Source organism: Desulfovibrio sp. 3_1_syn3 (assembly GCF_000145315.2).
Classification (GTDB): Bacteria; Desulfobacterota; Desulfovibrionia; order Desulfovibrionales; family Desulfovibrionaceae; genus Desulfovibrio; species Desulfovibrio fairfieldensis.
This window is the reverse complement of record NZ_ADDR02000001.1, coordinates 911545-1142230: the sequence shown is the minus strand read 5'-3', so window position 1 is coordinate 1142230 and position 230686 is coordinate 911545. Positions and strand designations below refer to the sequence as shown.

Annotated in this window: 189 protein-coding genes, 1 tRNA gene, 3 pseudogenes and 1 riboswitch (2 of these 194 running past the window's edge); of the genes and pseudogenes, 112 read left to right on the top strand and 81 right to left on the bottom strand. The window is 63.1% G+C overall.

Annotated features, from left to right (window positions below):
• The 4 genes and pseudogenes from HMPREF0326_RS04835 to HMPREF0326_RS17575 form a co-directional block, all read left to right on the top strand.
• Nucleotides 1-34, top strand: the 3' portion of a protein-coding gene (locus HMPREF0326_RS04835) for a hypothetical protein (protein WP_008683339.1). The gene continues 290 nt to the left of window position 1, outside the view; 34 of the gene's 324 nt are visible here — the last part of the coding sequence; its start codon lies beyond the left edge, outside the window; its stop codon occupies nt 32-34.
• Between the two features lie 253 nt (nt 35-287).
• Nucleotides 288-1079: an amino acid ABC transporter substrate-binding protein gene (locus HMPREF0326_RS04830; protein ID WP_232221576.1), complete on the top strand. Its 792-nt coding sequence runs from the start codon at nt 288-290 to the stop codon at nt 1077-1079.
• Nucleotides 1076-1858: pseudogene (locus tag HMPREF0326_RS17475) on the top strand (GGDEF domain-containing protein); the annotation flags it as partial. The gene HMPREF0326_RS04830 and the pseudogene HMPREF0326_RS17475, both read left to right, overlap by 4 nt.
• A gap of 122 nt (nt 1859-1980) precedes the next feature.
• Complete coding sequence (locus tag HMPREF0326_RS17575) at nt 1981-2253, top strand: diguanylate cyclase domain-containing protein (protein ID WP_442852417.1); 273 nt, start codon at nt 1981-1983, stop codon at nt 2251-2253.
• A gap of 7 nt (nt 2254-2260) precedes the next feature.
• Here the strand turns inward: HMPREF0326_RS17575 and thiE are convergent, their stop codons facing one another.
• Both thiE and HMPREF0326_RS04815 read right to left on the bottom strand, forming a co-directional pair.
• Nucleotides 2261-2908 carry a thiamine phosphate synthase gene (gene thiE / locus HMPREF0326_RS04820; RefSeq protein WP_008683331.1) on the bottom strand — a complete coding sequence of 216 codons (648 nt, stop codon included), beginning with the start codon at nt 2906-2908 and terminating at the stop codon, nt 2261-2263.
• Between the two features lie 136 nt (nt 2909-3044).
• Nucleotides 3045-4031 carry a DUF362 domain-containing protein gene (locus tag HMPREF0326_RS04815; protein WP_009302704.1) on the bottom strand — a complete coding sequence of 329 codons (987 nt, stop codon included), beginning with the start codon at nt 4029-4031 and terminating at the stop codon, nt 3045-3047.
• Between the two features lie 160 nt (nt 4032-4191).
• On the opposite strand from HMPREF0326_RS04815, the gene HMPREF0326_RS04810 reads away from it, so the two are divergent.
• The gene (locus HMPREF0326_RS04810) at nt 4192-6825 is read left to right on the top strand and encodes a mechanosensitive ion channel family protein (RefSeq protein WP_020990264.1); all 2634 of its coding nucleotides are present in this window, start codon (nt 4192-4194) and stop codon (nt 6823-6825) included.
• 82 nt (nt 6826-6907) lie between these two features.
• The gene (locus tag HMPREF0326_RS04805) at nt 6908-7258 is read left to right on the top strand and encodes a cupin domain-containing protein (RefSeq protein WP_008683325.1); all 351 of its coding nucleotides are present in this window, start codon (nt 6908-6910) and stop codon (nt 7256-7258) included.
• Nucleotides 7259-7348: 90 nt separating this feature from the next.
• Here HMPREF0326_RS04805 and HMPREF0326_RS04800 read toward each other — a convergent pair whose 3' ends face one another.
• The 7 genes from HMPREF0326_RS04800 to hemB all read right to left on the bottom strand — a co-directional run bounded on the left by HMPREF0326_RS04800 (nt 7349) and on the right by hemB (nt 15377).
• Entirely contained in the window at nt 7349-8167 is an 819-nt protein-coding gene (locus HMPREF0326_RS04800) for a hypothetical protein (RefSeq protein WP_008683323.1), read from the bottom strand.
• 224 nt (nt 8168-8391) lie between these two features.
• A complete protein-coding gene (aldA, locus tag HMPREF0326_RS04795; RefSeq protein ID WP_009302702.1) occupies nt 8392-9825 on the bottom strand; it encodes an aldehyde dehydrogenase in 1434 nt (477 codons plus the stop codon).
• The gene (locus tag HMPREF0326_RS04790; protein WP_009302701.1) at nt 9812-10501 is read right to left on the bottom strand and encodes a phosphatase domain-containing putative toxin; all 690 of its coding nucleotides are present in this window, start codon (nt 10499-10501) and stop codon (nt 9812-9814) included. Before HMPREF0326_RS04790 ends, aldA begins: the two co-directional genes overlap by 14 nt.
• Nucleotides 10502-11017: 516 nt before the next feature.
• Complete coding sequence (gene cycA, locus HMPREF0326_RS04785) at nt 11018-12439, bottom strand: D-serine/D-alanine/glycine transporter (RefSeq protein WP_008683320.1); 1422 nt, start codon at nt 12437-12439, stop codon at nt 11018-11020.
• Nucleotides 12440-12670: 231 nt separating this feature from the next.
• Nucleotides 12671-13171: a siroheme decarboxylase subunit alpha gene (gene ahbA / locus HMPREF0326_RS04780; RefSeq protein ID WP_008683319.1), complete on the bottom strand. Its 501-nt coding sequence runs from the start codon at nt 13169-13171 to the stop codon at nt 12671-12673.
• 41 nt (nt 13172-13212) lie between these two features.
• Nucleotides 13213-14388 carry a heme b synthase gene (gene ahbD, locus HMPREF0326_RS04775; protein ID WP_008683318.1) on the bottom strand — a complete coding sequence of 392 codons (1176 nt, stop codon included), beginning with the start codon at nt 14386-14388 and terminating at the stop codon, nt 13213-13215.
• Complete coding sequence (gene hemB / locus HMPREF0326_RS04770) at nt 14388-15377, bottom strand: porphobilinogen synthase (RefSeq protein WP_008683317.1); 990 nt, start codon at nt 15375-15377, stop codon at nt 14388-14390. The genes ahbD and hemB overlap by 1 nt, the downstream gene beginning before the upstream one ends.
• A 546-nt stretch (nt 15378-15923) precedes the next feature.
• On the opposite strand from hemB, the gene HMPREF0326_RS04765 reads away from it, so the two are divergent.
• Nucleotides 15924-17273, top strand: a complete 1350-nt coding sequence (locus HMPREF0326_RS04765) for a DUF6056 family protein (protein ID WP_008683316.1) — start codon at nt 15924-15926, stop codon at nt 17271-17273.
• 126 nt (nt 17274-17399) lie between these two features.
• Here the strand turns inward: HMPREF0326_RS04765 and ahbC are convergent, their stop codons facing one another.
• The 3 genes from ahbC to recA all read right to left on the bottom strand — a co-directional run bounded on the left by ahbC (nt 17400) and on the right by recA (nt 22582).
• Entirely contained in the window at nt 17400-18581 is a 1182-nt protein-coding gene (ahbC, locus tag HMPREF0326_RS04760; protein WP_008683315.1) for a 12,18-didecarboxysiroheme deacetylase, read from the bottom strand.
• Between the two features lie 11 nt (nt 18582-18592).
• Nucleotides 18593-21271 carry an alanine--tRNA ligase gene (alaS, locus tag HMPREF0326_RS04755; protein ID WP_008683314.1) on the bottom strand — a complete coding sequence of 893 codons (2679 nt, stop codon included), beginning with the start codon at nt 21269-21271 and terminating at the stop codon, nt 18593-18595.
• Between the two features lie 213 nt (nt 21272-21484).
• Entirely contained in the window at nt 21485-22582 is a 1098-nt protein-coding gene (gene recA / locus HMPREF0326_RS04750; protein WP_008683313.1) for a recombinase RecA, read from the bottom strand.
• 357 nt (nt 22583-22939) lie between these two features.
• Between recA and HMPREF0326_RS04745 the strand changes: the two genes are divergently transcribed.
• The 3 genes from HMPREF0326_RS04745 (at nt 22940) to HMPREF0326_RS04735 (ending at nt 26461) form a co-directional block, all read left to right on the top strand.
• Entirely contained in the window at nt 22940-24037 is a 1098-nt protein-coding gene (locus HMPREF0326_RS04745; RefSeq protein ID WP_020990263.1) for a hypothetical protein, read from the top strand.
• Nucleotides 24038-24195: 158 nt separating this feature from the next.
• A complete protein-coding gene (gene dksA, locus HMPREF0326_RS04740; RefSeq protein ID WP_008683311.1) occupies nt 24196-24558 on the top strand; it encodes an RNA polymerase-binding protein DksA in 363 nt (120 codons plus the stop codon).
• A gap of 298 nt (nt 24559-24856) precedes the next feature.
• Nucleotides 24857-26461 (top strand): NFACT RNA binding domain-containing protein, encoded by a 1605-nt coding sequence (locus HMPREF0326_RS04735; RefSeq protein ID WP_035073154.1) that lies wholly within the window; start codon nt 24857-24859, stop codon nt 26459-26461.
• Nucleotides 26462-26840: 379 nt separating this feature from the next.
• On the opposite strand, the gene HMPREF0326_RS04730 is transcribed toward HMPREF0326_RS04735, so the two are convergent.
• The 7 genes from HMPREF0326_RS04730 to HMPREF0326_RS04700 all read right to left on the bottom strand — a co-directional run bounded on the left by HMPREF0326_RS04730 (nt 26841) and on the right by HMPREF0326_RS04700 (nt 34433).
• Nucleotides 26841-27305 carry a YbaK/EbsC family protein gene (locus tag HMPREF0326_RS04730; RefSeq protein WP_008683307.1) on the bottom strand — a complete coding sequence of 155 codons (465 nt, stop codon included), beginning with the start codon at nt 27303-27305 and terminating at the stop codon, nt 26841-26843.
• Nucleotides 27306-27695: 390 nt separating this feature from the next.
• Nucleotides 27696-28124, bottom strand: coding sequence for a DMT family transporter (locus HMPREF0326_RS04725; RefSeq protein ID WP_009302696.1), 429 nt, complete (start codon nt 28122-28124; stop codon nt 27696-27698).
• 493 nt (nt 28125-28617) lie between these two features.
• Nucleotides 28618-29571 carry a carbohydrate kinase family protein gene (locus HMPREF0326_RS04720; RefSeq protein ID WP_009302695.1) on the bottom strand — a complete coding sequence of 318 codons (954 nt, stop codon included), beginning with the start codon at nt 29569-29571 and terminating at the stop codon, nt 28618-28620.
• A 95-nt stretch (nt 29572-29666) separates the two neighbouring features.
• On the bottom strand, nt 29667-29990 hold the full coding sequence (cutA, locus tag HMPREF0326_RS04715; RefSeq protein ID WP_008683299.1) for a divalent-cation tolerance protein CutA: 324 nt from the start codon (nt 29988-29990) through the stop codon (nt 29667-29669).
• 206 nt (nt 29991-30196) lie between these two features.
• Nucleotides 30197-32854, bottom strand: a complete 2658-nt coding sequence (locus tag HMPREF0326_RS04710; RefSeq protein WP_008683296.1) for a hybrid sensor histidine kinase/response regulator — start codon at nt 32852-32854, stop codon at nt 30197-30199.
• Nucleotides 32855-32968: 114 nt separating this feature from the next.
• Nucleotides 32969-33319, bottom strand: coding sequence for an Hpt domain-containing protein (locus HMPREF0326_RS04705; RefSeq protein ID WP_009302693.1), 351 nt, complete (start codon nt 33317-33319; stop codon nt 32969-32971).
• A 10-nt stretch (nt 33320-33329) separates the two neighbouring features.
• A complete protein-coding gene (locus tag HMPREF0326_RS04700) occupies nt 33330-34433 on the bottom strand; it encodes an HD domain-containing phosphohydrolase (RefSeq protein WP_008683294.1) in 1104 nt (367 codons plus the stop codon).
• A gap of 303 nt (nt 34434-34736) precedes the next feature.
• Between HMPREF0326_RS04700 and HMPREF0326_RS16655 the strand changes: the two genes are divergently transcribed.
• The 6 genes from HMPREF0326_RS16655 (at nt 34737) to fliR (ending at nt 38189) form a co-directional block, all read left to right on the top strand.
• Nucleotides 34737-34886, top strand: coding sequence for a hypothetical protein (locus HMPREF0326_RS16655; protein ID WP_156802902.1), 150 nt, complete (start codon nt 34737-34739; stop codon nt 34884-34886).
• Nucleotides 34887-34891: 5 nt separating this feature from the next.
• Nucleotides 34892-35026, top strand: a complete 135-nt coding sequence (locus HMPREF0326_RS17470; RefSeq protein WP_269544196.1) for a hypothetical protein — start codon at nt 34892-34894, stop codon at nt 35024-35026.
• 235 nt (nt 35027-35261) lie between these two features.
• The gene (locus tag HMPREF0326_RS16650; protein ID WP_009302691.1) at nt 35262-35432 is read left to right on the top strand and encodes a hypothetical protein; all 171 of its coding nucleotides are present in this window, start codon (nt 35262-35264) and stop codon (nt 35430-35432) included.
• Nucleotides 35429-36112 (top strand): endonuclease III, encoded by a 684-nt coding sequence (gene nth / locus HMPREF0326_RS04695; RefSeq protein WP_008683292.1) that lies wholly within the window; start codon nt 35429-35431, stop codon nt 36110-36112. Before HMPREF0326_RS16650 ends, nth begins: the two co-directional genes overlap by 4 nt.
• Nucleotides 36113-36215: 103 nt before the next feature.
• Nucleotides 36216-37169 (top strand): chemotaxis protein, encoded by a 954-nt coding sequence (locus tag HMPREF0326_RS04690; RefSeq protein WP_008683291.1) that lies wholly within the window; start codon nt 36216-36218, stop codon nt 37167-37169.
• 228 nt (nt 37170-37397) lie between these two features.
• Complete coding sequence (gene fliR / locus HMPREF0326_RS04685; RefSeq protein WP_008683290.1) at nt 37398-38189, top strand: flagellar biosynthetic protein FliR; 792 nt, start codon at nt 37398-37400, stop codon at nt 38187-38189.
• Between the two features lie 363 nt (nt 38190-38552).
• Here fliR and HMPREF0326_RS17325 read toward each other — a convergent pair whose 3' ends face one another.
• The gene (locus HMPREF0326_RS17325) at nt 38553-38720 is read right to left on the bottom strand and encodes a helix-turn-helix domain-containing protein (protein ID WP_009302689.1); all 168 of its coding nucleotides are present in this window, start codon (nt 38718-38720) and stop codon (nt 38553-38555) included.
• 264 nt (nt 38721-38984) lie between these two features.
• Between HMPREF0326_RS17325 and HMPREF0326_RS04675 the strand changes: the two genes are divergently transcribed.
• Together HMPREF0326_RS04675 and HMPREF0326_RS17550 are read left to right on the top strand one after the other, a co-directional pair.
• A complete protein-coding gene (locus HMPREF0326_RS04675) occupies nt 38985-39248 on the top strand; it encodes a helix-turn-helix domain-containing protein (RefSeq protein ID WP_009302687.1) in 264 nt (87 codons plus the stop codon).
• Nucleotides 39249-39375: 127 nt separating this feature from the next.
• On the top strand, nt 39376-39654 hold the full coding sequence (locus tag HMPREF0326_RS17550; protein ID WP_332248519.1) for a helix-turn-helix domain-containing protein: 279 nt from the start codon (nt 39376-39378) through the stop codon (nt 39652-39654).
• A gap of 98 nt (nt 39655-39752) precedes the next feature.
• Here HMPREF0326_RS17550 and gltX read toward each other — a convergent pair whose 3' ends face one another.
• Nucleotides 39753-41144: a glutamate--tRNA ligase gene (gltX, locus tag HMPREF0326_RS04670; protein ID WP_008683286.1), complete on the bottom strand. Its 1392-nt coding sequence runs from the start codon at nt 41142-41144 to the stop codon at nt 39753-39755.
• Between the two features lie 84 nt (nt 41145-41228).
• Entirely contained in the window at nt 41229-43232 is a 2004-nt protein-coding gene (locus HMPREF0326_RS04665; RefSeq protein ID WP_008683285.1) for an ATP-binding protein, read from the bottom strand.
• Between the two features lie 158 nt (nt 43233-43390).
• On the opposite strand from HMPREF0326_RS04665, the gene argB reads away from it, so the two are divergent.
• A complete protein-coding gene (gene argB / locus HMPREF0326_RS04660; protein WP_008683284.1) occupies nt 43391-44173 on the top strand; it encodes an acetylglutamate kinase in 783 nt (260 codons plus the stop codon).
• A 508-nt stretch (nt 44174-44681) separates the two neighbouring features.
• Here the strand turns inward: argB and HMPREF0326_RS04655 are convergent.
• From HMPREF0326_RS04655 to zraS, 3 genes are all read right to left on the bottom strand, one after another.
• Nucleotides 44682-45296: an HD domain-containing protein gene (locus HMPREF0326_RS04655; RefSeq protein WP_008683283.1), complete on the bottom strand. Its 615-nt coding sequence runs from the start codon at nt 45294-45296 to the stop codon at nt 44682-44684.
• A 174-nt stretch (nt 45297-45470) separates the two neighbouring features.
• The gene (locus HMPREF0326_RS04650; protein ID WP_008683282.1) at nt 45471-46838 is read right to left on the bottom strand and encodes a sigma-54-dependent transcriptional regulator; all 1368 of its coding nucleotides are present in this window, start codon (nt 46836-46838) and stop codon (nt 45471-45473) included.
• 117 nt (nt 46839-46955) lie between these two features.
• Nucleotides 46956-48488: a two-component system sensor histidine kinase ZraS gene (gene zraS / locus HMPREF0326_RS04645; RefSeq protein WP_009302682.1), complete on the bottom strand. Its 1533-nt coding sequence runs from the start codon at nt 48486-48488 to the stop codon at nt 46956-46958.
• 399 nt (nt 48489-48887) lie between these two features.
• On the opposite strand from zraS, the gene HMPREF0326_RS04640 reads away from it, so the two are divergent.
• Both HMPREF0326_RS04640 and HMPREF0326_RS04635 read left to right on the top strand, forming a co-directional pair.
• The gene (locus HMPREF0326_RS04640) at nt 48888-49361 is read left to right on the top strand and encodes a periplasmic heavy metal sensor (RefSeq protein WP_009302681.1); all 474 of its coding nucleotides are present in this window, start codon (nt 48888-48890) and stop codon (nt 49359-49361) included.
• A 720-nt stretch (nt 49362-50081) separates the two neighbouring features.
• Nucleotides 50082-50597 carry a Spy/CpxP family protein refolding chaperone gene (locus HMPREF0326_RS04635; protein WP_009302680.1) on the top strand — a complete coding sequence of 172 codons (516 nt, stop codon included), beginning with the start codon at nt 50082-50084 and terminating at the stop codon, nt 50595-50597.
• 637 nt (nt 50598-51234) lie between these two features.
• Here the strand turns inward: HMPREF0326_RS04635 and HMPREF0326_RS04630 are convergent.
• Nucleotides 51235-53298 (bottom strand): methyl-accepting chemotaxis protein, encoded by a 2064-nt coding sequence (locus tag HMPREF0326_RS04630; protein ID WP_008683278.1) that lies wholly within the window; start codon nt 53296-53298, stop codon nt 51235-51237.
• A 741-nt stretch (nt 53299-54039) separates the two neighbouring features.
• Nucleotides 54040-55113, bottom strand: a complete 1074-nt coding sequence (locus HMPREF0326_RS04625) for a radical SAM protein (protein WP_020990260.1) — start codon at nt 55111-55113, stop codon at nt 54040-54042.
• Between the two features lie 259 nt (nt 55114-55372).
• Here HMPREF0326_RS04625 and HMPREF0326_RS04620 point away from each other — a divergent pair, with 259 nt between their 5' ends.
• The 12 genes from HMPREF0326_RS04620 (at nt 55373) to HMPREF0326_RS04570 (ending at nt 70023) form a co-directional block, all read left to right on the top strand.
• Nucleotides 55373-55660, top strand: coding sequence for an integration host factor subunit alpha (locus HMPREF0326_RS04620; RefSeq protein WP_009302678.1), 288 nt, complete (start codon nt 55373-55375; stop codon nt 55658-55660).
• Between the two features lie 398 nt (nt 55661-56058).
• A complete protein-coding gene (locus tag HMPREF0326_RS17320; protein WP_020990259.1) occupies nt 56059-56880 on the top strand; it encodes a hypothetical protein in 822 nt (273 codons plus the stop codon).
• Nucleotides 56771-57553, top strand: a complete 783-nt coding sequence (locus HMPREF0326_RS17315) for an MBOAT family O-acyltransferase (protein WP_232224939.1) — start codon at nt 56771-56773, stop codon at nt 57551-57553. Before HMPREF0326_RS17320 ends, HMPREF0326_RS17315 begins: the two co-directional genes overlap by 110 nt.
• A 15-nt stretch (nt 57554-57568) precedes the next feature.
• The gene (locus HMPREF0326_RS04610; RefSeq protein ID WP_020990257.1) at nt 57569-58858 is read left to right on the top strand and encodes a hypothetical protein; all 1290 of its coding nucleotides are present in this window, start codon (nt 57569-57571) and stop codon (nt 58856-58858) included.
• A 132-nt stretch (nt 58859-58990) separates the two neighbouring features.
• A complete protein-coding gene (locus HMPREF0326_RS04605) occupies nt 58991-61060 on the top strand; it encodes an alkyl/aryl-sulfatase (protein WP_020990256.1) in 2070 nt (689 codons plus the stop codon).
• 6 nt (nt 61061-61066) lie between these two features.
• Nucleotides 61067-62416: a tetratricopeptide repeat protein gene (locus HMPREF0326_RS15495; protein ID WP_009302674.1), complete on the top strand. Its 1350-nt coding sequence runs from the start codon at nt 61067-61069 to the stop codon at nt 62414-62416.
• A 362-nt stretch (nt 62417-62778) separates the two neighbouring features.
• Nucleotides 62779-64221 (top strand): tetratricopeptide repeat protein, encoded by a 1443-nt coding sequence (locus HMPREF0326_RS04595; RefSeq protein ID WP_009302673.1) that lies wholly within the window; start codon nt 62779-62781, stop codon nt 64219-64221.
• Nucleotides 64222-64548: 327 nt separating this feature from the next.
• A complete protein-coding gene (locus HMPREF0326_RS04590; RefSeq protein ID WP_008683267.1) occupies nt 64549-66288 on the top strand; it encodes an aldehyde ferredoxin oxidoreductase family protein in 1740 nt (579 codons plus the stop codon).
• 60 nt (nt 66289-66348) lie between these two features.
• Nucleotides 66349-67191 carry a ThiF family adenylyltransferase gene (locus HMPREF0326_RS04585; RefSeq protein ID WP_008683266.1) on the top strand — a complete coding sequence of 281 codons (843 nt, stop codon included), beginning with the start codon at nt 66349-66351 and terminating at the stop codon, nt 67189-67191.
• A 55-nt stretch (nt 67192-67246) separates the two neighbouring features.
• A complete protein-coding gene (locus HMPREF0326_RS04580) occupies nt 67247-67471 on the top strand; it encodes a MoaD/ThiS family protein (RefSeq protein WP_008683265.1) in 225 nt (74 codons plus the stop codon).
• Nucleotides 67472-67832: 361 nt separating this feature from the next.
• Entirely contained in the window at nt 67833-68588 is a 756-nt protein-coding gene (locus tag HMPREF0326_RS04575; RefSeq protein WP_008683264.1) for a sulfite exporter TauE/SafE family protein, read from the top strand.
• Nucleotides 68589-68742: 154 nt separating this feature from the next.
• Entirely contained in the window at nt 68743-70023 is a 1281-nt protein-coding gene (locus HMPREF0326_RS04570) for a 2-hydroxycarboxylate transporter family protein (RefSeq protein WP_020990255.1), read from the top strand.
• A gap of 57 nt (nt 70024-70080) precedes the next feature.
• On the opposite strand, the gene HMPREF0326_RS04565 is transcribed toward HMPREF0326_RS04570, so the two are convergent.
• Entirely contained in the window at nt 70081-73143 is a 3063-nt protein-coding gene (locus tag HMPREF0326_RS04565; RefSeq protein WP_020990254.1) for a sigma-54 interaction domain-containing protein, read from the bottom strand.
• Nucleotides 73144-73372: 229 nt separating this feature from the next.
• Between HMPREF0326_RS04565 and HMPREF0326_RS04560 the strand changes: the two genes are divergently transcribed.
• From HMPREF0326_RS04560 to HMPREF0326_RS04550, 3 genes are all read left to right on the top strand, one after another.
• Entirely contained in the window at nt 73373-74812 is a 1440-nt protein-coding gene (locus HMPREF0326_RS04560; protein WP_008683259.1) for an SLC13 family permease, read from the top strand.
• Nucleotides 74813-74875: 63 nt separating this feature from the next.
• Nucleotides 74876-75310, top strand: a complete 435-nt coding sequence (locus tag HMPREF0326_RS04555; protein ID WP_008683258.1) for a hypothetical protein — start codon at nt 74876-74878, stop codon at nt 75308-75310.
• Nucleotides 75311-76365: 1055 nt separating this feature from the next.
• Nucleotides 76366-76809, top strand: coding sequence for a hypothetical protein (locus HMPREF0326_RS04550; protein ID WP_020990252.1), 444 nt, complete (start codon nt 76366-76368; stop codon nt 76807-76809).
• Between the two features lie 88 nt (nt 76810-76897).
• On the opposite strand, the gene HMPREF0326_RS04545 is transcribed toward HMPREF0326_RS04550, so the two are convergent.
• Nucleotides 76898-76973, bottom strand: a tRNA-Phe gene (locus HMPREF0326_RS04545).
• A 134-nt stretch (nt 76974-77107) separates the two neighbouring features.
• On the opposite strand from HMPREF0326_RS04545, the gene HMPREF0326_RS04540 reads away from it, so the two are divergent.
• The 7 genes from HMPREF0326_RS04540 (at nt 77108) to HMPREF0326_RS04510 (ending at nt 84749) form a co-directional block, all read left to right on the top strand.
• Entirely contained in the window at nt 77108-78484 is a 1377-nt protein-coding gene (locus tag HMPREF0326_RS04540) for a chloride channel protein (protein ID WP_008683256.1), read from the top strand.
• 9 nt (nt 78485-78493) lie between these two features.
• Nucleotides 78494-79036 carry a hypothetical protein gene (locus HMPREF0326_RS04535; protein ID WP_008683255.1) on the top strand — a complete coding sequence of 181 codons (543 nt, stop codon included), beginning with the start codon at nt 78494-78496 and terminating at the stop codon, nt 79034-79036.
• Nucleotides 79037-79183: 147 nt separating this feature from the next.
• Entirely contained in the window at nt 79184-80449 is a 1266-nt protein-coding gene (locus HMPREF0326_RS04530) for a phenylacetate--CoA ligase family protein (protein WP_008683254.1), read from the top strand.
• Between the two features lie 63 nt (nt 80450-80512).
• Nucleotides 80513-80908, top strand: coding sequence for a hypothetical protein (locus tag HMPREF0326_RS04525; protein WP_008683253.1), 396 nt, complete (start codon nt 80513-80515; stop codon nt 80906-80908).
• A 50-nt stretch (nt 80909-80958) separates the two neighbouring features.
• Nucleotides 80959-81716 (top strand): IS5 family transposase gene (locus HMPREF0326_RS16645; protein ID WP_147568320.1). Its coding sequence is split into 2 segments (ribosomal slippage): nt 80959-81283 and nt 81283-81716, totalling 759 coding nucleotides; the frame shifts between segments, so codons are not numbered across the junction.
• Between the two features lie 251 nt (nt 81717-81967).
• The gene (locus tag HMPREF0326_RS04515; RefSeq protein ID WP_009302603.1) at nt 81968-82402 is read left to right on the top strand and encodes a calcium-binding protein; all 435 of its coding nucleotides are present in this window, start codon (nt 81968-81970) and stop codon (nt 82400-82402) included.
• A gap of 448 nt (nt 82403-82850) precedes the next feature.
• A complete protein-coding gene (locus tag HMPREF0326_RS04510; RefSeq protein WP_020990251.1) occupies nt 82851-84749 on the top strand; it encodes a YgiQ family radical SAM protein in 1899 nt (632 codons plus the stop codon).
• On the opposite strand, the gene HMPREF0326_RS04505 is transcribed toward HMPREF0326_RS04510, so the two are convergent.
• On the bottom strand, nt 84688-85098 hold the full coding sequence (locus HMPREF0326_RS04505; RefSeq protein WP_008683246.1) for a diacylglycerol kinase: 411 nt from the start codon (nt 85096-85098) through the stop codon (nt 84688-84690). The two genes, HMPREF0326_RS04510 and HMPREF0326_RS04505, sit on opposite strands and share 62 nt — an antisense overlap.
• Before the next feature lie 118 nt (nt 85099-85216).
• On the opposite strand from HMPREF0326_RS04505, the gene HMPREF0326_RS04500 reads away from it, so the two are divergent.
• The 3 genes from HMPREF0326_RS04500 (at nt 85217) to HMPREF0326_RS15485 (ending at nt 86079) form a co-directional block, all read left to right on the top strand.
• Nucleotides 85217-85441: a SlyX family protein gene (locus tag HMPREF0326_RS04500; protein WP_009302599.1), complete on the top strand. Its 225-nt coding sequence runs from the start codon at nt 85217-85219 to the stop codon at nt 85439-85441.
• A gap of 35 nt (nt 85442-85476) precedes the next feature.
• Nucleotides 85477-85695, top strand: a complete 219-nt coding sequence (locus HMPREF0326_RS15490) for a hypothetical protein (protein ID WP_009302597.1) — start codon at nt 85477-85479, stop codon at nt 85693-85695.
• A gap of 120 nt (nt 85696-85815) precedes the next feature.
• Nucleotides 85816-86079, top strand: a complete 264-nt coding sequence (locus HMPREF0326_RS15485; protein ID WP_198012614.1) for a GNAT family N-acetyltransferase — start codon at nt 85816-85818, stop codon at nt 86077-86079.
• Between the two features lie 96 nt (nt 86080-86175).
• On the opposite strand, the gene HMPREF0326_RS04490 is transcribed toward HMPREF0326_RS15485, so the two are convergent.
• The 6 genes from HMPREF0326_RS04490 to aprB all read right to left on the bottom strand — a co-directional run bounded on the left by HMPREF0326_RS04490 (nt 86176) and on the right by aprB (nt 94674).
• A complete protein-coding gene (locus HMPREF0326_RS04490; RefSeq protein WP_008683240.1) occupies nt 86176-86901 on the bottom strand; it encodes a hypothetical protein in 726 nt (241 codons plus the stop codon).
• Nucleotides 86902-87102: 201 nt separating this feature from the next.
• The gene (qmoC, locus tag HMPREF0326_RS04485) at nt 87103-88287 is read right to left on the bottom strand and encodes a quinone-interacting membrane-bound oxidoreductase complex subunit QmoC (RefSeq protein ID WP_008683232.1); all 1185 of its coding nucleotides are present in this window, start codon (nt 88285-88287) and stop codon (nt 87103-87105) included.
• A gap of 13 nt (nt 88288-88300) precedes the next feature.
• On the bottom strand, nt 88301-90577 hold the full coding sequence (locus HMPREF0326_RS04480) for a hydrogenase iron-sulfur subunit (protein WP_008683230.1): 2277 nt from the start codon (nt 90575-90577) through the stop codon (nt 88301-88303).
• Nucleotides 90578-90582: 5 nt separating this feature from the next.
• Nucleotides 90583-91818 (bottom strand): CoB--CoM heterodisulfide reductase iron-sulfur subunit A family protein, encoded by a 1236-nt coding sequence (locus HMPREF0326_RS04475; RefSeq protein ID WP_008683227.1) that lies wholly within the window; start codon nt 91816-91818, stop codon nt 90583-90585.
• A gap of 341 nt (nt 91819-92159) precedes the next feature.
• Nucleotides 92160-94148, bottom strand: coding sequence for an adenylyl-sulfate reductase subunit alpha (aprA, locus tag HMPREF0326_RS04470; protein WP_008683226.1), 1989 nt, complete (start codon nt 94146-94148; stop codon nt 92160-92162).
• Nucleotides 94149-94185: 37 nt separating this feature from the next.
• The gene (gene aprB, locus HMPREF0326_RS04465; protein WP_008683225.1) at nt 94186-94674 is read right to left on the bottom strand and encodes an adenylyl-sulfate reductase subunit beta; all 489 of its coding nucleotides are present in this window, start codon (nt 94672-94674) and stop codon (nt 94186-94188) included.
• A gap of 419 nt (nt 94675-95093) precedes the next feature.
• On the opposite strand from aprB, the gene HMPREF0326_RS04460 reads away from it, so the two are divergent.
• The gene (locus HMPREF0326_RS04460; protein WP_020990249.1) at nt 95094-96845 is read left to right on the top strand and encodes a hypothetical protein; all 1752 of its coding nucleotides are present in this window, start codon (nt 95094-95096) and stop codon (nt 96843-96845) included.
• 155 nt (nt 96846-97000) lie between these two features.
• Here HMPREF0326_RS04460 and HMPREF0326_RS04455 read toward each other — a convergent pair whose 3' ends face one another.
• Nucleotides 97001-97432 (bottom strand): MbtF, encoded by a 432-nt coding sequence (locus HMPREF0326_RS04455; protein ID WP_008683223.1) that lies wholly within the window; start codon nt 97430-97432, stop codon nt 97001-97003.
• An 89-nt stretch (nt 97433-97521) separates the two neighbouring features.
• Between HMPREF0326_RS04455 and HMPREF0326_RS04450 the strand changes: the two genes are divergently transcribed.
• The 13 genes from HMPREF0326_RS04450 (at nt 97522) to HMPREF0326_RS04390 (ending at nt 111765) form a co-directional block, all read left to right on the top strand.
• Complete coding sequence (locus HMPREF0326_RS04450; protein WP_008683222.1) at nt 97522-98712, top strand: pyridoxal phosphate-dependent aminotransferase; 1191 nt, start codon at nt 97522-97524, stop codon at nt 98710-98712.
• 16 nt (nt 98713-98728) lie between these two features.
• Nucleotides 98729-99190, top strand: coding sequence for a rhodanese-like domain-containing protein (locus tag HMPREF0326_RS04445; RefSeq protein ID WP_020990248.1), 462 nt, complete (start codon nt 98729-98731; stop codon nt 99188-99190).
• 156 nt (nt 99191-99346) lie between these two features.
• Complete coding sequence (locus HMPREF0326_RS04440) at nt 99347-100858, top strand: flagellar hook protein FlgE (RefSeq protein ID WP_008683220.1); 1512 nt, start codon at nt 99347-99349, stop codon at nt 100856-100858.
• Nucleotides 100859-101105: 247 nt separating this feature from the next.
• Nucleotides 101106-101999: a shikimate dehydrogenase family protein gene (locus tag HMPREF0326_RS04435; protein WP_020990247.1), complete on the top strand. Its 894-nt coding sequence runs from the start codon at nt 101106-101108 to the stop codon at nt 101997-101999.
• A gap of 430 nt (nt 102000-102429) precedes the next feature.
• Nucleotides 102430-102888, top strand: coding sequence for a type II 3-dehydroquinate dehydratase (gene aroQ, locus HMPREF0326_RS04430; RefSeq protein WP_008683218.1), 459 nt, complete (start codon nt 102430-102432; stop codon nt 102886-102888).
• A 126-nt stretch (nt 102889-103014) separates the two neighbouring features.
• Complete coding sequence (locus HMPREF0326_RS04425; protein WP_008683217.1) at nt 103015-103599, top strand: 4Fe-4S dicluster domain-containing protein; 585 nt, start codon at nt 103015-103017, stop codon at nt 103597-103599.
• The gene (locus tag HMPREF0326_RS04420) at nt 103596-104492 is read left to right on the top strand and encodes a CoB--CoM heterodisulfide reductase iron-sulfur subunit B family protein (RefSeq protein ID WP_008683216.1); all 897 of its coding nucleotides are present in this window, start codon (nt 103596-103598) and stop codon (nt 104490-104492) included. Before HMPREF0326_RS04425 ends, HMPREF0326_RS04420 begins: the two co-directional genes overlap by 4 nt.
• Nucleotides 104489-106450: a CoB--CoM heterodisulfide reductase iron-sulfur subunit A family protein gene (locus HMPREF0326_RS04415; protein ID WP_008683215.1), complete on the top strand. Its 1962-nt coding sequence runs from the start codon at nt 104489-104491 to the stop codon at nt 106448-106450. The genes HMPREF0326_RS04420 and HMPREF0326_RS04415 overlap by 4 nt, the downstream gene beginning before the upstream one ends.
• Nucleotides 106438-107886 carry a hydrogenase iron-sulfur subunit gene (locus HMPREF0326_RS04410; RefSeq protein WP_008683214.1) on the top strand — a complete coding sequence of 483 codons (1449 nt, stop codon included), beginning with the start codon at nt 106438-106440 and terminating at the stop codon, nt 107884-107886. Before HMPREF0326_RS04415 ends, HMPREF0326_RS04410 begins: the two co-directional genes overlap by 13 nt.
• Nucleotides 107883-108956 carry a 4Fe-4S dicluster domain-containing protein gene (locus tag HMPREF0326_RS04405; RefSeq protein WP_008683213.1) on the top strand — a complete coding sequence of 358 codons (1074 nt, stop codon included), beginning with the start codon at nt 107883-107885 and terminating at the stop codon, nt 108954-108956. Before HMPREF0326_RS04410 ends, HMPREF0326_RS04405 begins: the two co-directional genes overlap by 4 nt.
• A 393-nt stretch (nt 108957-109349) precedes the next feature.
• On the top strand, nt 109350-110210 hold the full coding sequence (locus HMPREF0326_RS04400; protein WP_008683212.1) for an FAD/NAD(P)-binding protein: 861 nt from the start codon (nt 109350-109352) through the stop codon (nt 110208-110210).
• A 166-nt stretch (nt 110211-110376) separates the two neighbouring features.
• On the top strand, nt 110377-110913 hold the full coding sequence (locus tag HMPREF0326_RS04395) for an HdeA/HdeB family chaperone (protein ID WP_008683211.1): 537 nt from the start codon (nt 110377-110379) through the stop codon (nt 110911-110913).
• 267 nt (nt 110914-111180) lie between these two features.
• On the top strand, nt 111181-111765 hold the full coding sequence (locus HMPREF0326_RS04390; protein WP_020990245.1) for a hypothetical protein: 585 nt from the start codon (nt 111181-111183) through the stop codon (nt 111763-111765).
• A gap of 29 nt (nt 111766-111794) precedes the next feature.
• Here the strand turns inward: HMPREF0326_RS04390 and HMPREF0326_RS04385 are convergent, their stop codons facing one another.
• The 9 genes from HMPREF0326_RS04385 to HMPREF0326_RS04335 all read right to left on the bottom strand — a co-directional run bounded on the left by HMPREF0326_RS04385 (nt 111795) and on the right by HMPREF0326_RS04335 (nt 121300).
• Nucleotides 111795-112733, bottom strand: coding sequence for an AEC family transporter (locus HMPREF0326_RS04385; RefSeq protein WP_008683209.1), 939 nt, complete (start codon nt 112731-112733; stop codon nt 111795-111797).
• Nucleotides 112734-113024: 291 nt separating this feature from the next.
• Nucleotides 113025-113501 carry a glycine/sarcosine/betaine reductase complex selenoprotein A gene (gene grdA, locus HMPREF0326_RS04380; RefSeq protein WP_083522096.1) on the bottom strand — a complete coding sequence of 159 codons (477 nt, stop codon included), beginning with the start codon at nt 113499-113501 and terminating at the stop codon, nt 113025-113027.
• A 51-nt stretch (nt 113502-113552) separates the two neighbouring features.
• Nucleotides 113553-113873 carry a thioredoxin family protein gene (locus HMPREF0326_RS04370; RefSeq protein WP_008683207.1) on the bottom strand — a complete coding sequence of 107 codons (321 nt, stop codon included), beginning with the start codon at nt 113871-113873 and terminating at the stop codon, nt 113553-113555.
• Between the two features lie 198 nt (nt 113874-114071).
• A complete protein-coding gene (gene grdD / locus HMPREF0326_RS04365; protein ID WP_008683206.1) occupies nt 114072-115253 on the bottom strand; it encodes a glycine/sarcosine/betaine reductase complex component C subunit alpha in 1182 nt (393 codons plus the stop codon).
• An 8-nt stretch (nt 115254-115261) separates the two neighbouring features.
• Nucleotides 115262-116800 (bottom strand): glycine/sarcosine/betaine reductase complex component C subunit beta, encoded by a 1539-nt coding sequence (gene grdC / locus HMPREF0326_RS04360; protein WP_020990244.1) that lies wholly within the window; start codon nt 116798-116800, stop codon nt 115262-115264.
• Between the two features lie 146 nt (nt 116801-116946).
• Nucleotides 116947-117864 carry a thioredoxin-disulfide reductase gene (gene trxB / locus HMPREF0326_RS04355; RefSeq protein WP_008683204.1) on the bottom strand — a complete coding sequence of 306 codons (918 nt, stop codon included), beginning with the start codon at nt 117862-117864 and terminating at the stop codon, nt 116947-116949.
• A 75-nt stretch (nt 117865-117939) separates the two neighbouring features.
• Nucleotides 117940-119250, bottom strand: a complete 1311-nt coding sequence (gene grdB, locus HMPREF0326_RS04345) for a glycine reductase complex selenoprotein B (protein ID WP_083823266.1) — start codon at nt 119248-119250, stop codon at nt 117940-117942.
• A 230-nt stretch (nt 119251-119480) separates the two neighbouring features.
• Entirely contained in the window at nt 119481-120767 is a 1287-nt protein-coding gene (locus HMPREF0326_RS04340; RefSeq protein WP_008683201.1) for a glycine/sarcosine/betaine reductase component B subunit, read from the bottom strand.
• A 134-nt stretch (nt 120768-120901) separates the two neighbouring features.
• Nucleotides 120902-121300, bottom strand: a complete 399-nt coding sequence (locus tag HMPREF0326_RS04335; RefSeq protein ID WP_009302561.1) for a GrdX family protein — start codon at nt 121298-121300, stop codon at nt 120902-120904.
• Between the two features lie 55 nt (nt 121301-121355).
• Nucleotides 121356-121472, bottom strand: a riboswitch (glycine riboswitch).
• A gap of 374 nt (nt 121473-121846) precedes the next feature.
• On the opposite strand from HMPREF0326_RS04335, the gene HMPREF0326_RS04330 reads away from it, so the two are divergent.
• The 9 genes from HMPREF0326_RS04330 (at nt 121847) to HMPREF0326_RS04290 (ending at nt 132808) form a co-directional block, all read left to right on the top strand.
• Entirely contained in the window at nt 121847-122893 is a 1047-nt protein-coding gene (locus HMPREF0326_RS04330; RefSeq protein WP_008683199.1) for an aspartate-semialdehyde dehydrogenase, read from the top strand.
• 16 nt (nt 122894-122909) lie between these two features.
• Entirely contained in the window at nt 122910-123860 is a 951-nt protein-coding gene (locus HMPREF0326_RS04325; protein WP_008683198.1) for an aminotransferase class IV, read from the top strand.
• The gene (locus HMPREF0326_RS04320; RefSeq protein WP_008683197.1) at nt 123860-125116 is read left to right on the top strand and encodes a glycosyltransferase; all 1257 of its coding nucleotides are present in this window, start codon (nt 123860-123862) and stop codon (nt 125114-125116) included. Before HMPREF0326_RS04325 ends, HMPREF0326_RS04320 begins: the two co-directional genes overlap by 1 nt.
• Nucleotides 125117-125290: 174 nt before the next feature.
• The gene (locus tag HMPREF0326_RS04315) at nt 125291-126196 is read left to right on the top strand and encodes an ATP-binding protein (RefSeq protein ID WP_008683196.1); all 906 of its coding nucleotides are present in this window, start codon (nt 125291-125293) and stop codon (nt 126194-126196) included.
• Between the two features lie 306 nt (nt 126197-126502).
• A complete protein-coding gene (locus tag HMPREF0326_RS04310; protein ID WP_020990243.1) occupies nt 126503-127198 on the top strand; it encodes an acyltransferase in 696 nt (231 codons plus the stop codon).
• 1 nt (nt 127199) lies between these two features.
• Nucleotides 127200-130331, top strand: a complete 3132-nt coding sequence (locus tag HMPREF0326_RS04305) for a DEAD/DEAH box helicase (RefSeq protein ID WP_020990242.1) — start codon at nt 127200-127202, stop codon at nt 130329-130331.
• Nucleotides 130328-131662, top strand: a complete 1335-nt coding sequence (locus HMPREF0326_RS04300) for an amidohydrolase (RefSeq protein ID WP_008683188.1) — start codon at nt 130328-130330, stop codon at nt 131660-131662. The genes HMPREF0326_RS04305 and HMPREF0326_RS04300 overlap by 4 nt, the downstream gene beginning before the upstream one ends.
• Before the next feature lie 334 nt (nt 131663-131996).
• A complete protein-coding gene (locus tag HMPREF0326_RS04295; protein ID WP_008683186.1) occupies nt 131997-132254 on the top strand; it encodes a YjhX family toxin in 258 nt (85 codons plus the stop codon).
• Between the two features lie 26 nt (nt 132255-132280).
• Nucleotides 132281-132808: a GNAT family N-acetyltransferase gene (locus HMPREF0326_RS04290; RefSeq protein WP_008683184.1), complete on the top strand. Its 528-nt coding sequence runs from the start codon at nt 132281-132283 to the stop codon at nt 132806-132808.
• A 104-nt stretch (nt 132809-132912) separates the two neighbouring features.
• Here the strand turns inward: HMPREF0326_RS04290 and panB are convergent, their stop codons facing one another.
• The 3 genes from panB to HMPREF0326_RS04275 form a co-directional block, all read right to left on the bottom strand.
• Entirely contained in the window at nt 132913-133743 is an 831-nt protein-coding gene (gene panB, locus HMPREF0326_RS04285) for a 3-methyl-2-oxobutanoate hydroxymethyltransferase (protein WP_008683182.1), read from the bottom strand.
• Entirely contained in the window at nt 133740-134636 is an 897-nt protein-coding gene (gene speB, locus HMPREF0326_RS04280) for an agmatinase (protein WP_008683180.1), read from the bottom strand. Before speB ends, panB begins: the two co-directional genes overlap by 4 nt.
• A 984-nt stretch (nt 134637-135620) precedes the next feature.
• Entirely contained in the window at nt 135621-136154 is a 534-nt protein-coding gene (locus HMPREF0326_RS04275; RefSeq protein WP_008683179.1) for a hypothetical protein, read from the bottom strand.
• Between the two features lie 116 nt (nt 136155-136270).
• Between HMPREF0326_RS04275 and HMPREF0326_RS04270 the strand changes: the two genes are divergently transcribed.
• Genes HMPREF0326_RS04270 through HMPREF0326_RS04255 form a run of 4 tightly spaced genes read left to right on the top strand, consistent with a single transcriptional unit; the run spans nt 136271 to nt 141182 of the window.
• On the top strand, nt 136271-138571 hold the full coding sequence (locus tag HMPREF0326_RS04270) for an ATP-dependent helicase (RefSeq protein ID WP_008683178.1): 2301 nt from the start codon (nt 136271-136273) through the stop codon (nt 138569-138571).
• 1 nt (nt 138572) lies between these two features.
• Nucleotides 138573-139646: a thiamine-phosphate kinase gene (gene thiL / locus HMPREF0326_RS04265; protein WP_008683177.1), complete on the top strand. Its 1074-nt coding sequence runs from the start codon at nt 138573-138575 to the stop codon at nt 139644-139646.
• On the top strand, nt 139646-140572 hold the full coding sequence (locus HMPREF0326_RS04260; RefSeq protein ID WP_008683176.1) for a glycosyltransferase: 927 nt from the start codon (nt 139646-139648) through the stop codon (nt 140570-140572). The genes thiL and HMPREF0326_RS04260 overlap by 1 nt, the downstream gene beginning before the upstream one ends.
• Nucleotides 140556-141182 (top strand): class II aldolase/adducin family protein, encoded by a 627-nt coding sequence (locus HMPREF0326_RS04255; RefSeq protein ID WP_020990241.1) that lies wholly within the window; start codon nt 140556-140558, stop codon nt 141180-141182. Before HMPREF0326_RS04260 ends, HMPREF0326_RS04255 begins: the two co-directional genes overlap by 17 nt.
• Before the next feature lie 14 nt (nt 141183-141196).
• On the opposite strand, the gene hemW is transcribed toward HMPREF0326_RS04255, so the two are convergent.
• Nucleotides 141197-142462, bottom strand: a complete 1266-nt coding sequence (gene hemW / locus HMPREF0326_RS04250; protein WP_009302549.1) for a radical SAM family heme chaperone HemW — start codon at nt 142460-142462, stop codon at nt 141197-141199.
• A gap of 185 nt (nt 142463-142647) precedes the next feature.
• Between hemW and HMPREF0326_RS04245 the strand changes: the two genes are divergently transcribed.
• Genes HMPREF0326_RS04245 through purN form a run of 3 tightly spaced genes read left to right on the top strand, consistent with a single transcriptional unit; the run spans nt 142648 to nt 146373 of the window.
• Complete coding sequence (locus HMPREF0326_RS04245) at nt 142648-144153, top strand: leucyl aminopeptidase (protein WP_008683173.1); 1506 nt, start codon at nt 142648-142650, stop codon at nt 144151-144153.
• Nucleotides 144150-145670: a uroporphyrinogen-III C-methyltransferase gene (gene cobA, locus HMPREF0326_RS04240; protein WP_008683172.1), complete on the top strand. Its 1521-nt coding sequence runs from the start codon at nt 144150-144152 to the stop codon at nt 145668-145670. The genes HMPREF0326_RS04245 and cobA overlap by 4 nt, the downstream gene beginning before the upstream one ends.
• Before the next feature lie 19 nt (nt 145671-145689).
• A complete protein-coding gene (gene purN, locus HMPREF0326_RS04235; protein WP_008683171.1) occupies nt 145690-146373 on the top strand; it encodes a phosphoribosylglycinamide formyltransferase in 684 nt (227 codons plus the stop codon).
• Between the two features lie 195 nt (nt 146374-146568).
• Here purN and HMPREF0326_RS16640 read toward each other — a convergent pair whose 3' ends face one another.
• Complete coding sequence (locus tag HMPREF0326_RS16640; protein WP_147568372.1) at nt 146569-146817, bottom strand: hypothetical protein; 249 nt, start codon at nt 146815-146817, stop codon at nt 146569-146571.
• Between the two features lie 187 nt (nt 146818-147004).
• Between HMPREF0326_RS16640 and HMPREF0326_RS04230 the strand changes: the two genes are divergently transcribed.
• From HMPREF0326_RS04230 to HMPREF0326_RS15885, 3 genes and pseudogenes are all read left to right on the top strand, one after another.
• On the top strand, nt 147005-148423 hold the full coding sequence (locus tag HMPREF0326_RS04230) for a sigma-54 interaction domain-containing protein (RefSeq protein ID WP_008683170.1): 1419 nt from the start codon (nt 147005-147007) through the stop codon (nt 148421-148423).
• Between the two features lie 211 nt (nt 148424-148634).
• Nucleotides 148635-150344, top strand: a complete 1710-nt coding sequence (locus HMPREF0326_RS04225; RefSeq protein ID WP_008683168.1) for a thiamine pyrophosphate-binding protein — start codon at nt 148635-148637, stop codon at nt 150342-150344.
• Between the two features lie 51 nt (nt 150345-150395).
• Nucleotides 150396-151280: pseudogene (locus HMPREF0326_RS15885) on the top strand (TRAP transporter substrate-binding protein); the annotation flags it as partial.
• A 74-nt stretch (nt 151281-151354) separates the two neighbouring features.
• On the opposite strand, the gene HMPREF0326_RS04215 reads toward HMPREF0326_RS15885, so the two are convergent.
• The gene (locus HMPREF0326_RS04215) at nt 151355-152296 is read right to left on the bottom strand and encodes a chemotaxis protein (protein WP_008683165.1); all 942 of its coding nucleotides are present in this window, start codon (nt 152294-152296) and stop codon (nt 151355-151357) included.
• Between the two features lie 194 nt (nt 152297-152490).
• Nucleotides 152491-153408, bottom strand: coding sequence for a cysteine synthase A (cysK, locus tag HMPREF0326_RS04210; RefSeq protein WP_008683163.1), 918 nt, complete (start codon nt 153406-153408; stop codon nt 152491-152493).
• 245 nt (nt 153409-153653) lie between these two features.
• Between cysK and HMPREF0326_RS04205 the strand changes: the two genes are divergently transcribed.
• Nucleotides 153654-154115 (top strand): nuclear transport factor 2 family protein, encoded by a 462-nt coding sequence (locus HMPREF0326_RS04205; protein WP_008683162.1) that lies wholly within the window; start codon nt 153654-153656, stop codon nt 154113-154115.
• Nucleotides 154116-154197: 82 nt separating this feature from the next.
• Here the strand turns inward: HMPREF0326_RS04205 and HMPREF0326_RS04200 are convergent, their stop codons facing one another.
• From HMPREF0326_RS04200 to HMPREF0326_RS04190, 3 genes are all read right to left on the bottom strand, one after another.
• On the bottom strand, nt 154198-155130 hold the full coding sequence (locus HMPREF0326_RS04200; protein ID WP_232221573.1) for a diguanylate cyclase domain-containing protein: 933 nt from the start codon (nt 155128-155130) through the stop codon (nt 154198-154200).
• Nucleotides 155131-155266: 136 nt separating this feature from the next.
• Entirely contained in the window at nt 155267-155746 is a 480-nt protein-coding gene (locus HMPREF0326_RS04195; protein ID WP_008683158.1) for a DinB family protein, read from the bottom strand.
• An 18-nt stretch (nt 155747-155764) separates the two neighbouring features.
• Complete coding sequence (locus HMPREF0326_RS04190) at nt 155765-156274, bottom strand: peptidylprolyl isomerase (RefSeq protein WP_008683157.1); 510 nt, start codon at nt 156272-156274, stop codon at nt 155765-155767.
• Nucleotides 156275-156446: 172 nt separating this feature from the next.
• Between HMPREF0326_RS04190 and mutY the strand changes: the two genes are divergently transcribed.
• Entirely contained in the window at nt 156447-157628 is a 1182-nt protein-coding gene (gene mutY / locus HMPREF0326_RS04185; protein ID WP_020990240.1) for an A/G-specific adenine glycosylase, read from the top strand.
• A 579-nt stretch (nt 157629-158207) separates the two neighbouring features.
• Nucleotides 158208-160256, top strand: a complete 2049-nt coding sequence (locus HMPREF0326_RS04180) for an autotransporter family protein (protein ID WP_008683153.1) — start codon at nt 158208-158210, stop codon at nt 160254-160256.
• A gap of 118 nt (nt 160257-160374) precedes the next feature.
• Here the strand turns inward: HMPREF0326_RS04180 and HMPREF0326_RS04175 are convergent, their stop codons facing one another.
• On the bottom strand, nt 160375-161937 hold the full coding sequence (locus HMPREF0326_RS04175) for a methyl-accepting chemotaxis protein (protein WP_008683152.1): 1563 nt from the start codon (nt 161935-161937) through the stop codon (nt 160375-160377).
• A gap of 334 nt (nt 161938-162271) precedes the next feature.
• Between HMPREF0326_RS04175 and rimP the strand changes: the two genes are divergently transcribed.
• Genes rimP through infB form a run of 4 tightly spaced genes read left to right on the top strand, consistent with a single transcriptional unit; the run spans nt 162272 to nt 167849 of the window.
• Nucleotides 162272-162982 carry a ribosome maturation factor RimP gene (gene rimP / locus HMPREF0326_RS04170; RefSeq protein WP_020990239.1) on the top strand — a complete coding sequence of 237 codons (711 nt, stop codon included), beginning with the start codon at nt 162272-162274 and terminating at the stop codon, nt 162980-162982.
• Between the two features lie 38 nt (nt 162983-163020).
• Nucleotides 163021-164415, top strand: a complete 1395-nt coding sequence (nusA, locus tag HMPREF0326_RS04165; protein WP_008683149.1) for a transcription termination factor NusA — start codon at nt 163021-163023, stop codon at nt 164413-164415.
• On the top strand, nt 164402-164836 hold the full coding sequence (locus HMPREF0326_RS17545; protein ID WP_008683148.1) for a YlxR family protein: 435 nt from the start codon (nt 164402-164404) through the stop codon (nt 164834-164836). The genes nusA and HMPREF0326_RS17545 overlap by 14 nt, the downstream gene beginning before the upstream one ends.
• Nucleotides 164829-167849, top strand: a complete 3021-nt coding sequence (infB, locus tag HMPREF0326_RS04160) for a translation initiation factor IF-2 (protein ID WP_020990238.1) — start codon at nt 164829-164831, stop codon at nt 167847-167849. The genes HMPREF0326_RS17545 and infB overlap by 8 nt, the downstream gene beginning before the upstream one ends.
• 231 nt (nt 167850-168080) lie before the next feature.
• On the opposite strand, the gene HMPREF0326_RS16635 is transcribed toward infB, so the two are convergent.
• Nucleotides 168081-168305 carry a hypothetical protein gene (locus HMPREF0326_RS16635; RefSeq protein WP_147568371.1) on the bottom strand — a complete coding sequence of 75 codons (225 nt, stop codon included), beginning with the start codon at nt 168303-168305 and terminating at the stop codon, nt 168081-168083.
• On the opposite strand from HMPREF0326_RS16635, the gene HMPREF0326_RS04155 reads away from it, so the two are divergent.
• The 10 genes from HMPREF0326_RS04155 (at nt 168298) to HMPREF0326_RS15480 (ending at nt 180433) form a co-directional block, all read left to right on the top strand.
• Nucleotides 168298-168588 (top strand): DUF503 domain-containing protein, encoded by a 291-nt coding sequence (locus tag HMPREF0326_RS04155; protein WP_035061128.1) that lies wholly within the window; start codon nt 168298-168300, stop codon nt 168586-168588. The genes HMPREF0326_RS16635 and HMPREF0326_RS04155 overlap by 8 nt on opposite strands.
• Nucleotides 168575-169591 (top strand): DHH family phosphoesterase, encoded by a 1017-nt coding sequence (locus HMPREF0326_RS04150; RefSeq protein ID WP_020990237.1) that lies wholly within the window; start codon nt 168575-168577, stop codon nt 169589-169591. The genes HMPREF0326_RS04155 and HMPREF0326_RS04150 overlap by 14 nt, the downstream gene beginning before the upstream one ends.
• Nucleotides 169592-169657: 66 nt before the next feature.
• Complete coding sequence (gene truB / locus HMPREF0326_RS04145; RefSeq protein ID WP_008683143.1) at nt 169658-170611, top strand: tRNA pseudouridine(55) synthase TruB; 954 nt, start codon at nt 169658-169660, stop codon at nt 170609-170611.
• Between the two features lie 25 nt (nt 170612-170636).
• Nucleotides 170637-170906, top strand: a complete 270-nt coding sequence (gene rpsO / locus HMPREF0326_RS04140; protein WP_008683142.1) for a 30S ribosomal protein S15 — start codon at nt 170637-170639, stop codon at nt 170904-170906.
• Nucleotides 170907-171110: 204 nt separating this feature from the next.
• Nucleotides 171111-173351 (top strand): polyribonucleotide nucleotidyltransferase, encoded by a 2241-nt coding sequence (pnp, locus tag HMPREF0326_RS04135; protein WP_147568428.1) that lies wholly within the window; start codon nt 171111-171113, stop codon nt 173349-173351.
• A gap of 80 nt (nt 173352-173431) precedes the next feature.
• Nucleotides 173432-174427: a hypothetical protein gene (locus HMPREF0326_RS04130; protein WP_008683140.1), complete on the top strand. Its 996-nt coding sequence runs from the start codon at nt 173432-173434 to the stop codon at nt 174425-174427.
• A 105-nt stretch (nt 174428-174532) separates the two neighbouring features.
• Nucleotides 174533-175006, top strand: coding sequence for an NfeD family protein (locus HMPREF0326_RS04125; protein ID WP_008683139.1), 474 nt, complete (start codon nt 174533-174535; stop codon nt 175004-175006).
• 100 nt (nt 175007-175106) lie between these two features.
• The gene (locus HMPREF0326_RS04120; protein WP_008683138.1) at nt 175107-176069 is read left to right on the top strand and encodes an SPFH domain-containing protein; all 963 of its coding nucleotides are present in this window, start codon (nt 175107-175109) and stop codon (nt 176067-176069) included.
• Between the two features lie 30 nt (nt 176070-176099).
• Nucleotides 176100-176396: a DUF1330 domain-containing protein gene (locus HMPREF0326_RS04115; protein WP_008683136.1), complete on the top strand. Its 297-nt coding sequence runs from the start codon at nt 176100-176102 to the stop codon at nt 176394-176396.
• 323 nt (nt 176397-176719) lie between these two features.
• On the top strand, nt 176720-180433 hold the full coding sequence (locus tag HMPREF0326_RS15480; protein WP_051149922.1) for an ATP-binding protein: 3714 nt from the start codon (nt 176720-176722) through the stop codon (nt 180431-180433).
• Nucleotides 180434-180499: 66 nt separating this feature from the next.
• Here the strand turns inward: HMPREF0326_RS15480 and prfA are convergent, their stop codons facing one another.
• From prfA to rpmE, 3 genes are all read right to left on the bottom strand, one after another.
• Complete coding sequence (gene prfA, locus HMPREF0326_RS04105) at nt 180500-181570, bottom strand: peptide chain release factor 1 (RefSeq protein ID WP_008683134.1); 1071 nt, start codon at nt 181568-181570, stop codon at nt 180500-180502.
• A gap of 249 nt (nt 181571-181819) precedes the next feature.
• Nucleotides 181820-182830: a DUF1385 domain-containing protein gene (locus HMPREF0326_RS04100; protein WP_009302524.1), complete on the bottom strand. Its 1011-nt coding sequence runs from the start codon at nt 182828-182830 to the stop codon at nt 181820-181822.
• A gap of 19 nt (nt 182831-182849) precedes the next feature.
• Entirely contained in the window at nt 182850-183062 is a 213-nt protein-coding gene (gene rpmE / locus HMPREF0326_RS04095) for a 50S ribosomal protein L31 (protein ID WP_008683132.1), read from the bottom strand.
• A gap of 510 nt (nt 183063-183572) precedes the next feature.
• On the opposite strand from rpmE, the gene HMPREF0326_RS04090 reads away from it, so the two are divergent.
• Entirely contained in the window at nt 183573-184367 is a 795-nt protein-coding gene (locus tag HMPREF0326_RS04090) for a TlyA family RNA methyltransferase (protein ID WP_008683131.1), read from the top strand.
• A 150-nt stretch (nt 184368-184517) separates the two neighbouring features.
• On the opposite strand, the gene HMPREF0326_RS04085 is transcribed toward HMPREF0326_RS04090, so the two are convergent.
• From HMPREF0326_RS04085 to HMPREF0326_RS15870, 7 genes and pseudogenes are all read right to left on the bottom strand, one after another.
• Entirely contained in the window at nt 184518-185765 is a 1248-nt protein-coding gene (locus HMPREF0326_RS04085) for a DNA polymerase IV (RefSeq protein ID WP_008683130.1), read from the bottom strand.
• Between the two features lie 157 nt (nt 185766-185922).
• Nucleotides 185923-187659 carry a cation:proton antiporter gene (locus HMPREF0326_RS04080; RefSeq protein ID WP_008683129.1) on the bottom strand — a complete coding sequence of 579 codons (1737 nt, stop codon included), beginning with the start codon at nt 187657-187659 and terminating at the stop codon, nt 185923-185925.
• Entirely contained in the window at nt 187656-188093 is a 438-nt protein-coding gene (locus HMPREF0326_RS04075; protein ID WP_008683128.1) for a secondary thiamine-phosphate synthase enzyme YjbQ, read from the bottom strand. The genes HMPREF0326_RS04080 and HMPREF0326_RS04075 overlap by 4 nt, the downstream gene beginning before the upstream one ends.
• 11 nt (nt 188094-188104) lie before the next feature.
• Nucleotides 188105-189262 (bottom strand): ATP-grasp domain-containing protein, encoded by a 1158-nt coding sequence (locus HMPREF0326_RS04070; RefSeq protein WP_008683127.1) that lies wholly within the window; start codon nt 189260-189262, stop codon nt 188105-188107.
• 773 nt (nt 189263-190035) lie between these two features.
• On the bottom strand, nt 190036-191391 hold the full coding sequence (locus HMPREF0326_RS04065) for a homoserine dehydrogenase (RefSeq protein WP_009302520.1): 1356 nt from the start codon (nt 191389-191391) through the stop codon (nt 190036-190038).
• Between the two features lie 2 nt (nt 191392-191393).
• Nucleotides 191394-192575, bottom strand: coding sequence for an aminotransferase class I/II-fold pyridoxal phosphate-dependent enzyme (locus HMPREF0326_RS04060; protein WP_008683125.1), 1182 nt, complete (start codon nt 192573-192575; stop codon nt 191394-191396).
• Nucleotides 192576-192734: 159 nt separating this feature from the next.
• Nucleotides 192735-192887 (bottom strand): annotated as a pseudogene (locus HMPREF0326_RS15870) (Txe/YoeB family addiction module toxin); the annotation flags it as partial.
• Between the two features lie 398 nt (nt 192888-193285).
• On the opposite strand from HMPREF0326_RS15870, the gene HMPREF0326_RS04055 reads away from it, so the two are divergent.
• From HMPREF0326_RS04055 to HMPREF0326_RS04045, 3 genes are all read left to right on the top strand, one after another.
• Nucleotides 193286-198499 carry an autotransporter domain-containing protein gene (locus HMPREF0326_RS04055; RefSeq protein ID WP_020990235.1) on the top strand — a complete coding sequence of 1738 codons (5214 nt, stop codon included), beginning with the start codon at nt 193286-193288 and terminating at the stop codon, nt 198497-198499.
• Between the two features lie 758 nt (nt 198500-199257).
• Nucleotides 199258-199836, top strand: coding sequence for an OmpH family outer membrane protein (locus HMPREF0326_RS04050; protein WP_008683121.1), 579 nt, complete (start codon nt 199258-199260; stop codon nt 199834-199836).
• Nucleotides 199837-199838: 2 nt separating this feature from the next.
• Entirely contained in the window at nt 199839-200177 is a 339-nt protein-coding gene (locus HMPREF0326_RS04045; RefSeq protein ID WP_008683119.1) for a DUF3467 domain-containing protein, read from the top strand.
• 141 nt (nt 200178-200318) lie between these two features.
• Here HMPREF0326_RS04045 and tnpA read toward each other — a convergent pair whose 3' ends face one another.
• The gene (gene tnpA, locus HMPREF0326_RS04040) at nt 200319-200774 is read right to left on the bottom strand and encodes an IS200/IS605 family transposase (RefSeq protein WP_008686514.1); all 456 of its coding nucleotides are present in this window, start codon (nt 200772-200774) and stop codon (nt 200319-200321) included.
• A gap of 219 nt (nt 200775-200993) precedes the next feature.
• On the bottom strand, nt 200994-201548 hold the full coding sequence (locus tag HMPREF0326_RS04035) for a hypothetical protein (protein ID WP_008683117.1): 555 nt from the start codon (nt 201546-201548) through the stop codon (nt 200994-200996).
• A 181-nt stretch (nt 201549-201729) separates the two neighbouring features.
• On the opposite strand from HMPREF0326_RS04035, the gene mtnA reads away from it, so the two are divergent.
• The 4 genes from mtnA (at nt 201730) to mgtA (ending at nt 208199) form a co-directional block, all read left to right on the top strand.
• Nucleotides 201730-202788: an S-methyl-5-thioribose-1-phosphate isomerase gene (gene mtnA, locus HMPREF0326_RS04030; protein ID WP_008683115.1), complete on the top strand. Its 1059-nt coding sequence runs from the start codon at nt 201730-201732 to the stop codon at nt 202786-202788.
• On the top strand, nt 202785-204734 hold the full coding sequence (locus HMPREF0326_RS04025; RefSeq protein WP_008683113.1) for a TIGR04326 family surface carbohydrate biosynthesis protein: 1950 nt from the start codon (nt 202785-202787) through the stop codon (nt 204732-204734). The genes mtnA and HMPREF0326_RS04025 overlap by 4 nt, the downstream gene beginning before the upstream one ends.
• A gap of 7 nt (nt 204735-204741) precedes the next feature.
• The gene (locus tag HMPREF0326_RS04020; protein ID WP_008683111.1) at nt 204742-205173 is read left to right on the top strand and encodes a C-GCAxxG-C-C family protein; all 432 of its coding nucleotides are present in this window, start codon (nt 204742-204744) and stop codon (nt 205171-205173) included.
• Between the two features lie 239 nt (nt 205174-205412).
• Nucleotides 205413-208199, top strand: coding sequence for a magnesium-translocating P-type ATPase (gene mgtA / locus HMPREF0326_RS04015; protein ID WP_008683109.1), 2787 nt, complete (start codon nt 205413-205415; stop codon nt 208197-208199).
• A 69-nt stretch (nt 208200-208268) separates the two neighbouring features.
• Here mgtA and HMPREF0326_RS04010 read toward each other — a convergent pair whose 3' ends face one another.
• Both HMPREF0326_RS04010 and HMPREF0326_RS04005 read right to left on the bottom strand, forming a co-directional pair.
• A complete protein-coding gene (locus HMPREF0326_RS04010; protein ID WP_009302516.1) occupies nt 208269-208793 on the bottom strand; it encodes a DUF2179 domain-containing protein in 525 nt (174 codons plus the stop codon).
• A gap of 194 nt (nt 208794-208987) precedes the next feature.
• Entirely contained in the window at nt 208988-210913 is a 1926-nt protein-coding gene (locus HMPREF0326_RS04005; RefSeq protein ID WP_008683100.1) for a sigma-54-dependent Fis family transcriptional regulator, read from the bottom strand.
• 348 nt (nt 210914-211261) lie between these two features.
• Between HMPREF0326_RS04005 and HMPREF0326_RS04000 the strand changes: the two genes are divergently transcribed.
• The 6 genes from HMPREF0326_RS04000 (at nt 211262) to HMPREF0326_RS03975 (ending at nt 217022) form a co-directional block, all read left to right on the top strand.
• Complete coding sequence (locus HMPREF0326_RS04000) at nt 211262-211645, top strand: RidA family protein (RefSeq protein ID WP_008683098.1); 384 nt, start codon at nt 211262-211264, stop codon at nt 211643-211645.
• Between the two features lie 25 nt (nt 211646-211670).
• Nucleotides 211671-212804 carry an NAD(P)/FAD-dependent oxidoreductase gene (locus HMPREF0326_RS03995; RefSeq protein WP_008683096.1) on the top strand — a complete coding sequence of 378 codons (1134 nt, stop codon included), beginning with the start codon at nt 211671-211673 and terminating at the stop codon, nt 212802-212804.
• An 11-nt stretch (nt 212805-212815) separates the two neighbouring features.
• Nucleotides 212816-213097 (top strand): (2Fe-2S)-binding protein, encoded by a 282-nt coding sequence (locus HMPREF0326_RS03990; RefSeq protein WP_008683094.1) that lies wholly within the window; start codon nt 212816-212818, stop codon nt 213095-213097.
• Nucleotides 213097-214485, top strand: a complete 1389-nt coding sequence (locus HMPREF0326_RS03985; RefSeq protein ID WP_020990234.1) for a (2Fe-2S)-binding protein — start codon at nt 213097-213099, stop codon at nt 214483-214485. Before HMPREF0326_RS03990 ends, HMPREF0326_RS03985 begins: the two co-directional genes overlap by 1 nt.
• A 188-nt stretch (nt 214486-214673) precedes the next feature.
• Nucleotides 214674-216107 (top strand): sodium:solute symporter family protein, encoded by a 1434-nt coding sequence (locus tag HMPREF0326_RS03980; protein ID WP_009302513.1) that lies wholly within the window; start codon nt 214674-214676, stop codon nt 216105-216107.
• A gap of 186 nt (nt 216108-216293) precedes the next feature.
• On the top strand, nt 216294-217022 hold the full coding sequence (locus tag HMPREF0326_RS03975) for an aspartate/glutamate racemase family protein (protein WP_020990233.1): 729 nt from the start codon (nt 216294-216296) through the stop codon (nt 217020-217022).
• Nucleotides 217023-217140: 118 nt separating this feature from the next.
• Here the strand turns inward: HMPREF0326_RS03975 and HMPREF0326_RS03970 are convergent, their stop codons facing one another.
• The 5 genes from HMPREF0326_RS03970 to HMPREF0326_RS03950 all read right to left on the bottom strand — a co-directional run bounded on the left by HMPREF0326_RS03970 (nt 217141) and on the right by HMPREF0326_RS03950 (nt 223754).
• A complete protein-coding gene (locus HMPREF0326_RS03970) occupies nt 217141-218019 on the bottom strand; it encodes an SDR family oxidoreductase (RefSeq protein ID WP_008683086.1) in 879 nt (292 codons plus the stop codon).
• Complete coding sequence (locus tag HMPREF0326_RS03965; RefSeq protein WP_020990232.1) at nt 217997-219112, bottom strand: hypothetical protein; 1116 nt, start codon at nt 219110-219112, stop codon at nt 217997-217999. The genes HMPREF0326_RS03970 and HMPREF0326_RS03965 overlap by 23 nt, the downstream gene beginning before the upstream one ends.
• 66 nt (nt 219113-219178) lie before the next feature.
• Nucleotides 219179-220624 carry a threonine synthase gene (gene thrC / locus HMPREF0326_RS03960; protein ID WP_008683082.1) on the bottom strand — a complete coding sequence of 482 codons (1446 nt, stop codon included), beginning with the start codon at nt 220622-220624 and terminating at the stop codon, nt 219179-219181.
• Between the two features lie 9 nt (nt 220625-220633).
• Entirely contained in the window at nt 220634-221233 is a 600-nt protein-coding gene (plsY, locus tag HMPREF0326_RS03955; protein WP_020990231.1) for a glycerol-3-phosphate 1-O-acyltransferase PlsY, read from the bottom strand.
• Nucleotides 221234-221573: 340 nt separating this feature from the next.
• Nucleotides 221574-223754, bottom strand: a complete 2181-nt coding sequence (locus tag HMPREF0326_RS03950) for a ribonuclease catalytic domain-containing protein (protein ID WP_008683078.1) — start codon at nt 223752-223754, stop codon at nt 221574-221576.
• Nucleotides 223755-224053: 299 nt separating this feature from the next.
• Here HMPREF0326_RS03950 and HMPREF0326_RS15865 point away from each other — a divergent pair, with 299 nt between their 5' ends.
• A complete protein-coding gene (locus HMPREF0326_RS15865) occupies nt 224054-224533 on the top strand; it encodes a hypothetical protein (RefSeq protein WP_008683076.1) in 480 nt (159 codons plus the stop codon).
• Here HMPREF0326_RS15865 and HMPREF0326_RS03940 read toward each other — a convergent pair.
• The 4 genes from HMPREF0326_RS03940 to HMPREF0326_RS03925 all read right to left on the bottom strand — a co-directional run bounded on the left by HMPREF0326_RS03940 (nt 224449) and on the right by HMPREF0326_RS03925 (nt 229370).
• Nucleotides 224449-225882, bottom strand: a complete 1434-nt coding sequence (locus tag HMPREF0326_RS03940) for a hypothetical protein (protein WP_008683073.1) — start codon at nt 225880-225882, stop codon at nt 224449-224451. The two genes, HMPREF0326_RS15865 and HMPREF0326_RS03940, sit on opposite strands and share 85 nt — an antisense overlap.
• A gap of 58 nt (nt 225883-225940) precedes the next feature.
• Nucleotides 225941-227776 (bottom strand): DUF6765 family protein, encoded by a 1836-nt coding sequence (locus HMPREF0326_RS03935; protein WP_020990230.1) that lies wholly within the window; start codon nt 227774-227776, stop codon nt 225941-225943.
• Nucleotides 227777-227935: 159 nt separating this feature from the next.
• Nucleotides 227936-228550: a hypothetical protein gene (locus HMPREF0326_RS03930; protein ID WP_008683069.1), complete on the bottom strand. Its 615-nt coding sequence runs from the start codon at nt 228548-228550 to the stop codon at nt 227936-227938.
• A 154-nt stretch (nt 228551-228704) separates the two neighbouring features.
• Entirely contained in the window at nt 228705-229370 is a 666-nt protein-coding gene (locus HMPREF0326_RS03925) for an AfsR/SARP family transcriptional regulator (RefSeq protein WP_020990229.1), read from the bottom strand.
• 837 nt (nt 229371-230207) lie between these two features.
• On the opposite strand from HMPREF0326_RS03925, the gene HMPREF0326_RS03920 reads away from it, so the two are divergent.
• On the top strand, nt 230208-230686 hold the 5' portion of the coding sequence (locus tag HMPREF0326_RS03920) for a hypothetical protein (RefSeq protein ID WP_008683065.1). Its footprint extends 43 nt past the window's final position; the window shows 479 of its 522 coding nt (coding positions 1-479); it begins with the start codon at nt 230208-230210; its stop codon lies off the right edge, out of view.

The following is a 230686-nucleotide window of genomic DNA, read 5'->3' as shown; positions in this document are numbered from 1 at the left end:
CTACCATCAGGCGGTGGGCCAGGCCCTGCAATAAAAACCGGCACCATGCAACGGGAACTACGATGCCCCGGCCTCCAGACGGAAGCCGGGGCTTTTGGTCATGCGCCGAACTTCCCGGTAAAAGGTTGGGTAGCTGGACAAATTCATGGCGTTTAGCTAATACTATAAGTTCCCAATCACATATTATGAATATTCAGTCAGGTCCCATGCCGCAAAAAACACTCCTGCTGATGATGAGCCTTGCACTTTTTTTATGGAGCGCCTCCGTTCAGGCTGGGCCTTATGTCATGCAGAACGAGCAGCACCTGACGCATGCCCGTGCCCTGGTCATGGCAGCCCTGGCGGCGGCGGACTTTAAAGCCGAATTCACGGATGCCCCTATGGGCAATGAACGCCGCAACGTATATCAGATCAGCAGCGGCGCAACCCATCTGGATATGATGCCCGCCACGCCGCAACGTCTTAAGCTGATGCGCCAGGGCAAACTGCGCATGATCCCCGTACCGCTGGACAGAGGCCTCCTCAGCTACCGCATCAACATCCTGCTGGAGAGCCATAAGGACATGCTGGCCGGTGCACACACCTCCCGCGACCTGCGCGCCTTCGTCATGGGCCAGAACGAAGGCTGGATGGATGTGGAAATATATCGCGCGGCGGGCATCCCCACCAAGGAAGTGCGCAACTGGAGCGAGGGCCAATTCGCCGAGCAGATGGAAGCCGGATTCATCGATCTTTTTCCTCTGGGCCTTGAGGAAACCCTGGCCTTCTTTCTGCCGCATTTCCGCAAGCGTTATCCACAGCTCACCACGGATGAGCACATTCTGGTGCGCTATCCATGGTTCCGCTTCGTCTGGGTTTCCCCCAAGCCCGATGCCGACGCCCTGTATGAGGCCCTGAAGCGCGGTTTCGCGACCATCACCAGAAACGGGACATTCATGAAGATCTGGCTGCGTTACCGGGCCGAGCCGGAGGCCGCCATTTTTTCCACACGCCGAATCATCGACATCGGCAATCCTTTCTACAACGACGCTCTGGTGCCCCCCGAATACCGTCAACTTATCTTCAGGCCTGGCTCATGACCAGCACACGCCAACGCCACGACACTCTCTTCCGCCAATTCATCAGACAGTTATTCTGGCCCATGCTCTTCACCGTGGGCCTAGCCATGGCCGCCAACATTCTGGTGGGCTACACAATGGCCCAGAACGAACAACTAAACCATCAGCGGATCATCGAAACGGCATACGCCCAGGCTCTGCTCAAACCCTTGTGGGACTGCGACGACAAAGCCGCCCAGGCCATTCTGGATGCGACCCTGCAAAATACCATCGTAAGTGGCGTCAGCCTGACCAGCGCCTGCACGAGCAGCCGCCTGCACAGCGGCACGACGCAGGACACGACGCAGGGGGAAGAGACGACGCTCGTCTACACAGACAAGACAGGACGCCGTTTCACAGTGGGAAGTATGAGCATGGCCTTCAAGCCCGTAAGCATCATGCAGAGTGCCACGGATTCGCTCTCGGCTTATCTGTTGATTACCGCAGCCATGGCCCTCTGCATGGCGGTGGTCGCCCTGCGGATTTTCCGCACGCTGATCAGCCAGCCGCTTACGGCCTTTCAGCGAATCATTGGCGGTTCCGCCACCAGCCGCAAGGACGACGCCCTCCACACACGGCTCACCACCCACAGAAGTGATGAGCTGACCGACGTGATCAAGGCGTATGATCGGCTCATGGATACTATAGACAGCCAGCGCATGGCCCTTGAGCGCCAGGCCCGCGTAGATCCCCTGACCGGCCTGGGCAATCGCCTTATGTTGGAGGAACGCCTCAACGCGGCCAAGACCCGCGCCCGCCGCCATATGGGACGCGGCTACATACTGCTTATCGACCTGGACAACTTCAAACCAATCAATGACGTGTCGGCCACGCCGCAGGAGACTTCGTTCTGCAGAACACGGCCCGCCGCCTTCGGGACATCGTGCGGGAAGAGGACGCTGTCATCCGTCTGGGCGGCGACGAGTTCGTGCTCATTATTGAAGCCCGCACCCCCCAAGACGACGCGGATGAACTTGCGGAAAGAGTCCGTTCCGCCCTTTCCCGTCCGCTGGAATACGAAGGCAGGTCCGTGGCCGTGGGAGCCAGCGTAGGCTATACGGCATTCGACGGCGGAGATGAAAGCTGCGACACCCTGCTAACCCGCGCCGACCAAGCCATGTACGCCCAAAAAACTACGCGCAAGGCAGGTCGCTGACGCGTCGCTAGACACCGAGCCCTTCCCGCATGGCCCGGCGCACCGCTTCCACCTTGGCGTGGATGTCCTGCGCGCCCACCAGTTCCGAGACCAGGGCGCAGCAGCGCGCGCCGTGGCGGGCCACGTCCGCGATATTATGTTCCTTGATGCCGCCGATGGCCACAAAAGGCAGCTCAGTGTTGCGCGCCACCCACTCCAGATACTCGAAGCCCACCGGGTCCACCACGTCTTCCTTGGTCTGGGTGGCGAAGATGGGCCCCACCCCGATGTAGTCCGCGCCCGCGTTCACGGCGGCCACGGCCTGCTCCGGCGTATGGGTGGACAGGCCGATGAGCATGTCCGGCCCCACCAGGCGGCGCACCTCGGGCACGGGCAGGTCTTCCTGGCCGATGTGCACGCCGTCGGCCCCCACCAGCATGGCGATGTCGATGTGGTCGTTGACAATGAAACAGGCCCCGGCCCTTTCGGTCAGGCGGCGCAGCAGGCGGCATTCCTCAAGCATCTTGCCGGCTTTGAGCTTTTTTTCCCGGTATTGCAGAATGCGCACCCCGGATTCCAGCAGGGCTCCGGCCACCACGGCCAGGGGACGGCCCAGGGAAAGGCGCGAATCGGTCAGGGCGTAGAGGTCGGTCCGGCCGGGCAGAATGGCGGGCATGGCGGTCTCCTTTTAGAAGATTTAACACTTGAAATACTCGTTTACGGCGAGCAAAGCTCGCCTACTCGTCTTTCGTGGCAAGGATTTGTCTACAACTCCTTGCAGAGCAGTTCACGCATTTCATGCGTGAACTGCTCTAGGGTTTGCACGCCGCCCAGAGGCGGCGGATACAACTTTTCACAAAGCGTGCCGGGTGAAATGAGGTATGGGCCAGTTTGCGCGGCAGTTCAAAGCCGCGCGCGTCGAAATCTTCAGGCCGCAGCAACGGGTATTCCGCGCGCCAACCGGCTGTGGCGCAGCCTTCGGCCTTGCGCCGCTCCAGGGCCGCGCCCAGAGGCGTCCGGCCGGGCTCCAGGCCCAGCACGGCGCAGAGGGCTTCGTCCAGGGCCACGGCGGACGGGCTCGCGCCGATGAGCCCCAGGGCGAAGGGTCGCCCCCGGCTGGGGCCGGTGACGTGCATGGCCCGCACGCCGTCGGCCAGCGCGGCCACCGGCGGCAGGGCCGCCCAGAGCGCGGCCAGGCAATCCGCGAAATAGTCGGGGTCGCGCCCTTCGCAGGTGTGGACCAGGGCTTTGCGCAGGCCGCTGACGCAGCCGAAACAGTTTTTCACCGCCAGGGTCAGCAGCATCTGGCTGTGGGCCTTGACCCTGGGCACGGAGAGAATCAGGTCACACTCCAGGGCCCGCCGGGCCACCATGAAGCGCGCGCCGCGCCCTTCAGGAGCTTCCGGCAGGGGCAGGCGCACGGGCACTGGCCGGTCCAGGGCGCGCACCTTGAGCTTCAGGGGCCGCAGGGTCGCTTCCAGGCCGATCTTGCGGGCCACGGCATCGGCGCGGCCGAAACCCGGCGAATCAGCCACCTCCACCCTGGCCCCCCGCTCCAGCAGCCAGGCGCAGGCAGCGGCCGTCACTTCGGGAGCGGCGCAGGCCAGGGGCCGGGCAGTGAGCAGATTGGGCTTGACCAGCACGCGCAGGCCCACGCCCACGCGCGGCCCGGCGCTCTCCAGGGCCTGAAACACGGCCTGCCGGAGACGCGGCGCGGCATAGTCCGGACAGGCCAGCAGAGCCACGGGCAGACCGCGCTCCACAGGGACGCGGGGCACGGCAAACGGAATGTCGGTCATGCGGCGACTATGCCGTCAGGGGCCCGATTTGTAAAGACAATCGTCCAGCCGCACAGCTCCGGCCGCCCTCCCGCCGCCGGGGGCGCTCTTTTCAAGCCGCCCCTCTTGGCGTAGAAACAGACAACCGCGTGAAGCGCGGGCCATAAGGATATAATACACTATGCGCCATTATTGTTTTTTGCTCATACTTTCGTTCTGTCTGCTGGCTCTGCCTGCACTGCCCGGCCTGCCGAACCCGGTCGTGGGCCCGGCTCTGGGGGCCGCGCCCCAGGCCACAGCCCCCAAGAAGGACAAGGCTGACAAGGCAGCCAAAGCCGAGGATACGGGCAAGGATAAAGCCGCCGACGCCGCGCCGGACCAGAAAGCTGACGACGCCAAGGCCGAGGAAAAGCCCCTGCTCCCGGAGCACGACCCATGGGAAATGGTTTGGGCCGGCCAGCACGACAGGCTTAATCAAATCAAGCAAATCGCCTCCAAGCTCAGCGACGGTTTCGCCGATGAGGCGGCCCATCTCACGGAAAAGGCCCAGCCCTTCGAAGAAGAGGCCCGCCGCCTGCTGGTGTTGACCAATACTTTCAAGAACTGGCCCAATCCCATGGAGGCCGTGAGCCGCCGCATCACGGTCACGGTCAACCAGGTAAACCAGGTGCTGGAGCCCATCCTGCTGGCCCGCTCCGAGGCCCAGGGCCTGCTGGAGCAGGTCAATTACATGGCCGACAGCCTGCCCGAGGATTTGCACGACGGGCGACTGAGCGCGGAAATGCGGAGCTACATTCAGGACATCGGCCAGGCCCGGCTGCGCCTCACCGCCGTGCTGGCGCAGTATAATTCGGCCCTGGCTCCCTCCCTGGCCCTGATCAAGCGCCTGGAGCAAACCCGGAAGGACATCAGCGCCCAACTGCCCGCGCTCTGGAAAGATTATTATCTGCAAAGCCCGGTGCCCTACTTCAGCCCCGAGGCCTGGGCCAATTTCGGCCAACAGATGATTTATTCCTACCAGGGCATGATGCTGCGCCTGCCCGTGGAGATGCCGGTCACCGTCAATCAGTGGAGCGCGGCGGCCCTGCGCTTCATCATCTGCCTGCTGTTCACCGGCGCGATCAGCCTGCTGTTCTACCGCCGTTGGATCAACCAGAATTCCAATCCCGTCAGCCGCCACATTTTCCGGGTCAGCCTGCCCTGGCTCTGCCTGGGGCTCTCCCTGCTGGGCAGTTCCCTGTCCGCCACGGGCGAATTTTACCGGCTCTTCCTGGCGCTGGGCAATCTTTCCATCATTCTGGGCCAGGTTTTCCTGGCCTGGGACCTGCGCCTGCTGAAATACCCGGACGTGGAACAACAGCCCGCGCCCTTCCGACGGCTGATGCCCCTGACCCTCTGCGCCTATGCCCTGCTTTACCTGCCGCTGACCAAGCCACTGGTCCTGATGATCTGGATGAGTCTGGTCGTGGCCTCCCTGTTCTGGCGGCGGCGTTGGACCAAGGGCGACTACGGCTCCCTGCAACTGGAATCCAGCGTGCTGGACGGCGACTCCATCGTGCTCTGGCTCTGCCTGCTGCTGGCTATCTCCGGCCTGCATATCTACAGCATGGCCCTCTATCTGCTCTTTGTCTCCTGCTCCCTGGCTCTGGAACTCAGCCTGGGCGGCATGGCCCTGATCAGCAATATTAACGAGCATCTGCCCAAGGAAGGCGCGCGCGCCGCCCTGGCCCGCCTGCTGGTGGCCCTGGCCGCGCCCGTGGTGCTGGTGGTGGCCGTGGTGGGCGTGCTGCTCTGGGTGGGCACTCTGCCCGGCGGCATGTACCTGCTGAGCGAATACGTGCTCAAGGGCGTGAACGTGGGGGCCACCCAGTTCAACATCGTCCAGATCCTGCTGATCATCAGCGTGTTCTACCTCACGCGCACGGCCGTGGCCATGGGCTCGCGCTTTCTGGCCAAACTGCCCAAGCAGGGTTTGCAGATTGATTCGACCCTGATTCCGCCCATGCAGACAGCCTTCACCTACGCGGTGTGGGCCATCTTCGGCCTGTTCGTGCTGCGGGCCCTGGGCATGGAGCTGAGCAATCTGGCCATGGTGGCCGGCGGTCTTTCCGTGGGCATCGGCTTCGGCATGCAGACCATTGTGAACAACTTCCTCTCCGGCCTGATCCTGATCTTCAGCCGCACGCTCCAGGCCGGGGACGTGGTGGAAGTGGGAGGCACCACGGGCCGGGTACGCAAAATCAGCGTGCGCGCCACCATGGTGGAAACATTCGACAATGCCCTCATCTACGTGCCCAACTCCGAATTCGTGGCCAGCCGCCTGATCAACTGGACGCGCAACAGCCGCACGGTACGGCGCGAAATCACGGTGGGCGTGGCCTACGGCTCGGATACGGCTCTGGTCATGAAGCTCTTGCTGTCCATAGCCAACGGGCACGAAAACGTGCTCAAGTACCCCACGCCCACGGTCACCTTCAATGATTTCGGGGCCAGCACCCTGGATTTCGTGCTGCGCTTCTGGGTCAAGGATTATGACGTGGGTGTGTCCACTTCCTCGGACATGCGCCTGGAAATCGAAAAACAGTTCCGCCAGCACCGTATTGAGGTGGCCTTCCCGCAGCTGGACGTGCACATCAAGGACATGCCGCCGCGCTTCAGGGCCCCGCAGGCCCAGGCCCGCGTCCGTGCGGCACTGCCCGCGCGGCGGCCGCGCCGTCGTCCGGCCACAGCCGCGCCCGCCGGGAAAAATGCCGCCGGAAAAAGCGTGCAAACGGAAAAAGAAACCAAGGAAAAGGACGTGCCGCAGACCGCCTGACGCATTTCGATCCTGTCGGCATCTTGGATGTCAACGTGCTCCGAGGGCTGTCCCCCACCCGCAACCGGCAAAGGAGGCTGTAATGATCCGCCGCGCCCAGGAACGTGAAACGTGTGACAAGACCATGTTCGGCGGGCCGGGTATGGCCCATTTCACCAAGCTCCTGAACGAAACGGAATTCGAGGGCAAAGGACGGCTGTACAACCACGTCCTGCTCCGTCCCGGCGACGCCGTGGGCAAGCACCGCCACAACGGCGACTTTGAGGTTTTTTTCATCCTCAAGGGCGAAGGCCTCTATGACGACAACGGGTGCGAAGCCACGGTCAGGGCCGGGGATGTGACCGTCTGCCGCCACGACGAGGAGCACGCCCTGCTTAACAACGGCCCGGGCGACCTGGAAATGATCGCCCTGATTCTCTATTCCGAAAAATGACAGCCGCGAAATGGAGGGGGCGGCCCAGGGCCGCCCCCTCCATTTCGCGGCAACGCCTTGCAGCACGGTCAACTTTCAAAATTAAATCGCTCAAGCGCTTCCGGCCTTCTTCTTTTTCCGGTTGACCACCCAGCCGATGACCCCGCCGATCAGGCCGCCGATCAGCGCGGCCAGCACCAGCTTGCCCGCGAAGGAATCCAGGTACGACGCCCAGGGCACGCTGTGGTCGATGTTCAGCTCCTTGAGGATTTCCCGGGCATGGGCTTTGGCCTCGCCCAGTTGCTCGGCCACGTTCTCGGCCGGGTTGAGAATCTGGTACTGGTTGACGATGACCAGCTTCCCCTGAGCCAGCAGATAGCTTGAAATCACGGCCTGCTTGTCCACTTCCCGCTGCCCGCCCGCGCGGCTTACCTGGTCCATGACCGCCATGAAGGAAAGGCTGGTGTCGCTGCTGTCGAAAACGCCCAGCGTGTCAATGTCGCCGATGCTCATGCTGCCGTCGCCGGTCTTGCCCAGCACGCTGTTGATCTTCTTTTTAAGCGTTGTCTTCAACTGCTCCTGCGCCTTGGTGATGCCTTTTTTCACCTCGGCGAAATCCTTTATGCTCAGATTTTTGTCCGCAAGCGGCCGCAACGTGGAAATGATGAAATATTTTTCCAGGCGCTGCCCGTTGGGGTCCACGAATTTTTTGTGGCTTTCCTCGTCCACGTAAAGCGCCAGGATCCGCATGGTCTTGGGCGAAATCCCGGCCAGGAATCCGCGCACACTGAGATAGGGCTCCTTGTCGCCTGGCAGATAGCCTTGCGGCACAGTGTAACTGATGCTCTCGCCCCCGATGTCCAGGCTTGCCGCGCGCGTGGTCACGGCCAGCAACAGGCAGACGGCGCAGGCGAACAGAATTTTCTTCATGACGGTTTTTCCTTTTCCGGTAATAAGGGCACGCGTGAGTCACTCTCCGCCGTTGGGCAGCGGCACTGCTTCGCACATTGAACCCGCCGCGTTACGGCGCGGCCCGTTCGTCTTCCAACACGCGCCCGACGGGGATGTTCCGGAACATCCGCGCCGAGCGCGTGTCAGCGGGTCTTTAGAGCAGATTAACTCTGAAATTTTACAAATTTCAAAGTTAACTTGCTCTAATACTGGATATACGCCACGTGCGTCTGCAAGTATTCCAGAAGGCCGTGCTTGCCGTCAGCGCCGCCGATGCCGGACTTGCGCCAGCCCGCATGGAAGCCCTGCATGCCTTCGAAGTTTTCGCGGTTGACGTAGGTCTCGCCGAACTTGAGACGGTTGACGGCCTCCATGGCCAGGGAAACATTGCGCGTGTAGATGGATGAAGTCAGACCGTATTCGCAGTCGTTGGCCAGGGCAATGGCCTCGTCGAAATCGCGGAAGGTCAGCATGGGCAGCACCGGCCCGAAGATCTCCTTGCGCACGATTTCCATATCCTGGCGGCAATTGCGCAAGAGCGTGGGCATGTAGAAATAGCCCGTCTTCCTGTCCGCGGGCGCGCCGCCCGTGACCGCCTCCGCGCCGTCGGCCCTGGCCCGGCGGACCATGCCCTCAATTTTCGCCAATTGCTCGGCATTGATCTGGCTGCACATGTCCGGCGCGGGTTCGTCAAAGGGATCGCCCAGGCGCACGGCCTCAAAAGCCCTGACCAGTTTTTCCGCAAAGGCGTCGGCAATGCTCTCGTGCACATAGACCCGCTCGGCGCAATTGCAGACCTGGCCGCTGAAGATCACCCGCGAGGCCGTGACGGCCTTGGCCGCCAAGTCCAGGTCCGCGTCCGCGCAGACGATGGCCGGGGCCTTGCCGCCCAGTTCCAACGAAACCTTGGTGATATTGGCCGCGCCGGCCGTGATGATGCGCTGCCCGGCCTCCACGCTGCCGGTGAGGGAAACCATGTCGGTCAACGGGCTTTTGGCCAGGGCCTCGCCCAGGCGCGCCCCGCCGCCGGTAACCACGTTGAGGATGCCCCTGGGCAGATCAAGCCCGGCGGCGATCTTGGCGAATTCCATGACCGTGACCGGGGCCACGCTGCTGGGTTTGACCACCACGGCACACCCGGCCAGCAGGGACGGGGCCACCTTGCGGGCCGTGACGAAGAGCGGGAAATTCCAGGGGCAGATGCCCGCCACCACGCCGATGGGCTGGCGGTACAGCAGAATGTTTTCGCGCGGGCGGTCGCTCTGGATGATCTCGCCTTCGTAGATCCGGGCCCAACCCGCGTAGTAGTCGAAATACTCAGCGGTGAAATCCACTTCCACCTGGGCCAGGGGCAGGGTTTTGGCCTGTTCCTCGGCCAGGATGGCGGCCAGTTCGGTCCGCCGACCGCGAATGCCCTCGGCCAGTTTTTTCAGCGCTGTGGCGCGTGTGGGCACGGGCAGCGCGGCCCAGGCGTCCTGCGCGGCGCGCGCGGCCTCCAGCGCGGCCTGGGCGTCTTCCGCCCCGCCGTCCGGCACCTGGGCCATGATTTGGCCGCTGGAAGGATTTTCCACATCAATCATGCCCTCGCCGGGCCTGCTGACCAGTTCGCCGTTGATGAATTGTTTATACGTGCGCATGGGTGTTCTCCTTGAAAAGGTTTTCGATATGAAAGAGGACGGCACCCCGTTGGAGCGCCGAAACGGCGGCGGCCGCGCCTTGCTCCCTGAAAATTCTGGCCCGGATGGCCGCGATGTCCGCCTTGTCTATTCTCCGCGTGATATTGACCCAGACGGCATGAAAACCGTAGCCGCCCTCAAGCATTTCCTTCTTGGCCTGTTCCTTTGTCCAGCCCTGAAAAACCACCCGGTACATGGCCATGATCAGGCCCGTCCTGTCCGCACCGTGCCGACAGTGCACCAGGATGGGCTTGGGCGCGTCGTGGATGATGCGCAATGCGCTGATGATATCCTCATCATGGGTGTTCCAGGAGTGCATGGGCACATTTCTGAGCAGCAGGTCCCCGCTTTTGTCCAAGGCGTCATCCCTGTTGGGGGAGCGCAGGGACAGGACGGTTTTGATGCCCAGGTTTTCCGCGCTGCGCAGGCCCTCTCCCTCGGGCTGGCCGGAGCGATAGACTTCGGAATCCACCCGGTAAAGATTGGGGAGCCCTTCCGCCCGCACGGGCTCGGCCCATCGGCTGTCCCTCTGAACGGCCTCGGCACGGGGATCAGGCGTGTTTACGGCGTGCAGCGCGTATCCAACGATCGCCGCCAACAGCAGCGACAATAAAACCGCTTTTGCCAAAACTCGCATCTATCTCTCCCGCCGGGCTCGCGCCCGGCCCGCATTTCGATTCCGAGGCAGATACGCTTTGAAATTAGGCTCAGTCCTCATTAAAACGCCGCCCGCGAAAAGCTGAATTTTTTCGGGCAGCAAGGCGCAAAGAAAAAATTGGGCGAAGCCGTATTGAACATACCGTGAGGCCAATTTCTTTTTTGCAACGCCGCTGTACGGAAAAAGACGGCTTTGCAGCAGGCGCTTTAATGAGGGCTGAACCTAGGTCCGGGTTCAAAGCATACGCGACCCTCAAGCTGCGGCGGGAGCGTGGTCCCACCTTATTTGCAAACATACCTCCATAGCGGCAAAGCCGTAAAGAGCGCGACCCCCCTCAAACGACACCCCAATCCCCGGTTCCGTAGTTCCGTGATTCCGTGATTCCGTGGTTCGCCGCTTGTCAGACGGGCAGAAGACGGAACACGAAACCGGAGAATTATCACAGTCCGGTCCTGCGGCAACTTCGAACGTGTCAATTCTTAACGTTACTCCGCTCTATGGCCGGGTATTTTCCTTCCTGTAGCTGATGTGGTTCTTGCGACTGCAATAATAGCCGACGCCCAGGACGATAAACCAGAGAGGCGTGGCCAACAGCGCCATTCTGGTGTCGTGCTCAAGCGCCATCAGGACAAGGATGCCGATAAAGAACGCCAGGACAGCCCCGCAGGAAAACAGGCCGCCGGGCAGCTTGAACCTGGATGCCGCATGGCGCTCGGGATGCTTCTTGCGATACACATAATAGGCCGCCATGATCATTGACCAGATGAAAACAAAGCACACTGACGAAACCGACGTCATAATCGTGAATGCGGACATGATGGTGGGCATGATGATCAGCATGGACGCGCCGAGCAACAGGCAGATACAGGAAAACAGCAGCCCGTCGGCGGGCACCCGGCGGGATGAAAGCCTGCCGAATCTTCGTGGAGCCACCCCTACCAGCCCCAGGCCGTAAAGCATGCGGCTTGTGGAATAGATGCCGCTGTTTGCCGAGGACGCCGCGGACGTCAGCACCACAAAGTTGATGATGCTGGCCGCGGCCGGAATGCCCACGGCCACAAAGGTGTTCACAAAGGGGCTGCTCTGGCTGTCGATGTCCGACCAGGGCGTGATGCACATGATGGCAAGCAGCGCAAAGACATAGAAAAAGACGATACGGTAGGGAATGGTGTTGATGGCTCTGGGCAGGCTGGTTTCAGGGTCCTTGGCTTCCGCGGCGGTGGTACCGATAAGCTCAATGCCGACAAAGGCGAACAAAGCGATCTGGAAACCGGCGAAAAATCCGAAAACGCCCTTGGGGAACCACCCCCCATACGCCCACAGGTTCGCCACGGATGCCGTATGCCCGGAAACGGAAGAGGTGAAGCCCGTGAGCACCATGTACACGCCCACAGCGATAATAGCCAGGATGGCCATTACCTTGATGGAAGCGAACCAGAACTCCATTTCACCAAACAGGTTCACGGAAACGAGGTTCAGGCCCATGATCAGGAGCACCACCAGAATCGACGGAACCCAGACGGAGATGGCCGGAAACCAGAAATGGAAGTATGAGGCGATGGCGATGACGTCCGCCGTGCCTGTCACCACCCAGCAGAACCAGTACGTCCATCCGACGAAAAAACCCGCCCACGGGCCGATGATGTCCTCGGCCATGTCCATGAAGGATTTGTAGCGCAGGTTGGAAAGCAGCAGTTCGCCCATGGCGCGCATGGCCAGGTAGATAAACGCGCCGATGATCATGTAGACAAAAACGATGGACGGCCCGGCGAGATTGATGGTTTTGCCCGAGCCCATGAAAAGGCCGGTGCCGATGGCGCCGCCGATGGCAATAAGTTGGATATGCCTCTGGCTCAAACCGCGCTTGAGCGCGTGCGGTGGATCCTGCCCGTCGGGGTTGACATGATGCTCGCTCATTCTGTTTTTCCTCAATGGCGGCAATCGGTTGTCACCCTCCCGTCCTGAGCATGCCAAACTGCCGGACATAGGTCGAGAAAAAAGAATCCGGCGGAAGCACGCTTTCCGTCAACACCGTGACGGGAAACGTCCCTCCGCCGGAATGCGATTGTGGCTCCGGGCTCTGGACTAGTGTCTGATTGCAAAGATTTCGAGCACGTTATGCTCTCAATTTTCGCTGAGTCACAGCGGCTACGCCTCGTCCCCCATGCGAAAATCCACGCGGATCTTGTACAGCTTGGTGGCCGGCAGATTGAGGATGCTCACGCCGGTGCGCGCGCTGATGCCGTCCAGAATGGCCTGGCTCTCCTCGCGCGAAGGGCTGATCAGGGTGAACCAGACATTGTAGCTGTGCTCGCGCAGATAATTATGGGTCACGCCGGGCTGGGCGTTGACCTCGGCAATAAAGGCGTCCAGCTTGTCCTCGGGCACCTTGGACGCGCAGAGCGTGGACACGAAGCCCAGTTTGGCGGACTGGAAATTGGCCCCCAGCCGGCGGATGATCTTGCGGCTGCGCAAAGCCCGCACCCGCTCCAGAGCTTCCTCCTCGGGGATGCCCAGGCGTTGCCCCAGCTCGGCATACGGCCGGGATGCGAGTGGAAAGTTCGTCTGGATGATGTCCAGCAGCTGTCTGTCCACGCTGTCCATCTGACCGGCTGCATTGTCCGTGATGCCGCGGCTCTGCTTATCCATGCTGCGATCCTGCGGTTTGACTGTTATCTTGTTGTCCGGATTCAGCGTGTCTTCATTTTCGAGGGCACGTAGGTGCACAGGGGCTCAGGACCCATATGGTCGCCGCTCATGCTCTGGGCGCGGGCCCGGCAGCCGCCGCAAACCTTGTGAAACTCGCAGACGCCGCATTTGCCCGTGTAACAGGACTGGTCGCGGAACTGACGAAAGTATTCGCTCTTGCGCCAGATCTCCGGGAAGGGCGTTTCGCGCACATTGCCGCAGTTGAGCTCCAGATACCCGCAGGGCTGCACCTGGCCGGTATGGCTGATGAAGCAGAAACCCGTGCCGCCCAGACAGCCCCTGGTCATGGCGTCCATGCCGAAGGTTTCCGGCGTGACGCTCAGGCCTTCCTCATGCGCGCGCTGGCGCATGATCCGGTAATAGTGCGGCGCGCAGGTGGCCTTGAGGTGCATGTTTGTGCCCTTGCGGAAATCATACAACCAGTGCAGCACGTCCTCGTATTCCTGTGCGGTGATGACCTGATCCGCCAAACCCGAGGCCCGGCCCATGGGCACCAGCAGAAAGATATGCCAAGCCGCCGCGCCGATGCGCTCGCAGAGCTCGAAGATCTTCTTGAAGCTGCTCAGGTTGTTGCGGGTCACCGTGGTGTTGATCTGAAAGGGCACGCCCACGTCCTTGAGATAGCCGATGCCGCGCATGCTGTCCTCAAACGCGCCGGGTACGCCGCGAAAGGCGTCGTGACTGGCCGCGTCGGCCCCGTCGATGGAAATGGAGCAGCGCTCCACGCCCGCCTCTTTGATCCGGCGGGCGCTTTCCGGGGTGATCAGGGTGCCGTTGGGCGAAAAGGCGCAGGTCAGGCCCTTGGCGTGGGTATAGGCCACCAGTTCATAGACGTCCGGCCGCATCATGGGATCGCCGCCGGTGAAGATGATGATGGGATTGCCCACCTGGGGAAACGTGTCGATGAGCGCCTTGGCCTCGTCCGTGGACAGCTCGCCGGGATACGGCTCTGGGTGGGCCTCGGCCCGGCAGTGCTTGCAGGCCAGGTTGCAGGAACGGGTCACTTCCCAGGCGACCAGACGGCAGACCGGGCTGCCGTCTTCCAGAACGCGGGCGGGCATGCCCGGCGCATTGCCGGGCTCACTCCCCGGATGGCCGCCGGGATGGCTTTTAGGCATGGCTCCCGGATGCCCGCCGTGTTGCTCGTGTCCGTGCATCAGCGCGCCAGCCTTTGCCTCAGGATTTCCTCGGCGAAATAGGTGATGATCATGTCCGCGCCCGCCCGCTTGAGGCCCAGCAGGCTTTCCAGCATGACCGCGCGCTCGTCGATCCAGCCGTTGAGCCCGGCCGCGCGGATCATGGCGTATTCGCCGCTGACCTGATAGGCGCAGAGCGGCACTTCCACATGCTCGCGCACCAGGCGGATGATGTCCCCGTACGGACCGGCGGGCTTGACGATGAGCGCGTCCGCGCCTTCGGCCAGATCCGCGCGAGCTTCAATGAGCGCCTCGCGGGCATTGCCGGGGTCCATCTGATAGGACTTGCGGTCCCCGGCGGCCGGGGCGGATTCCGCCGCGTCGCGGAAAGGACCGTAATAGGCAGAGGCGTACTTCACGGCATAGGACATGATGGGCAATTCCTTGAGGCCGCCCTCGTCCAGGGCCGCGCGGATAGCCGCCACGCGCCCGTCCATCATGTCCGAGGGGGCCACCATGTCCGCCCCGGCGGCCGCGTGGCTGACGGCCGTCTTGGCCAGCAGGGGCAACGTGGGATCATTGAGCACCGCGCCGTCGGGCATCAGCACGCCGCAGTGGCCGTGGCTCATGTATTCGCAGAGGCAGACGTCGGTGATGACGATGAGTTTGGGCCAGCGCTCCTTGAGGCGGCGCACGGCCTGCTGCACGATGCCGTCCTCGGCGTAGGCCGAGCTGGCCTTTTCATCCTTTTCGGCCGGAATGCCGAAGAGCAGCACGGACATCAGACCCGCGTCCACGGCCTTTTCCACCTGCTTTTCCAGTTCCGCCGGCGAAAGCTGGTACTGGCCGGGCATGGAAGCCACTTCTTTGCGGAAGGATGCGTCTTCGGTTTCCACCACAAAGTAGGGCATGATCAGGTCTTCCACCAGCAAAGGCGGAGTTTCACGCACCAAGGTGCGGAGTTCCGGGGTCCAGCGCAGCCGACGGCCGCGATGAAATGTCTGGGACATGGCGTAGATACCTCGTATAAAATTTCCGCAGTTACGGTCATTGACGTCCATTTCAGGATAACGCAAAATTCTTTGAGGGGAAAGCATGTCCAGTTGCGTGCGATTACTGACATACAGAGAGATGTGGCAGCATGATGGCGTATCCCGGATATATCGGGAAAATCCCTTTCGTGTCCGCCCGCTCTTCTGAACCAGCGCTCCCAGAACTGATTCTCTTTGAAACGCCACACGGTTAAAAGGTGTCATTCCGGCAAAAAAACGCGGTTATCGCTACTGTCGATCCCCGTATGGCTCCGTTGTCGCCAACGGGGACAGCCCTTCGGGCTGCCTTCGGTCGCTTTGCCGGAATCCACACCCCTTCGTAGCGTGCCTCACCGTGTTCGGCGTTAGAGCATTTCAAAGATGAAATGCTTTAACGTTCTTCCGGCCTGCGACGAGCTCTTGACGGCGAGGTAAAATGTTAAAAAAAACTCTGGACAGCAACCCGTCCGCAAATGTTGCCGCCAAACAAAAACAGCCTGATGTGATATCAAAATGGGAGGAACAATGAGAGAGAGAGATGTATACGTTTTTATCTTTATACTTCTTCTAACATACTTTCAGAGTAAATACATTGGTTTTTATCATGATGATTATGGATATGGTTCGCTTGTTTATGGTGTGACAGGGGAATACAGTGGTCGCGGACTTGCTGATATAATAGCCTTTTGCAAGGATCATTATATCAATTGGGGAGGACGTGTCCTCTTCTTTTTTTTTCAAATTCTGAGCATGAAGCTCGGTATGCAGGGCTTCATGCTTGTTCAGGCATTCGTTACGGGAACGGCGTTATTTTTTGCCTATAAAACAGTCCTGACCGTCGTCAACGATCATGAAAAAAACTGGTTATATGTTCTTTGCGTTCTACTGGGCAGCTATCTTCTTTTTTATCCGGACACATACAAAAATGCTCTTTTCTGGGCTTCTGCGTCCGTACTATACGTCTGGCCGTTATGCCCCCTAATGATCGGAATATACCTTGTCTATACTTGGCATTTTCAGCATGCCCAGTCTTGTGGGCGCCTTTTTCTGATGGGTATGATGTTCTTTCTTGCGGGCTTTTCGCAGGAACAGATCATCTTGGCGGCAATCAGCTTTGCACCGCTGTTTCTTGTGAGTGCTTCTTCCATCAGCCAGTTCAGGATACTGAAAAAACCGCTTCTGACAGTGCAGTGTGCGGCATTGCTGGGCTCATGCTGCATGCTGGCGGCACCGGGAAATTTCAAAAGGCTTGCTTCCGGGCATGACGGAGGAATGCACACGCTGGCAGAATTGCCCGCAGTGACATGGGAACTTGTCCGGGATATGCTGCGGGCACCGGGGGCAGTGATCTGGCTACTTTCCCTAGCGGCGGCTCTGTTTCTGCTGCGGGGGACGGTCATTCGGCGCCTGCTGCCCTTCTTGGGAATGGCAGCCGCTACGCTTGCTATTTTCTACGTTATCCGCCTGCGTTATATCTCGCCCAGAATCTATTTCCCAGCCAGCTTTTTACTGGCCATATTCTGTAGCGGAGTTTTTCCTGTCCTTGTCTCTAAATACAGTAGTATGAAAAAATACGCGACGAAATTTGTACTAATGCTTCTTATGTTGGGAGTGCTGCATCATTCATATTATGTTATCTATGGATACTATTTAAACTATCCAACTGTCATTGCAAACGACATGAATTTAAAAAAAGCGGGAGAGCTCCCTACACCGCCTCATGAAGTCATTTTCTACAAATTACCGGCACGTTATTACCATGAATGTATGCCGTATGATAACAGACCATATATCGAAGCGTGGATCAAATCTTACTATGGCCTGCCAGCGACAACCATTATCCGCTATGAGGATTCCCCTATTGGAGTAGATTAACTTTGAGAATTGGCATTCTCAAAAATTTTAAGACGTTCACTCTGGCGCAAAACGACGCTCTGCCCCCTAATTTACACCGGGCAGAGCGTCGTAGTTCATTCGATTTGCAACAGGCAAATGCCTTACTTACAGGCCGATCTCTTCATCGGTGAGATAACACGCCGGATCCTGCGCCCATTCGTCGCCGTAAAAAGCCTCGGCCCGAGCCCGGAAGTTGCCGCCGCAGATGTTCAGATATTTACATTTCGCGCAACGCCCGCCCACATGGACCTTTTTGTTCTTGAGCTTGTGCAGCAGTTCGATGTCCGGGTCGTCCCAGATCTGGGAGAAGGGGCGCTCCAGCACATTGCCGAAGACGTGCTCGCGCCAGAACTGGTCGGCGTGCACCTTGCCGTCCCAAGAGATACAGCCGATGCCCCGGCCTGAATTGTTGCCCTCGTTATACTGCAACAATTCAAAGACTTCCTCGGCCCGCTTGGGGTCTTCACGCTTCAGGCGCATCCAGACGTAGGGGCCGTCGGCATGGTTGTCCACGGTGAGAATTTCCTTGGGATGGCCCGCGTCGAACAGGGCGCGGGTTTCATCCATGATCAGGTCCAGCACGGCGCGGGTTTCGGCGTGATCCAGGTCTTCCTTGATCAGTTCCGATCCCCGGCCCGAATAGACCAGATGGTAGAAGCAGGCACGCGGCACTTCCAGATCCTTGAGCAGACGGAAGATGCCGGGAATTTCCGCCACATTGCGTTTGTTGATGGTGAAGCGCAGGCCTACCTTGAGGCCTTCGGCCTGGCAGTTGGCAATGCCCTGCAGGGCTTTTTTGAACGCGCCGGGCACACAGCGGAAATGGTCGTGCACATCTTCCATGCCGTCCAGGGAAATGCCCACGTAGGAAAGGCCTACTTCTTTGAGTTCGCGCGCCTTCTGGGGCGTGATCAGGGTGCCGTTGGTGGAGACCACCGCGCGCATGCCCTTGCCGGTCGCATGGCTGGCCAGCTCCACCAGATCCTTGCGCACCAGGGGTTCGCCGCCGGAAAAAAGCATCACCGGCGCGCCGAAGGCCGCCAGGTCGTCGATCATGGCCTTGGCCTGTTCGGTATTGATATCATCCGTGCCGTCCACTTCCACGGCATGGGCATAACAGTGCACGCACTTGAGGTTGCAGCGCTGGGTCATGTTCCAGACAATGACCGGTTTCTTGTCCTTGGAGAATTGCAGCAGATGCGAGGGGAGTTTGCCGGATTCACGGCCGTAGCGCAGTGCGTCCGAAGGTTCCACCTGTCCGCAGTACAGTTTTGAAATGCCTATCATGGAATATGTCCTTATTTTTCAATCAGAGTTTTCAGTACGGCAAAGGCCTCGTCAATGCCCTCGGGCTTGGTGCCGCCCGCCTGGGCCAGATCCGGGCGGCCGCCGCCCGCGCCGCCGCAGGGCGCGGCCACTTCCTTGATCAGGGCCGGAGCCGTGAAGCGGCCGTGCAAATCTTTGGAGACATAGAGCAGCAGGCCCACCTTGCCCTCTTCCACCGTGGCCAGGCAGGCCACCCCGGCGCTGGAAAGGCGCGATCGCACGTCGTCCATGATCTCGCGCAGGGCCTTGACCGGCACGTTTTCCAGACGCGCGGCCAACAGGCGCACGCCGTTGATCTCCTCGGCCCGGCGCAGCAGGTCCGCGCCCGTCACAGGCGCGGCGGCGGCCTTTTCCGAGGCCTTGCGCATTTTCTTGACTTCCGTCTGCAAGGTCTGTACGCGCTCGGCCAGCTGACCGGGTTTGGATTTGAGCAGACCGGCCAGGGCCGCGGCTTCGGCGCGCTGTTCCACAGCCAGGCCGTAAGCGTTCCAGCCGGTGACAGCCTCAATGCGGCGGGTTCCGGCGGCCACGCCGGTTTCAGCCACGATCAGGAAGGAGCCGGCCTGGCCGGTGCGGCTGAGATGGGTGCCGCCGCAGAGTTCCATGGATTCGGGCTCCCGGCCTTCGCATCCCACAGTAAGTACACGCACGGTTTCGCCGTATTTCTCGCCGAACAGGGCCATGGCCCCTCCGGCCAGGGCTTCCTCGCGCGGCATTTCGCGCGCGGCCACCGGCAGATCGGCCATAATGGCGCGGTTGACGTCGCGTTCCACGGCGGCCAGTTCCTCCGGGGTCAGGGCCGCAATATGCGAAAAGTCGAAACGCAGGCGCCGGCTGTCCACCAGGGAACCGGCCTGCTTGACGTGCGTGCCCAGCGTCCGGCGCAGGGCCGCGTGCAGCAGATGGGTGCAGGTATGGTTGCGGGCAGTGGACTGACGGCTGTCCGCGTCCACGCTGAGAGTCGCTTCCTGCCCCAGATGCACTTCGCCGCGCAACACTTCGATTTCATGGACAATGAGATCCGGCGCGGGCTTGCGGGCGGTCAGCACTCCGGCCTCGCCCGACACGACGGCAAGCAGCCCGGCGTCGCCCGCCTGGCCGCCGGATTCGCCGTAAAACGGCGTTTTTTCCGTGACGGCAAAGCCTGTTTCGCCTTCGCCCAGGTGGTCCACGGGCACGCCCCCGGCGTCCAGCAGAGCCGTGACCGGACTTGCGGCCGTAAGGCTTTCATAGCCCACAAAGACGCTGCGCAGACCGTCGTCGGCCAGCTTTTTGAAGGCCGCGTCGCCCTCGCCCGCGCCCTGGCCCAGCAGGCCGCCCTTTTTCTGGTGCTCGCGGGCGCGTTCGCGCTGTTCGCGCATGTGGGCCTCAAAGCCCGACCCGTCCGCCGTAAAGCCGCGCTTGCCCGCCACGTCCGTGACGATGTCCAGGGGGAAACCGTAAGTATCGTAGAGCTTGAAGCAGAATGCGCCCGGGATGACAGTCTGCCCGGCGGCTTCCAGGCGTTGCAGCTCTTCTTCCAGCAGATGCAGGCCCTTTTCCAGGGTCAGGGAGAAGCGCTGTTCCTCCTCGAAGACCGCACGGTCGATGAAGTCCGCGCTCTCCAGAAGATCGGGATAGGCCTCGCCCATGACTTCCGTGACCTTGCGGGCCACCTTGTGCATGAAGGGTTCATGCACGCCCATGAGCGTGGCGAAGCGCAAGGCCCGGCGGATCAGGCGGCGCAGCACGTACCCCCGGTTTTCATTGGAGGGCAGCACGCCCTCGGCGATGAGAAAGGCGGCGGAACGGCTGTGGTCGGCGATGACGCGCAGGGCCGTGTCCACGTCGTTGGTGTCCGGCGCGCTGAAGCTGTAGGCCACGCCCGCCAGCCCGGCAGCGTACTGGATGATTTCCTGAAAGAGGTCGCAGTCGAAATTGGAGCGCTTGCCCTGGCAGACCGCGGCGATGCGCTCCAAGCCCATGCCGGTGTCGATGTTGGGCGCGGCCAGCAGGGCGCGGCTGCCGTCGGCGGCCTGGTCGAACTGGGTGAAGACCAGGTTCCAGATTTCCAGAAAGCGGTCGCAATCGCACTTGCCGATGCCGCAGTCCGGCCCGCAGGACATGTCCTCGCCCTGATCGATATAGATTTCGGAACAGGGGCCGCAGGGGCCGGTGTCGCCCATGGTCCAGAAGTTGTCCTTCTCACCCATGCGGATGATGCGCGCGTCGGTAAGCCCGGCCACGTCCTTCCAGATCTCGGCGGCCTCGTCGTCCTCGCGGAAGACCGTGACCCAGAGTTTTTCCTTGGGCAGTTGCAGTTCTTCGGTCACGAACTGCCAGGCCCAGGCAATGGCCTCGCGCTTGAAGTAGTCGCCGAAGGAAAAATTGCCCAGCATCTCGAAAAAGGTGTGGTGGCGCGCGGTGCGGCCCACGTTTTCCAGGTCGTTGTGCTTGCCGGACACGCGCAGGCATTTCTGACAGGAAGCCGCGCGGGTGTAGGCGCGCTTTTCCTCGCCCAGAAAGAGCTTTTTAAACTGGACCATGCCCGCGTTGGTGAACAGAAGGCTGGGATCATTGGGCGGGATCAGCGGCCCGGAAGGCACGATTTCGTGCCGGTGGCGCAGAAAAAAGTCCAGATAACGGCGGCGGATTTCTTGGGCAGTCAGCATACGGGCTCCGTGGCGGCTGCGCCCGGCCGAAACTGCAACGGCCGGGGAAAGGATTACGGCCGGGGGATGCCCCCGGGTCCAGGCTGATGACAAAGTCCGCTTCGCGGCCCTTGCGCCGCCAGCGGCGGCGGAGCCGCCGGGCGGAAAGACACGAAAATCGCTCGCGTTGACGTTGTCAGCGCTCTTTGGCCGGGGGATGCCCCCGGCCTCAAACTACTCGTATTCCGGCGTGGCCGGGGAATCCAACGGGGCGGCGCCTTCGTCCAGATCCTCGGCGTTGGGCGTGAACTCCTTGGGATGCATGCCCAGGAATTCGATGACCTTGGCCTCAATCTGATTGCGCAGATCCAGGTTTTCATCCAGCAGGGCGCGCACCTTTTCCCGGCCCTGGCCCAGCTTTTCGGAACCGAAAGCGAACCATGAGCCGCTCTGCTCGACGATCTTGGCCTCAATGCCCAGATCCAGCAGCTCGCCGGAGCGTGAAATGCCCTGGCCGTACAGGATGTCAAAGGTGGCGATGCGGAAAGGCGGGGCCACCTTGTTCTTGACCACCTTGACCTTGGTGCGCGAGCCGAAGGCCTCGTCCTTGTCCTTGAGGGTCTGGATGCGGCGGATGTCCATGCGCACCGAGGAGTAGAACTTGAGCGCGTTGCCGCCGGTGGTGGTTTCAGGGCTGCCGTAGCCCTGCACGCCGATCTTCATGCGGATCTGGTTGATGAAGATCACCGAGGTGCGCGATTTGTGGATGGTGCCGGTGAGACGGCGCATGGCGTGGGACATGAGCCGGGCATGGCCGCCCACCTGGGTTTCGCCCATGTCGCCTTCCAGCTCGGCCTGGGGAATCAGGGCCGCCACCGAGTCGATGACCACCATATCCACCGCGCCGGAGCGCACCAGCATGTCCGCGATGTCCAGGGCCTGTTCGCCGTAATCCGGCTGGGAGATGAGCAGTTCGTCGGTGTTCACGCCCAGGCGCCGGGCATAGGCCACATCCAGGGCGTGCTCGGCGTCCACAAAGGCGCAGGTGCCCCCCAGCTTCTGACATTCGGCGATGATGTGCAGGGTGAGCGTGGTTTTGCCCGAGGATTCGGGCCCGAAAATTTCCGTGACGCGCCCGCGCGGAATGCCGCCCACGCCCAAGGCCAGATCCAGGCCGATGGAACCCGTGGGAATCACGGGAATGTCCACCTGCACGTCGTCGGATAATTTCATCACCGCGCCCTTGCCGTATTTGCGCTCAATGGTGGACAGCGCTGTGCTCAAGGCTTCGGCGCGGGCGTCTTCAGGGCTCAAGGCCGGTTTTTTGGCCATACTGCTGTTGCTCCAGGTAAAAGATATCTCAAGCATCGGCATGGCCGACGCAACCAAGACTCATAAAAAGGCTCTCGCTCTCCGCCCGGAAGGCGCCCCATAGAGGCATCATGTGCCGCACGCGGCATGACTTGCGAAGACGAAAAACGGCGCAAATGCCGCCACGCGGCCTTTGCCGTCAGTCCGGATATTCAAGCGCACCATAATAACAAAGCACCCGGCGCAAGGCAAATCCCCTCCCGCCCTGTGGCTTGCCGCATTCTAACTTAACAGAGATAATTATCAATAGCTGGAATGCCGGACTTTTCCGAGCGAAAGCCTTGCCTTTGGGCGCGTCCTTCGCGTACAAAGCCGGGCATGACTGCAACGCCGGACGTTATCGTACTTTTTTCCGGCGGCCTGGACAGCATCCTGGCCGCCAAGCTGCTGGAGGACCAGGGCCTGAAGGTGCGCTGCCTGCACTGTGTCTCGCCCTTTTTCGGGGATGAAGCCGCGTTGCCGCGCTGGCGGCGGCTGCATAATCTGGACATCGCCAGCCTGGACGTCAGCGAGGATTTCGCGGCCCTGCTGCGCCGCCGCCCCGTTCACGGTTTCGGCAAGGTCATGAACCCCTGCGTGGACTGCAAGATCCTGCTGCTGCGCCACGCCCGCCTGTACATGGAGGCCGTGGGCGCGCGCCTGCTGGCCTCGGGCGAGGTGCTGGGCCAGCGCCCCATGTCCCAACGCCGCGACACCCTGCATGTGATCCCGCGCGACGCGGACGTGACCGGCCTGCTGCTGCGCCCGCTCTGCGCCCGGCTGCTGGCCCCCATCCCGGCCGAGGAAAGCGGCCTGGTGGACCGCACGCGCCTGCTGTCCATTTCCGGGCGCGGGCGCGGGGAACAACTGGCCCTGGCCGAGCGCTTCGGTCTTCAAGAAATTCCCACGCCCGGCGGCGGCTGCCGCCTGACCGAGCGGGAAAACGCCCGGCGCTACTGGCCCGTGCTCACACGCCGCGCCGACGCCGCGCCGTCCCTGGCGCGGGATTTCGCCCTGGCGAATCTGGGGCGGCAATTCTGGCGGCAGGACGACGGGCGCGACTACTGGCTCAGCGTGGGCCGCAACAACACGGACAACAAGCGTCTGGCAGCGGCCGCCGGACCGGACGACGCCCTGCTCAGCCTGACGGGCCTGCCCGGCCCTCTGGGGCTGGCACGCCACGGCGCGACTTGGCCGCGTCCCTTGCTGGAGGAGGCCGCCGCCCTGACCGCCTCATATGCCCCCAAGGCCGTGGCCGTCGGCGGACTCACCGCCCTGCGCGCTTCCTGGAAGAACGGCGGCATGGAACTGACCGTCCCGCCGCAACGCGCGGGCACGCCCTGGTCCGAGCCTTCATGGGAAGAGGTGCGGGCCGAAATCCGGGAAGAAGCGCGCCTCAGGCGGGAAATGCCGCCCCGTGTCGCCCCCGGGGCCTGAACCGCGCCGGTGGAGCGCGCGGGCACGACCTTCCCTCTCTGAAGACGACGGCTCTTTACAAAAGAGCCTTTTACAGCTATACATTCCTATTGCAACCTAAGAGAAGTTTATATGCCGAACCGATATCGCGCATGCGATACAACCCGGCCGGAGGATATATGGATCACAAGGACCTTGAATTTTTCCGCAAACTCCTGTCCGACATGCTGGAGGAAGCCCAACAGAAGGGCGACAGCACCATCGAGGAGTTGACCGACAGCAATGAAGTCTTCGCCGACCCGGCGGACCGGGCCACGGCCGAATCCGACCGCGCCTTTACCCTGCGCATCCGCGACCGCGAACGTCGTCTGATCCGCAAGATTCAGGCCGCCCGGCAGCGCATCGACGACGGCACCTACGGCATCTGCGAGGAATGCGGCGATGAAATCAGCATTCCCCGTCTCAAAGCCCGGCCGGTGACGCGTCTGTGCATCAACTGCAAGGCGAAGCAGGAAGAAGACGAACATCTTCGCGGGGATTAAGGCGGCCGCGTAAAACGCGCCTTTTGCCATCTGGACAGCGTCAGCGGACCGGCGTGGCCCGGGTCTGTACTGTTTTGTACTATCCCCGAGCCACGCCGGTCCGCTTTCTTGCCGGATAACAAAATCTATCGTTTTGCACGGCCGCCCAGTCTCGGAGAGGTCGCTTCCGTAACCTTGTAATTTTCATCCCGCAATTCTCATCCCGCTGTTCAGGCGGGATTTTTCATGGTCAATGCCGCGGCGGGAACGGGACGCGCCGCTGTTGCCGCCCGGCCCGTTCCCCTGTAGTCTCGCGCGCATGGACGCCCATCTTTTCCGCCGCTTCTGCGATCTGCTGCTCCCGCTGCTCACCGGCGCACGCCTGGAAAAACTTCAGGAACCCGCGCCGGGCATCCTGACCCTGACTTTTTACGGTTCGGGCCGCAAGCGTCAGCTCTGCCTGCGCTTCGGGCGCAAGGAGCCCTTCTGCTTTCTGACCGAAAGCCGGATCAGCACGGGGCACGCGCCCACGGCGCAGCTTATGCGCCTGCGCAAATACGCGGCCGACCGCCGGGTGGCCGCCTGCGTGGCGCAGTTCTGGCAGCGCAGGCTCTGGCTGTTGCTGGGCGGAGCGGCCGAGCCCGCGCCGGGCACAAGCCTGACATGGCTGTTGCTGGACCTGCGCGAGGGCGCATCCCTGCATTTCCTGGACGCCCAGGACGGGCCGGAGACGGAAGACGCGCGCTGGCCCGCGCCAGCCGAACTGGCCCGGGCCCGCAGCGACTGGCGGCAGTGGCCCGTGCTCACGCCCTCCCTGCGCCGCAGCCTGGAGCGGATGGAAGAACCCGAACAGTGGGCCCTGCTGGAAGATCTGCGCGGGGGCGGGGGCGATGTTTTTCTCTACAGCGCGGGGGGATCTGACGGGCTTCGGGACAGTTGCGGGGGCGTCCGCTCCGCCACGGCCTGGCCCCTGCCGCCTGGCCTGCGCGGGGATTTGAAGGAGGAAAGCGGCCCGGACGTCCTGTCCCTGCTGGAGCGGGCCGGGCAAAGTCTGGTGCTCGAGCGTCTGGCCAAGGACAAGGCCGTGGCCGCCGCCCTGCCTCTGACCCGACGCGGCCGCAAGCTGGATCGCCTGCTGGACAAACTGCGGGAGGAAGAAGCCCGTCTCACAGCCATGCGCGCGGCCCGGACCGACGCCCTGGCCCTGCGGGAAAACCTCTGGCGCTGGCCTGCGGATTTACGCGCGCCCCTTGTCAATCTGCCGGAAACGGAACACGGCCCGGCGAGAGATATCAGGCTGGACCCGCGCTATACAGTGCGCGAAGCCATGGAACGGCTTTTTCACACCGCCCGGCGCGGGCAGCGCGGCCTGGAGCATCTGGCCCAACGCCGCGCCGCTCTGGAAGCCGAGGCCGCGGCCCTGGAACGCGCGCGCCGGGAAAGTCTGGCGGGCATATCAGGCGATGATGCGGGCGAGGCGGCTTCAGCCGCCGGTTCAGGAGAAGCCATGCGCCGCCCCCTGCCCGGCGGCCTGCCCAAAAACGTGCAGCTCTTTATCAGCGAGGACGGCTTCGCCCTGCTGCGGGGCCGCGACGCCAAGGGCAATCTGGCGGCGCGCAAGCTGGCGGCGCCCCATGATATCTGGCTGCACGCCGACAACGGCCCCGGCTCGCATGTGATCATCCGGCGGGCCCATGGCGGCCAGCCTGTGCCCGAGCGCACCCTGGACCAGGCCGGAGGCCTGGCGGCCTGCAAGAGCTGGCAGCGCGACGCGGCCGTCGCGCGCATCATCTATGCCGAAATGCGCCATGTGAAGCCCCTGCGCAACGCCTCGGCCGGCACCGTGCGGATAGACAAGGTATTCGCCTCCCGCGAGGTGCCCGTGGACCAAGAGCTGGAAACGCGCCTGCTGCCCGACGCATAGAACATTTCGACCTTGAAATGCTCTAACGAGGCTGCGAGAGCAGCCTCGCGCTACGAAGCCGTAAGCGCAATTTATTTGCGCTGTTGCCTCTCCCGTTAGCGAGTCTTCGAGCTTTACGGGCGAGGACAGCATAGCTAAGCGGCAGAATAAGCGTGCCTTTAACTTTGGAATGGGCAGCATTTCAAAGTTAATCCGCTCTAGAGAGTGGCGTCATGAGATGGATTTTCGTGTTATATCAAGGAGAAAGAGCCTTTTAGCACTGCTGTCTTTATCCGTTAGCGCGACCGGAATAAAAGACGAATTTCGACGCGGAGATAACCGAAAAGACACTCATGACGACACCCTCTGGGGGAAGTGCCGCAAGCTGTACGGGCCGCCGTCACTCCGCCTTGCAGACGTCCACCCAGACGCCGCCGGTGACGCGCTCCAGGTCCGCCAGGGAGATTTCCACGGCGTTATTGGGCGCGCCCGCCGCCGGATAGACCGGGTCGAAGTTCTTCAGACTTGCGTCCAGGTACACGGGCACGCCCTCGGGCAGGGCAAAGGGGCAGACCCCGCCCATGGGATGCCCCACCAGGCTTTCCACGTCCTCGGCCTTGATGAAATGGGCCTTCTGGTGAAAAACGTCCTTGAACTTGCGGTTGTCCAGCCTGGCCGTGCCCATGACCACCAGTACCAGCGGGCCGTCCTTGCCCAGCAGGGAGAGAGTCTTGGCGATGCGCCCAGGCTCGCAGCCCACGGCGGCAGCCGCCAGATCCACCGTGGCGCTGGAAACCTCGAACTGACGGTAGGCCGCGCCCAGCCCGTGCCGCTCCAGAAATTCCCGTACCGCATCCACCCGCATGTTTTTTCCTCCCGGCGGATATGGCCGACCCGCCGTCTCACATTGCAACGTTATTGAAACCTTCCAGGGACTGTTTCCGAATCAGGAAGTTTTGCCTTTCCAGCGAGAAAGGCGGGCCCGCTTTGAAGGAGTGTACTCTTTTGGCACCCGACTGAAAAAACGGGCGGAACCTGACGCGGAGATAACCGAAAAAACGCCCATAACGACACCCTCTAGGTTTAGCCCTCATTAACACGCCGTCCGCGAAAAGCTGATTTTTTTCGGGCAGCAAGGCGCAAAAGAGAAATCGGACGAAGCTGTATTGAACATACCGCGAGGTCAGCTTCTTTTGGCAACGCCGCTGTACGGAAAAAGGCGGCTTTGCAGCAGGCGCTTTAACAAGGGCTGAGCCTAGCGCCGGAATACCAGCAGCAGCCCCGCCAGCACCAGGGCAAAACCCGCCAGCCGCCGCCAGCCGAAGGGCGTCACCGGCAGGCCGAACCAGCCGAAATTGTCGATAACCGCCGCCATGACCAGATTGCCGAAAATCATGGCCAGCACGGTGGTCAGCACGCCGATGCGCGGCACGGCGATAATGGTGTTGAGCACCATGACCGCGCCCAGGATGCCGCCGACCCACTGCCAGGGCGGCGTTTCCGTCACGCGCAACAGCTGGCCACGGCCGAAAAAGAACACCGCCAGAGCCAGAAAGAGCGTGCCGACCGCAAAAGAAATCAGGCTGCTTTCCAGCACGCCCACCGTGCGGCTCAGGGCCGCGTTGATGGGCGACTGCATGGCGATCATGCAACCGGCCAGCAGCATCAGCAGAATATACAACATAGCGGTTCCGTCCTTTGCGAGGCGCACCCGCTTCAGGGGCTGTCTCCAGAGCATGTTGCGCTTGAAATTATCGCTTAACGGCGAACTAAATTCGCCTTGCGATAATTTCGCGGTGCGGATTTTCACGGAAAATCCGCACAGAGCGTTGAGATATTTTCAATATCAAAACGCTCTAAAAAGATGGATTTTGTTACCCGGCATGGAAACCGGCGATCGCAGAACAAGGTTAGAACATTTCAACTTTGAAATGCTCTAACGCCGCACACCGTGCGGCGCGCCGCGAAGACCGACCCGAAGGGCTGTCCACGTTGGCGACAACGGAACCATACGGGGATCGACAGCAACGATAACCACGTTTTTCGGCGGAATGCCAACTTTGAAATTTGCAAATTTCAAAGTTAATCTGCTCTGGTACTTTTATGGTACAGCCTTGGGCTGCGATCGCCGGTTGACGCGGCCCAGGAGGCAAAAGGCGCTTTTCGAGGAGCCCCTGCTACGGCAGCAGGCCCTCGGGCAGCGCCCCAAATACCGCCTCATAGCGCTCCCGGAACCGGGCCGGGGTATAGATGTGCTCCTGGGTGCCCATTTTTTCCAGGGCGAAGCTGGCGCTCACCGAACCCAGTTTGGCGGCCTCGGGCATGGGCAGGCCGTGGGTCAGGCCCTTGAGCAGGCCCGCGCGGTGGGCGTCGCCCGCGCCCGTGGGGTCCACCACGCCCGTGGGCGGCACCGGCGCAATGCGCACTTCCGTGCCGTCGGCCCCGCGCACCAGCGCGCCTTCCGCCCCCAAGGTGGTCACCAGCCAGAGGGTGCGGCCCAGCAGCTCGTCCTCGCTCTTGCCCGTGGCCTTGCAGATCATATTCAGTTCGTAGTCGTTGGTAATGCAGGCCAGCGAGCCCTCAATGGCCGACAGCAGGTCCGCGCCGGAAAGCACGGGCAGCTGCTGGCCGGGATCGTAAATATACGGCACGCCCTTTTCCTTATAGAAGGCGGGCAGGCGGCGCATGTCCTCCACATTGCCGGGCGAAACGATGGCGATGTCCGTATCCGGGTCCAGATCGGGGAAAGAGTACTGGGCGGGCAGGGTCATGGCGCCGGGGTAGAAGCCGGTGATCTGGTTGCTGTTCATGTCCGTGGTGATGTAGCAGAGCGCGGTGAAGATATCCGCGTCGCGCCGGATGCCGTCCAGGGGCAGGCCCAGCGTGTTCAGGGCTTCGGCGTAGGGCACGAAGTCGCGTCCGGCGGCGGCCACGATGACCGGTTTTTCGTCGAGCAGGGCCAGGGAATAGGCGATATTGCCCGCGCAACCGCCGCGCCGCTCGTCCATGCCGTCCACCATGAAGCTGACGTTGATCATGTGCAGCTTGTCCATCAGGATGTGATCCTGAAAATTGCCGGGAAAAGTCATGATGCGGTCAAAGGCCAGGGAACCGGAAACATAGATGGACATGGTCGCCTCACTGTTGCGGATATATGCCGCCTCAACCGCTTCGGGGCTGTCGCTCACTTGAGAAACGGTTTAAAGCAGATCAACGTTGAAATGCTCTACCCCACGGACGGCAGGCTGTTTTCCTCAATCCAGAGCAAAAATGGCTGGTGCCCGGCCTCCAGGGGCAGGGCCACAATACAGGGCACTTCGTAGCTGTGCGCGCGGCGCACAGCCGCGCAAAAATCCTCAAAAGCCGCGCGGCTGACCTGGGCCAGCAGCAGGCATTCCCCGGCCTCGCGCACCTCGCCTTGCCAGCGGTAGACCGACCGTGCGCCGGGCAACACGTTGACGCCCGCCGCCAACCGGGCTTCCACCAGCATACGGGCCAGGTCCAGGGCTTCCCGCTCATGGGGCACGGTGACATAGACCAGAAAGGACATGCTTCCTCCGGCACGCCGGGAAACGGCATGAAGTTCAGTTTACACGGCAATGCCGCGCCGGTCCAGAAGCAGCGGGGAAACGACCCGGTCGGGCGCGTCCACCTTTATACCCGCTGTATCGCGACACCGGCTTCATCTCCGTTCCGGCGGAGTCATTAAACACGTTCTTGCAGCCGGCCCGGCGTTTTCAGACGCCCCCGCCCGCATCAGTCTTCAAGATGCGAGGCAATCAGCCGGTACAGGGCGGCCACGTCAATGGGCTTGGCCAGATGGCCGTTCATGCCCGCCGCCACCGCGGCTGCGATGTCCTCGCTAAAGGCATTGGCGGTCATGGCAAGAATGTGGATTGTTTCCGCGTCCGCATGGTCCGAGGCGCGGATGGACCGTGTGGCCTCGTAGCCGCTCATGACCGGCATCTGCACGTCCATAAGGATAAGCGCATAGTGCCCGGGCTCGGAAGAAGTGAATTTTTCCAGAGCCTCCCTGCCGTCCTCGGCGCACTCGACGGCGGCCCCCGCCATTTCCAGGAACTCCTTGGCGACTTCCCGGTTGAACTCGTTGTCCTCGACCAGCAGAATCCGCCTTCCGGAAAAATCATACTCCCGGCGCTTGGAAACGCTCAATTCGGCCTTTAGCGGGGCGTGCCGCGTGACGGAAAGCAGCGTGTCGTACAAGGTGGAGGCAAAAAACGGCTTGTTGATAAAGGCATTGACTCCGGCCTCGCGCGCCTCCCGCTCAATGGGAGACCAGTCATAGGCGCTGATGATAATGATCAGCGTGTCCGGCCCGACCTCCCGACGGATGCGCCGCGCGGTTTCCACGCCGTCCATGTCGGGCATCTGCCAGTCGATGAGGCAAACGTCGTAATCATCGCCGCATTCACGCGCCTGCAGGATGAGATCCATGGCCTCCGTGCCGGTGAGAACCCACCTAGTGCGCAGCCCCATTCTGCCCAGCAGCAGCGAGGCATGCTCGCAGGTGCCGCGATCGTCGTCCACCACCAGCACCTTGAGCGGGTCCAGACCGGATAATTCCCGTGAAGGTTGGCGGCCGCTCAGGCCGAAGGGAAGCTCCACGGTAAATTCCGTGCCCTTGCCCTCCTTGCTTTTTACCGAAATCATGCCGCCCAGCAGGGAAACAAGGTTTTTGGTAATAGCCATGCCGAGCCCCGTGCCGCCGAACTGGGAGGCGGTGGCGGCCGTGGCCTGTTCAAAGGGCATATACAGGCGGCTGATGAACTCCTCGCTCATGCCGATGCCCGTATCGCGGATAATGAAGCGGAACCGGACGTTATTGTGATTTTTATGAAGTTGCCGGATGTCCAGCCGGATGGAACCGCCCTTGGGCGTGAACTTGACGGCGTTGGAAAGGATATTGATCAGGATCTGATTCAGGCGCATGCCATCGCCGTTCAACTCTTCCTCATCAACTTCAGACAGGGATACCTCGAAATTCTGTCCCTGTTCCTGAATTTGCGGCTGAATGAGGTTCACTATCCCCTGGAGGGACAGGCGTAAGTTGAACGGCTCGTGCGCGATGGACAGTCTGCCCCTCTCGATCTTGGACATGTCGAGCACATCGTTGATGAGGCCGAGCAGATGGCGCGAGGACTGGGCGATTTTGCCGAGGCAATCTTCCAGGCGGCCCCGGTCATCCAACCTGCTCAAGGCAATGGTGGTCATGCCGATGATGGCGTTCATGGGCGTGCGGATTTCATGGGACATGTGCGAAAGAAAATTGCTTTTGGCGGCATTGGCGCCGCGCGCGGCTTCAAGGGCGTCGCTCAGGGTCTGCTGGTACATGAGGGTGTCGGTCTGATCGGTCAGCACCATGATCTGGCGTTCCAGCGCGCCGTTCTGATACACGGGATAGACCCGGACCTTAAATTGCCGCCGACTCCCCGCAAGCTCGGCAGCCCGCTCGACCGGGCCGCGCAAGGCGCTGTCGCTGAAAACCGTCCGCAGCCACTCATTCAATTCCGGCGTCAGCAACGCATAGAATTTGTCGTTATCTTGGCACAACTCTTCCGAGGAGAAACCGATGATGCGCTTGCTGTTGGGGCTGACATATTCAAAACTCCCACGGCCGTTGGAAATGAAAAATACATCGTCTATATTTGCGGCGAGCAGGTTGAACAGCATTTCGCGATAGGCAATTTCCCTGTTCTTCTTCCGTTCAAGTTTGTTCGTATAGACGATCAGCCAGATGATGAGTCCGCCCATCAGCAAGGTGACAAGGATGGAAACGGCTCTTGCCCGGTCCATATCAGACAGCATCGCCGCGCCTCTGAGGTCGGCGCCCTTGCCGATGCGGTCCAGCGCCCTGTCCAGAGTTTTCAGAAAAGGGAATACCTCACGTTTGAGATATTCGTTGGCTTCGTCAAAGGTCGCGTCTCCGACAAGCGCCCGGCCGGCCGACCCCAGGGCCTGCCAGAACTCGGCCAGGGCCTTCTCCAGAGCGGCCAAGTCGGCCGCATCGCCCAGATAGTTGGCCCTGATATTCTCCATGGAAACATCCTGCGCATTTTCCTGCCGTTTCAGGATGTTTTCAAGCTCCGGCAGGGACAGGTCGGGCGTGGCCAGCAGCGTGGGAAGCATATTTTTCACTTCACTCATACGAACCATCATTTCGCGGGCTTCGCGTGAGACCGTATAGGGATGGTCATAGAGCTCGGTTGTCGCTTCACCGAGTCTGTACATGGTAAAAACCACAAACAGCACATAGCAGACGGTGATGACGCACAGCCCCATAGTCCGCAGATTTTTCGGCGACACGATGCCGCGTTCTTCGCCGGAAACGGCGTTATCTTTCGTTACCGCCGCCAACGTTGCCGTTTCACCTGGAACCGGATTGCGGAGCTTCATATTGCTGTCCAAAGGCTTGGGGTGCGTGCAGACTAGTTCGACTTCAACAAAAAAACGCGGGGAAAGCCGGGACGCGCCAAGCCCTCCCCGGCGGAAGCGACCCGCCCGCAACGCCTATTCGTGCAGAACGGCGCAAATTTTTCTGTAACTCGCTGCGATGTCCGGCATCATTCTGACGGCTTCGTCCCAGTTTCCGGCCCGCATGCATTCTTCCTGCCGCAGCACCAGCGCCTGCATGGCCACACAACCAAGAGTGCCGCAGACACTTTTCAGCGAATGCGCCGCGATCCCGGCTGCCTCCCGGTCACCGGCCGCAATGGCCGCCTCCAGCCCGGCATAGCTTTTTTCAGTCAGAAACTTCCGCAGATAGCGTTCCAGCATGGCCTCGTTGCCCATGAAGCGCTCCAGGGCGCCATGGATATTAATGCCCCCGGCCTCCAGCCGCGCTTTCCTGTTCTGATCCATCCCGTTCACCTCATTCCCGCATATCCGTTGCCTGCGTTACATAAAGATTGCGTATCCGCCCTTCGATATCCTGAAAATATTCCAGAAGCCGCGGATTGAACACGCCGCACTCGCCGTTGGAAATCATGCCGACAGCCTGGTCAAAACCAAAGGCGTCCTTGTAGACTCGTTTGCTGACCAGGGCGTCGTAGACATCGGCAATGGAAACGATCTGCGCCCAAAGAGGAATGGCGTCGCCCTTGAGCCCGTCCGGGTAGCCCCGGCCGTCCCAGCGTTCATGATGATGCCGGGCGATATCGTAGGCATAGCCGAAAAACGGCAGGGCCCGCATCTGGGGGATCTGCTCCAGCAGGCGGCAGCCTTCGGTGGTATGTGTTCTCATTATGGCGAATTCTTCGCCGGTAAGGCGGCCGGGCTTGTTCAATATGGCGTCGGGAATGGATATTTTGCCCACATCATGCATGATGGCGGCCAGGGAAACATGCTGGATGGTCTCTTCCGAAAAACCGTTTCCCAGTGGGGAATGCGTAAGAAACAGTCGGGTGATGTCGTGAATCCGCCGGACATGCTCGCCGGATTCGCCGCTGCGGAATTCGGTGGCCGTGGCCAGGGACTCTATCATCCCCATGTTCAGTTCGAGCAGCCGCTTGGTCTGCCGCAGTATTTCATTTTTTTGCCGGTCGACAATGGTCGCGAACTCGTTGCGCGCCGTGAACAGTTCAATGACGGAATTGACGCGGCGCTTGACGATATGGGAGGAAACAGGCTTGGAGATGACATCCATCACACCGAGATCATAAGCCTTCTTGATAACGCGATCGTCCGTTTCGCCCGTGATGAGAAATACGGGAATCTGACTGAGCACATTTTCCCTGCCGAGTTCCTCCAGCATGGCGATGCCTCCCATCACAGGCATGGCCACATCAAGAAGAACCGCGCAGACTTCCCGCCTGCGCAGCCGCAATTTATCAAGGCCTTCCCTGCCGTTCTCCGCCGTTTCAATGGAGTGAGCCGTTGCGAAAATGTTCGCCAGCACCGTGCGGTTTATTTCGTCATCGTCAACAATAAGGAGCGTGTTTGGAGCATCCGCCTGACATCTGAATGAATTTTCCATAGATATTTACTGGGGAGTTATACAGTATATCGCGCTGTGTTTATCTTCCGCCAAGTATCACATTGTTGCTCTTGCCCCGGAAACCACATATCATTTAATTTTATGTCATGCCGCCATTCAAATAAAAGATACATAAAAAAATTAATAAGTTATGTTTACATTTAACCCATAATCATAGTTAATTGCTTTTAATAGTCCGGTTTCATTGATTTTCTAAATATAACCAAGTTTTTTTAAATACGGAATTTTCCTGATCCCGGCAAGTGCTCCCAGGCGATTTCCAGCGGGCGGCCGGGCGGTGCAATGGGCCCAGTCCATGAAGGGCACTTCATGGACTGGGAAATGCTCCGGCGTTACGTCCTGATCGCGCTGTTCCGCATCCTGGCGATAGTGGGCGTGTTCTCCCATATGAGCCATGAACTGCGCACGCCCAGGGGCGGCATCTGGGCCTGAGCGAATTGCTGCTGCACGAGGATGCCGCGCCCCGCCAACGGGATTTTCTGGAAAAAATCCTTTTCCCAGCCCGCATTCTGGTGCGGATCATCGGCAATATTCTGGAATTTTCACGCTTGCAGAGCGATAGCTCGACCTGAACATCGCCCGCAAGCTGGCGGGAGCCATGCACTGCGAGATCAGCTGCGAAAGCGCGCCCGGCAAGGCCACCTGCTTCAGCTTCACGGCCCTGTTCGATCCGGGCAAGGCGCAGGGCATGGCGGCAAAACCGGATCTTCCCGCCGACGGGCCGGAGCAAAGCGCGGCTTTGGCCGACGCGTCTCCGTCCATCCGGAACAAGCGCATCCTGCTGGCCGAGGAGAACCCGTCAGCCAGATGGCGGCGCGGGAACTGCCGACCGCCCTGGGCGCGCGGGTGGACACGGCGGACGACGGACTGGAAGCGGGCATGGCCGCCCACCTGCTGAGCGAGGCGCTCACGCGGCTGCCGGGCCGGGCCTGCTGCGCCTTGCGGGCCGCTGCCGCCTGTGGCATAGCAGAGGCATGACAAAAGCAGAATCCCGCCCGGCACGGGCGCAAAAAGTCCTGGCCGCCCTGCAGGCCCGCTACCCCAGGCCCGAAACCCACCTCAATTCCCATAACGCCTGGGAACTGCTGGTCGCCACCGTGCTGGCCGCCCAGTGTACCGACGCGCGGGTCAATACCATCACGCCGGAACTCTTCCGGCGCTGGCCAGGCCCGGCGGAACTGGCCGGGGCCACCCAGGAAGAGCTGGAAGAGGTCATCCGTTCGGCGGGCTTTTACCACAGCAAGGCAAAAAATCTGCTGGGCGCGGCCCGGCGCGTGCGGGACCACTTTGAGTGCCGGGTGCCCCAGGCCCTGGAACATCTGGTGACCCTGCCGGGCGTGGCCCGCAAAACAGCCAATGTGGTCCTGTTCGGCGCTTTCGGCATCAATGAGGGCCTGGCCGTGGACACCCACGTGAAGCGGATCAGCCACCGGCTGGGCCTCACGGACCAGACCGACCCCGTGGCCGTGGAACGGGACCTGATGGCGCTGTTCCCGCAACAGGAGTGGGGCGACGTCAACCACCGCATGGTCTGGTTCGGACGGGATGTCTGCCACGCCCGCAAGCCTCGTTGCGGGGAATGCGAAATGGCCTCCTTCTGTCCCCGCCTGGAGCCGCCCAAGGAAAAAAGCGGGCGCAACAGCGCGGGACGGCGCTGAACGCGGCGGAAATTTTGCGGATATTTTCCCACGCGTCTTAAGGAAAGCGTGCGGCCGCCGATAAGATTCATTGACGCCGTTTCAGCCAAGGACGAGGAATGCCATGACCCAGAACAGCTTGCTCAACGTCAATAATAATGAGCTCGAAATCATAGAATTTCTCATTGAGGAAAAGCAGCCCGACGGCAGCGCCTACAGCGGGCACTACGGCATCAATGTCGCCAAAGTGCTGGAGATCATCCGCCTGCCCAGCGTGACCAGCGTGCCCAGCAAGCATGACTCCTCGGTGCTCGGCACCTTCAATTTGCGCGGCAAGGTGCTGCCCATCCTGAATCTGGCGGCCTGGCTCGGCAAGGAAATGGCCAGCGATGAGAACAACAAGGTCATCGTCACTGAATTCAGCGGCGTGCAGGCCGCCTTTCTGGTTTCCTCGGTGACCAGCATCCACCGGATGACCTGGGACCGCATCGAGCCGCCGAACAAATACGTGCAGGCCTACTCACGCGAGAGCATCACCGGCGTGCTGCGCATCCAGGACCGGGTGCTCTTCATTCTGGATATGGAAAAAATTCTTGCCAGCCTGGACAGCACCCTGGACATGTCTCAGGTGGAGGTGGACACCACTCCCGTGGAAGGCGCGGGCCAGTTCCATCTGCTGGTGGCCGACGACTCCAGCTCCTTGCGGCATATCCTCAAATCCTCGCTGGAAAAATCCGGTTTTCAGGTCACGGTGGTGGGCAGCGGCCGGGAGGCCTGGGACTATCTTTCGGAACTGCGCAACGAGGCCCAGTCCAAACAGGTGGAACTCACCGAACTGGTGCATCTGGTCATTTCCGACATTGAAATGCCGGAAATGGACGGCCACGCGCTCACGGCCAAAATCCGCGAGACGCCGGGCACGCAGGACCTGCCGGTAATCCTCTTCTCCTCCCTGATCACCGAAGCCCTGCGCGCCAGAGGCGTCAAAGTGGGCGCGGACAGGCAGGTTTCCAAGCCTGATTTGCCCGGCCTGAACAAGATTATCCGCGAGCTGATCGCCGAAAAGCTGCACAAGTAGAGCATGTTGCGCTTGAAATTATCGCTTAACGGCGAAGTAAATTCGCCTTGCGATAATTTCGCTGTGCGGATTTTCACGGAAAATCCGCACAGCGCGTTGAGATATTTTCAATATCAAAACGCTCTAATCCACGACGGCCTGACCCGGCCGCAACGGCACAGCATTTTCGGCCCGCGCCTTGGCGCGGGCCTTTGCCTATCTGGCAGCCTTTTTGCATCTCCGCCCGGCATGGATGCCTTCAGCTATAATCCGGCGGCTGCGCTCAGCCTGTTGCTCACCATGATGCGGGTGAGCATCGTCATGTTCATGCTGCCGGTCTTTTCCACCAACAACATCCCCATCCCGGTCAAAGCGGCCGTCACCATTGTCTTTTCGCTGGGCGTATGGCCGCATCTGGCCCTGTCCGGCGCGATCATGCCCGCCCACCCCTTTGACATGGTTCTGATGTTGTTGGGCGAGGTGGTACTGGGCCTGGTGCTCGGCATGGCCGTCAATTTTTTGTTTATGGGCATCCAGGCGGGCGGCGAGTTGCTGGGTTTTCAGATGGGTTTCACCATGATCAATTTCGCGGACCCGCTCACCGGCAACCAGACCGGCGCCACAGCCTTTTTTCTCTGGATGGTCTCTCTGCTGGCCTTTCTGGCCCTGGACGGGCATCTGTACATGATCAAGGGCTTTGCCGCCTCCTTTGCCCTGGTGCCGCCCGGCGGCCTGTTCATCGGCGAGAATCTGCTCTGGCAGGTGCTGGATCTGGCGGCCCAGGTCTTCGTGCTGGCGCTGAAAATCGCCGCGCCGGTCATGGTGGCCCTGTTCATGGTGGAAGTGGCCCTGGCTCTGGTGGCCCGCACCTCGCCGCAGATTCACATCATGGAATTCGGCTTTCCCATCAAGATCGGCGTGGGTTTTTTCTTTGTGGGTCTGCTGCTGGTTGTCATGGCCGACCATGTGGAGCACTTCATCAACGGCATGGACGGGCTGTTCACCCATCTGCTGCGGGCCATGAGCCCGCTGTATCAGTAACGGTCCGGCGCTCTCTCCAGGAGCAGCGTACCGTTAAGATTGTGCCCCATTTCAAAGGCAGGGCATGTCAGCCTTCAACGCTCCGCGTTATTTCTTCCATTCCGAGCATCAATATCAACGAACTCACAGGCGAGGAACGAAATCCGCACTCCGGGTAAAACGCCGCCGCTTTGTCATGCGGAGCGTGCGCCAGCATGGCCCGGATGCCCGCTATTGACGGGGCCCGCAACGTCCGCCTTACCAGTTCGTTGGCAAACTCCCGAGCCGAGGACTATTCCGACGGGCGGCTTTTCGCCACAGGCACAGCCTGTACGACCGGCGGGTCAGCCTCGGCCGGACACAGCAGATGCACGCCATCTCCCGTCAGTATCCAGTCGGGATTGACCCCCGGCTGCGTAAGAGTGTGAGCAACCAGTCGGCGGGAATGACTTTACGTCTCCGCGCGTCCGATACGAACGACCGGGTGATGCCCAGCGCCGCAGCCAGAGCGGTTTGCGTTCCGCACCCGGTCACAGCCCGGATGCGTTCCATTGCCGCCTCATAATCGGGAATTGAGCCGCCATCCATTGCCTTTCATGCTCCTTTTTACCTTCTACAACATTTTGCGTTTGAAATGTTACACATTTCAAATTCCACGCCGCCCGCGTGCCGAGGAAAACGCGATTTTCCCGAAGCATGCGGGCACCAGAACGATTCACTCATTTCAAACGCGAATTGCTCTGACAGCATCAAGATTTAGTGATAATATACTATCACTGACATGTGGCTTCATCAATCCGGTGCTATCTGGATTCAATGAGAGAAGGTCCGAACTTTTGCCGTGCCTTGGGGCAGGTTGTCCGGGAGCACAGAGAAAAGCGCCACTGGACGCGCGAACAGCTGGCTGCCGACACCGGCATTTCCGTGGCGCATATCCGGGTTATTGAAGTGCGTGAGGGAAATCCCTCGGTCATGGTTTTTGTTTCCATCGCGGCGGCGTTCGGCATTGATGCGGACAAATTACTGCTTGAAGTCATCCAGCGTCAGGCCTATCTGAACGACAAAAATCAGCCGGAATAAATCCACACAATAAAAAATCCCGGCCTGTGCCTGTGGGCCCTGAACGCCTGTGTACGGGTTATCAAGCATCTCCCCGCTCTTTGCCCTGCCTGATGTTCCGCGCGAGCCATAGCCACCATAGTGCCTCATGCGTGTCGGCCAGTCAGTCCGGTGCTATCCGGGTCAGATGAGAGATACCCCAAACTTTGATCTGGCTTTGGGACAGATCATCCGCGAGCACAGAGAACGGCTTGGAATGAGCCGCAAAGAACTGGCCGCCAGGATTGACGGCTCTGAATCCCACATCAAGGCCATCGAATCCAGAAAACGGAATCCGACAATCACGGTTTTGTCCTGCTTGCCGAGGCATTGGGCATCGACGCAGGCGCGTTGTTATTTGAGATCAAACAAAGACAGTCCTATCTGAACGACAAGAGTCAGCCGGAATAAATCCACACAATAAAAAAGCACAGGCCGGGAAGTTTCCGGTCTGTGCCCGAATTGCGACAGGAAGACGAGTGTGTTTTATCCGGCGGCCCGCTCCAGCCTCGCCAGCGTCTCCTCCCGGCCCAGAAATGCCATGATCTCGTTGAGATGCGACCCGCCCATGAAGCCCATGAGCGCCGTACGCAGAGGCGGGGCCACTTCCTTGAACTTCAGACCGTTGTCCGCCACATAGGCGTTGAGAGCGGCTTCCAGGGCTTCGGCGCTGAAGGGCTCGCAGGCCTTGAAGACGACGGCCAGAGCGCGCAGATGGGCCTTGCCCGCGTCCGTGAAATGCTTGTTGGCGTCCTTTTCCGCATAGGCCAGCTCGGCGGCGGGTACGAGCAGGGGGCGGAAGCTCTCGGCCAGGGCCTTGAGATTGTTGGCCCGCTCGCGGAACATCACGCACAGGGGTTCCAGGCGCTCCCTAGACAGATCGCCCAGACCGGCCTCCCGCACAAAGGGCTCCACCAGTGCGGCCAACTGGTCCAGGGGCAATTCGCGCATGAAGTGGGCGTTGCACCATTCCAGTTTGGCCGGGTCAAAGGCCGCTGCCGCCGGATTGAGGTTGCTGCCGTCGAAATACTGTACCAGCTCGTCCAGGCTGAACAGCTCCTGATTGCCGTGGGACCAGCCCAGGCGCACCAGATAACTGACCAGGGCCTGGGGCAGCAGGCCATCCTTCTGGTATTCAATGACCGCTCGCGCGCCGTGACGTTTGGAAAGCTTCTGGCGGTCCGGGCCCAAAATCATGGGCACATGGCCGAAGCGGGGCACGGGCAGGCCCAGAGCCTCATAAATCAGGATCTGGCGCGGGGTGTTGGACACATGGTCGTCGCCCCGGATCACGTGGGTGATGCCCATTTCATGGTCGTCCACCACCACGGCCATATTGTAAGTGGGCATGCCGTCGGCGCGGCGGATGACCATGTCGTCCAGCTCGCCCACATCCACCGCGATCTTGCCCTTGACCATGTCGTCAAAGACCACCTTGCCCGTGAGCGGGGTTTTGAGGCGCACGCAACGCCCCTCGCCGGGGCCCAGGTCACGCGTGCGGCAGTGGCCGTTATAGCGCGGTTTGAGGCCGTTTTGGCGGGCCTCCTCGCGCATGGCCTCCACCTCTTCAGGCGTGCAGGAACACCAGTAGGCGTGGCCTGTTTCCAGCAGCTTGTCCACATAGCTGTTGTACAGGTCCGTGCGCCGGGTCTGATAGGTGAGCCCGCCGTCCCAGTCCAGGCCCAGCCAGCGCATGGAGGCCAGGATGGAATCCGTGTATTCCTGCTTGGAGCGCAGCAGATCCGTGTCTTCAATGCGCAGATGGAAGCGGCCGCCGTAATGGCGGGCCAGAAGCCAGCAGAAAATGGCGGTGCGCGCGCCGCCGATGTGCAGATGCCCGGTGGGGCTGGGCGCAAAACGGGTAACAACGTCTGACATGGTGTGACTTTCCTTGAAGAGTGAAGTGTCTGCCGGACTTACGCGCTCACGCGCGGCCCTGTCAAGAAGCGGCCAGGGGGGCGCTCAGTCCGGCCGGGCCTTGGGCCGCCGCCGGGCATAGCTTTTGAGCATGCGGGTCAGCTCGTTCACATCCACGGGTTTGGTCAGATGCCCGTCCATCCCCGCGGCCAGGCTGCGCTCGGCGTCGCCGCGCATGGCATAGGCCGTCATGGCGATGATCGGCGTTTCCACCGCGCCGGGCAGGCCGCCGGCGCGGATCTCGCGGGTGGCCGTGTAGCCGTCCATGACCGGCATCTGTACATCCATGAGGATGAGGTCGATGTCCTCGTGCCGGGCGCGCCAGATATCCAGAGCTTCCCGCCCGTTGACCGCCGGAATGCAGACCGCGCCCATGCCGTCCAGCAGGGCTTCCATGATTTCGCGGTTGATGTCGCCGTCCTCGGCCACCAGCACGCGCAAGCCCTTGAGGCAGTTCAGATCCTCGGGGCCGTCGACGGCGTCGGCGGGCAGGTCCGCGCCCGCAGCCAGCCGAAACGGCAGCTCCACCCGAAATACGCTCCCCTTGCCTTCCTCGCTCTCCACGGAAATGCCGCCGCCCATCAGCGCGGTGAGGCGGCGGCAGAGGGCCAAGCCCAGGCCCGTGCCTCCGAAACGACGGGTGATGGAGGTGTCCGCCTGGGAAAAAGGCTTGAAAATACGGGCCTGTTCCTCAGGGCTCATGCCGATGCCCTCGTCGCTGACGCTGCAGCGCAGGCACACCATATCCGTGGTGCGGTGCGCCAGTTCCAGATCAATGCGCACCGTGCCGTGCTCGGAAAATTTCACCGCGTTGCTGCCCAGATTGAGCAGTATCTGACGCAGGCGCAGGGCGTCGCCCGAAAGGACGGTCGGGATGTTCGGATCAATGACGGTTTCCAGACCGAGCTTTTTGGCCTGGGCCTTGGGCTGGAGCAGGGTCAGCACGGCCTCGATTTCATGCGCGGGCTGGAAGGGGAGATTTTCCAGCTCCATGTGGTTGGCCTCAATTTTAGAAAAATCCAGCAGGTCGTTAATGATGTCCAGCAGGGATACGCAGGTGCCGTGGATTTTCTCGATGTAGTCGCGCTGCTGCGGCGTGAGGTCGGTATTCAGGGCCAGATAGGCCATGCCCATGATGCCGTTCATGGGCGTGCGAATTTCGTGGCTCATATTGGCCAGAAAAATGCTCTTGGCGGCATTGGCCGCCTCTGCCTCATTCTTGGCCTCGCGCAGCATGCGCTCGTGCAGGCGGCGTTCCGTGACGTCGTCGGTATAGCCCGCGATGCGGCGATTCTCCCCGGAGCCCATGACCTCATAGGCCAGTTTGAGCCAGCGCTGGCCCAGCCGGGGATGCAGCACGCGCACCTCGGTATGTTCGTGCCGCCCCACCACCCAATCCGCAGGATGCCGCAGAGCCCGCCAGGCCTCGCGGTCCTCGGGCACAAGGCGCGCTTCCACCGCGTCCACGCGCTCTTCATCGCCAAGGCCTTCAGGCAGGCCCAACTGGCCGAAAAAAATATCGTTGCCCGTGAGTTCCAGCTCCCCTTCGCCGTGCCGCAGTTCAAACACACCGAGCCGCCCCAGGCGGCAGGCCAGGGAAAGCCGCGCCAGGCTCTCCCGCAGGGACTGGTGCATGGCCTGAATCTCACTGACATCCTGATGGTAGCCGGTGATGCGCACCAGGGGGTCGTCGGCCGCGGAAATGCGGCGGCCGCCGCAACGCACGAAAATCACGCCCCACTTGGGATGATGGTAGGGATAGCGCACTTCGTGCATCTGGGTGTCGGCCAGAAACCGGTCCACCACGTCATTGACGTCGTCGTCGCACTTCTTGTCCACCCGACCGCGCCAGAAGGCGAAACACTCCTCCGGCGCGGGATGCTCTTCCAGTCCCAGCAGGCGCAGCATAGGCGCGCTGGCCAGCATGGAGCAACAGCCGTTGCGGGTGTCGATCATGATCACCCAGAGGCCGGTATTGGCGGCATCCATGGCCTCCTGCATCCAAGACTGTTCTTTGAGCAGGTTACGCCAGGCAAGATCTTGGCTCATGGAAACTCCGGAAAAATGAACGTATCCGTTTCTACCTTTTTTAACAGTGCAAGGCAATGCGGGGACGCCGCAGGCTTGCGCCCCACGCCCCCGGATGCTATTTTTCCGCTTCCGTAACGTGCGGATCATGCGCCGGAACACAGCAGCGGAGAACAGCCATGACACAGCCCACAGTGGTCATTAAATACGGCGGTCACGCCATGGACAAGCCGGAGTTGAGCGAAGCCTTCGCCACGGATCTGGCCCATCTTGCCGGACAGGGCATGCGCCTTGTGGTGGTGCACGGGGGCGGGCCGCAGATCAGCGCCCTGCTCGCACGCCTGCGGGTTGAAAGTCGCTTTGTGGACGGCCTGCGCGTGACGGACGAAGCCACCATGCAGGCCGTGGAAATGGTGCTCTGCGGCCAGGTCAACAAGGCGGTAGTCAGCGGCTTCGCGCGGCACGGCGTGCGCGCGGCGGGCATTTCAGGCCGCGACGGCAATCTGCTGCGGGCGCGGCGCAAGAACCCGGCCCTGGGCCTGGTGGGCGAGGTCACGGAAGTGGACCCGGCCCTGCCCCGCTGCCTGCTGGACACCGATTTTCTGCCGGTGGTGGCGCCCGTGGCCTCGGGCCCGGACGGCGAAGCCCTGAACATCAATGCCGATACGGCGGCGGGCGCGCTGGCCGGGGCCCTGGCGGCCGAGTATTTTGTGCTGATTTCCGATGTGCCGGGCGTGCTGAACGCCGACGGCAGGCTGATTCCCGGCCTGAACCGGGCGGAAATCGCCCGCCTGAAAGAGGCCGGCGTGATCAGCGGCGGCATGATCCCCAAGGTGGAAGCCTGCCTGAACGCGCTGGACGCGGGCTGCTCGCGCGCGTTGATTCTGGACGGCCGCGCCCAATCCAGTCTGCGGCGCTATCTCCTGGATGACGCGCCGCTGGGCACGGTGGTGGCGCGATAGGGGCTGCCTCCAGATGCGGCATAATGCGGCACCATACCGGAGCTGTTTCTAAATTGAAAAATTTTGGCTTTCCGGCAAAGAATACGAATTTTTTGCGGCGGGAGTGTACTCTCATGATACTCAACCAAAGGAAAAAACGAGTCTGACGCAGCCGGAAGTCAAAAGAGCCCATTTAGAGCAGCTCCTAGAACAGATTAACGTTGAGAATTGACATTCTCAACGTTTTTAAGGCGCTCGCCCTGCTCTCAATGTCCGTGCGGCGCGCTTCGCGTGCCTACGGCCATGGCCCTGCGGGCCACCCTTCGGGTCGGTCTCCGGCGCTTAGCTCTGCTGTCCTCGCCCGTAAAGCTCGAAGACTCGCTAACGGGCGAGGCAACCGCGCAAATAAATTGCGCTTACGCCTGTCTCTGCTGTCGTCATCCGTAAGGCGGCATAGCCGCCAACGGCTGACGCTCGTGGCGGACGTCCGCTCACGCAGCCGCCAGAGCAATTTCACTTTGAAATTGCTCTAATCCGGTTCCCGGTGGTGAACCCACCAGCCCTTGTCCACCTGGCCGTACCACCAGCGGTTGGGGTCCGTGCGCAGAACGGCCTCGGCCAGCTCGCGGGCCAAGGGCGTGCGCAAGCGCTTGAGCGCGCTGTCCAGCCATTCCTCGGCAAAGGCGTTGCCCTTGCTCAATTCCACATGCAGATTGCAGATCAGGTCCAACTGATCCGCATCGTGGGCCAGCTCGGCTTCCAGGCTCCGCCCGTCAGCCAGTTCGTCCCAGAAACCGAGGATATCTTCCGCCAAGCCGGTGCCTTGCGTGGCGTCCTCCAGGGCCTCCCGCGCGCGGCACTGGTTATAGCGGTGATTGACGTAGTTGAAATCGCCGGTGCGGGCCTCGTGCAGATCGTGAAACAGGCAGAGAAAGGTCACCCGCGCCGGGTCCGCCCCGGCCAGACGCGCCAGGGCGTAGCCCAGCACGCTGACCCGATAGGAATGCTCGGCCACATTCTCCTTGTCCGAGCCCAGAAAGGCGTAGCCGCTGCGCGGCGTGTGGCGCAGCATGCCCACCTCGTTGCAGAAGTCCGCCAGCCGTCCGAGCTGTTCCGCGGAAAGTCGCTTCGATGTCGTCGTCATATGGCCTCATAGTCCCCCATCCGGAGGGGGCGGTCCCCCGACAGATGGATTTTGTTCTCCGGCAGGGAAAAGGCCGGGCGCGGGACAGGGATAGTACTCTTACGGTACAGACCTGGGCCGCGCCCGGCCTTTGACGCGGTCCAGTGGGCAAAAGGCGCTGTCGCGGGACCGCCCCTACTCCAGGCCGTACTTCCGCAGCTTGTTGTGCAGGGTAGCCCGCGTAATGCCCAACCGCCGGGAAGCCTCGCTCTTGTTGTCGCCGGTCTGGCGCAGCGTTTCCTCAATAGCCCGGCGCTCCACCATGTCCAGAGACAGTCCGGCCAGGGAGACATCCCCTTCGGGCACAAGCGCCGCTTCCGCCAGGGGCGAGGCATCAATGACATTGGCGGGCAGTTCGCGGCCCGTGATCAGATCGCCGTTGCAGAGAATCACGGCCCGCTCCACGGCATTTTCCAGCTCGCGGACATTGCCGGGCCAGGGATAACGCAACATGCTGTCCAGGGCCTGGGGCGCGAATCCCTTAATGCTCTTGCGATTGCGCCCGGCAAAGCGCTGGAGGAAATGCGCGGCCAGCAGAGGAATGTCTTCGCCGCGCTGGCGCAGGGGCGGCACGTCGATGCTGATGACATTGAGCCGGAAATAAAGATCCTCGCGGAAGCGCTTTTGCGCCGCCTCAAGGCGCAGGTCGCGATTGGTGGCGGCCAGCACGCGCACATTCACGGTGATGGGCGAGTCCGAACCCACCCGCTGCACTTCGCCCTGTTGCAGGGCGCGCAACAATTTGGCCTGGAGCTGCATGGGCATCTCGCCGATTTCGTCCAGAAACAGCGTGCCGCCGTTAGCCTGGACAAAACGGCCCTCGCGGCGGCGTTCCGCGCCGGTAAACGAACCCTTTTCATGGCCGAAGAGCTCGGATTCCAGCAGGTTTTCCGCCAAGGCCGCGCAGTTCACGGTGACCAGAGGCTTGTCCGCGCGGGCGCGGCCCTCGTGCAGGGCGCGGGCCACCAGTTCCTTGCCGGTGCCCGATTCGCCGGTGATCAGCACGGTGGCTTCAGTGGGGGCCACGGTACTGATGATATGAAGCATGTCCTTGACCGCCTGGCTGCGGCCCAGAATGCCCGGGCGGGTCGCGGCATCGGTGAGCTGGCGGCGTAGTTCGCGGTTTTCCACGCTCAGGCGGGAATGTTCGATGGCCTTTTCCAACGTGTGCTTGAGGGCCTCGAAATCCAGGGGCTTGACCAGATAATCATATGCGCCCAGGCGCAGGGCCTCCACAGCGGTTTCCACCGAGGAATAGGCCGTCATCAGCACCACCGGCAGCGCCGGATTATATTCCAGAATGCCCTTGAGCGCGTGGATGCCGTCCATGCGCGCCATACGCACATCGGTCAGCACCGCGTCAAAGGCCTTTTCCCGCACCCGGTCCACGGCCTCGTCGCCGTCGGTGGCCTCATCCACCGTGTAGCCCCAGGACCCCAGCATGGTTTTGAGCATGCCGCGGTGGGCATCGTCGTCATCGACCACCAAAATGTCGATTTTCACCCTTACCCCTCCTTGCCGTATATGCGATATACGCCGGGGACACGGATCGGGCGAACGGTTACGCGCCCGGCCCGGCGTCCAACCGGATTATTCTCATTTTCGGGATTGCCGCAAGGCCTAGTTTTTCCGCCCCTTGCCGCGATAGCGCAACTCGGGGAATTCCTCAGGCGCTTTAGGCGCCAGGGGCAGCCAAAGGCGGAAAATGGTTTCCCCGTGGCCGTCTTCACCGGCAAGCTGCGAATAGACGCTGATCTCGCCGTTATGCGCCGCCACTATCTTGTGCACCATGGCCAGCCCCAAACCCGTGCCCTGGCCCTTGGTGGTGAAATAGGGATCAAAAATATGAGCCAGGGCGGCGGGATCAATGCCCTTGCCCGTATCCCGCACCATCAGGCAGACCCGACGTTTGGCCTTGGCGATGACCAGGGTCATGCGCCCGCCGTCGGGCATGGCGTCCAGAGCATTGAGGCAAAGGTTGAGCAGGGCCTGACCCATGCGCTCCGAATCCACCAGCACGTTGGGCACGCGCCGGGAGGTGCGGTATTCCAGCCTGACATTGCGTTGCTCCGCGTCCTGGCGGATCAGACGCATGACGTGCGCCACCACATTCTCCAGGCAGACCGGGCGCGGGCGAACATCGCTGGGCCGGGAAAGGCCGATCAGATCCGTAATCACCCGGTTCAGGCGGTCCACCTCGCGCACCATGACGGCGGCGGCCTCGCGGTCGTCGCTGCCCTCGGGGAAGCGCTGGCCGAAATAGGTGGCATAGCCCTTGATGGAACTCAAAGGATTGCGGATCTCATGCGCCACGCCCGCCGCCAGATTGCCCACGGCGGCCAGCTTTTCCTTGCGGCGCACCTCTTCCTCCAGACGGCGCACTTCGCCTTCGGCCTTGCGCTGCCGCTGACGCGACTCGCGGGCGCGCTGGGCATAATACAGGGCCAGCAGGCAGAGCAGCCCCACCAGCAGCGTCACAGCCGCCAGCATAGCCACATAGTCGCGGTTCTGGCTGCGGGTGATCTCAAAGGGCGAGACATCCAGGCCCAGAAAAATGATCGGCATGGGAAAGCCCTTGGGGATGTCGCGCAGGCCCGGCGTGAAGTAACGATAGACCACGAAGACCCGTTGCCCCTCCACCTTCATGATGCCCCATTGCGCCGCCGCGTCCGGGGCCAGCTCGCGCATGCGCTTTTCATCCAGTTCCCGGCCCTCAAGCTGGAGGATCTCGCCCAGGCGCACCCGCTTGCTGTGGGCCACGATCGTGCCGTCGGGCATGGTCACGGCCACGAACATAATGTCCGGGCTGGCGGCCATTTCCTCCAGCAGAACCTGCAGGCGCACCCCGGCCTCGCTGCGCATGCCCGAACGCAGAATGCTTTCAAAAGCCATGATCAGCGAAGAGCCCTTTTCCGCCAGCAGACGGGCCATAGCCGCTTCACTGCGCTCAATGGAGATGAAAGCCAGCAGCCCCACCATCAGGGCCAGCACCACGGCCGCACCGCCCAGCACCAGGCCCAGGGGCGTGCGGGAAGCCCCCACGCGCATGGCCAGGGCACGGGGAGGCGCATCGGGCGCGGGGGCGTCGCCCCCGCCGGGCACAACGCCGGGAGCGCCCGGCGCGGACCGGACGTCGTCTTGCTCAGCATTCATATTTCGACTATAGCCGTCCCGCCCGCGGCTGTCATCCCATGGGCCGCTGTGGGGCTAAATTTTTTGCACGTTTTTTGCAAGAAATTCCTAAAATGCGTGGAAACAGACAACCGGCGCTCTTAACGCTTGCGCCACGGAAAACGGCCTGATATTGGCTGAACAATACGCTGAGTCAGCCAAAGCTCTGCGACAGACGGCTTGCAATTCAGCTACGGCACGGAGAACAACAGTAATTTCGCAGACTGTCGGCCCATGTAACACAGTATTGTTGTTGCTTGTACTCACAGTGCCGTCTGTATACGCACGGTTCGCAGATGCGCCCACAAGCAGCGTTTCCGGGCCGCAACGTTCGGCGACACGAGAAGATATGCCGGATCGAACTTCAATAAAGGTTACTCTATGTTAAGAGTTTGTTTTTCGCTTTGCCTTCTGGCGGCGTTCTGCCTCTCGCAGCCCGTGGTTGCGGGGCATAGCGGCCCCGGCCCGTACAACGGGCAGGGCGAATACAGAATGGGGCGCTACCGAGGCAACGTCCAGGATATAGATGATTGGTTGGAACAGCTTCCCCCGAATCAACAGAACAAAGCCAGAAGAATCATAGATGACGCCCGCCCCCGTGTCCGTGAGCTGCGCGGCCGCATCCGGGAAAAAATGGCGGAACTGGAAAGCCTCAGCTACGACCAGGGAACCTCCCCGGATACCCTGCCCCGCCTGGGCCGGGAATTGCAACAGTTGCGCGACGCCCTGCGGGCCTCCCTGATGGATGTGGACGAGCGCCTGCGCCGTGAAGTGGGCGTTTCGCTGGGGCCGCCCGCCAGCCGGGGCTGCCGGATGAGCCATGCCGGCATTCCCCCGGCGGATGAAGAAGAGTAGAGGTTGTCGCCACGAGCGTCTGATTGCGAAAAATATGTTTTTTCACCGGCTCGCGGGGCTGCGCCGCCCCAAACCTCTACGGGTTCTGTGTGTCTGATTTGGAAAATCAGACACGAGCCCCCATCCGTTCACTAAGAGCATTTCAACTTTGAGAATACACATTCCCAAAGTTTTTAAGACGCTCGCCCTACTCTCAATGTCCGTACGGCGCGCTTAGCGTGCCTGCGGCCATGGCCCTGCGGGCCACCCTTCGGGTCGGTCTCCGGCGCTTAGCTCTGCTGTCGCCATCCGTAAGGCGGCATAGCCGCCAACGGCTGACGCTCGTGGCGGGCGTCTGCTTACGCAGCCACCAGAGCAATTTCAAAGTGAAATTGCTCTAAGAACTCCGGGCTCCGGCGCGGCCGACCGGCCCCCGCCTGATATCTTGTCGGCACGGGGTCGCTTTTTCCACTTCCCGCCCCCCCGTGCCCCTCCGCTTCCGCCTGTGTGAAATATAGTCACCTGTGTAAATTTTATACAACCTGTACGCGCTCTGTATAAAAAACATACGCCCCGCTTTTTATTCTTCCCGCATCAATAGAGGAAAAACTCTATTAAATTATAATAGGTTAGCCGTTTTGTCGAACGTTGGCACGCGCATTGCTATAAGAGGGCATGACGCACGGAACACCGAGCGCCGAGAAAAAATAACCTAACTGCTTGAAAGGTAAGGAGATTATAATGAGAAGTTCCCGTTTCATTCTGCCCGCCCTGCTGGCCGCCGCTCTGACTGGCGGCATACTGGTCACGGACAGCATGGCCCGCTCCCACTACAGCCCTGATTCCGGCTACGGCTGCGAAGGCTGCCCCGGTGGGTACGGCCAAGGATGGAACAGAGGCGCGGCTCTGAGCCCCGAGCAGCAGGAAAAATATACAAAGATCGTGGACGAGTACGCCAAGCGTATGGATCCCCTCCAAGACCAAATTTTCGTAAAACGGCAGGAATTGCGTGCCCTGAGGAACGCTACCAACCCTGATGTCAAAGCTGTACGGGAAACAGCTACGGAACTAACGAAATTAAATAATCAGCTGGGCGCCCTGCACGATGAAATGGCCCAGCGCCTTGAAAAGGAAGTGGGTGAACCCGCAGGCGCAGACACCCGTCCTAATGGATACGGTCCCGGTTACCACATGAGGGGCCACGGTATGGGTTACGGTCACGGCATGGGCTATGGCCACGGTATGGACCAATACTAGTCGACAACAACCTTTAACCTGCTGAATCACCAACTTGTTTATCCGCCGACGGGCGGTCGACATATACGAAAAAAATAAAACAAATTTCCTTGCCGCTCCCAGCCCCCATCAGGAGCGGCAAGGAGAACCCCCCGAAAAACCTCCTCCTTTGAACAGAACCCTCTAACCATCGGAACATCCTCCCTCTCAGCGGCCGCCGGTTGCCCCCGGCGGCCGCCCTTCCTTTTTAAGCATGGCGTCCGCAAGCGGCGCCGCCCGCTACAAATCTACACGGCAAACCCTGTCCATTGCGGCCCCACCGCGCCCAGCCGACGGCCGCATCCACAATTCAGCCCTTTCGCGGCACGCGGCGGCACACGTCCGAGAGACCGGCCGCTCCAAGCAGAAATTCTCCCCCGCCCGAAGGATCAACCATGGCTGCAAAGCCCGCCCGGGAAGCGTGGCCGCCGTGACGCAGCGAAAAACCACGTTTTTCGCAATCAGACACTGGATGCCCGCGCCCTGTTCGCCGAATATTCCGTCCCAACAGGACCTGAGGCCGCCGGAAACGGCAATTGCCCCGCCAACGATGACAGCCGGCGTTGCCGCCGGCTGTCATACTGTCGCAAGGGGAAAAAAACGCGTCGTGCCCCGGAAATCAGGCTTCTTTCATACGGATGATGAGCTCATTGAGCCGCTGGGCTTGCGCGGCAAGGTCGGACACGGCCTTGGAGGCCTCGGCCATGGCCCCGGCGGTCTGTCGGGACATGTCGTTGACCTGGACGATGGACTGGTTGATCTCCTCGCTGGCGGCGGACTGCTCCTCGCTGGCCGTGGCGATGGCGTTGACCTGATCCCCCGTGGCTACCACGGTGGCGACGATCTCTTCCAGGGCCGCGCCGGAGCGGCTGGCCAGCTCATTGGCCTCGCCGATGCGTTCCACGGCGTTGTCCACGCCGGTCATGCTCTTGGCCGTGCTTTCCTGAATAGCCGTGATGGCGTTGCCCACGTCGTTAGTGGAGGCCATGGTCTTTTCGGCCAGTTTGCGTACCTCGTCGGCCACAACGGCGAAACCGCGCCCGGCCTCGCCCGCGCGGGCGGCCTCAATGGCCGCGTTGAGCGCCAGAAGGTTGGTTTGGTCCGCGATGTCCGAAATCACGGCCATAATCCGGCTGATGTCCCGGGCGTGTTCATTGAGCTGGGCCATATCGCCCTTGAGGGCCAGGGACATCTGATGCACATCCTCAATGCTGCGCACGGCCTTTTCCACCACCTGCGCGCCGGCCTCGGCCTTTTCCTTGGTCTCGGCGGAGGCGCTGGAGGCGGAACCGGCATTCCTGGCTACTTCCTGCACTGTGGCGTTCATCTCGTTCATGGCCGTGGCCGCTTCGGAGAGCCGCGTGGCGGACTCGGCCGCGCCCCTGTCGGACTGCTCAATCTGGGCCGACAACTGGGTGGAGGCCGAAGAAAGCACGGCCGCCACTTCCTCCAACTGGCCGGCGGCGCTCAGCATGCCCTCGCGGCGCGCGCCCTCGGCGGCTTTGCGGGCTTCCTCAGCCTCACGCATGGCTTGGCGAGCCTCTTCAGTGGCCGCATGGGCCTCCCGCGTCTTTTGCTCGCTGTCCGCAAAGAGTTGCTTGAGGTTTTCCACCATGGCCCCAACGCCTCGGGCCAGAGCCCCGATCTCGTCCGTGCGGGCCGCGCTCTTTTCCAGGCTGCGACGCTGCGTCTCGTCAATCTCAAAATGCCCCTCGGCCACCCGGCCCACAAAGTGCGCGCCTTCCCGCAGGGCCCCGGCGATGCTCCGGGCCACCAGAAAGATGATCAGGCCCACCAGCAGGGCGATGCCGCCGGAAATCAGGCTGTTGCTGCGCAACAGGGCCTTGGCGGGCGCGAGCACTTCGGCCCGCTCCACGCTCACCAGCACGAACCAGTTCATGGCCGGGATGCTGCGGAAATAGGCGACCTTTTCCTTGCCGCCCCAGCCGTAGACCAGGCGGCCGCTGCCCTGGGCGAGGATCTGCCTGACCCAGTCCAGCTTGCCGTCCTCGTCGCCGATGTAGTCCTTGTTGGGATGCATCAGCAGCAGGCCGCTGCCGTCATAGACGAAGCAGGCCCCGGTCTTGCCGATTTTGATGCTGTCCGTGGTTTCCGCGCTGAGACTTTTAAGATCCAGCGTGGCGTAGATCACGCCCAGCGCCTTGGTTCCGTTCATGACCGGCGCGGAAAGGATGGTGGTGACCTGGCCGGTGGTTTTGCTGCGCGTGTTCTGCACGCTGCTTTTGCCCTGCATGGACGCCGTGAAATACGGGCGCTCCCCGAGGTCCATGCCCTTTCCCTTTTGGGTGTTGGTATGGCCCACGACTATGCCGTCCGGACCGATCAGCCCCACATCCTTGAGCAGGGGGAAATCCTCGGCCAGACTTTTCAGCGCCTGCTGCATGCCGGGCCGCAGGGAAGCTCGCTCCTCATCAGACGAGGCTCTGAGAAAGTTGTTGATGCGCGCAATATTCGCGCCGTTGTTCAACACATTGCGCAGCAAACCGGTCACGCTTTCCAGCTGGCTGGTTTCGCTCAAGGCCATCATGTCGAGGTCCTCGCCGATCTGCGCCTCCAGAGATTTTTCCGCGCTGACATAGCTGAACCAGGTAACCGCGCAGAGCCCCAGCAACGCGGGCAGCAGAATAAAGAGCAACATTTTGGGCAATAATCGCAACTTCATGCCATCTCTCCCTTCTCCAATCGAACGACGCGGACAGCGGCGTGAAAAAGGCGTCACAGCGCAGACGCAAGCCGAAAAAACAGGCTCCCGCTACCGGAACATCCGGGCCGGAGAGACCCCATGCAGATACGGGCGAAATGAAGAGCCTATGCCGGTTTTCCGTCTTTAGGGCAGATTAACTTTGAATTTTACAAATTTCAAAGTTGACATTCCGGCGAAAAGCGTGGTTTTCGCCGGAATCCACGCCGCGTTGCTCTCGACGCCTGTACGCCCTTTGGGCTACAGGCACGGCCCTACGGGCCGCCCCTCGGGTCGGTCTTCGCGGCGCGCCGCACCGTGTGCGGCGGCAGATTAACATTGAGAATGAGCATCCCCAACATTGACGCTGCCCTCCTCCCGCGGCGGGAACACGGTCCCGCCTTGATTCGGGCGTGGGCGTCCGCTTCGGCAACCGCCCACGCAAAGTAATTCTTCAAAATTACTCTGCCCTGGAAAAATCCGACCGGAATGTGCCCGATACTGAATAAAGCGGCCTGACATGCCGGGATACGGCATCTGCATGGACATAAGGCCGGTGCTCTGAAACATGACGAACCACTTTCCTGTTTGCTTTTTCGCCATATTCCGGAAAAAGATTATAGTCGCGACGATATTGCCGCCACCGCATGTCAAAGACCCTAATATGCTAGCGCCGTTCAGAACGAAAAACCAGAGGGAGGAAAAGTGCGGCCTGTCGCGCACCTATGGCCTGGGCCAGAGCCGCAGAACAGGGTCCGCGCCGTAGCGGACGTTGCGCGGCCCGAGGCCCAGCCCGGCCCAGGCCGGGCGCAGTTCGTTGCCGTGGCCCCAGAAATAGCCCTGGCAGGCGCGCGGCGCCTCCAGACGCGCCAGGGGCTGCCCTCCCGGCTCGCGGGCGGCCAGATCCCGCACGGTCATGAACAGGGCCCGGCTCATGACCCGCGCGCCCAGCGCCGGATGACAGGGCCCGGCCAGCACAGCCCCGGCCAGGGAAACCTCCGGAGCGAGACCCATGCGGATCACCGGCGTCCCGGCGGCCCGCGCCAACAGCCAGCCGCGGGCCAGGGCGTCCAGGGTGGACTCCATATCCCAGGGTTCATAGGCTCCGGCGCGCCAGAACCCGGCCAGGCCCGTGCCCTCCAGCACCAGACAGGGATAAAAACGCAGCATGTCCGCGCCCGCGTTCAGGGCCAGGGGCACATCCGCCAGAAAAATCTCCGGGCTCGTCCCCGGCATGCCCGGCAGCAGCTGCACGCCCAAGGCCAGGCCCGCCTCCTTGACCCGGGCGCAGGCGCGCAGGGCCGCCGCGCCGTCATAACCGCGCCGGGCGGCGCGCAGGGCCGCGTCCGCGAAGCTCTGCACGCCCAGTTCCACAGCCGCGCAACCGGATTGGCGCAAACGGGCCAGCAGGGCCGCATCCAGGCAATCGGGCCGGGTGGAACAGCGGAAGGCGGTTATCTGCCCACGCGCCAGCGCGGCGGCGGCAAACTCCAGACAAGCGTCCCGCTCCGTTTCGGGCAGGGCCGTGAAAGTGCCCCCGTAAAAGGCCAGTTCCGCCGGAGGCAGACCGCGCGCGGCACGCAGATCCAGGGCCGCCCGGGCCGTGTCCAGGATTCGGCCCGGCGTGGCCTCGCTCTTATCGGTCCGGCCGGTCTGGACGTCCTGCGCGCAGAAAACACAACGCGTGGGACAGCCACGGAAAGGCAGAAATACCGGCACAATGGGCCGGGCACGCGGGAGCGGCGGCCAGGGCGCGTTCAGCGGGAACAAAGCTGAGGAAAGGCAATCGGACGGCATAGGGCCTCGCGGAACAGGATACGGGACAAGGAACAGAACAGGGCAGCAACAGGGATGGACCTTTGCCGGGACAGTGAACACAGCCGGGCAAAAAAGAAAAATCTTGCTCAGACCAGGACTTGCGTGTATTTATAAAAGAAAGTGTCACTTGTGTGAAGCGGATGCGCGCCATTCAACTATGGACGCGGGGATCGCCTGTGCGACGGCTTGGGGCCGCCAGCCGCAGAAGCGTGGCATGAACGCGCCGGAGAAATTCACGATGAAAAAAACACTGACCAAAGCGGATATTGTGGAGGCCATCTACGAAGAGACCGACAAAAACCGCGTGGATGTGAAAAACGTGGTGGAGCAGCTCCTGGAGATCATGAAGACCGCCATCAAGAAGGACCGGGCCCTGCTGATCAGCGGCTTCGGCAAATTCGAGTGTTACGACAAGGCCTCCCGCAAAGGCCGCAACCCGCAGACGGATGAAACCATCACCCTGCCGCCGCGCAAAGTCATGGTCTTCCGCTTGTCGCGCAAATTCCGTTCGGAACTCAATCCTTAGAGCAATTCACGTTTAAAATGAGTGAATAGCTCTGGTGGCCGCGTGAGCGGGCACCCACGCCCAGGTGCAAGGAAGCGACCGGAGACGGCATAGAGTTTGAAATGTGTAACATTTCAAACTCAACAGCTGTAAGAGCGGAGCATTGTTGAGCCCTGACCCGCTCAGCGGCAACCCCGTTCCCGGCCCATAGCGGGGCCGTAACCCGCTTTGCGCGTGGACGTCGACCTTGTTGACGTCCACGGCACGTTGCGGCCATGCCGTCCGTTTTCCGCTCCGCTGCCCGCGACGCCAGTTGAGGCCGGTAGCGGGCGTTACCGCGCCAGATTGTCGTGCGAGAACGGACAATCCGTTGTGACCGTGGGAGTGGCGGAATCGGGGCGTTGTGCCGGGAGTCGCGCATGCTGTTCAATTCCTATCCCTTTCTGTTCTGCTTTCTGCCTCTTCTGCTGCTGGCCTGGCGGCTGGCCGGGGGCTTCGGCTCCGCGCGGCTGGCCTTGGTGCTGCTGTTCTTTTCGGCGGTCTTCTACGGTTTCTGGGGCACGGGCTTTCTTCTGCTGCTGGCCGTCATGGTGGGCATGAACTACGCTTTCGGCCTGGCCCTGGCCGCGCCGGAAAACCTGAAAAAAAGACCTCTGAGCCTGTCCCGCAAGGGCCTGCTGGCCCTGGCCCTGACGCTCAACCTGCTGCCCCTGCTCTGGTTCAAATACTCCTGGTTTCTGGCCCAGAACCTGGCTTTGCTCTTCCATACGGAATGGAACTTCCAGCCGCCCGGTCTGCCCCTGGGCATTTCCTTCTACACCTTCATTCAGATCGCCTGGCTGGTCAGCGTATACCGCCGCCAGATCGCGCCGCAGGGCCTGGCGCGGCACGCGTTGTTCTCCTCCTGCTTTCCCTATGTGATTTCCGGCCCCATTGTGCGCTACGAGCAGGTAGGCCCGCAGTTCGACGCCCTGGCCGATCCCGACGCCGAGGGCCTGGCGCGCGGCTTCAGCCTGTTCAGCATCGGCCTGGCCAAAAAAAATCCTCCTGGCCGACAGCATCGCCCTGTACGCCGACGCGGTGTTCAACGCGGCGGAAAAGGCTTTTCCCCTCAGTGGCGCCGAAGCCTGGCTGGGCTCGTTCTGCTATACCTTCCAGCTCTATTTCGACTTTTCCGGCTACACGGACATGGCCCTGGGCCTGGGTCTGATGCTGGGCCTGCGCCTGCCCGAGAACTTTAATTCACCCTACAAATCCACGGGCATCGTGGATTTCTGGCGGCGCTGGCACATTACGCTCAGCGCCTGGCTGCGCGACTTTCTGTACATCCCCTTGGGCGGCAACCGGGCCGGACGGCTCAAACAGTACCGAAATCTCTTCCTGACCATGCTCATCGGCGGGGCCTGGCACGGCGCGGGCTGGACCTTCATGATCTGGGGGGCTCTGCACGGCCTGATGCTCAGCGTGAATCATTTTTTCCGCGCACAAATCAAGGGCTCGCGTCTGGAAGCCATACTGGCCTCCGCGCCGTTGCGCCTGCTGTCCATTGCCTTTACCTTCCTGTGCATTAATTTCTGTTGGGTGGTCTTCCGGGCTCTGAGCCTGGACGGCGCATTGCGCGTCTACACCGCCATGTTCACCGGCCCGTTCAGCCTCCAACCCGGGCCGACGGGCGGCCTGCTGCCCAACCACTACTTCCAGGGCTGGCAGCCCTTCGCCCTGCTCATCCTCTGCGCCGTGCTGGTCTGGGCCTTTCCCAACAGCCGGGAAATTCTCCAGGGACGCCGCGACGGCTCCCGGCCCTGGCTGGCCTGGCGGCCTTCCCGGCTCTGGGCCTCAGGTCTGGCCCTGCTGGCTTTTGCGGCGTTGATTCTGGTCTCGCGGCAGTCCACTTTTTTATATTTTCAGTTTTAGCGCCGGGAGCCTAGCATGCGACTTTTCCGAACATCTTCCACCAGCCCGGAAGAGCGGCCCGAGCCCAAGACCCCGAGGGCTTTGCCTGCCCGCAATCTGAGCGACGCGGCCTATCTCCGGCGCTATTTCAAGACCCTGCTGGCCCTGTCTCTGCTGGGCCTTGTTCTGGTGCTGCCCTATACGTGGTGGTGGCTGTATGAAAGCGGCGACGTGGCCGTGGAGCGCGCCGTGGAAGCCCAGGCCGAAGGCGAATTCGCACTGTTCGGCTCCGGGGTTTCCCAGGATTTCGTGGACTACAAGCTGCGGCTCTACGCGGCGGTCAAGCCGGATATCACGGCCGTGGGCTCCTCGCGGGTCATGCAGTTCCGCGCGGCCTATTTCCGCAAGCCTTTTCTGAACATGGGCGGGGTGGCGGGCAATCTGGCGGTGCTGCGCTCCACCCTGGACGCCATGCTGCGCATCCACAAGCCCCAGGCCGTGATCCTGGGCCTGGATTTCTGGTGGTTCATGCCCCAGTGGGAAGCCCGGCCCTTTGAGGAAGTGCCGCCCACCAGCGGCTCCTATAATTACGGTTTCGAGAGCCTCAAAAAGCCCTGGAGCTGGCTGCTGGACGGCAAGCTCTCCCCGGCGGAGTCGGCCGCGCCCCTCCTGAGCCCCTTCGGGCACGGCTTCCGGGCCGGGCGCTACGGCATCATGGCCCAGCAGACCGACGACGGCTTCGGCCCGGACGGCTCCTGGTACTATACGGCGGACATCACCGGCCAAAAGCGCCCCTTTGATTACCAGTTCAGCGACACGCTCAGCCAGGTCCGCCACGGCATCAAGGCCTTTTACCGGGCCAAGCCGGGCCAGACCGGTCCCAGTGAGGAACATCTGGACGCCTTTGCCGAAATATACTGCCGCCTCAAGGCGCGCGGCATTCAGACCTTCGTGTTCATCGCGCCGCTTTCCGAACGCGTGCTGACGGCCATGCGCGAGCACGAGCGGGACTATCCCCACCTCTTCGCCCTGCGCGACGCCCTGCTGGCGCGGGGCATCGACGTGCTGGACTGCACGGACCCGCGCGCCTTCGCTTCCAACGACTGCGAATTCATCGACGGCTTTCACGGCGGCGAAGTCACCTACGCCCGGATTTTGCGGGCCATGGCCGACCGCTGGCCCGCCCTGCTCTCCTATGTGAACATGGAGCGGCTCAATGCCGCCATCCGGGACTGGCAGGGACACGCGCTGGTGCCTGACGAACGCCTCACGAGCCTGCCGGAAACGGATTTCATGCACTTCGGTTGTTCCAAACGTCAACCCTGAGAGTGGCTCACGCATTTCGTGCGTAAACCTCCCTGCAAGGATTCGCAGACAAATCCTTGCCCCAACATGCGCGTAGGCGGGCTTTGCCCGCTGCAAACGAGCAATTCACGTGTAAATACTCCAGGAGGAATTATGCGGATGTTCCGTCATTTCTTTCTCAGCGCGGCGGGCCTGGCCTGCGGCATTGTCTGCGGCCTGGGAGTACACCCGGCATATGCGGCCCCCGTGCGGGACGCCTCCGCGGAAACAAGCGCCAAAGCGGCCACCGCCGCCACCCGCGCGGCCAACAAAGCCGCTGTCCAGGATCTGGATTTCAACGACCGGCAGGACTATGCCGACGCCCAGCGCGGCTTTATGGCCCCCCTGCCGGACAACGGCCGCATTCTGGACAAAAACGGCCGTGAAACCTGGAATCTCCGGAAATACGCGTTTCTGGCCCCGGCCATGAGCCGGGACATGCCGCCCTCCCGGATCATGCCCACGCCCGCGCCGGACACGGTGCATCCCTCGCTCTGGCGGCAGTCGCAGCTAGTGTTGCGCGACGGCCTGTACAAAGTCACGGAACGCATTTACCAGGTGCGCAACGCGGATCTTTCCAACATGACCATCATTGAAGGCGATACGGGCCTGATCGTGGTGGACCCCCTGATTTCCGCCGAAAACGCGGCCGCCGCCCTGGATCTCTACTACACGCACCGCCCGCGCAAGCCCGTGAAGACGGTCATTTATTCCCACAGCCATGTGGATCATTACGGCGGCGTGCCGGGCGTGACCACGGAAGAGGACGTCAAGAGCGGCGCGGTGCGGGTCATCGCGCCGGAGGGCTTTCTGCGTGCCGCCATGTCGGAAAACGTGCTGGCCGGAACGGCCATGGGCCGCCGGGCCCAGTACATGTACGGCGAATTGCTGCCGCCGTCGCCCACCGGCCATGTGGGCGCGGGCCTGGGCCTGAAAAATTCCGGCGGGTCCACCGGCCTCATTCCGCCCACGCGTACCATTGCCCAAAGCGGCGAGCGCCTTGAACTGGACGGCCTGACCTTTGTTTTTCTGCTGGCTCCCAATACCGAGGCCCCGGCGGAAATGCACTGGTACATTCCCGAACTGAAGGCCCTGACCGCCGCTGAAAACTGCACCCACACCATGCACAATCTCTATACCCTGCGAGGGGCCAAGACGCGCGATCCCTTGAGCTGGTGCCGCGCCCTGGACGAAACCCTGGCTCTCTGGGGCAACGAGGCCGAAGTGCTGTACGGCATGCACCACTGGCCGGTCTGGGGCAATGAACGGGTCCGCCGGACCCTGGCCCTGACCAGCGATCTCTACCGCTACATCAACGATCAGACCCTGCATGCAGCCAACCAGGGCCAAACCATGCTGGAAATCGCCGAAAATCTGCGCCTTCCTCCGGAACTGGCGCGAATCTTCGGCCTGCGCGGCTATTACGGCAGCCTGAACCACAACGTCAAAGCCGTGTACAATTTCTATCTAGGCTGGTTCGACGGCAATCCCGCGCATCTGCACGCCCTGCCGCCGCGCGCGGCGGCCCGCAAGTATGTGGAATACATGGGCGGGGCCGAGGCCGTGCTCCGGCGCGCCCGCAAGGATTTCGCCCAAGGCGAATACCGCTGGGTAGCCCAGGTTCTGGACCACGTGATCTTTGCCGATCCCGGCAATATCACGGCGCGGGAACTGGCGGCGGACGCCCTGGAACAGCTGGGCTATCAGGCGGAGAGCGGCCCCTGGCGCAATTTCTATCTCAGCGGGGCGCGGGATCTGCGCGGCCTGCCCCCGGCCAGGGACGAAAATGCCGCTCAAAAGAGCAACAGCCAGTCGCGGGCCATGACCCCGGATCTTTACTTCGACTATCTGGGCGTGCGCCTCAACGCCCAGCGGGCTCAGGGCCGCAGGCTCGCGCTGCGCGTGAAGCTCAGCGATCCGGAACAGGTCTGGGACCTGCGTCTGGGCAACAGCGTGCTGCACGCCCGCCTGAGCGCGGACGATCCCGATGCGGCCTCCGCGCCGGAAGCGACCCTGACCGCCGCCATGCCCACGGTCATGGCCTTGTTTGAGGGACGCCTGAGCGTGGCCGAGGCCGCAAAACAGGGACTGATTGAGGGCGACAGCCAGACCGTGGCGGAGCTGCTGGGCCTGCTGGACCGCTTCACGCCCGACTTTCCCCTAGTGCTGCCCGGAAAGGAATAAGTGCGCATGAGCTTCATGTTTTCCTCAGGACGCTTTCGGCGCAGCCCGGTTCCGGCCGTCTTCCCGGCTGTCTTTCTGGCCGCATCCCTGATCTGGGCCATGCCCGGCAACGCTTCGGCGGACCAGGCCCAGGCGCCGGGCACATCTCCGGCGGCGGCAATACAGGCCGCGCCGCCGGTCCCCACCCCGGCCGCACCCGCCACGAAGAAGGCGCAGCCGTCCCGCAAAAACGCACGTCCCGCGCGTAAAAAGAATCCGCCGACCCAAGCCGCTCCGGCGGCAGCGTCGCAGCAACCAGCCGCGACCGCGTCCGGGCCGAAGGAGGAATCTCCGGCCCAGGCCAGGGCCCCTGAATTGCCCGAAGGCCCGGCGGGGGACGCCGCCCGCGCTTACGCCCAGGGGGATTTCCTCAAGGCCAGGGACATCTGGCAAAAGCTGGCCGAGGAGGGCGACGCCCAGGCCATGAACAATCTGGGCGTGCTCTATGACCAGGGCCACGGCGTGGAGCCCGACATGGGCCGGGCTCTGCACTGGTTCGCCCAGTCGGCCAAGGCCGGGCACCCCTCGGGCATGAGCAATTACGGCCGCATGCTGGAGCAGGGGCGCGGCATTGCCGCCAACCCGCAGGAAGCCGCCCGCTGGTTTGACCTGGCCGCCCGCCAGGGCCAGCCCGAAGCCCAGTACAATCTGGGGCTGCTGTACGAACGGGGCCGGGGCGTGCCCCAGGATGACAAGGCGGCCGCCGCCTGGTACAGCCGGGCCGCGGCCCAGCAGCAAAGCGAGTCCCTGGCCCGCCTGGGGCATTTCTACCGCGCGGGCCGGGGCGTGGCAAAAAACCCCGGCCGGGCCGTGCTGCTGCTCTACGCGGCGGCCATGAGCGGCGAAGCCGGGGCCATCCGCGAACTAGAAGAAATGGCGAAAGAGGGCCCGGCCCGCCAGGCCGCCGTACTCTTCGGCCAGAAGCTGGACGCCACGGACCGCGCCGCCATGCGCGCGGCTCTGAGAAAATCCGGCACGCCCGCCAGCCGCGAGAGCGACGACTTTATCTGTGATCTGTACGACGTGCGCCGGGTGGTGCCCGGCGCGGAGCAGATGGCCGCCTGTTACGGGCCGGGCTCGCCCGCGCCCCTGGGCTTTCTGAAAATCGACTATGCCGCGCCGGACAAGGCCACAGCCGCGCAGATCCTGCACATGGTGGAAGAACGCTTCGGGCCGCCCTCAGCCGGTGAAGGGGACGACGCCCGGCTCTGGAACCTGGGCTCCGTGGTGGTGGCAACCCAGTACGCGCCCACCCACCGCCAGATGAGCCTGATGTATATGGTGCCGGGCGTCTACCATCTGACCCGCCGGCCATAGCGGAATAAGCCCTTCGGGGTCATTCCGTTCTCCGCTCGTCGTTTTATTCTGCCCTGCGGGCACAGAGGCTTTACGCCTCCCGGCGTTTGGGCCGCCTATCGTTGCTGTCTTCATCCGTAAGGCGGCCCAAGCCACAGCGTAGCGAAAAAAGCCGTACCCGCAGGGCTCGAAATTCCTCATCCGTATGACAAGCCCATAGAACAATTGTGAAAGGTAATCTGCTATAAATGCAGAATAATTCTGCCTACGAGCGGAAAACGGAATGACCTTGGCGCGGCCCTCTCCTCCGCTGGACGGGGACGATTCTTTTGTCTATGCTGCAAAAACGTAGCTCTTTTGCATTTCAGCGGGATGGAGGCCTTATGGAGGACGATACCGCGAAAAGCGGCCTTGCAAAGCGCATACAGCTCAGGCAGATCGAGCAGACCATGGCGAAAACCGTGGCCGAAAGCAAAGTTCAAGATAAGTTCTATGGGGAAGCCGTTATCGAATATCTGCGCGACAACGGCCAGATCATCTGTATTTCCGACGACAAAGCCTTTACCGATCTGTTGCGCGAGGCCGTATGCACGCGGTTGAAGATGCCCTCCGGCTGCCTGTCCATCAGCAGCAACGCCGATATGCTGCTGCACACCCTGCGCCACATGATCTCGGCCAGAAACGCGCCCCTGCTGCTCATTGAGCAGAACCTCAGAGGCCGGGACATGACCTATCTGCTCCGGCAGCTCAAAAATGCCTATCCGGAGCTGTGGATCATCAGCGTCGCCCGCGAGACCAACAAACAGCGTTTTGTTCTTCTGCACGAAAGCGGCGTGGACAATTGCATCGTCAAACCCATCGGCGTGCAGGCCCTGCTTGAAAAGATCGCCCTGACCATCAAGCCCCACGGCAAGCTGGGCCGGGTTCTGGAATGGGCGCGCGCCCTCATGGCCCAGGGCGAGCATCTGCGCGCCCTGCAGGTCTGCAAACAGGCCCTGGACCTCAAGGCCAATTCCGCGGCGGCCCTGCTGCTCATCGGCGACGTCTTCCGGGCCATGCGGCAGTATGATAAGGCCTGCGAGGCTTATGAAAACGCCAGCCGCACCTCGGCCATGTATCTTGAACCCCTGCGCAAGATGGCGGAAGTCTACGCGGAGACCGGCAATACGGCCAAACGCCTGGAATGCCTGGAGCGCCTGGACGGGCTTTCGCCCCTGAACGTGGAGCGCAAACTGACCCTGGGCGAGATATACCTCCAGATGAACCGCCCGGAAAACGCCAGAAAAATTTTCGATCAGGCCATGACCCTTTCGGACCGCGAAGCCACGGAATACATCTCGGGCGTGGCTTTTCGCGTGGCCGACGTCTATATGGACAAGGACCCGCAGACCGCCGTCGCCTTTCTGCAGCGCGGCCTGGAGGCCAAAAGAGGCTTCTGGGGCACCGAGGACCTGCTCACCTTCAACCGCGTGGGCATTCTGCTGCGCCGCGCGGGCAAATGGCGCGAAGCCGCCGAGGAATATCTCAAGGCCCTGAAGGTGGCCCCCAACGATGAAAACCTGCACTACAATCTGAGCATGGCCTATCTGGAGGGCAAGGATTTCGAATCCGCCCGGGCCTCCACGCTCAAGGCTCTGGCCCTTAATCCGGACCTGCCGCGCAAATCCTCGCTCATCGCCAGCAACCTGGCTACGGTCTTTGTGCGGACCGGCGACAATATGCACGCCCTGCCCCTGCTGCGTCTGGCTCTGGAACAGGACCCGGCCAACGACCAGGCCAGGGATCTGCTGACCCAGGTGAGCCAGGCGAGCCGGGAAGAAAGTTGATCCCAGGCCGGGGAGTGGAAAACGTGCCCCGGCCTTTCCGGATCAGATTAACGTTGAGAATCGGCATTCTCAACGTCGGCGCGGCCTTCAGCCGGTGTTTACGAACACCGGCTTTTTTTGCGCCCATGGGTCGGTGCGGGCCAGTGACTCAAGCGGCATATAAAGACGTATATTATATGTATTGAAAAGCATATTGAAGACGTCACAATATATCTCTTCTTATTTATGCCGCAATAAACATATTGCGGCTCTTTTTTCATTGGTTATAGTTATACATAATTGCAGTGCATTTTTCCTTCACACATTTTTTATACAGACGAGGTCGCTATGGACAAGATTTTACGCATTGATGTGGGCGCCGAGGGCGGCCCCAAGATCAGGGAAGAGCGCCTGGGCGAATACGCGGGCCTCGCGGGCCGCGCCCTGACCACTGCGGTCATCTGCAAGGAAGTGCCCCCCACCTGTCATGCCCTGGGTCCCGAAAACAAGCTGGTCTTCGCGCCGGGCATGCTCTGCGCCACCACGGCCGGTTCCTCGGGCCGCATTTCCGTGGGCTGCAAGAGCCCGCTCACCGGCGGCATCAAGGAATCCAACGCCGGAGGCACCGGCGGACAGTATATGGCCCGTCTGAACTACGCCGCCATCATCATTGAAGGCCAGCGCCGCGACGACCATCTGTACAAAATCGTCATCAAGGCCAGCGGCGTGACCGTCGAGCAGTGCGACGAACTTGCCATGCTTTCCAACTATCCCTGTGTGGCCCGGCTGCGCGAGGAATACGGCGAAGGCCCTGGTTTCGTGACCATCGGCACGGCCGGTGAAATGCGCATGTGCAATTCCACCATCTGTTTCACCGATCCCGAAGGCCGGGCCACCCGGCACGCCGGACGCGGCGGCGTGGGCGCGGTCATGGGTTCCAAGGGCATCAAGGCCATCGTGCTCGACCCGGCGGACACGCCGACCATGCGCAAGGCCCAAGATCCCGAAGCCTTCAAGGACGCCTGCAAGCGCTTCGCCAAGGGCATCACCTCCCACCCGGTCACCGGCCAGGGCCTGCCCGCCTACGGCACCAACGTGCTGGTCAATATCCTCAACGAAGCCGGTGGGCTGCCCACCTACAACTTCAAGGAAGGCCGCTTCGCGGGCGCGGAAAAAATCTGTGCCGAAACCATGGTGGAAATCCAGAAGAAGCGCGGCGGCAATCCCACCCACGGCTGCCACCGGGGCTGCATTATGAAGTGTTCCGGCATCTGCGTGGACGAAAACGGCGAGTACCTTTCCAAGCAGCCGGAATATGAAACCGTCTGGGGGCACGGCGCCAACTGCGGCGTGGACAATCTGGACGACATCATCCGCATGGACTATCTGGAGGACGACTACGGCCTGGACACCATTGAAACCGGGGCCAGCCTCGGCGTGCTGATGGAAGCCGGGGTCATTCCCTGGGGCGACTCCAAGGCCTGCATCGAAATGATCCACGAGATGGGCAAGGGCACGCCGCTGGGGCGCATCCTGGGCGCGGGCACGGCCACCGTGGCCCGCTGCTACGGCCTGGAACGCGCTCCCGTGGTCAAGGGCCAAGCCATGCCTGCCTATGACCCGCGCGCGGTCAAGGGGGTGGGCGTGACCTACGCCACCACGCCCATGGGCGCGGACCACACCGCCGGTTACGCCGTGGCCACCAATATTCTGGGCCTCGGCGGCAAGGTGGACCCGCTCAAGCCGGAGGGCCAGGTGGAGCTCTCCCGCAACCTTCAGATCGCTACCGCCGCCCTGGACTCCACGGGCTACTGCATCTTCGTGGCCTTCTGCATCCTGGACCAGCCCGAGACCTTCCAGGCTCTCATCGACACCCTCAGCGCCTTCACCGGTCGCAAAATGACCGGCGACGACGTGGTGGCCCTGGGCAAGAGCGTCCTGAAGCAGGAGCGGGAATTCAACGCCGCCGCCGGTTTCACCCGCGCCCACGACCGCCTGCCCATGTACATGCGCCGCGAACTGCTGCCGCCGCACAACACGACCTTTGACGTGAGCGACGAGGAGCTGGACAGCGTCTTCAACTTCTGAGCCTGAGCGACACGGCGGCCGGGTTTTGCCCGGCCGCCGTTTTTTGGATAGCATCACCTCATGCCGGACCCACTGCCCCAACTTGAAATCGCCATCCGCCACGCCGCCCGGGCGGGCCGCATTGCGGAAGACGTGTTACGCGAGCTGGCCATCGCGGCAGGCGTGGACTTGCTCGCGACCCAGCAGGCAGCCTGCCGCGCCGGAATCTGGCCCGCGCGCTATGCCCGCAACGCCCGGCAGCTTTCTCTGCGGGACCAGCTGGCCCTGCTGCAAAGCCGCGTGTTGCTGGTGGGCCTGGGCGGTTTGGGCGGTTGGCTGCTGGAGCAGCTGGTCCGCATGGGCGTGGGCGCGATCACCGGCGTGGACGGCGACTGCTTTGAAGAATCCAATCTGAATCGCCAGTCGCTGGGCAATACGGCCCAACTGGGCCAAAGCAAGGCCGAAGTCGCCGCCGCGCGCGTGGCCGGGATCAATCCCGCCGTGCATTTCACGCCCGTGCCCCGCTTTGCGGACAAAATTTTGCTGATCCGGCTGCTGCGCGGCATGGATCTGGCTCTGGACGCCCTGGGCGGCCTGGCCTGCCGCCTGCCCTTGCAGGAAGCCGCCGCCGCGACCGGCGTGCCGCTGGTCAGCGCGGGGATTGCGGGCCTGACCGGCTGGGTGGCCGTGGTGCCGCCCGGACAGGCGGGCCCGGTTCAATGGCTGGGCACAGGCGAAACATGCGGGACAGATGAAACAGGAGCTTCGCCCGAGGAAGAGCTGGGCAATCTCGCGCCCACGGCGGCGGCAGCCGCCTCCCTCCAGGCCGCGGAAGCCCTGAAGCTGCTCATCGGCCGCGGGGCCGCCCCCGGCATGTGCGTCTTTGACCTGGCGGACGGCACGTTTCAACGCGTCCGTTTATAAGCCGCGAATCCCCTTTCAACTTGCCCGCAACCCGCCCGCCTCCGGAGGAAAAACCATGCGGCTGAACGTCAAATGTTTCGCCACCCTGGCCGAAAAAAGCCCGCCCGGCGGCGTCTGGGAACTTCCTGAAGGCGCGGACGTGGCCCGGCTCATGGACAGCCTGCAACTACCCGCCGCCGAAGTAAAAATCATCTTCATCAACGGCGTGGCCGTGGAGCCTGACGCCGTGCTGCACGACGGCGACCGCGTGGGCCTGTTCCCGGCCGTGGGCGGGGGCTAGCCGCCGTGAGCCAAAGAAAAAACACATTTTTCCGCTGACGAGCCTGCGAAAGTTGAGAACAAAATTATGCTCGAAATTTTTGCAATCAGGCACTAGGTGTAGAGCAATTTGCGCTTGAAATTATCGCTTAACGGCGAAGTAAATTCGCCTTGCGATAATTTCGCGGTGCGGATTTTCACGGAAAATCCGCACAGAGCGTTGAGATATTTTCAATATCAAAACGCTCTAGGCACTGCTTTTCCCCCACGCACAAAGCCGCCTCCGCTGCGCACGGACCGCCCCGGCCCTTGCTTCCGACGCCGCTTGGCGCTATTGCATCCCAACGCCGCCGGGCGGCGTTTTTTTCAGCACAGGGAATGCCATGCTTGTTTTCGCGGCCATGCTTCTGCTGGGAGCGGTGATCGGCTTTGTGGGCGCGGGCGGCGCGGGGGTTATGATCACCCTGCTCACCGTGGGTTTTGGCGTGCCCATCCATACGGCCCTGGGCACGTCCCTGGCGGCCATGGCCTTTACCGCGCTTTCCGGCTCGTACAGCCATTTCCGCGAAGGCAACGTGCTGCGCCGCCTGGGCCTGGCCATGGGCCTGTTCGGGGCCGTGGGCGCGTTCTGCGGCGCGCGGGTTTCCTCATCCCTCGACACGGCCGTTCTCACCCCGCTCACCGCTGCGGCCCTGCTGCTGTCGGCCCTGCTGATCTATCTGCGCATTTTCCACCCCCACAGCCCGCTCTTCCGCCAGCGCTTCCTGACGCCCCTGGGCGGCAGATTCTGGCTGCTGGCAGGCCTGACCGGCCTGGTCAACGGGCTCATCTTCGGAGCCTGCGGCGTGGGCGCGGCATCCTTCATCCAGCTGAGCCTGTTGCTGGTCTTCAACGCGCCGCTCTACCAGACCGTGGGCACCACCATGCTGGTCATCCTGCCCATCGCGGTGCTGGGCGGCGTGGGCTTTCTCAGCGCCGGGCATCTGGAACCGCTGCTTTTCGTCCAGGTGCTGCTGGGCCAGGTGATCGGCGCTTTTTTCGGGGCCAAGCTCACCCGGCTGGCCCCGCAGAGACTGCTCAAAATCGCCATGGTGGCCCTGCCCGCCTTCGGCGGCTTCATTTTATTCCTTGCCCGTTAGGGCATTTTCACTTTGAAATTGCTCTAACGCCGCACCGGCGGGAAATCCGCCCCCGTATACAACTTCCGCCGCGCTTTTTTAAGCCTCGCACATCTGGCGACAAACCTGAAAGATGATTATCTATAATAGAATAAATTTCTTTCAGGGGTACACAATGCGGATAGCGGACATTGAAATCAAAGGCATAAGCTGGCCTGTTTTTCTGGGAATCACCGTGGTGGTCGTGGCGGCCATGTACCTGGACGCCCTGCCCAAGGGCATGGTGGGCGGCTTCGCCGTGGTCATGGTGCTGGGCTTTCTGCTGGAATATATCGGCGACCGCCTGCCGCTGATCAAGGATTATCTGGGCGGCGGCCCCATTATTGTCATTTTCGGCAGCGCCCTGCTGGTATACAGCGGCGTCATGCCGGCCTCGACCAAGGCCGTCATCGACACCTTCATGAAGGGCGACGACTTCCTGACCTTTTACATCTGCGCCCTGATCTGCGGCAGCATTCTGGGCATCGAGGCCCGCCTGCTGGTCAAGGCCGGGGCGCGCTATGTGGTTCCCCTGGTGGCCGCCGTGGCCTGCGCGGCCCTCCTGGCCGCCCTGGTGGGCCTGCTGGCCGGCACGGGCTGGCGCGAAGGCATCAGTTACGTCTCTTTCCCGATCATGGGCGGCGGCATGGGGGCCGGGGCCATTCCCATGGCCGAAATCCTGCACCAGAGCAATCCGGACATGGCGCTCAAGGACATTCTCTCCATGCTGATTCCGCCGGTGGCCCTAGGCAATGTGGTCGCCATCATTTCCGGCGGCCTGCTGGACAAGCTGGGCAAGGCCTTCCCGCGCCTGTCCGGAGAAGGCCAGCTGCTCAAGGGCGAGGCCCCGGTGGCCGAGGACGAGAACCGCCTGCCGATCACCTACACGGCTCTGGGCATCGGCCTGCTGGTTTCCTGCACCTTCATGCTTTTCGGACGCCTGGCCGCCATGGTCATTCCCGGCATCCACTACTACGCCCTGATGATCCTCAGCGTGGCCGCGTGCAAGATCCTCCATGTGCTGCCCACCTCCGTGGAACAGTCCTGCACGGTCTGGTTCAGGTTCGTGGCCAAGTACATGACCGCCCCGCTGCTGGTGGGCATCGGCGTGACCTACACGGACCTCTCCCTGGTCATCAACACCTTTTCCATCGCCAACACCCTCCAGGTCATCGCGGTGGTTCTGGGCGCGGTGCTGGGCGCGGGCCTGGGCGGCGTGCTGGTGGGCTTCCACTTTATCGAATCCGCCATTTCCGCCGGGCTATGCATGGCGAATATGGGCGGCACCGGCGACGTGGCCGTGCTTTCAGCGGCCCGGCGCATGGTGCTGATGCCCTTTGCCCAGATTTCCTCCCGCCTGGGCGGCGCGATCATCCTGGTGCTGGTGGGCCTGGTGGTGCCGCTGCTCATGCGGTAAGGGCGCGCATCCCGCGGCATTGCTTTGCGGTCCCGGCGGCTTCGGCCGCCGGCGGCCCTATTTCTCCCTGCCGTAAAGCTGCGAGACCGCGTCCAGGCCCCAGGCCCGGATGCGCGCATACAAGGTCGAACGCTTCATGCCGAGGATGCGCAGGGCCCCGGCCTCGCCGTCCACGCGGCCTCTGGCAAGACGCAGCACATGGCGGATGTAGCGGCGCTGCAATTCTTCCAAGCTCGGCAAATCTTCCCATTCCAGACCGGAAAGCGTCCCGGGCGGAGCTGCCTTTTCCGCCGGAAGCGGCGGCGGTTCCGTGGGGCGCAACAGATGCAGAGGGCCGCCGGAGTGGAGGATGACCGCCCGCTCCACCACGTTCTTCAGTTCCCGCACATTACCGGGCCAGGCATAGGCGCGCAGGCGTTCCGCCTCTTCCTTTTCCAAGGGAGGCACGGGACGCTGGTAACGGCGGCTGAATATCTCCACGAAGCGCCGCGCCAGCAGGGGAATGTCGGCGGGACGCTCGCGCAGGGGCGGCAGGGTGAGGGGCACCACGGAAATACGATAGTAGAGATCTTCCCGGAAGCGCCCTTGAGCCACCATGCTTTTGAGGTCCCGGTTGGTGGCCGCCACCAGCCGGAAATCAGAACGGATCTCGCGGATGCCGCCCACCCGCATAAAGCATTTCTCCTGCAAAACCCTGAGCAGCTTGGTCTGCATGGGCAGGGGCACCTCACCCACTTCGTCGATAAACAGCGTGCCGCCGTCCGCCACTTCCAGATGGCCCAGCTTCTGCCGCCAAGCTCCGGTAAACGCACCCTTTTCATGCCCGAAGAGTTCGCTTTCAAAAAGCTGCTCCGGAATGCTGGCCGGATGAATGGGCACAAAGGCTCCGGCCCGGCCGCTGCGCGCGTGGACGCGCCGGGCCAGCAGATCCTTGCCCACGCCGGTTTCTCCCAGAATGAGCACCGGCGCGTCGGTGACGGCCGTGCTGTCCGCCTGGCGCAACACGTCGTCGAGCCCGGTCCCGTAGTAGGGCTCATCCAAGGCGGCCATGCGCTCGGCGGCCACGCGGCCCCGTTCTTCCACGGCATACAGGGCCTTGCGCATGCCTTCCTGCAAACGCCGGGCGGTTTGCAGCTCCCGCGCCAGCAAGCCGCCCAGCTCGCGGAATATTTCCGTGCCTTGGGCGCTGATGTGGCCGGCGAAAAACTCGCATTGCAGAAAAAGAAGCCACGGGCGGGCATTGGGAACCGCCAGAGGCAGATATATTCCTGTGCCCCGCGCGGCGCGCGCGGGTTCGCCTGAAGCCGCCTCCATGACGGCGGCGGCCTTTTTCAGCACCGGGCGGAAGGTCGGGCTTTCCAGCTCCAGGCGCGAGATATTGCGCACCATGACCGGTCCCTCGGCGTCCGGGCTGAACAGGGCCGCCCGCTCCACTTCAAAGGTCTCGCTGACGATGCGCAGCATGTCGGCCAGATGGGCGTCCAGATCCGACCAGGCGGGCAGAGCCTCCAGTCCTTCCCGGCAGCGGCGCAGGCAGCTTCGGCCGTCGGGGCAGTAAGGCGCGTCCTGCCCGCCGCCGGGCCCGTCAGGGCAGTCATACTGGGTATAGCGCCGCAACACGGCTCTGGCCGCCGAAAACAGAAGCTCGGCCTGGCGGGCGCGCCGCCGCGAAAGGCAATACGCCAGGGCGAGGCGGCAGCGGGCGATCTCCAGCGGACTGCCCACCCGCTTGGCATAGGTCAGGCCGCGCACCAGGAGGCCGCGTACCTGGGCCGGGTCCACCCCTCTGGCGCGGGCCTGCAAAGCCCGGATGCGCAAGGCCGCGCCCTTGAGATGGCGGTTGGGGCTTTGCTGCGCGGCCGTCAGCTCATCTTCAAGATCATAGCCCGGAATCCGGGGCAGGCCCTGCCATTCATAGGCCCAGAGCATATCAAACAGCCAGGTGAAGCCGTAATAGGGACGCTGGAGCCCCATGCGCACGCAATAGCGCATGCTGGCGTAAAAAATCCTGTGCGAGGTTGCGACGCGCCCTTTCAGAAAATGATAGTGCGCCAGCGAGCGCATGTTCCAGATCCACAGTGTGGTTTCCGTGGCCGGGTCGCAGCAGAGCAGAAGCTCATCCAGCAGGGCAAGGCCCTCGTCGGGCCGCCCCATGCGCATGAGATCGTCGGCCAGATGGGTCTGAATCCATTTCCGCGTCTGTCGGTTACGGCGCAGCCGCGCTTCGCGCAGCCCGGCCAGCAGAATGCCCGCAGCCTTGGCCGGAAGGCCCAGGCTACAGGCGGCGCTGCCGATATAGCGCAACCGCGCTTCTTCAAAGTAGTTGAAATGCGCTGTGAACCGGCTCACAGCGCCGGTTTCAAGATAGGGCAGGGCCTCGCTGTACGCGCCCTGCATAAAATGCAGGATGCCGATGCTGTGCGAGGCCTCCTCCAGAATGTCCGGGTCGCCCAGTTCCCTGATGGAGGCCAGGGTACGGGCCAGCAGGGCATATGGCCGTTCCGTATTGTGCATCCGGGTCAGGTGACGCTGGCTGGCCTCCGTGAGGTCCAGCATGAGGGTGACGCGCCTGTCCCCCAGCGCCTCGGCGGCGGCGCGGGCCCGAGGCAGCAAATCCAGAACTTCCTGGCCGCTCTTGCCCATATAGATGGAAATGCCCTGAACGCTGCGAAACACGCTCAGATAGCGCCGCAGCGCCTCCGCCTCTTCCGTGTCCCCGCTCCATCGGCGCAGGCCGGACAGCAGCAGGCCCAACAGCGCCAGCACCGCCGCGCACCGCCCGTCGTCCAAGGTATGCCGCACTTCTTCCAGCAATATTTCGCAGCCGTCGAGAACGGCTCCGCGCTCCAACGAAGCCACGGCCCGCAACAACGGCCGCGCCGTGGTTTCCGGCGCGCGTTCACGCGAAAAAGCGCGCAGCGCCTCGGGCCGTCCCCGCCAGAGCCCCGAGCGCGACGGCCGCGCCAGCCCCCGCGCGGCGAAAAGACGCAAAACTTCGTCCACGGCCGAGGGCGGCCAGGGCCCCAATTGAATCAGCGCCTGCCGCGTGTAGCGGATTTTATCCACGGCCAGCAGCGCGGCCAGAGCCTGCGACAAGGATTCTTGCGGATTATGGAGCATTTACCGGTCCTGTTTTCAGATTTAATCCAGATATTGGACAAAATCTATTTAACAAACAAGCCCGAAAAAAAGCGTATTTGGAATGGAGAACAACAACACACTGATTATACACAATAAAAAATAAATATCCATATTGGCACCGCTCTTGCTCTTTCCGTTCCAGCTTCCCATGCCGCTTTCGGAGAGTCGGGAAGCGCCACCGCACCGGAAACCATGATGGAGGTCGGGCATGAACGTCACACACGCCACGGAAACCGCAGCCACCGGCACGGGCGGCGCGGCCGCGATCCCTCCCACCCGTAACGAACATCTGAAATGGATTTTTTCCCTGCTGTGCGCGGCGGTCATTCTGGCCGTCTGCGTCGTCGCCGGTCTGTCCCGGCCCGCCTGCTGGTTTTTCAGCCTCACAGTGCTGGCCATCTGTCTCTGGGGCTTTTCCCTGCTGCCCGACGGGCTCGTGGCTGTCATGCTGCCCATGGGCTATATTCTCTCGGGGGTGGGCACGCCCGCGCAGGTGCTTTCACCGTGGACCAAGCCCATGGGCTGGATGATCCTCGGCGGGCTGATGACCGGCCTGGTGCTTCAACATACGGGGCTCGCCCGGCGCATCGCCCTCTGGGCCCTGCACGTCACGGGCAGCTCCTTCCGCCGCCTGCTCTGGGGCATTCTGCTGGCGGGCTTCATCATTGCGCCGCTCATGCCCACATCCACAGGGAAGTGCATCCTGCTGGGCATCATCTGCATCGGCATCTGCGACGCCATGGGCTTCAAGGCCCGCTCGCGCGAGGCATCCACCCTGCTGATGGCCGGTTACCTCGCCGTGGCCGGGCCCCGCATGGGCCTGTACACGGGCGCGGGCGAAGTGACCCTGAATCTGCAAATGCTCGCCACGGCCGGGGTGCACGTGTCATGGCTGGAGTATTTTCTGCAGAATTTCGCGCCCAGCGTGGTCTACAGCGTGTTGTCCATTGTGGTGCTGCGGCTGGTCATGCGGCCCAAGAGCACTGTTGACGCCCGCGTCTGGGTGGAAGAGCAGTACGCCGGGCTGGGCCCCATGAGCCTGCGCGAAAAGAAGGCCCTGGCGCTCTTCGCTGTGCTGGCCGTCCTGATGATGACGGACAAGTGGCACGGCATCAACATCGGCTGGATCATGATGGTGGTGGGCTTTGTCGGTTTTCTGCCGGGCTTTGACCTGGTGGACGGCAAAAAGTTCGCCACGCTGAACCTGACCTCCGTGCTGTTCATCGTGGGCTGCATGTCCATCGGCGCGGCGGCCCAGGCCACGGGCATGGACAAGAGCATCGCCCGGGCAGTGCTGCCCCTGCTGCAGGGCAAGGGAGAGCTGGGCACGGTCATCGCCTCCTTCCTCTCCGGGGCGGGGCTCAACTTCCTGCTCACGCCGGTGGCCGCCGTAAGCACCTTCACCGTGCCGCTGGCGGAAATCGCCAAGGCCCTGGGCATCAATCCCCTGGCCCCGGCCTACGCCTTCATGCTCGGCCTGGACCAGTACGTGCTGCCCTACGAATACGCGGCCTTTCTGTACATGTTCTCCACGGGCTACATCAACTTCAAGGACATGGTCATGGTCTTCGCCTGGCGGGCGCTTATGGCGCTGATCGTGCTCATCCTCGTCTTCTATCCCTTCTGGAAGCTCACCGGCGCGGCCTGAGCCCGCCACACGGCGCATATCCATCATTCACCAGACAACAGACGCAAACATAAGGAGGACCACATGGCAGCCACCCCCGGAACGCCGCAATGGATCGAACTGGAACGCGCAGGCATGGCCGCGCTGGACGAATTCATGGAAACCTTCAACAGCGGCTCGCCCCTGCGCTGGGCGCAAAGCCTGCACTACCCGCACGTGCGCCTGGGCGGCCTCGCGGTCCAGATCTGGAACACGCCCGAAGACTACGCGCGAGACAATGACGTCAGCCGCCTGCGCGAAGCCTCCGGCTGGGGCTACACAAAGTGGGACCGGCGCAAGATGATCCAGGCCGATGAGGATAAAATCCACATGGCCGTGCAGTTCTCGCGCTACACGCCCGCGCATGAAAAAATTGTCACCTTTGAATCCTTCTACATCCTCACCAGGATGAACGGGCATTGGGGCACGCAGTTCCGCTCCAGCTACGCGGGCGTCATCGGCGCGAACACGGCCTTTTAGAGCAATTTCAGAGTGAACCCGCTCTAGAACCTGACGCTAACGGCCGGAGGTGTTCGCAACATCAAGGAGGGGCATCCTGCGGGATGCCCCTCCTTGATTTCACCGATATTGATTGTCTGTTCTTCGAGGGCGCGGCCATATCGCCTGAAGTCGTCGAGGTCCCGCCTTCCCTCCCTGGCGTCCGGCTGGGCTTCTCCTCAGGAACAGGGCAGACGCGTCTAAAAAGTCTTTATTCCCCGAGAGATCGGAGAACGGACAAAAAGAGGCGAAGCCACCTTTGCTCCGCCGGAGCGAAGCGCAGGCGGATGGCTGGTGCCGGGAGAATCCTAAAAAATGCGCCGGCCGTTGCCGCGTCAGCGGCTTGCCTGAGCCGTTCACGGCGAAGCCGTGTTGCCTTAGCTGTAGCCGCAGGGCGGCGTACAGATAAGGACAGCACCGCTACGGATAGCGACAGCGATTTTCCTAGATATTGCGTAACCAATTGCTGTCTTTATCCGTGCGGATCACAAGTTCGCCTACGGCTAAAGCTCCTTCGTCGCAACGGCTGAAGCAAGATTTTTGCGCGCTGGCAAGGAAAACAGCACTTTTTGCGCGGAAACCAACCGAAAGACGGCCCAAAGGGCCGTGCCCGTTGGCGAGCCGCGAGCCTTACGGGCATCGAGAGCAAGGCTGTAAAAGCGCCAGATGACACAGCCGGCACACAAAAGGCTGGTTTTGACGGATCATCACGACGAATAAAAGGCCTGCAAAGCCTGGAATTAGATGCGTCTGCCCTGCCCCAGGAACCCGGCGCCTTGACGCCCGACTGCGGGCGGCATATTCTACATTTACTACTTCCAATGGCAGCGGGCGCGGCTGGATAAATGCGGCGCGCAATCTGCCCGGCATACTGCTGGGTTTCTTTTCGGGCGTCCACGCCCACAGCATGCATTGCCGGGTCGATAGCTCCGAATACAAGACCCTTCGGGGGAATACGAGCAGCGTTCCATTGGGCGCAGTTGAGTCCCGGCATTTCTCATCGCCAAATGCCGATACTAAAACCAATGGAGCGCCTTATGTCCCATCCCCTCGCTGACGCGCCGTCGCCTTCGGCGCGGCCCTTCCCTGATCTCGTTGCCCTGGCCGAAACACTGCGGCAAACCGCCCAGGCCCTGCTGGCGGCAGGCCCGCCCGCGCCCGTGGCCGAACCCGGCGACGCCCCCGCCGCCGACGCCGAAAAGCCCTCGGAAGTCCGCACCTACCGCGTCCCCGGCTATATTGTGGAGGAAGAGCGGATACTGCTCGCGCAACACCAAGCCCAAAGCTGGCAGGAGATGTTTGACAAAACGTGCAACCATTTCCACACCCTGATCTTTCTCCTGCAGCACTTTGAAACGGGCGCGAGCATGGACGGCTACGCCGTAACATTGCTGGGCGACACCTTGATGGCCCCTCTGAACACGCTGAACAGCCTGTGCTCGCTGGTGGCAGATTTTCGCCTCCAGCCCGAAGAGGGATAAACGCGCGGCCGACCCCGTAGCGCGGTCTCAAGCCGAATAAAAGAAAGGCCGGAAACTGATTCTTCAGTTTCCGGCCTTCTGAAATCTATGGTGCCGAGGGACAGAATTGAACTGCCGACACGGGGATTTTCAGTCCCCTGCTCTACCAACTGAGCTACCTCGGCCCATGTGGAAAAGTCTTGTACCCGCTTGGCGCGGCTTTGGCAAGCCTTTTTTGGGGAAATTTCCCGCGAAAACTTGAATCTTGCGCATCTTCCGGCCATACTCGCGTTGTTTGCAGCCCAGCCAAGGAGTTCCCGTGCAATTTCGTGCCTCAGTCCCCCCGATTTTACGTGAAATGCAAGCCCTGCGCACCCTGGGCGTGTGGCGGCTCATGTTGCAGGCCCTGGTCACGGGCGGCATCACCGGCGCGGTGATCGGCCTGTTTCGCCAGACCTACACCCTGATCAACACGGCGGTTGTGGACTATGTGCACGGCCACAGCCTGTCCGACCCCCTGGTGGGCCTGAGCATCTTCGTGGCGCTGGTTCTGCTCGGCCTTCTGGCCTGGCAACTGCTACGGCATGAACCGCTGATCAGCGGCAGTGGCATCCCCCAGGTGGAGCTGACCGTGGCCGGGCATCTGCCCATGCGTTGGGTCACGGTCATCTGGGCCAAATTCGTGGGTACCCTGGTGTCCTTGAGCGGCGGGCTTTCCGTGGGCCGCGAAGGGCCCTGCATCCAGATGGGCGCGGCCGTGGGCTGCGGCGTGGGCCGCATCTGGCATGACGACAAGGCCCAGACCATGCCGCGCTATCTCATCGGCGGCAGCGTGGCCGGGCTCACGGCGGCCTTTGGCGCTCCGGCCGCCGGGCTCTGTTTCGCCTTTGAGGAAATGAAAACCGTGATCAGCGCGCCCATGCTGCTGTTTGCCGCGCTGGCCGCCGCCTCGGCCTGGTTTGTGATCGAAGTGCTCTTCGGCTTCGGGCGGGTTTTTCCCTTCCACAATACGGGCACGCTCTCCCTGCTGCAATGGTGGATCGTGCCCCTGCTGGGCGGCATGGTGGGCATGCTGGGCGCGGCCTACAACGCCATCCTGATCCGCCTGACCCACTGGGCCGACCGCAGCCCGCTGATGCCCCAGCCCGTGCGCGTGCTGGCCCCCTTTCTGATCAGCGGCCTGCTGCTCTACTTCTACCCCCAGGTGCTGGTGGGCTTTGGTCCGGGCGCGCTGGATCTGGAAGGCCTGGCCCTGCCGCTGGGCGCGCTCTTGCTGCTGCTGGCCGCCAAAATCCTGTTTTCCTGCGTGAGCTTCGCCTCTGGCGTGGCCGGCGGCCTGCTCATGCCTATGCTGCTCGGCGGCGCGTTGGCCGGCGGTTGCGCGGCCTCGGCCCTGCTCTCCCTGAACTGCATCGGCCCGGAACAGGGCGCCACCCTGCTTATTCTGTGCATGGCCGGGCTGTTTGCCTCCACGGTGCGCGCGCCGCTCACCGGCGCGGCCCTGCTGATCGAAATGACCGGCTCGCTGCACAACGCCCCGGCCATTGTGGTCACATCCTATCTGGCCGCCCTGACCGCCAACTGCCTGAATTCGCCGCCGGTCTACGACAGCCTGAAGCAGCGCGCCGTGGACCAGGAAAAAGCCCGGCAAGCCAAAATCGACCCGGCCGCCGGTGCTCCGGGCGCAACCACGTAGGGAGGATACGTGCGCCGCTTTTTCCTGCCGCTTTTGCTTTTATCGGCGCTCACGGCCTGCGAATCGAACACCTATCCGGAGAGCACGTGCGCCGATTTTACACGCCCGACTGCTCATATTCGGGAACTCTCCCCCGCGTTCCTTTGCTTCGACGGCTACGCCGCCCGCAAAACCGGCCAGGAAAGTCTGAATCCGGAATGGGTTGACGAGGCATTGAGCCAACTGCACAGGCAGTGCGAGACGCGCCCCCAGGCCAGGGTCATGGAGATCTGGATTGAACTCAAAAAAACCCTGATTGTACCAGGCCAAAGCTACACTATGACTACCCTTGCCTGCCACGAGCTTGTGCACGGAAGCGCCGGACGCCCTTGGGCCTCGGAGAAGGGCATAGCGCTCTGGCTGGTGGGTTATCTGCATGCCGGACGCGGCGCGGCGCCTTGGTTTGTCGAAGACATGGAGGCCGTCATCGACCGAAACGGACCGTTATTTGAGGCCTGCAAGAGGCGCCCACAGGATATGGTGCTAGATGTCATGCGGGAGCTGGCCCATTGAACGGGTCTATCGCCGTGAGCATGATCAAGAATCATTTTTGTTTGCATATAACATATTGAAATATCAATATAAATAAAAAAATACTTGCAATAGTACAGATCATTGCTTACATATGGTGCCTCCCATCAATATTACAAGGCGAACGTCATGACCCGCAAAGACCGTACTGAAGGCATTTACAGCCGCCGTGAAGTGCTCGACGAGAGCGAGCGCCGCCAATACTGCCTGATCCAGCTCAAGGATCTGCTCTCTTACGCCTACCGCTATTCGGAAGACGTCAAAAAGCGTTTTGACCGCGCGCAGTTCAATGTGGAGAAGTTCAAGACTCTCTCGGACATCAAGCACATCCCCATTCTGAAAAAGAAAGAACTGATCTTTCTGCAGTCCATGGGGCCGCGTCTGGGCGGGCTGCTGACCAAGGACATCGGCGAACTCAAGCGCATCTTTCTTTCGCCCGGCCCCATCTTCGATCCCGAAGACCGGGGAGAGGACTACTGGGGCTATACCGAAGCCTTCTATTCCGTGGGCTTCCGCCCCGGCGACGCGGTGCAGAACACCTTCAACTACCAGCTCACGCCCGCGGGCCTGATGTTTGAAGAACCCCTGCGCAACCTGGGCTGTGCGGTGATCCCGGCCGGGCCGTCCGACGCGGCCACCCAGCTGGACATCATGCAAAAGCTGCGCGTCTCCGGTTATGTGGGCACGCCCAGCTTCCTCATGCACCTGGCCCAGAAGGCCGAGGAAAAGGGCCTGAATCTGCGCAAGGATCTTTTTCTGGAAGTGGCTTTCGTCACCGGCGAGCGTCTCTCGGAAAAAATGCGCTCCCAGATGGAAAAGAAATACGACCTGATCATGCGCCAGGGCTACGGCACGGCGGACGTGGGCTGCATCGGCTATGAATGCTTTCACAAGACCGGCCTGCACATCGCCAACCGCTGCTATGTGGAAATCTGCCATCCGGACACCGGCATTCCGCTCAAGGACGGCGAAGTGGGCGAAATCGTGGTCACGGCCTTCAACAAGACGTATCCGCTGATCCGCCTGGCCACGGGCGACCTTTCCTACATCGACCGCAGCCCCTGCGCCTGCGGCCGCACCAGCCCGCGCCTGGGCAGCATTGTGGGCCGCGTGGACACCACCGCCCGCATCATGGGCATGTTCGTCTACCCGCATCAGGTGGAACAGGTCATGAGCCGTTTCGAGGAGATCAAGCGTTGGCAGATCGAGGTCACCAACCCTGGCGGCATCGACGAAATGACGCTGTTCATCGAAACCAGCGGCTTCAAGCGCGAAGAGGAGCTGCTGCACCAGTTCCGCGAAAAAATCAAGCTGCGCCCCGAACTGCGCGTTCTGGCTCCGGGCAGCCTGCCGCCGCAGATCCGGCCCATCGAGGACAAGCGCCACTGGGATTAACCGCTGTTGCAAAAGCCCGGCCTCTTGGCCGGGCTTTTGTCTATTCTTCAAAAGGAGGACGACATGTCCGATCAGAATACCGCTGAAACCCTGGCCGGGCTCATCCAATGGCTCAGAGAGCGCCATGACAGGATCATGGCCGTGGAGGCCGAGGCCCTGCGCCTGCTTGAATCCGGGAACACGCCCGGCCACAACGCCAAAATGCGCGAAAAAGCCGAAATGCTCGCCGCCCTGGGCGAGGACGCCAAGCCCCTGTTGGCCGGACTGCCCGGCGAACTGCGCTTCAACCTGGCTCTGGCCCTGGAACGTTTTTCGGGCAGCGCCCGCAATGCGCTGGGCCTCAATTCGGTCTTTTACATGTCCGCCCTGCTCTATCCCGAGGCCCACAAACAGGGCGAGCCCGACGACCTGACGGTCTGCATCGACCGCGTGGAGCGCGAAGGCGAAAATTTTTCCTAGGGCCTGTTAACACTATTTGACAAAGAGCGAGTATTCCGTAAGAATGTCTTATGCAAATTACTCGCGAACAATATGAGAGAATCGCTGACTGCTTCCCGCGCCAAAGAGGTAATGTCCGTTTTGACAATCTCCAGGTGTTGAATGCGATTCTGTACGTTGCGGAGCATGGGTGTAAATGGCGTGGACTGCCGAAAAATTTTGGCTGTTGGCACAGCATCTACACGCGCATGAACCGCTGGAGCAAGAACGGAGTTCTTGACCGTATATTTGAACGCCTTCAACAAGAGCAGATACTCCGCCTTAAAATAGAAGCAGTTTCTCTCGACAGTACTATTGTTAAGGTTCATCCCGATGGAACAGGGGCCTTAAAAAAACAGGTCCGCAGTCCATCGGAAAGTCCAGAGGCGGCTGGACGACCAAGCTTCATATGGTTGCCGCGAATGCTGAATGCGCGTTGAATTTCAGCCTCACTCCCGGCAACGCCGGCGATGCCCCCGAGGGGCGCAGGCTGCTTGTCCAGTTGGGGCCGATGCCAGCGCCGTGCAGCTTGCTTATGGATGGCGCATATGAGGGTAATGAAACGACTCGCTTGGGACGTGAGTTGGGCTTCACTCCGGTGGTGCCGCCCAATCCCAACCGACTGAAACCGTGGGAGTATGACAAAGAGCTATACAAAAGACGTAATGAGGTAGAACGGCTTTTCAGGAGGCTCAAAGGCTTCCGCCGTGTTTTTACTCGCTTCGATAAGCTCGATGTCATGTTCCTGGCCTTTGTCGTCTTTGCGTTGATTGTTATAGCTCTGAAATAGTGTTAACAGGCCCTAGAGCAGATCAAGGTTGAGAATTGACATTCTCAACGTTTTTAAGATGCTCGCCCTGCTCTCGATGGCCGTATGGCGCGCTTCGCGTGCCAACGGCCACGGCCCTGGCCGCCGAAGAGGCTGGACAGGGACGACGGATTGGCCGATACTAAAAAAATCGGCGGCCCTCCGACCGCCGAAAGAATTGTTTCGCGCCGCACGGCGCGGGCAAGACAAAATCCACGTATAAGGAGCAAGTTATGACGCGTGTACTGCGTTTTCCGGCCCTGCCGGTTTTGTTGCGGATGTTCGCCCTGCTGGCCCTGGCGGGCCTGCTGGCTCTGCCCGCCCTTCAGGCCCGGGCGGCCGACGATCCGGCCAAGGCGGCCTCAAAGGACAAATTCGAGGAAATGGATAAAAACAAGGACGGCAAAGTGATTCTGGAAGAATTCCAGGCCTCTTTCCCCAATATGAAGGAAAGCGCCTTTGTCGTCATTGACAAAAACGGCGACGGCGCCATTGACCGCGTGGAATGGGATGAATTTCTCAAAGGCCACGCGGCGGGCATGAAGCCCGGCATGGGCGGCATGCCGCCCCAGATGGGCGCTCCCATGAACAATATGCCCGGCGATCCCATGATTCCGTCGCCGGACAGCGCGGACATGCCTCTGGTTACTCCGCCCAATGGCCGCTGATAAACACAAGGCCCCGCCTTTTCCCGTGCCCTGGCGTCCGGCAACGACGCCTGGCACGGAAGAAGCGGGCGCAGCTTCCCCGCGCCGGCCGGAAACGTCCGGCGCGCCTCTTTCTCCGGCCCGCCGGGAACGCCCCGCGCGCGGAGCCCGGCCACGCCCGCGTCGTCAAAGCGCTCCCCGAAATGCGGAGACTCAAGGCCAGCCGCATTGTCCCCAATTTCCCGACATTTCAGCGCCGTCGGATGCAGGCGCATACGGACAAGCCGACCCCGGCCCGCGTTCCCGGACGATGCCGTGCGGGCCGGATAAAAAATGGCGGCCCGGCGCTCTCGCGGAAAATATGCCGGATACGGCAAATGCCCCGGCCCGGCCCGACCATTCGACACGATTGCGCCATCCAGGAGGTTCGGGAGGTCCGGCAGCCCTGGCCCAGCCCCGCTTTCTGCCCATGTCCCGCGAAGAGATGCTCGCCCTGGGCTGGGACGAACTGGACGTGCTGCTGATCAACGGCGACGCCTATGTGGACCATCCTTCCTTCGGCTGCGTGCTGCTGGCGCGCTGGCTGATCCATCACGGCTTCCGCACCGGCCTGGTGGCCCAGCCCCGCTGGGACAGCCCCGACGACCTGCTGGTCATGGGGCGGCCCCGCCTGTTCGCGGGCGTCAGCGCCGGAGCCCTGGACTCCCTGCTGGCCCATTACACGGCCTTTCGCAAAAAACGCCATGACGATGCCTACACCCCCGGCGGTAAGGCGGGCGCGCGACCCAACCGGGCCTGCCTGGTATACGCCAACCTAGCGCGCCGGGCCTTTCCCGGCCTGCCCTTGGTGCTGGGCGGCATTGAAGCCTCCCTGCGGCGGGTCAGCCATTACGATTTCTGGACCGACGCCCTGCGCCGCCCCATTCTTATGGACGCCAAGGCTGACTTGCTGGTCTGGGGCATGGGCGAACGCGCTATTCTGGAATGTGCCCGCCGCCTGGATCAAGACCGGAATCAGGGCCGGGACCAGAGCCCGGGCGCGAACGTGCTGGCCGGAATTCCCGGCACGGCCTGGCTTGACAAACTGAACGCCGAGGGCCGACCCGCCAAGCCGCCCGCCACGCTGGCGGGCGCGCCGCTGATGACCCTGCCAAGCCATCAGCAGCTGCTGGACGAACCGGAACAATTGCTCAGGCTGACCCAGATGCTGGAACAGCAGGTGCACCGGGGCGACGCCTGGGCCTTTGAGCCCGTGGACGGCCGCGCCCTGGTTCTGGCCCCGCCTCCCGCGCCCCTGACTACGGCGGAAATGGACGAACTCTACAGCCTGCCCTTTTGCCGGGAGGCCCATCCCGTCTATACGCAGCCTATTCCGGCGGCGGAAATGCTGCGCACCAGCATCACCAGCCACCGGGGCTGCGGCGGAGGCTGTTCGTTCTGTTCCCTGGCTCTGCATCAGGGGCGCCACATCAGCTCGCGCTCGGCGGACTCCATTCTGGCCGAGGCGCGTGCTCTGGGCCGTGACGCGGCCTCCGGCAGACGGAGCAAGGCTGGCGTGGCCATTTCCGACGTGGGCGGCCCCACTGCCAATATGTGGCAGGCCCACTGCGCTCTGGAAGACGCGGGGACCAAGGCGGGGAGCGACGGCCCGACCGACATGCGCAAAAGCCGCTGCCGCCGTTCCAGTTGTTGTTTTCCCACGGTCTGTAAGGCCTTTGTGGCCCCGCAGCGCAAGCATGTGGAACTGCTGCGCGCGGTGGCGGCTCTGCCCGAAGTCAAACAGGTGCGTGTCGCCAGCGGCGTGCGCGCGGACCTTGCCCTGCGCGATGCCGAGGCTCTGGCTGCCTATACCGGCGAGTTCACGGGCGGGCAGCTCAAAGTGGCCCCGGAACACTGCGCGCCCTCGGTGCTGGCCCTGATGCACAAACCCCCGCTGGCGGTTTTCGAGGCCTTTCTGGAGAGTTTCGTCCGCCAGAGCCGGACCGCCGGACGTGAGCAGTATGTGGTGCCCTATCTGATGAGCGCCTTTCCCGGCTGCACGGATGAAGACATGTATGCCCTGGCCCACTGGCTGCGCCAGCGCCGCTGGAATCCGCGCCAGACCCAGTGCTTCATCCCCACGCCGGGCACCATTGCCACGGCCATGTATTATTGTGCTAAAAACGAAGCCGGTGAAGATATTGAAGTGGCCCGCAGCGACGCGGCCCGGCTGCGCCAGCATCGCATTCTCATGCCGGTGGCGGAAACGGCGGAGGGAGTGGGCCTGGCACAGGCAGAGGGCAAAAAGAGTATGAATCAGCGCTTCCTTAAAAAAAGCGACCGATCAGATACGTGCCCCAGACCACGAGGATACAGATCTGGGCGGTGAATTGCGCGGCGCTGCCCATGTCCTTGGCTTTTTTGGACAGGGGATGCAGTTCGGGCGAAATGCGGTCCACCACGTTTTCAATGGCGCTGTTCAGCAACTCCACCAGCAGTGCCACTACCAGCACCAGGGCCAGCAGCACGCGGTCGCCCCAGGCTTGGCCCAGCCAGCAGGCCAGCGGCAGGCCCGCGAGGCAGCCCCAGACTATCTGGCGGAAAGCCTGCTCGTCCCGCCAGGCCGCCGTAAAGCCGTCGCGGGAATAGCGGCAGGCATTCCAGAGTCGCCGCAGACCGGAACGCCCTTTGAGCTTGTTGCGGAGATTGTCCGGCGTCTGTGGACCATGCGCAGCCATGTCGCCCCCTTACAACTTTCGTCCGCCCCGGACAAAACGCCGGGAGCGTCCGGGCCAGTGTGCCTGAAAAAGCCCGGACGCGCCAGTGCGGCGTAAACAGGGAACCAGGGAGAAAACCATGCCCGATCCGGAACAACGTCTGGCCCGCCTGGAGGAGCTGAGCTTCTTTCAGGAAGAACAGCTCAGGCAACTTAACGCCGCGCTCACGGCCCAGCAGACCCAGCTGGACAAGGTGGAGCGGGATCTGGCCGACGCGCTGGCCGTGATCCGCCTTTTGCGCGAAAAGCTGGCCGAGCAGCCGGAAAACACGCTGCCGCCGCATTTCATGCCGGAACGCTACTGACGCACTTCAAGGGTTAAAGATTCTTTGGAGGTGGGATGGAAATCATTTCCGTCCGCGCGCAGCCGGGCTGTGCGGATGCCGCCATCGCCTTTCTGCAACAGGCCTGGGGCGGCGGCAACAATGAGATCATGTATGAGGACTGCGTCCGGCACTGCCTGGGCAGCCCAAGCCCCCTGCCCCAGTGGTATCTGCTGCGGGACGGAGAGACGCTTGCGGGTTGCGCCGGATTGATCCCTAGAGTGAATTCACTTTGAAATTGTGCCAATTTCAAAGCTGACGCTGCCCTCACCCTGCGGCGGGAACGTGGTCCCGCCTTGGCTTCAGGCGCGGGCGTCCGCTCACTCGGCCACCAGAGCATTTCAACATTTTCAAAGTTGAAATGCTCTAATGATTTCATCAGCCGCATGGATCTCTGGCCCTGGATCTGCGCGCTGTATGTGGCGCGGGAACACCGGGGCCATGAATACGGCCGCCGACTGCTGGATTACGCCAAGGCTGACGCCCGGCGGCTCGGTTTCCGCAAAATCTATCTCAGCACGGAACACATCGGCTATTACGAACGCTACGGCTTTGCCTATCTGGGGCAAGGCTGGCGCCCTTGGGGCGAAAGCTCGCGCATCTACGCGGCTCCGCTCTGAACCCGGCCGCAACGCGTCCGCGTGTCCTTTCCGCAAAAAACGGCCCTTCCGCCAAGGCGGAAGAGCCGTTTTGCATTCACAAAGTCCGAACAGCGGCTAGAAACCGAAGCCGTCCGAATTGGAACCAGAGGCACCGAAACCGAAATCATCCGGCACCGCATTTTCCTCAGCGGGCGCGGCCTCTGCGGCGTCAGCCCCGGCTACGGCGGCACCGGCGGCCACACCGCCCACCATCATGCCCTTGAGGCCGTCCTTGATGGCGTCCTTGATGGTCTGCATCAGGTCGTCATGGCTCACGGCCACCTTGCCCTGGAATTCGGCCACCTGCTTGCGCAGGCCGCCCATGTCGGAATTCATGGTCTTGATCTTGGCTTCCAGCTCGTCGCATTTTTTCTGGAGCGCCTCGGCGCGGGCCTCGGCGGGTTCCAGTTCACGCACGCGCTCTTCCAGCTTGACCACGGCGGCGGTCTGCGCGGACAGACTGGCGAAGGTATCCGCCAGATAATCCAGGGTCTGGCCGGCCAGGGCCTTGGTACGGCCGTCCATGGGGGTCAGGGAGACATTGTCGCCCAGCATGCCGCGCCCACGGGTGACGAAGCCTTCCCAGGACTGGTCCTCGCTCCAGGTCAGGTCCATGAATTTGGGGTACCAGCGGGCCAGCCAGGCCGCCGCGAACGGCCCCACGGCCTTGGCGCAGCAGTCGCAGGCGATGGAGCGCCCCACCACATAACCGGCGATATCCTTGATGTCCACGCCCTCTTTGCCCACCACCAGGGCCAGCACGGATTCCACGGGAAATACTTTGCGATCACTATCAGACATGGCGGCCTCCTCCTCGGAGATCGTTATTTTTTACTTTGATGCGTTGCTCTTTCCTTCCGCCTTACCCACTCTCACCGGCGGGTGAGATTTTTTGTTCGCTGGCAAGGCACACAAATTTTTTGCGGAGGGCGCGGGCTCTTCGGCCCGTAACCGGAGCAAAAAACGCCGTGTAACGCCGCCAGCGGCAAAAAGGCTCAGCCGCTAGTTGCTTCGCCCGTACATGCGAACATAGACAAGGGCCGCCGTGCGGTACACGAAATGCCCCAACTTGGACCAGGGCAAATAGGCGAAGAGCATCCAGACAAAGACCAGATGCAGATAATAGACCACAAAGGCCGGCTTGATGGCGTCCGCCAGGCGGAAGCACTGGGAAAGCACGCCGGTCACGGCCACCAGCCAGATGATCCCCAGCAGGTACCAGTCATAGAAGCTGGAGCCCTGGTATTCGGGGTTCAGGCGCAGGCGGCGCACCGTGAGAATGGCCAGGCCCGCGAGCAGCATGAGCGCGCCGATGTTGGCCAGAATCTTGACCGGGAAGGTCAGGGGCATGGGCGTCTCGATCTTGATCATGGGAATGATCTTGCCGCCCCAGTGGCCCACGGCCACGATGGCGGTGACGCAAGCCAGGATGACGAAGCTCCAGACCAGGATAGCGTGGCCGTACTTGCGGTTGGGCGTGTCCACGCCGGTGGCCGGGCCGTCCTCGCAGTCGTTGAACTTGCGGTGGGTAATGACCTCATCCCAGAGCACGTCCCAGAGGTGCCAGACCCAGCACTTGGTTTTGCCGATGACCGCCATGCGCCCCTCGGGCTTGAACATGGCCCAGAGTTTCATCACCCCGCGCAGCAGGATGAAGCAGGCCCCGAAGAAGGTGATCATGAAGATGGGGTCGATGGTATAGTCGCCGTAGAAGATCTGGCCGAAGACGATGCGGCCGTCAGCGGCGCGCGGAAACCACTCGCCGTTGTTGTACCCGGCGCGAATCCACCAGACGATGAGCCAGAGCGCCGCCGGAATGGCGAAGAGAATGGGCAGGCCCGAGGCTTTGCTCATCCACTTGCCCACGATGGAGGGCGCGGTAAGGTCCTTATAGATCACGTTGCGGGCCGCGGCCATCATGTCCGCAGGCTTGGCGCCGCGCGGACAGAGATCCGAGCAGTTGCCGCAGTTGTGGCAGAGCCAGAGGTCCACGTCAGCGCGCAGTTTGTCCTTGAGGCCCCAGGAAGCCCAGACCATTTCCTTGCGCGGATAGGGCGCGTTGGCCGGAGCGAGCGGGCAGGCCACGGAACAGGTGGCGCACTGGAAGCACTTTTTGAGGGATTCGCCCCCCGCTTCCGTGAGCTCCCGGGTAAACTCAAGATCCGGTTTAAGCGTACATTGTGCCATTGCTGCCATCCTCCTACATGCCCTTGAACGGGTTGGGGCCCATAGCCGAAATGCGGGCCACGAAGCCGTCGATCAGATCGGGCACCTTGTCATATTCGTCAATGGCCACTTCCAGCTGATCCACGCGCTCGGGCTGCACGCCCAGACGGTTGAGCGTCTCGGCGATGTTTTCCTTGCGGCGGTTGCAGATTTCGGAGCCTTTCACAAAGTGGCACTGGTAATCGTCGCCGTATTTGCAGCCCAGCAGCATCACGCCGTCAAAGCCCTTGCTCATGGCGTCGGACACCCAGATGGCGTTGACCGAACCCAGGCAGCGCACCGGGATGATGCGACAGTAGGGGCTCCAGCTCTTGCGGCGCATACCGGCCATGTCCAGGGCCGGGTAGGCGTCGTTTTCACAGGCCAGGATCAGGATGCGCGGGCCTTCTTTCTTGAAGTCCTTGGGCACCTGAACCTCGCGGATCATGGAGCCGATCTGGTCGATATTGTAGTTGGCAAAGGAGATCACGCGCTCGGGGCAGGCGCCGAAGCAGGTGCCGCAGCGGCGGCAACGGGCCGGATTGGGCTTGGGCGTGCCTTTTTCGTCGTCGTCCAGGGCGCCGAAGGGGCATTCCTCGGTGCAGCGCTTGCACTGGGTGCAGCGCACGAAGTTGAACACCGGGTAGGAGCGGTCGCCGGAACGCGGGTGCACGGACACGCCGTGCTCGGCCGCTTCAATGCACTGTATGGCCTTGAGCACGGCGCCCCTGGCGTCTTCCTCGCAGGCGTCCATGGTCAGGGGCTGACGCACGCAGCCCGCCGCGTAGACGCCGGTACGCCGGGTCTCGTAGGGGAAGCAGATATAGTTGGAGTCCGCGAAACCGTCAAAAAGCTCCAGATCCGGGAAATCCGGGCCCTGGCGGTAGGCGAACCCCACGGTCACGTCCTTGGCCGTGGTGGGCACCAGGCCCGTGGGCAGAACCACCAGGTCCACGTCCAGGTCGAAATCCATGCCCAGCAGGGTGTTTTTGCAGGCCACCACCATGCGGTCGCCGTGATCGCGGATTTCGGTCACATCGGCCTTGGTCATCATCACGCCCAGGCGGTCCTGCATTTTCTTGTAGAAGCGCTCGAGAATGCCGGGCACGGTCATATCTTTGTAGAGAATAAAGGCCTGGGTGGCGTCGTCGGTCTTTTCACAAATGGTGTTGGCCAGCCGCAGCATGCCCACGCTGTTCACCGCGTTGGAGTACTGCAGATGCTTGACGCTCTCCAGGTCTTCCTTGACAAAGGGCTTTTCCCCGCCCTCTTCCCCCGCGGGAGCGGGCTTGGCGGCCTCCGCTTCGGCCGGAGCCTCGGGGGCTTCCTCAGCGGCCTTGCGCACGGCCTCCTCGGCCAGGGTCGTGTCCAGCACAAAGGCGATGCGCCGGGCCGTCACTTCGCCGGCCACCAGCATTTTGCCGAACTGGGCCGCATGCACCACCTTGGGGCTCACGCCCAGGCCCATGGGGGCCAGGTATTTTTCATCCAGGGGCACCCAGCCGCTCGCCAGGACCACAGCGCCCACTTCCACGCTCACCGGGCCCCCGGCCGTGGCGATGACGGCCGTGAATTCACCGGGCTGGCCTTCCAGCTTTTCCATGCGGGCATTGAGATGCACCGTGATCTTGTCGTCAGCCGTGACCTTTTCGATCTTGGCCGCCAGGTTGGTGGGCTGCTTGTCGGTCCACAGCGGTCCCAGGGGCGAGGCGGTGGGAATGTTGTTGACCGCGCCGCCCAGCTTTTCGGCCTTTTCCACCAGCACCACTTCATAGCCGGTGGCCGCCGCCTCGGCCGCAGCCGTGAGGCCGGTCCAGCCGCCGCCGATGACCAGGATGCGGGCTACGCCCGGAATGGCCGCGGAGTCCGGCACCTCGCTCTTCTGCAGTTTGACCACGCCCATGTTCACATAGTCGCGGGCCATGAGGGTCAGCAGTTCCGGCGCGCCCTCGGCGCTGTCCACCGGGCTGTTGTCCGGATTCTTATAGGCCAGCACGCACTGCTCGCGCAGATTCACATGCTCCACCTGCACGGGGAAACGGTACAGGTCTCCGTCCACGCGCGGCGAAGCGCCGCAGAGCAGCACGCCGTCCAGGCCCTGGGCCTCGATATCGGCCTTGACTTCGTCCACCGCCTCGGCCAGCAGGGGAACGACCTTGACCACGGGAGTCAGGTCGCCCCACTTGTCGCGCGTTTGGGCGGCCAGGGCCTCCACGTCGAGGCCTCCGCCGATGTTCTGCAGGTCAAAATAGACGCCAATTTTACCGGCCATGCCGCCTACCTCCCTTTCACCGTTTGTACCGCCTTCAGGGCGGCGGCTGTGCCGGACTGCGCCGAGCGCGTCACATCCAGGGGCATGCGCGCGCAACCGGCCGCGAAAATGCCGGCCTCCTCGCCGCCCGCGATGAAGCCGTCTTCATCCAGGGGCAGGGGCAGCGGCGGATTTTCGCCGGCCAGCGAGGGCTGCATGCCTGTGGCCAGCACCACGAGATCATAGTCCAGGGTGAGTTTTTCGCCGCGCACGGCGTCTTCCACCGTGACGCGCACCTTGTCGCCGTCAGCCTGGACAGCGTCGGCCACCTTGCCCTTGACGAAACGCACGTTGGGCAGGGCCTTGACCTTTTCCAGAACGTTGACGTAGCGGCCGGGGGCGCGCAAATCAATGTAATAGACAGTGATCAGGGTATCCGGATTCTGTTCGGCGATGTACAGGCATTGCTTGAGCGAAGCCATACAGCAGATATAGGAACAGTAATTCAGATGGTTCTGGTCACGCGAGCCCGCGCACTGCACAAAGGCCACAGTGTGGGGGGGCCGGCCGTCCGAAGGACGGACGATGCGGCCGCCCGTGGGGCCGAAAGCCGAAGCCAGACGCTCCATCTGCATGTTGGAAATGCAGTTTTTCACCGAACCCGCGCCCAGGTTGGTCAGGCGGGTCACGTCATAGGGCTTCCAGCCCGTGGCCACCACGATGGCGCCCACGTTCAGCTCGATCTCGTGCTCTTTTTCCGTAAGATTAAGAAATTTATTGCCCGCCACCCGCGCCGCGTCGGACTTGGACAGGGTGGAGGGGTCCAGCACATAGCGGCCGGGGAAGGCGAAAGGCATGGCTTTATACAAGCCCTTGCGCTTGGAAAGGCCCAGATCGAATTCGCTGGGAGTTTCGCCTTCCAGGCTGGAGGCCAGCAGGCTGAAGTCCACGTTGTGGGGCGCGGTGCGGCGCGGGCTCAGGCGGACCCGCACGCTGTAGTCGCCCTTGCGGCCCGTGAGCCCCGTGACTTCGGCCATGGTCAGGCATTTGATGCGCGGGTTTTTCCTGATGCGCTGGAACTGTATTTCCAAGCCGCAGGAGGGGGGACAGAGTTTGGGGAAATATTTGTTGAGCTGAGCCACGCGGCCGCCGAGCCAGGGCGACTTTTCGACGATATAGACGTCGTGGCCCAGTTCCGCCGCTTCAATGGCGGCTGTGAGGCCTGAAAAGCCGCCGCCCACGACGAGAATGGCATTGGACATCCTGGATATCCTCCTGCGTTGTTGCATAGCGGCTGAAGAAGGAAGACCGGCCTCCCGCCGCGGGAAAAAAGAGGGCGGACCACAAAGGGCCAACCCTGACAGATGGCCGGCTCCGCCTGAACGGACCGGGCCGCAAGAACTGCTCGCGCATCCTTGCCGCGAGATGGGTGCCGAAGGTTGCCCTCCACCAGGCAGACATCTCAAGCCTGAACCGTTCTCAGGAACCCGCGCGACCGCCGGAAACGGCATACCGTTTCTTGGCGGCCCCACGCGCCGGATCGCCGGCGCCGCCGGCAACGGGGGCGGCCCGAGGGCCGCCCCCTGATGGTCAATACCGCCGACTAGTCGGGGATGATCTGGTAGTAGGGCTTCTTGAAGATCTTGGTCTCGCCGGTGGCGGGATCGTACTTGGAGTTCACGAAGCACTTCCACTTGCTGTCGTCCAGCCCCATGAAGTCGGCACGATAGTAGAAGCCGGGATAACGGGATTCCTCACGGAAGGCGATGTGCTGCATGTGCAGGCGCACGGTCCAGAGGCGATGGTAGTTTTCCCAGCAGCGCAGCAGTTCGTGCAGGTCGCGGGCGGCCAGCTTCTGGGAGTCTTCTTCCATCATGGCCAGCAGATTGAAGCCCGTGTCGAGCAGCGCCTGGGAGGTGGTGTAGTAGGTGGCCACGCCGCCGCCGTATTCATCGGTGCACTTGATGAGGCGCATCATGAAGTTCTTGGGCGTGATGTAGTTCGGGTTCACCACGGGATCCGTGGAAATGGCTTTGCCTTCCACGAAGTTATAGTACGGACGATAGATCAGCTTGCGCAGTTCGTCGGCCGATTCCTTGATTTCAGGATTGAAGTCCTTGTGGTCCAGGCACCAGCGAACCATCTGCTTGCCGGCGATACGGCCTTCGGCGTGCGAGCCGGAGGAGAACTTGTGGCCGGAAGCGCCCACGCCGTCGGCGCAGGTGAACAGGCCTTCCACGGTGGTCATGCGGTTGTAGACCTTGCCGTTGGAGGCTCTGACCTTGTAGTCCTCGGGCACCCAGGCTTCGTCCGGACCGGACACCCAGATACCGCAGCAGCCGGAGTGCGAACCGAGCAGATAGGGCTCGGTGGGCATGATCTCGGAGCCGCGTTCCTCGGGGGCGGTGTTGGTGCAGGCCCACAGGTTGGCCTGGCCCACGCACATATCAAGGAAGTCTTCCCAAGCTTCGGACTCAAGGTCCTTCTGCTCTTCTTCGTTCAGGCTGGCGAAGGTGTTCAGCAGGGCGGTCTTGGTGTCCATGTAGATGGGGCCGCGGCCTTCGCGCATTTCACGCAGCATCATGTGGTTGCGCAGGCAGGTGGGGATGACGTTGCCCTTGGCGTAGCCGCGGTCCTCGTAGGGCTTCAGCATGGCCTTGTTGGTCGCGCAGTAGTCTTCACCCTTGGAGTTGGTGGCCTTGGCCTTGAACAGCAGGAACCAGGCACCCACCGGGCCGTAACCGTCCTTGAAACGGGCGGGCACGAAGCGGTTTTCCATCATGGTCATCTCAGCGCCGACCTGAGCGCACATGGTGTAGGTGGAACCGGCGTTCCACACGGGATACCAGGCGCGGCCCATGCCTTCACCGGTGGAGCGGGGGCGGTACACGTTCACCGCGCCGCCGGCGGCCACCATAACGGTGTTGGCTTTGAAGATATGCACCTCGTTGGCGCGCAGGTTGAAGCCCACGGCGCCCGCGATGCGGTTGGGGGTGTTTTTGTCGAGCAGCAGCTTCACGATGAAGATGCGTTCCATGATCCGGTCTTCGCCCAAGGCGTTCTTGGCCGCTTCGGCCACGATGCACTTGTAGGACTCACCGTTGATCATGATCTGCCAGCGGCCGGAACGCACGGGCTTGTCGCCCTTGCGCAGGGACTTGCCGGCGGCCTTGGCGGCGGCGCCGTTCAGGTTGTGGCCGTCGTCGCCTTTGATCCAGCAGGGAAGACCCCAGTCTTCGAACAGATGCACGGAGTCGTCCACATGCCGGCCCACGTCGAAGATCAGGTCTTCGCGGACCAGACCCATAAGGTCGGTGCGGACCATGCGCACGTAGTCGTCGGCGCTGTTTTCGCCAAGGTAGGTGTTGATGGCGGAAAGACCCTGCGCCACGGCGCCGGAGCGTTCCAGCGCGGCTTTGTCGCAGAGCATGATTTTCAGGCCATGTTTGTCACCCCAACGCACAGCTTCGTAAGCGACGCCGCAAGCGCCCATGCCGCCGCCCACGATGAGCAGGTCAACCGCATGTTCTTTCACTTCGGGTTCGCTGATGGCTACGCCCTTGGTCGCTTCCTTAACGGGAATCATCGGCATAATTGTTTCTCCTTATCGCACTAGCGGTTGAAACGGCTTAACGACCGTGTTCCATGCAGGTGAAGACCTTGTCGGCGTCGGACACGTCGAACTTCTTGCCCAAGGCTTCCTTTGGAGCGGCCAGAACCTGCTCGGTGAACAGCAGTTCATCTTCCAGGTTGGCGCCTTCGGGATGGCCTTCAAAGGGCTTGATGGAACCTTCAGGCGTGGTGCGAATGGGGAACTTGAAGCGTTTCACGCTACCGTTGCGGAACTTGACCGTCCACATGATGGAGTCGGCCGAACGCATGGGGATACAGGTGCCGCCCATGGGCGCGAAGTCCGCGTAGGGACGGGCCGTGATGGCGCCCTGCGGGCAGATCTTCACGCAGGAATAGCATTCCCAGCAAGCGTCGGGTTCCTGGTTGTAGGCCTTCATTTCCTCGGGGTCGAGGATCATCAGGTCGTTGGGGCAAATGTACATGCAGGCCGTCTTTTCGCCACCCTTGCAGCCGTCGCATTTGGACGGATCGACAAACGTCGGCATACGTATCCTCCAACTCTTAAAAGTGTTACAAAACTCCCGCCAAGCCCTCGGCGAGGCGTGCGCGATCCCTTGCCGGCACGCCAGGTCAGTCGCGCGCCTCGAAAATTATGGGGGCGCATGGCTTGCGCATTTAGTAACAAGCGAGCGCTGTTCGCGTCAAGCCCCTTTTGCAAAATTTCGCGGGATCTTCACAATGCCCTCCCCCGTAAAGCCAGTAAAACCAATGCCTGGAGCATATTCGGAAAAAGAGGCCGCGTAAAGCCCCCTTGCCGTTTTTTCCCGGCCGGGCGCCCGGGACAGGCTCGAAAACGCCCCCGGCGGCCGCCGCGCGCCCTTGCCAGCGGACGCGTTTCGGGCTAACAGGCTTGCGCAGACAAAAATCAACCCCCGCCGCACGCATTTCCCGCAGAGGACCGAGCATGACCGAGCAAGCCCACGACACCCGCCCCCGCCGCCCGTTGCGCGAGGTGGTCGGCGACATTGACCGCGACATCCTGCGCCTGCTGCTGCGCCGCCACAACCTGCTGGCGCGCATGCACAACAGCAAGGGTTTTCTGGACCCAGCCGAGGAAAAGGCCCTGCGTGAATCCTGGGAGGCCGCCGTCTCCCGAGTGAGCCGCGACGCCCGCCTTTCCGGCCGTTTCTTTTCATTGATGCAGGAAGTGGAATTTCTGCCCCGGCCCAACATCAGCCAGGACCGTGAGGCGGGCGACGCCGGCCAGGACGCCGGGGCGGAACGCCGCCCGGCCTTCAACCTGGCTCCGCCCCTCAGACCCGTGCGCTTGAGCATGCCCGCGCCCCTGGCCTGCCGGGCCACGCGCGCCTGGCTCATGTTGGCCGCGGCTTCGGGCCGGCCCCTGCGCATTGAACCCGGCCTGATGAACGACCCCATCGTGGACTGCGTGAAGGCGCTCAATCAGCTCGGCGCCGCCCTGACCCGCGAAGAGGACGGCGTGACCGCCCGCGAGGCCGCGCCCCTGGGCGCGCCGGACAAGGTGCTGCACGTGGGCGACAGCGCCTGGAATTTCTTCCTGCTGCTGGGCCATTATCTGGGCCGCCCCTCGCGGGCCAAGTTCACCGGCGAAACGAGCCTCAAACTGGCGGATTTTTCCGCCGTGCGGCATTTTCTGCCGCAGATGGGCGCGCGCCTCGTGCATGTGGTGCCCAAGAGCGACGGCCTGCCCGCGCGCCTGGAGTGCTCGGGCATTCTGCCGGACGCCGTGAGCCCGCCCGCCGACGTTCCGGCGGAGCTGGTTGAAGGCATCCTGCTGGCCGTGCCCTTTTATGAACGCGCCCTGACCTTGGATCTGGCCGCCCATCCGCAGCGGAAGCTGATTCTGGCCCGCGTGCTGCCCATTTTGCGCGCCGCCGGAGCGGATTTCAGCCTGACGGAAAGCCGCGTGCGCGTGGCGCCCGGCCCGCTGCGCCTGCCCGCGCGGCCCCGGTTGCCGCTGGAGCCTGAACTGGCCGTCTTTCTGCTGGGCCTGCCTCTGGTGCTTTCCGGCGAAACCCGCCTGGACGGCGACTGGCCGCAATGGCCGGGCGCGCAGGCCGCCTGGGAGCTTCTCCGGGCGCTGGGCCTGGATCTGCGCCTTGATTCGCGCCCCGGCCAACCCGACGAAAACAGGTCGGACAGCGCGGTGCGCGCCAAAGCCGACGCAACGCTGAAACGCGCCTGTCTCGCGGATCTGCCCGCCGAACTTCTGGCCGAGCTGCCGCCGGACTGGGCCCCCCTGCCCGTGGCCCTGGCCGCCTGCGCGGCCCTGCGCGGCGGCGAGGCGAGCCTGCCCGAGCTGCCCGGCGCGGACATGAGCGAAGTAACCAGCTTCCTTCACGCCGTGGGTCTGGAGCGGAGTGCCGAAGGACGCTTGTGCAAAACAGAACAAGCAGCCTCCCAACTGAACGCCGCCTCTGCCTGGAACGCCCCTTCGCCGGTCTGGGCCTTGGCCCTGGCCCTCACCGCCTGCGCGCGCAATGCGCGCGGCCAGGGCTTCCGCCTGGGCAATCCCGGCGTCATGACCGGCTTGTACCCGGCCTTCTGGGCTCTGTACAACGCCCTGCCCGAACCGGCGGCCAAACGGCCTGTCAGCGGTGAAACACCGGCGGCTCCCGCACGGCGGCGGATCATCACCTCGGCCGTGGCCGTGCCGCCGGAGCTGCCCGAGGAATAGAAGCGCGATTTTTCAACGGCCCCGGAGCAGATCAACTTCGAGTTCAGGAGGCCCGCCTCGGCGGTTGCGCCGGAGCCGCGGAGACGAACACCAAACACAGAACCCCGCCAGCGTATGCAGGCGGGGCTCTGTGCATAAAGGCATGGACGCGGCGTTTATTCCTGAGTAAAACGGTAAAGCCGCACGGCCAGGGGTTGAAGGTTGTCCTGGCCCATGGCCGAAACCACAAAGGCATAGTCTCTGCTCTGGCCCGCCGGAGGGCAGGGGCCGCGATAATGACGGGTCAGGCCGCCCTCGGGAATGACGCCCGAGCCGTCATTATCCCAGGAGCCGCCGCCGAAGAAGCGTTCTTCATCGCCGTACTCCACCAGACGCACGTCAAAGGTCCGCGTGCCGTCCGGCGCGTTGGCGACGAGAATTTCCGGGGAGATGCGCGAGCAACGGTGCAGATCGCGCAGAGTGACGGTAATGGTCATATCGGCCTGTTCGTCCTCCGCATTCTTGGCGGCGCAGGCGGATAGAAGCAGGGCGGCGAAAAGCGCGGGCACAATGAGCCGCGCCGTTTTAGCAAATACAGTCAGACGCATTCAGAGCCTCCAATAGAGATTGCTTTCTCCAGCTCAGCAAAGGTATAACCAATAGTCATGGCGAAGACAACAACCATCAGGAGTCGTTTATGTCAGTTCTTGCCGACAGCGTGACCGGATACCTGGGCAACGCTTCATGGATCCGCCGCATGTTCGAAGCCGGCGGCCAGCTCAAGGCGCGCTTCGGCGCGGAAAATGTCTATGATTTCAGCCTGGGCAATCCCGACCTGCCCGCCCCTTCCGCCGTGGCTGAAGGGCTGCGCGATTTCGCCGAACACGCGGGCGAACCCTTTGCCTTCGGCTATATGCCCAACGGCGGCTTTCCCTGGCTGCGCGAAAAGCTGGCCGCCCACCTCAGCGCTGAGCAGGGCGTCAAGCTCGCGGCCGACGACGTGTTGCTGAGCTGCGGCGCGGCGGGCGGGTTGAACGCCTTTCTGCGCGCCGTGATCAATCCCGGCGAGGAAATGATCAGCGTTGCCCCCTACTTTGTGGAATACGGCTTCTACGTCGCCAACCACGGCGGCACGTTCAAGGCCGTCATGAGCCAGAAGGACACCTTCGCCCCGGACCTCAAGGCCCTGGAGGCGGCCATCAGCGAAAAGACGCGGGTGGTGCTGATCAATTCCCCGCACAATCCCACAGGCGTGATCTACAGCCGCAAGGCCCTCACGGCCCTGGCAAGCCTGCTGGAAAACAAGAGCCAGGAATACGGGCGGCCCATCTGGCTGGTGGCCGACGAACCCTACCGCTTCCTGGCCTATGACGGCGCGGAAGTGCCTTCGGTGCTGCCCCTCTACCCCTATGCCGTGTGCATCAGCTCTTTTTCCAAAAACCTCTCCCTGCCCGGCGAGCGCGTGGGCTATGTGGCCCTTTCGCCCCGGTTGCGGGAAAAAGCCGAGCTCATGGCCGGCCTGACCCTGACCAACCGCATTCTGGGTTTTGTCAATCCACCGGTCATCGGCCAGCACATCATGGCCAAGGCCCTGGGCAGCCAGGTGGATCTTTCCGTCTACGCGGCCCGGCGCAAAGCCATGGCCGAAGTGCTGCGCGACGCGGGCTATGAATTCCAGATGCCCGCTGGCGCGTTCTATTTCTTCCCCAAAGCGCCGGGCGGCGACGACGTGGCTTTTGTGAACAGGCTGCTGGAAGAGCGCGTGCTGGCCGTGCCCGGCTCGGGCTTCGGCTGCCCCGGCCACTTCCGCCTGGCCTTCTGCGTGGACGAAAGCGTGATCCGCAAGGCCGCCGACGGCTTCGCCAAAGCCCGCGCGGCCATCCAGTAAAAGGAGACACGGCATTATGACCCGGCATCCGTTTTCACTTCCCACCCTCGCCGATCATACCGAGAACCGCATTCCGGCGGTTCTCGGACTGTTGCCGGGCGTGCTGGCCTGCATCCTGTTCTGCGCTCTGCTCTGGACCGCGCCCGTCTCCGCCCAGGCCAAGGACGTCAGCGTGCAGGAGGCGGCGGCTCTGCTGCGGTCCCCGCCCGGGGGGCTGCTGATTCTGGACGTACGCACGCCCGGCGAATTCCGGCAGGGACATCTGACCGGCGCGCGCAACCTGGACTTCTTCGGCGGCCGCTTCGATCTGGACGTGGCGGCCCTGCCCAAGGACAGACCCGTGCTGCTCTACTGCCGCACGGGCCAACGTTCCGCCGGAGCCTTGGAAGCGCTGGAGCAGGCGGGGATCAGGAACATCCTGCATATGAACCAGGGCATTGAAGCCTGGGAGAAGGCCGGGCTGCCCCTGGAAAAATAAGCGACAGTTCATGAGGATGTAACACTGAAATGCTCTGATTTGCCGTTGGCATGAATACTGCTTCCCTTGGGGGCGGAGAGGAAGATTTTTCCTCTTCGCCCGCTTTTTTTAGAGCAAGATACCTTTTTAAAGGTAATCTGCTCCAGGAGGCAGCACGTGAACTCGGCACTGTACATCGGAGCCACCGGCATGAAGGGCCTGAGCCAGGGCATGCAGGTGACCACCAACAATCTGGCCAATGTCAGCACCATCGGCTACAAGCAGCAGAATACCCTTTTTTCCGATATGCTCTCCACGAGCCAGGGCGGTACGGGCGACTGGTGGAACGCCCAGGAGAATTCGCGCGTGGCCTTGGGCCAGACCGGCAAGGGCGTGCAGGTGGACGCGGTGCGCACCATTTTTCAGCAGGGCGCTCTGGAGGCCACCAATACTGTCACGGACATGGCCATCAACGGCAAGGGGTTCTTCCAGGTTAGCGACGGCGCGAATCTCTACTACACCCGCGCGGGCGACTTCCGCCCGGACAACGAGGGCGTGTGGCGCACCCCCACGGGCCTGGCCCTCAACGGCTACCAGTATAACACGGACGGCAGCCTGGGCGGCCTGCAGGAAGTCAAGATCGACAGATTCGGCACCATGCCCGCCAAGAGCACGGCACGGGTGGATCTGACCCTCAATCTGAATTCGAACCAGAACAAGACCGAGGATGCCGACAATCCCTATTTCGGGCTGCTGGGGCTTTACAACGCTGCGGGCAAGCCCCCCCTTTCCTCCGACTCCTACGCCTATTCCCAGGCCATGACGCTCTACGACGCCGACGGCAAGGCGCGCACGGTCACGGCCTATTTCGACGGCACGCCCGACAGCACGGCGGGTTCCATGATTGAATTCGTCATTGCCGCCGGAGCGGCCGCGGGCAAGACCGATGCGGACGGCAACCCCGTTCAGCCCTCGGAGGGCGACGGCCTGCTGATGAGCGGCGTTCTGCAATTCGACGCCTCGGGCCGGTTGACCGGCATGTCCGCCTTCACGCCCTCGGTGGAAGGCAGCAAAAATCTTGCGGACTGGCAGCCCGCCCAGTTGGAAGGCGGTCTGCCCCAGCTCAATCTGGACGGCGCGGCCATGACCGTGAATTTCGGCATCAGCGCCGCCGGAGGCTGGCAGAACGCCCCCGCCTCGGCGACGGAGGTGGGCACGGACCAGAGCAAACTGCCCTCCATGGGCGCGGACGCCGTGCGCGCCGAGGGTGCCACCACGGCCTACAACAGTTCCTCGCCCACGGGCGCCTACAAGCAGGACGGCTATGCCGAGGGCACGCTGAGCACCATCGGCATCAATCCCGACGGCACGGTGGTAGGCCGGTATTCCAACGGCCAGGGCCAGAACCTCTGGCAGATCCCGGTCTGCCGCTTCACCAGCGAGGACGGCCTGCGCCGCGAGGGCAGCAATCTTTTCTCGGCCACTGAGGAAGCCGGGCAGATGGAAATGGGCGTGGCCGGAACGGAAAACTACGGCACCGTGAACGCCTATAACGTCGAAAACTCCAATGTGGACATGGCTACGGAAATGGTCAACATGATCATCACCCAGCGCGGCTTCCAGTCCAACAGCAAGGTGGTGACCACGGCGGACCAGATGCTCCAGAAGGCCATGGAACTGAAGCGTTAGAGCATTTCAGCATTGAAATGCTTTAACGGCCGAACACGGTGAGGCGCGCCGCGAAACGAGCAGTGTTTCAAAGGTTACCTGCTCTGGCCCGCACCTGAACCCTCCGAGCGGCAGATTCTGCCGCCTGGTATGTCCTGCCCACGGGGACCGCATTCTTGCCCGGCGGACCGGGATAGGCTATTCTGACGTGGCGGCGGCGTGCGTTTACGCGGCCCTCTTGTCCGTCACCGTCATCCCCGAGCCTCCCATGTCCGACATAACCCCCTTTCTTCCCTCGCAACTCTACGGCGTGATCGGCTGGCCCCTGGCCCAGAGCCTTTCCCCGCTGCTGCACAACAGTGGTTTTCAGGCGCTGGGCATTCCGGCCGTTTATCTGCGCTGGGAAGTGCCGCCGGAACGCCTGGCCGCTTTTGTGGACAGCGTGCGCCTGCTGGGCATCCGGGGCTGTTCGGTGACCATTCCGCACAAAATGGCCCTGCTGCCCCTGCTGGACCGGGTCAGCGAACAGGCGGAGCTGGCCGGGGCGGCCAACACCGTTTATTGGGACGGCGAAGACCTCTGCGGTGAAAATACCGACGTGAGCGGCTTTCTGGCCCCGCTGGCGGCCGTGCCCCTGGAAAACATGGACGCGCTCCTGCTGGGCGCGGGCGGCGCGGCCCACGCCGTGGCCGCCGGGCTGCGTCTGCGCCGTTGCCGCAAGGCCTTTGTGGCAACGCCCTCCAACCGCAGCCACCTGTCCCTGGCCGAGCGCTTCGGCTTTACGCCCGTGCTCTGGGAGCAGCGCCACGATGTGCCCGCCGATCTGATCATCAACACCACGCCCCTGGGCATGCGCGGCAAATATGAGAAAGAAAGTCCCTACGATTTCAGCCTGGCCGCGCCCGGCCATGTCGCATCCGCGACAGACACGGCGACCGGAAGCCCCTACGGTGGGGACGGCGGCGCGGGCCTGGCCTACGACATCGTCTACAACCCGCTGGAAACCCGCTTTCTGCGCGAAGCGCGGCAGGCCGGGCGGCGTTGCGTCACGGGCCTGGAAATGTTCTTCGGCCAGGGCGACGCCCAGTTCCGGCTCTGGACCGGCAGGCCCCTGCCCGCCGCCTCCCGGCAGGTTCTGGAAGCCGCCCTGTACGGTATATAGCCAAGGTACACGTATCAAATACCTACCATGGTCAATTGCTGTTATCAAATTCATCCAGGCAATTAACAGCACCTACCGGCAGTATTGGGCAAAGCCACCGTTGCTCCGCCGGAGCGCAGCGGCGGCGGATGCTGGTGCCGGGGAGAATCCGGCGGGAAATAAGATAGTTGCGGGCTGGCAAGGAAAACGACATTTTTTGCGCGGAAACCGACCGGAAGGCGGCCCAAAGGGCCGTGCCCGTTGGCGAGCCGGGCGAGCCTTACGGGCATCGAGAGTAGAGCTGTACTCAAGTACGTGAGCAGCAAAAAATGCCGGATGACACCGCCAGCGCGTGAAGAGCCGTTTACCCCGGATAATCCCGGCAGGCTCTGGAAACCGCCCTGTACGGCGCACACTGACATCTTTCAGAGAAGAGAACGGAAGCACTCCCATGAAAATTCTGATTCTGCACGGCGTCAACCTGAACATGTTCGGCAAACGCGACCCGGCCCACTACGGCACGGCCACCCTGGCGGACATCAACGCCGCCCTGGCGGATCTGGGCAAGGAGCTGGGCGTGGAGCTGGAAACCTTCCAGACCAACCACGAGGGGGAGATGGTGGAACGCATCCACCGTGCCCCCGGCGAGGGCATCCGGGCCGTGGTCATCAACGCCGGCGCCTGGACCCACTACAGTTACGCCATTGCGGACGCGCTCGCCATTCTCGACATGCCCGTGGTGGAAGTGCATATGTCCAATGTACATGCGCGCGAAGCCTTCCGCCACGAGTCCGTACTTTCGACGGTCAGCGCGGGCAGTATCGCCGGTTTCGGCGTGCAGAGCTATCTTCTGGGACTGCGCGCGGCCTGGAACTTGATCCAAAATACGCGTGATACCAGGAGGTTGTGAAAGAAAAGATTTTATATTTGACTTTTCCCGGCCAGCACCTAGATTTTTACTATATTCTCCTGTAGATACCAAAAAAATTTGGCTTTCACCCGCCCCTGTCCTTCAGCCTCTAACCAGAGAGTTGTCATGAACGACGCCATCAACCTGAGCCGGATGCGCGACGCCGCCTTTACGGCGGAAGTGGAGGCGCAAAGCGGCCAAAACGTTTCTACCTGCTACCAGTGCGGCAACTGCACCGCCGGCTGTCCGGCAGGCTTTGTCTACGACCGGCAGGTCAATCAGATCATGCGCGGCGTGCAGCTCGGCCTGAAAGATGAGGTGCTCAATTCGCGCTCTATCTGGTTGTGCCTGTCCTGTTCCACCTGTTCCCTGCGCTGCCCCAACAATATCGACGTGGCGGCGGTCATGGAGACCCTGCGGCACATGGCCCGCAAAGAGGGCCGGGTGGCCGTGCCCAAGGTGGAAAAGTTCTGGTTCTCCTTTCTCGATACCGTGCGCGCCTTCGGCCGCACCTACGAGATCGGCACCATGGCGCTGTACATGATGCGCTCCATGCGCTTGTTCACCGACCTGGATCTCGCGCCCGAGGCGCTGAAAAAGAAAAAGCTGGGCTTCAAACCCCACGCCATCCCCGGCGGCGGGGCCGACGCCGTGGCCCGGATCATGCAACGCTATAAGGAGCGCGCCAAACGCGAGGGGGTGCGGCCATGAAATTTTCCTACTATCCCGGCTGTTCGGCCAAAGGCTCCTCGGCGGATTATGAAAAATCCACCCAGGCCGTATGCGCGGCTCTGGGCATGTATCTTGAGGAACTGCCCGGCTGGAACTGCTGTGGTTCCACCCCGGCCCACGCCGTGGACACCGAGCTTTCCGCGGCCCTCTGCGTCCGCAATCTGGACATCGCGGCCCGCGAGCAGGCCGAAACCGTGCTGACGCCCTGCCCCAGCTGCCTGTCCAATCTGCGCCACGCGGCCAAGCGCATGGAAAATCCCGAGTTCCGCGCGCGCGTGGACGAGCTGCTGGACAGCCCGGCGGCGGCGCAGTTTCCTCCGGTCACCTCGGTAATGCAGGGCATTGCCCAGGTTTACGACGCCGATGCCATTGCCGCCATGGTGAAAAAGAGCCTCAAGGGCGTCAAGCTGGCCACCTATTACGGCTGCCTGATGAGCCGCCCGCCGGAAATCATGGACTTTGGGGACCCGGAAAATCCCACCCTCATGGAAAGCCTGCTGTCCGCCTGCGGCGCGGAGATGCTGGATTTTCCGCTCAAGACCGCCTGTTGCGGCGCGTCCTTCGGCATTCCCGAGCGGGCCATGACCGCGCGCAATTCGGGCCGCATCCTGGAGCTGGCCACGCAAATGGGCGCGGACGCCATTGTAGTGGCCTGCCCGCTCTGCCAGATGAATCTGGATCTGCGCCAGAAACAGGCCGCCAAGGAGGCCGACGTCTTCTTCCGCATGCCCGTGCTCTACTTCACCCAGATGATGGGCCTGGCCTTCGGCATCGCCCCCGAGCATCTCGGCCTTGAAAAACTCCGCGTCAGCGCCGACGATCTGCTGCGCAAAATTGACGGCGCGCAGGCCGGCGAAGGAGACAGATCATGAGAATAGGCGTCTTTATCTGCCATTGCGGCAGCAATATCGGCGGCACCGTGGACTGCGCCAAAGTGGCCGAAATCGCCCGCGGTTTTCCGGACGTGGTCTATGCCGACGACCCCATGTACACCTGCGCCGAGCCGGGCCAGGCCGCCATTGAGGCTGCCATCCACGAGCACAAGCTGGACGGCGTGGTGGTGGCTTCCTGTACGCCGCGCATGCACGAACCCACCTTCCGCCGCACTGTGGAACGGGCCGGGCTCAACCGCTACATGTTCGAAATGGCCAATATCCGCGAGCACGTCTCCTGGATCGGCAAGGACAAGGAAGCCAATACCAACAAGGCCGCCGAACTGGTGCTCCTGGCCGTGGAAAAGCTGCGCAATGACAAGCCCCTGCAGGCCAAGTCCTTCGACGTGACCAAGAAGGTGCTGGTGATCGGCGGCGGCGTGGCGGGCATCCAGGCAGCCCTGGACTGCGCCGACGGCGGCGTGCCGGTGATTCTGGTGGAGCGCGAAGCCACCATCGGCGGCAAAATGGCCAAGCTGGACAAGACCTTCCCCACCGTGGACTGCTCGGCCTGCATTCTGGGCCCCAAGATGGTGGACGTGGCCCAGCACCCCAACATCACCCTCTACGCCTACTCGGAAGTGGAGGACATCTCGGGCTATGTGGGCAACTTCACGGTGAAGATCCGCAAGAAGGCCGCCTATGTGGACTGGAGCAAATGCACCGGTTGCGGGGCCTGCACTGAAAAATGCCCCAGCAAGAAGACGCCCGACGCCTTCAATGAATTTACCGGCCCCACCACGGCCATCACCATCGCCTTCCCGCAGGCCATTCCCAAAAAGGCAGTCATCAACGCCGCGCACTGCCGCCAGTTCGTCAAGGGCAAGTGCGGCGTCTGCGCCAAGGTCTGCCCCACCGGGGCCATCCAATACGACATGCAGGACGAGATAGTCACCGAGGAAGTGGGCTCCATCGTGGCGGCCACGGGTTACGATCTCATGGACTGGACCGTATACGAGGAATACGGCGGCGGCAGATATCCCGACGTGATCACCTCGCTGCAGTACGAGCGCCTCTTGTCCGCCTCCGGCCCCACGGGCGGCCACATCCTGCGCCCCTCGGACGGCCGCGAGCCGCAGAAGGTGGTCTTCATCCAGTGCGTGGGCTCGCGCGACAAATCCATCGGGCGGCCCTACTGCTCGGGTTTCTGCTGCATGTACACGGCCAAGCAGGCCGTGCTGACCAAGGACCACATCCCCAATTCCCAGTCCTACGTCTTTTACATGGACATCCGCGCGCCGGGCAAGATGTACGACGAATTCACCCGCCGGGCCATGGAGGAATATGGGACGGAGTACATCCGGGGCCGCGTTTCGAGCATCTACCCCGACGGCAACGGCCAGTACGTGGTCATGGGCGTGGACACCCTGCTGGGAGAGCCCGTGGAGATCAAGGCCGACCTGGTGGTCTTGGCCGTGGGCATCGAAGCCAGCAAGGGCTCGCCCCAGCTGGCCGAGAAGCTGCGCATCTCCTACGACCACTACGGCTTCTTCATGGAAAGCCATGTGAAGCTCAAGCCCGTGGAAACCAATACCGCCGGCGTGTTTCTGGCGGGCGTCTGCCAGGGAGCCAAGGACATTCCGGCCTCCGTGGCCCAGGGCTCGGCTGCGGCGGCCAAGGTGCTGGCGCTCTTCGCCCGCGACAAGCTGGAGAGCGACCCGCAGATCGCCCAGGTGGACATCCGCCGTTGCGTGGACTGCGGCAAATGCATCCGCTGCTGCCCCTTCGGGGCCATCAAGGAAGTGGAAATCCGCGGCGAGCAGAAGGCCCAGGTCATTGAGACCGTCTGCCAGGGCTGCGGTCTGTGCACGGCCACCTGCCCGCAGGGCGCCATCCAGCTCTCCCACGCCACCGACAACCAGATTCTTGCGGAGGTGAACGCGCTATGCCAGTGCTGAACGGCAAAGAACTGCGGATTGTGGGTTTTCTCTGCAACTGGTGCTCCTACGGCGGCGCCGACACGGCGGGCGTGGCCCGCGCCGGGCAGCCCACGGACCTCAGAATCATCCGCGTGCCCTGTTCGGGCCGCATCGACCCGCTCTTCATCGTCAAGGCCCTGCTCAACGGCGCGGACGGCGTGCTGGTTTCCGGCTGCCACCCGCGTGACTGCCACTACGCCGCGGGCAACTTCTACGCCCGCCGCCGTCTGGAAGTGCTCAAACAGTTTCTGCCCGTGCTGGGCATTGACGAGCGGCGCTTCGAGTACACCTGGGTTTCGGCCTCCGAAGGCCAGCGCTGGCAGCAGGTTGTCACGGTCTTTACCGACTGCATCCACAAGCTGGGCCCCGCGCCCCGCCTGGAGGACGCCGAGCCCCTGCTGAAGATCGCGGACATGGCCCTGACCTCGTTGCGCCCCTTGGGCACCGGCCAAAACGCCGCCCTGGACCAGCTCAAGGAAGCCATCAAGGCCAAGCTGCCGGAACTGGACTGCGTCATCGGCTGGCAGCAGGGCTATGACGGCGCGCATACCGTGCCCCTGTTCATGAAGACCCCGGAAGACGTGGACAAACTGGTCTGGGGGCCTTTCAACGTCAATAACCCGGCCGTCTACCTGCCCTCCTTCAAGGGCAAGAAGGTGGGCATCGTGGTCAAGGGCTGCGATTCGCGCTCGGTGGTGGAACTGTTGCAGGAAAACCTGATCAGACGCGAGGACGTGACCATTTTCGCCCTGCCCTGCGAGGGCACGCTGGATATGGCCCGCGTCAACCAAAAGCTGGGCCGCTACACGAAGATCGACAAGGTGGCCTACGACGAGGCCGGGGTGACCATCACGGCCGACGGCAAGGAACACCGTTTCTGCATGACCGACTTCGCCCAGGGCAAATGCTACGGCTGCACCACGCCCATGGCCGTGCTGGCCGACACGAGCGCGGGCGAGCCGGTCAAGGTGGAGCCTGGCGCGTACACTCCGCCGGAGCTGGCCCTGCTGGATTCCATGAGCCTTGAGGAGCGCATGGCCTTCTGGCGCGGCCAGATGGAGCGCTGTCTGCGCTGCTACGCCTGCCGCAATGCCTGTCCCATGTGCGTGTGCCGCGACTTCTGCGTTTCCGACAGCCGCGACCCGCACTGGATGAGCCAGGAGGACAGCACGCGCGAAAAACTCTTCTTCCAGACCATCCACGCCCTGCACTTGGCCGGGCGCTGCACGGGCTGCGGCGAATGCCAGCGGGCCTGCCCGGTGGGCATCCCCATCCTGGCTCTGCGCCAGCAGATCGCCCGCGCCGTCAGCCGGCTCTTCGACGACTACAAGGCCGGCCTTGACCCCGCCGCCGTGCCGCCTCTGCTGGGCTATGAGCTGGAAGAAAAGAACATTCATGAGAGGGACTGGAAATGAGCACTACCCGCTTTGTCACATCCGACGGCCTGCCCGCCCTTCTGGCCTTCCTCTCGCAAAACGGCCGCCGCGTGCTGGTGCCGGTGGAAAAACCGGCCAACAAGCGCTCCGTGGTCTACGAGCCCTGGAGCCGGGGCATGCCCTTCACCCTGGAAAAGGCCACCGTGCCGCCCAAGGCGGCGGTGCTGCCCCAGTGTGAAACCCTGGTGAGCTATAAAAAAAGCAAAGACCCGGAAAATCCCGAGCGCGTGACCATGAGCCTGGACGACAGCATTGAGGCCCAGCCCACGGTGGTCTTCGCCTGCCGCCCCTGCGACGCGCGCGGTTTTTCCGTGCTGGACCGGCCCTACCTGCAAGGTCCTTTTGCCGATCCCTATTACAAGGCCCGGCGCGAGGCGCTCACGGTGGTCACCATCACCTGCGCCTCCGGCTGCAACACCTGTTTCTGCCACTGGGTGGGCGGCGGTCCTTCCTCCCCCGAGGGGTCGGATGTGCTGATGACCGAGATTGAAGGCGGCTACGTGCTTCAGGCCGTGACGCCCAAGGGCGAGGAACTGCTGGCCGCCTCGGATCTGCCCGACGGCGCGGAACAGTTCTCCCTGGCCGAGGCCGCGCGCAAAGCCGCCTGGGCCACCTTGGAGCCCGCGCCCAATATCAAGGGCGCGCCGGAAAAATTGGCGGCCCTGTTCACCGATACGGAGTTCTGGCAGAGCCAGACCGACCGCTGCCTGTCCTGTGGGGCCTGCACCTACTTCTGCCCCACCTGCTATTGCTTCAGCATCACGGACGAAGGCGAAGGCCTGAGCGAAAAGGGCGGACGCCGCCTGCGCAGCTGGGACAACTGCATGTCCTCGCTGTTCACCCGCGAGGCCAGCGGCCACAACCCGCGCATGCTCAAAGCCTTTCGCATGCGCAACCGCGTGTCGCACAAGTTCTCCACCTATCCTGAAAACTGGGGGGCATTCTCCTGCAACGGCTGCGGCCGCTGCATCAGCAATTGCCCTGTTTGCCTGGACATCCGCGCCATAGTGCTCGCCGCGCTCAACGCAGACCAGGCTACCGCCGAGTAGAGGAGCTGACGCATGGCTACCAAGAAAACTTCCGGCAAAGCCAAAACCGCATCCAAGACGGCCGCTAAGGCCGCTCCCAAAACCGCGCCCAAGGAAGCTGCCAAGGCCGCCGCGCCCAAGAAAGACGCGCCCCCGAAGCCCCGGCCCGCCGAAGTGCCCGCGTCCGCCCGGCCGGTCTCTCCGGCCGTGCGCCCGGAGGCGGACCTTGTGGCGCATGAGGAGCACCCCCCTGTGGTGAGAGAAGAGGGCGAACTGGCCGTCAAGGAAAGCGCCGTCCCCGCCGTGGAAACGCCCGCCGAGGTCCCGGCTCCCGAAGCCGCCCCCGCGCCCAAGGCTGAGTCCAAGGCCAAGACGACCCCCAAAGCTCCCGCGGCTCCCGCAGGCGGCAAGGGCATGCTGCGGGAGATCTCGCCCCGGCCCAAGCCCCAGGGCAATCCTTATAAACCCATGCCCGCCACCGTGGCCGAAGTCATCCAGGAAACCGGCAATATCAAGACCCTGCGCGTGGTCCTGGACGATCCCGAAGCCATGGAGTCCTTCACCCACGAGCCGGGCCAGGTAGGCCAACTCTCGGTGTTCGGCGCGGGCGAATCCACGTTCGTCATCAACTCCCCGCCGTCACGGAAGGATTATCTGCAATTCTCGGTCATGCAGGCCGGTGAAGTGACCGCCGCCATCCACCGCCTGTCGCCCGGCGACAAGGTGGGCGTGCGCGCCCCGCTGGGCAACTTCTTCCCCTACAACGACTGGAAGGGCAAGGACATCTTCTTCGTGGGCGGCGGCATCGGCATGGCACCCATCCGCACCATCATGCTGCATCTGCTGGAACACAAGGCGGACTACGGCAAGATCAGCCTGCTCTACGGCGCACGCTCGCCCCGCGACATGGCCTTCAGCTATGAGCTGGAAGACTGGCTGCGGCGTCCCGACCTGGACTGCACCCTGTGCATCGACGCCCCCTTTGAAGGCTGGGAGCACAAGGTGGGCCTGATCCCCAACGTGCTTTTGGAACTGAATCCCGACCCGGCCAACTGCGTGGCCGTGCTCTGCGGGCCGCCGATCATGATCAAGTTCACGGTGCAGGCTCTGCAAAAGCTGAACTTCGCGCCGGAGAACATTGTCACCACCCTGGAAAAACGCATGAAATGCGGCATCGGCATCTGCGGGCGCTGCAATATCGGCGGCCGCTACGTCTGTGTGGACGGGCCGGTGTTTACCTGGAAGGAATTGCAGGAGCTGCCCCCGGAACTTTAGGGAAACACTTCTGAAAAGCTGGCAACAGATCAAAAAATCCCATAGGTTTCACGTCTTCCCACGGTCGCCGGAGATTTTCCGGCGGCCGTTTTATATCGCCTGTTGACAGATGCGGGCTCGTGGGTAATGGAAGAAAAGTCACAACGTTCCATCCAAGGGAGAAAGAATGAAAAAACTGTTTATCCTCTGCTGCCTCATGCTGACCCTGCCCGCAGGAGCCCAGGCGGCGGACGAAAAAATCGACCCGTCCAATTTCATCTGCGCTGAACTGGTGGCCATTTCCAGCACGTCCGGCCAGCCGCCGCTGTTCGAGGGGCTGCAGATCGACGGCTATGCCGCCGCCGCGCAGGGCAAGGCCGTGGCCGATCCGGACATCATGGCTCCGCTGCTGGAGCAGGTCTATGCGGCCTGCCAGGCCAAGCCCACTGAAAAGGTGGTCACTCTCTGGCAGGAGGCCCGCAAGAACCAGCCTGTGGCAGCTGACGGCCCCTGGCGGGCGAACAAGACGACCTGCAAAGACTATAAGGCCAATGAAGACGACGGCAGCGGCTTTGTGATCTGGCTGGACGGCTACAACCGCCAGAAGAGCGGCAAACCCGGCTCGGTGCTGGAAAGCGACGACACGCTCAAGGCGTATCTGGATGCCTGCTCCAAAAAGCCCGAGGCGCTGATGCTCGACGTCATGCGTGAAAGCGTCAAATAAATCCTTCCCAAGTCTGACCATGCCGAAGGCCGCGACCGCAGCGGGAGACGCAACACGCTCTCTCCCCCGGCCGCGGCCTTCGCAGCATCCAGTGTCTCATTTGAAAAATCCGACACGCAAAACCCGTAAGGCTTTACGGCGGAGTAAGCGTGCCTTTGACTTTGAAATGCATAACATCAAAGTTGACCTGTTCTAAAGCTGTGACGCTGCTCTCGCGGCCGCCGTGCACTTCACATTTTCAATGTGAAAATGTCTGAAGGGGGAAATATGCATAACATCCCGGCACTGTGCGCCTTTCTGCTCTGCCTGCCGCTGACGGCATGGCCGCAAAGCACGCCGCCTGACGCCGCCGGACGGGAAGTTTTCACGGATTCGGCCTCAGCCATGTGCGCGGCCTGGGCCCAGCCCGCGCTTAAGCCGGGCGGCGAAAGAATGCGCCGTCTCCTGGAGGCGTTGGAGCTGGACGCCTATGTCAGCGCCCGGCACGGCGGCACAGGTTTCAACCCGCGCGATCTGGGCGCCCTGCTGGCCCGCGTGGAACGGATCTGCGCCGCACATCCCGAGCGCGGGTTGGCCGAAGTCTGGCGGGAACAGAAGAAAACCTGGCATCGCGGCCCCTGGAAAACAACCATGACCCGTTGCCGGGATATCCTGGCTGCGGGCGATCATAATGAGGACGCCTTCTTTTTCGGCATCTGGCTTTACGCCTATGATCAGGCCAGGGACGGCAGCAACATCGGGGAAGCCCTGCGGGACATGCCCGCCGGAGCGGCTGAACTGGTCTGGAAGGAATGCGCGCGCACGCCCGACGCGCCGCTGCTGGGCGTGCTGCGGCGCATGCGGGGAAAATGACCCGGTTTATGCGAGATTTCGGGAGCCGCTCAGAGCAGGGTCATATAGATGGGAATGGTCAGAGCCGAAAGCAGCGTGGACAGGGAAACCATCAACGCGCCGAATTCCGGGTCCGTGCGGTAGTAGGCGCTGAGGATGGCCGCCTGCATCAGCACCGGCAGCGAGGCCTGCATGATGAAGACCTTGCCCATAAGTTCCGGTATGGGGAAAAGGGGCACGAGCAAAAGCACCACCAGAGGGCTGACCACCAGGCGCCCGACCAGGGCCAGAACCAGATCCCGGTCGAGTTTGAGGTGCCGCAGATCCATGGTTTGCAGGGTGACGCCGATGAACAGCAGAGCCAGGGGCGTGGTCAGATTGCCCAGATATTTGGCCGCATCCAGCAGAAAACGGGGCAGATCCACCTTGAACATCACCAGGGCCAGGCCGGTCAGAAAACCCAGCATGGGCGGTGAAAAAATATGTCGGATATTGTCGCAGAGCCGTGTCCGTTCCCGGCCCTCCCCGCAGCCGTCGCTGCTGATGGCGTAGTTGCCCACGGTCCAGAAAAAAATGGTGCTGGCAAAGTAATAGAGCAGCACATAGGGCAGGGATTCCTCCCCGAACAGGGCCAGATTGACCGGAATGCCCACAAAGATGGTATTGGAATTGGAAACACAGGCGCAGAACAGGCCGAAGTGCTTTCGCTGCACATGAGCTATCCTGCCCACCACCCAGGCCAGACTGAAAGTGATGACCAGGGAGGTGAAGGGCAGCAGCGCGCCGTAGAGCATGTGCAGCAGATGGTCGCGGTCAAAGGACTGCAACAGCGTGCACATCAGAAAAGGCGGCAGGGCCACATAGGTCACCAGCCTGGGCAAAAGCATCTGGCTTTCCGTGGAAAACCAGCCCTTCCAGGCCAGAGCATAGCCCACCGCCACGACCAGCAGCAGGCCGAAAATTCCCCCCAAGGCGTGCAGAAAAACCATAGGGATTTCTTAGCGGCTTTTGCGGCTTCCGTAAACAGCCGGGGAGGGCAGGGTCATTCTGTTCTCCGTCCGTTGTTTTGCCTTCCGGGCACGGAGACTTTACGCCTCCAGCCGTTTGGGCCGCCTATCGTTGCGGCCTTCATCCGTAAGGCGGCCTTGCCGCCAACGGCTGAAGCCCGGCGCGGGCAGGAGGCCTGAAGCAAAACTCATTCACGGCCCTTCAGTACGACGCTTCCCCCGCAAAGCGTGACGCACTGCGGGGGAAGCGCACATTTTCGGACGCGGCCCGGCCTACAGCGAATACTTGCTGTTGGCGTCGCGCATCTTCTTCACGGATGCCGCCAGCGCCTCGGTGTTCAGCACCATTTCCATCATGCTGATCTGCTCTTCCCAGGCAGCGGGATCGGCTTCGCTCTTCATTTCCTCTTCAAACACATGGTACACGCAGAGTCCCAACGGGACTCCCGCCAACGGACCGGCAAAGGTGGGGTCGCCCAGGGTGACGGTTTCGGCATAGATTTCCGCCCCTTCGGGGTCGGAAGAGCCGAGCACCACCACCAGGTTTTCCGCCCCGACCTTCTCAGCGGCGTCTTTCACACGCTGCTGATTTTCCAGGTCCATGGCGCCTGCGGCGGTTCAGACAAAACATTCGGTGGCCGAGAACAGCACCTCGGCCCCGGAGTTGGCGAAGACCGCCGCCATGGCCGGACCGGGAACGCCGTCCCGTTCGCCCAGAAGCAGCAGCTTCTTACCTGCAAGTTTACCCATGATGCACTCCTTGTTGTTGCTTTGCTTGTTCCGCAACAAGCCAAGCCGTTGTTATGCCAACAGCTTCTCCGCGCCTTCCCGGATGGTGTCCAGGGTCACTTCGTCGCTGCTGATGCGCTGCACGTTTTCCCCGCCCTTGTAAAACAGAATGGTGGGCACGGCCATGACCCTGAGGGAGATGACCAGGCGGCGGTTTTCAGCCACGTTCAGTTTGCAGAATTTGATTTTGCCCTCGTACTCTTCGGCCAGCTTTTCCACCGACGGCATCAGGGCCAGGCAGGGACCGCACTGCGGGCCCCAAAGGTCCACGATGACGGGCATAGCGCTGTTGAGCACTTCCGCTTCGAAATTTTCCTTGTCCACGATAACCATAGTGCACCTCGCTGCTTGCGTGTTGTATATGCCGCAAAAGGATGGAGACATTTTCCTGGAACGTACTGATAATGAAGATTTTTGTTCTCTGCCAAGGAAGGCGAGCTGCGGGCGGAGGAGTATATTCAAACATATTCGACCTTCGCACGGAGCGAGCCTGACGCAGGCAGAGGGCAAAACCATTACTCAGCGATTCCCTTACAGATAGCCCGCCGCCGTAAGCAGCGTCCTGGCCTTTTCCAGACCGGCCGAGGCCAGCTTGACCACCGGCCCGGTGCAGCCCATGGCTCCTTCGGCGTAGATACCTTCTTTCCAGAGCACATGCACGGCGTTTTCCAGATCGAGCACGTCGATGCCGTGAATTTCCTCATCCGTGGGCACCACGGGCGGCATGACCGGCACGTCGCCGCTTCCGGCCTCGGGCCTGGGCATGAGCCCTTCCAGTTCCTCGTCCAGACCGGCGGCGCGGGCCACCCGGAGTTCCGCCGCCACCCTGGCGGGCAGGCCGCCGCGCAAGGCCTGGGCCGTGTAGCTCAGGGCATTGGCGATGACCGGCGCGCCCGAGGCCCGCGAGATGATCGACACCACCTTGTTCCAGCCCTCGCCCACGGAGGGTCCGTAGCCCCAGCCCGCGGCTTCGTAGCCGCCGCCGGTGCCGAAGGCCGCGAAGACCTTGGCCAGCACGTTGCCCGTGAGGGTGTCGCAGACGCAGACGTCCACCGCGCCGGCCAGGATGTCATTGCCGCGCAGCAACGCGCCGCCGTCCTTGCGCACGCTTTGGCCGAAACGCACGGCATAGCCCTTTTCGGCCATACGGCTGAGGGCGCGCATAACCTGAGGCGCGGCATCCAGATTGAGCACGCCCAGGCCGGGATCGGCAATGCCCATAGCCTTGGCCGTCGCCAGGCCGTACACCGCGTTGCGCAGCATGGCGCAGGCCCGCTGCGGCGCGCTGATGCCCGTGGTGGAAGCCAGGATCATGGCCCTGCCCCTGGCCGGAGTGAATGCCCGGCCCATGGTGGTCACGCCCACCGGGAAGGGATAGTGCAGGGCCACCGCGCCTTCCAGCGCGTCGGCACCTTTGGAATCAAGAGCCTTTTCCATGGCCGCCGCAATGTCGGCCTCACAGTCGGGCGTTTCGATCCAGTCCATGCCCTCGGGCAGCGGGGCGTCCGGCCGGGGGCCCAGGCCTACCACCTGAAGGCGGCTGTCCCGGCGCATGGCCGTGCCCGCGCCCAGCAGGAACTCTTCCACCGGCAGCTCACTGCCCGCGGCCATCAGCCCGATGCGATTGCGCGGGCCGCCGCCGCGCGCCGTGGCCACCAGCTCCGCCAGGGATTTGCCGATGAGGGCGCGTTTGCTTTCGTTTACTTCCGCCATGGCAGACCTCAGTTTTTCTGAAGGTTGGCGGCCAGATCGGCAAGCGCGTCCAGCAGCAGTTCGCGCACTTCGTCCTTGGTGACGCCCGCGCCCGTCGCGCCTCCGGTTTCGGAAGGAGCTTCGATCAGGAAGGACGCGCCGTCGGCCAGATTGGTCAGGCGGCCCAGGAACAGGCTGCCCTTGCCGATGATCATGGCGCGCTTGATGCTCCCGGCCTTGATGGCGTCGCGGGCATGGCCCATGTAGGGCACGCCCGAGGGGATGTGCCCCTGGGTATGCACGAAACCGGGAATGCCGTGCTCGGCCACGAATTGCGGAATCTCCTCACGCTTGAGCTGGCCTTTCATGACCGAAAGGGCCGCGATCATCTTGAAGTTGGCCTCGGGCACATTGCCCGCCCCGGCGGGCAGGGTGATTTCCGCGTTGTGCAGTTCGGGGGCGTACTTGTCCACATCCGTGAGCTTGAGGCCCAGGCGGGTCAGCGGCTCAAAGGTCAGGGCCGAGGTGATGGCCTGCGGGGCCGCCCCGGCGGCCACGGAATGCTTGCCCACGGAATCCAGGCGGATCACCGGCTCCGTGCCGTCGTCCGGCACGAGCAGCACCGCAAAGCTGCCGATGCAGTTTTCCAGGGCTTTGAGCCCCTTTTTGACGTGGTCGCGCGAGTTCATATACAGCTTGGGCAACGAACCGCCGCCCAGCACGGCCACATTCCGGCGCACGCCCGAGGCCACCATGCTCGCGCCGGCGATGACGGCCGCCGCCGGACCGGCGCAGAAGCCGCGCACGTCAAAGCCGCTGGCATTGCCGCAGCCCGCGATTTCGGCCACGGCCTTGGCCAGGTTGCCGCCGCCGCGCTGCATAACGTCGCCCACGGCTTCCTCGGAACATTCCACAACAAAGTCGATGTCCGCAGGCGCGAGCCCGCTGTTTTTGATCAAATGCAACAGGGCCAGCACGCCGCTGGCCTTGCAGGCCAGATTTTCCAGCATGACGTGGGCCGAGAGGTTTTCGTCCGTATCATGAGCCCGGCGGCAGCAGCCCACCACCCGGCCGTCCAGATACAGCGGCAGGGCCATGTGCTTTTCCACGGCTTCGGCGATTTCAGCGGCCTCATGACCGGCTTCCAGGCGGGCCAGCTGGCTCTCGCCCACAACCGGGTCCTGGGCCAATTTTTCCTTGATGCGCGCGGCAAAATCCTTGTCCAGCCAAATCAGGTCAAAAACGTCGCAGATGTCCATGAAGCCGAGAAACTCGTCTTCGGGCATGATCTCGCCGTATTTGCCGTAACGCTCGGGCGCGCCGAGATTTTCCAGCCAGGGCGCGGACGCGGCGGCCAGTTCCTCCACGCTCATGGCCCCGATATAGGTCTTGTTGGGGGCGTAGCCCGCAGCTTCCTCATAGCTCTGGGCCCGCCCGGGCAGGGCCTTGAGATACTCGGAATCGGGCTTGGCGCGACGCTCCTGGGCGGGCGTGCCGCCGTAATGCAGCGCCAGTTCCGGCGCGAAATTCAGGCAGTAGGCCGTGCCTTTGATGCCGACATTGCCCATGTGCTTGCTCCTTGTATAAAAATAGCCGCACGAGCTCCCGCTACGCCACACACGGTGCGGCGCGCCGCAACGCGGCGTGGATTCAGCCGAAAATCACATTTTTCGGCTGAATGAACCTTTGAAAAGCGAAGCGTTTCAAAGGTAATCTATTCCTGTTCAGCCAGATAGGCATAGGCGGACATGGCCGCCCGCGCGCCGTCCCCGGCAGCCGTGACCACCTGCCGCAGGGCCGTGTCGCGCACGTCGCCCGCCGCGAAGACGCCCGGCGTGGAGGTGCGCATGTCGGCGTCCGTAATGATCCAGCCCTGCTCCGTGGTTTCGCAGACGCCGCTCAGGAAGGCGGCGTTGGGCAGCGTGCCGATGAAGATGAACACGCCGTTGACGGCCACCACGTTCTTTTCGCCGCTCTTGACGTTCTTGAGCACCATGCGCTCCACCAGGCCGTCGCCCTCGATGGCTTCCAACACGCTGTCCCAGAGGGGCACGATCTTGGGATTTTTCAGGGCGCGCTCGGCCACCAGCTTGTCGGCGCGGAACTGATCGCGGCGGTGCACGATGTAGACCTTCTCCGCGAACTGGGTCAGATAGCAGGCCTCTTCCACGGCGGTATTGCCGCCGCCGATGACCGCCACCTCAAGCTCCTCAAAAAAGGCCGCGTCGCAGACCGCGCAGTAGGAAACGCCCTTGCCCGTGAATTCCTTTTCGCCGGGGCAGCCCTGTTTGCGGAAGTTGGCCCCGGTGGCGATGATCAGCGCCTTGGCCTCAATCTCGCCCTGGTCCGTGACCACCACGGTTTTGCCGCCCGCCGGGCGCAGTTCCTTCACCGTGGCGGTGCGGAATTCGGCTTTGAAATGCTCGGCGTGAGCCCGGAAGCTGTCGGCCAGCCCCACGCCCGAAGCACTGATGGTGCCGGGCCAGTTTTCGATTTCGCTGGTGATCAGGATCTGGCCGCCGGCCTTGCCCTTTTCCAGCACAAGCACGTCCAGGCCCGCGCGTTTGCCGTAGACGGCGGCGGTCAGTCCGGCCGGGCCCGCCCCGATGATGACCAGTTCACGCTGCTCCATGATGTATGCTCCCGTGGTTCCCGGCGGGCGCTGTCGCGCCCGCCGGGCCGTCATTGCTGTTGTTACGTCCGCAATTTACGTATTGAAGACCGTCTGTTCATCCACGGGAGTGGAGAGCGCCGTGAGCGCGCGCTCCACCAGTTCGCGGCGCAGGGCCTTTTCCGCTTCCGGCGAGAGTTCGGGATTGCCCAGCGGATGGGGGATGGAGACCGTGGGCACAATGCGGTTGGCCCCGATACTCAAAGAGATAGGCACGATGGTACACATGTGAACCACCGGCACGTCGGCGGTGTCCTCAATGGCCTTGGCGAGCGTTGCACCGCAACGCGTGCAGGTGCCTCAGGTGGAGGTGAGGATCACCGCCTGCACCTGGGCGTCCTTGAGACGCTTGCCGATCTCGATGCCGAAGGCTTTGGCCTTGGCCACGGCCGTGCCGTTGCCCACGGTGGAATAGAAGAGCGGATGCAGGGAGCCGATGCGGCCTTCCTTTTCCAGGTCGCGCAGCACGTCCACGGGCAGCACGCGGTCCGGGTCCTGATTGGCGTAGGTCTGGTCGTAGCCGCCGTGGGCGGTCTGATACTTGCCCTGGAGCAGATCCGTGACGCCGGTGATGTCGTATTCGCCGAAATTCTGGGCACTGGAGGCCGCGATGTGGTCCGGGTTGCCGAAGGGCACAATGCCGCCGGAAGTGACCAGGGCGATCTTGGCCTTGCTCATGTCCGCCACGGGCGGGCGCGGGGTCACGCGGTCAAAGACCGGCATGGCGTATTCCGTGGCAAAGGGCTCACCCTTGAGCTTTTTGATCAGCATGGACACGGCGCGCTCCGCGCCGGGCTGCTCATAGAACATGTTTTCGCGGATGCCCTTTTCGATCAGGCCTTCCTCGGCCGGGGTTCCCAAAGCCTCGCCCCCGAGCTGCTTGAGCAGCACGCGGGCCATGGCCGGTACGGCCTTGGCCATGCCGCGCGCGGAATCGGCGGCTTCCACAATGGGAATTTCCTTACGGAAAAGATCCACGCCGGGATTTTCCCGGTACAGGGCCGTGACCACCGGGATGTGCAGAGCCTTTTGGACCGCCGCGCAGACCGAGGCGCAGGCCGCGCCGTAGCGCCCGGCATTGAAGGCCGGACCCGCGATCAGGGCGTCGGCCTTGTATTCGCGCACGGTTTCCACCACCAGGGCGGACACTTCATCCATATGGTTGGCGAAATAGTTGTCGCCGCAGATAAAGGTCGCCACGATTTCCGCTTCGCCGCCCAGAGCGGCCTTGAAGGCCATGCCGGGACCCACAACGCCTTCGCGCACTTCAGGGCCGACGTCCGCCTTGTCCTCGCCGCCGATGCCGGCGAAAAACTGATTGATATAGTGTATGACACGATATGCCATGATCCACTCCTTCTCTGTCATTTCCGCGCTGTTTCTAACGAAGTGTCGATGTTTTTTTGGGGCTTACCGCCCCAAACCCCGTCCGGGGGGAATCATTCCCCCCGGTCCCCCTCACTTTCGAAATGTTGTTGCTTTGCAGCAACATTTCGGTAATGCGGGTGCAGGGGCATCATGCCCCTGCCGGGGGCTGGGGGGCAGAGCCCCCCATGCTTGATTATTTCAGCACTTCCCTAGAGGGTGCGGCCGCCAATACGGTTAAACCCCAATTCGCTGGTGGCGCCCATAATGGCCTGCAATTCCACTTCCATGCCGCCGTCCTCGCGCAGGGAACCGAAGAAGCCCCCGGCGATGACGTCAGCCGTGGCCGGTTCGCCGATGACCTTTTGCATGGGCGGCAAGACGATGACTTCATTGGCATTGCCGGCGGTGACGCAGGCGTCGCCCTCGGGGCAGGAGTCGGCCAGGGACTGGCTCGACCCGTCGCGCCCGGCGTATTCGTCGGTGATCAACACGGTCTTGATGCCCGCGCGCTCGGCCTTCCAGCAGTTCATGATCAGATCCGCGTCCGGGTTGCCGAAACCTTCCTCGGAAATCACCAGGCCGTCCACGCCGAGCATCCGGGCCAGCTTCACCGCGTAGGAGGAACTGCGCTTCTTGTCGGCCAGGGTAACGTTTTCATTGGTGATGATCACGCCCACGAAATTGATGTCCTTGCCGTGGTGGGCGTAGAGACTTTTGATCACCGGATTGTTCACGTGCGTGTAGGTGCTGTTCTTGTCGCAGGCCGAAACGCAGTTGCCGGAAATAATGGCCCCGTCCATGATTTCCGTGGGGCTGATCATGGTGGGCAGAATTTTTTTGACATCCACGCCGTAGACCCAGGTATCGTGCAGCAGGCCTTGGGACTGGAGCATATACAAATACGCCACCTTGGGCAGCCCGGGCCAGGCGTTCATGGCCTCGGCCAGGGGCGGGAAGGCGTAGCTCTCCACAGTGTCGGCCTTGTCTTCCTTGCAGCAGGAGGCCAGATAGTATGCCGCCTTGAGCCCGGCCCGGCGGTAGACCGCCTCCAGCTCATGCAACTCCACCCCGTCCACGGGCTCGAAGACCAGAACCACGTTGCAGGTTTTGGAAAAAGGCGTGTATGCCGCGCCCGGGCCGCTCATGTCCACAATGCCCTCCTGCGGGGCCACCAGACGGCCGGTGGTCAGCACCGCAGCGCCTTCGAGCACCAGGGTCTTGCCCTGGCCCACGGTGTCCACGTCGCCGATCCAGCCGGGAAACACCTCGCCCGGGCCTTCCAGCTTGCAGCGCGGCTCCACGGCATCCTTGCAGGGCAGGATGCGCACGCTCTCGCCGGGATGGACCAGCTCGGCCTCCACATTCCGGAGGGCCGGGTCTTCCAGCAGCAGGCTGACCAGCTCCTCCTTATTGACGGTGAGCACATGATCCCGCGCGCCGGTGCGCGGGCCCCATTCCAGCTTGCGGATTGCAATCTTATGCAGTTCCAGGTTCACGACAAACTCCTTGGGTCAGACGTCTTCGGGCGGGCCGCCCGGATGAATCCATGATGATTGTGACGCAACGGGAGGTGCCCGCATCCGTCCGCATCCCGGCATGCCCGGACCGACCGGCCCGGTTGGGAAAGGAGTCAGTGCAGGCTTTCCAGAGTGGCTTTCAGCAATTCACAGTCCAGCAGAGCGCAATCGCGGCGCATGGCCTCGGGCAGGTCGCCGGGCAGGCTTTGCCGGACCTTCGCGGCCGGGCTCTGATAGAGCTGCAGGGCTTCTTCCAGAAAATGCAGAGAGTCAGAGTCCACCGTCCCGGAGGGGGAGGGCGGCAAGAGAAGCAGGGAACGGTAGGGCTGCTGATGCGGACGGAAATTGCCGTACAACGGGTGATTGGCAAGCCGCCAGCCCTGATGCACGCGGTCGCGCGCCATGGTCAGCGCGTCGCGCGCGCCGCCGTCCAGCAACAGAACGTCCACACCCGCCGGAACGCGGGACGGAAAAGAGGGATTGTTGGTAATGAGAATCGCGCGACCGGCCACAGCAAAGCTCCCGCGTTTGCGTTGGCTCTGTCGCGCGCCGGGCGGTTCAGAGATGCGTCCGGTTGCAATCCTGATGCCTGAGAGTTTCAGCCTTGCGGCCTTGCCCCTTCGGCGACCCCGTGGCAACGTCCGGCATGCCGGTTGTGCGCGGGTGCTCTCTTGCAACTTTCGCTCGCAATTCCCCACTCCCACATTGAGAAAAAAATGTCAAGCGGCGGCCTCATAAAAAAAATAAAACATATCCGCAAATTATGCCTGGTTGAAGAACCAAACGATGGATTGCGGCGACCGGCGCGGGCTAGGCCGGGGAATGACGCCGCCCGCGCGGAATAGGCGGATTTTGTAAAATAACCGCAAAGGTACAGGAAGGCTGACGCAAAAGTATTTTTCTTTTTCACTCCGGACACAAAAAATACTCATCCTATTCATTCGATTGCCCTGGGACGCTGTCAGCCCCGGCTTCACTTTTCGGATAAGGGCGGTTATGATGCGTGCTCACAAACGCGGAAAACGCGCGCCTCTTTTCCACCAAGGAGACCAAAAGCCATGAGCGATACGTTGACTGTTGCCGTTGTGGGCGCCACGGGCGCCGTGGGTCGTGAAATGCTCAAGACGCTGCACGAGCGGCAGTTCCCGGCCACGAAAGTACGGGCCTTCGCCTCGGCCCGCTCAGCGGGCAGCAAAGTGCCTTTCGGCGAGGAGGAACTCACGGTGGAAGAGCTGAAGGAAGATGTCTTTGACGGCATCGACCTGGCCATCTTTTCCGCCGGCGGCGGCACGTCCGCGAAGTTCGCGCCGCACGCCGCCCATGCCGGTTGCGTGGTGGTGGACAATTCCGCGGCCTGGCGCATGGACGAGCGCTGTCCCCTGGTGGTGCCGGAAGTCAATCCGGAGGCCCTGGAAGAACATCAGGGCATCATTGCCAATCCCAACTGTTCCACCATCCAGATGGTAGTGGTGCTCAAGCCCCTGCACGACGCGGCACACATCAACCGCGTGGTGGTTTCCACCTATCAGGCCGTGTCCGGCACAGGCCAGAAAGGTATTGAGGAGCTGGAACGCCAGGTGCGCGACCTTTTCAACGCCCGCGACCCGGAAAACAAGGTATACCCCTACCGCATCGCCTTCAACGTGTTGCCGCACATCGACGTCTTCCTGGACAACGACTACACCAAGGAAGAGATGAAGATGGTCAACGAGACCGTGAAGATCTTCGACGATCCCTCGATCAAGGTCACGGCCACCTGCGCGCGCGTGCCGGTATTTTTCTGCCATGCGGAATCCGTGAATATCGAAACCGAAAAGAAGATCACGGCCAAGGAAGCCCGGATCATGCTCTCCCAGGCTCCGGGCGTGAAGGTTTTCGACAATCCGCGCGAACTCATGTACCCCATGCCCGCCTACTGCATCGGCGACGATCCCACCTTTGTGGGGCGCATCCGCGAGGACGAAAGCATTGAAAACGGCCTGAACCTCTGGATCGTGGCCGACAACGTGCGCAAGGGCGCGGCGCTCAACGCCGTGCAGATCGCCGAGGAACTGCTCAAGCGCGATCTGGTCCGCGTGCCGGACAAGAATGTCTTCATGCGGTAGCGCGGAGAAATATGCCATGCAGGCCGTGGATTCCGACACCTATCTGCAAGCCCTTTTGTCCGCCCCCCGTCCGGGGGCGGACAAATTCCTGGCCTTTTACGATCACCGGGTGGGATGCATCGGCACGGACCCGCGCCTCCTGCTCCTGCCCCTGGACGATCATATCTGCCATCGCGGCGACGGTCTGTTCGAAAGCATCTGTTACCGGGAGCGGAAGATCTTCGTCCTGGACGAACACCTGGCCCGGATGCGCGACGGCGCGCAGGCCCTGGACATCACGCCGCCCTGCTCCTGGGAGGAAATGCGCGCGCGCATTCTGGACGTGGCCCGCGCCTCGGGGCGGGACCACGGCGACCTGCGCGTCTTTCTCAGCCGGGGGCCGGGCGGTTTCGGCGTTTCCCCGCAGGAATGCCCGCTGGCCGGTCTGTACATTGTGGCCCTGGCCTCCAGGCTGCCCTCCGAGGAATTGTACCGCAAAGGGCTCACGGCCTTCAGCAGCGCCATTCCGCCCAAGCAGGAATATCTGGCCCGGATCAAGAACACCAATTATCTGCCCAACGTCTTCATGGCCGTGGAGGCCCGCCAAAAAGGCATGGACGTGGCCGTGACCTTTGACGAGAACGGCTTCATGGGCGAAGCGGCCATTGCCAACCTGGGCATTGTGGACGCGCGGGGCCGCCTGCGCAGCCCGGAACTGCGCCGCATCCTGCCCGGCACCACCCTGCTGGCGGCCCTCAAACTGGCCGAGGAACGCATGCCGGTCATCCAGGGGCCCATCCACAAAGAGGATATCGCCACGGCCCGCGAAATGCTGCTGTTCACCAGCGCCACGCTCTGCGTGGGCGTCACGCATTTTGACGGCAGGCCCGTGGGCCAGGGGGACTACCGGGGCCGCCCCGGCCCCACGGCCCTCTGGCTCAAAGACGCCCTGCTCGCGCAGATGCTGGCCCAGGGCACGCCTTACTGATGCGTATCCTGCTGCTCTCCCTTCAGGACGAAAATCAGGACGCCGCGCCCGACGGCTCCACGCGCGCGCGGGTCCGGCGGCTGGAGGAGGAACAGACCCTGGCCCTGGTCAGAGCCATGCGTGACGGAGGCCGCTTGGCCCCTCTGCTGGTCTGCCTCAAGGGCTCGCGCCTGCACGAGCGCGCACGCGCCCTGAATCTGCCCCTGCTGGCCGTGAGCGGCACGGGTACGGGCAATCCGCTGACCCTCTTGCGCCTCTGGAACCGGCAACGGCGGCATAAAAAGCTGCTGATCCAGACCGTGGGCGAGGAAGCCCTGGCTCTGGGCCGCCGCGTGCTGCGCATGCGCCCGTCCGGCAGCGCGCTGCTCGCGCACGCCTTCTTTTTGCGGCCGCCCGCGCCGGAACGGTGCAAAAGCAAAGAGATGCGCGCCGCCCGCTATATCCTCTGCGGTTCCAAACACGTGCAAAACCGGATTCTGGCCGCCTGGGAACAAGCGCCCGATGCCGCCGCGCCCGTCGTTCCCCCTATCGTTCCCGCAGACGCCCTGCCCCTGCTGCCGCCGGGTATCTGCCTGGAAGGCTTTGATCCGCCCAGCCCGTTCCGGGAGGAAGAAGGGCGGCACTTCATTTTCGGCATGGGGGAAAGCCTTGCGCCGCGATCCGGCGCGCAGTTGGTGGCGCGGGCCATGGCCGCCATCTGGCAGCGCGACGACCTGCCCCCCTGGGAAGTGCGCATGCTGGGCGGCGGTCCGCGTTTTCAGGAAGTGCTGGAAGAGGCCGCCGCCCTGGGTGTGGAATCGCGCCTCTGCCTGCTCAACGAACAGTACGCGCCCGATGTGCTGCGGAATTGCCACGCCTGGCTCGCGCCGGGTTCCTCGCCCGAGGAAGCGCCGGAGACGCTCTGGTCTGGCTTCGCGGCGGGCCTGCCGGTCATTTGCAGCCGAAGCGGCCTGCACCTGGAACGCCTGGGCGGCCCGGACCAGGCGCAGAACGCGGCCCTGACCGTGGAGGAAAACGATCCCCAGGCTCTGGCCAAGGCCATGATCGAAATCATGCAGGATGCGGAGCCGCGGCACAGACTGGCGCAATGCGGCCGCGCGCTGGCCCCGTCCACCGGCCTGCAGCACATGGCCGACCAGGCTTGCGCCCTGTTCGAAGCCTGGCTGCGGGCTCTGGGGACCGGCGCGCCCGCCCCGGCGGAGAAAACTCCGGATACGCGGGAGCCTGTGGCGGCCCAGCGCGACGAATCGTCTTAGAGCGGATTACCGTTGCGATACTCCACAATGAGTCTTTTTGCGCAACGCCCGCTTCGCCGTTTACCGGCGCGAATAAATTGCGCTTACGCCTCTGTGGCGGGCGTCTGCTCACGCAGCCGCCAGAGCAATTTCAAAGTGAACGTGCTCTAACCTCCAGCCTTTTTCAGGACACCCATGAAGTGTAAAATCTGCAAGGCCCCGGCGGCCGTGGCCCTTAAAAGCCATAATGCCGCCTTCTGCCCGGACTGCTACAAGGATTTTTTCGCCCGCCAGGTCGCGCGCGGCATTGAAGGCCAAAAGCTCTTTACCCGCGACGAGCGTATTCTGGTGGCTCTTTCCGGCGGCAAGGACTCCCTGGCCCTAATGCTGGAGCTGGCCCGCCAGGAGTACAACGTCACCGGCCTGCACATCGACCTGGCCATCCCCGGCTCCTCGGCGGCGGCGCGGGGAGTGGTGGAGCGTTTCTGCGCCAAGCACGGCCTCAAGCTGCTGGTCAAGGACATGGCCGCCGAGGGCCTGCCCATTCCGGCGGTCAAGGAACGCCTGCACCGGCCGATCTGTTCGGCCTGCGGCAAGATCAAGCGCCACTTCTTCAACAAGGTGGCGCTGGACGAAGGCTTTGACGCCCTGGCCACGGGCCACAACCTGGACGACGAGGCGGCCCGCCTGTTCAGCAATACCCTGCGCTGGGACACGGCCTACCTTTCGGATCAGGGCCCCCTGCTGCCCGGCGAGCACGGCTTTGCCCGCAAGGTCAAACCGCTCTGGCGGCTCACGGAATTTGAAACCGCCAACTATGCCTTTCTAATGGGCATTGAAAACCATTACGCGCCCTGCCCCTACAGCCCCGGCGCCAGCTTCACCGTGCTCAAGGGCTTGCTGCAACGCCTGGAAACGGCCATGCCCGGCCGCAAACTGGATTTCTACCAGGGTTTTCTGGCGCGCGGGCGCCCCGTCTTCGCCCGGCGCGAGGCCGAGGAGGGCGTGGAACTGGCCCCCTGCCCGCAGTGCGGCTATCCCACCTCTTCCGGCGATCTCTGCGGGGTTTGCCGGATACGGGAGGCGCTGCGGGGCGAGTAGCCTTGCCTGCCCTGCCCCTAGGGTCATTCTGTTCTCCGTCCGCTGTGTTATTCTGCCCTCCGGGTACGAAGGCTTACGGCGTGCCGCCGTTTGGGCCGCCTCCGGCGCGGACAGGGGTCGGGAGGCGTGAATCCTCCGTGTCCGCAGGGCCCGGAGTACCTCATCCGCATGACAAGCCCATAGCACAAGTACCTTTGAAAAATAACCCGCTCTAAATACAAAATCACTCTGCCGACGGCAGGAGAACAGAATGGCCCTGCCCCGCGCGTATTGCCCCCCCGCCGCCAAGGCGCTATCCTGCGTTTTATGAACATCCTGCGCAAAGCTCTGCAACGGGGCCTGACCCCGAGCAATATCATCAGCTATGTCTGCCTGGAGAGCATGCGGCTCTGGGGCGCGTTCTGGGGCACAGTGCGCCTGCGCTGCAAGGCCGCCCTGCTGGGCGTGGCCGTGGGGCCGGGCACGCGTGCCCACGGGCCCGTGGGCCTGTTGCGCTGGCCGGGCGGCAGCATCCGCATCGGCGCGCGCGCCAGTCTGATTTCCTCCCGGCGGCGAGCCACGGCGGCCAGCCTGTACGCGCCCGTGCGCCTGCGTGTGTTCGGGCCAGGCGCGGCCATCGAAATCGGCGAGGGCGCGCAGCTCAGCGGCACATCCGTCACCGCGCGCTCGCAACGCATCAGCATCGGCCGTCAGGTTCTGCTGGCCCCCAACTGCGTAATTGTGGATTCGGATTTCCACGCCCCCTGGCCGCCCGAGACCCGCGCCACGGAACCGGGCCTGGAACGTGACGCGCCGGTGAGCATCGGGGACTACGTCTGGATCGGCATGAACTGCCTGATTCTCAAGGGCGTGAGCATCGGCGAGGGCGCCATGATCGGCGCGGGCAGCGTGGTGACCCGCGACGTGCCGCCCTTTTGCCTGGCTGCGGGCGCGCCCGCGCGCGTGCTGCGCCGCCTGGGCCCGGAGGACGCCATGCCCGGCTCAGAAGGCCGGGGAGCCTGAGATGGCCGGAAGGGGAACCCCCGCAGGCGTCGGCGAATACATTGCCGCGTTGCTGGCCTCAGCCAAAATGGGCGGCCAGGTCACCCATCACCGCCTGCTGCCCGGCGCGGAACCCGTGTTCGCGCCCAGCCGCCTGCCCTGGCCGCGCGCCATCGGCAATCTGCTGGAGGAGCGCGGCGTCCGCCTTTACAGCCATCAGGCCCTGGCCACGGACCACATCCGCGCCGGGCATTCCGTGGTGGTGGCAACGCCCACGGCCAGCGGCAAAAGCCTGATCTACAATCTGCCCGTGCTGGAGCGCCATCTGCACGATCCCGACGCCAGGGCGCTCTATCTCTTTCCGCTCAAAGCCCTGGCCCAGGACCAGCTGGCGGCCTTCACCGCCCTGACCGCGACCTGGCCCGAGGCGGCCCGGCCCACGGCCGCGCTCTACGACGGCGACACCAGCGACCATTTCCGGCGCAAGATCCGGCGCGATCCACCCACAGTGCTGGTCAGCAATCCGGAAATGCTGCATCTGGGCATATTGCCCCACCACGAGCAGTGGGCCGCCTTTCTGGCGGGCCTGACCCACGTGGTGGTGGACGAGGCCCACACATACCGGGGGGTGTTCGGCGCGCACATGGCCCAGGTCTTCCGGCGGCTGAACCGTCTGGCCGGGCGCTACGGCGCGCGGCCCACCTATGTGCTCTGCACGGCCACGGTGGGCAATCCCGGCGAATTGGCAAGCGGGCTTATCGGCGCGGGCGACAGCGCGCCTGTCGTCGTTGAAGAACCGGGCGCAATGGCGGAAACGCCGCGCCCGGCCGATGCGCCTGTGGTCATTGACACGTCGGGAGCGCCCCAAGGGCCGCGCCATTTCGTTTTTCTCAATCCCGAGCAGAGCCCGGCCACGGCGGCCATCGACCTGCTCAAGGCGGCGCTGGCCCGCAATCTGCGCACCATCGTCTATTGCCGCTCGCGCCGGATGACCGAGCTGGTCAGCCTCTGGGCGGGCAGCCAGTCCGGCCCGTACAAGGAACGCATTTCCGCATACCGCGCGGGCTTTCTGCCCGAGGAGCGCCGGAGCATCGAGGCCCGCATGGCTTCGGGCGAGCTGCTGGCCGTGGTCAGCACCAGCGCTCTGGAGCTGGGCATCGACATCGGCGGCCTGGACGTCTGCATTCTGGTGGGCTATCCCGGCACGGTCATGGCAACCCTCCAGCGCGGCGGCCGGGTGGGCCGGGCGCAGCAGGAATCGGCGGTCATCGTGGTGGCCGGGGAGGACGCCCTGGACCAGTATTTCGCCCGCAATCCCGAGGATTTTTTCAGCCGCCCGCCGGAAAAGGCCGTGGTCAATCCGGACAACGAGGTCATTCTGGCCCGGCATCTGGAATGCGCCGCCGCCGAACTGCCCCTGAGCGCGGATGAGCCCTGGCTGCAATCCGCGGGCGCGCGCCGGGCCGTGCGCGAGCTCCGCAAGCAAAGCCTGCTGCTGCAATCCGCCGACGGCAGGCAATGGCTGGCCGCGCGCAAGCGGCCCCAGCGCCTGGTGGACCTGCGCGGCACGGGCCAGAGCTACAGCATCGAGGATCAGGCGGGCGCTGTCATCGGCTCGGTGGACGGCTTCCGGGCCTGGCGCGAAACCCATCCCGGCGCGGTCTACCTGCACCGGGGCCGCACGTACGTCATTGAGGAAGTGGACCCCGGCCGGGCCGCGATCCGCGCCAAAGAAGCCAACGTTTCCTGGTTCACGCGCACGCGCGGGCAGAAAAGCACGGACATCCTGGAAGAGACGGAGCGCCTTGCCATCGGCCGCTGCCTGGTCTGCCGGGGCAGGCTGCGGATCACCGAGCGCATTACCGGCTATGAAAAGCGCGCGACGTCCGGCAACCGGCTGCTGACCATCGTGCCTCTGGACGTGCCGCCCCAGGTCTTTGAAACCGAAGGCCTCTGGTACGTGATTCCGGACGCTGTCCGGGCCGGGCTGGAGGAGCGCTTCCTGCATTTCATGGGCTCCATCCACGCTCTGGAGCACGCGCTCATCGGCCTGCTGCCCCTGCAGGTCATGGCCGACCGCAACGACTTCGGCGGCATTTCCATTCCCCTGCATCCCCAGACGGGGCTGCCCTGCGTTTTCGTCTACGACGGCCTGCCCGGCGGCGCGGGCCTCACCCGCCAGGCCTTTGCCGGAGCGCGGGAACTGCTGGAAGCCACGCGCCGGGTTGTGGGGGCCTGCCCCTGCGAGGACGGCTGCCCCTCCTGCGTGCATTCTCCCAAATGCGGTTCGGGCAACCGGCCCATCAGCAAACAGGGCGCCCTGGCCCTGCTGGACGAACTGCTCGCGCCGGGCGGCGAAGGCGACGCGCTCTGCCGGGAGCTGAGAATCAGCCCGGCCCCGGAATCTTTGGATGGCCATCTGGATGGCCGCCTGGAGGCGAACCTGAACGCCGGAGCGGGAGCCTCTCCGGATATCCGGCCGCGAGAAACGCCGGGCACGCCGTTCGCCAACGCCCCGCGTCAGGAGAAAATCATGGAAAACAGGCCCGCGACTCCGGCATCTTCCCCTGTGCCCGACAGCCTCCCGGTCCATATTCCCGTGCCGCCCCCCCGGCATTATGTGGTCTTTGACGTGGAAACCCGGCGCTCGGCGGCTGAAGTCGGCGGCTGGCACAAAGCCGGACAAATGGGCGTGAGCGTCACCGTGCTCTACGACAGCCTAGCCGACGACTATTTTTCCTACAGTCAGGACGAACTGCCCGCCCTGTTCGAGCGCCTGCGCGCCGCCGAGACCGTGGTGGGCTTCAACAGCCTGCGTTTCGACTATGCGGTGCTCACGCCCTTCGCGCCCTTTGAGCTGCGCGCCCTGCCCAGCCTGGATTTGCTCCAGCGCATCAAGGAGCGTCTCAACTATCGAATTTCGCTCGACAATCTGGGCCAGGCCACGCTCGGCGAACCCAAGAGCGCCGACGGCCTGCAGGCCCTGCAATGGTGGAAGGAAGGCCGCTGCGAGGAAATCGCGGCCTATTGCCGCAAGGATGTGGACCTGACCCGCCGCCTCTATCTCTTCGGCCTGCGCGAGGGCTATCTGCTGTTCACCAACAAGGCCGGGCAGCGTGTGCGCGTGCCCGTGGATTTCGGACAACGGCCATGAACAGAGCTACGGATGCGGAACTGGCGGCGGCCCTGATCACCTGGCGACGTGAGTTGCACCGGCATCCCGAAACGGGTTGGACGGAATTCTGGACCACGGCCTTTGCGGCGGACGTCCTGCACTCCCTGGGCTACGCCCCGCGCGTGGGCCGCGAAATCCTCAATCCGGACCAGCGCATGGGCCTGCCCGCCCCCGCCGTGCTCGAGCGGGCGCGGCAACGGGCCGTTCAGGAAGGCGCCGACCCCCGCTGGCTTGAGCGCATGGGCCCGGCCACCGGGATTGTGGCGGATCTGCATCCCGGCCGGGAGCCGGATCTGGTGTTGCGTTTTGATCTGGACGCCCTGGAAATGCCCGAGGCCGACGATGCCGGGCATCTCCCGGCGCGGGAGGGCTTCGCCTCCCGCCACCCCGGTCTCTGCCACGCCTGCGGCCACGACGGGCATACGGCCCTGGGCCTGGGGCTGGCCGCTCTGCTGCGGCGGGACGCAACGCGCCTGGCGCGCAATGTGCGCCTGCTCTTCCAACCGGCGGAGGAAGGCGTGCGCGGCGCGTCCGCGCTGATCCAGCAGGTGCTGGGCGCGCGCCGTTTTCTGGCCGTGCACCTCGGGCTCAGCGCGCCGGAAAGCGGGAGCCTAGTCACCGGGCTGTCGGGCTTTCTGGCCACAACCAAATTCGACGCGCGCTTCACGGGCCGCGCGGCGCATGCCGGGCTCGCGCCCGAGGCCGGACGCGACGCCCTTCAGGGGGCCGCCGAAGCGCTGCTGGCCCTGCATGCCCTGCCCGATCAGACGGACCAAAGCGGGCAGGAGGGACAGGCGAAGCAAAAAGGCCGGATCAACGTGGGCCTGCTCGCGGGCGGCTCGGCCCGCAACATCGTGCCGGACCAGGCCGTCATGGCCTGCGAAACGCGCTGCGTTGACCGTAAGGCGGACAACGCCCTGCTGGCCGGGGCGCGCGCGGCCCTGAGGCGCATTGCGCGTGAGCGGGAACTGGGCCTGGAGATCACGATTCAAGGCCGCGCGGGCTGCGCGAACAGCAATGCGGAGCTGGCCCAACTGCTGGCCCGGACCGCCCTGGAACTGCCGCCGGGCCCGGACGGACAGCCCCTGTTCGCAGCGGGCAAAATATGTTCCGAGGGACGCATGACGGCCAGCGAAGACGCGGCCACCCTGATGGAAGCCGTGCGGCTGGGCGGCGGCCAGGCCGCTTATGCTCTGCTGGGCGCTGATCTGGCAGGCGGCCACCATACGCCGCATTTCGACTTTGACGAAAGCGTGCTCTGGCCGGGCGCGTTGTGGCTGGCGGCCGTGTGCGGAAGGCTGTGCGGCTAGTGTCGCGTCAAGCGACACATATCGCAAATCCGCAAGGGGTTGCGCGCCGCCGCAGGCGGCGTAAGCACAGCAAAAACCACGTTTTTTGCTGTGCGGCCTTCACGCTGAACCGACAGGTGAAACGTGACATCTCACTAGGCTCAGCCCTCATTGACGGCACGAGGGCCTTACGTATAGAGTGCGCCGTTACTTTATTTTAACGGATGTTGGATGCTGGATACCGTAATCATTGGATAAATGAGTTCCGCTGAGGCCGCAGGGCCGGCGGGACGCGAACATGGCCGGCCGCCTTTGCGCGGCGTCTTGTCGTTTATCCACTGACACGAGGTATCCCGTGAACATTTCCCGTCTTGAGCAAAGAACTCTTCACACCCTGGCCAAGGGTGGCAGAATCCTGATAATCCGCGACAGTTCCGGCAAGATAGCTGAGGTGGAATGCTATACCCGCGAGGGTTGGCTGCTCAGCGACTGCAGCCCGGAGATCTTCAAAAAACTGAAAAGCAAAAAGCTCATCAGCTCGAAAAACAGTCTCCCTTACCGCATCACTTCCGAAGGTCTGCGCGCCGTGCGCGCCCAGACCGATAACCGCTGAGGTTTCACCTCTCCATGGAGTCAATCATGACTATCGCTATCCGCCCGGAATGCCCCGAGGATTTCCCCATTATTCACGACTTGGTGCGCACGGCCTTTGAAAACGCCGAGCATGCAAGCGGCGACGAGCATTTTCTCGTGGATCGCCTGCGCCGTTCGCGGGAATATATTCCCGAACTCAGCCTGGTGGCCGAGGAAGACGGCCGCATCGTCGGCCACATCATGTTCACCAGGCTGAAGGTCGGGGAGACGACGGCTCTGGCCCTCGCCCCGCTGGCCGTGCAGCCTTCGCATCAGGGCAGGGGCACAGGCGGTGCCCTTATCCGGCGCGGGCATGAGATTGCCCGTTCTTTGGGCTGGGAATTCGTAATCCTGGTGGGACATGCGGGCTACTACCCGCGCTTCGGCTACAAGCCCGCCGCTTCTTTCGGCATTGTTTCCCCTTTTGAGGTGCCGGAGGAAGCCTTTATGGCCATCAACCTCAGGGGAGGCACGGAACGCCTGCCCGGCCTGCTGAAGTACTCCCCGGCATTCTTCCCGGAGAGCCCGGCATAACCTTATATCCGTCCTCTTCCCGGCGGCGGTTGAACTTCCGCCGCCGGGAAAGGGCGCATCTCCGGAATGTGGAGGAGGTAACGCACATATGCCCAGGGCTGAGACTAGTAGAGTTTTTCCAGCAGCTCGGCCTCGCCCTCCAGGCTGTAGCAGTGTTCCTCCGCCGGAAAGGTTCCGCCCTTGACTTCTTGCGCGTAGGCCGTGAAGGCCGCGCGCATGGCTTCGCCCACCTCCCCGAAACGCTTGACGAATTTGGGGGCCACGGTATCGCAGAGGCCCAGCATGTCCTGCCAGACCAGCACCTGGCCGTCGCACTCGGGCCCCGCGCCGATGCCGATGACCGGTATTTCCAGCTCCTTGCTGACGCGGGCGGCCAGGGCGGCGGGCACGCATTCCAGCACCAGGGAAAAGGCCCCGGCCTCCTGCAAAGCGCGGGCGTCGTCCAGCAGCTTCTGGGCGGCGGCCAGGCTTTTGCCCTGTACCTTGTAACCGCCGAAAGCATTGACCGACTGCGGGGTCAGGCCCAGATGGCCCATGACCGGGATGGACGCCCGCGTGAGCGCGCGCACCTCGTCGCAGAAGTCCGCGCCGCCTTCCAGCTTGACGGCCTGGGCCCGGCCTTCCTTGACCAGCCGACCGGCATTGCGCACGGTGTCGGTCACGGAAACCTGGCAGCTCATGAAGGGCATGTCGCAGACCACCAGGGCCGAGCATGCGCCGCGCGCCACAGCCGCGCAATGGCGGATCATGTCCTCCAGGGTGACGGAGAGGGTGTCAGGGTAACCCAGCATGACCATGCCCAGCGAATCCCCCACCAGCAGGGCATTGACGCCGGTCCGGTCCATGAGCTTGGCCGTGCTGTAGTCGTAGGCCGTGAGCATGACCAGTTTTTCCCGGCCCTTGGCCTGCCTGAACGTGGCGACGGTGTTTTTCATGCCTTTTTCCCCTGCAAGTCTGTCCGGCCCTGCAGGGCCAGGGCCATGAGCAGATGCGTCAGTTTGGCGGCGGTGAAGTTTGCGTGGTGCAGGCCCGGAATGGGAGCCAGTTCCACCACGTCCAGGCCCACGATTTCACGGTCCCGCGCGCAGCGCTCCAGAATGAACTGGGCTTCGCGCCAGGAAATGCCGCCCGGCGACGGCGTGCCCGTGGCCGGCATCAGCGAAGAGTCCAGGCCGTCCACGTCAAAGCTGATGTAGATGCGGCGCGGAAAATCCTCGGGCAGGGGTTGTTCGGGCAGACCCACGCGGGCCAGAAAATAGGCGTCATAATGGGTGACGTTGTAGCGTTTGCGTACCTCGGCCTCCTCCCGGCTCATGTCGCGCACCGCGAACTGCACCAGCGGCAGGCCCAGGTCGGCCACGGCCCGGTGCATGACGCAGGCGTGGGAAAAGGGATCGCCCTCATATTCGGGCCGCAGGTCCGCATGCGCGTCAAACTGGACGATGCCGAAAGGTTCGCCCTTTTCCCGCGCCTGCCGGGCCAGGGCCCGCAGCGCGCCCAGACTCACGGTATGCTCGCCGCCCAGCAGCACGGGCACGGCCTTGCAATCCAGAGCCCGGCGCGTGGCGGACTCAATGCGGGCCAACACCCCTTCCACCGGCCCGGCACAGTCCACGGGCGGCGCGGTATAAAAACCTGACTCGCCCGGCGCAAGCCCGCTTTCCCAGGCTTCCAACTGCCGGGAGGCGTCCAGCAGGGCCGCCGGGCCCTGCGCCGCGCCGCCGCCGTAGGAGACGCTGCGCTCCAGCGGCGCGGGGATGATGTGAAAGGCCGCGTCCTCGGGCCGTGTCGGAGCATACTCCGAAGCCAGAAAATTTTGCTGATCCATGCTGTCCCATCCTCAGCGCGTCTTTATGGCGAAGCCGCGCGCAATGTAAGGCTTGCACGCCGTTATCCGCGCGCCGCCAGTATAACGCCGCCACCCGCATCCGTAAACGGGCAGGCGCGGCGCGGGCGGGGCAGACGTATCAAATTTCATATTTCCTGCCATCATTGCCTATCGTCATTATCCGGGAAAAACAGACTTTCGTGCGCTGCCCGCGTCATCCGTTTACGCTACGCTCCGGTAGGGCAGAGGAGGATTTGCTCAATTCTACGGGGAGGCCAGATCATAAATAGTAACTATTTGAAATAAATATACGTATGCATAGCTTGGCGGCATTTTTTAGATGGGTCTGCCTTGGTGGCATAGCAGACGACCACAGGGAGAAGGCAATAAAAAACGGCCCGCTTGGGGAGGCAGGCCGTTTTGTTTGGAGGAGGCTGTCAGCAAAAGAAAGGAAGGTACTTTTTATATTGCAACTGGCATGCCAAATTAGATTTTCTCGAAAATTTATTTAACATACTGAAATATAATGTAAAAATTTTTCAGTTGTTACGCCGCTGCGTAAAAAATTTTATACACCGACAAACCCAATCCAGCCACCCAGGCATATGGACGTACAAAAAATTATCTCCACTCAAGACTACAGCAGCGGGAAAAACAGAACCGGCCTTCAGGCCAGGACGTGCATGAAGGAACGCCATCGGGCTGCCGGTCTTGATGCCCACGCCACAGAAAACGGGGACGTGCCGCTCAGAAAGAGACAGTCATTGGCCGATGTCACAGGTGGCGCCCGCCAGCAACGGGGACGGCAACCGCCAGAGCAAAGTAACTTTGAAAAGTTACTTTGCTCTGGCGGCTGCGAAAGCCGGAACCGGCGGAACGGCCGGCGGCCTACAGATAAGAGCAGCACTGCTGCGAGTAGCGACAGAACGACAGGTTGAAGGCGGCGTCAACTTTGAGAATGCCAATTCTCAAAAGCAATCTGCTCTAATGTACCGTGTCTTTGCCCTGCGCGGCCGAGCCCTGGCCCGACATGGCCAGCCTGTTCGCCAGCTCCTTGGCTCCCGGCGTTTCCCGCCACTGGGTGAAAAGCTTGCGCCAAGCCCCGAATTCCAGAAAACCCTGGTCCAGCTGGCTCTCGTGCATCTGCACCCAGGCATTGAACAATTGCATCTGAACCTGGAAGGTGGCGCTCTCAAAAATGGTGGAAGTCATGTCCTTGGGCAGGCTCTTGCCGTCCAGGTTGTCCAGCACGAACGTGCACACGGCCCGGCGGGAGGTTTCAAAATCCACTTCCCGGCCGTTCATATCCTCGGCCAACGGCAGCAGATGGGGATAGAGTTCCTTGATCCGCTCCATACCCTTCTCGGGCACGGCCAGAAAAAGCGGCGTCTCGCCGTCCGGCCCGGCGGGCGCGTCCGGCTTTTCGGTAATAAAATAAAAACGCAGCCAGTTCTCGAACATCACGGCTTCAAGAACCTGAAAAACCGCGTTCTGAAATTGCTCCTGTTGTTCGGGCATATCATTTTTCCTCCGCTAGGCGTATATTTTCAATAATAGACGCGTGCACAGGCCGCGTCAATGCGGGGTTGCGCGCGGCTCTGGCTTGTGCACACGGCTTATGCTATGCTGATCTCATGATTGATTACGCCCAGGCCCTCAACGAAGCCCAGTACGCGGCGGCCACCAGCGGCGACGGTCCCGTGCTGGTCGTGGCAGGCGCGGGCAGCGGCAAAACCCGCACCATCGTCTACCGCTTGGCCTGGCTGGCCGAGCACGGCGTCGCGCCCACGTCCATCCTGCTGCTGACCTTCACCCGCAAGGCCGCGCAGGAGATGCTCCAGCGCGCGGGCATGCTTCTGGACCAGGGCCTTTCCGGCGTGCAGGGCGGCACCTTCCACGCCTTCGCCTACGGCGTGCTGCGCCGCTGGCGCCCCGCCTGGCTGGGCGAACGGCCCTTCACGGTCATGGATTCGGCGGACATCACGGCGGCGGTCAAATACTGCAAGGATGAGCTCAAGTTGGGCCGGGGCGACCGCTCCTTCCCCAAGACCCAGAGCATCGTGGGCCTGCTGAGCAAAGCCCGGAACAAGGAATTGTCCCTGGAGGAAGTGCTGCGGCGCGAAGCCTTCCACCTTCTGCCCCACACCGAAGCCCTCGCGGCTCTGGGCGAAGCCTATACCGCCTACCGCCGCGAAAAGGGCCTGCTGGACTACGACGACCTGCTCTTTGAGCTGGAAACCCTGCTGCGCGAAAACCAGGCCGCCGCCGAAGCCCTGCGCCTGCGCTTCAGCCATATCCTGGTGGACGAATACCAGGACACCAATCTGGTCCAGGCCCGCATTGTGCGCCTGCTGGCCGGGCCGCCCGGCAAGGATGCGAACGGCGGGGAAACCACGTCCCTAACCGGCAACGTCATGGCCGTGGGCGACGAAGCCCAGTCCATCTATGCCTTTCGCGGGGCCAATGTCCGCAATATTCTGGATTTCCCCAAACTTTTTCCGGGCACGCGCATCATCCGCCTGGAGGAGAATTACCGCTCCACCAAGCCCGTGCTGGACGTGGCCAACAGTCTGTTGGCCCATGCGGCGGAATCCTTCCGCAAAACCCTGTTCACCCGCAAGGAAGGCGGCGACCCGGTGCGCCTGGTCACGCCGCTCAGCGACATGAGCCAGGCCAAGCTGGTGGTGCGCCGCATCGAGGAACTGCTGGGCACGCATCTGCCCCACGAAATCGCGGTGCTCTTCCGCGCGGGCTTCCATTCCTACAACCTGGAAATGGCCCTGAACCAGGCGGGCATTCCCTTCCGCAAATACGGCGGCCTGCGCTATACCGAGGCCGCGCACGTCAAGGACGTCATCGCCTACGCCCGTCTGGTGCTCAACCCTCTGGACCTGCCCGCCTTCGCGCGGGTGGCGGCTCTGCACAGCGGCATCGGCCCCAAGACCGTGCAGAAGCTCTATGCCGTGGCCTTGGGCGGGGACGCCAAAGCCGTGGAAAAGGCCTTTGCCCGCCATCCGGATCTGCTGGAAGACATGCGCTTCGTGGACGACCTGCGCGCCCGGCCGCAGAGCCCGGCGGCCCTGTTCGGGGCCGTGTTGGAGCACTACCGGCCCAGGCTGGAAAGCACCTATCCCGAAGACTGGCCCCGCCGCCAGCAGGGCCTGGAGGAAATCATCCAGATGGCCGTCGGGTACAGCGAACTGGACCTCTTTGTGGCGGATCTGGCCCTGGAGTCGCCGGAAGAGGACGAAAACGACGGCGAGGGGCGCATCACCTTGTCCACCGTGCATTCGGCCAAGGGCCTGGAATGGAACGCCGTGCTGATCATCGATCTGGTGGAGGACCGCTTTCCCTCCCGCCACGCCCTGGCCCGGCCCGAGGATTTCGAGGAGGAGCGCCGCCTGATGTACGTGGCCTGCACCCGCGCCCGCCAGGATCTGGAACTGTACGCCCCGGCGGCCATCTACAGCCGGGCCGAGCGCGGCAGCCTGCACGTCAGCCAGAGCCCCTTTGTGCGCGAGCTGTCCCCCGGCCTGACCGAAGAATGGGTGGAAGGCTTCGGCGGGGTACTCAGCCGCCGCGGAAGCTGCTTTTCCGGCGCGGGCGGCGTGCGCGGCCGTTTGCTGCCCCCCGCGCGTCATGCGGTTCCCGCCTTTCCCGGCCCCGCCGGAGAAGGCACGGCCTTTGACGACTGCCAACTCCTGCCTGAAAGCGGCTCCGTGTCGTCGTTTCAGGCCGAGGTTCAGGATAGCGCGGATGACGCAACATCTCCCACCGCTTCCACGTCCGGCACGGCCCGGCTCTGCCACTGCCGCCACCGCATTTTCGGCCGCGGCAAGATCATCAAACACTTGCCTCCGGACAAGGTGCAGGTGAATTTTCCCGGTTTCGGGCTGAAAGTCATTCTGACCGAATATCTGCTCATGGAGAACTGACATGGTTCCGGCCCCGCCATCCCCTTCCGCTTCCCCCTTTTCCGAGGACGGCATTCTGGCCTGCCTCGCCCGCCATTTTCCCCAGACGCACGCCTCTCTGCTGCTGGGCCGGGGCGACGACTGCGCTGTGCTCAAGGCCGGGCGGCCCCTGTGCGTGAGCAGCGACCTCTTTCTGGAAGACATCCACTTCCGGCGCTCCTATTTCAGCCCCGAGGACATGGGGCACAAGGCCCTGGCCGTCAACGTCAGCGATCTGGCCGCCTGCGGGTCCCGGCCTCTGGGCTTCACCCTCTGCCTGGGCCTGCCGGACTGGGTGGACATGGCCTGGCTGGAAGCCTTTTTCAGCGGCATGGCCGCCCTGGCCGGACAGCAGCGCATGGCTCTGGCCGGGGGGGATCTCTCCCGTTGCCGGCAATTGCACATCAGCGTGACGGTCTGGGGCGAAACCGCCGAGCCCGGCGGTTTTCTGGCGCGCGGCGGCAGCATGCCCGGCGACAGCCTCTTTGTGGTGGGCCGCGTGGGCCTGGCGCGAGTGGGCCTGCATATGCTGGAGGCTTGCGGCCGCGATGCCCTGCGGGACTGGCCCGAGGCCTGCGCCGCCCATTTGCGGCCCGAACCCCAGGTGGACGCGGGCCTGATGCTGGCGCGCGCGGGCTACAACGCCCGGCCGCCCGCGCTCATGGATCTTTCCGACGGCATCATCCGCGATCTGCCCCGCCTGCTGGGCCTGAGCGGCGAACTGCGCGCCGGAGCCGAAAAAGGCCGGGACAATCACGGTCTGGGCGCGGCCATCTTGCTGCCCCAGGGTATGCTGCACGCCGAAGTGCTGCGCTACGCCCGGGAGCAGGGCAAAAATCCGGTCCACGAAGCCCTGCTGGGCGGCGAGGACTACGCCCTGCTGGGTTCCTGCGCGCCGGACATGCTGCCTTCCCTGCACGCGGCCATCCCCGGATTTTGCAGCATCGGCACGGTCACGGCAGGCGGCGGCATCACCTGCAACAACGAGCCCCTGGACTGCCTGCACGGCTTTGACCACTTTGAAAGCGGCGACCGGAAAGGCATCGAGGCCGACTGATGCGCGCCCACCTGGCCGTTGTCACCTGGAACAGGCTCGCACTCACCCGTATCTGCCTTGAAAGCCTGCTGGCCCGGACCCCCCCGGGCTATGCGCTGACCATTGTGGACAACGGCAGTGAGGACGGCAGCCGGGAGTATCTGCAAAGCCTGGCCGCCGCCCATGCGCATATCCGCCTGAAGCTGCTTTCCCGCAACATGGGCGTCAGCGTGGCCGCCAATCTGGCCTGGGATGACGCGGCGGACGACGATTTTTACATCAAGCTGGACAATGATGTGGAGATTCTGGATCCGCTCTGGTTGGAGCGGCTCACACGATTGCTGGCGCAAAATCCGCAGGTGGGCATGGCCGCCTACAGGCTCTGCGACTGGCATGAGCCCTCCCGTCAACCGCTTGTCCTGCGCGACGGCGGCGAAGCGGAACTGACCACGGTCTGCGGCGGGGGCTGCGTCTGTATTCCCCGCGCGGTATATGAACGCCTGGGCTTCTGGAATGAAGGTTACGGCAGATACGGGCATGAGGACCAGGATTACAGCTGGCGGGCACGAAAAGCCGGCTATGCGCTGGCTTCGGTCGCGGCCGAAGGCATGGTGCGCCATCTGGGCTATGCCGAGGGCATGGTGGACGCGGACATCGAGCGCGGCAAAAAAACAAGTAACCAAGCCCGGCTTTCCGGCGACACCGCCTATTATCTCAATCTGCTGCTGTTTGACGAAGGCCTGCTGCCACTGCGGATGATCCGCAAATACCTGCCGTCAGAGGCTGAGGGCCGCATTTCCTTTGTGCTGAATCCCGCCTACCGGCCAGTGCAGAAGCTGCTGAACACCCTGGCCCGGACCGTCGAGGTGGACGCGTCGGGCGAGCTGTCCCGCCTGGACCTGAGCGCATGGCGGCAAGGAGCGAGCAAGTATGAATCCGAATCCTGAGGACCTGGATGTCTGTGTGGAGGACCTGCGTTCCGTCTGCCGCGACGCATGGCAGGAGGGCTTGCTGTCGGGCTGTAACGGCAACGCCAGCCGCCGCCTGCCCGCGCCCCGCGACGGCCTGCTCTGTGTGACCCGCTCGGGCGCGGCCAAGGGCCGCCTGACGGCGCGGGACTGTTGCCTGGTGGACGCGCGGACCGGCGAAATACTCTGCGGCGGCCCGGCTTCCTCGGAACTGGGCATGCATCTGGAACTGTACCGCGCCCTGCCCCATTGCGGAGCCGTGCTGCACAGCCATCCCCGCCGCCTGCTGGCCCTGAGCCTGGTTGTGGCTGGCCAGGAAGATTTTCTGCGCCTGCCCCTGTTCGAGGCCGATGTCTGGCGGGCCCGTCTGGGCTTTGCGCCAGCCCTGCCGCCGGGCGGCGCGGAGCTGGCCCTGGCCGTTGCCGACGCCGCGCGCGCGGTGGGCGCGGACAAGCCCGCCGGGGCCGCGGTCTGGATGGCCGGACACGGCCTCTGCTGCTGGGGCCCGAGCCTGGCCGACGCCCAGTGCATGAGCGAAGAGCTGGAACATCTGGCCGCCGTGCAATTGCTGGCCCTGGGGGCGCGGTAAAATTCTCGGAAATATCAGGCCGATGGCCAGACCACGGCCCGCACTTCCGGTTCGTCGTCCCCCGTCGCCGGGGCCGGGGGCAGCCGTGTGGCCGCGCCGGGCGGCAGGGGCTGCGCCAGCACGGTTTCAGTGCGCTCAAACAGGTTGGAAAGAATGGAATTAGAAACCAGCATGCCGCTGCGGGTCAGGCGCAGATAGCCGTTGCGGATGCGGATCAGCCCGTTTTCGTGCAAAGCCTGGATCAGGCGCTGGTGATCGCGCAGAAAATCGCGCCCCGTCATTTCCCGGTAGGCTTTGAGCCGCATGCCCCGCGAGGTGCGCAGGCGCAGCATGATCAGTTCCAGCACGCGCACGGTGGGGGTCAGGTTTTCCACTTCCGCGCCCAGCGAGCCCTCGCGGGCACGCGCGTCCCAGGCCCGCTGACCGGCCGGATTGGTCCAGCGCCGCCCCGCGATAGTGGAGGTGGCCGACGGGCCCAGCCCCAGATAGTCCGCCCCCTCCCAGTAACCCAGATTGTGACGGCACTGGAAGCCCATGCGCGCGAAATTGGAAATTTCGTAGTGCAGATAACCGCTGGCTTCCAGAAAAGCCGCGCCCTCCATGAACATAATGTTCTGATCCCGCTCGGGCGGCAGGGCCAGGCGTCCTTCCTCGCAGTCCAGTTCCAGCGCCGTGCCCGGCTCCAGAGTCAGGCCGTAGGCGGAAATATGGTCCGGGCTCATGCGCACGGCGTCCTTGAGGGTTTGCAGCCACTGGCGCACGCTCTGGCCGGGCAGGCCCCACATCAGGTCCATGTTGATGTTGGCGCAACCCGCCTCACGCGCCGCGAACACCGCGTGCAGGCTGTCCTGGGCCCTGTGCGGCCGTCCCAGCAGGCGCAGCATGCTTTCATCCAGACTCTGGATGCCGATGGACAAACGGTTCACGCCCGCCGCCAGATACTGCGGCACGCTCTGGCTTCCCCGCAGGGATTCGGGATTGGCCTCCAGGGTGATTTCAGCTTTGGGGCTGAGCGTGAAACAGCGGGCCAGACGTTCCAGCACAATGCCCACAATGCGCGGCGGCAGCAGGCTGGGCGTGCCCCCGCCGAAAAAAACGGTCTGCACCTCGGTTCCGCCCAGGCGGTCGCCCCAATGGGCCAGCTCCAGCAGCAGGGTGTCCAGATAGTCGCGCAGCAGGGGCGACGCGGCGGGCTCCACGCCACGGCCCAGCGGGATGGAATGAAAGGCGCAGTAGCGGCAGCGCGTGCGGCAGAAGGGAACGTGGATATAAACGAGCATGAATTTTCCGTTGGCAAAAAAATGGCGGGCGGTTTTAGAAATTGCAAGGATCATGCCCGGAGGAAGGATGCCCACCACCCCTGACCGCCGCGCTTGGCAAAAAAGGCGGCCCGGCGTATATTCGGGCGCTCAGATTTCAAGCGCGCCGCCGCGGCGGCGACCGCACCCATGAGGAGAACCCATTTATGGATATACGCTTCCAGAACCTCGGACCCGAGCAGTGGAAAGCCGAGATCATGCTGGCCCCGGCCTGCGAAGGCGAAGACATCTTACGCGAGTGCCCGGAACTGGACAAGGCCGCGCCCTGGCTGGCCATAGCTCCGGCCATGCGCGACTTCAAGGGCAAGGACGGCGAGCTGGTCCTGCTGCATGGTCATCCGGAGCTTTCCGTGCCGCGCGTCCTGGCCGTGGGTCTGGGACCGCGCGAAAAAGTGGATGCCGCCAGACTGCGCGCGGCTATCGCCGCCGCCGTGCAGCGCTGCCGCGGCCTGGGGCTGAATTCCATCCTGCTGCCCGAACCGGCTTTGTCCCGCCTGCCCGGCGGGCGGGAACGCCTGGTGGAGGAATGCGTCTATGCCGCCCAGCTGGCCCTCTACCGTTTTACGGCCCTGAAAAAGCCGCAGGAAGACGAAGCCGTTGATCCGCAATGGCTGGCCCTGGGCTTTGACGGACAATCCGTGCCCGACGGCGAGCACGCGGCGGCCCGCCGGGGCGAGCGCGCGGCCAAGGCCGTGGCTCTGGCGCGGGATCTGGCCAACATGCCGGGCAATCTGCTCTATCCCGAAAGCCTGGCCCAGCGTGCCGTGGAACTGGGCAGGGAACTGGGCTTCACTTGCACGGTGCTGGACGAAACCGTCCTGGCCGAGGAAGGCATGGGCGCGCTGCTGGCCGTGGGCCAGGGGTCGGCCCGTCCGCCTCGCCTGGTCGTGCTGGAGCATGCCCCCGAGGGCCACGAGCAGGACAAGCCGCTGATCCTGGTGGGCAAGGGCATCACCTTTGACTCCGGCGGCATCAGCCTCAAACCGGCGGCCAACATGCAGCAGATGAAATGCGACATGACCGGCGCGGCCGACGTGCTGGCCGCTATCGCGACCCTGGCCGAAGAGGACGCGCCCCGCCGGGTGATCGGCCTGCTGGCCTGCGCCGAGAACATGCCCGACGGCAGGGCCACGCGTCCGGGCGACGTGGTGCGCTCGGCCGGCGGCGACACGGTGGAAATCACCAATACCGACGCCGAGGGCCGCCTGGTTCTCTGCGACGCCCTTGCCTACGCCCAGAAACAGTGGACCCCGGCTGCCATGGTGGACATCGCCACGCTCACCGGCGCGTGCGCCGTGGCCCTGGGCACGGAACTGGCCGGTCTGTTCTGCGACGATACGGACCTGGCCGAACGCATCCGAGCCGCCGGGGGCGTGGGCGGCGAAAATTACTGGCGTCTGCCGCTCTGGCAGCCTTACGCGGAACAGCTCAAAAGCGAAGTGGCGGATATCTGCCACACCGGGCCGCGCGAAGGCGGGGCCATCAATGCCGCGCTGTTCCTGAAGCACTTCGTGCGCGAAGGCGTGCGCTGGGCACATCTGGACATCGCGGGCGTGGACTGGAACGCCAAGAAATCGCCGCTCTGCCCGGTGGGCGCGTCGGGCTTCGGCGCGCGAACCCTGCTGGAACTGGCCCGCGGAGGCGTGCAATGAAAGTCTATCTTCTGGGAGCGGGCCCCGGCGATCCGGGCCTGCTGACCCTCAAGGCCAGGGACGCCCTGGCCGCGGCGGACGTGGTGGTTTACGACGCCCTGGCCAACGACAGCCTGCTGGGGCACGCCCGGCCCGACGCCGAACTGATCTACGTGGGCAAGGTGGCGGGCAACCACGCCCTGCCCCAACACGAGATCAACGCCCTGCTGGTGCGCAAGGCCAAAGAGGGCAACATAGTGGCCCGGCTCAAGGGCGGCGACCCCTACATTTTCGGGCGCGGCGGCGAAGAAGCCGAGGAACTGCTGGCCGCGGGCGTGCCCTTTGAGGAAGTGCCGGGCATCAGCAGCACTATCGCGGCCCCGGCCTACGCGGGCATTCCCCTGACCCACCGCGATTTCGCCTCCTCGGTGACCATCATCACCGGCCACGAAAACCCGGACAAGCCCGGCTCGGTGCACAACTGGCAGGCCCTGGCCCGAAGCGCCTCCACCCTGGTCTTTGTCATGGGCATGAAGAATCTGCCGGACATCGCCCACAACCTGCTGGACGCGGGACTGGACCCGCGAACCCCGGCGGCCCTGATCTACCGGGGCACCACGCCGCGCCAGCGCAGCTTGGTCGCCACCCTGCGGGAGCTGCCCCAGGCCGCTGTGGACGCGCATTTCACCAATCCCTCGGTGATCGTGGTGGGCAAGGTGGCAAGCCTGCACGACAAGTTGAACTGGTTTGAGCAAAAGCCCCTGCTGGGCAAAAGTATTGTGGTCACCCGCGCGCGGGAACAGGCCAGCGGTTTGGCCCGCAGTCTGGCTGGGCTCGGGGCTGAGGTCATCCAGTGCCCCACCATTGAAATCCGCGCCCTGCCCGACTATGCAGAGCTGGACGCGGCCGTGGCCCGGCTGGCGGACTACGGCTGGCTGATCTTCACCTCGGTGAACGGGGTGCGTCATTTCTGGCAGCGTCTGGAAGCCGCGGGCAAAGACAGCCGGGCCTTGGGGGCCTGCAAGGTGGCGGCCATCGGCCCGGCCACGGCGGACGCCCTGCATGAGCGCGGCATCCGGCCCGATTTCGTGCCCGAGCGCTATGTGGCCGAGGGCGTGGTGGAAGGCCTGCTGGCGCGTGAAGGCGGCAAACTGGCGGGCACGCGCATGCTGCTGCCGCGCGCGGCCAAAGCCCGCGACGTGCTGCCCGTGGAACTGGGCAAGGCCGGGGCTACGGTGGACGTCATCCCGGCCTATGAAACCGTGCCCGCCGCCGGTCGCAAGGACGAGGTGCTGGCGCGCCTGGAAGAGGGCTCGCTGTCCTGCGTGACCTTCGGCTCATCCTCCACGGTGGAAAACTTCCTCAACCTTATCCCGGCGGAAAAGCTCAAGGCCCATCCGGAAACCCTGCTGGCGGCCATCGGGCCGGTGACGGCGGAAACGCTGCGCAAGCACGGGCTGGACTGCCGGATCCAGCCTGGGGAATATACCATTCCGGCCCTGGTGGACGCCATTACGCAACACTTTACGCGGGCCTGAGCCGCTCGTTGAGGACACTATGCCCCTGAAAATCGCCATACTGGCCTCGGGCAGCGGCACCAACGCCCAGGCCATGATCGACAAGTCCGCCGACGGCATTCTGGATGTGGACATCCGCATGATCCTCAGCAACCGGCCGGGAGCCGGCGTGCTGGAGCGCGCCCGCAAGGCCGGACTGCCCCATCTGGCTCTGGACCACACCCTCTTTCCGGACCGGGAGAGCTACGACCGGAAGCTCATCGCCGTGCTGCAGGAAAGCGGCGCGGAACTCATCGTCCTTGCCGGATACATGCGCCTGCTCAGTTCCGCCTTTCTGGCGGCTTTTGCCGGACGGGTCGTCAACATCCACCCGGCGTTGCTGCCCAGCTTTCCCGGCGTGCACGGCGGGGCCGACGCCCAGGCATACGGGGTCAAAATTTCCGGCTGCACCGTGCATTTCGTGGAGGAAAAAGTGGACAGCGGCCCGGTGATCATCCAGGCCGCCGTGCCGGTCAACGCCGGGGAAGACCCGGACGACCTGATGCGGCGCATCCATGCCATGGAACACCGCATCTATCCCCAGGCCCTGCAATGGTTCGCCGAGGGCCGCATCAGCACGCGGGGCCGCCAGGTGCACCTGAACCCGGCCGTCTCGTCCGCCCGGTCCGCCGTCCGGCCCGACGGCCCGTGGCTGGTCTGGCCGCCGCTGGAAGAAGGATTCTGATCCTCCGGCGGCGCGAAAAAGCCGCAATCCGCTAGATCATTTTGCGCTTGAAATTATCGCTTAACGGCGAAGTAAATTCGCTGTGCGTATTCTCTCGGAGAATCCGCGCAGAGCGTTAAGATATTTTCAATATCGAAACGCTCTAATGAATAGAGCGGGAAAGACTCTTGCGGCAGCCTTCCTGTAGCTTTGCGGTTATTTCACAAAATCCGCCTTTTCCGCGCGGGCAGCGTTATCGGCGCGTTTTTGCTGCTCACATACTTGAGTATGTTCCGCACAAAAACGCGCCGATAACGCTGCCCGCACGAAAAAATCGCCAATTTTGCAAAATTCCCGCAAAACCAGCCCCCGCTCACCTGCCGACTGTGTCGGCTGCGTTCGCGGGAATGAGGAAGGAAGGCCACATATGGAAGCAAATGAATATCCGATGATTGAGGCATTCATTCGATTGCCCCGGCAATACCGGCCCGTTGCATTTCCCGGCCATATATAGTACCTCAAATATAAGGAATTATATCAGAAACAATTATTTACAACGCCCCCGCCTATGTTACAAGGATACAACTGGCGAAAAAGCCGCCACAGCGGCCGCGCAGGCTCCCCCCTTCCTGTGGGAGTCGACGGAGGGCGTATGCCGGAGGAATGGAACAGTTCCGAACTGCTCTATCAGAGCGTGCTGGATGCCCTGCCCGAGGGCATCCTTTACTGCGACACCAATTACATCGTCCGCAAAGTCAACCAGTGCTACGCCTCCCTGCTGGGCGGCGACGTCAAAACCATTCTGGGCAGGCCACTGCCGGATCTGAATCCTCTGACCCGCGCGCCGGTGGTCATCAAAAACGGCCGTCCGGAAATGGGCGATCTCTGCACCCTGCCGCTCTTCGGCGACAACTACAAATTCGTGGTTAACAGAATCCCGGTGCGCGACAGCGACGGCGCGGTCACAGGCATGGTTTCGCACATCCTTTTCACGGATCCGGCGGAACTGCGCGAGCTGAATCGCAAAATCGATTTCCTGGCAAAAAAACTGAAGCATTACAACCGCAGCCTCAAGTCGGAACACAACGCCCATTACGATATTGAAAGCATCATCGGCGACAGCGCGCCCATACAGGCGGTGAAAAAACTCATCCAAAACTATGCCGCCGATGCCCACCCCGTGCTGATTCTGGGCAGGACCGGCACAGGCAAGGAGCTGACGGCGCACGCCCTGCACGTGCGCAGCAACCGCGCCGCCGGTCCTTTTGTCAGCATCAATTGCGCGGCCATTCCCAAAGAGCTTTTCGAGGCCGAATTGTTCGGCTATGCGCCGGGCGCCTTTTCCGACGCGCGCAAGGAAGGCAAGATCGGCCAGATCGAACTGGCCAACACGGGCACGCTCTTCCTGGACGAGATCGGCGACATCCCGCTGCACGCCCAGGTCAAACTGCTGCGTGTGCTGGAGGAAAAACGCATCACCCGCCTGGGAGACGTTTCCGGCCGGGAGGTGGACTTCCGGCTGATCACCGCCACCAACCGCGATTTGCAGGACATGATCAGCCAGGGAAACTTCCGCGAAGATCTCTATTACCGCATCAACACCCTGACCATCCGCCTGCCGCCCCTGCGCGCCCGCACGGAAGACATTCTGCCTCTGGCCCGGCATATTCTTTCCAAGATCGGTTGCCCCACGGCGAACTTCACGGATGAGGCCGTGCGCGTCATGGAGGCCTATGCCTGGCCCGGCAATGTGCGCCAACTGTTCAACACTCTGGTGCACGCCACCCTGCATCAGAGCGGCAAACGCATCGACGCGCGCGATCTGCCCCACGAAGTCACGGGCGGCGTTCAGATTCCCGAACGCCACTCGCCCCCGCAACGCCACCATGATCTCGCCGCCTGGCTGAGCGCGCAGGAGGCGGGCTTTCTGACCGCGGCCCTGCAGGAAAATCAAGGCAACGTCACGCTCACGGCCCGGCAGCTGGGCATCTCACGCGTGACCCTCTACGCCAAGCTGAAAAAATACGGCATCCGGCACTCTGCCGCCGACACGGCTGTGACCGATCTGTAAAGATTACCTTACAATTATACTGTACAGAGATTAAGAAAACTTTACAAAAAGTCCCGCGCTCTCCGCCCGTTCCCTTCAGCCACGGCACGCATCCATGTAAAATACAAAACAATCGCCATTCGCCCACATTGAGGCACGCCCCTTGCTATCTCCGGACAAAGCGAATCATTCACCATGCCGTCACGTCCCGACCCCAGCAAAGGAGAAAAACATGCAAGCTGCCAATGGAGGCGAAGCCGCCGCCCGCGCCCTGATCGATCTGGGCGTGGAATTTGTGTTCACCCTCACCGGCGGACATCTCAACCATATCCACCAGATCCTGGAAAAGAGCCCGGTCCGCCTGGTGGACACGCGGCACGAACAGGCGGCCACCTTCATGGCCGACGCCTACGCCCGCATGACGGGCAAGCCCGGCGTGGCCATGCTCACCGCCGGACCGGGCTTCACCAACTGCATTTCGCCCTTGCAGCAGGCGGCCACCAATTGCACGCCGCTGCTGGTCATCGCCGGAGCCTCAGGCACGGACTACCGGGACAAGATGGACCTTCAGGACGCCCCCCAGGCGGCCATTGCCGCGCCTATCGTCAAGGCCGCCTACGTCTGCACCCAGACCGAGCGGGTGGCCGAATACGTGGAAACGGCCTTTCGCATGACCCTGGCCGGGCGGCCCGGCCCGGTCTTTCTGGAACTGCCCTGCGACGTGCTGGGCAAGGCCATGCCGGGCGGGCAGTGCGCCTGGCACAAGACCGTGCTGGATTCCCGGCCCGTGGACCCGCGCGGAGTGGAAAAAACCATCGCCCTGCTGCGCGAGGCTGAACGGCCCATTCTGATAGCGGGCAGCGGAGCCGGGTATTCCAGGGCGGGCGGAGCGCTGCGGGAGTTTGTGGAAAAGTGCGGCATCCCGGTTTTCACCTGCAATATGGGACGCGGCCTGATTTCGGATCTGCACCCGCTCTGTTTCGGCCTGGCTGGTCCTCACCGTCCGCTGGCCGCCCGCAAGGCCTATGCGGAAACGGATCTGGCCCTGATTCTGGGCAACCGCATCAGTCTCAACCACTTTTTCGGAGCCGCCTACAACAAAAATGCCGCGTTGATCCAGGTGGACGTGGCCGGTGAGGAACCGGGCCGCAACCGGGCCATTGACCTGCCCGTCATCAGCGATGTGCGCTCCTTCCTGGAACTGGCCAACAGCCGCCTGGACGCCCTGGGCCTCTCCGGAATCGGGCCGGACGGCCTGGGACGCCGCTACGCGGATTGGGTGGAGGAACTGCGCGCGGAACAACAGCGCTGCGCCGAAGCCATGCTGCCCATGCAGACCAGCGACGCCGTGCCCATTCATCCCCAGCGTCTGGTCCATGAAGTGGATCGATTCATGGACCGGGACGACGACGTGGTGCTGGCCGACGGCGGCGATACCCTGACCTGGGTGCATATCGGCCGCACGGCCCGCACGCCGTACAGAATTCTGGACCACGGGCAGTACTGGTGCATCGGCGGCGGCATCGCGGACGCCATTGCGGCCCGACTGGTCTATCCCGAAAGCCGGGTCATGCTGGTCACCGGCGACGGCTCCTTCGGCTTCAATTTCATGGAAGTGACCACGGCTCTGCGCAAGGGCCTGTCCCTGGTCATCGTGGTAGCCAACGACCAGAGCTGGGGCATGATCCGGCACAGCCAGCAGCTGCGCCTGGGCTACACCCTGGACTCCGTGACCTGGATCGGCCCCACGCCCTACGAAAAAATGGTGGAAGCAGCGGGCGGCAAGGGTTTTTACGTGGAACGCCCGCAGGACATCCGCCCGGCCATTGAAGCGGCCTTTGCCGCCAATACCGTGGCCTGCGTCAATGTGATGGTGGACCCCTCGGTCATCAGCCCGGCCAGCATCGCTTTGGGGCAGCTGGGGGCCTACAAGATCGATTAGAGGCTGTCGGCGCATTTTTATGACCAGCCTTTCTACCACAAGGAGAACAGCATGAGAAAACTCTCTGTCCTGATCCTGCTTCCCCTGTTTCTGTCCTGCCTCTGCGGGCAGGCGCGCGCGGCGGACTATCCGTCCATGAAAGTCCGCATCGCCTGCTCCACGCCCAAGGGGACTTCCATCCAGGCGGTCCCTCTGGAAAAAATGATTGAAATCGTGGAGCGGGAATCCGGCGGCAAGATCAAGTGCGAGTTCTTTCCCGGTGGAGTTCTGGGCGACGAACAGACCGTGGTCAAGCAATTACGCGGCAATGAAATCCAGATCGGCGTACTCGCGGCGGGCAACCTGACGCCCTTCGCGCCCAGGGCCACTCTGCTCATCCTGCCCTATATGTTCCCCACCAGGGAAAACGCCTGTACGCTTTTCAGCGACGCGCCCTTCATGCAGGAGCTCAACAACGCCATCGCCCAACAGAGCAACACCCGGCCCCTGGCCTGGCTCATCGGCGGCTACCGTGTGCTGACCAACTCCAAAAAACCTATCCGGAGCATGGCTGACATGCAGGGTCTCAAGCTGCGCGTGCCGCCGGTGAAGCTGCAACTGGAGGCCTTCCGCTCCTGGGGCGTGGAGCCGCACCCCCTGTCCTGGTCCGAGACGTTCAACGGGCTCCAGCAGGGCGTCATCGACGGCCAGGAAAACCCGCACCAGATCAACCGGGACACCAAGTTCTGGGAAGTACAGAAGTATATCTCCGATATCCATTACATGCTCTGGGTGGCGCCGATTCTGGTCAGCGAACGCTGGTACGCCCGACTTGACCCGCAGACCCGAGCGCTTTTTGACCGCGCTGCGCGGGAGGCCGCCCGTTACGAGTGGCAATGGGCCGCGGAGGACGAAAGCAAGGCCCTGCGCGCCTGCCTGGACAACGGCATGACCATCGATGCCGTGACGAATGTCCCGCCGCCGGGAGCGATCTCGGCGGCGGGACAGGAATGGTCCGGCGGAGCGGTTTGTTACGCCCAGGCCCTGGTGATCAGGTCGTGCAACTTCACCGAAAGGGCCTTGAGGTCCGGCTTGGTGTACTGGGCGTCCGCGCCCACGCTGGCGCATTTGCGGGCCAGGCTTTCGTTGATCATGGAGGAGAAAATAGCCACCGGGACCTGGTTGAGCATCGGGTCCGTCTTGATCCGCTTGCACAGGGCCAGACCGTCCATGGACGGCATTTCAATGTCGCTGATGATGCCCTGCACATAGGAGGAAATGGGCTTGCCTTCCTCTTCGCTGCGGGCGCGCAGGCGCTGGAGGTAATCCCAGGCTTCCTGGCCGTTGACGTGCTGCACCACGTTGAAGCGGCCTTCCTTGTTGAGCAGATCCAGCACCAGGGAACGGATGCTGCTGGAATCGTCCACATGCAGGATATTGTAGGTCTTGCCGTCGGCGTCATTCATGGCCGCGCCGTCAAAGCTGATGGCCATGGCCGGGTGCAGTTCGGCCACAATGGCCTCCAGATCCAGGAGAAAAATGACCCGCTCTTCCAACCGCACCACGCCGGTCACGGAACTGCGGCTGACGTTCTGCAGGAAATTGCCCGGCGCTTCCACATCCGTCCAGCTCAGGCGGTAGATGCGGTTGACGCCCGACACCAGAAAACCCGTGCAGACCGTGTTGAACTCGGTCACAATGACTTTGGCGTCCTCATTGGTGATGGGGCCGCTGCCCAGGAACTGGGCCATGTCGATGAGCGGCACAATGCGGCCGTTGCGATGGGGAAAGGCCCCCAGCAGGGCTTTGTGGCGCATTTCCGGCATGGCCGTGACGGTCTGCCGCCGCCCGATTTCCACCACCTTGGCCACATTCAGGCCATAGTGGGCTTCGTAGCCGTCCTGGTTGACGTAAAATTCCACGATTTCCAGCTCATTGGTGCCGGTTTCCAGCAAGATATTGGTCTGCGCCATAGCTGCTCCATGTGCGGGGACGCCGCGCGGATAGGTAAAAAATTTCCGAATGTCGGTCCGACCGGGAAAAACGCCGGCGCTCCGTCATCCGCGCCTGTCAGTGCCGTTGCGTTCTCTTATCGGACAACGGCCGAAAAAGATTAGCGGCGGCCCGGCAAATATACCGGGCCGCCGCCTGCGTGCCGCTGAAAATTTCAGTCCTGATCCTGGAACAGGGCCGTGGACATATAACGCTCGCCGGTGTCGCAGGCAAAGGTGACGATGTTCTTATCTCGCATTTCGGGACGGGACGCCACGCCCAGCGCGGCCAGCACGTTGGCTCCGGTGGAGATGCCCGCGCACACGCCCTGGGTGCGCATGAGCTTGCGGGCCATGTCAATGGCCTCCCGGCCGTCCACCTGAATGATTTCGTCCAGCAGGGCGCGGTCCAGGATTTCCGGCACAAAACCCGCCCCGATGCCCTGGATCAGATGCGGCCCCGGCTTGCCGCCGGAGAGCACGGGCGAAGCCGCGGGCTCCACGGCCATGACCTTGAAGCCGGGGATGCGCTCCTTCAGAAAACGGCCCGTGCCGGTGATGGACGAGCCCGAGCCCACACCGGCCACCAGCACGTCCATCTTGCCCACGCTGTCCTTGTAGATTTCCGGCCCGGTGCTCTGGTAATGGGCCTCCACGGCCTCGGGATTGGTGAACTGGCCGAGAATATGGCCGCCCGTGGCCTGGGCGATGCGGTGCGCCTCCTGCACGGCCGCGCCCATGCCCTTGTCCGCGGGCGTGAGCTTAAGCTCCGCGCCCAAGACCTTGAGCAGATTGCGGCGCTCCAGGCTCATGGATTCCGGCATGGCGAGCACGCAACGCAGGCCGCGCACGGCCGAGACCAGGGCCATGCCGATGCCCATATTGCCGCTGGTGGCCTCCACCAACACGCCGTCGGGCTCCAGTTCGCCGTTTTCAAGGGCGCGCTCAATCAGGTAAAAGGCCACGCGGTCCTTGATGGAGCCCCCGGGATTGCGGTTTTCCAGCTTCAGCCAGACCGTGCCCGGCAGGTCGCGGGAAAGATCCAGACGGAGCATGGGCGTATTGCCGATGGTCTGCAAAACAGTGGTCAACATAATCTATAGCCTCGCGTTATATACTCTCGCGTTTGCTGCGCTCAAAAAAGCCGGTTCCGGAAGCGTTACCGGCATTTACTTTTTACGGATATTCCTTAGATAAGGGTAGAGGAAAGCGCGCCGCTTGGCAAATAGTTCCAGCAGCCTCTTGACAGGCGCGACAAGTAGCCGTAAAGAAAGCGTCCCATCGGCGCGGAGTCGGGCGTTGCCCGGTAACAAGCCTTTGATTTTATGGAGGAAATGTCATGAAATTTGTACAGTTGGTGCCGCTTCTTCTGGCTCTGGCCCTTTGTCTGGCAGGCGGCGTGGCTCATGCCAAGGCCGATACCGTGGCTTTGTACACCGAAGCTGTGATGACCGGCGACGTGGCCGCCCTGCAAAAATTGCTGGCGCCCAACTACTGGCACGTCAGCTCCAACGGCCATATCCAGGACAAGGAGCACTTCATCGCCGGCATCAAAGACAAGGAGCTGATTGTGGACCGCCTGACGCTCACCAACGTGCGCGACACCAAGGTCGGGAACACCAGGATGCTTACGGCCAACGGTTACTTCAAGGGTACGGCCGTGCCGCCTCTGCCCCAGGGGCTGATGCGCTTCACCATGGTGCTGGCCAACAATAACGGCCAGGAGCAGGTGGCGCTTTTCCAGGCCACGCCCGTGGAGCCCACCCCGGACTGCAAGGACGGCAACTGCAAAATCAAGTAAGGCCGACCGCTCTTCAAAGATTATGGTCCGCCGTTGCCCCAGGGCAATGGCGGATTTTTGTTTTCCGAAAAGGCTTCCCTTCTCAGAAGCGCTTGAAACGCCATGCGTTTTTGCCGCTGTGCTTGGCCTGGTACATGGCGGCGTCCGCCGCCTTGTAACACTGTTCGTAGCTCATTCCCCGCTTTTCCCGGCAAATGCACACGCCCACGCTTGCCGAGGGCGTATAGACCTGGGAATCAAGAGTCAACGCGCGGGAGATGCCTCTGAAAAAGGCTTCAATCTTGGCTCGCAGCTCTTCCTCGCCGGTCAGCGAAGGCATAAAGGCCACGAGTTCATCTCCGCCCAGGCGCGCCACAAGGTCTGTTTCCGCAAAAGCCCTTTTCAGGCGTTGCGCGACAAAGGCCAGCACCTTGTCGCCGCAATGATGCCCGTACCTGTCGTTGACGCCCTTGAAATCATCCAGGTCAATGAGGGCCAGCGCGTAATTGCCGCGCCGCTCTTTGAGGTAAAGCTGTACGGATTCCTCAAAGCTGGCCCGGTTCATGATACGCGTCACCGGATCCAGGGTGGCTTTTTTCATGATATTTTCCGCAAAGGAAATCGGAAAATATTCATTCTCATTCTGCAGGGCCGTCGCTGTGGAGCAATGCCACGAACAAATCCTGAAGCCGTCGCCCTTGTCGCAGCAGGTATAGGTGTTGCGGCATTCCAGGGCGAAATCCGTTCTTCCCCGCAGGGATGCTCTGGTCTGCACGAACAATGTCGCCACGGCCGGTCCGAGAGCAATTTCTTTAACGTCCGTGAGCTCCACGTCATACGGCGTCGCGTCTGTTCGCAGATCGTCGTCCAGCAAGCGGGCCACCGCGTGTTTGCCGAAAATCTGCTCATGTGCCGCCGTGCCGATCCAGATCACATCGTCCGTGAGGAGTTCCAGAATTCCATCCCGGTTCCGTTCGCCATATTCATGCAGCAATTGCCGCACCGCCGCTTCCCCGCTTGCGGGCTTCGTTTTCAAAGTCAATCCCCCTTCACCGGCGCGGCCTTTCCCACCGGCAAACATACGGCGGCGACATGCTCGGCCGGGGCCTCCCGGTAAAACATGCCGCCGCCTTTCCAGAACATCACAGCGAAAACAGGGCAAGGCGTCTCAGCTAAAACACGCCCGGCAAACCATGGTTCCTCAAGGCCGCGTCGCAGGAGCCGATATGGTAGTCGGTGTGCGAGGCCAGCATGACCAGGGTGGCCGCGTAGGAGGTTTCGCGGCCCAGCTTCGCGCTCAGCACGACGTTAGTGCGGGCCAGGTCCGCGTCTTCCAGCCCGGCGATCCAGTTGTCCACGCGGGCCTTGACCGTGGCCGCGTAGCCCCGCAGGGCCGTCTTGCCCAGCGCCGGAACGTCCTGCGTCCTGAGCATGAGCGCGTCCATGTCGCAGGGTACGGGCAGCAGTTGCTCATTCTCGCCGAGCACAAAGAAATCCAGCACCATGATCGTGTGGGCGAGTTGCTGCCAGACGGGCCAGCCGCCGTTTTTCTCCACCCAGATTTCATCCGGGCAGACGTCCACATAGGCCTCCAGCAGTCCCCAGGCGTGCAGAAACGGCCCCTGAGCCGCCATTACGATTGCGCGGGACATACAGCCTCCTTAACGTTGTTACTCAAAGCGGCTCGCGCCGGTGATCAGCACCATGTCCACGGGCACATTCTCATGCATGCCCATGCTCTTGGTCTTGACCTTGGCGATCTTGTCCACCACGTCCATACCTTCGGTGACTTTGCCGAACACGCAGTAGCCCCAGCCGTCGAGCGTGGGCTGGCTGTGGTCCAGAAAGTCGTTGTCCACCAGATTGATGAAAAACTGGGCCGTGGCGCTGTGCGGGTCGCGGGTGCGGGCCATGGCGAGAGTGCCGCGCTCGTTCTTCAGGCCGTTGTCGGCTTCGTTCTGCACGGGCTCGCGGGTGTCCTTTTCGTCCATGCGCGCGCCCATGCCGCCGCCCTGGATCATGAAGCCGGGGATCACGCGGTGGAAGATGGTATTTTCATAAAAGCCGTCGTCCACGTACTGCAAAAAGTTGGCGACGGTCTGGGGAGCCTTGTCCGGAAAAAGTTCGATCAGGATGTCGCCGGACGAGGTTTCCAGCAACACGGTGGGATTGTCAGCCATGCCTGCTCCTTAAAAATTGGGGATATTCGGCCCGGCATGGGCCGTTTTTGAAATATAGGCCAGGCCGGGCCGGATGACAATGCCGGGGCCGGGGTATACACTGCCGCCCATGCCCGGAACGAAGAAAATTCCTCCCAAACAGCCCGCAGCGCGGCCCGGAGCCGCCCCGGCGATGCTGCCCGGCCTGGAGGCCGCGCCCCGACCCGCCCCGCCGCGCCACCTGCCGCCCGACGCGCATCTGCCGCAATTGCGGGAAGCCCTGCTGGCCTGGTTCGCCGCGCACCAGCGGCCCCTGCCCTGGCGCATCAACTACACGCCCTATGAGGTCTGGATTTCCGAGGTCATGCTCCAGCAGACCCAGATGGAACGCGGGGTGAGCTATTTCACGCGCTGGATGGCCCGCTTTCCGGACGTGGCGGCGCTGGCCGCCGCCTCGGAAGAGGAAGTGCTGCGCCTCTGGGAGGGCCTGGGCTACTATTCGCGCGCCCGCCACGTGCTGGCCGCGGCCCGGCTGATCATGGAAAAGCACAAGGGCGTCTTCCCCTCGGGCCTGGAGGACATCCGCGCCCTGCCCGGCGTGGGGCCGTACACGGCCGGGGCCGTCGCCAGCATCGCCTTTGGCGAAAAGCTGCCCTGCGTGGACGCCAATGTGGAACGGGTGGTGGCCCGCGTCTTTGATCTGGACGGTCCGGTCAAGCAGGAACCGGCGGCCTCGGCCGTGCGGGCCTGGGCGCTGCGCCTGGTGCCCGAAGGCAGGGCCCGCGAGCACAACCAGGCCATGATGGAGCTGGGCGCGCTGGTCTGCGGCAAAAAGCCGCGCTGCGCGCTCTGCCCCCTGGCCGCCTTCTGCGTCAGCCTGCATCTGGGCATTGTGGACCAGCGCCCGGTACCCGGCAAACGGGCCGCGATCACGCCCATTGAGGTGGTCACCGGCGTGCTGCGCCACACGGGCCGGGTTTTTGTGCAAAAGCGCCTGGCCTCCGGGGTCTGGGGCAATCTCTGGGAATTCCCCGGCGGCCGGGTGGAGCCGGGCGAAAGCCCGGAACAGGCCGTTGCCCGCGAGTTCGGCGAGGAAACCGGCTTCGACGTGGCCGTGGACCGCGGTTACGGCATCATCCGTCACGGCTACACCACCTACAGGATCACCCTGCACTGCTTCGCCCTCAGCCTGGCGGCGACAACGGCGGCCGCAACAGCGGCGGAACCGCCCGCCCCGCCCATCCTCACGGCGGCCAGCGCCTGGCGCTGGGTCACGCCCGTTGAACTGGAAAATCTGGCCATGCCCGCCGCCCACCGCAAACTGGCGGATCAGATTTTCGGGCCGGGCGGACAATCGCGCCTGCCCGGGGCGTAGCCGCCGGAATATCGGCCGCGCGCCCCGGAAAAATTCCCCCCCGAATCCCCCCCCTGCCAGGGCAGACGCATCTAAAAAGTCTTTATTCCCCGATAGATTGGGAAACGAACAAGAAGAGGCGAAGCCACCTTTGCTCCGCCGGAGCGAAGCGCAGGCGGATGGCTGGTACCGGGAGAATCCTAAAAAATAAGATTTTTGCGTGCCGGCAAGGAAAATGGCACTTTTTGCGCGGAGTGTACTCAAGTACATGAGCAGCAAAAAGCGCCAGATGACGCAGCCAGCACACAAAAGGCTGGTTTTGACGGATCATCACGGCAGATAAGGGACCTGCAAAACCTGAAATTAGATGCGTCTGCCCTGCTGCCCACCCTGCTCCCCCTTGTTGCCCTTTCTTCCCCGTGTTAAAAAATCATAGTGGGATTCTATTTTTTCCCCATTCCGTTTCCGGCACGAGGCCTGATTTGAAAAATTAGACACACAAAACCCGTAGGTTTTGCGGCGGCGGAGCCGCCGTGCGTCAGCGAAAACCCAGGTTTTTTTCGCGGCCGGCCTCCAGGGAACCGACAAAGGAGGGCAGGCATGGAGCCAAAAAAGACACAGCAAGGGACTCATTGCAAAGCGGTTCGAGCGCCTTCTCTTCCGGCCCTGATTCTGCTCCCGGTTCTGGCAGGATTCTGCGCCCTCGCGCCTGCCTTTGCCTCACCCGCCCTGGCCGACCGCGTCAATCCGGCGGGCAACGTCATCCACACCAGCAGTGTCGGCATGGGAACCCTCAAACCCGGCGACAGCCTGATCAATCTGGGGGGCATAGAGGGCAGCAACTCGTCCGCCTCAGGCATCACCGGCATATGGCTCCAGAATGGCGGCACGGCCCTCAACGCCGGGTTCATTACGCTCACCGGCATGGGGGGCGACGTCTGCGGCATACTCAGCGATCTCAGCACCTCCGGCACTGTCGGCACTGTCGGCAATTCCGGCTCCATCGCGGTGACGAACACCGGGACCAGCGATACAAACAGGGCTATCGGCATATATCTCAAGAACGGCGGCACGGCCCATAACTCCGGGACGATTACGGCCCGCAGCGTGGGACCGGCCTCCGGCATAACCATCGACATCGGCGGCACGGCCGATAACAGAGGTTCTATCACGGCCATGAGCTCAAGTGGAAACGCCTACGGCATGTCGTTAGGCAGCGGCACAGCGGCCAATTACGGCGTGATCCGGGTCAGCGCGCCCACGCCCGGCAAAGAGGCGCACGAACTCGAGATGAACGGCGCGGTACGGCTCGCGGCCTGGTCCCTGGAACTGCGCGATTTCGGAACTGACGCTACCCGTCCTTTTGCCGTTACCGGGTCCGGCTCCCTCGACTTCAGCGGCAGCCGCCTGATCCTGCGGCCCGGCACCACCGCCCAAGGTTTTGTCTGGGGCCAGGAGTACAAAGTGGAAGACATGGTGACGAGCGGCAGCAGCGCTTCTGGTTCCGTGGCTTCCGTGGCCTCGGAACTCCCCGATCTGCTGGAAGCCCGGCTCACGGGCACGGACTGGAACGATCAGAAAGTCTCCCTGCGTACCACCGTCAAGGCAAGCAGCAATCCCGGCCAGAGCGCCGCGTTGCAGGCCGTGGGCAATGCCCGTTCCGGCATGCAGCACCTCAGCGGCGTGCTGGCCGGGCAGTTGGCTCCCCGCAAGGCGGCCGGAAAGGATGTGATTTTGGCCGGGAATTCGGCGAATTCCCGGCCTGAGGGCATGCCCTCAGGCGATCCGTTGGGGCCGGACGAAACCGGGCGCTGGCGGGTTTTCGCCGCGCCCTATTTCAGCTCCGCGGCCAATCACGATCAGGACTACACCAGCAACAACGTGGGCATGGTCATGGGCGGCACCTGGCGTTTCAATGAGAACTTCGCCGGGGGCCTGCATCTGGGCTACAGCGGCAGCCATACCTGGGGCGATCTCATGGATACGGACAATTCCGCCCAGTCCGGCCTGGCCGGGCTGCACGCGGTCTTCAATGTCACGCCGGAATGGTATCTGCGCGGCCAGTTCACGGGCTTTATTTCCCGTTACCACAGTAATTACAAGAGCGGCCTGGCGGAAAATCCCATCTACGCGGACAACGAGTTTAACGGCCACGGCCTGTATGCGGCCCTGCACACGGGCTATGCCTGGTGGATCAACGACAACAATACCCTGACCCCGGAAATCGGCCTGGCCTGGCTCTGGTCCCATCAGGACGAGAACAGCCTGCACTGGTCCGACAGCGCGGGCGTTTCCCGGCCCGCCTACGACATGAAGTTTGACGCCCAGGACTACGCGGCCCTGTACGGCACGGCCATGCTGCGCTGGCGCGGCGACTTCGCCCTGGGCGACGAGCGGGCGGGCAACCTGCGCCCGGCGCTGGGCCTGGGCCTGCGCCAGACCCTGACCAGCGGCGAGGTGGAATCGCAAATGCGCTTCGCGGGCTCGAGCTTCTCCACCAGCGTGACCGAAGAACATACCACCATGCTGGCCGAGGCGGGCCTGGAATGGCAGTACGGCGGTTTTGCCGTTGGGCTGGCCTATACCGGCGAATACGGCGCGCAGCAGGAGGTGCATACCGGCTGGCTGACCATGAAGTTTGAATTTTAGGGCATTACAACACATTTTCAATGTGAAACAGAGAGGGCAATCCAGGGCCGCGCCGTATCCCGCGCGGCCCTGGATTGCCCTGATTTTTGAAGGCAGTTCCGCTGCAACACGGCCCCGGCTATTCTTTGAGCCGAACCATGAGCGCTTCCAGGGTGCCGGTCAGTTCCACCAGCCGGTCCATTTCCTCGCGGGCCTCGGCCATGGATTTGGCCGTATCGGCGGCCATGCCGCTGACCTGGTCGATGGAGCGGTTGATCTCCTCGCTGGCCGCGGACTGCTGCTCGCTGGCCGTGGCAATGGCACTGACCTGACCGGCCGTGTGCTCCACGGTGGTGACGATCTCCTCCAATGCCCGGCCGGACCGGCCCGCCAGATCCGTGGCCTGTTCGATCTGGGCCACGGCCTTGTCCACGGAGGCCATACTTTTGGACGTGCTGTCCTGAATGGCCTGGATGGCGTTGCCCACATCCTGGGTGGAAGCCATGGTTTTTTCGGCCAGATTGCGCACCTCGTCGGCCACCACGGCAAAGCCGCGCCCGGCGTCCCCGGCCCTGGCCGCTTCAATGGCCGCGTTCAGGGCCAACAAATTGGTCTGGTCCGCGATATCCGAAATGACGTTCATGATCCGGTTGATGGAGCGGGCGTGCTCATCCAGCCGGCCCATGTCCTCTTTGAGGTCCAGGGAGAGCTGATGCACCTGCTTGATGCTGTGTACGGCCTCTTCCACGACCTGCGCACCGGCTTCGGCCTTTTCCCTGGTCAGGGCCGAAGCGCCGGAAGCGGCCTCGGCGTTTCTCGCCACGTCGCGCACGGTGGCGTTCATTTCGCTCATGGAGGTCGCCGCTTCGGCAAGCCGCTGGGCGGACACGGCCGCGCCGCTGTCCGACTGCTGGATGCCCCGCGACAGGCCGCCGGAAATGCCGGAAATCCTGCCCACGGCTTCTTCCAGGGACCGCGCCACCAGGGCCATGCGCTCGTTCTTGTCCATGATGAGCTGTTCGGCCTGCTTCAGGGCCGTCATGTCCACATAGAGGCAGAGGCCGCCGATGCAGGCCTTGTCCTCGTCGTAGATGGGAAAAATATTGGCCAGCACGTCGATTTTCCGCCCCTTGTGGCCGGTGATGACGATATCCAGATTACGGAAGTACTCGCCGTTGCGGATGCTTTTGCCCACCGCCGTCTCACGCGCGGGATCATTATAAAAGAGTTCTGCCAGGGTTTTGCCCAGACAGGACTCCACGCTGTCGTCAATCTCCAGCATGTCCAGGCAGGCCTGATTGGTGCTGGTGGTACGCTCTTGCGCGTCCACCAGCAGATAGGGCATGGGCAGGCCCTGAAACACGCCGCGCGACAGGCCGCGCTCGAATTTCAACGCGCGCAGCGCGGCGTCCAGGCCCACGTGGATTGCGGGCAGATCCTCGGCCCCGAAGGCCTGGGCCGCGTCCAGGCGGCCCTCGGCCAGATCGCGCAGCCGTTGCCCCACAGCCTTCAGGGGCCGCAGAAAAATCAGCCGCGCGCCCAGGCCCAGGCAAAGGGCCGTAAACAGCGTGGCCAACACGGCCCCGGTCAGTGCCGCGGCGCCCAGCCCCTCGGGACAAAAAGCCGTCCCGGCCCAGGCCAGAACCGCCGTCAGCGCGGCCGTCGCAATGCAACTTACTGAAAACTTTTGAAAAAGCGTCATACTTCCATCCCCTTGCAATGAACGCCTCGGCAATATTTCACGCTCGCACGAGTCTTAACGGCGAATACCGGATTTCTTTTAGTCTATCTTGTGTAATTCGCGACGCAATTTATTTTCCACGGTTATTTCCGGACCTCCTACTTGACAAGCATTGCGGCATGCGCTAATTGAGTCCAATTCAAGACGATTTACGCTTCGGCGTATATCGTCACATCCTGATGCAGGACGTATGTTCACAACGGGGTGGCCTGAATAGGCCCCCTTTTTTTTGTCCCCGCGGCAAAAGCAGGCCACTTTCCGGGCTTCATCTTTAGCCGCCCTCAGTAAGGAAAACATGAGCGAAAACGCCCTCAAGGAAACCGTCATTCGTCTGGCCGAACCCGTGGTCCGCTCCCTGGGGCTGGTCATCTGGGGCGTGGAAGTGGTCCAGGCCGGGCGCATGGCGGTGCGGCTCTTTGTGGACGTTCCTTCCGGCGCGCCGGAAAGCCTTCAGGCCGCCGACGGGGAGGAAAATGAAGCCCCCACTTCAGCCAGCATAGGCCAGTGCGAGGAAATCTCCCGCCATCTGGGCCTGGCCCTGGAAGTGGAGGACGCCGTGCCCTCGGCCTATGTGCTGGAAGTATCCACCCCCGGGCTCACGCGCCTTTTTTTCAGCCTTGACCAGATGCGCCCCTATCTGGGCGACATGGTGGAAGCCCGGCTGCACGCCCCCGTGGCCCCGGAAACCGCCGCGGGGCCTGCGGATTGCGGAGGCGCGGCCCCCCGCCGCCTCTGGCGCGGCAGGCTCGCCGCCGTTGAGGCGGACGCCTTTGTGCTGGAACCCGCCGCGCTTTCCCCCGAAGGGGAGGTCAGCCCCGAGGGCCTGCCGCCCGTGCGCCTGCCCTGGACGGCTGTGCGCCGGGCCAGCCGCATGTATATTTTCCGCCAGCCGGTGAAGCCCGGCAAAGGCCCCGGCAAGGGGTCGGGCAAGGGCTCCCGCAAAACTCCCGGCAAGAGCGCCGGTCCCGTCCCCGCCCACGGCGAGGCATCACCTGAAGCGAAGTAGCGATTTCACGCCGCCACGCGCGGCAGCCGGAGGCAGACATGAATCTTGAACTCAAAAAGGCCATTGATCAGATCAGCAAAGACAAGGGCCTTGACCGCGACATGCTCATCGACACGCTGGAAGACGCCGTGCGCACCTCGGTGCTGCGCCGCTTCAGCGAGGATATGGACGTGGAAGTGACCTACAATGACGACACCGGCGACATTGAGGTATACCAGTTCAAAATCGTGGTGGAAGATGACGACGTGGCCAACGAGGACACCCAGATTGCCTTGGCCGACGCCCGCGAGCATGATCCCTCCGTACAGTTGGACGACGAAATGGGCTTCCGGGTCAAGGTGGAGGACCTGGGACGCATCGCGGCCCAGTCCGCCAAGCAGGTCATCATCCAGCGCATGCGCGACGCCGAGCAGGAAATCATTTACGAGGAATACAAGGACCGCGTGGGCGAAATCGTCTCCGGCATCATCCAGCGCCGCGACAAGGGCGGCTGGGTGGTCAACCTGGGCCGCACCGAGGCCATTCTGCCCCGTGAGGAGCAGATCCCGCGCGAACATTACAAGCGCGGCGACCGCGTGCAGGCCCTGATCATCGAAGTGCGCAAGGAGGGACGCGGCCCGCAGGTGGTCATCTCCCGCGCGCACCGCGACTACATGGCCGCCCTGTTCCGCCGCGAAGTGCCGGAAGTGGACGACGGCGTTGTGCAGATCATGGGCGTGGCCCGCGATCCCGGTTCCCGCGCCAAGGTGGCCGTGCTCTCGCGCGAACGGGACGTGGACCCGGTGGGCGCCTGCGTGGGCGTGCGCGGCTCGCGCATCCAGAACATCGTGCAGGAGCTGCGCGGCGAACGCATCGACATCGTGGTCTGGAGCCCGGAGATCGCCACCTACGCCCGCAACGCCCTGGCCCCGGCCCTGGTTTCGCGCATCGTGGTGGACGAGGAGGAAAACCTCCTGGAAGTCATCGTGCCCGACGACCAGCTCACCAACGCCATCGGCCGCAAGGGCCAGAACGTCAAGCTGGCCGCGCGCCTGCTGGGCTGGAAGGTCGATATCTTTACCGAAACCCGTTACAACGAGGCCAATGCCATCGGCCACGGCCTGGAGCAGGTCGCCAGCGTGGCGGAAGTATCCATTGAAGCTCTGCTGGAAGCGGGCTATTCCTCGCTGGACGCGCTGCGTGAAGCCAGCGACGAGGAACTGGCCGACAAGCTGACCATCAGCGCTTCGCGTATTTCCGACCTGCGCTCGGCCATCAACTTCCTGGCGCCGGTGGTGGAGAGCACGCCCGAGTCCTCGGCCGTGGAGCTGGGCAGGGCCGCCGGGACAGAGGAAGCGGAAGACGGGGACGCCCGGCCCGAAGAAGACGGGACGGAGCCTGATGCGGCACCCGAAACAGCGGAAGACGCCGGAAGCGGCGATGTGGAAAAATAAGGCCGCCGCAACGGCGCGGGAATCCGGCCCGGAAGCGCCGGAACAACGAAAAAGGCCGGAAGGCCCGGTGCGGATGTGCGTGATCTGCCGCCGCCGTTTTTCCAAGGCCGACGTGAACCGCCATGTGCTGACCCCGCAGGGAAATTTGAGTATTGACGTAGAAAAAACCAGACCGGGCAGGGGCTGGTATGTGTGTTCCGATCCTGTCTGCGAGCGGAAATTCGCGAAATACAGGCCCGGCACACGGCGCGCGGCAGCCGTTGCACGAGGAACGAGTGTTACGGATGCCGACAGCAGCGATGCGGCAGCCGATAAGCGAAAAAAGAACGTTGCTTTAGCTGTTGCGGCGCAACCGCTTACAGATAAGGACAGCAGCGCTACGGTTGGCGACAGCATTGATAAGGGGGGTAACCATGCCTGAAGAAAAAATTAAGATAAAGGATCTCGCCGGAGAGCTCGACGTGCAGTCCAAGGACATGCTGCGCGCTCTGCGTGATCTTGGCCTTCCGGCCAAGACCACGGCTGGTTCCGTGTCCGTGGAGGACGCGGCGCGCCTGCGCGACCATTTCGCCGGCCGGAAGCAGGGCGGCGTGGAGCGCACGGAGGTCCAGCCCAATGTCATCGTGCGCCGCCGCCGCAAGGACGCCGCGCCCGCTGAGGCCGCTGAACCCGCGCGGCGGGCCGCTGCCGCGCCGGGAGAAAAGGCCTCCGAGGCCGAAGTCGCTCCCGCGGCCAAAACTGAAACGGAAAGCGCGCCTGTCGCTGCCGTAAGCACGGCCACGGCTGAAAAAGCCGCAGCCGACGCCCGCGCTGATGCGCCGGAAGGCGCCACGGCCCAGGCCGCCGCTCCGGAAGTTGCGGAAACGCCCGCTGCCGCGCCCAAGGCACAGAAGACCGCCCGTGTGGTGGCCGCCGCGCGCGTCATCAGCCGCCCCGGCGACGAACCCGCGCGCCCGGTCGCGCCCGAAGCTCCTGTTGCGCCCGTTGAGGAGGAAAAGGCAGCCGCTCCCGAGGCTCCGGCCAGCGAACCCCCCGCCGAAGCCCTGGAAAAAAGCGCCAAAACCTCCCGCCTGGCCCGGCCCGACGCCTCGGCTGTGCCCGAGGGCTCTTCCGCGCCCAGCCTGCTCCCGCGTGCGGCGGAATCCCGTTCCGAGGCCGGGCAGGCGGACGATGCCGCGCCTGCGTCGGACGATGCCGGTGAAGCCGCGCCGCGCCGCGCATCCCGGCCTGAACCCGCCGCGCCCCAGGTGCGGATCATTTCACGTCCCGCGCCCGGTTCGCAGGACAGCCGCCCCGCCCCACGTTCCGCGCCCGGCTTCCGCCCCGGCGGTCCCGGACGGCCCGGCGACGGCCCGCGTTCACCCCGTCCCGGCGGCCCGGGCAGACCCGGCGGCCCCGCGGGCGCTGGCAGACCCGGAGGCACGGGCGCCCCGCGTCCTGGTGGTCCCGGACGGCCCGGCGGTTTCGGCCAGCCCGCGCCCGCCCAGCCCACTGACGGGCGTGACGGTCAGAGCAAGAAAAAACGGCTCAAGGGCCGCCGTACCGTGGACTTCCAGCAGGGAGATTTCGCCCGCCGCCAGAGCGACGATGATTCGCCGCGCCTGAACCGGGGCAAGGGCCGCCGCAAGGGCGGCAAGGCCGTGAATCTGCCCCAGGCCACCCAGCCCCTGAAGGCGGCCAAGCGCAAGATCCGCGTCACGGAAGCCATCCGCGTGGCGGACATGGCCCATCAGATGGGCCTCAAGGCCAATGAAATCATCAAGGTGCTCTTCGGCCTGGGCGTGATGGCGACCATCAACCAGTCCCTGGACATCGACACCGCCACCCTGGTGGCCGCCGAGTTCGGCTACGAAGTGGAAAAGGCGGGCTTCTCTGAGGATGACTATCTCCTGCCCAAGGAGGCCGACGCGCCCGAAACCCTGAAGCAGCGCCCGCCGGTGGTGACCATCATGGGTCACGTGGACCACGGCAAGACCTCGCTGCTGGACGCCATCCGCAAATCCAACGTGACCCGCGGCGAAGCGGGCGGCATCACCCAGCACATCGGCGCCTACCACGTGAAGACCAAGCGCGGCGAAATTGTCTTTCTGGACACGCCGGGCCACGAGGCCTTCACGGCCATGCGGGCGCGCGGCGCGCAGGTCACGGACCTGGTCATCCTGGTAGTGGCCGCCGACGACGGCGTCATGGAGCAGACCCGCGAGGCCATCAACCACTCGCGCGCGGCCAACGTGCCCATTATGGTGGCCGTGAACAAAATGGACAAGCCTGGCGCCGACCCGGACCGCGTGCTGCGCGAGCTGGCCGAGCTGGGTCTCCAGCCTGAGGATTGGGGCGGCGACACCATTGTGGCCAAGGTTTCGGCCAAGACCCGCCTGGGCCTGGACGACCTGCTGGAAATGGTGGCCCTGCAATCGGAAATCATGGAGCTCAAGGCCAACCCGGACAAACCCGCGCGCGGCCATATTGTGGAAGCCAAGCTGGACAAGGGCCGCGGCCCCATCGCCACGGTGCTGATTCAGGAAGGCACGCTCAAGCAGGGCGACAACTTCGTCTGCGGGCCCTTCTCGGGCCGCGTGCGCGCCCTGACCAACGACCAGGGCAAGAAGGTCAAGGAAGCCGGACCCTCCCTGCCCGTGGAAGTGCAGGGCTTTGAGGGCGTGCCCGTGGCGGGCGAGGAATTCTTTGTGGTGGCCGACGAAAAGCTGGCCCGCCGCATCGCCGATTCCCGCGCGGCCAAGCAGCGCGAACGCGATCTGGCCTCCGAATCCCGAGTCACGCTGGAAACGTTCCTCTCCCAGCGGGCTTCGGATCAGGAAACCCTGACCCTCAATCTGGTGGTCAAGGCCGACGTGCAGGGCAGCCTGGAAGCCATTACCGAGGCTCTGAACAAGCAGAGCACGGACAAGGTGCGCCTCAACGTGGTGCATGGCGGCACCGGCGCGATCACGGAATCCGACATTCTGCTGGCGTCGGCCTCCAAGGCCATCATCATCGGCTTCAACGTGCGTCCCACGTCCAAGATCAAGGATGTGGCCGAGCACGAGAACGTGGACATCCGCTTCTACGATATCATCTACAAGCTGGTGGATGACATCAAGAGCGCCATGGCCGGCCTGCTGGCCCCGGTGCAGCGCGAGGTCTACCTGGGTCAGGCCGAGGTGCGCGAGACCTTCAGCGTGCCCAAGATCGGCGTCATTGCCGGTTCCTATGTGGCGGACGGCAAGATCGCCCGCAATGCCGGGGTGCGCCTGCTGCGCGACGGCGTGGTGGTCTATACCGGCAAGATCTCGTCCCTCAAGCGTTTCAAGGATGACGCCAAGGAAGTGGTCAAGGGCAATGAATGCGGCGTGGGTCTGGAGAACTTCAACGACGTCAAGATCGGCGACATTATTGAAGCCTTCGAGACCGTGGAGGAAGCGGCGACGCTGTAGAGGCTGGAAGCCGGGTTACGGCCTGGTTGGATTGCCGGGTTATACGGCGAAAAACGGTTTTTCTTCCGCTGGCTGCGTCAGCGGCGCGGTTGGGACGCTCACGTACCTGAGTACGTTGCGCATCCCAACCGCGCCGCTTCCTTGCCTGCAAAAGAAACTCTTATTTTTACCGCATTCTCCGGCACGGGCCATCCGCCTCCGCTCCGCTTCGGCGGAGCAAGGGTGCTTCGCTCAACGCTGAAAAAAGTTGCCGGTGCCATCACCACGCGCGATACCTGCTCTACGATTCTCCCTCCCGGCATCATTGGTCGTCAGCTTCCTTAAAAAATTTTTATGTTGCCAAGGAAACAATATAATTTTGCTGACGCAGGCAGCATGAAAAGGCTGCTTTTCGTCAAATAACCAGGGCGTATTAACGGCCCCAAGCCAAGGCACAGCTTTTATGCCCATGTTCATGGCGGTTCTGACCGTCGAATTCAGCCTGGACGGCAACGACAACCTCAAGGCCAAGCGCCGCGTCGCCAACAGCCTGAAACAAAAAACCCGCAACAAATTCAACGTGGCCATCGCCGAAGCGGGCACCGAGGACAGCCTCACCCGCCTGCGTCTGGCCGTGGTTTCCATTTCCAACAGCGAAACCCACCTCCGTAGCCGCATGGACAAATGCGCCCTGATGATGGAAGCGGTCTGCTCCGAGGAAATGGTGGGCAGCCAGGTGGAGATTTATGCCGCAGACTGAACTGATTCCCGCGTTCTTCCGGGACGGCGCGCAACGCATGGCCCAAGCCCTGCGGGGCGTGGACCGCGTCCTGGTGTCCGGCCACGTCAACCCCGACGGCGACGCCGTGGGTTCCCTGGCCGCCGCCGGGCATATCCTGCGCGCCATGGGCAAGGAATTCATACTCTACAGCAGCACCGGCCTGCCCCAGTACCTGAAGTTCTTCCCCTTGCCCGGCACGGTGCGCACCAGCCTGAGGCATCTGCCTTTCACGCCCCGCAGCGCCCTGCTGCTGGACTGCGGCGAACCCCACCGCCTGGGCAGTGAACTTGCCGATCGCCTGCCGCGCCTCACCAGCGTGAACATCGACCACCATCTGGGCGGGAACGGCATGGGCAGCCTGGCAAACTGGGTGGAGCCCCAGGCGGCGGCCACCGCCCAGCTCATGGCCTATGTGGCCCTGGCCGCCGGTCTGCCGCTCGAAAACGAACTGGCCTGCGACGTGGCCCTGGGCATCATCACGGACACGGGCGGCTTCTGCCACGGCAATACCAGCGCGGACGTCTTTTCCCTCTGCGCGCATCTGGTGCGCAACGGCTGCGATCTGACCGGGCTGCGCGAACGCCTGGAAAACACCTGGAGCATGGGCCGCATGCGCCTCTGGGGACGGCTCATGGACCGCGCCCGCCTGGAACGCAACGGCGAGATAGCTTTCTGCCGGGTGCTGCTGGAAGATCTGCGCCAATGCCGGGCCCTCAAAGAGGATTTGGAAGGCTTTGTGGAGCAGTTGCGGCGTCTGGGCGGAGTGCGCGCGGCGGCCCTGCTGCGCGAGGACAGCCCGGAACTGTGCAAATTCAGCCTGCGTTCCTACGGCGCCACGGACGTGCGCGCGGCCGCGGCCGCCCTGGGGAGCGGCGGGCACCTCAACGCGGCGGGCGGCACCTTGAGGATGACGCCGGACCGGGCCGAGGAAGCCCTGCTGGCGGCCGTCAACGCGCAACTGGACCGGGAAGACAATATCTGATCCGCTGTCGATAACAGATAACATTTTGACTTCGCGCCGCTCTGCGGCTATGGTGCATGCTTGCGTATGACCAACGAGGAAACCGCCGCCGCGCCGCAAACGCGCCCGCCCCAGCTGCCCCAATTGCACGGGGTGCTGGTGCTGAACAAGCCCTCGGGCCCCACATCGGCCCGCTGCCTGACGGCGCTCAAGCGTCTGGGGCAGAAAAAAATCGGCCACGCCGGAACGCTGGACCCCCTGGCGTCGGGCGTGCTGCTGGTGTTGCTGGGGCAGGCCACCAAGCTCTCCTCGCACCTGATGGCGGGCGGCGGCAAGGTCTACAGCGGCGTTCTGCGCCTGGGCCGGACCACGGACACCTGGGACAGCCAGGGCCAGGTGCTGACCGAAGCGCCTTGGGAACACGTCAGCGAAGGCGATGTGCGGCGCGAGATCAGCCTCTGGCAAGAAGCGCGCGAGCAGCCCGTGCCGCCCTATTCGGCGGCAAAGCATGAGGGCCAGCCTCTGTACAAGCTGGCCCGCAAGGGCGCGGCGGCTCCGGCCAAGGTCAAACGCATGGAAATTTCACAGGCGGACACGCTTGATGTGAGCCTGCCGTTTGTGCGCTTTCGGGTCGCTTGCAGTTCCGGCACCTACATACGCTCCCTGGCCCACAGCTTGGGGATGCGACTTGGGTGCGGAGCCGTGCTCACGGAACTGACCCGGGAGTATAGTCACCCCTTCGGCCTTGACGCGGCCCGCGACCTGCGGGACCTCACGGCTGACCCCGCCCTGCTGGCCGCCAGCCTGCGTCCCATCGCCGCGGCGCTGCCGCACTGGCCCAGGGTGGAGCTCACGCCGGAACAGGCCGCGCGGGTCCGTAACGGCATTGCCGTGTCCTGCGCCGCAACCCCGTCCGATAACGGGACGGCGGAGGACGACTTGGCGTTGTTGCTGGTCCAGGGCGAAGCCCTGGCTCTGGCGCGGCGCGAGGATGCGCCGGGCGGGCCCTGCTGGGCCGTATTGCGGGGACTTTGGAACTAACTTCATCCTCTCAAGGAGAACTGCTGTGGTCATGGATGCGGAACAGAAAAAGACGGTTATTGACGCCCACGCCAAACATGAAGGCGACACGGGTTCCCCGGAAGTCCAGGTGGCGCTGCTCACCGCGCGCATTGAAGGCCTGACCGGGCACTTCAAGGTGCACAAGAAGGACTTCCACTCCCGTACCGGCCTGCTCAAGCTGGTGGGCCAGCGCCGCAAGATCCTGAACTATCTGAAGAAGAAAGATGTTCAGCGCTACCGCGCGCTTATCGAAAAACTGGGCTTGCGCAAGTAAACTTTTTGGCTGAAAGGGGGAGTCGCGGACTCCCCCTTGCCGCATTCGGCTTACGGTTCGTCCGCGACGCGGATGCGGCTGCATGAACGCCCCGCAGGGGCACAAACGCGAGAGAAGGGGGGTCCGGGAAAATCAGGCAAATTTGTCGTTCATTTGCCCGCTTTTGCCGGAATCCCCTTCGCACGAGCAAAGGATTCACATATGTTGCAGGATATTTTCAATCCCACCAGGGTCACAGCCCAGGTGGGCGGCAAGGAAGTCATTTTTGAATGCGGCCGTCTGGCCAATCAGGCCCACGGCGCGGTCTGGATGCAGTGCGGCGGCACGGTGGTGCTGGTCACGGTCTGCTCCCAGCCCCTGGAATTCGACAAGGGCTTTTTCCCGCTTACGGTGGAATATTCCGAAAAAATGTACGCCGCAGGACGCATTCCCGGCAGCTTCTTCCGGCGCGAGATCGGCCGTCCCTCGGAGCGTGAAACCCTGGTTTCCCGCCTCATCGACCGGCCCATCCGCCCGCTCTTTCCCAAAGGCCTGAACGAGGACGTCCAGGTGCTGGCCAGCGTGATTTCCGCCGACCAGGAGAACGAGTCCGACGTGCTGGCCCTGACCGGCGCGTCGGCGGCCCTGATGGTTTCGCCCCTGCCCTTTGAGGGCCCGGTGGCGGGCGGGCGCATCGGCCGGGTCAACGGCCAGTTTGTGCTCAATCCCTCCTTTGAGCAGCAGGCCCAGAGCGATCTGAACATCCTTTTCGCGGCCTCGCGCGACGCCCTGACCATGGTGGAGGGCGATGCCCGCTTCCTGTCCGAGGATGTAATCATCGAGGCTCTGGACTGGGGGCGCAAGGAAATCCAGCCGCTCATCGACGCCCAGCTTCAGCTGCGCGAACTCTGCGGCAAGGCCAAGATGGCCTTCACCCCGCATGAGGACGATCCCGCCCTGCTGGCGCGGGTGCATGAGCTGGCCCGCGAAGCCGGCATCGAGGACGCCCTGCGCGTGCCGGACAAGCTGGAACGCAAGGACGCCCGCAAGGCCGTGAAGGGAAAGGTCATGGAGGCCCTCAAGGCCGACCCGGCCTGGGCCGAGAACGAAGCCGCGCTGAAGAGCGTGGGCGACATCATCGGCGACCTGGAAAAGAAGCTGGTGCGCGCCCGCATCGTCAACGAGGGCACGCGCATCGACGGACGCGACACCAAAAGCGTGCGCCCCATCCAGATCCAGACGGGCGTGCTGCCCCGGGCCCACGGCTCGGCGCTGTTCCGCCGGGGCGAGACCAAGTCCCTGGTTATCGCCACCCTGGGCTCCTCCACGGATGAGCAGCGCATGGACTCGCTCACCGGCGACGTGACCAAGCGCTTCATGCTGCACTACAACTTTCCGCCCTACTGCGTGGGCGAAGTGAAGCCCGTGCGCGTGTCGCGCCGTGAAATCGGCCACGGCGCCCTGGCGGAAAAATCCCTGCGGCCCATTCTTCCGGCGGACGCGGATTTCCCCTTCACCCTGCGGGTGGTGGCCGAAACCATGGAATCCAACGGTTCCTCCTCCATGGCCGCGGTCTGCGGCGGCTCCCTGTCGCTGATGGACGCGGGCGTGCCGGTCAGCGCGCCGGTGGCCGGCGTGGCCATGGGCCTGATCAAGGAAGGCGAAAAATTCATCGTGCTCACCGACATTCTGGGCGATGAGGACGCGTTGGGCGACATGGACTTCAAGATCGCGGGCACGGCCGACGGCGTGACCGGCGTGCAGATGGACATCAAGATCACCGGCCTGACCACGGACATCATGCGCGCCGCCATGCGGCAGGCCCGCGAAGGCCGCCTGCACATCCTGGCCGAAATGGCCAGGGCCATCGCCGAGCCGCGCAAGGAGCTTTCACGCTTCGCGCCGCAGCACGCCGAAGTCTTTGTGAACCCGGACATCATCCGTCTGATCATCGGCCCCGGCGGCAAGAACATCAAAGCTATCACGGCCGCCACCGGTGCGTCCGTGGACATCGAGGATTCGGGCCGGGTGTCCATTTTCGCGCCTACGGCCGAAGCCCTGGAAAAGGCCCGCGAAATGGTGGCCTACTACGACCAGCGCCCCGACCTGGGCAAGAACTACCTGGCCAAGGTCCGCAAGGTCATGGAAATCGGGGCCATTGTGGAAGTGCTGCCCAATGTGGAAGCCCTGGTCCACGTGTCCCAGTTGGATGTGAACCGCGTGGAGCAGCCCGGCGACGTGGCGCGCCTGGGCGAGGACATGCTGGTCAAGGTCATTGAGATCAACGGAGACCGCATCCGCGCCAGCCGCAAGGCCGTACTCCTGGAAGAGCAGGGCCATCCCTGGAATCCCGAGGAAACCGCCCGCCCGCCGCGTTCCGACCGCGGCGACAGGGGCGACCGGCATGACCGCGGCGGACGCGGCCGGGATCGCGGCGACCGTGGTGATCGCGGCGGACGTCGCTGAACATAACGTCGAGTCCCGTCCTTCCGCTTCCCCCTTCGGGGAAGCGGAAGGACGGGGACGCACAGATGGGGATTTTTCGCATGCCCGGAAAACGCAAGGAAACAATGCCCGAAGAGGCTGTCGAACGGCCCGCCGCTGAGCAGTTTGTGCAGGTGAGCCCGGCCGACGGCGCGATGCCTGACGGACGGGAGCCCACGCCCGAAGAAATGGAAGCCATGCTCGAAGGCAAGAACCGCACCCACTTCGAAGGCCTGGGCGACGCCTGGGCCGTGCTCACCGGCCAGAATCCGGCCGAGGTGGTGCCCCAGGTGGTGGGCACGGTCATGCACGAGGGCGGCACCCGTCCCGCCTGGCAGTGGAAGCGCGGCGGCAGGGATCACATCCTGCTGGCCTGGCCCCAGGACCAGCCCGTGCGCGCCTCGGTGCTGGTGGCCGGGGAAGAAGGCGGCAAACTGGCTCCGGTCAGCGCCGTGCCCCTGCTGGACGGCCTGCCCAACGATCTGACCGTGGAGGAAGCCCACCCCTGGGAAAACGGGCTGGGCGCCAATGTGGCCGTGAGCATGATCGAGGGCAAGAATCCCATGTGGTTCTTTGACCCGCTCTACGGGCGGGACCGTGACGACCTCACGCCCGGCATCACCCATACTTTTCTGCTGGCCGGTCTGGCCTACGGCCTGCGCAAGGCCCTGCTGGACGAGGTGACCATCACCCAGGGCCCTAAATTTGAAGCCTACGCCGAAGCCTGGCTGGCCGAAAACCCCGGCGCATCCCGTCTGGACGTGCCGCCGCTCAAGGTCAAGGTGGCGGGCCGCCACATGATCATGCCGGGCCGTCGCTTTTGCGAATACCAGATGCGTGCCGTCATTGAGGAAGTCCAAGACTGCCAGCTGGAAAAAATGCCGGTCAAGCTCCTGTATCTGAGTTTTCCCTTTGAAAACCGCGAGCCCATGCGCCTGGCGCTCTATGTCTCCAAAATGGTGCTGGGCGACTTTGAGCCCGAAAAAGGCCAGGAAGTGGACGCCTATGTCTGGTTGCAGGCACGGATCATTGATATCGACCAGGGCCCGCAGCAGTAGGCGCGTGCTCCCGATCAACAACAGCGGATCAACGTTGAAAAGTGACATTCTCAACGTTGACGCTGCCCTCAGCCTGCGGCGGGTACGCGGTCCGGGAGGCGCGGCATGAGCGCGCCTCTGCTCTGGTTTTTGCTGGGTCTCGCTTTTCTGCTTATTGAGCTGATGGCCCCGACCCTGGTGCTGATTTTTTTCGGCGCCGGGGCTTGGGTCACAGCCTGCGTCGCGCTGCTGGGCCTCTCCCTGAACTGGCAGCTGGTGACGTTCATCTTTGTCTCCCTGTTCACCCTGCTTTTTCTGCGCCGCCATTTGCGCGCCGTTTTCGGCGGCCGGGCCCACCGGGTCGATGACCAGGGCGGCCATGCCCCGACCCATCCCCTGACGAACCGCGTAGGCACGGTCAGCAAAACCCTGCGCCCCGGCGAAGTGGGCGAGGTGAGCATTGACGGCAGCTTCTGGCGGGCCGTGGCGGAAACGGAAATCCACGAAGGCCGCCCGGTTCGCGTGCTCGGTACCCAGCCTGGCGATGCGCTGATGTTGCGGGTGGCCCCTTTCGACGGCCCTTCGGGAGAGCGGATCTAGAGCAGATTCGCTTTGAAATTGTACCAATTTCAAAGCTGACGCTGCCTTCAGGCTTGCGGCCCCGCCCTCCCCCTTCACGCACAACCATTCCGGAGCTCCTATGTCCCTCTTTGAATCCTTTGGTCAGTTCGGCTGGCTGTTCCTGCTGGCGGTACTGGTCATCATCGTTCTGATCAAAACCGCCGTTGTGGTGCCCAACCAATCCGCCTATGTGGTGGAACGCCTGGGCAAATTCCACAAGGTGCTTTACGCGGGCTTTCACCTGCTGCTGCCCTTTGTGGATGTGGTGGCCTACAAACGCAGCCTCAAGGAGCAGGTTCTGGACGTGCCCAAACAGACCTGCATCACCCGCGACAACGTCAGCGTGGACATTGACGGTGTGCTCTACCTCCAGGTCATCACGCCGGAAAAATCCGCCTACGGCATTTCCGATTACGAATGGGGCGCCATTCAGCTGGCTCAGACCTCGCTGCGCTCGGTCATCGGCAAGCTGGAACTGGACAAGACCTTTGAGGAACGTACCCGCATCAACCAGGAAGTAGTGGAGGCCTTGGACGCGGCCACCGCGCCTTGGGGGGTCAAGGTGCTGCGCTATGAAATTCGCGACATCACGCCCCCGGCCACGGTCATGGAAGCCATGGAAAAACAGATGCGCGCCGAACGTGAAAAGCGTGCCACCATCGCCGAATCCGAGGGCGAAATGCAGTCGCAGATCAACCGGGCCGAAGGCGCCAAGGCGGCGGCCATTGCCCAGTCCGAAGGCCAGAAGCAGGCCATCATCAACCAGGCCGAGGGCGAGGCCGCCCAGATCCGCACCGTGGCCACGGCCACGGCCGAGGGCCTCCGCATCGTGGGCGACCAGCTGGGCAACGACGGCGTGGCCGCGGCCCAGCTCCGGCTGGCCGAGGCCTACATCAACGAATTCGGCAAGCTGGCCAAGACCGGCAACAGCATGATCATCCCGGCCGACGTGGCAGACGCCGCCGGCATGGTGGCGACCATGACCAAGATCATCAAGCCGGGCCAGGGCCTGTCCGCCGAAACCAACAAGACCAAAGCCTGATTGGGCATATAGGCCAAGGGGGAATCGGCCATGGCGGCATTTTTCATAGTCAGCATCCAGCTCGACAATCCGGCCGCCCGTCCGCTCTATGACGCCTATATTAAGAAAGTAAGGCCCATCGTGGAACGTCACGGCGGCCGCTACCTGGTGCGGACCGAACGGCTTGCGCATCTTGCCGGGGATTGGCGGCCGGACCGGGTGATTATGATCCGTTTTCCGGACAGAGCCGCGCTGGAAGCCTGCTTCGCCTCGGAAGAATATCGGGCCATCCAAGATCTGCTGCTTGCGTCTGTCAGGAGCAGCGCGGTCATTGCCGAAGACGACTGAGCCCCACGCTTACAGCCTTTTCTCGCGCCGTGCCCCTCACAATCGGGCACGGCGCGTCCGCGTTCCGGACTCCCTTCATCCCGGTTCCCTGAAGGCGGATCAAAACAGGCAAAAGCAACGGCTCTCCGGCTTTTCCCGCATCTCTTGCGGAAAAACATCTTTCAGACTATGAGATTACAATACCCCTCCGTACCGACCCTCTAACCACACCTCTGTCTTATCCCGCCCTTCGCGCATTTCCTCAGTTCTTCCATTGATTCCCCGTTGACGCCACATGGAGGTTCCCGAAGTGGACCCGAAACGACTGCCTTTGATGACGCGCCTTGAAAAAAAAACTGGCGGATCTCGGCGTGGGCATGCGCGCTAAACTCATCAGCCTGTTTGCGGCCATCAAAGTCTTGCCCTTGATTCTGCTCGCCCTCCTAGCCTGGATGCAATCCAAGGAACTCGGCGAGGAACTGAAAGTCCGCACGGCGGAAATTTCGCGCAAGGCCGTGAAGGCCCTTGATCATACCGGCAAGATCGCGGTCAACGACACGGTGCAGGCCCTGGACAACCGTGCCACCGCCGAGATAGAGCGCATGACCACCGACACGGCCCGCGCCGTGGCCGACTTTCTGTATCACCGCGACGCGGACATTCTTTTTGCCGCCACTCTCCCCCCGGACGAGGCCTTGTACCGCAACTTCACAGCCCAAAAGCTGGGCCGCCTCGTCAAGCCCGGCCAGTGGGAGCTGGCGGCCAACGGGCGGTCCTGGCAGCGGGCAAGCCCGCCGCCGCCCGCGCCGCGGATCGCCTCCTCCATTGAGGAAAACGACTACAGCTTCCACTACCGGCCGCCCGATGGCTTTGAACGTGAATCCCGCCCCCTGTATCTTGAAATGACCTTTGTGGATCTTGACGGTATGGAGCGCCTCAAGGTGACCACTTCCCCGCTTTTGTCCCCGGCGCTCAAAAATATCGCCGACAGGCGCAATACCTTTGTCAGGGCGGAAAATTATTTCGCGGAGCTAAAAAAACTCAGGCCCGGCGAGATTTACGTTTCCGACGTCATCGGCCAATATGTGGGCACGAATTTCATCGGCATGTACACGCCGAGCAATACACGGGCCCGCCATATCCCCTATGATCCGGAAAAGCAGGCCTATGCGGGCAAGGAAAATCCCAACGGCATACGCTTCAAGGGCCTGGTGCGCTGGGCCTCGCCCGTGGTGCGCGACGGCGCGGTTACGGGCTACGTCACCCTTGCGCTGGACCATGACCACCTCATGGAATTCGTGGACAGGCTGACCCCGGCCCTTGAGCGCTACACAGAACTGCCCGACGCCTTTGAAGGCAATTACGCCTTTATCTGGGACCACAAGGGCCGCAGCATTTGTCACCCCCGCCACCACTCCATCGCCGGTTATGATCCCGAAACCGGCGACCCACAGGTTCCCTGGCTTGAAGAGCGAATTTACGAGGAATGGCAGGCCAGCGGCAAAAGTTATGCCGCGTTCATTGAGGACGTGCCCACCTTTCAGGCCCAGTCCAACAGCAAAAAACCAGCGGCTGAACTGACCCGCCGGGGCATGGTGGGCCTGGATTGCCGCTATCTGAATTTCGCGCCGCAGTGTACCGGCTGGTTCGACCTGACCAGGGACGGCGGCTCGGGCTCCTTTCGCATTTTATGGAGCGGACTGTGGAAGCTGAACACCGCGGCGGCCATTCCCTATTATACCGGGCAATACGGCAATAGCCGCCGGGGCTTCGGCTTTGTGGCCGTGGGCGCGGGACTGGACGAATTCCACCGCCCGGCCATGGCGACGCAGGCCACCCTGCAAAACCTCGTCAACGCCACGGATGAGGAACTTTCCGCCGTTTCCGAAGACACCTACCGGGCCATCAGCGAAAACCTCTGGCAGACCGCCGCGAGCCTGTCCGTTTCCACAACGCTCATGTCCGTGCTGGTCATCCTCATCGCCATCTGGATGGCCTCGGTCTTTACCAGGCGCATCGCGCAGATGGTCCGAGGCATCTCCCGCTTCCGCGCGGGCGAGCGGCAATTTCGTTTTCGCGCGCCGGTCAAGGATGAAATGGGGGCCCTGTCCGACTCCTTCGACGGTTTGGCCGACAGCCTGGTGAACAGCGACAAAGGCCCGCTCAGCATTGTCGATCTCTCGGGCAAGCTGGCATACATGAACGAGGCCGGGCTCGCCCTGATCGGCAAAACCCTGGAAGATGTGCTGGGCAAGCCCTATGCGGAAAACACCATCTTCCCTCCGGGCACGGCTTACTGCCCGCTGGCATGCCTGGCGCGCGGCACAGAGCCGGAGGTGCTCCGGCATGAACATTCCGGCCGCTACTACCAGGGAAGGGCCGAGAGCCTGACCGACGGCCGGGGCGTGGTTACGGGCCATCTTGTGCATACCGCCGACGTCACCGCCATTATCGAGGAGCAGAAACGCATTGAACGACAACGCGCCCTACTGGAAACCATTTTCGTCAATTCTCCGGACATACTCTGGTATCAGGACAAGGGGGGCAACTACCAGGCGGTCAACCCGCGCTTTGCGGCCCTGGTGAATAAAACTCCCGAGGAAATTCGCGGATTGCCCGCGTCCGCCGTCTTTCCGCCGGAGGTCGCCGCCCGCTCGCTGGAAAATTTCCGGGCGGCCATCGAGGGCCGCACGCCTCTGTATACCGAAGAAACCGTGTATTTTGCCGACGGCCACAGCGAAAATATGGATGTGGTGCGCATCCCCCAATTCAATGCCGGGGGCGAGGTTCTGGCCCTGCTGGGCGTGGCCCGCGACGTTTCGCAACGGGTTGCCGTGGAAAAGGAGCTGCGCCGGATCCAGACGGAATTGCAGGAGGCCTGTGCCACGGCCAACAGGGCCAACGAGGCCAAGAGCTCCTTCCTGGCCCGGATGAGCCATGAAATACGCACACCCATGAATGCCATCATCGGCATGGCCAATATCGCCAGAAAAAAACTGCACGCGCGCAGTCCCACCGATGAACTACTGAACTGCGCCAATCAGATAGAGGTTTCCTCGCACCATCTGCTGGGCCTGCTCAACGACATTCTGGACATCTCCAAAATCGAGGCGGGCAAGATAGAACTGAGCGAAGACAGTTTTGCGCTTTCCAAGCTCGTGAACAGCGTGGAGAGCATTATCCGTCCCCGCTGCATGGAGAAAAACATTGCTTTCAATGTTGCCGTGGAAGGCATTGCAACCGCGCATCTGAAAGCGGACTCGCTGCGCCTGCGGCAGGTGCTGATCAATCTGCTGGGCAATGCGGCCAAGTTCACGCCGGAACTCGGGGAAATTCTTTTCCGGGTGCGCCAGGAGGACAGACGCCGGGGCGAACGCCTGATTTCCTTTCTGGTTCAGGACAACGGCGTGGGCATTGCCGAGGAAACGCTCAAGACCCTGTTCGAGCCCTTTGAGCAGGGGAGCACCCACATTGCCCGCGCCTATGGCGGCACGGGCCTCGGGCTCTCCATCAGCAAAAGCATCATCAAGCATATGGGCGGCGATATTGCCGTCACAAGCACGCCGGGCAAGGGCAGTGCATTTTCATTCTTGCTCTGGCTCAAGGAAGCGGACAACACCCCGCAACAGCGGGAAGCCCCCGACAAAAGCCCGGCAGCCTTGGCGGGCAAGCGCATTTTGCTCGTGGATGACGTGGAGATAAACCGCATCATCGTCATTGAACAGCTTTCGAACCTGGGTCTGCGGATGGATGAGGCCGCGGACGGAACCGAAGCCGTGGCGATGTTCGCACGCTCGCCCGTCAACTTCTATGACCTGATTTTCATGGATCTGCAGATGCCCAGGATGGACGGCTACGCCGCGGTCAAAGCCATCCGCGCCATGGACCGGCCCGATGCCCGAAGCGTGCCGATCATCGCCCTGACCGCCAATGCCTTCAAGGAAGACGTGGACCTGGTGCTGGCCAACGGCATGAACGGCCATCTTGCCAAGCCGCTTGAAAACGACAAGCTCATGGAGATGCTGGAAAAACTCCTGGCCAACGGCGACTCAACGTAAAAGGCGGTCGCGGCCGCCCATGAGGGCTTGCCGCGACCGCCGAAATGCGCCGGTTTGGTGCTGTGCCTAGTCTTCGGCCTGCGCCTTGAGCGCCTCGGTCTGCGCCGCTGTGGACAGGGCATCGAACAGCGGAGTCAGTTCGCCTTCCATGATCCGGTCCAGGGAATAGAGGGTCAGGTTGATGCGATGGTCCGTGCAGCGGCCCTGCGGAAAATTGTAGGTCCGGATGCGTTCGGAGCGGTCGCCCGAACCCACCTGGGCCTTGCGGTCGGCGGAGAGTTCGGAATTCTGGCGTTCACGCTCGGCGGCCAGAATGCGCGAGGCCAGCACCTTCATGGCCCGGGCCTTGTTTTTGTGCTGGGAGCGCTCATCCTGGCAGGTGACCACCGTGTTGGTGGGCAGATGGGTGATGCGCACGGCGGATTCCGTCTTGTTGACGTGCTGGCCGCCCGCGCCGGAAGCGCGGTAAATATCGATGCGCAGATCTTCGGGCCGGATCTCCACGTCCACTTCCTCGGCTTCGGGCATCACGGCCACGGTGGCCGCCGAGGTGTGGATGCGGCCCTGGGTTTCGGTGGCGGGCACGCGCTGCACGCGGTGGGTGCCCGCTTCAAATTTAAGTCGGCTGTAGACCCGGTCGCCGGCGATCAGGCAGATGATTTCCTTGTAGCCGCCGGACTCGGACGGCGACTCGCTCATGATTTCCACCTTCCAGCCCTGAAGCTCGGCATAGCGGGTATACATGCGGAAGAGATCCGCCGCGAACAGGGCCGCCTCCTCGCCGCCGGTACCCGCCCGGATTTCCAGAATGGTGTTCTTTTCGTCCAGGGGGTCCGTGGGCAGCAGGGCCACTTTCAGGGCCTGCTCAATCCGGGGCAGTTCGCTTTCTGCCCTGCGAATCTCCTCATGCGCCATATCCCGGATATCCGGGTCCTCGTCGTGCAGCAGTTGCTTGTTTTCAGCCATTTCCTGCTGCAGGGCCCGGTGGCGGCGGAAGAGATCCACAATCTCACGCAGATCGGCATGCGCCTTGGTCAGTTTGCGGTAATGCTCCTGATCGTTGAACACGTCGGGCTGGGCCAGAGCTTCTTCCAGCTCCATATATTTCTTTTCAAGGCCTTCCAGTTTGGCGAACATACACGATCTCCAACACACACTGCAAAAAGATGAAAAAGAACAAAATACGATCCACCCGGCCCCTGGCGGGCGCGGTAACGGCCCGCACGGCAAAACGACCGAAGGCAGCCCGAGGGGGCTGTCCCCGTTGGCGGCAACGAAGCCATACGGAGATCGACAGCAACGATAACCGCATTTTTTGCCGGAATGAATCCTTTGAAACGTGTGCGTCTCAAAGGCAATCCGCCCTGTCCCGGCGCGGGTGAAAAGTCAGGCTTCCGTATACGGCGCGGTGCGGATGTTGTCCCCGGCGTCCGGCCCCAGGGCCTCGCGCAGGGCCACCACGGCCACATCCAGCTGGGCTTCGTCCGGCTCGTAGGTGGTCAGGCGTTGCAGAGCCAGACCCGGCGCGCGCAGCAGCGTGGCCCAGAAGCCGTCGGGCATGCGCGCCGCGTAACGGATCAGCTCGTAGGCCAGGGCGCTGATGGGCACCATGAGCAAAAGTTTGAAGGCGATGGTCAGGGCATGCTTGGCAATCGCGCTCTGGGGCGTGTAAATCATCAACAGCAGGGGCACCAGCACCGCGTGCAGAATGATCGAAATGCAGATCACAAAGAGCAGAAAGGTGGTGCCGCAACGCGGATGCAGGCGGCTCATGCGGGCGGCGCTGGCCGCGCTGACCTCGTCCCCGCTCTCAAAGGCGTGGATGGTCTTGTGCTCGGCCCCGTGGTACTGGAACACGCGACGGATATCCGGCACATAGGAAATCAGCCGGATATAGCCCATGAAGATGCAGCACTTGAAGAAGCCGTCCCAGAGATGGAAGGACAGCCCTTCCACGTCGCCGCCCAAATGCAGCCAGAGCATGACCAGCGACAACAGATGCGGGGCCACTACAAAAAGCGCGACGGCCATGACCAGCGCCAAGCCCAGGCTCAAAGCCAGATGCCAGCCCGAAAGCTCTTCCTCCTCGCCCTGGGCCGCGGCTTCCACCGAACGGTTCAGGGCCTGGATGCCGTTGACCAGGGTTTCCAGCAGAACCGGAAAACCCCGCACAAAGGGTTTCTTGAGCCAGGCATGGCGGGTCAGGGAAAACCAGGGCAGCCGCTGGGCGCGAATGACGCCGTCCGGACGGCGCACGGCAAGACCATAGGTATCGCCGTTGCGCATCATCACGCCCTCCATGACGGCCTGACCGCCCACCGGGGGGCAGTCGGCCGTCAGGCAGGGCAAAAGGGCCAGCAGGCCGGGCACAAGGCCCGGCGGCGGGGCGAAACGCATGCGTCCGGCCGGTCCGCGCTTACTTCTGCTCAAACTTGGCGTACTTTTTACGGAAGCGGTCAATGCGGCCGGCCGTATCCAGGAAGCGCTGCTTGCCGGTGAAGAAGGGATGGCAGGCGGAGCAGACTTCCACATGCACCTGTTCGCCCTTGGTGGAGAGCACTTGCTCCTCATGGCCGCAGGCGCAGGTAATGGTGGCCATGAACACTTTGGGATGAATGTCTTTTTTCATGACAAAACCTCGTCGCAGTCGGCCGGACCCGGCTTCGAGCAGCCCGCCTTGCCGGAAGGGACCGGCACGGGCCTGACCTTTACGGACGCCGCGCAATTTTTTTACTCTGCCTGAAGGGAATATCAGACAGGGACGACATATATAGACCTCTTTTTGTCGCTTGGCAAGCGCCTCGCGCGCCGACATCAGGGCCATTCCGTTCTCCGCCTGTAGGCAGGGTTCTTTTGTACTTAGAGCAGGTTACTTTTCAACAGGACGTGCTCTATGGGCTTGTCATACGGATGAGGCATCCCGAGTCCTGCGGGCGCAGAGGCTTTACGCCTCCCGGCGCTTGGGCCGCCTCCGGCGCGGGCAGGGGGCGGCCCAAACGGAAATAAAGTGAAAACCCTAATGCCCGGAGGGCAAAATAAAACAACGGACGGAGAACAGAATGACCCTGCACAGCGAGATCAGGCCGACGGAGGGCGGACCGCCATTGCCAGCGCGGCTCCGAGCGGCTATATCTGCCCCATGCCCAAAGACAAGCGTCAGCGCGCCGACCAACTGGCCTTTGAACAGGGCCTGGCCGAAAGCCGGGAGCAGGCCCGCCGCCTGATCATGGCCGGCCAGATCGTCCTTTCGCCCACCGGACCGGACGGCGAGCCCCTGCTGCCGCCCGGCGCGCCACCGCAGCGCGTGCCCAAGCCCGGCCACCCCTACCCCGCGGAAACGCGCTTCGCCCTGCTGGAAAGCGAACGCTACGTGAGCCGGGGGGCCTACAAGCTGCTGACCATCCTCGACCACTTCCATCTGGACGTGAGCGCCCTGGTCTGCCTGGACGCCGGAGCCTCCACCGGCGGCTTCACGGACTGCCTGCTCCAGCGCGGGGCCGCGCGGGTCTACGCCGTGGACGTGGGCCGCAACCAGTTGCATGAAAAACTGCGCGCCGACGCCAGGGTCGTCAGCCTGGAAGGCGTGAACCTGCGCCACGCGCCGCCGGAGCTGATCCCCGAAGCCGTGGACCTGGTGGTGGCGGATGTCTCCTTCATTTCCCTGACGCTGGTGCTGCCGCCGTGCATGACTTGGCTGAAGCCCGGCGGTCTGGCGGCCGTGCTGATCAAGCCCCAGTTCGAGCTGGGGCCCGGCGAAACGGTCAAGGGCGTGGTACGCGACGAAGCCGCCCGCCAGCGCGCGGTGGACAAGATTCTGGCCTTTTGCGCGGCCAACCTGAATCTGGCGAGCGAGGGCGTGCTGCCCGCCGCCGTCAAGGGGCCCAAGGGAAATCAGGAATACATGGCCCTGTTTCGCAAGAACCGGCGGGACTGAACCTAGAGCAGATTAACTTTGAGAATTGATATTCTCAAAGTTTTTAGCCGCTCACTCCGGCGCTTAACCGCGCAAATAAATTACGCTTACGCCCCCGTGGCGGGCGGCTCGGTTTACTCGCCGCCTCGCACTCGTCGCGTTGCCGGAACCTCACGTTTTTTTCGTCCTGTCGCCCTTTTTCGCTTTGTCCGGCTTTTCCTTCGTACCGGCCTCGCCCGGCCGGAACAGCCTGCCCCGCTGCACGGCCTCCTTGCCGAAGCGCCCGCGCAGCGTGTCCAGGGCCTGATCCAGCTTGCGCCGTTTGGCCTCCTGTTGCGGATCATGGCCGCCCTTGCCCAGCGCCTTGCTCAGATCCCGGCCCGGCAGAAGGAGCTGGACCGGATTCTCCTCAAAGCCTGAGACACCCAGGCCGATGAGCCGCACGGCCTGGGCCGGCTTGAGCTCGCGCAGCAGTTCCCGGCCGGTCTCAAAAATGGTTTCCGTGGCGTTGGTGGCTTCCGCCAGGGTGCGGGAACGGGTAATCTGGCGAAAATCCGCGAATTTGACCTTCAGGGTGATGGTCCGCCCGCTGAGTTTGTGTCGCCGCAGCGAGGCGCCCACCCGCTCGGCATGGGCCAGAAGCATGCGGACCAGAAACTCCCGGTCGCGGGTGTCCCGCTCAAAGGTGCATTCCGCGCTCTCGCTTTTCATGGGCCGCTCGGGCGTGACCGGGCGCGGATCAATGCCGTAGGCCCGCTCATACAGGGCCCGGCCCCATTTGCCGTAGCGCTTTTCCAGAAATTCCGGACTGTAGCGGCGCAACTGGGCCACGGTCACAATGCCCAGATCCCGCAGGCTCTCCACCATGCGCCGTCCCACGCCGGGCAGGCGGCCCACTTCCAGGGGCAGGAGGAAATCATCCGCATCCTCGGGCCGCAGGATGAACACGCCGTCGGGCTTGTTCACATCCGAACAGATCTTGGCCAGAAACTTCACGGGCGCGGCCCCCACCGAACAGGTCAGGCCGCCCGTCACCTCGGCCACCCGGTCCTTGATCCGCGCGATGAGTTCTTCCAGCGGGCCGAACAAGCGCGTGAGGCCCGCGGCGTCCAGATAGGCCTCGTCGATGCTGGCCGGTTCCACCAAAGGGGAAAAATCGCCCAAGGCCGCCATAATGGCGCGCGAAAGCTCGGAATAACGATGGCGGCGGCCGTGGACGAAGATACCCTGCGGGCAGAGCCGCCGGGCCGTGACAATGGGCATGGCCGAATGCACGCCGAAGACCCGCGCCTCATAGGAGGCCGTGGACACCACTCCGCGCAGGCCGCCGCCGATGATCACAGGTTTGCCGCGCAGTTCCGGGTTGTCCATTTGCTCCACAGCGGCAAAAAAGGCGTCCATATCCAGGTGCAAAATCATGGTGAATCCGGTTTTGCCCCCAGCAAGGCCGTGCCATAGGAATTTTGCCCGCTGGCAAGGAAGGCGAGCTTTTTATGACGGGAGTGGACTCTGCCGGTCCTCGACCGGAATAAAAAGCTCGCCTGACGCAGCCAGCGGACAAAAGAACATGGCACGGCTATTCCAGTTCCTCGCGCAGGCGCTGCAATTCACTCTGCGCATGGGCGTCCGTGGCTCCCAGGTCGTGCAGCAGGAATTCGGACATGGCCAGGGCCACTTCCCGTTCGCCGCTGAAGACCTCGGCCACGCCCAGCTTACGCAGGGCACGGGCCTCGCTCAGGAAGGCTGTATTGGCCAGAATACGGATGCCGGAATTGACCGAGCGGGCAATGGGCGTCACTTCACGGGCCGGAATGGACGGCGTGGTCAGCAGCAGGGCCTCGGCCCGTTCCAGTCCGGCTTCGCGCAGCACCTCGGCCTGGGCCGCGTCGCCGTGCACCGCCGGTTTGCCGTCGGCGCGCAGTTTGCGCACCGTGTCGATGTTGTTTTCCACCACCACCGGAATGATGCCGCTGTCGCGCAGGATGCGGCAGAGGTTGCGGCCCACCGGGCCGTAACCCACCACAACCACGCGGTGGGGCTCGTTTTCCTCCACGGTCCCGCCAGCCCCCACAGCCTCGGCGGACAGACGCGGCAAGGGGGAGCGGGAGAGCCAGGCCGGGCCGTGGCGTTCCAGCCAGCGGACCGCGCCGTCAATGCGCCGGTACAGCAGGGGGTTGAGGGTAATGGAAATCATGGCCGCCGGGATGATGGCGTTGTTCACCTCGGGTCCGAACAGGCCGTGGCTGATGCCCATGGCCGCCAGAATGAAGGAAAATTCGCCGATCTGGCCCAGAGCCACGGCCACGGACAGGCTCAGACGCAGAGGCTTCCGGAACAGGGTGGTCATGAGCAGAGCCGCCAGGGGCTTGACCACAATGATGATGCCCAGGGTCGCCAGCATCAGGGGCCAGTCGCTGAGCAGGGCCGCCGGGTCGAAAAGCATGCCCACGGAAACGAAAAAGAGCACGGCAAAGGCGTCGCGCAGGGGCAGGGCTTCGGCGGCGGCGCGGGCGCTGAAATCGGACTGGCCCACCACCATGCCCGCCAGAAACGCGCCCAGGGCCATGGAGGCGTCAAAAAAGAGCGCGGCGGCCACGGCAATGCCCAGCGCCAGGGCGATGACCGCCAGGGTGAAGAGATCGCGGGTGCCGGTGCGCGCCACATAGCCCAGGAAAAGCGGGATCAGCTTCTGGCCCACCAGCAGGGTGAACACGGAAAGCGCGGCCAGCTTGAGCAGGGTCAGGCCCAGGGCGGACCAGAAACCGCCGCCGCTGACGCCGCCTTCGGGCGTAAGCACGGCGGGCAGCAGCACCAGCAGCAGAATGGTGAAGAGATCCTCCACCACCAGCCAGCCCAGGGCCACATGGCCGGTGCGGGTGTGCAGGGCGTGGTTGTCGGAAAGCACGCGGGTGAGCACCACGGTGCTGGCCACGGAAACGGACATGCCGAACACGGCCCCGGCCAGGAGCGAAAAACCGAACAGGGACAATATGCCCATGCTGGCCACGGTGGTCAGGCCGATCTGGGCCACAGCCCCGGCCACGGCGATATTGCGCACGGCCAGCAGATCCTTGAGATGGAAGTGCAGGCCCACGCCGAACATCAGCAGGATCACGCCGATCTCCGCGCACTGGGCCGCCGTGGCCGCGTCGGCCACAAAGCCCGGCGAATGCGGGCCCACCAGCACGCCCGCCAGCAGATACCCCACCAGGGGCGAGAGATGCAGCTTCTGGGTGATGAAACCCAGCACCAGGGCGGCGGAAAGGCCTCCGGCCAGGGTCAGGATCAGGGTGACTTCATGCGTGCCGCTCATGGCCGGGCCTCCCCGCGTTCTCCGTTTTCGCCGGGCAGCCATTGCAGCCAGAGGGAGCGGCGACGCGGGCCGTCGCCCTCACAGAGATAGACGGACTGCCAGGTGCCCAGGCGGATTTCGCCGTCCTCCACCAGAAGCAGCAAGGAGGGGCCGTGCAGGGTGGCCTTGATGTGGGCGTCGCTGTTGCCTTCGGCATGTCGGTAGTCGCCTTGCTCCGGCGCGAGGCGGCTGAAAAAGGCCAGCATGTCGCGCCGCACGTCCGGGTCCGCGCCTTCATTGACGGTCAGACCGCAGGTGGTATGCGGGCAGAACAGGGCCAGGGCTCCCTGCCGCCAACCCCGCTCACGGGCCGTGCGGCCCACAAGGGCGCGCAGCTCCGGGGTAATGTCGCGCATTTCGCAACGCGCGTTGGTAGTGAATTCGAGTTTGTACATAAAACATGTCCTTACTGCATATATTCCGTAAGGTCGGAACGGATAATGCGGTCCAGCTCTTCCCGCCGGTCCGCCGGAGTTTCGGTAAACAGAAAGCCGAAATGGGAAAAACGCCTGAAATCGCAGGGCCGCAGGTGCAGTACCTTGCCGAAATCCCGGCGCAGGGCGTCGTAGTCAAAGCTCTGCACCGGCGGGCAGTTTTCGGGCTTGTTCAGCACCATCAGGGTATAGAGCTTCCCGGCCTTACCGGCCAGGGCCCGTTCCCAGTCCGGACGCCCGCCTTCCAGAAAGCAGCCGTAGGAATAGAAACCCCAGGCAAAAAGGCTGACGTCCGTGGAGCACCAGCCCGCGAAACGCAGGGGATTGAATTCAATGGGCGCGATGCGGCCCTTGTCGTCCCGGCGCAGCTCCACATGGACCGGGAAATTGCGCAGGCCCAACAGGCCGTTGACCCGGTTGAACCAAGCCTCGAACTCGGTCAGGCGGCTTTCGATGATCTCCCGGCTCGTATAGTAGAGGCGGTCGCTGACGTCCGCGGCCGAGGAAAATTCATGCCGCAGAATGTCGCAGACCACGGCCCGGCCCTGCTCGTCAAAGTAGACATCCACGGCATATTCCTCGCCCTGGATGTATTCCTCCAGCAGAAAAGTGCCGCCGCCCACAACCTCGGGCGGGTATTGCTCGCTCCAGCGGGCGGCGTCCGCGGCCACGGCGGCCTTGGCCGCCTCCCACTGGGCCGCGTTTTCAATGCTGTACACGCCCAGGCTGAAAAAGCCCACTGCGGGTTTGAGCACGCAGGGAACCTTGAGCTCCTCAAAGGGCAGCGTGGCCAGTTCCGCCGGAGTGACCCGGCGGAAGAAAAAATTCCCATAGAGCGGGGCCAGCAGATCCCGGCAGGCCGCCTTGTCCTTCAGCCGCCAGATGCGTTCCATCAGCGCGTTGTTGCCGGATTTTTTGTACACCCATTCCAGGGCGTTTTCCGAACAGGTGTACAGGCGGGGCGCGCCCTGGCAGAGCGCCGCGAAGGCGTCGTCGGACACCAGATTGAGGGGCGCCCCGTATTCGCGCGCGCAGGCGCGGGCCGTGGCGTTATCCAGTACGGGTTCCCGCCGGGCGGCGGCGTAGGCCGCCAGCTCCGGCGAGACATAGGGTTCATCGAGAATGATCATGGTTGGGCCGTGGCTCCGCTGATGCTGTCTGATTGTTGAACATACATGTGCCGCCTTCCGGCCGCCGCGGCGGCGCGCCGGACCGGGGGCAAAACTGCCCCGGCGGGCAGCCGTAAGAATGCCAGACTTGTGGGGCGGGGTCGAGAGGGGGGCCTGCGGGCGCGCCGCCACTTGGTTACGCAAAACGCTGTCCAGGGGAATCGCTGTCGCTATCCGTAGCAATGTTGCCTTGATCCGTAATACTGCTTCGCCGTAAACGGCTCAAGCAAGCCGCTGGCGCGGCAACGGCTTGCGCGCAACCCCAGCCCCTGCGTAATTGTCGTAACACCTCGACGCGGCGTACCACGGAGCTTGCTCGCTTGCCTCACTGCGTCCTGAAATCGCCGTGTGCCAACGTCCAGCGGCTGAACATGCCCTTCTCAACAACCGTCAGTGGATGGCATTGCGCGGTGCGGAGGGAGATCGCCCGAACGAAGTGAGGGAAGCTCCCGCAGCAAAAGCCGCGCAGCCCTCGAAAGCTGGAAGCTTTGGAAAACCCGGCAGGGGTGTTCCGGGGGGTTGCAAGGGGGCGGAGGAGGGGGCGCAGCCCCATAACCCGCCCCCTGCCCGCGCCGGAGGCGGACAAAACGGCGTCACGCCGTAAGCTCCGTGCCCGCAGGGCAAAATAGAACAACGGACGAAGAACAGAATGACCTTGGGAGGGGGGCCTGCGGGCGCCCCCAAAGCGAGAAGCGGCGGGCCCCTTCCGGAACCCACCGCCGCAGTGCCACTTCCTACAGCACCCTGAAATACACCGCCGGTTCCTTGAGCAGGCCCGCGTCCACCGCGCGCTGAAGCGCGTCGCTCATGGCTCTGGCCGATGTTTCATGGGTCATGAAGACCAGGGGCACGCCCTGGCCCTCATCCGCTTTCTGGATCATCTGGGCCACGCTGATGCCCTCGGCGGCCATGCAGCCGGAAATGTCCCGCAGCACGCCGGGCGCGTCCTGGACCATGACCCGCACGTAGTAGCAGGAACGCCATTCCTCGGGCGGCACAATGGCGGCCTTGGGCAGTTCCTTGCCCACAAAGCCCGTGTTATTGGGCCGCTCCTCGCGGGCCACGGCCATCAGGTCGGCCAGCACGGCCCCGGCCGTGGGCAGATCCCCGGCTCCGCGCCCGTGGAAGAAAAGCGCCCCGGCCGCGTTGGCCTCCACCCGCGCGGCATTGTACACGCCGCCCACGCGCGCCAGCAGAAAGGTGTGGTGCACCAGGGCCGGAAAGACCCCGGCTTCCAGGCGGACCGGACGGTCAAAACCGTCGCCCGCGCAATCCTTGCCGTCCTTTTTCGCATCGGGGCAACGCACTTCGCGCACCTGGCCGATGAGCTTGATGCGATAGCCGAACTCGCGCGCCAAGCGGATGTCCATGGCCGAAAGCCCCCGGATGCCGCGCACGGACAGGGCCGTGTAGGGGTAATTGACCCCGTAGGCCAGGCGGATCAGCAGGATCAGCTTGTGGGCCGCGTCGTGCCCGTCGATGTCCAGCGTGGGATCGGCCTCGGCGTAGCCCAGCTCCTGGGCCTGCTTGAGGGCCAGGTCAAAATCCAGGCCGTTGGAGGTCATTTCCGACAGGATGTAATTGCTGGTGCCGTTGAGGATGCCCATCAGCGACTCGATGCGGTTGCCGGTCAGGCTTTCCTTGAGGGCCTGGACAATGGGGATGGCCCCGGCCACGCTGGCCTCATAGCGCAGAATGCGCTTTTTGCGCTCGGCCTTCTGGAAGAGGGCCAGGCCCTCCTCGGCCAGCAGGGCCTTGTTGGCCGTGACGATATGCTTGCCCTGGTCCAGGGCGCGGTCGATGAGCGCGCGGGCCTGGTCAATGCCGCCGATGAGTTCCACCAGCACGTCGATATCCGGATCATCTGTGAGCAGCGCCGGGTCGGTGGTCAGTTCCGCGCCCTCGGGCAGTGGCACGTTGCGGGCCTTCTGGGCGTTGCGCACCAGCACGCGCTTGACCACGATGTCGCGGCCCGTGCGGCGGCGGATGATGTCCGCGTTTTCCTTGAGCAGACGCGCCAGGCCGCCGCCCACCGTGCCGAAACCGGCCAGGCCGACCACCAGGGGTTTGCTTTCGTTGGCTTTCGTCATTCTTACTCCGGCGCGCCCGAGAGCAGGCGGCGCATATTGCTGACGGCCTGCCGGGTGCGGTGCTCGTTTTCAATGAGGGCGAAACGCACGTATTCGTCGCCGTAGGAACCGAAGCCCAGCCCCGGCGATACGGCCACCTGCGCCTCGGTCAGCAGCAATTTGGAAAATTCCACGGAGCCCATCTTGCGGAAGGGCTCGGGAATGCGCGCCCAGACAAACATGGTGGCCTTGGGCGAGGGCACCTCCCAGCCGATGCGCCCCAGCCCCTCAATGAGGCGGTCGCGGCGCTCGCGGTAGATGTCGCAAATTTCGTGCACGCAGTCCTCCGGCCCGTTGAGGGCCACGGTGGAAGCGATCTGGATAGGCTGGAAAATGCCGTAGTCCAGATAGCTCTTGATCCGGGCCAGGGCGTGCACCAGGCGCGGGTTGCCCAGACAGAAGCCCACACGCCAGCCGGGCATGGAATAGCTCTTGGACAGGGTGTAGAACTCCACGCCCACATCCTTGGCCCCTTCGGCCTGAAGGAAACTGGGGGCCTTGTAGCCGTCGAAAACCAGATCCGCGTAGGCCAGGTCATGGACGACCCAGAGGCCGTTCTCCTTGGCGAAGGCCACCACCTTGCGGAAGAAATCCAGGTCCGTCACCTCGGTGGTGGGATTGTGCGGATAGCAGAGGAAAAGCAGCTTGGGCTTGGGCCAGGCCTGGCGGGTGGCGGCGGTCAGATCCTCGAAAAAGTCGCGCCCCGGGCCGATGGGCACGCTGCGCACGTCCGCGCCCGCGATGATCGGCGCGTATTTATGGATGGGATAGGTGGGGTCCGGGGCCAGCACCACATCGCCGGGTTCCAGCATGGCCAGGGAGAGGTGGGCCAGGCCTTCCTTGGAGCCCATGGTCACGATGGCTTCGCGTTCCGGGTCCAGTTCCACGCCGTAGAGGCGGGCGTAACGGTCACAGACGGCCTTGCGCAGATTGGGGATGCCCTTGGACAAGGAATAGCGGTGGTTGACCGGCTTTTGCGCGGCCTCCACCAGCTTGTCCACCACATGGCCCGGCGTGGGAATGTCGGGATTGCCCATGCTGAAATCCACGATGTCGATATTCTGCCGACGCAACTTCATCTTGAGGTCGCCCACGACGGCAAAGACATAAGGGGGCAGGCGCTGGATACGCGAAAACTCTTCCATTGTACTTCTCGCTTGTTTTGAACCGGACCCCCGGACCCGAGAGGTCGGGCGCGCACGGCGCGCGGCCCGGCTTGGCGTGCAGAATAGCCAACGGCGCGTCTTTTTGTAAAGGAATTTGCCGGGCCGGACAGGCGCGGCGCGAGCGGGGAAAGAACGCCGTCAGTAGCGATAACGGCATTGCAGCACAATAAGCTGCCCGGCGGGCTCATCCACCCGATAGACAAGGCGGTGGGCGAGATCAATCCGGCGTGACCAGCAGCCGCTGAGGTCGAATTTCAGCGCTTCCGGTTTGCCCGGCCCGGAACCGGGGTCGCGCGGGGCCTCATGCCGTCCGCACCGGGGCCGTTCAGGCCAGAGGCGTTATTCCGGGCCTGAAAAACAGGAAAAACGGGCTGTTATACTGCACTCACGACAGATATCGGAAATGTCCGCACGCATATCCAACGGATATGTATACAACTCATCGACAGATGTACTGTCAATGAGTTGTTGAATAATGATACTTTCAGCCGCCTAAATTTGCAATAGCATATCTCTAATAAAAAATTCCCAATTTCTACTTTATAAAAATACTCATTATTTCACAAAGATAGCTCTCCCATAAATTCTCGAAGCCCAGCCGGAAACCGACAGTACATCTGTCGGCAAAGGAAGGGAGCATTGGGCTCCGTATGAATTCTTGAGGAGCGGATGCTCCTAGGAGGTATGCTATGCTAACGAAGGGCGCTATCGGCAATCTTGTCAATAAATATCGGGCTGTGCTTAAAAAATGCCGCCTGCTGAACTTGTTCGGCACCCTGGCCCTGACGGGCGCGCTGACCGTGGGCGCGGCGGGCATGGCCGGGGCGGCTCCCGTACCTGCCCCTTGGGATGAGGAGACGGTTACCATAGGCACAAGCAAAACTGAAAATGTCAGCACACTCTTTGACATCGTTCCGGATAAGGATCAGAGCGGCGGCAAAAACGTCGCCACCACAACGCTGACTATTGACGGCGGCGCGTTGTCGCTGAGCAATGGCGCTCGCCTCGTGCATTACAACTATGACGGGCAATCCGGCGTGACGACCGGCATGGACGTGACCATGAAGAGCGGCTCGCTAGCCGTGGACGGGAGCAGCGCGTACACCAGCATGGACGTCAACACCGCGCGCATTGAGGGCGGCACGGTGGAGCTGACCGGCAAAGCGGGCGCGGCCTGGGAAAATGCCGCCTACATCGGCGCATACAAGGGCATGGACATCACCGGCGGCACCGTCAACATGCAGGTCAACAGTGAGCTCTTCGCCGGAAATCACTTCTCCATTACCGGCGGCACCATCAATATGCAGGGCACCGACACCAGCGGCGGTTTCGGCAACAACGCGGCCCATATCATGTTTACCAGTGAGAACACCATCGGCGGCACGGCCGTCATCAATGTGGACGCCGGCAAGTACGGCGTGATGAGCGCCCCGACGCTGGACATGACCGGCGGCAAACTCAACGTAAATGGCAATCTGCTGCTTCAGCCGGACACAGGCGCGAGAGGCGGTAGTGTCGTGTATGACGGCAGCGCCGCCGACGGCAAGAGCGGCGTCTTCAACCTTTCCTCCGGCGACGTGACCGTGGCGAAGAACGGCGCGCTCTATGCTCCCTATACCCAGATCAACCAGGAAGGCGGCACGCTGACCGTCAACGGCACGCTCTGGACGGAAAAGCCTGACGGCAGCGCGGACGGCACGCTGAACAACTTCAGCTATACCAACAGCGGCTACAGCCTTTCCGACGGCAAACTTGTGGTCAAGGGCGACGCCTCCGTTAACAACGGCGGTCACGGTCAGCTCAACGGCGACATGCAGGTGGGCAATCTGGAAATCAGCGGCGGCACGGTTGAAATCGGCCTTGCCGAGGGCGGTTCCGTGACAGCCTGGGACAACGGCCCCCGGTTGGGCGGCTACGGCGTGAACAACGAAAACCAGACCAATATTTCCGGCGGCACGGTGACCCTGGGCACTTCCGGCGTGCTCTTTGCCGGGGTTGATGCGAACTGGGCTGGCGGCCAGATGAATCTTTCCGGCGATGCCAAGATCGTCATGGACGGCACGAATTCCGTGCTCTATGCCTCTTCCACGGATGCTGGCACGGACTTTGTGTCCCTGAATATCAGCGACAACGCCGGCATTACGGTAAACGCGGGCAAGACCGGCTACATCCTGGCCCGCGAAACCAATATGAGCGGCGGCTCCATTGATGTGGCAGGCGCCCTGACCGTGGCCGGGAAATCCAAGAAGGGCGGTGCGGTAGACGCCGGGCTCGCTGGTGTGACCAAGGGCGGCGCGTTCAACCTTTCCGGCGGCGCTATTACCGTGGCCGACAAGGGCAAGCTGAATTTCGCCACAGGCGAGGTGAATGCGACCCTGACCGGCGGTTCTGTCACTTATAACGGCGGTGCGGACGGCCAACTGGCCTTCCATGGCCTGACCCTGGCCGGCGGCGCGCTGAACGGCGTGGACAGCCTGACCGTGGACTCTTCCGCAGCCGCTAAAGGCGTGAGCGCCTCCGGGCTGACCGTGGGCAGCAACGCCGCCAAGGCCGACCTGACCCTGGCGACGTTGACCCAGAAGGCGGGCGCGGTGGCCGTGAACAACGGCAGCCTGACCGTGGACAGCCTGAACCAGAGCGGCGGCACGCTCACGGTGGGCGGCGCGGGCGCTGACGGCAAGTTGACGGTGACCGGCACAACTGCCGGAACGTCACTGAAAACTGTCGCCGTAGCGGTTAACAATCTTGGTACCCTGGACGTCCAGAGCGTCGTTACAGGCACGTTCTCCGGCGATGTCTTCTCCCTAAATACCTCGGTCGCCCAGGTTGGGGTCAACGCGGGCGGCACCCTGAAAGTGAACGGCTTTGCCGAGATGAGTAAAGCTGCGTTCTCGGATATGAAAGGAAAGTTAGTAACTGGTGACGGTCTGCTGGATCTTGGCAGCACGAAAATCACAGGATTGGTGGCAACGGATACATCAGGCAACAAAACGGTTGCCTTTAATGATGTAAAAGATGGCGGAAGCACCGGCGGCGTCAAAAACGATGAAACCCTGCAGGCTACCATTACCGGGGCGAGCAGTGCAACGTCTCTCACGGGCGGCTACAACAAGGTCGTGACCAGCGATTCGCTCAAGACTGAATCCGGAACCCTGCAACTGGCCGGTAATGCCAACGGTGGAAATATTGTAGACAAGTCCGGCACCGCTGCTGACATTAGTGTGGGTGACAATTCCGTCCCTAAAGACGCGGTCGTTACGCTCGGCACCTCTGACGCTGACAACAGCGGCAAGGTGGGCAATGTGACCCTGGCAGTCAACAATACCGGCACAGCCACGCTCAATGCGGTGGGCAGCGGCAACGCCTTTTTCTTGACAGGGACGATTGAGGGGAAGGGCGCGGTTAATGCCGCCGGAGCGACCCTCACGGCGGACAGCATCGGCGCGGCCACTGCGGTAGCCGAGGTTAACGGTATCGGCGGCACTGTGGTTTCCAATGGCGTCATTAAGACTGATACGCTGGCCGCCGATAACGGCATAGTCAAAGCCACAGGTAACATCACTGTTACCAATACCGTGACCGGCCTGAACAACGGCACAATCCGTTCCGCCAACGGCGACGTGACCCTGAGTGCTGGCGCGAGCAACGCCAGCGGCGTGATTGTCGCCGACACGGGCGACATCACGGCCAACAGTCAGGATATCCTTGCCGACGCGGGCGAGAGCCTTACCCTTGCCGCCGAGAATGGCACGATTGCCGCCAAGGACGTCACCGCCACCAACGTACAGGCCAAAACCCTGACCGCCAGCGGCGATGTGACCGTGACCGACGGCGTTCTGAACACCAAGGATGCCAGCTCCGTGGGCTCTCTGGCCCTGAATAATGCCAGCGGCGTGGTGGGCGAACTGACGGCGGGAGCCACCACCCTCTCCAACGGCTCTTCGCTGTCCGCTGAAAAACTGATTATGTCCGGCGACCTGACCGTGGGCAGCAACGCGGATACCAAGGGCGGCACGACGCTGATGGTGGATGCGTTGAATCTCAGCGGCAATGATCTGCTTATTGACCCGGCCTGGGGCACGGCGTCCACCAACGTAGCCGTGGGCTCCTTTACCGGGACTACCGTAGCGGACGTTGAAATCAACGGCAACGTGGGCGTGGGCATGAACTCCATGGCCGCCATCGGCACCACGGACACAAGCTGGTTGGCCGGACAGGTCAATGCCGCGACCAACGGCGCGGGCCTGACGGAAAACGGCGTGGATTCCGCTCTGGGCATCTACACGGCCCAGGTACTGGACGGAGCTCACGGCATTGTGGTGGACGGCACCAAGACCTCCAGCGGCGGCACCGCATTCACCTTCACCCCCAACCAGCTTGACTTCTCCGGCAAATCCCTGCTGGTGGTCAGCGCCGACGCGGCACTTGATCCAGAAGGAGCGTTGTCCTCCAACACGGCGAGCGGCGTTGTCAACCTGACCGACGGCGCGAAACTGCGCATCGCCGGGGCAAAAATCGGTGAACAGTACACCGTGCTGGGCACCAATCTTGACGGCGGCATCGCCTACAAAGATGCTGACGGCAACGCCACGACCGAAGCCGACTCCACGGCCTGGGTGGGCGCGAACCTCTCCACGGACTCCAAGCTGGTGCATCTGGAAAAGAGCGCCACCGGCGAATACAAGGGCGCGCTGACGTCCGCCGCCGCCTTCATGCCCAAGCTCGACGGCGAACTGGTCAAGGTGGTGAACAACATGGCCCTGGCGGGCGACACCGGCACGGCCGGTGAAATGTCCGAGACCAAGGGCGTCCGATTCCTGAACCGGGCCATCAGCGAAAACTATCTGAACAATGACGCCGCTGCCGCCGTGACCATTGAAAGCGCGGCGCGCATGGCGCTCGTCGGCGCGGTGCCGCAGATGACCATGGCGGCCAGCAACGCGGCGGGCAATGCCGTAACCCAGCGTACCAGCCTGGCCCAGCCCGGCGGCAACGCCATCCAGAGCGTGGCCCCGGACGGCTCCATGCAAACCGGCGCTTCCGCGGGCGACGCCGCCAGGACCGGCTTCGCCATGTGGATCATGCCTCTCTACCAGAGCTCCAACGGCTTCGGCATGAAGGCCGGAAACTTCGACATGGACTTCAGCGGCGGCCTGGGCGGCGTGGCCATCGGCGCGGATTACACCTTCGACAACGCCATCCGCGCAGGCATCACCTTCAACATCGGCGGCGGCTACGCGCAGGGCTCCGGCGATCTCAACGAAACCACCAACAACATGAACTTCTGGGGCATCGGCGCGTATGCCGGTTGGGCTCAGAACAACTTCGGCGTGACCGCCGACGTGAACTACACCTCCACCTACAACAAGCTGGAGCAGGACCTGCCCGCAAGCATGCAGATGGGCAAGCTCAAGAGCGACGTGACGGCCTACGCCATCAGTGCGGGCCTACGCGGCGAGTACAAAATCGAAACCAGCGCGCTGGATATCATCCCGCACGTGGGCGTGCGCTACATGAGCCTGAACACCGACGAATACGACGTGAAGTCCGGCGGCACACTGCTCAAGGGCGACGCCATCAACCAGAGCATCTGGACCTTCCCGGTGGGCGTGGCCTTCAGCAAGCAGGTCGAGACCGGCAACGGCTGGCACTTCAAGCCCAGCCTGGACCTGGCCGTGATTCCGGCCGCCGGGGACATCGACGCCCGCAGCGACGTGCGCTTCACCGGCACGGGCACCAAGGCGGAACTGGACACCCAGACCATGGATTACGTCTCCTACATGGGCCAGGCCGGTTTGGAATTCGGCAACGAAACCACGTCCCTGGGCGTGAACTACAACATCCAGCTCGGCGCGAAGAGCACGGCGCACGGCGTGTTCGGGACATTCCGCTACGAGTTCTAAACCGACAACCAGAAGCGTTATCAGCATCAGCGCGGCGGCTCCATTGGGTAAGGAGCCGCCGCGCCCGGACATCCGGGAGGCGGGGGCTTCCCGGGTCCGGTTGCCGTCCGCCGACATCGCTTCCCCGACGGGCGGCACCTCCTGAAGTCCGCGCTCTTGTCCCTTCCTGAAGGGCGCGGGCAACGGCGCGGCGGGTGAATTCCGCCGCGCCGTTTTTTGTGGGGCGGGGCTTGTCATATGGATGAGGCTTTGTGTGCCCTGCGGGCACGGCTTGTTTCGCCTGAGCGGCGATGGGCCGCCTCCGGCGCGGGCAGGGGGTCAGGGGCTGCCGCCCCTAGCCCCCCTTGCAACCCCCATACCCTGCTTAGGTTTTCCAGCGCTTCCGGCTTCCGGGGGCTGCGCGGCGTTTGCTGCGGGAGCTTCCTTCACCTGCTTTCGCAGGTTCAGGCGATCTCCCTCCGCGCCGCGCAATGCCATCAACTGACTGTCGTTGAGAAAGACACTGGCCCCATGCCCGGAAAATGCTGACGCGCGGCGATTTCGGGGCGCAGCGAGCCACGCAAGCAAGACCCGTGGGACGCCGCGTCACCACGTTACGACGTACAACGGGGGCAGGGGGTTGTAGGGGGCCGGGAGGCGTAAAGCCCTCGTGCCCGCAGGGCACACAGAACATCATCCATGTGACAAGCCCTTTCCGTCTGACAGGATAAAAAGGCCCTCAATGACACAACACAGATAAAAAACAGGAAATCATCCCCATGCGCCACATTGCAACAACGCTTGCCCTCACGGCCCTCCTTGCCGCCTGCCTCCTGGGCGGCTGTCTGGAGGGCAGCACCAGCGCCGCGCCCCAGACAGCCGTGGTCGATCTGGAGCGGATCATGTCACAATCCCGTGCCGCCGAGGCCGGGCGCGCCCATCTGGCCAAGGCCCGCCAGCGCCTGGAACAGGGCTTTGCCGACCTGCAAAAAGCCTGGGCCAAAGCTCCGGACAAGGAGCGCGAGGCCGTGCTCCGCGACGGCGCGCTGACCCTCCGCCGCCAGATGGCCGCCGAGGAGGCCGCCGTACAAAATGTCGTCAACGGCCTGCTTCTGGAAGAGGTCAAAGCCTGGCGCAAGGCCCACAAGGCCGCCCTGGTTCTGCCCCGCCGGAATGTGCTGGACGCCGACGCCGGCCTGGACATCACCGCAGCCATACTCAAGGGCATGGACGCCCGCAAGGCCGTCTTCCCGGCGTTGCCCGTGGTGTCCGTCAAGCTGCCCGGCGAGAAGGGGAAAACGCCGGAAACCCCCGGCCAAGCCAATCACAACGCCGCCCCCGGCGCAAAAAGGAAGTAAGCATGAGCGCACAGAAAAATTCCGGCAAGACCGGGGCCGAAGCCGCCGCTTCCGCCGAAGGCCAACAGATCCGCGTAGCCCTGAACAGCTCCCACCTTGCCACGTCCTACGCCAATGTCTTCCAGACCCGCTGCACGGCGGAGGAGGTCATCCTCTGCTGCGGCCTGAGCCAGCCCGAAAGCCTGAACACCCAGGACGGCGGTACTGAAAACGTCCTGGCCGTGGACCTGGACCGGCGCATCGTCATGACCCCGGCCTCGGCCCAACGCCTGCTCCTGGCCCTGGACCGCACGCTCAAGGAGCAGGCCGCCCGTTTCCACGACAACAGCCCGCAAAGCTGAGCCGACTTTACGACCCGAAACCAATCAAAACCACCCGCATAGCGGGTGGTTTGCTCCAGCCCTATAAGGGCTTGTTACCGGCCAGCGTCTAAAGGCGCTGGCTTTCACTTTGTTCAAGCCCAGTGCCCTTGCCGCTTTGGCTTACCCCTGGAAGGGGTTTTGGTATTCTCGGGTACTTACTCGATCTTGCAGAATATCATGCTTCTCTTGCTGCTGAATGTATTTTTTGACCGTTACCTCATTGAGTCCTACCGTACTGACGAAATATCCTTCCGCCCAGAATTTCCTATTGCCAAATTTGTACTTCAGGTTTGCATGCTTATCGAAAATCATCAATGAGCTTTTTCCTTTCAGGTACCCCATGAAACTTGATACACTGATTTTTGGAGGAATACTCACCAGCATGTGCACATGATCCGGCATGAGATGGCCCTCGATAATTTCAACACCTTTATATTTGCATAAGTCCTTAAGAATTTCTCCGATACTTTCTCGAATGTTGGCAAATATTATTTTCCGCCTGTATTTTGGAGAAAAGACAATGTGATACTTGCACAACCATTTTGTGTGGGCTAAACTTTGAACTCGAGTTCCCATATAAAAACACCTTTCCCTTAAAAATTACGATGGGCTTGAACAACTCTATCGTATGGGAAAGGTGTTTTTTGTATAACAAATTATTTCCACCCGCATAGCGGGTGGATTTCTGTTTCGCTCGCAAACGCTCGCTCAACTGGCTAAAGCCCCTTACGCAAAAGGGCCGCGTCGTGCTGACGCGGCCCTTTGCATGACAAAGCATTTCAAGTGGTAACTGTTCTAGTTGCCCAGCTTGATGCTCTTCAAAACGGTTTGCAGCTGGGCGGGCAGTTTGGTGTCGCGCTGCCGGAGCATGGCGCTCACGGCCAGGGTCTTTTTACCTTCGTAAAATCCCCAGCTCACATTGCACAGGCCCCTGGCCGGGAACAGCGCGGCCACGGCCAGAGCCGCGCCCTTGGCCGTTGTTTCGCGCGCGCAGTTCACTTCCGTGGCGCCGCCCCGCTTGAAGCCGTCAATGGCCTGCGCGCAGATTTCCTTGACGCCGTCCTCATCCAGTTTGGCGAAAGCGGCCTGGTCCATCTCGCCCACGGGCTGCTCCATGATGGCGAACTGCGGCACTTCCGGGCTCTGGGCCATCAGCAGCACCTTCATGTCCCCGGCCTGCTTCTGCACTTGGGCCAGAGCCTCCTTGGGGGCGATTTGCCAGTCCGAGGGCAGGTCGATGGCCAAGCCCGGCAGTTTGTGCTCCTTGAAGCCGTCCGGAGCCGCCAGTGCCGCGCCCGCCAGACCCAGGCTCAATGCCCCGGCCAGCAGCAAAGTCCATGCATAACGCATATCTTGATTTCCTCCTGAGTAGTGGGCGGCGCGGGCACAATCCCCTGCCGCCGGAGCAACTCTATGCCCGGCTTGCGGGACTGTCCAGAACCCGACCCCATACCGGCGCGGGCACTCTTCCGGCAAGCCGCTTTTTGCCATCGGACGCATTGTCGTGTAAGGCAGGGAACAAGGAGACGCCATGAACGACCACATCCGTTTTGACCGCGACGCCCTGGAACTGCATCTGCTGGACCAACGCCTTTTGCCGGGAGAGGAGGCGGATTTCGTCTGCCGCACGCCCGACGAGGTGATCACGGCTCTGCAAACCATGGTGGTACGCGGCGCTCCGGCCATCGGCGTCACCGCCGCCTGGGGCTGCGCCCTGGCCGTCTCCCGGACCGGGGACGGCGACGGCTGGCAGGAACGCCTGGACGCCGCCCTGGAGGCCATTGCCGCCGCCCGGCCCACGGCCGTGAATCTGCGCTGGGCCGTGGAGCGCATGCGCGCATGCCGACGCGCCGCCGGGGATGTGGGCCGCCCCGCCCTGCTGGAACTTTTTCTGCGCGAGGCCCGGACCATGCAGGACGAGGATGTGGCCGCCTGCAAGCGCCTGGGCCGCTTCGGCGCGGACTGCCTTGAGGACGGGGACACGGTGCTCACCCACTGCAACGCCGGGGCCCTGGCAACGGCGGGCTACGGCACGGCTCTGGGCGTGATCCGCGCCGCAGTGGAACAGGGCAAGCGCATCCGGGTCATTGCCGATGAAACCCGGCCTTTTTTGCAGGGCGCGCGGCTCACAGCCTGGGAACTGCACAAGGACGGCATTCCGGTTACCGTGGCCTGCGACAACGCCTGCGCCCTGCTGATGCAGAAAGGGCTCGTCCAGCGCGTGGTGGTGGGCGCGGACCGCATCGCGGCCAACGGCGACGCGGCCAACAAGATCGGCACCTTCGGCGTGGCCCTGCTGGCGCGGCATTTCGGCATCCCCTTCTATGTGGCCGCGCCGCTCTCGACCATTGACCCGCAAACGGCCGACGGCACGGCCATTCCCATTGAGGAACGCCCGACCGGGGAGGTGACCCATGCGGGGGGGCAGCGCGTGACGCCCGAGGACGTGCCGGTCTACAATTTCGCTTTTGACGTGACCCCGGCGGCGCTGATCAGCGGCATCATCACCGAAGCGGGCGTGCTGCGGCCGCCCTACGGCCCGGCTGTCCGCGCGGCCCTGAAAGAAGCCGCGACGGAGGCGCGCCCATGAAAGAACTGGTGCTGCTGGTGGAACCGGCCAAGGAGCCGTCCGTACCGTCGCCCGCCTCCGGTCAGGGACAGGCCGTCGCCCACTGGAGCGCCTGGGAAGTGCCGGAAGGCCGGATATCCCTACCCGCGCGTCTCCATGCGGACCTGGTGGCGATCCGCGCCGAACATGCGGCCTGGGCCTATGATCTGGGCCGTCTGCGCGTGGGCCGCAAGGAGCTGCAGGAGAAACTCAAAGCCGGGGAAAGCCTGTCCATGTGGTGGTGCTCCCTGCTCTACGAGCGCCATCCCAGGATGACGCCCAATCTCTATACTATCTACAAGCTGCGCGCCCTGGAGCGCCTCATGGACGAGGAAGCCTTCACGGCCCTGCGGCTCTGCGGCGGCGACGCCACCCTGCGCCACACGCTGGCGGATTTCTGCGCCGTGTCGGGCCGCCTTTTTGTGGAGTGCCACGAGCCGGGACTGCGCCTCAAGCCCGCGCAAAGCCTGCTGCGGCGAATCTACAACGCCTGCCCCGCGCCCTTGCGGGCCGCGGCCCGCTACGCGCACTGGTGGTGGACCGTACGACGCAAACTGCCCTGCGTGCGTACCGGCAAAACCTGCCTCACGCCGAGGCCCGCGTCCGGGCAGCAAAACACGGCCGGCATCGTTACCTATTTCCCCAATCTGGACATGCACGCCGCCGGTCTGGGACGCTTCCGCTCCCGCTACTGGGAAAAGCTGCACGACGTTCTTGACGCGGAGGCCCGGCGTGAAGGCACGCAGTTCGTGCGCTGGCTGTTCATCCGCTTTCCCGCGCCCCAGCTCTCCTTCGCCCAATGCCGCAAACTGCGCGACCGCTTCCGCGAGGAAGGCAAGGATGGCCTTTCCTTCCACTATCTGGAGGAATTTCTGCGCCACCGGGATCTCTGGGCGGCCCTGTGGCGGCATCTGCGCCTTTGCTGGGCCAGCCTGCGTCTGGAAAAACACGCGCGCCCGGCCTTTCACTTCGCCGGATCCCGGCTCAATTTCTGGGACTACGCCAAGGGGGACTGGGCCGAATCCTTCCGGGGCTGGCGCGGCCTGGAGCGCTGCCTTCAGAACCGGGGCTTCAAGAGCTATGCGCACTGCGCCGGGCCGCAGCGCTGGACCCTCTTCCCGCTGGAAAACTGCCCCTGGGAGCGCATGCTGACCCAGGCCGCGCATGAGGCCGGGAACGGGCCGGTCTTCGGCGCGCAGCATTCCACCATCCGGCCCACGGACTTCCGCTATTTCGACGATCCGCGTACCTTCAGCGCGCCGGACTGCGCGATCTTCCAGCCTGACGCCATCCGGGGCAACGGCCGTTCGGCCTGCCGCCAGTGGCTGGACGCGGGCATGCCGCCCGAACGCCTGGGCGAAGTGGAGGCCCTGCGCTATCTCTACCTGGCCGACGCGGCTCCGGCGCAAACGGAAGCCCCGGACCCCGCGCCGACTACGCCCGCGGGCGGCCTCAAACGGCTGCTGGTCCTGACCAGCTTTTTCAACGACGAAACCGAGGCCCATCTGGTGTTGCTGGCGCGCGCCGTGCATGCCGGGCTGCTGGAAGGCTGGGATATTGTCGTCAAGCCCCATCCCTACCTGTCCGTGGAAGAACGCCTGCGCGCCCTGCTGGGCCGCCGGATGCGTGAAATCCGCCTGGCGGACGGCCCCATTGCCGAACAGTTGCGGCCCGGCGTGACGGTCTGGGCCTCCAATTCCACCACCGCCGCCCTGGAAGCGGCGCTCAAGGGCCTGCCGGTCATGGTCATGCTGCCCAGCGACGACTTCGACCTCTGCCCCTTGCAGGATGTGCCGGAACTGCCGCGCACCGGCGATCTGGAGGACGTGCGTCTGGCCCTGGCAACGGCGGCGCCCCTGGACCTGCCGCCCGATTATCTGGATCTGAACCCGGAACTGCCGCGCTGGCGGCAACTTCTGGGCTTGTGAGGCCGTTATGGACGCGCATCAGGAAACCGACCGGCGGATCGCGGAAATGGTCCGCGCCTGTTACTGGGACAGGGACATCAACTGTGCCCGCACCACCCTGTACTGCATGAGCCGCCTGTTCGATCTGCCCCTGGACCCGCAGCTAGACCGCGCGGCCATCGGCCTGAACGGAGCCGGACGCATGGGCTGCCAGTGCGGCCTGCTGGAGGGCGCGCTGCTCTTCCTTGGAATCCATGCGTCGTTCCTGGGCAAGACCGAGAAGGAAGTCTGCGCCGTCTGCGGCCGCTATACCGCTGCCTTCCAGAAGCATTTCGGCGGGATCGATTGCCGGGTGCTGCGGCCCGGCGGCTTTCAGAAAAGCGATCCGCCGCATCTCTGCGAGGGGCTGACCGTGGAGGCTGTCCGCCTGCTCCATGATTTTGTGGCGGCGTTGCGCTGATCGGAGAATGGATCGCGGGCCCTGCCCCGATTTGACGTTCCAGGCGTTTTCCCTTAATCAGTAATCACTATGCCTTGTTTCCGCAGCACAAAGGAGCACGACCTTATGTCATCCGACAGTCCCAACTTTCCCGCACCTGAACCCGGCACGCATAATCCCGCCGGCCTGCCCGCGCCCGCTCTCCTCCGCTGAACGCCTCTTGAGAGCGACGCGTCCCGCGCCGGTCCCAGGAGGTTCCCATGTTTTCCTTTTTCACGACTCTGAAAGCCCTGTTTCGTCCCCCGCGTCCGTCGTCCCGCCCGCTGTCCCGTGCGGACCGCGCCGCGCGCGGCGTCGGACGCCCCCATACCCCGGCAGCGCCGAAGCGCGCCGCCTCGCAAAACCTGCTTGAAGCCGCCCGGCAGCAGCCGGACGCCCTGTTGCGCGCCTACAACTCGTCCATGCAGGGGCTGAACAGCGCGCAAATCCCGGCCCTGCGCCGGCGCCACGGTGAAAACCGTCTGATCCGCAGCCGCCGGGAACCTCTGGCCCTGCGACTGCTCAGGGCCTTTCTCAATCCCTTCAGCGTGGTTCTGCTGCTGCTCGCGGCCATTTCCTTCATTACCGACTATCTGCTGGCCGCCGCCGGTGAAAAGGATCTCACGGCCGTGCTCATCGTGGGCGGCATGGTGCTGATCAGCGGCACGCTGCGCTTCGTGCAGGAGGCCCGCTCCGGCGACGCCGTGGCCCGTCTGGAATCCATGGTCAACACCACCATCGACGTACTGCGCGACGGCCGGGGCGGCGAACGGCCCATCAGCGAGCTGGTGCCCGGCGATGTGGTCCGTCTGGCCGCCGGGGACATGATCCCGGCGGATCTGCGGATTCTGGAGGCCAAGGATCTCTTCATCAGCCAGTCCTCCCTGACCGGCGAAAGCGAGCCGGTGGAAAAATTCGCCGGTCTGCCGGACGCCTCTCCGGACGCCCCGGACAGTCCGCCTCAGAGCCCGCTGGATTGCGCCGACCTGGCCTTCATGGGCAGCAACGTGGTCAGCGGTTCGGCCCTGGCCCTGGTGCTGGCCGTGGGCAACGCCACACTGTTCGGTTCCCTGGCCCGCCAGATCGCCGACACCACCACCCGCACCAGTTTCGACAGGGGCGTCAGCGCCGTGTCCTGGCTGCTGATCCGTTTCATGGCCTGCATGGTGCCCATTGTCTTTTTCATCAACGGCTTCACCAAGGGCGACTGGGTGGAGGCCGCGCTCTTCGCCCTGTCCGTGGCCGTAGGCCTGACGCCGGAAATGCTGCCCACCGTGGTTTCCGCCAATCTGGTGCGCGGCGCGGCCTTCATGGCCCGCAAAAAGGTCATCGTGCGGCGGCTGGACGCCATCCAGAACCTGGGGGCCATGGACGTGCTCTGCACGGACAAGACCGGCACCCTGACCAGGGACAAGATCATTCTGGAATATTCCCTGGACGTGCACGGCAACGAGGACGAGCGCGTGCTGCGCCACGCCTTTCTGAACAGCTGGTTCCAGACCGGTCTGAAAAACCTGCTGGATGTGGCCATTATGGACCATGCCGACGACCTGGACATGCTCACCCTGCGGCGGGACTACGTCAAAGTGGATGAAATCCCCTTTGATTTCTTCCGCCGCCGCATGAGCGTGGTCGTCGCCGACCACCGGGGCAAGACCCGGATGATCACCAAGGGCGCGTTGGAGGAAATGCTGTCCGTCTGCACCTGGGCCGAATACCACGGCCAGGTGGAACCGCTGACCCCGGAACTGCGGGAGGAAATCCTGGCCCGCACCCTCCGCTACAATGCCGACGGCCTGCGCGTGCTGGGCGTGGCCCGGAAAGCCCTGCCGGACGGCGGCCGGAGCTTTTCTGTAGCCGACGAGGCCGACATGGTGCTCATGGGCTATCTGGCCTTTCTGGACCCGCCCAAGGAATCGGCGGCCCAGGCCGTGGCCGCCCTGCGCGACTACGGGGTGCGCGTCAAGGTGCTCACCGGCGACAACGACGCCGTGACCCGCAGCATCTGCCGCCAGGTGGGCCTACCCGCCGAACGCGTGCTGCTGGGCGCGGATCTGGCGGACATGGACGACGAGCGCCTTCGACAGGAAGTAGAGCGGGTGGATATCTTCGCCAAACTCAGCCCGCAGCAGAAGGCGCGCATTGTGGCCTGCCTGCGCGGCAACGGCCATGTGACGGGCTTCATGGGCGACGGCATCAACGACGCGGCGGCCATGCGCACCGCCGACGTGGGTATTTCCGTGGACACCGCCGTGGACGTGGCCCGCGAGTCGGCGGGCGTGATCCTGCTGGAAAAGGATCTCACCGTGCTGGAGGCCGGGGTCATTGAAGGACGCCGCACCTACGCCAACATCATCAAGTACATCAAGATGACGGTGAGTTCCAATTTCGGGAATATGTTCTCGGTGTTGGCGGCCAGCGTCTTTCTGCCCTTCCTGCCCATGACGCCCCTGCAGATTCTGGTGCTCAACCTGATCTACGATCTGTCCTGCACCACCATTCCATGGGACAATGTGGACGAGGAATTCCTGCGCCAACCCCGTACCTGGGACGCCGATTCCATCAGCTCCTTCATGCTCTGGCTCGGACCCACCAGCTCGATTTTCGACCTTCTGACCTTTGTCCTGATGTACCGGCTGATCTGCCCGGCGGTTCTGGGCGGTCCCTGGCACAGCCTGGACCCGGCCGGGCAGGCCGCCTTCGCGGCGCTGTTCCAGGCGGGCTGGTTTGTGGAATCGCTCTGGTCCCAGACCCTGGTCGTTCACATGATCCGCACGCCCAAGCTGCCCTTCGTGGAGAGCCGGGCGTCCTGGCAGTTGACACTCCTGACCAGCCTGGGCATTGCCGTGGGCACGGTCATCCCCTTCACCTCCCTGGGCCGGGGCCTGGACATGGCGGCCCTGCCCGCCGGGTATTTCCCCTGGCTGGGCGGCATGATTCTGGGCTATATGCTGCTGACCACCGTGGTGAAGCGGGCTTACATCCGGCGTCACGGCGAGCTGCTGTAGAAGCTGAAGTGGGTTCTTCGCGGTGCGGATTTTCCACGGAAATCCGCACCGCGCGTTTAGAAACAGCTCCTACGGCAGATAGCCGCCGTGCGCGCTGCGCACATCCTCAATGGTAAGAAAGCTCTTGGGCGAAAGTTTCTTGCACAGGCGCACCAGGCTGTTGACCTTGCGGCGCGGCAAGACCACCCGCAAGAAGTGCATTTCGTCATGCATGCCGAAGGCCTCAAGCCGGGTTACGCCGAAACCGGCTTTGCGCAACACGGCGGCAAGGTGCTCGTCGTCCTCGGGCGCCACGATATTGACGACGGTGATGCCCAGAGCCAGGCGCTCTTCCACGAAAATACCCATCAGAATGCCGCAACTGTAGCCACCGGCATAGGCAATGATGTTGAAGACATTGTCCAGATGCGCCATGACCCGTGAGATGGCGACCACCCAGATGATGATCTCGAAAAAGCCCACCAGGGCCGCCACAAAACGCACGCCGCGCATGACCAGGACGGTTCTGACCGTACCCAGAGTCACGTCCGCGAGACGCAGGCAGAAAATCAGCAGCGCTCCCGCCAAATCCAAATGCATTCCCAAGAGTGTCATGGCATCCTCACTGAATATGTAAAGCCGGGATAGTGCGGATATCCCGGCTGAAAAGTTCGTCCCTGGAGCAGATTAACTTTGAGTTGAAATGCCCAACCTGACGATGTGTTTGTGGCAATGCTACCAGAACGCCGCATTTTGGCAATCAGGCGGCCGTGCAAAACCGGGGCGGACGACTCCGACGCGGCCCGGCTTCAGTCCCGGGCCGCCATTTTCTTCAGTTTCCGGTAGAGCGTGGGGCGGCTGACGCCCAGGGCGCGGGACGCGGCCCTGATATTGCCGTTGTGCCGGGCCAGAGCTTCGGCCACGGCCCGCTGCTCCAGGTCTTCCAGGGTGCCCTGGCCGGTGCCGCCGGACGGTTCCGATGGAGCCGCCTGCCGGGGCCGCTCCAGCCCGGCGATGCCGAAATGCTCGGCCAGCAGATCGCCGCCCTCGGCCAGATGCATGGCGCGCTCCACCGCGCTTTCCAGCTGGCGGACGTTGCCGGGCCAGGCATGGGCCGTGAGCATGGCGGCGGTGTCCGGCGGCAGGACCGCCGTGGGTTTGTTCAGGCGCAGCCTGTGCCGCTGGATGAAATACTCGGCCAGGGGCAGAATGTCTTCCGGCCGCTCGCGCAAGGGCGGCACAAGGATGTTCAGAGTGCTGATGCGGTAATAGAGATCCGCGCGAAATTTCTGCTGTTCGATGGCCTGCCTCAGATCCTTGTTGGTGGCCGAAATGACGCGCAGGTCCACAGGCACGGTACGCAGGCCGCCCACGCGCTGGATCTCGCCGGTCTGGAGCACGCGCAGCAGCTTGACCTGCATGTCAAAGGGCATGTCCCCGATTTCGTCCAGAAAAAGCGTGCCCGAATCGGCCAGCTCGAACTTGCCGGGCCGCCCGCCCTTGCGCGCGCCGGTAAAGGCCCCATCCTCATAGCCGAACAGCTCACTTTCCAGGAGTTCCTTGGGAATGGCCCCGCAGTTGATGGCCACAAAGGGCCGGTTGCGCCGCTCCCCGCCGTTATGGATGGCCTGGGCGAAGAGCTCCTTGCCCGTGCCCGTTTCGCCGCAGAGCAGCACCGGGGCCGTACTGGCCGCCGCGATGCGCGCGTGGCGCAGGGCCTGCCCCAGGCAGGCGCTGGACCCCAGAATGGAATCAAAGGTGAAATGGGCGTGGCTGCCGGTCACTTCCACGGCCATGCCCATGACTTCCTTTTTTTCCTGCACGGTGAGCAGGCCGCCCGCCACTTCGCCGTTGCTCATGCAGATGGGGTCAAAGGAAGCGAAATGCGTCATGCCGCTGTGCCGGGCGAGAATTTCGCGCGCCCTGAAACTTTTGCCCGTGGCAAGATGCTCCAGCACGCCGCTGCGGCCGCCGGTAAAGTCCTCGAAATCCCGCCCGGCGGGCGAGGCGGGCAGATTGAAGAGCCGCCGGGCGCTGCGGTTGGTCTGCACGATGCGGCCGTGCGAGTCCACAGTCACAATGCCCCGCGAGTCGGATTCGATGAGGGCGCGCAAATACTGGTTGGTGGTGGCCAGATCCCGCATGCGCTCCCGCTCGCGCAACTGGGAGGTCACGGTTTCCGCGGCCTGGCGCACCAGGCCCAGGGTGTGCACATGCATCATGGCCGACTCGCCGCTGAGCGAAATGGCCCCCAGCACCGCGCCGCCGTCCGGCGCGAAAACCGGCGCGCCCGCATTGCTCAAGCGGCGGGCCTCAGCCGAAAACATGGCGTCGCCGGGCAGAAAAACCGGCACCTTCTCCTCCAGGGCCAGACCGATGGCGCAGGTGCCCACGTCGCGCTCCAGCCAGCGGTAGCCGGGCAGGCAGCGCCGCCGTTTGAAATGCTCCACCAGTTCCGCATCCCCCACCACGTAGAGCACATACCCCTCACTGTCGGCCAGGGCCATGCAGAAACCCGTGCCTTTGAGCAGGCCGTAGAGCGTGTCGATCTGCGCCCGGGCCAGGTCAAAGAACTCCCTTTGCCCGTTGATCCGCTTGCGCAGACCCGCCGCGCTCAGGCCTCCGGCCTCGGGCGCGCCGTCCAGATGCGGGTCCAGGCCGTAGCGCGCGGAACGCGCGTGCGAACGCCGGATAAGTTCCTCAAGGTTCGGAATGGCGGACATCTGGCTGAGCATGGGCTGTCCTTGTAATAAAAGAATACATGTAATGTTTTATTACACTCAAATGTGAAAATGCGCGCCCGGACCGGCTGCATTCGCGGCTGATGCTGATCTCAACGTGCTTCTTTTTTCACAGGTTGTCACGTTTTATTACATAACCATGACCTCTTTTTATCAGCATCAACCATAACACACTTAAAATACTAATAAAAATACTTCAAATCAAAGTTGGCATGGTCCCTGCTTTTCCTCTCCCGAATGCGCGCCCTGCCCCGGCCTGTCCGGAGCGCGAAATTATCGCAAGGCGAATGTACTTCGCCGTTAAGCGATAATTTCAAGCGCAAAATATTTTAGGGAGGAAACATGCCCATCACACGTTACGGAACTCCGGCCAAAGCGGGCGCGCTGCCCTTTTCCAAGGCCGCGGGCGCGGACGGCTGGCTCTACGTCAGCGGTCAGGTGCCCCGCGCCGCCGACGGCGAAATCGTTTCCGGCAGCATGACCGTGCAGGCCCGCGCGGCCCTCAACAACCTCAAGGCGGCCCTGGCCCTGGCGGGCTACGGCCTGGAAGACGTGGTGCGGGTGAACGTCTTCGTCGACGACCCGCGCGACTTCGCCCAGTTCAACAAGGTCTACGCGGAATTTTTCACGCCGGAGCACGCCCCGGCCCGGGTCTGCGTGCAGGCCGCCATGATGAGCGATCTGCGCGTGGAAGTGGACTGCATCGCTTACAGGGACAAGGCCTGAGCAAACCGCCGCCGGGAGGCGAAGCATGGACAAAAAAACGCCGTCAAGAAAATCCGGAGAACGCGACGTCGTCATCGTGGGCGGCGGCATTTCCGGCGCGGCCCTGGCTTTCGGACTGGCCGGAAAGGGCTGCAAGGTCACGGTGCTGGACGCGCCCACCCGCACCAACATGGCCTCGCGCACCAATGTGGGGCTGATCTGGTGCCAGTCCAAATTCCTGCATCTGCCGGAATACGCCCGCTGGGGCTTCATGTCCTCGCGGCTCTTTCCGGAACTGGTCCGGGAACTGGAAGAAATCTCCGGCCTGCGCGTGCCCGTGAACTTCACGGGCGGCCTGATTCCGGTGCTCGGCGCGGAGGATTTTCAGAAGCGCGCCGACTACATCGTCAAGCTGCGCGAAGCTCTGGGCGAATACCGGGGGGCCGTGATCGAACGCGGCGAGCTGGAAAAAAAGCTGCCCAAAATCCCCTTTGGTCCGGAGGTCTGCGGCGCGGCCTGGTGTGAGGAGGACGGCGTCATCGACCCGCTGGCCCTGTTGCGCGCCTACCGGGCGGCTCTGCCCCGGCTGGGGGCCGAATACGTGGAAACCATGGTGCTCGACGTGACCCCCCATGCGGGCGGCTACCGCGTCACCACCCGCAACGGGGACTATTTCTGCCGCCGCCTGGTGCTGGCCGCCGGCCTGGCAAACCGGCGCTTCGCCCGTTTCGCCGTGCCGGATCTGCCGGTCTATCCGGACAAGGGCCAGGTGCTGCTGGTGGAACGCCTGCCCATGGTCATGCCCATTCCGGTGCTGGGGGCCACCCAGACCTTCGGCGGCACGGTGATCATCGGCTTCAAGCATGAACGCGTGGGACACGACAGCGGCGTTGTTCCCGCCTCGGTGGCCACGGAAGGCCGCTGGGCCATGCGGGTCTGGCCGGAACTGGCGAAAAAACGCCTGATCCGGACCTGGTCCGGCCTGCGCGTCATGCCGGAAGACAATATGGCCATTTACAGCCACCTGCCCGGCCACCCCCAGGTGAGCCTGATCAATACCCACAGCGCCGTGACCATGGCCGCCGCGCACAGCCGTCTGCTGCCCGATTTCATTCTGGGCGGGGAGCTGCCCGAAACCGCGCGCGGCATGACGCTCAAACGCTTCGGCTTCGCCTGCTGAAAGGAGTTTTCATGCACAACGCCAACACAGCCACTGTGCGCATCATCTTTGACGGGCGGGCCCTGGACGTTCCGGCGGGCATCAGCGTGGCCGCCGCCGTGCTGGGGCACGCCCACGCCGGGCGTACCGCGACACATCCCGTGGACCACAGCCCGCGCGCGCCCTATTGCCTGATGGGCGTCTGTTTTGAATGCCTCATGGAAATCGACGGCGAAGCCGACGTCCAGTCCTGCCTGGTGCCCGTGCGGGAAGGCATGGTCGTGAACCGGCAGACGCCCCCGGAGGACAAGTGATGGACAAGCATACGGATGTCGTCATTGTCGGCGCGGGCCCGGCCGGTCTTGCCGCGGCCTGCGCGGCGCGTTCCTGCGGCCTGACGGTGACCCTGCTGGACGAGCAGGCCGCGCCGGGCGGGCAGTTGCTGCGCAATGTGGAAAGCCCCCTGGCCCAGGCCCTCATGGACCCCAGGGAACGTGAAACGGGCCTGCGCCTGGTGGAGGATTTCCGCGGCAGCGGCGCGACATACGTGCCGCGCGCCGTGGTCTGGGGCATGGAAGGACGCTGCCTTTCCTTCAGCGTGGACAATGTGCCGCAACGTTTGAGCGCGGCCAACGTCATTCTGGCCCCCGGCGGCATGGAACGGCCCGTGCCCTTTCCGGGCTGGACCCTGCCCGGCGTCATGGGCGCGGGCGGAGCGGACATTCTGCTGCGCTCCGGTGGCAGCCTCACGGCGGACAAGGGCGCCCCCGTGGTGCTGGCGGGCAACGGCCCCCTGCTGCTTCTGCTGGCCGGGCATCTGCTGGACGCGGGCGTGCGTATCGCGGCCTGGCTGGATACGGGCAGCCTGTCGCAACGTCTGCTCTCCGGCGCGGCCATGCCCGCCGCCCTGCTGGACCCGCCCTATCTGGGAAAAGGCCTGCGCATGGCCCTGCGCGTGCTCAGGGGCGGAGTGCCCGTCATCCGCAACGCGCGGGACATCCGGGCTCTGGGCGCGGACAGCCTGGAAAAGGTTTCCTATACCGTCAAGGGCGAAACGAGGGAACTTCCGGCCGCCGTGCTGCTGCGCCATGAGGGCATCATCCCCCGCGTCCAGATCTGTAACGCCCTGGGCGCGCGCCTGCGCTGGGACCGGGTCCAGCGCTGCTGGTATCCGGACGTGGACGCCAACGGTCGCACCAGCCTGGACGGCCTGTATGTGGCGGGCGACGGCGCCTATGTGCACGGCGGCGACGCCAGCCGCCTCAAGGGCCGGCTGGCCGGCATCGACGCTGCCCGGCGGCTGGGCGTCATCTCCCCGGCCGAAGCCGGACGCCGCGCGGCCAAGGCCCGGCGCAAACTGGCCGTGCTGCGCGCGGCGCGCGGCTTTTTGCGTTACGTCTTCGCGCCTGACCCGAAGATTTTCGACGTGCCGGACGAAACCTTGGTCTGCCGCTGTGAGTGCGTCAGCGCGGGCGCCATCCGCAAGGCCGTGGCCGAGGGCTTCCTCGAGGTCAACGAAGTCAAGCGCGTGACCCGTTGCGGCATGGGCCAATGCCAGGGGCGCATGTGCGGCCCGGCCCTGGCGGAGATTACGGCGGCGGCGCAGGGCGCGCGGCCCGACGCCGTGGGCTGCCTGCACATGCGCAGCCCCTTCCGCCCCGTGAAACTTGAAACCTACTGCAATCTCCACGCGCCGGAATGATCGCCATCCCGCGCAAGAGTAAAGAGAAAAGCTTTTGAGAATATATATCCCCGGAATTTGAAGCAGGCCCGCTTCGGCGTTTATCCGCGCAAATGGATTGCGCATACGCCCACGCGTCGGGCGGCTGCTTCCGCAGCCACCAGGGCCGTTTCAAAGTGAAATTGCCCGAACCCCCAGGAGTGACGGACATGCCCATTAACTGGATAGATTATTCCATCATCATCCTCTACCTTTTCGTGGTCGTTTACATCGGCTGGTGGGCCATGAAAAAGGTCTCCAACTTCGACGACTACGCCGTGGCCGGGCGCGGCCTGCCCATGAGCATCTTTTTCGCGGCCATCGCGGCCACGCTCTGCGGCGGCGGTGCCACCATCGGCCGGGTGGCCTTCATGCACACCACGGGCATTGTGGTTTTCGCCGGGTTGATGGGCGTGGTCATCAACCAGATTTTCTCCGGCCTGTACATCGCCGGGCGCGTGCACAACATCAAAAACGTCTACGGCCTGGGCGACCTCTGCGGCCTCTACTACGGCCATGCCGGGCGGCTTGTGTCCGCCGTGGTTTCCTTTCTCTTCTGCCTCGGGCTGTTCGGCGTGCAGATTCTGGCCATGGGCGCGATCATGCAGACGGCCACCGGCATCGACCTGATCCCGGCGGCCCTGATCTCCTCGGCCATCACCCTCGCCTACACCTGCTGCGGCGGCATGCTCGGCGTGACCATGACCGACGCCATCCAGTACGTGATCATTATTGTGGGCATAAGCCTCTGCGGCTGGCTGGCCATTGACCACGCCGGCGGTTTCGACGTCATGATGGCCAACCTTCAGGCCGCGCCCGCCTATGTCGACAATCTCAAAATCTTCGCGGACTGGTCACCCATCCAGGTCGTCAGCCTCTTTTTCGGCTTCCTGTTCGGCGAATTCTGCGCGCCCTACTTCATCCAGCGCTATGCCTCCACCAAGTCGGCCAAGGACAGCAAGGCGGGCGTGCTGATCTTCTCCGTGCACTGGATCTTCTTCCTGGCCACCACGGCGGGCATCGGCCTGGCCTCCATGGCCCTGCAACCCGACGTCAAGCCGGATCTGGCCTTCACCAACCTGATCCGCGACGTGCTGCCCGTGGGCATCACGGGCCTGGTGCTGGCCGCCCTGCTGGCCGCCGTGATGAGCTCGGCCGCAGCCTTCATCAACACCGCCTGCGTCTCCTACACGCGCGACATCTACAACAAGTTCATCAATCCCCAGGCGACCCAGGCCCAGATGCTGCGCCAGTCACGCCTTTCCACCCTGGTGGTGGGCGGCGGGGCCATTCTGGCGGCCATTACCTTTCAGGACGTCTTCGGCCTGATGCTCTATGTCTTCAAACTCTGGCCCTCCACCATCATTCCGCCCCTGCTCTGCGGCCTCCTCTGGGGCAGGATTTCGCCCTACGCGGGCGCGCCCGCCATGGTCATCGGCGGCCTGAGCTACCTGCTGTGGAGCGACAAAGTGCTGGGCGAGCCCTTCGGCATTCCGGCCAACCTGGTGGGCATGGGCATCAACTGCCTGGTCCTCTTTGTCATCCACCAGCTCATGAAAAATCGCCCGCCCCGAAGCGGCATGTACGCCCCGGAACAACTGTAATCCGAGCCCGTTCACGCAATCATTCAGGAGACTCCCATGCTGGAATTCACCAAGATACTGATCTATACATCCTTTGTGCTGAACATCGCCTGCGGCGTCTGGGTCTTTTTCGGCATCATCGGCTGGGTCCGCGATCTGCGCAAAAACTGATTTTCCGCGCTTCTTCCGCGTTGCAAGGAGACGGCCATGATTCTGAAAGGCGGCACACGATACTATGACACGCCCGTGGGCGTGCTCTGCCTGGATTCTCTCTTTCCCAAACCCAGGGGGCATCTGCGCAATCCCCTGACCTTCGGCTTTCCGGTGGTGACGCGGGTCATCACGGGCGTGGACGTCCCGCGCCTGTTGTTCAATCCCACGCCCGAGTTGCTGGAGCCCTTTGTGCAGGCCGCGCGGGAACTGGAAGCCGACGGCGTGCGCGCCGTCACCGGTTCCTGCGGCTTCATGGCCCGCTTCCAGGGGCAGATCGCGCGGGAACTCAAGGTGCCGGTACTGCTCTCAAGCCTCGTGCAGTTGCCGCTGCTGCGCCTGCTGCACGGAGAAAACGCGGTCATCGGCGTGCTCACGGCCAGCGCCGCAGCGCTCACGCCGGAGCTTTTCGCGGCCTGCGCCTCGAGCAGGGACGCGGTGCGCATTCAGGGCATGGACGAGCAGCCCGAATTCCGGGAAACCATATTGGAAAACAAGCGACACGATTTTGACCTGGACCGCCTGGAACAGGAAATCGTCGGCACGGCAAAAGCCTTCGCGCGGACGCAGGCCCTGGACGCCCTGCTGCTGGAATGCACGGATCTCTCGGCTTTTGCCGAACCTATTCAGAAGGCGACGGGCATCCCGGTCTACGACATCTGCGGGTTGGTGGAATACGCGGCCCATGCGGTGTGCCGCAGGAAGTGGGATCAAGGCCTGACATAAAGTTTCAACACGCTTTTTACTCAAGCCTTCAAACGTCAAACTCATTTTGCTGACAACGCGGAAGGGGCAAGGATGAGCAACCAGAAAATGATCACAGTCAGGCGGAATTCCCGTACGCTTATTTTTTCCGCAATTCCGCCTGATCCGCGGCAAAGGCTTGCCGCCTCTCTTCCCCCAAAGCAAAAGCCCAACGATCAAAGGCCGACCGGTCCATATGAAACAGCGCGTCCAGCTCCCGCACGGTCTGAGGAAAGACGATTTCCAGCTCCTTATTTTCAAGGCCGCTGAAAATGCACTCCACAGCCTCGTCCAGATCCACGGCGTCCGGCGGCGTGATTTTATCCATGAGGACCTGCCTTTCCGCCGCCGACAGGTTCTGGAATTCCGGCAGTTCTTCTGCCTCGCGCAGAAAAATGGGCGTTCGTACGTTGCTGGGGCAGATCACGCTGAAATCAAGGCCGCGCGGCCTGTATTCGTAGTGCAGGCAGCGGGTCATGGTGATGATTGCACTCTTGGTGGCGGCGTAGGCGGCCTGATAGGGCGGCGGCAGAAGGCCGCCAGCCGAGGCCATGTTGACGATATGTCCGGAACCTTGGGCCAGCATGAGAGGCAGCGCGCCGCAGGTTCCATAGACCACGCCCATGAGATTCAAATCTACCAGTTTGCGCCATTCCGCGAAAGAAATCTCTTCCGTGGGACGGGTCATAGGCCTGCCAGCGTTGTTGAACACGAAATCCAGATGCCCGGCAAAGTCCACCGCCTGCCGCAGTAGATCCAGCACCTTTTCTTCTCGTGTCACGTCAACGGATACGGCCCGCGCCGCCCCCGGAAAAACGGCGTCCAGCTCCCCAGCCCGGCGTACCGCCTCATCCTCGTCGCGATCCGCCATAAAGACGGCCTTGACACCGTCGCGCAGCAGACGCCGGGACATAGCCAGCCCGAAGCCCGATGCCGCGCCCGTGACCACGGCCACCTTATCTTTGAAATACGCGTTCATGAGTTCCCTCCCGACATGTTCCAGCGGGATCCGCAATGCCCGCCGCCTGTTGCGGTTTCAGATTCCCGTTTTTCTCCGGCGCGCAATTGGACAGCAGGCAACGCCGGGCCACCAAGGCCGTCACGGGTTTGGCGATCAACAACCCGTAGACGGTCTGCAGAAGCGCGAAGCGATAAAGATCCAGCACGGCGAGATCGAAAAACCACATGAAGAACCAGAAAACAAATGCCGTCAGGGGCATCAGGGCAACGGCAAAACACAGGGTCAGAAGCCGAGGGTCAGCGGGCAGACGCCGGAGCGGCGACAGAGTGGACGGGCTGCAGAGCACTTCCTCGTTGCGCCGCGCCAGCAAAATTTTGCGTGCTGTCACGGGCACTATGCGAAGGGCGAGGATGCACCCCATGATCAACCCCGGAATATACACGAACTCCAGGCGGGTGGGCAGGACCAGCAAGACTCGCTCCCGTACCTCCACGCCGCCCAAAAGGGCTCCGGCTATCAAAGCGAAGCCGAGATTGATGACCACGCTGTCCAACGCTTCCAGCACGTAACCGATTTTCGGCAGCGGCGCTTTGACCGCAGACGGATCTATGCCTTCATGCGGACAGGCCAGGGCACTAGCGCGGCAATCGCGCTGAATATAGCGATAGACCGCGAATTCCGCGATCTTCGCGCTCAGAATGAGGGAATAGATCAGCTTGAAAAGCAAAAATTGGTCGAAATCCAGTCTCTCCAGTCCGTAAAAACGGCAAATGGAGGTGGTGAGTAGAACGGTAAGAGGCGTGAACAGCGCGGCGCACAGCGCCGCAAAAGGCACGGCACGCCGGGGCAGCAGGCGCATCAGCCGACTTTCCGTCGGGGGGACCGGCAAGAGACCGCGCCGAGCCAGCCCGCTCATGATCCGCCACACGCAGGCGGTGGTGACCACGGACGTTATCAGGCCACAAAAAAACGCGTCCCGAGCCAGCCCGCCAAGACCCATGCCGCCGCCGGGCCAGAAAATCACGGCGGCCAGCATGTTGACGGCCAGCGTGACCAAGACGGCCGCTTTTGTATTCACATAGGGCAGGGCCGCGCGTAGGCTGTTGCTCATGCGCTCTCCCAAGAAGTCTCATGAGTTGTTCAGCACGCGAGGATGCTCTCCAATCCTCCTCGCGGCCTATTTCCTCTTCAGCCCCAACCGTTCCACCACGGCCTCGGCGCCCAGGCGGGCGAATTCGGCCACGTCCCGGCCCTGGCGCGCGCTTTCCGGCAACAGCAGTTCGGGCCGGTTCGCCAGGCTCTTGTCCGGCGTGACCCCGTATTCCGGCGGAAAGGCATCGTTGAAATACATGTCCTGAAAGCCCGCGAACTTCAGGCTGTGGGCCGTGGCGTCCAGCACCGCGTGCTCGTCGCCGCCGATGAGCCCCAGCGCGCGGGCGTTCAACAGGCCAGCCAGGCATTCGCCGCCCTGGGTGCAGGCGATGTGCCCGTGGCGGTTGGCCTGGATCATGGCGTCCATGATCTGCTGTTCCGTGACCTGGACCACCTGGAAGGCCGTTTCCCCGCCCGCCTCCACAAAGCGCTCGGCCAGCCGCCGCACGCGCGGGAAAGACACGGGATTGCCGATCATGGCGGCCTGGGCCACGCTGGGCGTGACCGTCACCGGCTGCCAGTGGCGGGTCTCTTTGGGCGCGGCATAGTAGCGCCAGACCGGGTCCGCGTGTTCGGACTGCACGCCGAAGACGCGCGGCAGGCTCGTGATGATGCCCAGGTCCAGCATTTTAAGAAAGCCGGACATGATTGCCGTGACATTGCCCGCGTTGCCGATGGGCACAAAAAGGCAGAGATCGGCCACGTCCCAGCCGTACCACTGGGCCACTTCATAGGCGTAGGATTCCTGGCCCAGAATGCGCCAGCTGTTCTTGGAATTGAGCAGGGCCACGCGGTAGTTTTCCGCCAGATGTTCCACCACCTTCATGCAGTCGTCGAACACGCCGGGCAGTTCCAGTACCGTGGCTCCGCTGCCCAAGGGCTGCGAGAGCTGCTGGGGCGTGACCTTGCCGTGGGGCAGCAGCACCACGGACTTGAGCGGCGCGCCCACATAGGCCGCGTACAGGGCCGCTGCCGCTGAGGTGTCGCCTGTGGAGGCGCAGACCGTGAGCACCTCGTCCCACTCGTGACGGCGGCAGAGCCATTTCAGATAGCTGAAGGCGCAGGCCATGCCCCGGTCCTTGAAGGAAGCGCTGGGATTCTGGCCGTCGTTCTTGTAGGCGAAGGGCAGGCCCACGCGGTCCCGCAGGGCGGGCGCGGCCTCCACGATGGGGGTCAGGCCTTCGCCCAGGTAGACGATGTCCTCTTGTTCCAGCAGCGGGGCCAGCAGTTCGTAATAGCGAAAAATGCCCTTGAGCGCCGTGTCGCGCGTGGCCGCGCGGGCATCGAACAGCTCCCGCCAGGCCGCGCCGCCGCGCTCTTTCAGGCGCTCGAAGTCCAGGTTTTCCAGCAGGAACACGCCGCCGCACTGCGGGCAGGTGTAGAGCAGGCTGTCGCCGGGATAACGCGCCCCGCAGTCCAGACAGACATATTCCATGCGGCCGCGATAGGCCGGAAAATCAGAATGGGACATAGTGCGGCATCACTCCTTGTGTTTGCTCTTCAACCAGCTTTTTTCCGTCCCGGCCCGCAGGCGGGCGATGTTCTCGCGGTGCTTCCAGACCACCAGGGCCAGCAGACAGAGACTCAAGGGCAGCCAGCTCCAGATGCCGCTGAGCAGCAGAAGCAGGGGCAGGGCCGCCACCAGGGTCAGGGACCCCAGGGAGACATAGCCGCTGCGCCAGATCACCAGCAGGCAGAGCGCGGCGGCGATAAGCAACTGCCAGAAGGCCAGGGGCAGAAACACGCCGATGCTGGTGGCCACGGCCTTGCCGCCCTTGAACTTCATGAAGCAGGAAAAGACATGCCCCAGCACGCAGGCCAGGCCGGTCAGGCTGACAAAGACAGGGGACGGATTGATGGCCAGCGCGGCCCAGACCGGCAACGCGCCTTTGAGCACGTCGCAGAGCAGGGTTGCCACGCCCCAGCCGAAACCGCAGAGCCGGGAGACGTTGGTGGCCCCGGTGCTGCGGCTGCCGTCCGTGCGGGGGTCAATGCCGCAGAAGGTTTTGGCGATGACCAGTCCCCAGGGCACGGAACCCAGCACATAGGCCACCGCTATCCAGAGTGCCTGCACAAGCATGTTTTTCTCCTCCCGAAAACCGGACTGACCCAAGGCAGGCGTATCTTGCCCGCCGTGATTCTCCGGGGAGAACAACCTCACGCACGCCGCCCGCGTCATCCGGCATTTTTTGCTGCTCACGTACCTGAGTACGCTGCGCGCGAAAAACGTCGGATTCCTCGACAGCGCACGAAAATCTTATTCTCCGCCGGATTCCCCCGGCACCAGCCATCCGCCTCCGCTACGCTCCGGCGGAGTAAAGGAGGCTTTGCCCAACAATGCCGGGCAACATTCAGAATTATATTTCCTGAGTGTACCCTGCTGTCTTTCAATAACTTTCAGTTGCGCCAGCCTGGCGGGTCTACCCTTCCAGGGTGGCGGCCTCCACGATCTGTATCTCATTATACAGCGGATGCACCTTGCCCAGGCGCACTTCCACGGCCATGCCTGGACAGGCCCGCTCGTCGAACATCCGGCGCTTGCCGCGCACGAAAATGCCCTGATCCGGCAGGCTCACGCTGACAAAGGCGTCGTTCTCCTCGGTGATCACACCGGGCCACCAGGCCTTGTCCCCCTTCTGGCGGAAGAAAAGCAGCTTCCAGTAGCGGGGCCGGAAGCGCTGCACCTGCCCGGCGGCTTCCAGCACGGGCGAAAGGCTGTTCAGCAGTTCCGCCAGCCCGCTTTCATCCCAGCGTGCCTGCCCGGCGCGCAGAAAATGCACCACCTGGGCCTCGTTGACAAGGTCCGGGTAGCGGCGCAAAGGCGAAGTCACAGGGGTGTAGCGGGGCAGGCCCAGAGCCGCGTGGGGCCGGGCCTGGAGTTCCAGGCTGGAGGGCGTCAGCGCCCGCATGATCCGGGCCATGTCCTGGGGCGCGGTCCAGACGCCCGCGTATTCCTTGGGCAGGGCCACGTCCTGGGTCCGGTGGAGCATGGGCAGCCCACGCTCCCGCGCCCATTCGGCCACGGCGGCGCTGGCCAGAATCATGGTTTCCGCCACCAGCATCTGGGCATCCGGGGCCGGATCGTCCGGGGACACGTCCACGCGCAGTTCCGCGCCTTCACCTTCCAGGCGGATCACCGGATCGGGCCGGTCCATGATCACGGCTCCGGCCGCGATGCGTGCCTTCTGCCGCCGCCGGGCCAGATCCAGGCCCAGGCGCAGTTGCTCCGCGTGGAGCGCGGCGGGATTGTCCGGAAGAGCCGCCTCCGCGCCGCCGGACGTTTCCACCCGCCCTTGCGCGGCCAGGGCGTCCAGCACGGCCTGGCTGTCCTTGTAGGTCAGGTTGGCGGCCAGACGCGCCCTGGCGACAAAAACCTCGCACGCGCCCGCCTGGCCTTCGCTGTCCACAACCACCCGCACGCAGAGCGCCGGACGCGGCTCGCCCGCCAGCAGGGAAAAGGCCCCGGTGCCCAGCGTCTCGGGCAGCATGTGGCATGTGCCTTCCGGCAGATAAATGCTGGTGCCCCGGTGCAGCACGGCCTTGTCCAGCGGCCCGCCGAAGGGCCAGAGCAGGGCCGGACAGGCCAGGGCCAGGGTCAGGCTGCACCCCGCGCCGTCGCTCTGGACGAAAAAGGCATCGTCCACATCGCGGGTGCTGGCGCTGTCAATGCTCACAAAGGGCAGCTCGCAGAGCGGCAGGTCCGCCGCTGCCGGGTCGTCCCCGCAGGCCGCCCGCGCCAGGGCCTCCACCTCGTCGGCGCGCTCCTGCCACCATGTATCGTCCGGCGCGTAGTCGGCCCGGTCCAGCCAGAAATTGTAGTGCGGCGGCAACTCGCCCCAGGCGACCAGCAGTTGCAGGGGCAGATGCGGCACGTCGGGCAGGCCCTTGGCGAGCATGCGCCAGAGCGCTTCATGCTCCTGGCTTTCCGGATCAATCATCCGGGCGCGCAGCAGCTCTTTGAGGCGGTCCGCCACTTCGGGCGCGGGCCATTCCGAACCGCTTTCCGCGCCGGACAGTCCGGAGAGGGCGGGCGGGGGCGGCAGAGGACGCTTTTTGCAGGCCACATCCCAGAGCAGGCGGAAAAAAGCCGCCCCGCCCGCGATAAGCGCCTCGCGTTCCTCCCGGCTTTTCTGCTCGGCCAGGCGCTTTTCCACGGTTTCAGCGGAAAAGACCTGAAAATCCGGCGGCTGGAAACGAAAATGGCTTTTGCAGGCCAGCAGCGCGCGGCCGTAAGCGGACACCTGGTCCGGATCGGGGTCGCTGACAAAGAGCTCGGCAAACCATTGGGCCTGGGCCGTCGCCACTTCGCCCTGGGCCAGTTCCCAGGCGTCCATGACCGGCACCGCGGCGGCCAGTTCCTCCCTGGCCTTTTTGTGTGTTTCCAGCAGGCGCACCGCCCCTTCCCGGCCCGCGTCGGCCGCGTGCAGCGGCCCGAGCCAGGGCAGCAGGCGCGCCGCCGTCAGCCGCGTTTCCCGCCGATTGGGCAGCAAAAGGCGCAGGCGGCCCCCGGCTTCTTCGGTGACCATGGCGATCTGGACGGCATTGCCCTCCATATATTCCACAATGCAGCCCGGCGCGGGATAGCGCACACAACCCGGCATAAACGCTCCTTTAGTCCGAACATCCTCATGACAGCCTGACGCAGAGAATCCAGCATTTTTGCCGTTCTGGCAAGCCCTGGGCGGTGAGAGCCCCTGCCAGCGCGGACGCGCCTGCGGCTTGCCGCTCGGATGGGGTTCTGCGGGCTCTCCCCGCATCGCGCCTGGATCGGGCCGGATCGGGCCGGCGCAATCCGAGGCTTCCTTCCCCGCACGTTTCAGAGTACGCTGAAATCGCCCCCGCCCCGCCCCCGCTTGCCCACGCCTGTTGCCCTGCCCGTCGCCCTGAACCCGGAGCGCCCATGCCCGCCGCTTTTCCCCTGAATACCGCCGTCCTCTATTTCAGACCCCGCCTGCACCAAGCCCTGGAAGGCATTTTTTCCCGGCCCCTGACCCTGATCGAAGCGCCCATGGGCTACGGCAAAACCGTGGCCGCGCGCGACGTCCTGGGCAAGCGCGAGATCCGGCAGGTCTGGACCTCGGTGATGGGCAACAGCGAGGACGCGTTCTGGCGCGATTTCTGCCGGGCCCTGAGACGGAGCTTTCCGCAGGCCCAAGACACGCTGGAATCCCTGCTGCGCCTGGGGTCTCCGCGCGACGCCGGGCGCCTGGCCGCGGCCCCGCAAAAAACACACAGCCGGTTTTCTCCGCCACATACGGGAGAACACCGGCTGTGTGTTTTCAACCATACCGTGCGCTATCCCTCGTGGATTTCCTCCACAGCGGTCACATTATTGTCCTCCGTGGTAATCAGCAGCCATTTGTCACGCTGCTGTATATAATACTGCCACTTTTCGCCCGGGCGGTTCGACTCCTCGGCGCCTTCCTCAAGGGCCGCCAGCCTGGAAGCCGTCACAACGGCTTCAGGGTCAAATCCCTTTGTTTTCAGGACGACGCGGATCTGGTTTCTCACCGCTTCCGGCATCCGGGCATCCTTGGCCTCAACCGGCACCACATGTGATGCGGCCTGTTTTTCATCCGCCATTGCACCCTCCTTTTTGTCCATTTTTTCTATGACAACCTTGGAGGCGTCGCCATAGACCACCGTACCGGCCAGAATCTTCAATTTGAATTTGTCCCATGGGCCGCCCCAATCCCTGATTGTCTGTTCTCTGGCTTTCAGGAAGGCCTTGCCGATGGATGTTCCTGGTTCCAGCAGATATTTTCCGAAATAGCCCACAAGGTAATCCGCAAAGAACATGCTCGTTTCATGGCTGTAATTGCTCGTTGTGCTCCCGATCACGGCCCAGGCTTTCCGCTTCAGATACACGTTGGCCAGGGGTAGACCCTTTCCTTTACCGCATTTTTGCGGATCAAAAAGCTGCGCGCCGTGGCAGGCTCTTTCCAACAAAATAACGCCATCCTCCAGGGCCGCGTCCAGCATACCGACGTGCACGGCCTCATAGCGGACAGACGGATCGCCGTTGCTCTCCCCTACCAGAAAGGTGGAGCGGACCCCGCCGTGCAGCACGTGTGCGTGGACCTTCCGTCTATAGGATGTGACAGTATCCCAGCACGGGCCGTTGTGCGGACAAGTGGCATACGACTTGTTCGCGCCGTACACCAAGTGCAGCAGTCCCTTCAGGGCAGGCTCGCGGCGCTGGGTGCATACGGCCCACGGCTCCTCCGCATACTCGGGCGCGGTCTTGCCCGGGCTCATGGCCTGCTGCACGGCATTCTCCAGCACCAGCTTTCCTTCCGCGGCGTCGTTCACCACATCGGGAATCCTGGTCACAATCCGCTTCGGATCAAGGAAATGCCGTACATCGTCAGAACACGGGTAGGCGCAGGCATACGGCAGGTCACTCTGGATCACTTTCGCGTCATCCGTCGGGTCTTTCAACTCCTGAAAGGCGACAATGTCGCCCGCGCCGACAAGAACCACGCAATCGGGATTTTTCTTGTCAAAAATGGCGTCCACGGCCGCTTTTGTCTGCGCCTTGTTATTGTCCCGCACAGGGGGGGCGATATTCTCCATATCGATCCGATCATCAATGCAATAAAGCGTACTTTCCGGATCCGTCTTTTTATGATGGTTGTTCAATTCCACCAGGAGGTTCAGCACGGCGTCACGATCGGATCCGTATTTCTCAGTCAGAGCGGATTTATTGGTGACAAGCATGACTTTCATGAATTATTCTCCAACCGGCGCATGGCCGCATCTTGTCGCGTCCCTGCGGACGCGTTGATTATTCAGGCTCAGGAGCAGCGGTTTCCGTCTCTTCACCGGCATGGTCCGCCGCTTTGACAGTGGATGGGGCGGCAGTCGCAAAAACCGGCGTGACCTTCCAGAAAATCTCGTTCTTGCTGAATGTCAGCCACGGGCTGTCCCTGTGCGGCCCCAGATACGGCTGATCCGCATAAAGGACGTTTTTGACGCAGAGCGGAGCGGCGATGTCTATGGAGCCGTCCGGCAGACATCTTTTCTGTTCGAACACCCATTTCTGGCCCGATATATGCCAGTCCCGCGCCCAGCAAAAAACGTACGACCGCTCCCAGGCGCACAGATAGACATGTTCCTTGTCCGCCTGCGGCATCGGAGGGAGGCGCAGCTTCACCGCCTGGCCCGCCTTCAGTGTGCCGGGCGTCGCCGGATCGCCGGGCAGGACGGCTTCCAGAACAACCGGCTTTTCCCCCATGGTGGGACACGTCAGACAAGTGCCGGAAAGGGATATCCGCTCCGCCCCGGCCAGGGCCCTCTTTTCCATCCTGTCTCTGACGGAAGCGCTCCGTCCCTGCTCGATCCAGACCTTCCTGAGCAAGTCGGCCAGAATCTTCCTGCCCATTGCGGCATCGTCGGAAGCCGGCATTTTAAGCGCAAGTTGCAAGCGCAATGGCACGACGCGCTCCGGCGGAATATCGTCAAGGAATATCCGGTGCCCGGCCAGAATCGCCTTGACATCTTGCAGATGGGCTTTCGCGGCCTCCTGAAACGCGGCCAGATCTTCCGGGCTGATGCTGCCCTGGCCCCAGTCATTCTCACAACGTCGCAGCGTTGCCACCTCGGGCGGATTTATGCCGCCGTCCCTCAGACTGAGGAAAAGCAGGCAGTTGCACCACTCCCGAGATTGATCGCTCTTTCCGGAACGCAGAACGTTATCGATCAGTTCCGCATTCTTATCTGTGGAAATGCTGTCGTGCCCGAGATCCGCGTATGTATTCAGATCAAAATCTCCGGAAATGGTACTGTTGATGCATTGCAGGGCATAGAGCATCTGTTTGAAAGCGCTCATGAAAAGCGACGGGTTGTCCCGCTTCAGTTTCTTCTTCGCCCATTGGGCTTTCATGGAAAAAGACTGGCAGGCATAATCGGGCTGATGCCCGGCCAGAGCATGCCCGAGAAAGGCCATGGAATTATAATGCGGATTATCTTGCAGCAGGGGCACCAGATCATCATACCACTTTGGTTCCGGAGGCGTGAGATCCTGAATTTTCATGTCCTCCATCTGCACATCATTCATGAACCAGGCCGGGATGCCTGCAAAATACTGATGCGCCCATGTGTCGGCCAGCACATGCATGCACAGACCGACGGCATGCAGATGGGAAGCTCGTTTTTGCTTGAGGATATTGACCATACCCTTGACAGTTGGGCTGTTGGGCAGACAGAGAAGTTTGAACTGTTCTCGCGCTTCCTCATCGTAATACCAGATGGAATACGTGCCCAGGTCTAAGGTCGCGCCCTGATATTCAAGCACGCTTCCGTGCGCGCTGAAGTTGCCGGGCAGATAATGAAAGCAGGGCCAGGTGCGCAACACTTCGTCAAGGAAGGCCGTGCTCCATTCCCTGTTGCCTGCCCGTATGGCGGCGTCGCTGTGGGCCGTGGGGATAATGGAAGCGGGATCATCGTGCAGGCCCTTGAGCGCTTCATGCCCGTCAGCCTCCTCCATGACGGCCCGCAGGACGTCCAGAGTGCATTCGTCCACGAATCCGGCGCTCCGGGCGATGACAAGAGCGTCCTGCGCGCTGTATCCGGCAAGCCGGGCTGCCGCATAGGTACCGTAATAATGAAAATCCTTGTTCATACGCATGCTCCTTGAATGCGTCACACTCTGGGGAAGTGGCGGCGAAACGTCCTCCGCAACAGGGCGGAGTCAAAAAACCTCCCCTGCGGGCCGCGCCCATAAAAAGGCGCGGCCCTGTTAACGGCCGGAGCGGGTTGCACTCCGGCGCGCAGGATGCGCCTAATCCGCATCCCAGGTGTTGTTGCTCTTCAGCCGCACGGTTCTCTCGAAGATATTGTCCTCGTATTCGACGCAGACGGTGGAAGAGACCAGGTTCAGGTCAATGACCTCGCCCTGGAGGTAGTATCCGAAGGCGACATAGTACTGGGGATGCGGGATGAACGAATAACTCAGGTTGGGACCGGCGTCCGTGGCAAAGGCGGGCTGACCGGACATGCCAATGCCGATGGAGGCCTTTTTGTTGGGAATGGTGTTGTCGGTTATGATGCGTAGCATGCCGGGATCCGTGATTTCCTTGGCCTGCACGAAGCGGAAGGCCCCGCTGCTGTAATTGAAGGCGATGGTATTGGTGGCGTCCACCAGCGAGGGGTCGGCGGCCAGGGATTCGGAAGCAGAGAAAAGGACCCCCGGTCTGAGCGCACCGGTTTCAGCCCAGTTGAAGCAATAGTCGATGCTCCAGGAGAACTCCACCGTGGTATTGGGATGGCACATCTTGCTGAACCAGGCCAGCGAGTACAGGTTTCTGTTGATCCTCTGCTGCGGATCACGCTGATACACGCAGATGCTGCCTGTAAGAATGGATTTGTTTTCCACGATCAGGGAATAGGTGGTCATTGGTATTCTCCTTCAGGATAAGGGTTAAAAGCCTCGTGGTCATACGGCGCCTGCTACGACCTTGGATGCAGGATAAAAAGTCCGTCGGGAAAAATGCCGGAAACAGCGTGGAAAATTATCGGAAAAAATTCTTCCGGCCTGTAAAAACACCTCCTCAGTCAGATCCGCTGAACAGCAGAAGCTTTTTCCGGAAAACTCCAGCCCTGGTAGCGTCTCCCGACCGCTCATAGTGGGAGAGAAGGCTGGTCAGGATCTCCACATAGCGCAGTTCGTAGCGGGCTTCCCACGGAGCAAGCCAGTCATAGCCCTGGGTCTGCAGCAACGGTCCGGCATAGATATCCAGAAGGGTGTGGCAACTCGCTATGTTGTCCTTTTCTTGGTACAGCGCATCGAATCGGAACAGATCACAGCTGATGGACCGGCAATCCAGTTGAATCTCGCCGCCGGAAGAGCGGAGTCTGAGAGGGATGCCCCTGTATTCCAGGGCGCCGATGTGCGCGCAGACCTTGTACAGGCTGTCCAGAGCCTGTCTGTCGCCTACACGGGGCCAGAGCAGCCCTGCCAGATGCTGCTTCGGTATGGGTTCCCCTCCGTGACAGAGGAGATAGGCAAGAAGTTCCGCGGCCTTCTTGTTGCCGATGCGCAGATACGCATCCCCCAACCGGAAGGCGAGATTGCCGAAACAGCGGATCTCCAGTGCGGAGGACAAAGGGGGGAAGGGAGGGTGGCCCGAGAAAAGCCGCCCCTGGATGAAGGAAATGTTTCTTCCGGTCCGGATGCGACGGGTTTCAGGAGAAGCGCGCCCTCCCAAAGTTCGCAATCCAGCCAGCCGCCTTCAGCGAGCCCAAGACATTCAGACAATTTTGGGGGCAGGGTGAGTTGAAAATTTTTGCGGATACGGACAAGCATGACATTTTCCCCGGCCGCAAGGCCCATACTGCCAGACGCCCATCGACCACGGACCAAGGTCCTTCCCGGCCTTTCCCACAGGAGCTCCGCAAAGCCGGAAAAGAGGCAAGATCCTGCATTCCATTGATGTCCCCCGGCGTATTTCAGACCCCCTTGTCAAAAATCTATGCTTGTCTGTGAAAAACCGCACCGCAGCAGGAGTAGCAACGTCATCTTCGCGGGCGATATTTCGGTGCTCTGATATTGGCCATGCGCCTCCGCAGCGATGGCCAAACGCATTTCAATGCGCATAACAAACAACCGGGGACTGGAATACACTGTTTTCAATGCCTTGGAAGACGTCTGGACGTGAAACAAACCGCAGGCACGAAAAGAGAACTCTCCTAAAAATATCCCGCACTCTCTTGCGGCCATCACAGCGCGGCAGCAGCAGACGGCACCGGTTCTTGAAACCCGCCGGCGTTGCCAAGATGTGGCAGACGGCAGATCCAGCGCACCTCAAGGCGTACCGGCAAGAATGGAGAATCTGTCCGGAATTTCAGTATGGAATACTTTATTTTCTGAAGTTTTTAGTATAGATACATATATATTATTTTTCCATAAAAATTGAAAGATTCATTTTCGCCCCAAGCCATTACGCTCCGCGAGCCGACCGGGGCTTATCAAGCCGGTACAGCAACTATCCGGGACAGCGGCGAGGCAGACTGCTGTTTGGCGCGGCTTACCGCCCGCTTCCCGTCGAGGCCTTATGCGCAACGACATCCTCACGGCCATTCACGGCATTCTGGCCGGTTGCGCCACGGACGCGGTCAGCGTGGGCCGGGCGCTGACGGGCGCGGGCAAGGACTGGACATGGGCAAATACAGCGCCGGACCACTGGGTTGGCTGGAATACGGCTTCGTGCAGCGTCCGGACATCTCGGAAACAGGCGGCCAGGCCAGCCGCCTCAACGTGGACGGCGGCGTCTACGACTCCCTGCTGCTCTCTGGGCGGGCATCTGGGCCGCGCCTGGGAACTCCCCAACCACGCGGGCCTTGCCGTGGATCTGCTGGCCGCCTGGCGGCACGAGATCCTGGACGGCGTTTTCCGCAGCGGCGCGTCCTTCCGGGGCTATGGCAACGCCGGCTTTGAATCGTCCACCGACCTCGTGGGGCGGAATGCGTTGCTGACGCAGGGCAGTCTGCGCCTGACACGCGGCAACGACTTTTTCGCGCAGGTGGATCTGGT

Excerpts from the sequence above, each read along its gene's own strand:
- HMPREF0326_RS04830 (WP_232221576.1), top strand. The coding sequence starts at position 288 with ATGCAGAACGAGCAGCACCTGACGCATGCCCGTGCCCTGGTCATGGCA.
- thiE (WP_008683331.1), bottom strand. The coding sequence starts at position 2,908 with ATGCCCGCCATTCTGCCCGGCCGGACCGACCTCTACGCCCTGACCGAT.
- HMPREF0326_RS04815 (WP_009302704.1), bottom strand. The coding sequence starts at position 4,031 with ATGACCGACATTCCGTTTGCCGTGCCCCGCGTCCCTGTGGAGCGCGGT.
- HMPREF0326_RS04810 (WP_020990264.1), top strand. The coding sequence starts at position 4,192 with ATGCGCCATTATTGTTTTTTGCTCATACTTTCGTTCTGTCTGCTGGCT.
- HMPREF0326_RS04805 (WP_008683325.1), top strand. The coding sequence starts at position 6,908 with ATGATCCGCCGCGCCCAGGAACGTGAAACGTGTGACAAGACCATGTTC.
- HMPREF0326_RS04800 (WP_008683323.1), bottom strand. The coding sequence starts at position 8,167 with ATGAAGAAAATTCTGTTCGCCTGCGCCGTCTGCCTGTTGCTGGCCGTG.
- aldA (WP_009302702.1), bottom strand. The coding sequence starts at position 9,825 with ATGCGCACGTATAAACAATTCATCAACGGCGAACTGGTCAGCAGGCCC.
- HMPREF0326_RS04790 (WP_009302701.1), bottom strand. The coding sequence starts at position 10,501 with ATGCGAGTTTTGGCAAAAGCGGTTTTATTGTCGCTGCTGTTGGCGGCG.
- cycA (WP_008683320.1), bottom strand. The coding sequence starts at position 12,439 with ATGAGCGAGCATCATGTCAACCCCGACGGGCAGGATCCACCGCACGCG.
- ahbA (WP_008683319.1), bottom strand. The coding sequence starts at position 13,171 with ATGGATAAGCAGAGCCGCGGCATCACGGACAATGCAGCCGGTCAGATG.
- ahbD (WP_008683318.1), bottom strand. The coding sequence starts at position 14,388 with ATGCACGGACACGAGCAACACGGCGGGCATCCGGGAGCCATGCCTAAA.
- hemB (WP_008683317.1), bottom strand. The coding sequence starts at position 15,377 with ATGTCCCAGACATTTCATCGCGGCCGTCGGCTGCGCTGGACCCCGGAA.
- HMPREF0326_RS04765 (WP_008683316.1), top strand. The coding sequence starts at position 15,924 with ATGAGAGAGAGAGATGTATACGTTTTTATCTTTATACTTCTTCTAACA.
- ahbC (WP_008683315.1), bottom strand. The coding sequence starts at position 18,581 with ATGATAGGCATTTCAAAACTGTACTGCGGACAGGTGGAACCTTCGGAC.
- alaS (WP_008683314.1), bottom strand. The coding sequence starts at position 21,271 with ATGCTGACTGCCCAAGAAATCCGCCGCCGTTATCTGGACTTTTTTCTG.
- recA (WP_008683313.1), bottom strand. The coding sequence starts at position 22,582 with ATGGCCAAAAAACCGGCCTTGAGCCCTGAAGACGCCCGCGCCGAAGCC.
- HMPREF0326_RS04745 (WP_020990263.1), top strand. The coding sequence starts at position 22,940 with ATGACTGCAACGCCGGACGTTATCGTACTTTTTTCCGGCGGCCTGGAC.
- dksA (WP_008683311.1), top strand. The coding sequence starts at position 24,196 with ATGGATCACAAGGACCTTGAATTTTTCCGCAAACTCCTGTCCGACATG.
- HMPREF0326_RS04735 (WP_035073154.1), top strand. The coding sequence starts at position 24,857 with ATGGACGCCCATCTTTTCCGCCGCTTCTGCGATCTGCTGCTCCCGCTG.
- HMPREF0326_RS04730 (WP_008683307.1), bottom strand. The coding sequence starts at position 27,305 with ATGCGGGTGGATGCGGTACGGGAATTTCTGGAGCGGCACGGGCTGGGC.
- HMPREF0326_RS04725 (WP_009302696.1), bottom strand. The coding sequence starts at position 28,124 with ATGTTGTATATTCTGCTGATGCTGCTGGCCGGTTGCATGATCGCCATG.
- HMPREF0326_RS04720 (WP_009302695.1), bottom strand. The coding sequence starts at position 29,571 with ATGTCCATCTATGTTTCCGGTTCCCTGGCCTTTGACCGCATCATGACT.
- cutA (WP_008683299.1), bottom strand. The coding sequence starts at position 29,990 with ATGTCCTTTCTGGTCTATGTCACCGTGCCCCATGAGCGGGAAGCCCTG.
- HMPREF0326_RS04710 (WP_008683296.1), bottom strand. The coding sequence starts at position 32,854 with ATGAAGCTCCGCAATCCGGTTCCAGGTGAAACGGCAACGTTGGCGGCG.
- HMPREF0326_RS04705 (WP_009302693.1), bottom strand. The coding sequence starts at position 33,319 with ATGGATCAGAACAGGAAAGCGCGGCTGGAGGCCGGGGGCATTAATATC.
- HMPREF0326_RS04700 (WP_008683294.1), bottom strand. The coding sequence starts at position 34,433 with ATGGAAAATTCATTCAGATGTCAGGCGGATGCTCCAAACACGCTCCTT.
- HMPREF0326_RS16655 (WP_156802902.1), top strand. The coding sequence starts at position 34,737 with ATGGGCCCAGTCCATGAAGGGCACTTCATGGACTGGGAAATGCTCCGG.
- HMPREF0326_RS16650 (WP_009302691.1), top strand. The coding sequence starts at position 35,262 with ATGGCGGCGCGGGAACTGCCGACCGCCCTGGGCGCGCGGGTGGACACG.
- nth (WP_008683292.1), top strand. The coding sequence starts at position 35,429 with ATGACAAAAGCAGAATCCCGCCCGGCACGGGCGCAAAAAGTCCTGGCC.
- HMPREF0326_RS04690 (WP_008683291.1), top strand. The coding sequence starts at position 36,216 with ATGACCCAGAACAGCTTGCTCAACGTCAATAATAATGAGCTCGAAATC.
- fliR (WP_008683290.1), top strand. The coding sequence starts at position 37,398 with ATGGATGCCTTCAGCTATAATCCGGCGGCTGCGCTCAGCCTGTTGCTC.
- HMPREF0326_RS17325 (WP_009302689.1), bottom strand. The coding sequence starts at position 38,720 with ATGGAACGCATCCGGGCTGTGACCGGGTGCGGAACGCAAACCGCTCTG.
- HMPREF0326_RS04675 (WP_009302687.1), top strand. The coding sequence starts at position 38,985 with ATGAGAGAAGGTCCGAACTTTTGCCGTGCCTTGGGGCAGGTTGTCCGG.
- HMPREF0326_RS17550 (WP_332248519.1), top strand. The coding sequence starts at position 39,376 with ATGCGTGTCGGCCAGTCAGTCCGGTGCTATCCGGGTCAGATGAGAGAT.
- gltX (WP_008683286.1), bottom strand. The coding sequence starts at position 41,144 with ATGTCAGACGTTGTTACCCGTTTTGCGCCCAGCCCCACCGGGCATCTG.
- HMPREF0326_RS04665 (WP_008683285.1), bottom strand. The coding sequence starts at position 43,232 with ATGAGCCAAGATCTTGCCTGGCGTAACCTGCTCAAAGAACAGTCTTGG.
- argB (WP_008683284.1), top strand. The coding sequence starts at position 43,391 with ATGACACAGCCCACAGTGGTCATTAAATACGGCGGTCACGCCATGGAC.
- HMPREF0326_RS04655 (WP_008683283.1), bottom strand. The coding sequence starts at position 45,296 with ATGACGACGACATCGAAGCGACTTTCCGCGGAACAGCTCGGACGGCTG.
- zraS (WP_009302682.1), bottom strand. The coding sequence starts at position 48,488 with ATGAATGCTGAGCAAGACGACGTCCGGTCCGCGCCGGGCGCTCCCGGC.
- HMPREF0326_RS04640 (WP_009302681.1), top strand. The coding sequence starts at position 48,888 with ATGTTAAGAGTTTGTTTTTCGCTTTGCCTTCTGGCGGCGTTCTGCCTC.
- HMPREF0326_RS04635 (WP_009302680.1), top strand. The coding sequence starts at position 50,082 with ATGAGAAGTTCCCGTTTCATTCTGCCCGCCCTGCTGGCCGCCGCTCTG.
- HMPREF0326_RS04630 (WP_008683278.1), bottom strand. The coding sequence starts at position 53,298 with ATGAAGTTGCGATTATTGCCCAAAATGTTGCTCTTTATTCTGCTGCCC.
- HMPREF0326_RS04625 (WP_020990260.1), bottom strand. The coding sequence starts at position 55,113 with ATGCCGTCCGATTGCCTTTCCTCAGCTTTGTTCCCGCTGAACGCGCCC.
- HMPREF0326_RS04620 (WP_009302678.1), top strand. The coding sequence starts at position 55,373 with ATGAAAAAAACACTGACCAAAGCGGATATTGTGGAGGCCATCTACGAA.
- HMPREF0326_RS17320 (WP_020990259.1), top strand. The coding sequence starts at position 56,059 with ATGCTGTTCAATTCCTATCCCTTTCTGTTCTGCTTTCTGCCTCTTCTG.
- HMPREF0326_RS04610 (WP_020990257.1), top strand. The coding sequence starts at position 57,569 with ATGCGACTTTTCCGAACATCTTCCACCAGCCCGGAAGAGCGGCCCGAG.
- HMPREF0326_RS04605 (WP_020990256.1), top strand. The coding sequence starts at position 58,991 with ATGCGGATGTTCCGTCATTTCTTTCTCAGCGCGGCGGGCCTGGCCTGC.
- HMPREF0326_RS15495 (WP_009302674.1), top strand. The coding sequence starts at position 61,067 with ATGAGCTTCATGTTTTCCTCAGGACGCTTTCGGCGCAGCCCGGTTCCG.
- HMPREF0326_RS04595 (WP_009302673.1), top strand. The coding sequence starts at position 62,779 with ATGGAGGACGATACCGCGAAAAGCGGCCTTGCAAAGCGCATACAGCTC.
- HMPREF0326_RS04590 (WP_008683267.1), top strand. The coding sequence starts at position 64,549 with ATGGACAAGATTTTACGCATTGATGTGGGCGCCGAGGGCGGCCCCAAG.
- HMPREF0326_RS04585 (WP_008683266.1), top strand. The coding sequence starts at position 66,349 with ATGCCGGACCCACTGCCCCAACTTGAAATCGCCATCCGCCACGCCGCC.
- HMPREF0326_RS04580 (WP_008683265.1), top strand. The coding sequence starts at position 67,247 with ATGCGGCTGAACGTCAAATGTTTCGCCACCCTGGCCGAAAAAAGCCCG.
- HMPREF0326_RS04575 (WP_008683264.1), top strand. The coding sequence starts at position 67,833 with ATGCTTGTTTTCGCGGCCATGCTTCTGCTGGGAGCGGTGATCGGCTTT.
- HMPREF0326_RS04570 (WP_020990255.1), top strand. The coding sequence starts at position 68,743 with ATGCGGATAGCGGACATTGAAATCAAAGGCATAAGCTGGCCTGTTTTT.
- HMPREF0326_RS04565 (WP_020990254.1), bottom strand. The coding sequence starts at position 73,143 with ATGCTCCATAATCCGCAAGAATCCTTGTCGCAGGCTCTGGCCGCGCTG.
- HMPREF0326_RS04560 (WP_008683259.1), top strand. The coding sequence starts at position 73,373 with ATGAACGTCACACACGCCACGGAAACCGCAGCCACCGGCACGGGCGGC.
- HMPREF0326_RS04555 (WP_008683258.1), top strand. The coding sequence starts at position 74,876 with ATGGCAGCCACCCCCGGAACGCCGCAATGGATCGAACTGGAACGCGCA.
- HMPREF0326_RS04550 (WP_020990252.1), top strand. The coding sequence starts at position 76,366 with ATGTCCCATCCCCTCGCTGACGCGCCGTCGCCTTCGGCGCGGCCCTTC.
- HMPREF0326_RS04530 (WP_008683254.1), top strand. The coding sequence starts at position 79,184 with ATGACCCGCAAAGACCGTACTGAAGGCATTTACAGCCGCCGTGAAGTG.
- HMPREF0326_RS04525 (WP_008683253.1), top strand. The coding sequence starts at position 80,513 with ATGTCCGATCAGAATACCGCTGAAACCCTGGCCGGGCTCATCCAATGG.
- HMPREF0326_RS04515 (WP_009302603.1), top strand. The coding sequence starts at position 81,968 with ATGACGCGTGTACTGCGTTTTCCGGCCCTGCCGGTTTTGTTGCGGATG.
- HMPREF0326_RS04510 (WP_020990251.1), top strand. The coding sequence starts at position 82,851 with ATGTCCCGCGAAGAGATGCTCGCCCTGGGCTGGGACGAACTGGACGTG.
- HMPREF0326_RS04505 (WP_008683246.1), bottom strand. The coding sequence starts at position 85,098 with ATGGCTGCGCATGGTCCACAGACGCCGGACAATCTCCGCAACAAGCTC.
- HMPREF0326_RS04500 (WP_009302599.1), top strand. The coding sequence starts at position 85,217 with ATGCCCGATCCGGAACAACGTCTGGCCCGCCTGGAGGAGCTGAGCTTC.
- HMPREF0326_RS15490 (WP_009302597.1), top strand. The coding sequence starts at position 85,477 with ATGGAAATCATTTCCGTCCGCGCGCAGCCGGGCTGTGCGGATGCCGCC.
- HMPREF0326_RS04490 (WP_008683240.1), bottom strand. The coding sequence starts at position 86,901 with ATGTCTGATAGTGATCGCAAAGTATTTCCCGTGGAATCCGTGCTGGCC.
- qmoC (WP_008683232.1), bottom strand. The coding sequence starts at position 88,287 with ATGGCACAATGTACGCTTAAACCGGATCTTGAGTTTACCCGGGAGCTC.
- HMPREF0326_RS04480 (WP_008683230.1), bottom strand. The coding sequence starts at position 90,577 with ATGGCCGGTAAAATTGGCGTCTATTTTGACCTGCAGAACATCGGCGGA.
- HMPREF0326_RS04475 (WP_008683227.1), bottom strand. The coding sequence starts at position 91,818 with ATGTCCAATGCCATTCTCGTCGTGGGCGGCGGCTTTTCAGGCCTCACA.
- aprA (WP_008683226.1), bottom strand. The coding sequence starts at position 94,148 with ATGCCGATGATTCCCGTTAAGGAAGCGACCAAGGGCGTAGCCATCAGC.
- aprB (WP_008683225.1), bottom strand. The coding sequence starts at position 94,674 with ATGCCGACGTTTGTCGATCCGTCCAAATGCGACGGCTGCAAGGGTGGC.
- HMPREF0326_RS04460 (WP_020990249.1), top strand. The coding sequence starts at position 95,094 with ATGACCGAGCAAGCCCACGACACCCGCCCCCGCCGCCCGTTGCGCGAG.
- HMPREF0326_RS04455 (WP_008683223.1), bottom strand. The coding sequence starts at position 97,432 with ATGCGTCTGACTGTATTTGCTAAAACGGCGCGGCTCATTGTGCCCGCG.
- HMPREF0326_RS04450 (WP_008683222.1), top strand. The coding sequence starts at position 97,522 with ATGTCAGTTCTTGCCGACAGCGTGACCGGATACCTGGGCAACGCTTCA.
- HMPREF0326_RS04445 (WP_020990248.1), top strand. The coding sequence starts at position 98,729 with ATGACCCGGCATCCGTTTTCACTTCCCACCCTCGCCGATCATACCGAG.
- HMPREF0326_RS04435 (WP_020990247.1), top strand. The coding sequence starts at position 101,106 with ATGTCCGACATAACCCCCTTTCTTCCCTCGCAACTCTACGGCGTGATC.
- aroQ (WP_008683218.1), top strand. The coding sequence starts at position 102,430 with ATGAAAATTCTGATTCTGCACGGCGTCAACCTGAACATGTTCGGCAAA.
- HMPREF0326_RS04425 (WP_008683217.1), top strand. The coding sequence starts at position 103,015 with ATGAACGACGCCATCAACCTGAGCCGGATGCGCGACGCCGCCTTTACG.
- HMPREF0326_RS04420 (WP_008683216.1), top strand. The coding sequence starts at position 103,596 with ATGAAATTTTCCTACTATCCCGGCTGTTCGGCCAAAGGCTCCTCGGCG.
- HMPREF0326_RS04415 (WP_008683215.1), top strand. The coding sequence starts at position 104,489 with ATGAGAATAGGCGTCTTTATCTGCCATTGCGGCAGCAATATCGGCGGC.
- HMPREF0326_RS04410 (WP_008683214.1), top strand. The coding sequence starts at position 106,438 with ATGCCAGTGCTGAACGGCAAAGAACTGCGGATTGTGGGTTTTCTCTGC.
- HMPREF0326_RS04405 (WP_008683213.1), top strand. The coding sequence starts at position 107,883 with ATGAGCACTACCCGCTTTGTCACATCCGACGGCCTGCCCGCCCTTCTG.
- HMPREF0326_RS04400 (WP_008683212.1), top strand. The coding sequence starts at position 109,350 with ATGCTGCGGGAGATCTCGCCCCGGCCCAAGCCCCAGGGCAATCCTTAT.
- HMPREF0326_RS04395 (WP_008683211.1), top strand. The coding sequence starts at position 110,377 with ATGAAAAAACTGTTTATCCTCTGCTGCCTCATGCTGACCCTGCCCGCA.
- HMPREF0326_RS04390 (WP_020990245.1), top strand. The coding sequence starts at position 111,181 with ATGCATAACATCCCGGCACTGTGCGCCTTTCTGCTCTGCCTGCCGCTG.
- HMPREF0326_RS04385 (WP_008683209.1), bottom strand. The coding sequence starts at position 112,733 with ATGGTTTTTCTGCACGCCTTGGGGGGAATTTTCGGCCTGCTGCTGGTC.
- HMPREF0326_RS04370 (WP_008683207.1), bottom strand. The coding sequence starts at position 113,873 with ATGGTTATCGTGGACAAGGAAAATTTCGAAGCGGAAGTGCTCAACAGC.
- grdD (WP_008683206.1), bottom strand. The coding sequence starts at position 115,253 with ATGGCGGAAGTAAACGAAAGCAAACGCGCCCTCATCGGCAAATCCCTG.
- grdC (WP_020990244.1), bottom strand. The coding sequence starts at position 116,800 with ATGGGCAATGTCGGCATCAAAGGCACGGCCTACTGCCTGAATTTCGCG.
- trxB (WP_008683204.1), bottom strand. The coding sequence starts at position 117,864 with ATGGAGCAGCGTGAACTGGTCATCATCGGGGCGGGCCCGGCCGGACTG.
- HMPREF0326_RS04330 (WP_008683199.1), top strand. The coding sequence starts at position 121,847 with ATGAGCGATACGTTGACTGTTGCCGTTGTGGGCGCCACGGGCGCCGTG.
- HMPREF0326_RS04325 (WP_008683198.1), top strand. The coding sequence starts at position 122,910 with ATGCAGGCCGTGGATTCCGACACCTATCTGCAAGCCCTTTTGTCCGCC.
- HMPREF0326_RS04320 (WP_008683197.1), top strand. The coding sequence starts at position 123,860 with ATGCGTATCCTGCTGCTCTCCCTTCAGGACGAAAATCAGGACGCCGCG.
- HMPREF0326_RS04315 (WP_008683196.1), top strand. The coding sequence starts at position 125,291 with ATGAAGTGTAAAATCTGCAAGGCCCCGGCGGCCGTGGCCCTTAAAAGC.
- HMPREF0326_RS04310 (WP_020990243.1), top strand. The coding sequence starts at position 126,503 with ATGAACATCCTGCGCAAAGCTCTGCAACGGGGCCTGACCCCGAGCAAT.
- HMPREF0326_RS04305 (WP_020990242.1), top strand. The coding sequence starts at position 127,200 with ATGGCCGGAAGGGGAACCCCCGCAGGCGTCGGCGAATACATTGCCGCG.
- HMPREF0326_RS04300 (WP_008683188.1), top strand. The coding sequence starts at position 130,328 with ATGAACAGAGCTACGGATGCGGAACTGGCGGCGGCCCTGATCACCTGG.
- HMPREF0326_RS04290 (WP_008683184.1), top strand. The coding sequence starts at position 132,281 with ATGACTATCGCTATCCGCCCGGAATGCCCCGAGGATTTCCCCATTATT.
- panB (WP_008683182.1), bottom strand. The coding sequence starts at position 133,743 with ATGAAAAACACCGTCGCCACGTTCAGGCAGGCCAAGGGCCGGGAAAAA.
- speB (WP_008683180.1), bottom strand. The coding sequence starts at position 134,636 with ATGGATCAGCAAAATTTTCTGGCTTCGGAGTATGCTCCGACACGGCCC.
- HMPREF0326_RS04275 (WP_008683179.1), bottom strand. The coding sequence starts at position 136,154 with ATGCCCGAACAACAGGAGCAATTTCAGAACGCGGTTTTTCAGGTTCTT.
- HMPREF0326_RS04270 (WP_008683178.1), top strand. The coding sequence starts at position 136,271 with ATGATTGATTACGCCCAGGCCCTCAACGAAGCCCAGTACGCGGCGGCC.
- thiL (WP_008683177.1), top strand. The coding sequence starts at position 138,573 with ATGGTTCCGGCCCCGCCATCCCCTTCCGCTTCCCCCTTTTCCGAGGAC.
- HMPREF0326_RS04260 (WP_008683176.1), top strand. The coding sequence starts at position 139,646 with ATGCGCGCCCACCTGGCCGTTGTCACCTGGAACAGGCTCGCACTCACC.
- HMPREF0326_RS04255 (WP_020990241.1), top strand. The coding sequence starts at position 140,556 with ATGAATCCGAATCCTGAGGACCTGGATGTCTGTGTGGAGGACCTGCGT.
- hemW (WP_009302549.1), bottom strand. The coding sequence starts at position 142,462 with ATGCTCGTTTATATCCACGTTCCCTTCTGCCGCACGCGCTGCCGCTAC.
- HMPREF0326_RS04245 (WP_008683173.1), top strand. The coding sequence starts at position 142,648 with ATGGATATACGCTTCCAGAACCTCGGACCCGAGCAGTGGAAAGCCGAG.
- cobA (WP_008683172.1), top strand. The coding sequence starts at position 144,150 with ATGAAAGTCTATCTTCTGGGAGCGGGCCCCGGCGATCCGGGCCTGCTG.
- purN (WP_008683171.1), top strand. The coding sequence starts at position 145,690 with ATGCCCCTGAAAATCGCCATACTGGCCTCGGGCAGCGGCACCAACGCC.
- HMPREF0326_RS16640 (WP_147568372.1), bottom strand. The coding sequence starts at position 146,817 with ATGAATGCCTCAATCATCGGATATTCATTTGCTTCCATATGTGGCCTT.
- HMPREF0326_RS04230 (WP_008683170.1), top strand. The coding sequence starts at position 147,005 with ATGCCGGAGGAATGGAACAGTTCCGAACTGCTCTATCAGAGCGTGCTG.
- HMPREF0326_RS04225 (WP_008683168.1), top strand. The coding sequence starts at position 148,635 with ATGCAAGCTGCCAATGGAGGCGAAGCCGCCGCCCGCGCCCTGATCGAT.
- HMPREF0326_RS04215 (WP_008683165.1), bottom strand. The coding sequence starts at position 152,296 with ATGGCGCAGACCAATATCTTGCTGGAAACCGGCACCAATGAGCTGGAA.
- cysK (WP_008683163.1), bottom strand. The coding sequence starts at position 153,408 with ATGTTGACCACTGTTTTGCAGACCATCGGCAATACGCCCATGCTCCGT.
- HMPREF0326_RS04205 (WP_008683162.1), top strand. The coding sequence starts at position 153,654 with ATGAAATTTGTACAGTTGGTGCCGCTTCTTCTGGCTCTGGCCCTTTGT.
- HMPREF0326_RS04195 (WP_008683158.1), bottom strand. The coding sequence starts at position 155,746 with ATGTCCCGCGCAATCGTAATGGCGGCTCAGGGGCCGTTTCTGCACGCC.
- HMPREF0326_RS04190 (WP_008683157.1), bottom strand. The coding sequence starts at position 156,274 with ATGGCTGACAATCCCACCGTGTTGCTGGAAACCTCGTCCGGCGACATC.
- mutY (WP_020990240.1), top strand. The coding sequence starts at position 156,447 with ATGCTGCCCGGCCTGGAGGCCGCGCCCCGACCCGCCCCGCCGCGCCAC.
- HMPREF0326_RS04180 (WP_008683153.1), top strand. The coding sequence starts at position 158,208 with ATGGAGCCAAAAAAGACACAGCAAGGGACTCATTGCAAAGCGGTTCGA.
- HMPREF0326_RS04175 (WP_008683152.1), bottom strand. The coding sequence starts at position 161,937 with ATGACGCTTTTTCAAAAGTTTTCAGTAAGTTGCATTGCGACGGCCGCG.
- rimP (WP_020990239.1), top strand. The coding sequence starts at position 162,272 with ATGAGCGAAAACGCCCTCAAGGAAACCGTCATTCGTCTGGCCGAACCC.
- nusA (WP_008683149.1), top strand. The coding sequence starts at position 163,021 with ATGAATCTTGAACTCAAAAAGGCCATTGATCAGATCAGCAAAGACAAG.
- HMPREF0326_RS17545 (WP_008683148.1), top strand. The coding sequence starts at position 164,402 with ATGTGGAAAAATAAGGCCGCCGCAACGGCGCGGGAATCCGGCCCGGAA.
- infB (WP_020990238.1), top strand. The coding sequence starts at position 164,829 with ATGCCTGAAGAAAAAATTAAGATAAAGGATCTCGCCGGAGAGCTCGAC.
- HMPREF0326_RS04155 (WP_035061128.1), top strand. The coding sequence starts at position 168,298 with ATGTTCATGGCGGTTCTGACCGTCGAATTCAGCCTGGACGGCAACGAC.
- HMPREF0326_RS16635 (WP_147568371.1), bottom strand. The coding sequence starts at position 168,305 with ATGAACATGGGCATAAAAGCTGTGCCTTGGCTTGGGGCCGTTAATACG.
- HMPREF0326_RS04150 (WP_020990237.1), top strand. The coding sequence starts at position 168,575 with ATGCCGCAGACTGAACTGATTCCCGCGTTCTTCCGGGACGGCGCGCAA.
- truB (WP_008683143.1), top strand. The coding sequence starts at position 169,658 with ATGACCAACGAGGAAACCGCCGCCGCGCCGCAAACGCGCCCGCCCCAG.
- HMPREF0326_RS04130 (WP_008683140.1), top strand. The coding sequence starts at position 173,432 with ATGCCCGGAAAACGCAAGGAAACAATGCCCGAAGAGGCTGTCGAACGG.
- HMPREF0326_RS04125 (WP_008683139.1), top strand. The coding sequence starts at position 174,533 with ATGAGCGCGCCTCTGCTCTGGTTTTTGCTGGGTCTCGCTTTTCTGCTT.
- HMPREF0326_RS04120 (WP_008683138.1), top strand. The coding sequence starts at position 175,107 with ATGTCCCTCTTTGAATCCTTTGGTCAGTTCGGCTGGCTGTTCCTGCTG.
- HMPREF0326_RS04115 (WP_008683136.1), top strand. The coding sequence starts at position 176,100 with ATGGCGGCATTTTTCATAGTCAGCATCCAGCTCGACAATCCGGCCGCC.
- prfA (WP_008683134.1), bottom strand. The coding sequence starts at position 181,570 with ATGTTCGCCAAACTGGAAGGCCTTGAAAAGAAATATATGGAGCTGGAA.
- HMPREF0326_RS04100 (WP_009302524.1), bottom strand. The coding sequence starts at position 182,830 with ATGCGTTTCGCCCCGCCGCCGGGCCTTGTGCCCGGCCTGCTGGCCCTT.
- rpmE (WP_008683132.1), bottom strand. The coding sequence starts at position 183,062 with ATGAAAAAAGACATTCATCCCAAAGTGTTCATGGCCACCATTACCTGC.
- HMPREF0326_RS04090 (WP_008683131.1), top strand. The coding sequence starts at position 183,573 with ATGCCCAAAGACAAGCGTCAGCGCGCCGACCAACTGGCCTTTGAACAG.
- HMPREF0326_RS04085 (WP_008683130.1), bottom strand. The coding sequence starts at position 185,765 with ATGATTTTGCACCTGGATATGGACGCCTTTTTTGCCGCTGTGGAGCAA.
- HMPREF0326_RS04080 (WP_008683129.1), bottom strand. The coding sequence starts at position 187,659 with ATGAGCGGCACGCATGAAGTCACCCTGATCCTGACCCTGGCCGGAGGC.
- HMPREF0326_RS04075 (WP_008683128.1), bottom strand. The coding sequence starts at position 188,093 with ATGTACAAACTCGAATTCACTACCAACGCGCGTTGCGAAATGCGCGAC.
- HMPREF0326_RS04070 (WP_008683127.1), bottom strand. The coding sequence starts at position 189,262 with ATGATCATTCTCGATGAACCCTATGTCTCGCCGGAGCTGGCGGCCTAC.
- HMPREF0326_RS04065 (WP_009302520.1), bottom strand. The coding sequence starts at position 191,391 with ATGACGAAAGCCAACGAAAGCAAACCCCTGGTGGTCGGCCTGGCCGGT.
- HMPREF0326_RS04060 (WP_008683125.1), bottom strand. The coding sequence starts at position 192,575 with ATGGAAGAGTTTTCGCGTATCCAGCGCCTGCCCCCTTATGTCTTTGCC.
- HMPREF0326_RS04055 (WP_020990235.1), top strand. The coding sequence starts at position 193,286 with ATGCTAACGAAGGGCGCTATCGGCAATCTTGTCAATAAATATCGGGCT.
- HMPREF0326_RS04050 (WP_008683121.1), top strand. The coding sequence starts at position 199,258 with ATGCGCCACATTGCAACAACGCTTGCCCTCACGGCCCTCCTTGCCGCC.
- HMPREF0326_RS04045 (WP_008683119.1), top strand. The coding sequence starts at position 199,839 with ATGAGCGCACAGAAAAATTCCGGCAAGACCGGGGCCGAAGCCGCCGCT.
- tnpA (WP_008686514.1), bottom strand. The coding sequence starts at position 200,774 with ATGGGAACTCGAGTTCAAAGTTTAGCCCACACAAAATGGTTGTGCAAG.
- HMPREF0326_RS04035 (WP_008683117.1), bottom strand. The coding sequence starts at position 201,548 with ATGCGTTATGCATGGACTTTGCTGCTGGCCGGGGCATTGAGCCTGGGT.
- mtnA (WP_008683115.1), top strand. The coding sequence starts at position 201,730 with ATGAACGACCACATCCGTTTTGACCGCGACGCCCTGGAACTGCATCTG.
- HMPREF0326_RS04025 (WP_008683113.1), top strand. The coding sequence starts at position 202,785 with ATGAAAGAACTGGTGCTGCTGGTGGAACCGGCCAAGGAGCCGTCCGTA.
- HMPREF0326_RS04020 (WP_008683111.1), top strand. The coding sequence starts at position 204,742 with ATGGACGCGCATCAGGAAACCGACCGGCGGATCGCGGAAATGGTCCGC.
- mgtA (WP_008683109.1), top strand. The coding sequence starts at position 205,413 with ATGTTTTCCTTTTTCACGACTCTGAAAGCCCTGTTTCGTCCCCCGCGT.
- HMPREF0326_RS04010 (WP_009302516.1), bottom strand. The coding sequence starts at position 208,793 with ATGACACTCTTGGGAATGCATTTGGATTTGGCGGGAGCGCTGCTGATT.
- HMPREF0326_RS04005 (WP_008683100.1), bottom strand. The coding sequence starts at position 210,913 with ATGCTCAGCCAGATGTCCGCCATTCCGAACCTTGAGGAACTTATCCGG.
- HMPREF0326_RS04000 (WP_008683098.1), top strand. The coding sequence starts at position 211,262 with ATGCCCATCACACGTTACGGAACTCCGGCCAAAGCGGGCGCGCTGCCC.
- HMPREF0326_RS03995 (WP_008683096.1), top strand. The coding sequence starts at position 211,671 with ATGGACAAAAAAACGCCGTCAAGAAAATCCGGAGAACGCGACGTCGTC.
- HMPREF0326_RS03990 (WP_008683094.1), top strand. The coding sequence starts at position 212,816 with ATGCACAACGCCAACACAGCCACTGTGCGCATCATCTTTGACGGGCGG.
- HMPREF0326_RS03985 (WP_020990234.1), top strand. The coding sequence starts at position 213,097 with ATGGACAAGCATACGGATGTCGTCATTGTCGGCGCGGGCCCGGCCGGT.
- HMPREF0326_RS03980 (WP_009302513.1), top strand. The coding sequence starts at position 214,674 with ATGCCCATTAACTGGATAGATTATTCCATCATCATCCTCTACCTTTTC.
- HMPREF0326_RS03975 (WP_020990233.1), top strand. The coding sequence starts at position 216,294 with ATGATTCTGAAAGGCGGCACACGATACTATGACACGCCCGTGGGCGTG.
- HMPREF0326_RS03970 (WP_008683086.1), bottom strand. The coding sequence starts at position 218,019 with ATGAACGCGTATTTCAAAGATAAGGTGGCCGTGGTCACGGGCGCGGCA.
- HMPREF0326_RS03965 (WP_020990232.1), bottom strand. The coding sequence starts at position 219,112 with ATGAGCAACAGCCTACGCGCGGCCCTGCCCTATGTGAATACAAAAGCG.
- thrC (WP_008683082.1), bottom strand. The coding sequence starts at position 220,624 with ATGTCCCATTCTGATTTTCCGGCCTATCGCGGCCGCATGGAATATGTC.
- plsY (WP_020990231.1), bottom strand. The coding sequence starts at position 221,233 with ATGCTTGTGCAGGCACTCTGGATAGCGGTGGCCTATGTGCTGGGTTCC.
- HMPREF0326_RS03950 (WP_008683078.1), bottom strand. The coding sequence starts at position 223,754 with ATGCCGGGTTGTGTGCGCTATCCCGCGCCGGGCTGCATTGTGGAATAT.
- HMPREF0326_RS15865 (WP_008683076.1), top strand. The coding sequence starts at position 224,054 with ATGCCCGCCGCTTTTCCCCTGAATACCGCCGTCCTCTATTTCAGACCC.
- HMPREF0326_RS03940 (WP_008683073.1), bottom strand. The coding sequence starts at position 225,882 with ATGAAAGTCATGCTTGTCACCAATAAATCCGCTCTGACTGAGAAATAC.
- HMPREF0326_RS03935 (WP_020990230.1), bottom strand. The coding sequence starts at position 227,776 with ATGAACAAGGATTTTCATTATTACGGTACCTATGCGGCAGCCCGGCTT.
- HMPREF0326_RS03930 (WP_008683069.1), bottom strand. The coding sequence starts at position 228,550 with ATGACCACCTATTCCCTGATCGTGGAAAACAAATCCATTCTTACAGGC.